Origin of the sequence: Exiguobacterium acetylicum DSM 20416, from assembly GCF_000702605.1 — a bacterium.
In the GTDB taxonomy this organism is placed as follows: Bacteria; Bacillota; Bacilli; order Exiguobacteriales; family Exiguobacteriaceae; genus Exiguobacterium_A; species Exiguobacterium_A acetylicum.
This window is the reverse complement of the sequence record NZ_JNIR01000001.1, coordinates 2984264-3162840: the sequence shown is the minus strand read 5'-3', so window position 1 is coordinate 3162840 and position 178577 is coordinate 2984264. Positions and strand designations below refer to the sequence as shown.

The window sequence follows — 178577 nt, the reverse complement described above, 5'->3', positions numbered from 1 at the left end:
GCATCAATTCGCCGCTCGAGTTAACGACGCTGACCTTGATTCCGCAGCTCGTCGACCGGGTCAACCTTCCCGTCCTTGCAGCGGGTGGAATCGGTGACGGTCGTGGACTGGCAGCTGTTCTGTTACTTGGTGCGGCTGGCGCCCAACTCGGAACACGGTTGATCGCGACGGAAGAGGCGAAGGTTCATTCGGCATACAAGGCGCACTTAATGGAGGCGACCGATACCGATACACGCATCATCGGACGTTCCGTCGGATTCGTCCGACGTGTCCTTGATGGTCCTTACGTCGAACGACTCACAGCAGAGACACCTGCTGCTTTTCTCGATCAGACGAATGAGTCGTATCATATCAGAGGTGCTCTTGAGGGCGATGAGGAGAAAGGGTATGTCAACGCTGGACTGGTTGCGGGATTGATTCATGACGTGCCGACTGTTGCGGAGTTGTTTACGCGCATGATGACGGAAGCAGAGGAACAGCTGAAACAAACGACGACTCGTTTTACGACATGAGCATATAGTGAGGGACCCGTGATTCCACTTGTGGACAGCGGGTTTTTCATGTTTTTTTGAAAATGGGACATTTGTCCTTTTCAAGTAGGGCACGAGTAAGGTCTACTCTAGTGTAGAGATTAAAGGAGGAGATGACGTGCAAGGAGTCGTGTTTGCTTTGATGAGCGGTCTGTTCATCGCCCTGCAAGGCATATTCAATGCGCGCCTTGCGACAGGCGTCGGACCGTGGTTGTCCGTATTGATCGTCCACTTTGTGGGTTTGATGGGTTGTTTAGTCATTTACAGTTTCGTACGAGACCGGAAAATCGGTGGCTTCCGTCAGTTACCGTGGATTTATGCGAGCGGTGGTTTGATTGGCGTGCTAGTCGTCGTAACGGAACTCACAGCAATCCAAAAACTCGGGATGACATGGGCGATGTGTCTATTACTCGTCGCACAGATTCTATGTGCCTTTCTGATTGATTTAAAAGGATGGTTCGGTGTCTTAAAAAAACAAGGAAATCGTGGTCAGTGGGTTGGTGTGGGTCTCATGCTTGCGGGAGTTGCGATTTTCTCACTTGTCTAAAGGGGGGATGAACATGGAAACCGTCATTCAACAGTATGGACTGGATACGATTTTGACGGAAGAGACGCGCGCTTGGTTGCGTCAAGAAACCTTCCAAAAAGGAGAACTCCTCTGTACGACAGGGGCATCGATTGACCGGATGTACTTCATCGTCGCAGGCAAGGTCAAGATTTCTGCTGCCTCGTCAGAAGGGAAACAACGGATTCTGCGATTCAAGACACCTCTGACGGTGATTGGTGACGCCGAATTCATCAATGAACGGGAAGTGTTGAATACGGTCGAAGCGGTGACCGACGTCGAGTGTTGAGCGTGCCATATGCGATTTTACGCGAGCCACAATACGACGAACGTCTTCTGCAATCCTATTACGGACGATCACAGCAAAATGGTATGCCGACTCGAAATCAGCATCGCACCATGTGTTGTATACCGTCGAGGAGCGATTGCGGATATTTGTTGTCGATCGCTTCTGAAGCCAGTGACAGTTTATTTTATCAGGAGATGCGGACGTCGAACTTACATGACGTCGCTGACTGGCTTGGAACGAGTTATCGTCATCTCAACCGTATCATCACGAATTATGTGAAGAAGAGATTCTCGTTCGACGACGCGAAAATCATCATCGTCGATCTGGAGCGGATTCGCGAGAAGGCGAACGGTAACAGCTATGAGTAAGGAGGAACGAACATGGTAATGGCATCGTGTGTGCCGTGTTGGCAGGGATGTTGATCAGTTTACAGACGGTACTGAATGCTCGGATGAGTGACGCGTTCGGTGCATGGGCGACAACGGACGCTGGTCTTCTTCGTCGGTTTCGTCGGAGCAAGTGTCACCTATGTCCTGTTTCGTGGTGGAACGATTGGGCAAATCCAAAACGTATCGCCGCTCTATTGTTCGGCGGACTCGTCGGTGTTGGTGCGTCTTTTGTGTCATGCGTGGAATTCAGTTGCTTGGTCCATCCGTCGCGATTTCTGTCGTTCTGATTTCGCAGTTAAGCTTTGCTCTCGCTGTCGATACGTTCGGTTGGTTCGGTTTACCACAAATTGATTTATCGTTCGGTCAGCTCATCGGTCTCGCCGTCATGGTATGCGGGATCTTTGTCTTGAAGCGGTATCAAGTCGTAGCACCAGAAGAGAAGGCGAAGGATCAGGTAGAACGTGTTTCATAATAATCGAATGCAGAATGAGGACAGTGGAATTTCAATCCACTGTCTTTTTTGACTAGTCTTCTACTTGAATAATACGTTTTCTGAAATAGAGTGAGAAAACAAGGATAAGAAGACCACTGTACAACATGATCGTCGTGATCGAAACGTGAAACGACAGTAAAAACGAGAGGAGCGCGTAAGATAATGGAACGAGACCGTTTGACGCTGCGTTTGACGACACTCGATGACACGTCCCATCGTCTGTTCCGCACACTGAGACTGGCATGAACGTAATGAAGCGAATATTGATGATCGAAGAAAAGGACACCAAGTGATAAAAAGGATGATCAGGTAAACAACATCTGCTGGCTTGGCTAAGCAGGAAGAGAAGCAGACCTAAGCACCAATCAATCGGACCGATGAGGTAAGCTTAATTTCTTTCATCTGCGCAAAACCAACTCCAGAGCGCCCTCCGAGCATTCCCATTTGATAAGCCCCTTGCATATAAACTTAAATCCATCGCACTTCCCTGAAGCACATCATGAACGAGTAGTGGAATTCCGAGTAAGAGTGGTCCAAAGAAAAAGAAATTGACACAGTGATAAGAAAAAGTGTCTGCTTGAGTTGCTGAAAGTGAAAGACGTAATGCAGCCCTTCTTTTAGTTCGAAGAGCGCTGAATGCTGAAGCGATCGCTTGATCTTTAGATTCACGAATACCATACGTGAAAAGAAGTGTCAGACAGAGGTCCCGAAAATCACAAGAAAGACGTTACGAGTAAGAGGAATAGCTGAGGATGACTCCACCAAGAATCGGACCTGAAAAAAGGGCGATTTGATTAGATGTCTGAATCAGTGAATTGGCTTTAGTGAGCTGTTCTTTCGGAACGAGTGTAGGCAGTAAGGAAGCATTCGCCGGCGAAAAAAATGCATCCACACTACCAAACAGCAAGGCGAATCCTAAAATCGTCAGCAACGTAAGCTGATCGGCATGAAGTAAAACGAGAAACAAAGAATGAAACTGATCGTAGACCGCTCGAGATACGCATGATCGTTGAACGTTTATAGCGATCGGATAAGACGCCACCGAATAACATGAGAAAAATACGGGGTAACAAGGTAGCCATGAAGGACGAATCCAAGATAGGAGCTTGGTTTAACGTATGGATGACTATACCATTGTTCAACAAACAGATACATCGATAACGAAAGGCAGAGCACATACCGGACCCCATAAAAATAAAAAGATCGATTTTTAAACAGCGAGTGTTGCATATCCATTTCAACAGGTAGCATGGGGCACTCCGATTTAAACCTCGTTCATTCTCAAACAGTGGTTTCATTCATTGCTAAAGCAGTCGTCATGATGTAAAAGTGCTTTTTGATCTTTTTCGTCAGGTGGAGACTGTGTGAACTCGTCTAATAAAGCACGATATTTTGTAGCAAACCGTTGAAAGTCGGCTTCAGACATCGTTAGTTCCTTTTGAAGCGATAAGCTCATCCAGTCCTCGACGTTCGAAGATACGGGAGCAAAAGCAGCTGTCGGAGCCGTAAGACGCGTGTCTTTGCCCGGTCGAGTACCTCAAGATACGACTGCCGAGTCGCCTCTTTTGTCTCGACGAAGTTCAGAAGGTGATCAGCAGGAATGTATCCTCGGGCAATCGCTTGGTAATATTTCAACAAGTTGCCACCCTGTTCTTCTGTCCGGACGAGGCGAATTAAGTCATGCTTTTCAAGTTCCCGTACATGATAAAGGACCTTCGCGCGGGATAACGTCAGCAAGTGGGCTAACTGATGCACCGTATGCGTTTTTCGACGAGAAACATAAGAATTTTTGTTCGTAATGGATCACTGATCACCTTCAATTGTTCATAGCTGCTCAGTATATGAATCGCTTTTTGTTCCATCCAATCATCTCCTTTTTACTGGTTAATTTTTGTTAACCGTAAAACAAAAGCTTCATTTGTAAACGATTACAAATTTATGCAAGGGTGACGCAAGGTCAAAGCAGTTGGTTACATACACAACTGAGTCTGATTACATCTCGTTCTTCCCCTACTTTCTACTAGAAAGTGGAGGATGAACGAGATGTCATTGGAGTCAGTTTTTTGTATGTAACCAACTGCTTTGTCCTTTGCGTCACCCTTTTGCATAAATTTGTAATCGTTTACAAATGAAGCCTTTTGTTTTACGGTTAACAAAAATTTAACCAGTTAAAAAGGAGATGATTGGATGGAACAAAAAGCGATTCATATACTGAGCAGCTATGAACAATTGAAGGTGATCAGTGATCCATTACGAACAAAAATTCTTATGTTTCTCGTCGAAAACCGCATACGGTGCATCAGTTAGCCCACTTGCTGACGTTATCCCGCGCGAAGGTCCTTTATCATGTACGGGAACTTGAAAAGCATGACTTAATTCGCCTCGTCCGGACAGAAGAACAGGGTGGCAACTTGTTGAAATATTACCAAGCGATTGCCCGAGGATACATTCCTGCTGATCACCTTCTGAACTTCGTCGAGACAAAAGAGGCGACTCGGCAGTCGTATCTTGAGGTACTCGACCGGGCAAAGCACACGCGTCCTTACGGCTCCGACAGCTGCTTTTGCTCCCGTATCTTCGAACGTCGAGGACTGGATGAGCTTATCGCTTCAAAAGGAACTAACGATGTCTGAAGCCGACTTTCAACGGTTTGCTACAAAATATCGTGCTTTATTAGACGAGTTCACACAGTCTCCACCTGACGAAAAAGATCAAAAAGCACTTTTACATCATGACGACTGCTTTAGCAAATGGATGAACCAACTGTTTGAGAATGACGAGGTTTAAATCGGATGGTGCCCCCATGCTACCTGTTGAAATGGATATGCAACACTCGCTGTTTAAAAATCGATCCTTTTTATTTTTATGGGGGTCCGGTATGTGCTCTGCCCTTTCGTTATCGATGTATCTGTTTGTTGAACAATGGTATGTCATACCATACGTTAAAACCAAGCATCCTATCTTGATTCGTCCTCATGGCTACCTTGTTACCCCCGTATTTTTCTCATGTTATTTCGTGGCGTCTTATCCGATCGCTATAAACGTTCAACGATCATGCGTATCTCGAGCGGTCTACGGATCAGTTTCATTCTTTGTCTTCTCGTTTTACTTCATGCCGATCAGCTTACGTTGCTGACGATTTTAGGATTCGCCTTGCTGTTTGGTAGTGTGGATGCATTTTTTTCGCCGGCGAATGCTTCCTTACTGCCTACACTCGTTCCGAAAGAACAGCTCCACTAAAGCCCAATTCACTGATTCAGACATCTAATCAAATCGCCCTTTTTTTCAGGTCGATTCTTGGTGAGTCATCCTCAGCTATTCCTCTTACTCGTACGTCTTTCTTGTGATTTTCGGGACACTCTGTCTGACACTTCTTTTCACGTATGTATTCGTGAATCTAAGATCAAGCGATCGCTTCCAGCATTCAGCGCTCTTCGAACTAAAAGAAGGCTGCATTACGTCTTTCACTTTCCAGCAACTTCAAGCAGACACTTTTTCTTATCATCTGTGTCAATTTCTTTTTCTTTGGACCACTCTTACTCGGAATTCCACTACTCGTTCATGATGTGCTTCAGGGAAGTGCGATGGATTTAAGTTATATGCAAGGGCTTATCAAATGGGAATGCTCGGAGGGCGCTCTGGAGTGGTTTTGCGCAGATGAAAGAAATTAAGCTTACCTCATCGGTCCGATTGATTGGTGCCTTAGGTCTGCTTCTCTTCCTGCTTAGCCAAGCCCAGCAGATGTTGTTGTACCTGATCATCCTTTTATCACTTGGTGTCCTTTCTTCGATCATCAATATTCGCTTCATTACGTTCATCCAGTCTCAGTGTGCGGAACAGACGATGGGACGTGTCATGAGTGTCGTCAACGCAGCGTCAAACGGTCTCGTTCCATTATCTTACGCGCTCCTCTCGTTTTTTACTGTCGTTTCACGTTTCGATCACGACGATCATGTTGTACAGTGGTCTTCTTATCCTTGTTTTCTCACTCTATTTCAGAAAACGTATTATTCAAGTAGAAGACTAGTCAAAAAAGACAGTGGATTGAAATTCCACTGTCCTCATTCTGCATTCGATTATTATGAAACACGTTCTACCTGATCCTTCGCCTTCTCTTCTGGTGCTACGACTTGATACCGCTTCAAGACAAAGATCCCGCATACCATGACGGCGAGACCGATGAGCTGGACCGAACGATAAATCAATTTGTGGTAAACCGAACCAACCGAACGTATCGACAGCGAGAGCAAAGCTTAACTGCGAAATCAGAACGACAGAAATCGCGACGGATGGACCAAGCAACTGAATTCCACGCATGACACAAAAGACGACACCAACACCGACGAGTCCGCGAACCAATAGAGCGGCGATACGTTTTGGATTTGCCCAATCGTTCCACCACGAAACAGGACATAGGTGACACTTGCTCCGACGAAACCGACGAAGAAGACCAGCGTCGTTGTCGCCCATGCACCGAACGCGTCACTCATCCGAGCATTCAGTACCGTCTGTAAACTGATCAACATCCCTGCCAACACGGCACACACGATGCCCATTACCATGTTCGTTCCTCCTTACTCATAGCTGTTACCGTTCGCCTTCTCGCGAATCCGCTCCAGATCGACGATGATGATTTTCCCGCGTCGTCGAACGAGAATCTCTTCTTCACATAATTTCGTGATGATACGGTTGAGATGACGATAACTCGTTCCAAGCCAGTCAGCGACGTCATGTAAGTTCGACGTCCGCATCTCCTGATAAAATAAACTGTCACTGGCTTCAGAAGCGATCGACAACAAATATCCCGCAAATCGCTCCTCGACGGTATACAACACATGGTGCGATGCTGATTTCGAGTCGGCATACCATTTTGCTGTGATCGTCCGTAATAGGAATTGCAGAAAGACGTTCGTCGTATTGTGCTCGCGTAAAATCGCATATGGCACGCTCAACACCTCGACGTCGGTCACCGCTTCGACCGTATTCAACACTTCCCGTTCATTGATGAATTCGGCGTCACCAATCACCGTCAGAGGTGTCTTGAATCGCAGAATCCGTTGTTTCCCTTCTGACGAGGCAGCAGAAATCTTGACCTTGCCTGCGACGATGAAGTACATCCGGTCAATCGATGCCCCTGTCGTACAGAGGAGTTCTCCTTTTTGGAAGGTTTCTTGACGCAACCAAGCGCGCGTCTCTTCCGTCAAAATCGTATCCAGTCCATACTGTTGAATGACGGTTTCCATGTTCATTCCCCCCTTTAGACAAGTGAGAAAATCGCAACTCCCGCAAGCATGAGACCCACACCAACCCACTGACCACGATTTCCTTGTTTTTTTAAGACACCGAACCATCCTTTTAAATCAATCAGAAAGGCACATAGAATCTGTGCGACGAGTAATAGACACATCGCCCATGTCATCCCGAGTTTTTGGATTGCTGTGAGTTCCGTTACGACGACTAGCACGCCAATCAAACCACCGCTCGCATAAATCCACGGTAACTGACGGAAGCCACCGATTTTCCGGTCTCGTACGAAACTGTAAATGACTAAACAACCCATCAAACCCACAAAGTGGACGATCAATACGGACAACCACGGTCCGACGCCTGTCGCAAGGCGCGCATTGAATATGCCTTGCAGGGCGATGAACAGACCGCTCATCAAAGCAAACACGACTCCTTGCACGTCATCTCCTCCTTTAATCTCTACACTAGAGTAGACCTTACTCGTGCCCTACTTGAAAAGGACAAATGTCCCATTTTCAAAAAAACATGAAAAAACCCGCTGTCCACAAGTGGAATCACGGTCCTCACTATATGCTCATGTCGTAAAACGAGTCGTCGTTTGTTTCAGCTGTTCCTCTGCTTCCGTCATCATGCGCGTAAACAACTCCGCAACAGTCGGCACGTCATGAATCAATCCCGCAACCAGTCCAGCGTTGACATACCCTTTCTCCTCATCGCCCTCAAGAGCACCTCTGATATGATACGACTCATTCGTCTGATCGAGAAAAGCAGCAGGTGTCTCTGCTGTGAGTCGTTCGACGTAAGGACCATCAAGGACACGTCGGACGAATCCGACGGAACGTCCGATGATGCGTGTATCGGTATCGGTCGCCTCCATTAAGTGCGCCTTGTATGCCGAATGAACCTTCGCCTCTTCCGTCGCGATCAACCGTGTTCCGAGTTGGGCGCCAGCCGCACCAAGTAACAGAACAGCTGCCAGTCCACGACCGTCACCGATTCCACCCGCTGCAAGGACGGGAAGGTTGACCCGGTCGACGAGCTGCGGAATCAAGGTCAGCGTCGTTAACTCGAGCGGCGAATTGATGCCTGCCGCTTCAACTCCCTCCGCTACGAGTACATCAGCACCTGCCTGTTCTGCCTTTAACGCCTGTTTGACCGAGGCGACGACGGCGATAGTTTTGATGCCGGCAGCTTGAAGTCGCTCTATGTACGGAGCCGGGTTTCCGGCCGACAAGGAGACGACCGGGACCTTTTCTGCAATCGCGAGATCAATCAGTGCTTCCGTATAGGGAGACACCCGAATCGCGATATTCAAGGCAAATGGTTGATCCGTCAGCATTCGTGTCTCGTGGATCCGCGACGCCACTTCATCGACCGACAATGTCCCGCACCCGAGCGTTCCGAGTCCTCCGGCATTCGACACCGCTGCCGTGAGTGCCGCATGACTAATGTTACCCATTCCTCCTTGGATCAAAGGATACCGAATTTTAAAGATCTCACAAATCGGAAACATGTCTTCCCTCCGTTCTCGCCTTCACGCACATGCTATACTGATATGGAATGAATAGTAATTCATCTTATTATAGAAACGAGGTCATTCTGTTATGAAAATTCCGTATCAATCGATTCATCCGAACGTCGCCTCCGATGTATTCATCGCTCCTGGTGCTTATCTGATCGGAGACGTGACGATCGGTTCCGAGTCTACCGTCTGGTTCAACGCTGTCTTACGCGGTGACGAAGGACCGATTACGATTGGGAAACGATGCAGTATCCAGGACAACGCGACGATTCATCTCTATGAAGGGGCACCCGTCGTCATTGAAGATGAAGTGACGGTCGGACATAACGCGATTTTACACGGTTGCAAAATCGGACGTCGTTCGATCGTCGGAATGGGTGCAACCGTTCTTGATCACGCAGACATCGGTGAAGAATGCATCATCGGGGCGAATACGTTGATTCCGTCGGGAAAAGTTTTCCCACCCCGTTCGCTGATCATCGGCTCACCCGGTAAAGTCGTGCGTGAACTAACAGAAGCAGATCTCGCGATGATTCAGGAGTCGATTGATTCTTACGTCGATAAAGGATATGCCTTCCGAAACATCCTCGCAGAATCAGCTGAACAGAATACATCTGAATGACACGAATGCGGGGCGGATCAACTGATCCGTCCCGCTCTTTCATGTATTGTTCTTATCGCTCCGCAAACAGCGGGTGTTCCGCTGCGTCGTACGAAGCACTGCGTTGTGACACATCGTGCGTCTCTTCAAAGATTGATTCGAAGAACCGACTCGCTGGCTGTGCGAGCAATCGGTAATACTGTTCGAACAAGAGCGCCGCATGGTGTCCGCTCCAAGCATCTGGTAACAGTTCCTGCGGTAATCCCGGATCCGTGAAAAGGAACTTCCGGTACTCATGCACGAGCATCGTCCGTTCGACGAAACACTGTTCATCCGTCATTTCTCCGAGTTGGAGCTGACTCTGATGGACGATGTATTGCCGGCTATAATCCGTGATGAACGTCTCGTAACGTTCCTGCAATTCCTCTAGCGGAAACGCACGCTCGACGAGGGATTGGTCCTGTTTTGGACCATGGTATTCACCGACAAAGAAATCGACATACTCTTCGATTTCGTATGCTTCAATCAATCGTTCCGCCTCTTTTTCAAGCGGGTTCGGTGAAATCCAGACCCCGTTCGATAAGTTGCCAAACCCACTCCACGTCAGTTCTTTACGAAGCTCGTCGCGAATTTGTCGCTTATCCTCGGGAATCGTGTACATCAGCGTCCGCCACTTCCCGTCCCAGTCGTGCGGTGTTGATTTATAGATCCGGCGCGCGGCTTCCTCCATTCGCTTCACTCCACGTGGCGTCAACGAATAGAAACTTTTACTTCCTTGCTTCTCAGAGACGAGCCAGCCTTGTTTAACCACTCGGGATACCGCGACCCGAACGGCTTGTTCGTTATGTCCGAACTCTTTGACGAGTCGAATTAAACTCCCGACCCAGATGTGATTGCCGTAATGCCGGATATAATCGCCGTAAATCGTAAAAATCATTGATTGGGTGTTCGCACTCATGGTATTCACTCTCTCTTCAGTCGTTCATAGTGTGTATCGTTAGTATACGGGTTATTTCAAACGTCGACCATCCTCATCTTCCTTCAAAGCGTGGTGCCCGTTTTTCAGCGAAGGCTTGTAGCGCTTCCTGACGATCTGCGGTCGGGATGACGACTTCATAGGCTTCCGTTTCGAGCTGTAGTCCTCGTTCGAGCGAGACATCCCGCCCTTGATCAATCGCTCGCTTCGCTTGACGCAAGGCGATGGGACCGTTTTGTAACATTTGATGGGCAAACTCAAGACACGTCGTCATCAACGCTTCCCGGGCGACGACAGCGGTCGCGAGTCCGTAACGTTCTGCCGTCATCGCATCGATTTTTTTCGCTGTGAAGATCAATTCCTTCGCCCGTGTCTCCCCAATCAATCGCGGCAAGCGTTGTGTTCCGCCAGCCCCAGGAATGATTCCGAAGCTAGTCTCCGTCAACCCGACGAGGGCATCCTCGACGAGAAAGCGGAAATCACAGGCAAGGATCCATTCAAAGCCACCACCGAGCGCGTGCCCATTGACGGCAGCGATTGTCGGTTGGGGTAATTGTGCGATCGACGTGAAGACGTTGCGAATCGCAAGGACATTACGTCGGACTTCTTCTTCATTAAACTGCACGCGTTCTTTTAAATCGGCGCCTGCACTGAAAGCTTTACCGGTTCCGGTGAACAGGACGACCCGCGCTTCCGAGTCGACCGACAACGCATCGACTTGTTCCTGCAAGGCGACAAGCGTCGGGTAATCGAGACAGTTTAAGCGTTCCGGGCGATCAATCCGGACGATCGCGATATAGCCTTCTCGTTCTAAGTGAATCATATGAGTCCCTCCCGATCGACGACGAGGGCAATCCCTTGTCCGACTCCGACACACATCGTCGCAAGACCATACGTCCGGTTCGTCCGGCGCATCTCATGCAATAATGTCGTCAAAATCCGAGCACCACTTGCACCGAGTGGATGACCGAAGGCGATCGCTCCGCCATTGACGTTGACTTTTTCTGTCGGTAGACCAAGTACTTCGATACAAGCAAGACTTTGAGCCGCAAAGGCTTCGTTTAACTCGATCTGATCGAGCTGTTCGACCGTCAACCCTGCCCGCCGGAGGACTTTTTTTGTCGCGTCGATCGGTCCAATGCCCATGATGGCAGGTTCGACCCCTGCTGTCGCACTCGCTCGATAATACCCGAGAGGTGTCAAACCGAGTGCCTTCGCTTTTTCTTCACTCATCAATAACAGCGCCGACGCACCGTCGTTGACGCCAGATGCATTTCCCGCTGTCACGGTACCGTTCGGGAATAACGGACGAAGCGTCGACAGTTTCTCACGCGTCGTCTCAGGACGGGGATGTTCATCGCGGTCGAAGACGCTGACGTTACCTTTCCGGTCCGTCTGCGTGACCGCAACTAGTTCCTCAGTAAAGCGATTTGCCTCGATCGCTTGTTTTGCGCGTTGCTGGCTCTCAAACGCAAAGTCATCCTGTGCTTCGCGCGAGATGCCGTACTGACGGGCGACGTTCTCAGCTGTTTCCGGCATCGAATCCGTTCCGTATTGATCTGCTAAACGATCATTGACGAAACGCCAACCAATCGTCGTATCGTACATCGTCTGATTGCCACGTGGGTTGGCTTGATCCGGCTTCGCGAGAACGAATGGTGCACGCGTCATGCTTTCCGTTCCACCAGCGATATAGATATCGCCTTCACCTAAGGCAATTCCCCGCGCTGCCGCGATGACAGCATCGAGTCCTGATCCACATAAGCGATTGATCGTCGTACCGGTGACTTCGACCGGTAGACCAGCTAGTAGTCCAGACATCCGGGCGACGTTACGATTGTCTTCTCCCGCCTGATTCGCATTGCCGAAAATGACTTCCTCGATCGTCTTCGGATCGACTTGTGGATTACGTTCAAGCAATGCTTCGATGACACGTGCTCCTAAGTCATCTGGACGAACCTGACGCAACGCGCCGTTATAGCGACCGATCGGTGTCCGAACGGCATCGATGATAGCGACACGTCTCATGATGTCACCTCACGATTCGTATAGTCATAGACGCCACGACCTGTTTTACGACCGAGTCGACCCGCTTTGACATACTGTTCGAGTAGTGGTGCCGGACGGTATTTTTCGCCGAGCTTCTCATGCAGATACTTTAAGTTATGGAGTCGAGTATCGAGTCCGACCAAGTCCCCGAGTTCGAATGGTCCCATCGGATAGTTTAAGCCGAGTTTGATCGCTTTATCGATCTCTTCTGGTGTTCCGAGTCCTTCTTGTAACATGTAGAACGCTTCGTTTCCGACGAGCGCACTGATCCGCGAAGTCACGAACCCCGGAAACTCACGGATGACGACCGTTTCCTTCTGCATCTGACGCGCTACCTGTTCAAGAGCTGCGACCGTCTCATCCGACGTTTCAAGACCACGAACGAGCTCGATCAGCGGCATCAGATGGACCGGATTGAAGAAATGCATCGCCATGACTCGGTCCGCCCGGTTCGTAAAGGAGGCGATTTCCGTCGGACTCATCGTCGACGTGTTCGTCGCAAAATAACAGTCCGGTCGTGCATGTGCTTCTAACGTTTCAAAGACTTGCTGTTTGATGCTCAGTTGTTCCGGTACCGCTTCAATGATGAGATCCGCTTGTTTCGCTGCCGTTGCCAAATCCGTCGACAGACTCAGCCGATCGAATAGTCCCTCGACCTCGTTCGCGGACATCTTGCCTCGCGTGATGCCTTTCTCTGCGATACGTTCGAGTTCTTGATACGCACTTTCAACATACGCTTCTTTGATATCAACGAGTGTCACCTGAAATCCGCGGTGTGCGGCAACATACGCAATGCCACGTCCCATGACGCCGGATCCGACGACGACGATTTGTTCTACCATCTAATTTCCCCCTTATCCCCTGTGCTGTTAAAAAAGGCTGGACTTCCCGACGGAACTCCAGCCTTCCCTCTTGCTTATAGTCCGAACGGATTGAGTGGACGACTGCCGTAATACGACAAGATACTCTTCGTTTCTGTGTACAGATCAAGTGTTTCGATACAGAGTTCACGACCGAAGCCCGATTGTTTATAGCCACCAAACGGTGTACCCGGGAAGGCAGAGAACGGACAGTTGACCATGACGATCCCGGCTTTGATTTGATTGGCGACACGTGTCGCTTTCGCGCCGTCTTTCGTCCAAACGGCTGAGCCGAGTCCGAACGACGTATCGTTTGCTAAACGAATCGCTTCTTTTTCATCTTTGAACGGCATGACGACGACGACCGGTCCGAAGATTTCTTCATTGACCGCTTTCATCTCGTGCGTGACGTTGGTGATGATCGTCGGTGCGTACCAGAATCCTTTTTCGTATCCTTCTGGTGCTGAAGCGTGACCGCCTGTGACGATCGTTGCCCCGTCCGCTTTCGCCGACTGGACATATCCATCGATGACATCGACTTGTTGTTGGTCAATGATCGCTCCAACGTGTGTTCCTTTATCGAATGGGTTACCGAGGACGAGTTGTTTTGTCTTCGCGACGAACTGTTCCATGAATGCTTCGTAGATCTCCTCGTGGACATACAGGCGCGAGCGCGCTTCACACGATTGACCGCTGTTATAGAAGATCCCGAACAACGAACCATCAACGGCTGCCGTTACGTCTGCATCTTCAAAAACGATGTTCGGTGATTTTCCACCGAGTTCAAGTGTGACTCGTTTTAGCGTCTCCGACGCACGTCCCATGATGTCTTTTCCGACTGGAGTCGAGCCCGTGAAGGCGACTTTATCGACGTGAGGATGTTCGACGAGATGGTTGCCGATCTCGCGTCCAGATCCCGGGATGACGTTGACGACACCTGCTGGTACACCAGCCTCTAGACAAATCTCACCGAGAATGATGGCTGTCAAAGGTGTCAATGTCGCTGGTTTGACGACGACCGAACAACCGACCGCAATTGCTGGTGCGACTTTCCAAGCTGCCATCATCAACGGATAGTTCCACGGAATGATTTGCGCACAGACACCGACCGCTTCCTTTTCAGTGTAGTTATGGAATTGTCCCGGTACGTTATTGACGACACCGCGGTGACCGACGATCGCACCTGCATAGAACTCGAAGTCTTCAATCGCTTGCGTGACTTGCCCTTGCGCCGCAGCCAGTGATTTCCCCGTATCAAGAATCTCCAGTTCGACGATTTCGTTGAAACGGGAACGCATGATGCTCGCAATCTTATTCAAGATTTGTGCCCGACGTCCGACCGGCCACATCTTCCACTTTCCGTGATCAAACGCATCGCGTGCCGCTTGAACGGCACGATCGGCGTCTTCCTTCGATGCTTTTGCGACATCCGCAATCACTTCGCCCGTTGCCGGATTATATGTTTTGAACGTCTCGCCTGTTGCGCCCTCAACTTGTTCGCCGTTGATGAGCAAGTGATAGACGGACCGTTTCATTTCAAGTGTTTTTTCATGTACTGTCGACATTGTATTCACTCCTGTTCCTGTTGATTGAAAATCGGTGATCGTTTTTCGAGAAATGCTTGCATGCCTTCTGTTTGATCGGCTGTCGCGAACAAGAGATAGAAGTTACGGCGTTCGTGCTCCATCCCATCCTGTAACGATAAATCGACAGCTTTGTTTGCCGCATCCTTGATCAATCGTAACGCCATACTCGGTTGGTTCGATAACCGCTCTGCCATCGCCAGCACCGTCGCTTCGACGTCAGCCGTCACCCGGTTGATGATACCGAGTCGTTCCGCTTCCTCTGCCTTCATCCGGTCACCGGTGAAGAGCCACTCGAGCGCCCGCGTCCGACCGATACATTTCGTCAAACGCTGCGTTCCGCCTGCTCCCGGCATGACGCCGAGTCCGACTTCCGGGAATCCGAACTGCGTCTCCGGATCGGCGTAGATTAAATCACAAGCGAGTGCCAGTTCGAAACCGCCGCCAAGGACGAAGCCGTGGACACCTGCGATGATTGGCTTTTTGATTCGGCTGATCCGGTCCCAGTCCGCGAACGGATCGAGGAGTTCCATCGAAATCGGTGTCGCTTCGAGCATCTCCTCGATATCGGCACCTGCTGAAAACGATTTTCCGTTTCCCGTCAAGACGATGACCGTCACCCGATCGTCGCGGTCAAACGCCTCCATCGCCTCGACGATTTCCCGGACCATCGTCCGGTTCAGCGCATTGTATCGTGCCGTCCGGTCGAGTCGAATCCGACCGATCCGATCGACCATTTCCGTCTTAACGTACTGTTGTGTCGGCATGGACATCTTCACCAATCATCAATGTGACGAGATCCCCTGCAAAGCTCATCAAGTCTTTCCCGGATGCTTTTCCTTCGAGCGAACGCATACCTGCTTGCATCGCTTCCTGACTTTCATAGACCATCTCGCACATCAAGTAATACTTTCCGTCTCCGCCCATTGGTGAGCCGACGATTTTTGTGACGTTCATTTCTTGCAGTCCTGGAATTTTTGCTGTCAATGGACCATGGACCTCAAAGTAGTGCTGATCGAATGCTTCCTTGTTTTCCGGATGTTTGTAAAGTGCGATTAATTTTGCCATATTGATTACCTTCCTTCACATGAGAGTAGAGACGGGTTTCATCGCCTCGAATGGATTTTTACACGATTTACAGTAGAGAATACTCCGACATGCCGTTGGTCCGAATAAGTTTTCCATCGTCACATACGTCGATCCACAATACGGACAGTCAATCTCCCACTTCCCTTGTTCAAACCGTGGGGGGGCAATGCCGAATGCCTTTAATCCTTGCATGCCTTGTTCCGTGATCCGGTCTGATGTCCACGGTGGATCAAACCGAAACTGGACGTCGACCTGTTCGACGTTCGGAATCACCTGCAAGGCGGATTCGGTATTTTTTTTGATGATTTCAAGCGCCGGGCAACCGAGAAACGTCGGGAGAAGCGTGACGCGCACTAGGTAACCATGCTCCGTCGCTTCCGCGTCCATCGTCTCGACCATGCCAAGATCTAAAATACTGACGCTATCAATTTCCGGATCCTTCACCCCGTTCAGGGCTTCTCGGATCGCATGATGGAGTGTCGTCGTCATGCTTCCCTCTCCTTTCACCACGTCGCTGTCTGATCGATCAAGTAAACTTCTCCGAGCGTTGAAAGCGCGTCATTCAAATCTTCCGTGTGATCGCCGTCCCGCCCGTTACGCGTCATCTGCATTTCTGGAAGCGTCACGTTCAATTCGACGAGTAACGGTGTGATCGTCTGATACCAACGATCGAGTAAAATCCCTTGCCCTTCGATCAATCGCATCTCTTCGATTACTTGACCGTGTTCGCCATAATCGAACATGTCACCGAAGTCATAGAGGACTTTTTCTAGGGCTGCATCCATCTTCTGGCGTGCCGTCTCCGTCGATTGATAAAGCTGAGTGAACCATGTTTGCCAGTGCAGCAAATGATAGTACAGTTCCATGTTGATCTTGACGGCAGCCGTAGCGAGTGGCTCGTAACTGCTCGATTTCAAGGCATCAATCCGGATCTTTTTCGCGACCGTGTAGCAATAGTTCCGCACGACGGCGAATGCCCAGTCATATTCAGGTTTCTCCATATAGTAGCCAGGTCCGTTGACACGTTCGACGAGAATCGAATTCTTCCGTTCATGTGCTAGTCGGACATGAGCTAATGCATCAGCATTCCCTTCGCCGAGTTCCTCGAGGAGTTGGTAGTACATCGCTGCGTGTCCCATCGAATCTTGTGCGATCGAAGACGAAGCGACATCCTCTTCGATATGCGGTGCGAGTCCGAGCCATTCCGAACCGCGGTACGCGTAGAGGAAATCATCATCCGCGAGTTGATAGAGTAAGGAGGCGAGTGCCGTCCGTTCTTGTTCCGTCATTTGGAGTCGCCTCCTTGCCAAGACATGACCTCTTTTTCATCGAGCATCTGTTGCTCGTAATGCCGCCATTTCTTCTTCAAGTAGCCGTATCCTTTCGTCGTCCGGTAGTCCTTATTATCAAGACGTTGCAACATCTGCTTCTCATCCGGTGACAAACCACGGATATCTTCGCGTTTGACGACCCAGATGTCGACGACCGGTTCCCGGCGCATGAAGTTTTCTTGTGCCATCAGTAGCGCCATCTCCTTATTCGGAGCGAGCAAGCTGAATTGATGGGTGAACGCCGCGTTCGGCGTCCGTTTGCTAAAGACTTCGAATTCGTGATAAAACGTCTCATTCATCGTGCTTTCCCCTCTCATGCCTTCGTTTCAGCGAGTGCATCCCGTACCCAGGCGTTATTTTCATAAGATGTCCGGCGCAGTTCCAGTCGCTCCTTCGAACGTGGTCCTCCCCCTTGGATGATCGTCTTGAATTTCGTCCAGTCTGGTTGTGCATATTCCCATTGCCCGGTCTCTTCATCAAAACGTAACGTCGGATCCGGAATAACGAGTCCAAGAGAACGAATCCGTGGCACGTACTTCGTAAAGAAGTTTTGCCGGAGCTCTTCGTTCGTTTTCGTCCGAATCTTATAGGCGATCGTCACGTCCTGTTTTGATGTCCCGGTCGTCTCTTTCGAGGCTGGTCCAAAGAACATCAACAAGGATTCCCACCACTCGTCCAGTGATTCCTGAATCATCGCCCGCTGTTCCGGTGTTCCTTCTGCGAGTGCCATGATGATCGACTCTCCGTGTTGCGCGTGGAAGACTTCCTCTGCACAGATTCGTTGCAAGGCACGCGCGTACGGTCCGTACGAAGCACCGAGCATGTTCGTCTGCGTGATGATTGCCGCCCCATCGACGAGCCAACCGATCATCCCGGCATCAGCCCATGACCGTGTCGGCATGTGGAAGACGTTATGGAACTTCAATCGTCCGGTGAATAAATCGTCCATCAAATCCCCGCGTGTCTTGCCATATGGCTTCATCAAATCCTCGACGACACGAAGCAACAGTTGCCCGTGTCCCATCTCATCCTGGACCTTTGCCATGATGCCAAGCTTCCGGCGAAGCGATGGTGCTTTTGGAACCCATTCTTTTTCCGGAAGCGCACCCATGATTTCACTGATACCGTGCATCGAAATCAATTTGATTAGCGTATCCCGGTAAAAAGCAGGCATCCAGTCATCAGCTTCAATCTTTTCACCTTGCTCAATCCGTTCCTTGAAGCGTGCTAATTTTTCTTCTTCCGTCAGTTGTACGGGTTCGAACAGTTGTGTTGCATCATACATGCTAGTTCCTCCTTTGAATCAGACGAGTGATGTCGAGCGTCGATCAACGATCCGAACGGCTTTCCCTTCTGATCGTGGTAACCCTTGATGCGGGTGACAGACGAGATCAATGGAAATGAGACATTCCGATTTGATGGCGTCACATATCGAACGCATTTGTCGCTCCGAGATGTTTTCGAATTCGATATGTAGCTCAACGGCATCGAGTCCGGCTTTGCGCACAAGATGGATTTGATAATGCGGCGTCACGTCCGGCTGTTGGAGTAAGACGCGTTCAATTTCAGATGGGAAGACATTAACGCCTCGGATGATCAGCATGTCGTCCGTCCGACCTTTGACACGTGACATTCGTGTCGTCGTCCGACCACAGGCACACGCCTCATGCGTGATCGATGCTAAATCACCCGTCCGGTAGCGAATTATTGGAAGCGCTTTCTTTTTTAAGCTTGTAAAAACGAGTTCCCCGACCATACCATCTGGTACCGGTTCCCCCGTAACGGGATCGACGACTTCCGTAATGAATAAGTCATCCATGATATGCAGACCTGCCTGCTCCTGACACTCCATCGCGACACCTGGTCCCATGATTTCACTGAGTCCATAAATATCGAATGCCTGTAGATTAAAGATTTGTTCGAGTGTCTGACGCATCTCTTCCGACCATGGTTCAGCTCCGAAGATGCCGTAACGCATGCTTGTCTTTCGTGGGTCGATGCCTCGTTCGATCATGCGTTCTGCTAGTCGTAAGATATAAGAAGGTGTCCCACAGATGCCATCCGGTCGAAAATCCTCAATCAACGTGATTTGGCGATCCGTATTGCCGCCGGAAATCGGCAAGATCGTCATGCCTAGTTTTTCTGCCCCTGCGTGAAGCCCGAGTCCCCCTGTGAACAGTCCGTAGCCGTATGCATTGTGCAATAAGTCAGCTGACGAACCACCGGCTAAGACTAAGCTGCGCGCCACGGCACCTGCCCAGTCGTCTAAATCTTCTTGCGTGTACCCGACGACGGTCGGTTTACCGCTCGTTCCAGACGAGGCGTGAATCCGGGTGACCTGTTCCCGTTCGACGGCGAATAGCCCGAACGGATAATGATCGCGTAAATCTTGTTTGCGTGTGAAGGGAAACTTCCGTAAATCCTCGATCGTTTGAAAGTCATTTGCTGTCATCCGCAGTGTCTGCAGACGTTCTTGATAGAACGGGACGCGTGTGACGTGCGCCATCGTTTGACGTAATCGCTCCATCTGTAGCTGCTCCCGCATTTGCGCATCCATTGTTTCCTGATGTTGATCGTACATACCTGCACCTCCTCATCATGTATACAATAATTAAACGGTCGTTTGTTTTTAGTTATATGTTTAACGTACGATACGTTCACAATGTTGTCAATCTTGTTTTGTTAAATGCTCCCAAACGATTCTTACTTTATCACTTCAACGCACTTTGTCAGTAAATAAATTGGCTTATAAAGCTGATTTTCATAATCGAGAGTCTTTTTTTGGAAAATATTTCTGAAATGATTTGCTCATTTTGTAACGGGTTGATAAAATATCGTGTGACAAGTGTTATACTATTTTTGGTAAGACCACTTGATTGAATGAGGATTCGTTGTAGTGAAGGGGGATCACGATGAAACCAGGTTTAGCTGTCGGGGATACAGCAGAGATTCAAGCGGTCGTCTCGCAAGATATGTTTGCACGGTTCGAAGGTCAATTGGTTCATCCGGCATACTCCACCGTTTCGATGGTCTACCATATGGAATGGGCAGCACGTCAACTCATTCTGCCCTACTTAGAGACAGACGAAGAAGGCGTCGGGGGTGCGGTTTCGTTGAAGCATCTCGGGATGGCAGCAGAAGGCGCACGATTAATCGTGACCGCTACAGTAACACGCCTCACGGCACGTCGTGTTGACGCCGACATCGAAATCCGGGATGGACACACGATCATCGGTACAGGGGAAGTCACACAATTCATTTTGGAAAAAAGCCGAATTCAAGAAAAATTACAAAATAATGTTTCAACAAAATGAAAGCGCTTACTTATATTTGATAGAGGAGGACTCTACTATGAACACGTTAAACCCATCTACGAATCCAACGCTCTCGATCATGGAAAAAATCGCGGGTCACGAACAAGTCGTCTTTTGCAACGATCCGGTATCAGGCTTACAAGCGATCATCGCCATTCACGATACGACGCTCGGTCCCGCTCTCGGTGGATGTCGTATGGCGCCTTACGCTTCTGTCGATGAAGCACTTGACGATGTCCTCCGCCTGTCGCGCGGCATGACGTATAAATGTGCTGCCGCTGACGTTGATTTCGGTGGTGGTAAAGCCGTCATCATCGGCAATCCAGCAACGGATAAATCACCGGAGCTTTTCCGTGCCTTCGGTCGCTTTGTCGATTCGCTTGGTGGACGTTTTTACACCGGAACGGATATGGGCACGACGATGGATGATTTCGTTCACGCTAGTCGGGAGACATCACGCATCGTTGGCATTCCAGAAGCCTTTGGTGGTAGCGGGGATTCATCGATCCCGACGGCTGAAGGTGTCGTCTATGGACTTCGGGCGACGATCGAGACGTTATTCGGTTCAGACGATTTGAGTCGTGCGACTTACGCGATCCAAGGACTTGGCAAAGTAGGCTTCAAGGTCGCAGAGCAACTGTTACTCGCCGGTGCGACGATTTATGTTTCAGACGTCAATGAAGCCGCACTCGCAGCAATCGTAACTCAAGCCGAAATGGCACCCGGGACAGTTCGCGTCGTCTCACCTCACGAAATTCATCTGACGGATGCTGATGTTTTCGTTCCATGTGCGTACGGTGGTGTCATTCACGCTCAAAACATCGCCCTCTTACCGTGCAAAGCCATCTGCGGTTCGGCGAACAATCAGCTTGCGGATGAACAGCTCGCTCACGTCTTGATGGACCGCGGCATCTTGTATGCACCGGACTATATCGTCAATGGTGGCGGATTGATCCAAGTCGCGGACGAACTGTACGGAGCAAATCACGAACGGGTCCTCCTGAAGACGCGTCACATCTATGACGCCGTGCTCGAAGTCTTCAAGGAGTCGCACGCAGAGAACATCACGACGGTTGAAGCCGCGAACCGAATGTGTGAAAAACGGATGCAAATCCGAGCAAAACACAACAACATCTTTACGAATACGACAAAACCAAAATGGGATATCCGTAACCACTGAAGGAGGGGCTGACATGGAGCAACATTTTCCGATTCAACGCATCATCGATGAAGAAGGTCGTATCATCGACGCATCAAAAGAACACGATTTGACAAAAGAGCTCGCCCTCACCCTGTATGAACAGATGCACCGAATCCGGACGTTTGACCGAAAAGCGATCAACTTACAACGCCAAGGGCGCCTCGGCACTTATGCACCGTTCGAAGGACAAGAAGCAGCGCAAGTCGGTAGTGCACTGGCGTTGTCCGATCAGGACTGGTTATTCCCGACGTACCGAGATCACGGTGCGACGTTGACGTTCGGTGCCGACATGGTTCGGACCCTTCTTTACTGGAACGGTCGTGTCGAAGGTTGCGTGCCATCTGAGAAACACATCTTCCCTCCTGCCGTGCCGATTTCGACGCAAATTCCGCATGCCGTCGGCGCCGCATGGGCGGAAAAACGAAAAGGAACGACGAACGTCGCGGTCGCTTACTTTGGTGACGGGGCGACTTCTGAAGGCGACTTCCACGAAGGGATGAACTTCGCCAGTGTCTTCCAAGCACCGGTCATTCTGTTCAACCAAAACAATCAATTCGCGATCTCTGTTCCGATCGAAAAACAGATGCATTCCGAAACGATCGCCCAAAAAGCAATCGCCTACGGGATGCCGAGCGTCCGGATCGACGGGAACGATGCATTTGCCGTCTATTTCACGATGCAAGCAGCCGTTGCGCGTGCCCGTTCTGGCGGCGGACCAACATTGATCGAAGCCGTCACGTGGCGGTTTGGTGCCCACACGACAGCTGATGATCCAACGAAATACCGCGATCAAGCTCGTTCACGTGACCGGGTCGATCCACTTGATCGACTCGAACAGTTCTTAAAACACCAAGGCTACTTCGACGAAACATGGATGCAACAGCTACAGGAACGGCATCAGGCAGAAGTTGAAGCGGCAGTAACTGCGATGGAGCAATTCAAGGCGCCAGACGTCAATGACCTGTTCGACCATACGTACGCGACCTTACCGGTTGATGTCCAGCAACAAAAAGAAGCGTATCTGCTAGCAAGGGGGAAATGAGATGGCAACACCAATCAATCGTCAAACGGAGATGACACTCGTCCAAGCTGTCACAGATGCCTTACGAACGAAACTGACAGAGGATGAGACGACGCTCGTCCTTGGAGAAGATGTCGGAAAAAATGGTGGCGTTTTCCGGGCAACGGACGGCTTACAAGAAGAGTTCGGGGAAGACCGGATTGTTGATACACCGCTCAGTGAAGCTGGCATCGTCGGTACGTCGATCGGCCTTGCCATCAATGGCTTTAAACCGATCGTCGAGATTCAATTTCTCGGCTTCATCTACCCTGCCTATGAACAAATCATGACTCACGTCTCCCGTATTCGGATGCGGACGATGGGACGGTACAGTGTGCCGATGGTCATTCGTGCGCCTTATGGTGCCGGTATTCGGGCACCGGAAATTCACTCCGACAGTACAGAAGCACTCTTTACATCGATGCCTGGTCTTAAGGTCGTTTGTCCAGCGACACCATACGATGCAAAAGGATTATTGATTGCTGCGATTGAAGATCCAGATCCCGTTTTGTTCCTTGAGTCGATGCGCAGTTACCGTTCATTCAAGGAAGTCGTACCGAGCGAATCGTATACCGTTGAAATCGGAAAAGCGCGCTGCGTCAGCGAAGGGACGGACGTAACGTTGATCGCCTGGGGAGCAATGGTTCAAGTAGCCCAAAAGGCAGCAACGGCTGCTCAGGAACGCGGAATTTCTTGCGAAGTCCTCGACTTACGGACGCTTTATCCACTTGACCGGGAAACGATTGCTGCTTCCGTTCAAAAGACGGGTCGTGCCGTCATCGTCCATGAAGCCGCAGCAATGGGTGGTCTCGGTAATGATCTCGTGACGTTGATTAATGATACGGCGTTCCTTTATTTACGGGCACCGATTGCCCGCGTGACCGGTTTTGATGTTCCGGTCCCGCTGTTCGCCCTCGAAGACCATTACATTCCGACGCCAGAACGTGTCCTTGCGACGATTCAGCGTACGGTCGAGTTTTAAGGAGCTGAATGCCATGATCGAAGTTAAATTACATGATGTCGGTGAAGGGATGACAGAAGGTGAGATCGCCCATTACCTCGTCCAAGTCGGAGACCATGTCACGACGGATCAACCGGTCGTTGAGGTCGCGACTGATAAGATGGTCGCCGCACTACCGGCTCCCGTTTCCGGAATCGTCAAGGAAATCATCATCCCGGTCGGTCAGACGGTGCAAGTCGGTACGACATTGTTGCATATCGAAGCAAGCAACGCTTCTGACATGCCAGTCACTGTAGCACCTGAAGCGTCGCGCGTATCTGAATCAGTACCTGTCGATGTCGCAGTCCCACCTGTTCAAGCATCTCCAACAAAACGTGTCCTTGCGACACCATATACGCGAAAAATCGCCCGTGATCACGGGATTGATATCGAAACTGTCACGGCTTCTGATCCGTCAGGTCGAGTCTCGGAGGACGATGTGCTTCGCTTCGTCCAGGCTGCTACTGCTCCACAAGAGACAGCTGCACCAATCATTGAAGAGGTCACGTACCAAGAGACATCTCCGGAAACGATCCCGTTCCGCGGCATTCGCAAGCAGATCGCGAAAAAGATGACCCAGTCGCTGTATACGATTCCTCATGTCACTCACTTTGAAGAAGTCGACATGACACGTTTGCTCGCTTTACGTGCCGAATGGAAAGTCGCTGGACGAAACATCAACGTCAACGCCTTCTTCATCAAAGCCTTAATCGTTGCCTTAAAAGAGTATCCTGTCTTCCATGCCAAACTCGATGAAACGAATGCATGTATTCGATTAGAGCAGGATTTCCACTTTGGCATGGCAACAGAGACACCGGACGGGTTGATGGTTCCTGTCATCCGTCATGCCGATCAGCTCTCGCTGACGGAACTGCATGAACAATTGGTCGCCTTGCAACAACGTGCTCAAAACGGTGCCTTACGCGCAGCAGATTTAAAACCAAGTACATTCACGATGAGCAATGTGGGTCCGCTCGGCAGTACGGGAGCAACACCGATCATCAATTATCCGGAAACGGCACTGATTGCCTTCCATAAGACGAAAAAACGAGCCTGTGTCGATGAAGACGATCAAATCGTCGTCCGCTCGATGATGAATTTGTCGATGTCGTTTGATCATCGTGTCGCGGACGGGGCAACGGCTGTTGCCTTTACGAACCGCTTCGTGTCACTGATTGAACATCCGACTACCCTACTTTTGGAGTTGATCTAACATGGTTGTTGGCGAACTTACACAAGAACGGGATCTCCTGATCATCGGTGGAGGTCCCGCAGGTTACACGGCAGCGATCCGCGCAGCACAAGGCGGTCGAAACGTCACCTTGATCGAACAAGATGAACTCGGTGGACTGTGTTTAAACCGAGGCTGTATCCCGTCCAAGGTCTACGCGCATACGGCAGAAGAGATGTTACGCATGCCGCATCTCGAAGACCTTGGATTCACGGCCCCTGCTGTCCATGATTTCAGTAAAATGAATGCTTACCGGAATCGAGTCGTGCAGCAATTACGTCAGGGAGTGGTCGCCCTCTGTCAGGCGAACCAGATTGAGCATATCTCTGGTGCAGCCTCCTTCCTGTCAGAAGACCGGATCGGCGTCGAGTCGGGACATCAGTTCGATACGTACCGGTTCCGGGACGTCATCATTGCGACCGGCAGTCACAGTATCCAGCACGAGGAATCGTGCCGTTTGAATGCCGAGCAGCTTTATCAACTCGAGCAGCGACCAGAGAGCTTATTGATCATTGGATCCGACACGTTAGCACTCGAAGCTGCTGCTTGTTTCCATGCTCTTGGGACAGAGGTGACGTTGTTCGCGGATCACTTATCACTCGAACCAAGCCTTGAAAAGGAACTGAAGCGGACATTCAAAAAACAAAAAATCCGTCTCGTATCGGATGTCGTGACACGTATCGAGGCTTCATCAGACGCGACCGTTACCGTCATGAAAAACGGAGAAGAAGTCGCCTATCAGGGTGCCTATCTGTTCCAGTCCCTTTCCCGGATCCCGAACAGTTTGACACTCGGTCTCGAACGGATCGGTGTGACGCTTGCAGAAGACGGAACGATTCCAGTTGACGCATATGGACGAACGAATCAAGCGCATATTTACGCGATTGGTGACGTGACACCGGGTCCCCAGCTCGCCATTCGTGCGATTCACGAAGCGAAACGGACGGCAGCTCACTTGTCTGGTCAAGACGTCGATCTGACGACACCTTACTACCCAACGGTTCTACGGACTTTCCCACCGATTGCTTCGGTTGGGATGACAGAACAAGAAGCGAGTGAAGCCGGACACACGCTCCAAACCGGACAGTTCCCACTGAATGCAAACGGAGCGACGACGATTGAAGGTGGCAGTGGGTTCGTTAAGGTCATCGCTGACGAGCAAACATCACTAATCCTTGGTATTCATATGATCGGGGACGATGCCCATCGTCTCGTCGGACAATTTACACAAGCACTGGAACTGGCAGCGAAACGGGAGGATCTTCTCTTCCCTGTCATGGCTCATCCGAGTCGAGGCGAAGTCCTGACGGAATCGATAGAATCCTTATTCGGTCAATCGATCCACCTGCCACCCCGTCAACAGGTCGGTTCGCGCGCGTAATCTAAAAGAGGTGCCTCTGCGTCAGAAGCACCTCTTTTGGATTCGTCACTTCATTTCGTGTAGAAAGGAAAACATGTCATGGAACTGTACTTCACTCGTTTGCACTGGAATACGCATACGTTTCCGGTCGCCGCTACAGCAGATGGTCTCTGTTATGTCGGCGCTTGGGATGAACCGGAGGATCTATTCGACGACTGGTCGCGAAAACACTTCCCCCGAGCCGATCGGATTGCTTCTGACACCGCGCTTGCTCCGTATACGGAGCAGCTACTCGCTTATCTGAATCAGCAGTCGACGACACTGTCCTTTCCGCTTGCGCCTGTCGGTACCCCGTTCCAGCTTGAAGTCTGGAATGCTTTACGCGCGGTACCGTACGGTCAAACCGCCACCTACTCTGATATCGCGGAACGTCTCTTTCGACCGAACGCGACTCGCGCGATTGGCACGGCAATCGGAAAAAATCGATTACTGCTCGCGATTCCGTGTCACCGGATCATTGGCAAAAAAGGCGATCTTCTCGGCTATCATGGCGGTCTGAATATGAAGCGGACGCTACTCGCGCTCGAGCAACGCCTCTGATTCTCGTCCCTCTTCGCTGAAAGATAGAGCAAAAAGAATCCCGAACGGATCGCGGACTTGCGCATACCAACCTCCAAAGTCTGCTACAGCAAGAGGTGTGACGATTTGACCGTCTGTCGTTAATCGCAGATACACTTGCTCGAGCTCTTCAAGCGACGTAAAAGTCAACAACAGATGGAGTGAAGGAGAGATCTCCGGTGCATCACTCTCGTCCCAGAGCATCAATTCGAACGCTCCGTTTGATAACTGTGCGTGATAGACAGTGTCTCCTGTTTCGTCCATTACGAGACGGCGACGTGTCATCGCAAATATGTTTTCGTAGTAAGCAATCGCCTGCTTGGCTTGTCCCGAAAAAACGAGACAAGGAGTAGCGGCATACTGCATGGAAATCCCTCCTTAAATTATGATTTAGTATCACCTTTCGCACTTTTCTTCCCGATCTCCTTCTATACACAAAAAGCCCCAATTTCCTATCCAACCGGACACGGAAAGCGGGGCTTCTTCGAATCAATCAAGATATTACACCAAAGCGATAAGCTGTTTTCCAGTGATACGCCTCACCGGGTGACAACAGGATTGATGGAAAATCAGATTCATGGACTGCATTCGGATGAACTTGCGTTTCAAGGCATAAGCCAAGCGATGGCCGAGCCGAAACCCCATGAATCGTATAATCGGTCAGCAGTTGCGTTCCGGTATAGAGCACGACTGCTGGCTGATTTGTTGTCACGTTGACGAAGCGACCGGATACCGGATCTTCAAGTCGGAGTGTGTCAGCCCGCAAGACGAATGGATGATCGTAGCCGTTTCCGACAGCAATCGTCTCGGGATGTTCCAGCGTAATCCCGTCACGAATCGACTGACCGTTACGGAAATCAAACGGGGTTCCGGAGACATCCCGTTGTTCGCCCGTCGGCAAGCCATCTGGCTGGACCGGTAAGTAGTAGTCACTTGGTAACGTCAAGACGTGATCCAACACATCCCGCTTCGCATTTCCCGATAAGTTGAAGTACGTATGATTCGTCAGATTGAGGGGTGTCGTTTGATCCGTTACAGCCGTCATCTCAAGCGTCAGTGTTGTATCGTCTAGGCGATAATACACGTCGAGCGTGACCGTTCCCGGATAACCTTCTTCTCCGTCTGGACTGTTCAAGCGCAAGTGGAACAATCTATCCGTCGCTTCAATGACATCGAACCACGCTTGATCGAATCCGTGAATCCCACCATGTAGATGATTCGCACCGTCGTTTGCGACGAGCGGATAGACGTCTCCCGCTACTTCGAAGCGCGCCTGTCCGATTCGACCAGCGACGCGTCCGACGATTGCCCCGAAGTAAGGCGAGTGCTGTTGATAATCTTCCACCGTCTCGAGGCCAAGGACAACACTCTCTAAATGACCATCCCGATCGATCGTCCGGATATCTTGGATGATGCCGCCGTAGTTCCAGAGTGTCACTTCGATGCCTTCCTGACGTAACGTATGGCGGATCAACTCTTTCTCAAGTAGTCGTGTCATCGTTGTTCCTCCACCGGTTGGCGCGTCACGAGTTGAATGAATCGTCCGAACGCTGCCTGACCGTCTTCCGTCTGCTTAAAGACGCCACAGTCCTCGAGACCACGTACGAATTTCGCGGCGACTGCTTGTTCGACGTACATCGTGACATCTTGACCGTCATACGCTTGTTTTAGTTCCTCTGCCCAGTCAGCATGAGCAACTGCCACTTCGTCGATTTCACCTGTGATGAATCGTTCAACCTGTTGCAACTCTTGGAGCAAACGTGCCGGTAAGACCGCCAGTCCCATCACCTCGATCAAACCGATATTTTCCCGTTTGATATGGTGAATATCAGCATGCGTATGGAAAATACCGTCCGGATGTTCTGCTGACGTCCGGTTGTTCCGTAAGACGAGATCGAGCTCGAATTGTCCATCACGCTGACGAGCAATCGGCGTCACCGTATTGTGTCGCGTCTCACCTGTGTGTGACTGGATCTCTTGACTCTCATCCGTATACGTCAACCACGTCTCATAGACGGTCGTCGCAGCATCGAGTAGTGCCGACGCATCTGTACTTTTCAGACGCAACACACTCAGTGGCCAGTGTAAGGTTTCACCAGTGACTGTCGGCTGATCCGGGAACGTAAAGGATGTTAAAGCGTTTGCCCGGTCCATCGCAAACGTATAGCGACCGCCCTGATAATGATCATGCGTCAAGATCGATCCACCGACGATCGGCAGGTCGGCGTTCGAACCAGCAAAGTAATGTGGGAATTGCTCGACGAAGGCGAGCAGACGTGCAAACGCATCCCGATTGATGACCATGTCACGATGTTCCTGCGACAAAATGATGCTATGTTCGTTGTAGTAGACATACGGTGAGTATTGTAGTGCCCATGGTTCTTCCATCAGTGTCAGCGGAACGATTCGGTGATTCGCACGGGCTGGATGATTCGCACGACCCGCGTAGCCGACGTTTTCAACGCATAACAGGCAGGTCGGATAGTTCGACGTCGTCGGTGCCTCCGTCCGGGCTGCCGCGATTTCACGCGGATCTTTTTCCGGCTTCGATAAGTTGATCGTGACATCGATCGTTCCGTAAGCTGTCTCCGCTTGATAACGTTTATTTTTAGCAATCCGTTTCGTTTGAATGTAGTTACTTGCTTGGCTCAGTTGGTAAAAATAATCCGTCGCAGCAATAGGTGATTCAGCGTACAGACGACGGAATACCGCCGTCACGTCAGATGGACGGGCGACGAAGATATCCATCACATCTGCTGCGAACTGCTCTTTGTCTTCAAGACGCGCCGGCAACTGTCCGCTTGCGATCAACACTTCGATCATGTCATCCAAAACATCTGGAATTGGGCGAGATGGTACGTCTGCCTGTTCTTCAAAATCGGCTTTACCGACCCGCGCTAGAATCCGGTTCCGGGCGTAGATCGCATCTTCCGGTTCAATCAAGCGTTCCTGGATTGCTTGCGCTACTAACTGTTGGATGAGTTCATTCATCGCCGTCACTCTCCTCATTCTGTCTCTCTTTAACGAACGCTCGTCCGGTATCCTTCTGGATTGTGCGCATGCCAATTCCAAGCATCACGGATGATTGTTTCGATGTCGGTACGTTGTGGTGTCCAGCCGAGAACTTCTTTTGCTTTAGCGGATCCGGCGATCAAGATACTCGGATCCCCTGCACGACGTTCGATGATTCGTTCTGGAATCGGATGTCCCGTTACACGACGAGCTGCTTCGATGATTTCTCGCACGGAAAACCCTTGGCTTGAACCGAGGTTAAAGACCGTACTATCGTTGCCATTCGCTAAATAATCGAGTGCTCGTATATGGGCATCGATCAAGTCTTCAACATGGATGTAATCACGAATGCACGTGCCATCCGGCGTTGGATAATCATCGCCATAAATCGAAATTTCTGCCCGTTGTCGGTTGGCGACTTCAAGGACGAGCGGAATCAAATGTGTTTCTGGTGTATGGTCTTCCCCGATCTCTCCGGTTGCCCGTGCACCGGCGACATTAAAGTAACGTAACGCGACGTAACGTAAGCCATACGCTTGTTCAGACCATCGCATCATCTTCTCCATCATCAACTTCGTCTCACCATAGGCATTCGTTGGACGTGTTTCCGCTGTTTCGAGAATCGGCATTTGTTCCTGTTCACCGTATGTCGCTGCCGTCGAAGAGAAGACGATTTGTTTGATGTCATGAGCAGTCATCGCTTCGAGCAACACTTGTGTCCCGTAAACGTTGTTATCAAAGTAACGTAATGGTTCCGTCATCGACTCGCCGACGAGTGAAAAAGCAGCGAAATGAACGACTTGTTCAATCGTCTCTTCCGTAAAGACGCGATCGAGAAAAGCACGATCGCGTATGTCTCCTTCATATAGACGCGCTTGCGGATGAACCGCTTCACGGTGTCCGGATTGCAGATGGTCGATGACGACGACATCCTTTCCGGCATCAATCAATTGATAGACGGCATGGGAGCCGATATAACCAGCTCCACCTACGACTAACGTTGCCATTTAGATGACCTCCCGTTCGATTTCACGTGCTCCGTCACCGACCGTCGCCGTATAGAACGTCGCCGAGTAACCGATCCGTGCTTCATAATGTTCGCCGACAGCTTGTTTGAAGGCGTCGACTGCCTCGTCTTCAACGATCGCAATCGCACAGCCCCCAAAACCAGCACCTGTCATCCGTGCGCCGAGCACGCCCGGTTGTTCCCAAGCCGCTTCGACGAGTGTATCGAGTTCAATCCCTGTCACTTCATAATCTTCCCGTAACGAGACGTGTGAAGCGTTCATCAACTGACCGAACGTCGTCAGTTCTCCCGCTTCAAGTGCTGCTAGTGCCTGAAGCGTTCGTTCATTCTCTGAAATCGCATGGCGGGCGCGACGCATCAAACGTTCGTCTTCCCATGCGACTTTTGCAAATTCTGAAGTCGTCCATTGTCCGAGTGCTTCCCGTGGCGTGAATTGATTGAGATAAGCGAGTGCTGTCTCACATTCCGCCCGGCGTTCATTGTATTTCGAATCCGCCAATTCACGGCGTTTGTTCGTATTCATGATGATGATTGTATACCCCGTCAAATCGAGTGGGGCATACGTATAATCGAGCGTCTCACAATCGAGCAACAATCCCGCTCCCGCTTTTCCCATACCGATCGCAAACTGATCCATGATACCACTGTTGACGCCAATATAACGGTTTTCGACTTGTTGACCGAACCGGACGAGATCAAGACGTGGAATCTCTAATCCGTATAATCGATCGAGCAAGACACCGATGACGAGTTCAAGCGAAGCCGATGATGAAAGACCAGCTCCATTCGGGATGTCACCTTGAATCAGGATGTCACATCCTGAATCGATTCGGTACCCGGCTTCCTGTAAGACTGTAATCATCCCCTTCGCATAGTTCGCCCAACTGTGCGTCGCGTCATACGCAAGTTCGTCGAGTGCGACTTCGATGATGCCGTCTTGCTCGAAATTCAGTGAGTAGAAGCGGAAGCGTTGATCGTCTCGTTTTCGTGCGATCGCATGCGTACCGAACGTCAACGCACATGGAAAGACGTGACCGCCATTGTAATCCGTATGTTCACCGATTAAGTTGATCCGTCCTGGTGCAAAGAAGCGATGCGTCGACGGTGAGCCAAACCGCTGTTCAAATTGTGCTTCTAACGTCTGGTCTGTCATACGATCGTCTCCTTTGATTCAAGTAGTGAGAGCGCACGGTGGACTGGCTGAATCCGCAAGCAGCGGGCTTCATAGTCTGTCGTGTATGAGAACGTCAAGCCTTGTTGCATCAAGTAAGCGCCGCTTAACGTCCGGTCCTCGACTTGATAACGCATTGCTGGGTCGAGTCCTTTGAGCTTGAAGTGATACTGGTGTGTTCCGTATTGTCGAAGTGACGCGATCGCGAGCAAGACCGTTTCTTCTTCTGATGTATACTGCATGACGCTTGGCGTCTGTTGTGTAAAAGCAGAGAGGCGGTACTGGATGCCGCGTTGAATCGTCGGACGAATCGCTTTGTATGTCTCGATCCAGCCTTTTGCTTCCGCAAGTTCATCCGTTGACCACTCGCTTAAGTTGCCACCGATGCCGAGTGTGCCTTGCATCGAAGAGACGAATCGCGTCGCAAGTGGTACGTTGCGTCCATTCAACCAGTTTGGTCCGTCCGTCACCCAGCAGCTCATCATCTTCGCATTGTAGGCATACGAGAAGTCATGCTGAATTTGTAAGCGATCAAGTGGATCGGTGTTATCACTCGTCCAGACTTGTTCCGTCCGTGAGAGGATTCCAAGGTCGATTCGTCCGCCACCACCGGCACAGGCTTCGAAGTCGACCGTCGGATGCAAGCGACGCAATTCATCAAAGATCCGGTACAATGCATCGACATGACGTTTCCACAGTTCTTGTTGGCGATCCGTCTGATCTTTTGGAACACCTGGTTCCGAGAAGGCACGGTTCATGTCCCATTTGATGTAGTCGATCGCGTGACGCGTTAGCAGATCATCCATCATCTCGAGAATGAATTGCTCGACTTCTGGTAATCCGAGATTTAAGACGTATTGATTCCGGGACGTCGTCCGGACCGCATCCCGTGCATGGTAAATCCAGTCCGGATGCGCCCGGTATAGATCAGAGTCTGGGTTGACCATCTCCGGTTCGACCCACAGACCGAATTGTAAGCCTTGTTGTTTCACATACGAGATCAAAGGTTCTAGACCGTTCGGGAACTTTTCCCGATTGACATGCCAGTCACCGAGTCCCGCTTGATCGGAGTGGCGTTCGCCGAACCATCCGTCATCGACGACGAACAGTTCACAACCGATTCCTGCTGCAAGATCAACGAGTTCACGTTGACCAGACTCTGTCACATCGAAATACGTCGCTTCCCATGAGTTATAAAGGACTGGACGATCGGTCGTACGTGGCATGATGACGTCCCGCTGAAAGGCATGCGCATGAGCACTCATATCCGCGAAACCGTCCGCATACCCGATGTAGAATGTTGGTGTCGTCAACTGCTGTTGATGGGATAGTTTCCAGCTGAAGTCAAACGGATTCATGCCGCCCGATAGCTGAACGAAACCGAACGCATCTTGTTCGACGTGAATCGCCCAGTTGCCGGAATAAGCAAAATGTCCGTAAACGACTTCACCGCTATCCTCTGTCGCGTCCTGCTCAAGTGCGAACCAGGGATTCGCTTGGTGACTCGTCACCCCACGCCGACTTTCAATCGTCTGGCGTCCTGGTGTCACCGGTGTGATCTGTTTCTTAAACTCACCTGTCCACATCCCAGCGAAATGATGCAGTTTTAGATTCGGTTGATGCCAGCGTCCCATCGCAAAGGACTGGGCTGCTGTTAAACGAACAGGTAATCGTCCCGTGTTTTCGACGACGATTGAACGACCGATGATGTCATAATCGGCGAACACTTCGTACTGAACCCCGACACGCATCTCCTGCAAGGGATCAAACAGCCAGAGCGTCAATTTCGTTTCTGTCTGCTCAGAGCGTTCAAACTGGAACTGGTGAATCCGTTGTCCGTCTTCTCGTTCCGATTTTAATGTCGGCTCCGTATACAACATCTCACCGAATGGTACGAAATCGTATGTCGCGACACCGTCTGGTGATTCAAACGAACTGTGTGCGACGACCGGACTCGGTAACGCTTCATAATCATCTCGATATGGTAACTTGGCACCGAAATACGTGTGAATCAGCTTGCCGTTCGCACCGATCGTGACGACGTGAGCGACCCGTTTCCCTTCGATGACGAAACGACGTCCTGCTACTTCAAAGATTGCCATGGTTCTCTTCCTCCTTACGTCGTCAGAATCAGTGTCTCAAGTGGTGCGAGCTGGACCGTTCCACGATATGTCTCATCTTTTGTCAATGCTTGGTATGTTCCGTCTAACGTGACGTCCCGCGTTTCTTTCGTGTCATGGTTCATCAAGAAGAGGAAATCACGTTTTTCGCCATGACGACGCACGATTTCGACTTGATCCGGCGCCTCGATCATCTCGATGCCGGCCTCAGTGAACGCTTGACGGTAAATCGTATCGATCATCGCATCATCAATCGATGAGCCGATGTAGGTAATCATTCCTTTATAGGCATTGCGCGTCACAGCCGCTACACCCTCATAGAACGTATCTTCATAGACAGCGAGCGTCTCTGCTGTCGTCGGTGTAATAAGATCACACCAGAGTCGGGCTGTTGAAGATTGTCCTACCATCTCGCCGATGCCTGTCACCTGATGTTGCTGAACGGATTGGAGTGACTCATATTCGTCGATCTCGATGCCCGCATACGGCGCGAACTTACCCGGTAACGTCGTCGGTACGACATGATTCCGTGCATCCTTAACACCTGTCCGGTACGTGAAGATGACGTGACCGCCTTGTTCCATGTACGCAATCAAGGCGTCATCGAACGTTGGATTCGTTAAGAAATAGAGCGGAACGATGATCAGTTTATAACGAGATAGATCATCACCTGGGAAGACGATGTCGGTTGCGACTTGTTGACGAACCGCTCCACCATAGAAGCGGACGAACTCCGTCCGGAAATCAAACGCATCACTGTGTGGCTGGTGTGTCCACGCCCAGACGTTTTCTTGATCGAAATAGACACCGACTTTCGCGTCATAACGGCTCGCGTTGATCTCATCGCCATACGTATTCAGTTCCGTCATGATCTGTTTGACTTCTTCGAATTTCCGCTTCGGTTTGCCGTCATGATCGATGATGCCGTGACAGAACTCCTCTGTTCCGAAATGAGCAGCCCGGAAGCGGAAGTAGACGATCGCTTCCGCTCCCCGCGCGACCGCTTGGTACGTCCAGAGGCGAATATGTCCTGGTCGTGGCAAGTAACCGATTTTGCTCCAGCCTTGTGCGCCACTCAACTGTTCCATGACCCAGAACCCTTTTCCTTGCTTCGAAGAGCGGCAAAGATCGTGATCACTCGCCATCTTCTCGAACCGGTTCGGCTCCGGTAGTCCACCCCAGACTGGGTAGTTATCGAACGCCACGTAATCGAGGTCTTGCGCCATTTGTTGCTGATTGACCGCCATGTCACTGTAGACCAGATTGTGCGTGATGAAGACGTTCTCTGGAATGTAGCGACGTAAGACATCAACTTGTAATTTGTTGTAGTACGTATAGCCGTCGGCACAGAAGCGATCGAAGTCGACGAGCAAGGATGGGTTGTGTTCCTGATAGACTTTACGCGGTACCGGGATTTGCTCCCACGCCGTGTACGTCTGACTCCAGAAGACGGTTCCCCATGCTTCGTTCAAGGCATCGAGCGTTCCGTAACGGTTCTCTAACCAACGCTGAAAAGCAGCGCGGTCGACATCGCCGTAAGAACGATCCGATTTCTCATGCCCGTATTCATTATCCGTTTGCCACCCGATGACACGAGGATGTTGACCATATCGTTTCGCCATCTCTTCCGTGATCTTGACGGATAGACGCTGGTAGGTTTCGCTGTGGACCGTATAATGGCGACGAGCACCAAAGCTGATTGTCACACCGTTCTCATCGACCGGTAAGATTTCTGGATACTTCGTACATAACCAAGCCGGTGGTGTCGCAGTTGGTGTTCCGAGTACGATGTCGAATCCTTCCGCACTCAAGCGTTCGATGACGTCATCCCAAAAGCTGAAGTCATAGACGCCTTCTTCCGGCTCCATCATGGACCAAGCGAATTCTGCGAGACGAACGACGTTGACGCCAAGTTCCTTCATCAGCCGGAAATCTTCCTCCCATAGTGCTCGTGGTGTTTGTTCTGGATAATAATCGACTCCTAAATACATTGTGCTCCTCCTTACGCAAAAACAATTATTTTACTGCACCCGCCGTCATTCCTTTTTGGAAGAAACGTTGGAAGAAGATATAGAAGATCATCGTCGGTAAACTGATCAAAACAAGTGACGCGTAGATTTTTCCTGGGTCCCCACCGAGTGCATCTTTGAAGAAACTTGGTGCCATCGTCACTGTCTGATAGGCAGGATCCGTCATGAACGTAAGAACCATCAAGTATTCGTTCCATGAGTTAAGGAACGCATAGATTAAAGCTGTTGCGAGGGCTGGTTTTGCGAGCGGTAGCATAACTTTGAAGAAGACTTCAAGAATCGTCGCCCCATCGATATACGCGGCTTCCATCAGTTCGTTTGGTAGTTCATCGAAGTACCCTTTGATGAGCATCAGACCGAATGGTAAGAAGAATGCGACTTCCGCTCCGATCAGTCCCCAGTGGTTGTTCAGTCCGTCAAACGAACGGAGCGTGAAGAACAATGGAACGATCATCGAAGCGACGGGTAACATCAGACCCGCTAAGACCATGTTGAACAAAAGGCGTTTTCCAGCAAACTCAAGTTTCGAGAAGGCGAACGCCGCGAATGCCAGAATCGTGATCGAGATGATGATCATGAAGAAGGCAACGAAGAAACTGTTGAAGACGAACGTTGGGAAGTTCGGGTTTTGCAGTGTCGCGATATAGTTGTCGAATCCATTGATTCGGAGACTCTCTTTGAACATGACGAAAATCGGGAATAACCAGACGATTGATGCCAGCACCAATACAAGGTTGATCATCCAGCGGCTTTTTTTAGATTCTACATCCATGGGTCGTTCCTCCTTAGTTATCCATTTTCTTTTGTACGCGCAATTGGAAGTACGTGATGAGTAAGGCAATCGTCAACAGGATGATGGCAACAGCACTCGAGTAACCAACTTCCTGTTGCAACATCGATTTCCGGAATAGATAAGTCGAAATGAACTCCGTCGACGATCCCGGTCCGCCGGCTGTTGTGATCCAGACTAAGTCAAACGTCTTCAGACCACCGATGACACCGAGGATCGAAAGTGTGAACGTCGTTCCTTTCAAGTTCGGGAAGACGATGCTCCACAGTGTCCGGAAGAATCCAGCTCCATCGATTTTTGCTGCTTCGAAGATTTCCTTCTCAATCGTCAACATCGCCATGTAGTACATGACCATTGAAGAACCCGTCCACTGGAAGATGTTGATTGCAATGACGGAATAAAGCGCGATATCCGGGTCACCGAGCCAGTTCTGTTCGAGGCTACCGAGACCAATTGCACGGAGGAACTCATTGATGTAACCAAACTGGAAATCATAGATTTGTGAGAATGCCGCACCGAGTACGACAGGGCTCAAGACGACCGGGAAGAAGAAGACCGACTTCATCGCCGTCCGCATTGGTCCCGGTGTATGCAGGAAGTACGCCAAGACAAGACCGATACCGGCTTGGATCGTGACTGTTAAAATCGTGAAGATGAACGTATTCTTCAGCGAGAGATAGAAGTCTGGATCTTGGAACATCTCAGCATAGTTGTCGAGTCCGACGAACGCTTTGTCAAACGAGATTCCGTCCCACGAGAAGAACGAGTTATAGGCGTTATAGAAGATCCCATAATAGATGAAGCTGACGACGAACAAGACGATCGGGGCAACGAAAGCCCATCCGACCATGTTCCGCTTCATGTTCTTTTTCTTCCTTGGCGCAGGCGTACGTGTCGCTACCGGCTGGAGCGGTTCTGCTTTTGGTTTAATCGGCAATTCCTGTCGCTCTGTCTGCATATGGATTCCCCACTTTCCTCAAGTCCAAAAATCAGGAAGTGGCACGCAGGCGTACCACTTCACTGTCGAGTCTTATTTCGCTGATTGATCCGCTGCGTCTTGAACGCGTTGTAATGCTTCTTTCGGATCTTGTCCTGTCGCGATATTTTGAAGTTCCTTACCGAGGATATCGTTTAATTTCGTATCCCGGATACCACGGCTAGCAACCGCTTTTGCTAATGTTTCGTTCAACATCTTGTACGACTCTTTTTCACCTTCCGATGTGAAGGCAGCATCTGAATCGACTTTGACGTCCTTGATTCCAGGTGCCATCTCGAACTCACCCATGTAGACTTCTTGTCCTTTTCCTTGGCTCATGAAGGCGATGAACTCCGCTGCACCTTCTTGTTGTTTTGACTCTTTGTTGACACCAAGTGCCATGTCGATCGATGCGATGACGGGTTGCTCTGTTCCGCCTGCTAAGTTCGGGAGTGGAACGAATCCGAGCTCATCATCGATTTTCCATTTTTCTTTTTTCTCTTTCGTCGTCATCGAGTGTGCTTCCCATGAACCGATGACCCACATCGCTGCTTTTTTATCGAAGAATTGGTTCATCCCGTCATTGTACGTCGCTAAACCAAGTGCACCTTCTTGGAAGACTTTATCCTTGAAGAGGTCTTGCCAGATTTGCGCTGTTTTGACCATCTCGTCGTCTGTCCACTTCGCTTCACCCGAAAGAACTTTTTGGATGTAGCCTGGTGCGACTTGGTGACTGAGGACGTTGTAGACGTCGATATCGATCCACGCATCTTTTGCTCCGAGCATGAGTGGGATGACTTTATCGCCTGAGTCTTTGATCTTCTTGACTGCACTGACTGTTTCTTTGTAGTTCTTCGGTGGTGTCACGCCGTATTTGTCGAGCATCGTCTTGTTGTACATCAAGTACGCTTGACCTGTGAACCCGATTGGCACTGCATATTGTTTACCGTCGAGTGTCGTTTGTTCGATTCCAAGCTCGACGAACTTGTCTTTCCAGCCTTTGCCTGCTGCTTTATCCATGTACGAATCAACGGGTACGACACGATCCTTGTACTGCTGGATCATCGGTTCTTTTAGACCGATGATGTCTGGACCCTTACCTGACAACATCGCGACTTGTAATTGTTTTTCATAGTCTTCACTGTAGCGTTTGAATTGAACGACGTATTTGTCTTGCGATTCGTTGAACGCATCAACGACTGCTTTCCCCGCTTCAGGTTGTGGCGCCCAGCCCCACCATGTGACGATCGTCTTACCGTCTTTCGTTTTCGTTTGTTGCTCATCTTCTCCACCACAAGCAGCAAGGAATGCGGATAATGTCAGGACTGATGCTGCAGCAACGAGTTTCGTTTTTTTGAATTTCATGTAAGAGCTCCCCTTTTATGTGTAAGTAGTCAAGCGTATCGTCTAGCGTGTTCCCCTTCAATTTGTGCTTGTTTGCACCATTCTTCGATCACTTTCGTCTGAATCGGCATTCCCTGTAGCTGAATCAATACGCGGGCGATCAATCGAAGACGGTACGCCAGCGTATCGACGTCCGGTCGGACGAAGAGATAGAACTCCCCACCGAGCGTCAAACAACCGGCAGAGCGCATGTGTTGCATGAGTGCGCGTAATTCAATGTATCCGCTCTCATTTTTTCGAATGTGTAGCTCGGATGAACGGATCGTCAGGACCCCTTGTACCGATGACATCCGGAATTGAAACACACCGTCACGTCGTGGTCGGACGAGCACGATATCCTGCTCGTCTGTCGGGACATCGCCTGGACCTTGTTCTGTCATCTGTTGCGTCGACCGATGAAAATAAAAACCGCGGATTGCTCCGTAACGCCCGAAAGCTTCACGGTACGAAACCCATGGATCTTGTGGTTCCATTGCGCGATGCCTCCCTTTCCTGCTTCAGCTTGATTAGCCCCTGCTAACCTGCATCCACCTCCACTTAGTTGACCATGAACTTAGTAAATTAAATTTATTATCTAACTTTACATCGACTATAGCACATCACTTTTTAATTTGTAAACGGTTTCATTAAATTATTTTGAATAACAAAACCGATTCCATCTCCTGCTGGTTCGCAAGACACGGAATCGGTGCATTAAATCGTTTGAAATAAACTGTTCGTTGCAAGGGCAGCCGCACTGAGTGCTCCCTGTTTTTCACCCCATGGGACCATCTTGACATCGGTTTCACGTGAAGCAGCGGTCAACGCCGTGTGCTCGACCCGTTCCTTGATTTGATCAACGATCGTCGGTGCGAGCTCGAACATTGGTCCCCCAAGTAAAATTCGGCGTGGATTCAGGAGATGAATTGTATTCAAGACACCGATTCCGATATATTCCCCCGCCCGTTCATACGCACGAACCGCCTGCTCGTCTCCCTCGTTCAACCGCTTGCGCAAATCAGCAAGCGTCGAGACTTGTGGATCAACGACCGCATAATCCCGTAATAATGCTTTTTCGCCTGCTAGTGCTTCTAGACATCCCCGGTTCCCACACGAGCAAATCGGACCATCGAGATCAAGGCGCATATGTCCGACCTCTCCCGTAATATGATGTTGTCCGTCGACAAGCTGTCCGTCGAGCACATAAGCACCCCCGATACCTTCCCCAGCATAGAGATAGAAGAATTGTTCAACCCCGACGCCTTCACCGAACAATAACTCAAACGAAGCGAGTGCCCGGACATCATTTTCGATGAAGACAGGATAGTCAAAGCGTGCTTCGAGTTGTACCTTTAACTCAACATCATGCAGGTGGAAACGTGGAGCAAAAAGAATGACACCTGTCTCCGGATTTACCATCCCGTGGACGGAGATCCCGATTCCGTGAATCGTTCCCCGTCCTTCTGTCTGTGCAATCAAGGTCTCGCATAAGCGTCCGATTGCTTCGACCAGTTCTTCATTCGTCTCAAAGCGTCCCACGGCTTCGGACTCATGAATCGTGTTCCCACTTAAATCAGCAACGACACCGATGAATTGGTGACTCGTTGCATCGATGCCGATGACGTACTGCTCTGTTGCGACGAGTTCGAGCATGATCGGTTTTCGTCCCCCATTTGATATCCCAAGCTCTCGCTCCGTCACGAGTTGTTCTGCAATCAATTCACTGACGATGTTCGATACCGTCGGCTTCGTCAAGTTCGTCCGTTGTGCTAACTCGACCCGCGAAATCGGTTGATGCATCCGGATCAGTCGCAAGACGAGTGCTCGATTATAGGAACGCATCCATTTAGAATTACGCGGTGTTTCTTTCGCCATGTCCCCCTCAACCCCTTTGGTCTGTCTCTTTACTATCTTCGCATATTTTGTAAGGGATTTCACGGTCTCACACAAAAACCGTTCATCTTAGACTGACCTAGCAATATGAGACACATATAAAACACCTTGATTAGGCTGCCTGTACACCGTATTTTTTCGGTGTCAGGTAGCCTAATTTTTCTTGGATTCGTTCTTCGTTATAGTAATTTAAGTAATTAGTAACGCGTTCAGAGACCTCATGGTCTCTTAGTGAATTAAATTTGACGTACTGGAATTCCTCGGACTTTAAATTAGAGTGGAACGATTCGATAACTGCGTTGTCCCAACAGTTTCCTCTACGAGACATGCTGCTTGTTAGGTGATTCCTTTTAACGAATTCTTGAAAGGCGTATGACGTATAGACACTTCCTTGGTCCGAATGAAGGATGACCCCTTCGGGATAGTTTCGATTCTCAAGCGCTATCTTCAACGTATCAATCACAAGAGACGTTTGTTGATGCTCGTATAACTTGTATGCGACGATTTCGTTATTAAAAAGATCCATGATGGTGGAAAGATATTTCGTCGTGCTGCCGTATTGGATATAGGTGATATCCGTCACCCACTTTTGATTCGGTTTACTTGCTGTGAAATCGCGCTTGATGAGATCCGGTGCCGTTATGATGCGCTCACCTTGAGATTTCCATCTTCGCTTCGGCTTGATCCGACATTGGAGATGGTGTTTTTGCATGATTTTCTGTACGGTATTCCGATTGGCTTTTAACTGATAGATTTGCTGTAATAATGCCTTTATTTTTCGATGTCCATTCCGATACTTGGTCTGTTTACTTAGTTCAATGACGGTTTTTTCGAGCACCGAAGGTGCTTTCACAGATTCCTTAATCCAACGGTAATAGCTTGCTCTTGGTACATTCAAAGCGCTAAGAATGGCGGTGATTGTATACTTTCTCCGAAGAAACTCTACAATTTTTATGACTACTTCTTTCTCAACTCTCTTTCGATTTCCATGTACTTTTTTAAGATCTCATTTTCCATCTTCAGATGTGACATTTGTCGTTCTCTCTTGTCATCCTCACTCGCAGAATCTGGACCATGTCCATAGGTATATTGTTTACCGATTGGCTGATCAAATCGATAATGTTCGTTAGAGCGATACCATCTCATCCATGTTTTGATTTGAGATTCATTTTTGATTCCGTACTTCTCCATGATTTCTCTCGTCGTTAACTTACCACTCAGCTTATCTTTGACTACTGCCCATTTCACTTCACTTGAATATACGTTTTTGCCCATGCAAAAACACCTCCGATGTTAGTACTTTTTAAAAGTGTACCACTCCGAAGGTGTTTTATATTGTCTCAAAATTTTAGGTTAGCCCAACCTGCCGAACGGTTTTTGTGCACTTTCATGCTTCGTCATACGGTTGTTCCAAAATCAGGACGCGTGAACCGTCCGGATTCTCGGTCAGTTCGATTTCAACGATGGCTTGACCGACGAGCAAGACGATCGGTAATGCCGGATCATTCTCGCGAAAGAAACCGATTTTTCCGTGATACGTATCCATGTAATCCGCATAAAGAAATGTGCCGTTAACGTGTAACTCATCCTTCATGCGATTAAACGTCAAGCGTGGGACACCGTACCAGGCTTCCCCATTCAAATAAAGTAACGGACGTTCGCCGACCGATTCATTCATCGCCCGTCGGACTTCGATCGCCCCGGACGTATCGTAATACAAGCGATCCTGACCACGTGTCGCGATGACGATCGGATGTTTTTGATACAAGACAACTTCTAAAATTTCATCTGCTTGTTCGACGAAATAACCAGTCTCATCCGACTGGGCAAAACTAATCGTATACAGCTGCATCCAGGAAACAATATCCGTCACTTGAACCGGTTTATGAAAAAGCGCAGAAACAAGCAGTGTTTCTTGCGGAGTCACAATCAGATTGACGGAGATATCCGCTAAGCGGATCGTCCGGATTTGTGTCGAAGGATACGTATGGTCATAACTCGGTACAAGCATCGCTTCATAGTGATCATCCTTTTCGACCAGTTCAATCGATGGCATGCGTCGATCAAAATCCGCAATTTGAATTCGTTTCATCCGACATCTCCTCTCACCTTATCGAACAACCTCACGCAAGTTATTACCCAATATCTGGTTTTCGTGCACTCCCCTGAATTCAAAAAACCGGAACGCATGCGTCCCGGTCATTGTAGATACAGATCATATAGTAGATATAGAATGCCTCCGACGATGATTAAAAATGAGAAGATGCCCGCTTTCCCAAAAAAGACGCGATCGACGGTTTCATCCCGTTCGAATCTTGGCTTCGTCATACAGTACCACTCCCTTTAATAAGCTTGTAGTACTTTATTCATTTCGACATCCACCATCCTATCCCTTGTTATGATCTGTCATTTCATTCCATTTGCGAAATAAATCAATGTTTCGGTCTCATCTTCTGTCAACGATCGTCCGGTCTCTTCTGCATACAAGGTTCGCATGTCCTTCAGTCGTCCCCCGGTCGCTTCTGTTACGCGAATGGCTCGACGCAATACCTGAACCTCTTCTTCAAATTCCGACTTCGGCATCGCTTCTCCATGCGACCAGATATAATAGTCGGCATCTAAACGATCGAGTGTCGCTAGTAAACGCGTCGTTCGTTCGACCGTATAATTCCACCTTGGTGAGAAGATATCGGCATACATCGCGTCACCTAAGAACACGACACGTTCTTCCGGAATGTAGACAAATAGACTTCCTGGAGAGTGATCATTTTCGACTTCGATCAGTTGACAATGCACCCCACCTAAATCGAGCTCCAGTTGTCCTTCAAAGCCGATCGTCGGTAAGACAATTTCGATATCGCGCGTCACTCCGAACTCGAGCTTGATCGCGTCCGCACAAAACGGAATCTCGATGCCTTGATCCATTCGTTCTTGTAACGCTTCATCCGTCCAGGCATACGGCTGCATCTCCTTCATATGCGTGATCGTTTGCTTGGTTGCGATTGATGGGAGACCAAGATGTTTCATTCCAAAGATATGATCCCAGTGCCAATGCGTCAATGCCAATAAGTCAGGTGATCCAAGTTCGTGTTTCTTCATTTCTTCTAAGAATAGTGCTGCATGGGCTGACGAGTTCCCCGCATCAATCATCAATTGATGCTTCTCCCCACGCACGACAGCAAGAATCGGTCGATCCGTCTCGCTGACCGGTGTCTGATACCAAATCCGTGAAGTCAATTGTTTGAAGTGTTGCATATCCTACCTCCTTATCATCTGCTCTTAGTATACGTCATGACAAAACCGGGTTCATCTAGAAGACGAACCCGGTCTGCTTAGTTGTTATTTTTTAGCGTTTGGTCGAAACGGCCACCAGACTCCTTTACCGAACGATACCGTGATTGCTGGAATCAAGAGTGGTAAGACGATCAAACCATACAAGAGTAGACCTGTGATGACGATCGTCGCGATTTGAACGAGACTCAAGACACCAGACGGCATCATCGCCCCGAAGGTTCCTGCAAGAATAATCGCTGCCGTGATGATGACAGACCCCATTTTTTTCATCGACAGGAACATCGCTTCCTTCGTATCGAGTCCGTTGATCGTCTCTTCCCGGAAACGGTCGAGTAGGAAGATCGAGTAGTCGATACCAAGGGCAATCAACATGACGAATCCGAAGAACGGAACAGCCCAACTGATACCGTCATATCCGAGTCCGTTGACGAAGATCAGCTCTGCGATCGACATCGACGTATAATACGTTAGCAATAACGAACCAATCATGAACAACGGCATGATCAATGAACGGAACATGATCGCTAGAATCACGAAGAGACTGATCAGCATGACCGTCACCGTTCGTTTGAAATCGGCTTTTGACGTATCGTTTAAATCACTGTTGACGCTTGAGATCCCACCGTATGCAACACTGCTGTCTTCAAATGGTGTATCTTTGATTGTCTTCGCTGTCGTCTCTTTGATCGCAGCGACGGTTTGAATCGCTTCTGGAGAATACGGATCATCCTCGAGGATGACTTCGAACTTCAATCCCGTCTGTTGATCAATCGCGTAACGATCAATCGCTGGTTTAAAGGCTTTATCCGATAGCGTATCTTTTGGTACGAACACACCTGTCCCCCGAATCGATGTCGCTTGTCCCATCTCGGTCAGAAGATCCGAGATTTCCTCAAGACCACTTTCAATTTTCGTCAGTCCTTCGTTCGCTTGACCGACACCATCCGCAAGTTGTGTTAATCCGTTCCCCAACTGACCGGCTTGCGCTCCTTGAGACGCGATACCGCTCGCTGCTTGACTAATGCCAGCTTGAACTTGGCTCAATTGACCAGACAATGCATTCAACGTTCCGACGGTTTGCGGGATGTTTTGGGTCGATTGTAACCCTTGACCGACAAGCGTCAACTGTTGGTTGATTTGCCCGAGTCCGTCTGCTGCTTGTTGCAACTGACTCGCACCTGCTGAAGCCGCGTCTCCTGCCGGTAGCTGTCCTGTGATGCCGTTGAGATTATCTTCAACGGTCGTCAGACCAGACTGAACGTCCCCAAGACCAGCTGTTGCTTCTTTCATGCCATCAGCAACTTGTTTTAATTGACGATCGACGTAGAAATCATTGATGACTTCGCCTGTCGGACGAGAAATCGAACGAACCGATTTGACCCCGTCAATCTTCACCAGTTCGCGACTGAGTTGTTCCGCATAAGGAACTGTTTTTTCAGTAATCAAATCATCGTCACTCTTCAGGATGACGTTGACCGGGAGCGACTCACCTGCACCAAATCCATCCGAGATCGCATTGAGTCCTTTGACCGTCTCATACTTCGCACCAATCTCATCGACGGTATTAAACGAAAGGTCATCATCATACGTAAAGAGTGTCGGGACCGTGACGATCGCAACGATGATCATCGCAAGCAACGGACGACGGATTGATAATCCACCATAATGTGCCCAGAGCTTGCTATCCTGGTGACTCGCTGCCTTCTTAGATGGCCAAAATAGCTTTTCTTTTAATGTCGCCATGAAGAATGGAACGAGTGTGAACAAAACAAGTAAGAGTGCGGCAATCCCGACCGCAACGGCGACCGATGACTTAAAGATCGGGAAGTCCGCAAAACCGATCGCTGAGAAACCGACAAGAACAGCGAGACCACTGATTAGTAACGTACGCCCTGCTGTCTTATACGTGTTGACGATTGCTGTCTCAACGTCGTGCCCTGCCGTCAACTCTTCCTTATACCGGCTCAGGAGCAAGATACAATAATCCGTCCCAATCCCGAATAGAATGGCGACGAGGAAGATTTGCGTATAGTTCGATACCGGGAAGCCGAACCAATCGACGAAAAAGGCGACGAGTGATTGACTGATCAGGTACGTAAACCCAACTGCAACGAGTGGGACGAACGGTGTGACGACTGAACGGAAAACGAGCAGAAGCAGTCCGAAAATCAATCCGACGGTAATCAGTTCTGTCCGCTTCAATCCTTCTTGTGAGCTCGTATTAACGTCATCGTTGATTAACGCTTCACCCGTTAGATAGATCGTTTGATCCTTTGGTAAGAGATCCGTCCGGATTTGTTTTGCCAGTTTGACGATTTCTTCTTGCGAACCGTCGACTGTAATCGGCACGAGGACCGTCTTTTTATCTTTTGAGACGAGCTGTCCTTCCGTCTCTTTGTTTTCAAACGGATCCAGCACATCCGTGACCGGACGATCAAGTGCTTCTAAATCCTGAACGATTTGTCCGATCGACTTTCGATCGGCATCGCTGACTTTGTCTTTGAGCGGAATGACAAGCGAGATCGTTTCTTCGCTGGCCCCCGCTTTTTCTAAAATGTCAGCTGCCCGTTGCGAATCAGCATCATTTGCAAGCTGAATCGCACCTGCTTCTTCTGCTTGTTTAGCCAAGTTTGGTGCCGTAAATAGTAAACCTACTGTAACGATGAGCAATAACGCAAGAATTGCCCAGCGCCATTTGACGATTTGTCGCATATCCGATTCTCCTCTTCCTTCTATCTGTTTTTAGTCATTCAACTGCAAAATCTCTTTAATCTTTTTGAAGGTTTCGATGAACTGAATGATTTCTTCTTCCTCGACCTTTCCTTCAATCAAATTCTCAAGATACGTATAGATTTCTTGCTCCGCTTCTGTTGCCACTAACCGACCTGATTCCGTCAACGAAATGTACTTCGTCCGGTGGTCGTCTTCTCGTCGTTCGACGATGACGAGACCTTTTTCCGTCAACTTTTTCAGCCGGTTGGAGATGGCACTTTTGTGAACACCCTGCACTGCCGCGAGACGACCGGACGAAATCGGTCCATATTTTCCGACGAGCTTCAACACATGAAGTTGCTCCGGTGAATACATTTGCCAAACGGGTGCTTCGACCGACTTCAACACACGTTCTGTTCCGTGGATCATGACTTCTTCAAACAGGAGGACTGCTTCACGTAAATTGTCTTTCATTTTTAGTTTACCCCCTAAACTTATGAAGTTAGTTTAGCCCCTCAACTAGAAGGCTGTCAACTCTAAACTGTCACAACTTACAGATGCAGAACATGACCAATTTCTGTATGATAAAAGAAGAGAGGAGCTTGCTTATGTTGACTTTGTTTTGGATTGCGTTAGTCATCTGTCTCGTAGGTCTTGTCTTTACGTTACGGATTGCCAAGCAACCAGCAGAAGAAAAGTATGACCATAAAACTTCGGCCAAAAACATGTCTTGGATGTATTTTATTTTTCTTCCGATCATTTTGATTTTATTAGGCATCTTCTATTATTTTTTAACATGACATGAAACAGCACACATCGTCTGATGTGTGCTGTGTTTTATCACTTCAAGGTTTTAGGACGGACGATATAGATATCGCATTTTGCATAACGGGAGATGTTTTCAGAGACACTCCCGATCATGATGCGTTCCATCGCATTCATCCCGACCGCCCCGCAGACGATCAACCCAGCACCGACACGTGGTGCGATGACCTTCGGAATCAATGTTTTGGGAGAGCCATTTTCGATGACCAGTTCAACTGTCTCGATGCCTGCTTCTCGTGCCCGCTTCTCGTAACGATCGAGCAGTCCTTGTGCATATTCCGTGACGTTTTGATCAATGAAACGCTTATTGGCACGTACATTAGCAAATGTCTGAATATCAATGACATGGGCGATAACGAGTTTAGCACGATCGAGTTTGGCAAATTTCACTGCCTTTTCAAAGGCAAGATCTGCCGTCTTTGATCCATCGACTGCCACTAAAATCGTATGATACTGGCTCTCCATCAAGAATCATCCTTTCTGCACGACTCTCTTACAGCATCCGGTCATTTTCATTTTCGAGGGCGCGGTTTTCGTGATCAAGTTTCCGTTCTGCCTCGATCCCTTCTGGTTCAGTCTCCAAAATACTTTTTGGTTCCGGCGCAGGACGTGCTGCTCCTGCCTCGTCTGCTAACAGGACATACTCACCTTGCTGGACACGTAAGACATGCTGACGAATATCCGACTCTGGTAACCCAAGTTCCGTAAAGGCAGTTTGAATTTCCTCAGCCGAAGACGGTTTGCCTGTAAACCGCTCAAACAGCGTCCGTTTCCCGGAGACGAGTTGAGCCGCTGATTGTCCACGTAACATCGCCATATCGGTCTTGTCTTGTAACACGACATACAGATCCTCTTCTAAATAACCCGCAAAATGTAAATCCTCGATTTTTCGAATCAAATCCGTTTCATTTTGATAGACACCAATCCATTGTTTTTTTCCCATGACACACGTCTCCCCCTTTTATAACAGCTATATGGGATATACCCCAAATTCACCTAAAACATGACTAAGACGAAGAAGACTTCGGTGATTGCTGTCGAAAAAGACGTTGCCGTTTATAAAAGACGTAATAGCACAACAGTAAAGCACCTACGATCCCGATTCCTGTTACGATTTGTTGCACAAGAGCGAGGCGATCGTTAAAGAACAGTCCAATCAAATACCAGACGAGCGTGAGACCAAACACCCAGTCGGAATGAATGATGACAAACAAGAGTCCTCCGATAATCGCTACGACGAGTGCGAGCGTACTCCATTGCTGTTCGGAAAGACCAAATAGCGAAGTGAACTGAAAATCGGATAAGATCCGAAATGGTAAAATCAACAACATCGTACTCATCCAGGCGAGCAGGACTGAAATCGGAGAGCGCATCCAAGGCGATCGTCGCGGATGGTGTTGAATTTTCATATAAACTAAGCACAGACTAATGAATGAAATCGTTGTCCAGACAAGTTCCCATGGTGGTCCGGTCATACTACTGACGCCAAGCGTCACGAGTGATAACGCGAGCCATCCTCCGATATCTTCAATCAGTTCTCGATCTGCAGGAAAGGCACGAACCGGTCGAATACACCAAATTAACAACGTCGTGAACACGACACCTGTAATCGCATCGAAAAAAGATGCTGGAACAAGAGGCAACGCAGGAATGGTGACCGGATTTGACCAAACGACGCGCGCTAGCAATGCAAAGAGGAATGCTCCTATATTCATGAGGCGTAAAAATGTTAAATACTGCACGTCCCTCTTCACCTCCTCGTTCATTCTGTTATTCAATTCCCCTTGCAAGAGGCAGAAAAACAAAAATGTCGCTTTGTTCTGTTGCTAAATTCCGGTACGATGAAAAGAAAAGGAGGAACGCGAATGGACGCATTTTTATTGCCCTATCAATACAACTTTATTCGGAATCAAGTCGATCTGTTACAACATCAATTCGCTGCCGTTCATGATCCGGATGTTCGTGATGCTGTCCGGTATAGTGCTGCTGAAAAGATATTCGATCTATTGCCCGTACTTACACCAGAACAGGAAGCGCTGTTGACGAACATTCGTGACGCTGAATCCGAACAAGATCTCCTCGCGTATTTAGCACATGTCGAACCGTTCGTCCAACCGTTTCCGAGCATTTCTGAATCACGGATCCGTCAGCTCTTCAAAAAAACGAAAAAGTTACATGTTCCGCCACTTCACTCCTTTGAATGGGCTCACACGACGTTTTTAAGCTGGAACGATACCGGGAATCGTAAAAAATACTTCGTCTATCCTTTGGACGATCAATGGATCGGCGTCGAGGGAACCTATCTTCCATCGATCCAAAAAGGGATTTGTGCGATTTGCCATACGTATAGTGACATCACACTCGTAACCGCCACGACACGTCGTTCAGCTGAACAGCATCAGACGATTGGTCATCATATGTGTATCGACAGCGATGCATGTAATCAAGCTGTGACGAATCCAGAAGTCATTGAAACGTTCTTAGCACGCACGCAAAAGAAATGATCGGCATCAAAAAAACACGTTCGTATGACTGATCCGATAAGGTTCGGTATACGAGCGTGTTTTTGAATATGACGACGTTCATGTGTTCGTTATCGCTGGATCATGCAAGCAAAATTGATTCTTCCCGCGACGTTTTGCCTCATACATCGCTAGGTCTGCTTGCTCGATCAAGTCCGATCGAGAAGCTGCATGCGCCGGATAGATCGCTCCACCGATGCTCGCTGTTACCGGAAGTGGAATGATACCATGGTGAAACGGCTGTCGGAACAAGGAAACGAGATGTTCCCCACACTGCACCACTTCTACTTCTTGTTCAACGTCAAATAACAAGACGACGAACTCATCTCCACCTTGTCTTGAAATGACTGTATTGGGCGGCAATTTCTTTTGTAGACGTGTCGTAACATCGACGATGAGTTGATCTCCGACACGATGTCCATACGTATCGTTAATCTCTTTGAAGTGATCGATATCAATAAAGAACAACCCAACCTGCCCGTCAGTCGCTTCCGCTCGGTACAAGGCATCTTGGAACAGTCGCGCAAACAGATATCGATTCGGTAACCCTGTTAAGGCATCGTGATATGCCATGTGTCTCATCTCCTCCATGGCAGTTGCTAATGCTTCCGTTCGCTCTTCCACCTTCGCTTCGAGATTTTCGCGCAACCGTTGATTGTCAACAACGATCCGGATTTGACGGGAAATCAACAACGGAATCGCAATCATTAACCCAATCGTCAAACCGTTCCAACTAATCGTTTGTCGTGCCATCGTCACGAATAGAATCAATAAGAATAAGTAAGGAGTGATCAAACGTAAGACATCGATCCATCTCCGTGTAACGTCAAGAGGAACGAGAGATTCCTCAGCATCAAAGCGATACGCGGCAAGCCCGACAATCAGGACAGTCGCTAACCATAACGGATCGAGCCAACTCGAAGGAAATGGATAATCAAATCGTTCGAGTATCACGTATAATAGATCAGCGAGTAACTGAAAATGAAATGCGAGTAGAATCAATAATAACGAGCCGCCATTGCCACGCTTCATCAAACCAAAGAATAAGACAATCATTCCACCGAGCAACAATAAATCACCGATCGGATAACGAAGCCATAAAAGCGTTTCAATCGTCAACAAGGCATTCGCTTCTAAATAAGGCGTCACTAAGTAGTGCCACGAAAGAGATCCTGCAACGACTAAAATGATGAACTCATCGAACAAAAAGACCCGCAAATTGACTTCTTGTCGTCGATTACGCAGGAAATAACCGAAAGCAATGATATAGATCAAGATTTGAAGACTGAAGATCAAGTCGATCCAATCAAACGGTTCTGTTCGCGTCCATTCTCGGAGGAAGTATAGAAGTTGTCCACATTCGCCTATACCAAGCATCGCATTAGCGAATAATAATAGAAGAAATAAGCGGTAAGTAAAAGGGCGTCTTGTATGGCGTCGTTGTGCCCGCCAAATCAAATAGAGGGAAAGCGTTACGCCACCGATCGTGAACAGACTGTTGACGACTTGTCCGATTACCGTATCCGTGCCTACATACGTCACCCAGACGATATGAAACAGCAACCAGCCCATAACGACTCCCAACCATCTCTGATACATGACGATTCCCCCTTTCCTTTTTTAACCATAGTTCGTTTGTCCTATAGGTATATCGGTTCAGGATTGCTGTTTATTCACTCTTTTTTTATTTTATTAAAATCTTTTTTTCGCATGATTACTCATTTTAAAAACAACCAAAAACCGTGTTCACACCTAAGCGGTCTGAACACGGTTTAACTGGAACGTATCACGTTTTCTTTAACTAGAACGTCGATTCTTTTCTGTCGACTCAATGGATTCACTTAGACTGAGCGGTAACACGATGATGAATCGACTACCTTTGCCAACTTCAGATTCGACATGGATGATGCCTTCGTGTTCTTTGACGATTTCCTTACAAATCGATAAACCGAGTCCCGTTCCACCGATTCGACGTGTATCCGAGTTATCGACACGATAGAATTTATCAAACAAGTGAGCAAAGGCATGATGCGGAATCCCAATTCCTTCATCCTTCACTTCAATGATGGCTTGATCGTCTTTCGTATCAATCCAGACATCTATGCGCCCACCATCTGGAGAATACTTGATCGCATTGTTGATCAAGTTACTCATTAATTGTTTAATCCGGTCTTCATCTCCTAAAATGAATGGACGATCCGGGCTGAGCAACTGCAAATGGAGATCGTGCTGTTCACTTGAAGCGTCATACAAGGACATCACTTGTTCAGTTAGGGTAAACAAATCGAGATGTGCCATTTGGTACAACTGTCCACCTGACTGCATTCGCTGAACGTCTAAGAAGTCCGTGACGAGGTTCGATAACCGTTCCGTCTCATTATGGATCGTCGCTAGATATTTCTGCTGTTTTGAGTCATCGATCTTTCGATTCAGCATCAACTCTGTAAAACCATAAATAGATGAGAGTGGTGTTCGTAACTCATGCGATACGGTCGAGACGAGTTCTGTTTTGAGACGATCGGCTTCTGTTTCCCGGGTAATATCCCGTAAGACGAGGATGATTCCCTTCCATCCTCCGACAACATCAATACGTTCCGCGTAGACTTCGAGATGAGCGGTGTTGTTTCGAATATCAAACCGGACCTTGTCCGGTGAAATCTCACCGGAACGAATCAAATCTAGATACGTATTAAAGGCTTCGACGTCATCCACCAACTGACGCATTACATTGATGACGTACTCACTCGACGGTAACGTTCGATCTACCGTAAATTCCGATTGTAGTTCTGGAATTAACTCAAACAACGGACGGTTGACGTATAATTCTCCATTTCCATCCTCAAGATAAATGATTGCTTCTCGGATTGAGTCCAACACTTGCTCGGTCTTTTCTTTTTCTTGACGCATCCCTTCGTAAGAACGCGTTCGTAGGAGCGATAACGTCATCTGTTGCGCGAACTCGCGAATATCCGTTAACTGCTGTCCTTTATAGGCAGATTTATAACGAACCAGATAGATGGCTGCAATCAATTCATGCGTTTCTGGATCTTCGATAGGAATCGTCACTTCATACGTGCTAAATGAATATGGATAGTCTTTTTGACGCGTCACCCGTTTTTCCGATTGGATGAATTCCATCTCCCGAACCGATCGATTGATGACGGACATCTCATCTTTCAAAAGAACTTTTAAATAATCCATCGTCATCCCATTCGTCGTCGCACCTATGAACTGTCCTTCTTCATAGAGCAATAGGGCACCGTACTCCGAAGAGGTGATATCGATCATCTTTTGAACGATTGCCGGGTACGATTCGACGGTTTCACGAACAGCAAGCGCCTCGGTCAATTCGCTACGCAATCGGAGCTTTTCCTCATTCTTTTTCGTTGTTTGATACGCTTCTTCGAGTTCTTCTTGTTGCGCTTGCAGTTCTTCTTGTTGCGCGAGCAACTCTTCACTTTGCGCCTGCAACTCTTCGTTTTTGCCTTGCATCGCATCCGTATGGGCATTTGTCGTCACGACCATCCGATTAAAGGCTGCGCGCAACAATCCGATTTCGTCTGGTCGCTGCTCGGCAGCTTTATCAATCTTAATCGGTTCTTTCCGAGCGAGCTTCTGATTATCATCGATTAAGCGTAGTAATTGTCGTGTCATCCGGCGAAGGAACGGGTGCACGAATAAGAGAATGAAGGCGATGAGCACAACAATACTGGAGATCCAAATCCATTGTGATTTTGCGACCTCACTCCGAAGTTCACCGACAGCCGTTTCTTGTTGTTGGCTGAGATTCGTCCGGTATTCCTCAAGTGCTGCAGATGCTTTTTCGATGTCTGGCGTAATATCAATCGAACCATCGGCAGTTGGCTTTAATCGCCCTTGATCAACAAGACGCTCGGCAATCGGCAAAGAAAACAGACTATCCCCCTGTAAGAAGTCCTCATTGATCCGATTCGCCTTTTTTTCATTGACGTAAGACTGGGTCAACGGGAACAAGGCATCATAGTATAACTCATATAAATTCGTCATTTGCGCTGCGAATTCTTCTTCTTCATCCGTTTTTGCGTTTCGCATGAACCAATCTGTCTCACTTTTGATATCTGTTCGGAGCGCTTGGATTTCATCAAACCGTTCCTGATTACCAAAAATGACGAATCCGCGTAAACCGAACTGAACCGTTTGCCAATTGTCCCACAAATCATTGGCTCGGCGATTTTGTTCACTGATCGTCTCGAGATTCTGTTTTGATGTTTCGATTCGTCCTTCCATGTAGTCATAGACAAAGAACGAAGTAATCGATACTACGATCAGTACCGCATAAAAAACAGTCAGCAGTTGCCGACCGATTCGTCGCCGAATCCAATTCACCATGAATGTATCCTCCTCATCATTCGTTGAATGATGCTTTTTCATTTGTTTCTATAGATTTAATATAATAGAAACGCTTTCGAAGCAACAGCTAGGATATCCAAAAAAAGACCTTTTCTCGGAATGTACCCGAAAAAAGGTCTTTTTACCCTCTTACTTTTTCGCTTTCTTCACTGTCACAGAAGTCACAGGGCTAACTTGACCACGTGTATTCTTAACATAGATGGAAAGCTTCGCTTTTGCTTTTTGCTTCGGAATTTTGACGGAATAGTTGCCTTTTGCAGAAACCGTTCCTTTTCCGATAACTTTTTTCTTCGCATCTTTTACATAAACACTCAATTTCTTTTCAGCTGTACCGGTTACTTTCGTTTGTCCGGCATAGACGGATTTCACTTTCGGTGCCGCTGGGGCTGGTAGGACTTTTACGATCGTCGGTTTACTTGTACGTTTAGCAATATCCGTCACTGTGACGATCAAGCTTGAACCACCGACTTGTTTTGGTAATTTCGCACTGAAGTGACCTTTTGCATCAACTTTTGCTGTGGCGATTTTCTTTTGTTTCGCATCTTTAACGGTAATCGTACCACCCGCGAGAGCTGTACCTGTCATTTTTGTCGCACCAGCAAGAACTGGTTTGACCTTCGGTGCTTTTGGTGCTTTTCCTGGAAGAACTTCTGTCCGTTCCGATGTAACGTCTAATCCGTTCGCATAGCGAACCGTCAAGACTGTCTTTTGGTTTTGACGCGGAATCTTCACGCTGTATTTTCCTGCTTGAGCTGTTGTCGTAGCTAGCTTTTTGTTCGTCGTTGTTTCCTTACCATTCTTATCTTTCGTTACGACTGCTGCCCATACTTCAACTTTTGTTCCTGTCTTGACCGTTCCAGAAACAAACAATTGGTTATCGTAGACGTCATTGACATTCCCGTTCAAGTTCAACTGAGAAATCGCACGTGGAATACTGACTTTTCCGTATCCAGAGACTGGGCTGACGTAAGCTGGGAATGCAGGTTCCATCTTTTCCCCGTCTTCATCTTCTTCAAAGTCGAACCAGTCGTTTGGATTTTCAAACGCAAGTGGCTCTGCACTCTTACGCAAGATCTGTTCGATTTGTGTTGGTGTCAGTTTCGGGTTCAGTGACTTCAAGATTCCCGCTACTGCTGCAACGTGTGGTGAAGCCATACTTGTTCCATCCATGTATACCGTGTTACCGTCTGGAATCAAACTAGCGACTTTCGATCCGGGTGCTACGACGTCAAGACCAACACCATAGTTCGAATAATCAGCGACCATTCCGAGTGGGTTTGTCGCTCCGACAGAAATCGCATATTCCGAGTTCGCTGGGTAACCGACCATCATGTCATAGTCGTTTCCTGAAGCCGCAACCACCGTAACACCATGATCTGCTGCATATTTCATCATATAAGCCATCGTCCGGCTCTCACCGCCACCAAGACTCATGTTGATGACTTTTGCGCCATGATCGACTGCATATTTAATCCCGAGTGCAATCGCGTCTGTTTCGCCTTCGCCATTTGCATTCAAGACTTTAACCGGCAAAATTTGTGCCGATTGATGAATTCCTTGGATCCCGTAATCGTTGTTCATCGTTGCTGCGATGACGCCCGCTACGTGTGTTCCGTGACCGTTATCATCGATCGCATCCCCGTCACCGTTGACGGAAACATAGTTCTTTTCATTTGCGATATCAACTTTTCCTTGTAAGTCCTTCAAGCGATAATCGACACCTGTATCGATGACTGCAATCTTAACAGGCGCTAACTTCTTCGAACCGAAACGTTGTTGGAACGCTTCAAACCCGATCCCAACGTTATCAAATTGCTCAAAGACGGTCTTTTTGTTGACAGCCCATTGATAATCGAAGTTGATGTCCTTCGTTGCGCGGTACGTCTGAATTTTCTCAACGTACTCGACAGCTGACGAACGGTTGAGCGATTGTTTTAATGCGGTTGCCGATTGACCTTTGACAGTTGGGTCTTCCGTCACGATGACGAAGTCTCCCGCATTACCAAGGGATAAACGTTCTACATCCGTTGCCTGAACACCCGCAATCTTCATCGAACGGTTCATTTTACCTGGCTTTAATTTAACGATATAACGTGTTGCTTCTTTTGATTGAATGTTCATTCCCAGTGACTGGAATGTTTCGCTCAATTTGCTTCCACTTAATTTAGAGACATCCATTTTGTTGGCATATCCATCAATCTCTTCCGCAATCACAGCAGGTGATGCGTCACGTGATAATTTGTAGAGACGATCGACAGCTTGTTGATCAGCTTTCGTCAATGTGTATGATGTTCCACGTACGAGTGATTCCATCGCAGGCTTCAATGTTTTTAAATCTTCGTATGCTTGTTGACGCTTATCTTTGTTGAATAATAGCGTTTTGACGACGTAAGGAGACGCTTTGTAGTAAAGCGATGTTAAAGCACGTCCTGCATCAGATTGGCTCAATACTTGCTTTTGGATCGAGTGCATGAGTGCAAGCATCGGCTTTTCTTCTTTTGTTTGTTTGAGTGCTTCTTCCGCCATACAGCTGATGTCATTGATCGGCTCATATTCAACCGGCAATTTGACGTTGTTATACGTCAACTTGACATGAGCGGCTTTCGTCGTCTTACCTTCTTCGATGTTCGGGTAATATTCGACTTTGACATAATACGGTCCATCCCATGCATATGGAACGGCTAATTTTGTAAGGTTTTTTTCATCTGGCTCCGCCTCTGTCCGGTAACGATCAAACGTATCGTCTTCCGCAGCCATCGCTTCACTCGGATACGCCGTTACTTGAACAGGTTGATCCGTATCAATCGATAGTTCGAAGTGTGACGCGGTCTTTTCTACACCCGCTTCATGGTTGACGCGGTACCAATATGTATTTTTTTCTTCCGTTCCTGTTTCAAGCGTCGTTTCTCGTCCTACTTTCAAGAGCGTTGCTTTAGCAAGGGCTGTTTCCGCCTTTGCTGTCGTAGGTCCTACTCCGAGTGTCAAAATCAGACAGCTCAGCATGACCCAAATCACCAGTTTCTTCACGCCTGTTCCTCCTTCAAGATGGATGTACTTTATCTTGATTATAAACAGTAACTGGATAAAATGGATATTTATTTTATGGATGTATCTTACAATTTTGAAAGGAAAGGCATCCCATGCATATGAGCATCGAATGCCTTTTTGTGATTATTTAAAATCTGCTACATATTCACCGTATCCTTCTTGTTTCAAGTCCTCTTTCGGAATGAAACGTAAGGCAGCCGAGTTCATACAATACCGAAGTCCTGTTGGCTCTGGACCATCCGAGAAGACGTGTCCCAGATGCGCATTTCCGTGACGACTCCGGACTTCCATCCGTTTCATGCCGATTGAAAAGTCACTTTTCTCAATGATATTACCTGGTTCGAGTGGTTTCGTAAAACTTGGCCATCCCGTTTTCGAATCATATTTATCATTTGACGAAAACAATGGTTCACCAGAAATCAGATCGACATAGATTCCGTCCGCCTTCAAGTCATGATACGGATTATCAAACGCCGGCTCCGTCCCATCTTCTTGTGTCACCTTATACTGAATCGCAGTTAATTTCTTTTTGATTTCTGCATCAGACAACTTTGCATACGTTGGAAGATCGAGCTTTGGTTGATCATTCCAGTAGCGGTTGATGAAGTCGTCGCGTCCAGAAGCTGCCCGGTAAAACTTATACTTTTTCTCACTCTTCAAATAGTAATCCTGATGGTATGCTTCCGCTTCATAAAAAGGACCTGCCGCAATCAACGGTGTGACGATTTTATCATCGAAGACTTGTTGTTTCTCTAAATCTTGTTTCGATTGCGCGGCGATTTCTTTTTGTTTCTCATTCGTATAGAAAATCGCTGTCGTATAAGACTCACCACGGTCGACGAATTGACCATCTGCATCCGTCGGATCAATCTGACGCCAGTAGACATCTAGCAGTTGCTTGTACGAGATGACATTCGGATCAAACGTGATCAACACCGCTTCCCGATGCCCTGTCGTCTCTGCTGATACTTGGTTGTATGTTGGATTTTCAACGTCACCGCCGGTATAACCTGAAATGACAGACTTAACTCCTTTTAACTCCTCAAACGGTGGCTCCATACACCAGAAGCATCCGCCAGCTAAAATCGCCGTCTCTTCCGCTTGATAATTCAATTCCTTACTACCACTTGATTTTGCCTGCTGTTGCTGGAACACGAAGTATCCTCCGACCATGATGACGATGAGACCGATGACTGATAAAACTGTCCACATTCGTTTCTTCATCTCCCTTCGCCTCCTTTATTCAGCTTACGTCACGCGACGTCGATTGGATGTTCTTTTATTTAACTGTAACGCGCTTACTCTCTCTTGTCGTAGCATGTGCTCAAGCAGAGCACATTGGATCATCCTGATTAAAGAAGTGTGATCAGGGAATAGACTCTATAACTCGAAAACACCAGGAGGGGTATTTATGTTTGATTACACTGTGACATCGCATCACAATCTGGATCAGGTCATGACTCAACTGAAGCAAGCTCTCTCAGAGGCATCGTTCGGTGTCTTATGGGAGTTTGATTTGGCTAACAAATTCGAAGAAAAAGAGCTCTCTTTTGATGAAAGCTATCATATTTTAGAAGTATGCCAACCAAAAGAAGCACACCGCGTCGTGTCCCATGACTTGCGGGCTGGTTACTTTCTTCCATGTAAAATCGTCGTCTATACCGAGAACGGGCAAACGAAAATCGGTATGCCAAAACCAACTGCCTTGATGGACTTAGCAGATGAAGCCGAACTAAAGACGGTCGCAGAAGAAGTCGAACACACGTTACGACACGTGATCGATCAAGCTGCACAATAAGAAAACGCTCTACTTGTACATTGTTTCATAAAGAAACATCGTACAAGTAGAGCGTTCTTTTGTTTACAAGATGTCGATCCAAATCTTCACCGCTGTCGCTAAAATCAGAACAGCAAGAATGACTTGGAGAATCTTCGTGTTCATCTTCTTCCCGGCGATTGCGCCAAGCGGTGCTGCAATTAGACTGGCAACGACCATGATTGCCGCAGGACCCCAGTCGACTTGCCCTGTCGTGATTTTACCGACCGTTGCGCCGATCGACGAAATGAACGTAATCGCAAGCGATGAAGCAATCGTCATCCGTGTCGGGATTTTCAAGAGAACGAGCATAATCGGGACGAGTAAAAAGGCACCTGCTGCCCCAACGATTCCGGCTCCGACACCCACGATGAATGCCGATACTGCCGCAATCATTTTGTTGAACTGAACCTGATCAAGCGGAATGTCGTCGATCCCTTTTTTCGGAACGAACATCATGACCGCTGCCGTTAACGCGAGAACACCATAGACGATGTTGATCGTGTCTTCAGCCAGGATATTTGAACCATACGCACCGATGAAGCTACCGATTAAAATCGATCCCCCCATGTAGACGATCAATGATTTATTCAAATAACCGCCTTTTCGGTAAGCCCAGACGCCACCAATCGTTGCAAAAAAGACTTGAATCGCACTGATTCCCGCAACCTCATGGGCAGAAAATGCTGCAAAACCGAGTAGGGGCGGGATATACAATAACATCGGATATTTAATGATTGAACCGCCAATTCCTAACATTCCTGAAATGTAGGATCCGACAAATCCGATTAAGAAAATCGTCACGATAAAACTGAATTCCATCGTTTATCACTCCTTAAAAAAAGAGAGCCGTAACTCAGCTCTCTTTTCGAAATTAACCTTTTTGAATCCAGAATTTTAGGACGCTTGCTTCTTCTTCGTGTTTGACGAGTTCATGACCACCTGATGTCGCCCACGCCTGAAGATCGTTTTTTGCCCCTTTATCCGTTGCATGGACTTCAAGGATTTGACCTGATTCGAGTCCTGCGATGGCTTTTTTTGTTTTTACGATTGGCATCGGACAAGCAAGTCCTTTTGCGTCGAGTACGAGTTCTGATTTCATGTTGTATTCCTCCTGAATGATTTAATGTTTGTTATGATTCGGTTTAGCGTACCGCACAGCGGTTCGGTCCGACTTCCATTTCCCGTTGTGTCTCAAGATCGGGTGTCTGTTTCCCCATGTTCGTTTCACGGATATCTTGATACGCGTTCGGTTGTGGCGGCAAGTTCTCTGTGACCATTTTCCGGAATGTTGCTTCATCATCAATGTTGAGACCATGGTTGTTCGCAAGCAAGATGCTTAATTTCTCCGCTACACTACCATCCGCGTTCAATTCTTCAATGATCATGAAATGTGCTGGTAAGACGATTAATTCCGGTGAAAGATCACGATACGTGTTGTAGAGCGAATCACGTAAGTCGCCGACCCAGTCTTCCGCGAGACCGGCTAAATCCGGACGACCAATCGAATCGATGAACAGGATATCACCCGTTAATAAATAACGCTGATCGACGATGAATGAAGTCGATCCAATCGTATGTCCCGGGGAATAAAGAGCGCGTACTTCAATCGCTGTATCCCCCACTTGAACCGTACTACCGTTTTCAAGTGGTGCATAATCGAATGTGACATCCGTCGCATCTTTTGGCGGCAACCAGTATGTCGCGCCTGTTTTTTCGGCGATGTCGCGTCCTCCAGAAATATGATCCGCATGAAGATGTGTATCAAACACATGCTTAATCGTGACATTGCGTGATGCGGCATAATCCAAATACACATCCGTCATTCGTGTCGCATCGATGAGCACGGCCTCTCCTTCCGAGATGACCATATACGAGAGACACCCTTTACCGATTCGAACGAACTGAACGACTTCACCTTGATCAGTTCCTGTTTCGTTCAGCGTTCCGAGTGAAATCGGTTCTAGATGTTCACTCCATGCTTTCATGCCGCCTGACAGATACGATACGTCTCGTCCTGCTTCTTCCAACATATCGGCGACGAAAATTGATGAACCTTCTTTTGCGCAAACGACGAGTACATCCTGATCCGTCGGAAGCTGATCGAGAATCTCCTCGACACCATCCAACAATTCAAAATACGGAATGTTGAGGTACTTGAAGTTCTCTCCTTCGATTTTCCAATCTTGAAACGCATCCTCATTCCGTACATCTAAGATGAACAAAGACTCGCGTCCAATGATTTTTTTCGTAACTTGTGCGGCTGTCATTGCTTGTGCCATATCTACTAGTTCCTCCTCTGCTTTACGCTGGTGAATTATTTCGCTGAAACGAGTGTTGTCGTCTCAAATGCCCATTCCTGCATACCTGGTACGACATTGTGGACCGTATACCCCTTGTCACTGAGCTGTCGGCATGCCATGTCACTTCGGCTACCTGTTCGGCAGATGACGTAAACCGTCTGATTTGAATCCAGTTCTGCATGTCGTGTCTCAAGTTCACCTAACGGAATATTGATGGCTCCCGGTACATGCGCGAAGGCATATTCTGCTTGTTCACGAACATCAAGCACTGTGATCGAGTCGTCTTGACGTGCTGCTTCGACTGTTGCATTGTCGACGGTTTGAGCGAATGCTGCTGGTTCCGTGACATCACCTGTTGATTTCCGAACGTAATGACGGAGTACTTCGCCTTCTTCGATCGTGCCTAAATAATGATTGCCAGTGCTGTTTGCCCAGGCACGAAGATCTGCAGTTGATCCTTTATCCGTCGCCTGAACTTCGATGACTTGTCCCGGTTCCAACGTCTTGATCGTTTTTTTCGTCCGAACGATCGGCATCGGACAAGCGAGACCTTTGGCGTCCAATACGATATCTGATTTAATCATAGTCATACAATTCGCTCCTTTACGGTGTGGGGTATTATTTATTTTGTTTCGCCTTCGTACGACATCATGCCGCCATCCATGTTCGTCACGTCATATCCTTGTCCTTCGAGATATGTCGTTGCGCGACCACTGCGCGCACCAGAACGGCATACCATGACATACTCTTTTTTCTTGTCGAGTTCGTTCATCTTGAATTCAATCAATCCGAGTGGAATATGGATCGCTCCCGGAATCATTCCTTCTTTGACTTCATCGACTTCTCGGACATCAATAACGTTCAGTTGTTCACCACGTTCGATTTTTTCCTGTACTTCTGTTGCTGTCATGCGTTTCATATTGAATTCCTCCTCTTGATTCGATTCAGCGCCAGGCATTCATTCCGCCACGGACTTCCGTGACATTCGGATAACCGGCTTTTTTTAGTACTTTGACGGCTTGTTTGCTTCGCATCCCGCTTTGACAGATGACGAGCACTTCTTTGTCTTTCGGGATTTGATTCAGTTGACTGTTTAGCGTTTGTAACGGAATGTTCTTAAATCCTTTGATGTGATTGCCTTTGAATTCTGCCGGTGTCCGAACATCGAGATAAAATCGTTTGCGGTCATTTAGTAACGGCTTCAGTTCCGTGGTCGACACTTGCTTGACGCCTTTTGTTGGGGCGAACACCTTATAAGCGAGATAGCCGACGACGAGCAACAAGATAATCGATAGTACATCCATGCGTCATTCCTCCTTCAGATCATTAGATGAATAGATTGACGTTTCCGTTCTCCGCATCGGCGAGGTAGGCGGCAACACCTGCATACTCAATCCCGTCGTGTAATTCTTCCTGTTTCAAACCGAGTAAATCCATCGTCATCGTACAGGCGACGAGTTTGACATCCTGTTCTTTCGCTAATTCGATTAAGTCTGGAAGTGGCATCGCATTGTGCTTCTTCATGACGTTTTTAATCATTTTTTGACCTGCACCACCGAAGTTCATTTTCGAGAGTGGCATCTTATCGGCACCGCGTGGCATGAACTTACCGAACATCTTCTCAAGGAATGTTTTATCCGGCTGGATCGGTTCATCCTTACGCATCGCATTCAAACCCCAGAAGGTATGAAAAATCGTGACTTCGTGATCGTATGCGGCTGCACCGTTGGCAATGATATAAGCTGCCATGACTTTGTCGTACTCTCCACTAAATAAAACGATGGTTGTTTTTTTGTATCTGACATAAACGTAATTCCTCCAAGTTTTTACCCTAAGGGGTATATTAATTCGTAAAAAAAAAATTCTATCTGCTTTTCATTAAGAGTTGAACAGCCTCTGCAACGGCTTGTTCATGATTTTCCGTCGCATCATCCTGACGGACACAGTCAATCAAGTTTTCACTGACGACGAGACCGATGACGCGATCAATCGCACTACGTGTAGCGCTCAGTTGTGTGACGACATCCTTACAGGACGCCTCTTCTTTCATCATTCGAACGATTCCATGGATTTGTCCTTCAATCCGATTCATCCGATGAATGATGCGATCTTCATAACCGTTTTCCATATGAAGTCCATCTCCTTTTTCAAATGTGACATGCGTCATACCTCGTTGGTACATTTCATACAATAATACCTAATGGGGTATAAGTCAACGAAAAAGATTTCTGGATTCATCACTATGTTCAGTGAGTCCGAAAATCTTTTTGTAGTCAGCCTTTCCAATTCGCTTCTAAAAAATCGATCCAACGCTCGGCTAGTCGAGTTGGCATTTTCTCTGGTAACAGATAACGAAACGTCCGGTTGGAGATCCCTTTCGCATGAATTGTAAAAGATTCAGACGGGAAAGACGTGACAAGTCGTTCTGACAGCGCTGCAATACCACTCCCATTCAAAACAAGTTGTCGCGCTAAATAATTCGCATCTACTGTAATCGTTCGAGTGGGAACGATCGACGACGCATCAAGCCAACGATGAAGTGCATAGCGAGAAGCGGATCCTTCTTCCCGGACGATCCACGTCGCGTCTTCGAGTGCAAGATGTGTCGCTCCAATGATATGCAGTTGATCTTTCGCAAAGACGATTTGTCTCATTCCATCAAGTGTCAGTTCTCCTTCAATCATACCGAGATCAATCTCACGATGTCGTAAAGCTGTTGCCACTTGATCATGATTCATCAATTGGATGTCCAGTGAAACTTTAGGGTGAGCATGTGAAAACAGATGGATCATATCATCAAGCAATATCTCGTGGATCGTATGTGTTGCTCCGATCCGTAGTGTACCTTGGAAAACACCTTCCGATTCATCTAACTGCGACTGCATCTGTTCGAGTTGGAATAGAATTTCTTTTGCGTGGCGATAGACAATCCAGCCCATTTCCGATACCTCGACCCCTATTGCGAATGAATCACGTATTAACAATGAATGTCCGATATCTTCTTCTAGTCGTTTCACGTGAACACTGACCGTCGGTTGCGATAGAAATAACTGCTCCGCTGTTTTCGTAAAGTGACGTGTTTCAACGAGTGTGACGAACGTTCTGAGTTCAGTTAATTTCAACAATACCCCTCCCCATTACATTTCATAATCATTTGTATTTAATTAATTCATTTTTGTAATCTTGTATTCCTCTTTCATACTCAAGTTATCACCTATTAGAAAGAAGGACTGTTTCATGATGTATATCTCATTTATTTTGTTAGGAGCAACCATCGGCATTCTCTCCGGCTTTTTCGGAATCGGTGGCGGCATCATCCTTACCCCACTTTTATTGATTCTTGGCTATGAAGCCAGCACCGCGATCGTCCTCAGTCTGTTACTGACACTCGGATCGACCGTGACTGGTACACTATCACATCTTCGATTAAAAACTTTCCGTTTTCGCGATGCCGGGATCATTGGTCTGTCCGGGATCATCGGTTCGGCGTTGATCACACCAGTCGTCTTTTGGCTCGAGCGTCATGCTGGTGCTGATGTCGTCTTATCAAGTCTCTACATTTTCTTACTGATTGGTTTTTCGATTCAATTCCTTCGTCCCCGTTCAAAGGAACGTCCGTCTTTTCCGGTCCATGATGCTTCCGTAGTGAAGCTCGCTGTCATCGGACTTGCTGCCGGAATTCTCTCGTCATTGATGGGTGTCAGCGGTGGATTTTTGTTGACGCCTCTCTTGCTCGGATGGGTTCGTTTTCCGCTCAAACAAGCAATCGGAACGAGCATCGCCTCTGCGACATTGATCGTTCTCGGAGGAGTGACGAGTTATGTCGCTTCCGGAACCAGTGCTCCGTTATCACTCGGGATCGCCTTAATCATCGGTGCGTTCATCGGCTCACCACTCGGTGCTTCACTCTTGCATCGCTTCAATGAACCGTTCGTCCAAAAGACATTAGGAATCTTTTATGGCGTCGTCGCCTTAAGCGTCATTGTCAAAGTGTTCGGTCTTCCTTATCTGTCACTTGTCTTGCTTGCTCTATTCACACTTAGTTTGTTAAGCGTCTTCGGCTACCGGATTCTTAAAACTGCCTAAATGAAAAAGCAGCTGACGATATGTGTCAGCTGCTTTTTTGCGTGCCCAATGATTAACGCACGCTTTCTTCTTTGATTTTTTGTGGTTTCATGATTTTTGCCTCTTTTTTCTGACGCATCCGTTCCGCATTCATCAATCCCCCTAACATCAGGACGACAGCGGACAAATAGAACCATGTCATCAAGACGATGATTCCGGCAAGCTGACCGTAAAGACGATCGTAACTACCGAACTCAGCGTAATAGGAGAAAAATTCCGAGACGACTTGCCAGGCAATCGTTGCAAAAATGGCTCCAGGGAGTACCTGACGAACCGTTAGTCGGACACTCGGTAAGATCCGATACAATAAGATGAAAAAGACAAGTAAGAACAACGTCCCGAGTCCCCAACGGAATAAGAACCAGATCCACGAATAGTTCGTCACGAAATCAGCGACGATTGCAAAGTGATTGATGAAACGTCGTGTTAACTTTTCTGAAATCGGAACAATCAATGAAATCGGAAGGATGATCATCATCCCGATCGTAAAGGCGAAGTCTTGCAACAGTCCGCGCCAGAATGGCGCTTTTCGTGTCACTTCGAGCGCATCGTTTAGCGAGCGGACAAGCGACTGGACCGACATTGAAGCGAGCCAAAAGGCGGCAAGGAAACTGATTGAGGCAAGCTTGAAACCACCCTGATCAAAGATTCCGACGACGTTCCGCTGAATCAAGTCGTACGTTTCTGCTGGAGCAAATGGTCGAATTAAGTCCAGCACGTTATCCGACGTAAACGGTAAGAACGAGACGATGCCAACTACAAATAATAAGAACGGAAATAAGGACAACATCAGATAATAGGCGAGCTGAGCCGATTTATCAAAAAAGGCTTCGCCAAAAAAACGGGCAAATACAGGTTTGATTAAAGACATACATATTTCCTCACTTTCAACTAATTCTCTACACTATCCCCCATTTCGTACTTCCTTTAAACTTTTGGAAGTCTTTTGAACTTATAACAACCTTATACATCATTCAAGTTTGGCGCTTCGTTTCCTCGCGGGGTACACTAAGAACAGAGAATGTATCGTGCTTGTTTTTCAGAAAGGATTTCGATTCGTGTACCCACTCACTCAAACAGAAGCAGAACGCTTCTTTACTTCTTATATAGAACAATACCCTGAAATGTCCGTACGTCAGCAAGAAGTCATTCGTTCCATCGAGAAGACGGGAACATACGAGCAAACGACTTCCGAGCTGGCGTTCGGTGCCAAGCTTGCTTGGCGCAATAGTAACCGATGTGTCGGACGTCTCTTTTGGGAACAACTCCATGTCTTTGACGCACGGGATGCGTTGACCGTCGAAGCGGTCCGCGACGCGTTATTTGAGCATATCCGGTTCGCGACGAACGAAGGACGGATTCGCTCGACGATCACGATTTTCCATCCGGCACGTGTCCGGCTTCATAATCACCAACTGATTCGTTATGCAGGTTATGAGACAGCAACAGGAGTCATCGGCGATCCGGCTTCCATCGACCTGACGCGCCAATGTGAAGCACTTGGTTGGACCGGAGCGCATACACCGTTTGATATCCTGCCCCTGTTGATTGAACTCGATGGACAAGTCAGCCTGCATCCGATTCCTGACGAGCTCGTGCTTGAAGTCACCATCACGCATCCTGACTATGATTTGTTTGGTGGTCGCGAAGTCCGCTGGTACGCCGTACCGATGATTGCCGATATGCAGCTCGAGATCGGTGGCATCGTCTATCCGTGTGCCCCGTTCAACGGATGGTATATGGGAACGGAGATTGGTGCTCGTAACCTCGCTGATACGGATCGTTACGATCTCTTGCCGCTCGTCGCGACTCAACTCGGTCTGAACACCTCGCGTGAACGTTCGCTCTGGAAAGACCGGGCGCTCGTCGAATTGAACGTTGCCGTACTCGAATCGTTTGAACGTGCCGGTGTTACGATCGTCGATCACCATACGGCTGCGAAACAATTCGCTCGTTTTGAAAAAAACGAAGCATCATGCGGTCGCGATGTTACAGGGGAATGGTCCTGGCTCGTGCCTCCGATGAGTGGGGCAACGACGCATATGTTCCATAAGGACTATGATCCGGAGATCAAACGACCGAACTTCTTTCCAAAATCTACACAGACGGCACCTGTGACCGGCTGTCCGTTTCACCAAGGAGCCTTGAAATGAATTATGTCGAACAGTTACGTCAAAAAATCGGTCATGACCCAGTCATTCTCGTCGGTTCCGTCGTCCTCGTCGTTCAGAACGAGCACATTTTGCTCGAACAACGCAACGAAGCCCAAGCCCGCTTCGGTTTGCCCGGAGGATTGATGGAATGGGCGGAATCACCGGAAGAGACCGCTCGTCGGGAACTCGAAGAAGAAACCGGCTTACAAGTGGAACGATTAACGTTACTCGATGTCTACTCCGGTCCGCAATACGTGACGACGTTAGCGAACGGAGACGTCTTTCAAAGCGTCACCCTCGCCTACATCGGTGAACATCCGATTGGAATGTTAAAACAAAGTGATGAAAGTATCAAGCTCCAGTTCGTTCCGCTCGACGACTTACCGGATCACTTAGTGGGTTCTCACGCTCGAATGATTGAAGACTACAAAAACCGCCGCTAAATGAATAGCAGCGGTTTTTGTTTATAGCGACTGACGCATGATATATTGTTTCAAATCCCGCTGAGTCCATCCTTCAGAACGTAATGCTTCCCACACCCGCACATCTGTTGATTGATAATGATAGGTCGTGCCTGGTAAACGACGGACGATTTCTGTCGCATGTCTTGCTTTGTGTTCTGCGGGACCGATGACTGACAAGAGTGATGATCCGGCTATTGCCACTACACTTTCTTCTAATTGATAATAATCCGTTTGTAATTGCTGCATGACATGAGGATCTTGCTGCCAGATGTATTCCCCTTGTCCATGATATTGTTTTAAAAACTCCACTTCTTCGATTGTCGGCAGAGCGGCTTCTTGGCGCTCATCCGTTAAATGAAAATAACCGATTTCTCCAACGATCTTGTAATCAAGCAATTCATACAAGCGAATTGCCGGATCGTTCCCTTGAATGACTTCAAGCATCAGACCATCCATTCCGATTTCTTTAGCATGACTCAGTTGTGCTTGATACAAGGCTTTAGCGATCCCTAGTCGTCGATACTGCGGTGAAATCCCCAGTCCTCCACACCGCATGATGCGTTGACCCTCGATTTCCTTCCAACCGTTCAGCCAAAGACCAACCGGTTTTTCTCCATGATAGGCAACGAATGAATGCTCCAATTGATTCCCATCTCGTTCGATGATGCGCTCTTGGAATTCTGCTTCCGATAAGTGCAGTGGAATCAGATAATCTTGGAATCCATCCTGCATCGCTTTGTAAGCTGTCTTTACGTCAGGTGCGCGTTGAATATGAATCATCGAAAAACCTCCTTTTCCACTGAGCTGTTTCGCTTTCGTTCGCCTAATTTCCTGCATACAAAAACACCCTTGTCACCAAGGGTGTTAGTCGATTCATTGATGAAGTTTCGAACGCTTACGTCCATATCCGAAGTACAACAGTAATCCAATGGCTGTCCAGATAAAGAAGGCAATCCACGTGAATGGTTGTAAGTTGAACATGAGCATGATACAAGCAAGGACTGACAAGATCGGTAAGACTGGGACGAACGGAACCTTAAAGGCGCGCTTCAAATCAGGACGCGTCCGACGTAGGACGATGACCGCGATCGAGATGAGCGAGAAGGCTGCCAGTGTTCCAATGTTAATCAATTCAGCAAGTGTACCGAGTGGCACGAATCCAGCGATTAAACCAGCAGTCGTTCCGAGAATCCATGTTGCTTTGACTGGTGTGTGTGACTTTTCATTGACGTCTGAGAAGACTTTCGGTAATAATCCGTCACGGCTCATCGCGAACAAGAGACGGACGAGACCAAATGTCATGACGAGGATGACCGTCGTCATACCAACGATAGCACCCAAATCGACGAATCCAGCGACCCAGTCTTGACCTGCGACTTTTAAGGCAAGAGATACCGGACTATCGACGCCTTCAAACTGTTTAAACGGAACAATCCCGACCATGATGGCAGAAACGATGACATACAGAACAGTAACGATCGCAAGTGATCCTAAGATCCCAACCGGTAAGTTACGTCCCGGATTTTTGACTTCTTCTGCTGCTGATGTGACGGCATCAAATCCGAGGTAAGCAAAGAAAGCAATTGCTGAAGCCTGTAAGACACCACTCATACCGAATGGCGCAAACGGTTTGTAGTTGCCCGGTTCGATGTACCAGATCCCGACGACGATGAACAGGACGACGACAGCGACTTTAACGAGTACCATGATGTTATTGACGCGTTTTGTTTCTTTAATACCGAGTGAAAGCAAGAGCGTGATGATCATCAGAATCAAGAACGCCGGTAAGTTGAAGAACGTCTCGCTTCCTGGTACAGCACCTGGAGCAGCTGTCAAAGCTGTTGGCAAATGTAATCCAAAGCCCGCTAAAAGTGACTGGAAGTACCCTGACCAACCGGTTGCAACGGCACTCGAAGCAAGTCCGTATTCCAAAATGAGACACCAGCCGATGATCCAGGCAATGACTTCGCCAATCGTAGCATATGTATACGTATATACACTACCTGAGACAGGAATCATCGACGAAAATTCGGCATAACAGAGGGCTGCTAATGCACAGACAACGGCAGAAATAATGAATGAGATCGGTAAAGCAGGTCCTGCGTAAAGAGCGCCCGTTCCTGTCAGAACGAAAATTCCGGTTCCGATGATGGCACCGATTCCAAGTAAAATAAGATCAAACCCTGATAAATGTCGTGCCAGTTTTGAATGTTGTTTCATGTCCATCATGACACTGACATCTTTCTTGCGAAGCAAACTCATGTTTCATCCTCCGAACTTTTCTATTTTTTCTGAATATTCAAATCATTGAGTGAATTGACTTTCTAATCATAACAAACGATGTCAAGTTCGATAAGTCTTTTTTTTGTATTTTTTCACAAAGTGGTCAAACCACTTTTGTAAAATGCAATAACGCTTTGATGCATAAACGTAAAAAACCTTTCCTTCAGAACAAAGGAAAGGTTTTTTATCATTACATTATGGGCGATCGTTTGGATGATCGAGGTTAGGACCTTTATGATCGTCTGGATCGATCGGGTAATCATCTTGTTGTGCTAAATCATTTTCTGGTAATGCACCTTTTGGTGTACCATGTGTTGTCTCATCTGTTGAAGATGAACGAGCTGAACGCGGTGTACGGTCTGGTGTGACATCATCAGCTGCTTGTGAAGCTGCACCTTTTGCTGCATCTTTTAAGTTCGGTGATGATGAAGTTGATGCTGACTTACTTGGAAGGTTCGATGTGTCGACTTCCGTATTTTCTGCTTTCTTCTGTAGACGATCGAGGTAACGCGATGCATTATCACGTCCACCAAGACCAAAGGCAAGACCGAAAGCAAGTGCAAGTGCCCCTAGGATCAAGATGAAGGCCGAGTTAACGATCGTATCAGCAACACCAAGTTGATCAAGTGCCATGAAGACAGCAAGCGCAAGAATCGCATACTTCGCAACGCTTGAGAGGACTTTCAGTTCAGAGTTGCCGAACAGGCTGTCCATCGTACGTTTGACGAGGTTGCTGACGATGATCCCGATTGCGAGAATGATAATCGCTGTTAAGACGCTCGGTAAGAACGCAAGGACGGCACGACCGAGGTCGACCATGAAGTCAAGACCAATCAAGTTGAAGGCTTCGACGACGAAGAGAACGACGATGACGATCTCAACGAGTGCACCAACGATGGAAGCTGGTGATGTAGAAGCTTGGTTTGCATCCCACGTACCGATTTTCAAGTGACGTGTCAGGTTGTTGAAACCAAGACGTGATAAGAGATCCGTAACGAATTTCTTGATGAAACGTCCGACATAAAGACCGACAAGAATCAGAACGATACCGACGATGATGTTTGGAATCATACCGAGGACATCGTTCAACATGTTGATCGCTGGTCCTGTGATTCCTTTAATATTCAATTGATCAAGTGCTGAAATCGTGATTGGAATCAGAATCAAGATGAAGACGACTGTTCCGAGAATCGACGAAAGTGATTTCGCATCTTTTTGATCCGTTGACCCAAGGTTGAAGCGAGCTGCGAATTTATCTGTTCCAACAGCATGAAGGAAATTCGTCACGATATCGCGGACGATTTTCGCTACGAGGAAGCCGACGAAGAAGATGGCTGCCGCCGCAATCAAGCGTGGAATAAATCCAAGGAATGACGATAACAATTGGCTGAACGGCTGAGAGACACTCTCAATGTTCAACGCATCGAGGACACCCGGTAGGAACAGAAGTAAAACGAGATAGAAGACAATTTCTCCCGCGATTTTCGGGTAAGACGATAAGTCCGTCTGACCTTGAAGCATCTTGTTCGAACGTACTTTATCGTTCGCCATCAGCTTCGTTCCTGCTTTGACAATGATCATACGGAGAACGACCGCGATGACGTACGCCAAGAGAAGGATAAGTGCTGCTTTCAAGATGTTCGGGATTGCCGCGAGTAATGTACTCATCGTATCTGCGAGTGGTCCAGCAATGATGTTCAGATCAAGGATGTTGAAGACCAAGATGAGAACAAACACCATGAGAACCCAAAAGACGACGGTCCCGATGATTTTTTCAGGTGTCCACTTCTTCTTCTTTGGTGGTGTACCTTCTTTTTGAGGTGCCAACTTGTTGACGACCCCAGACTTCTCTAACGCTTTTTGAATTCCGTTCGCAATCAGCTTGGCAATGAGCCAGCCAATCAAAAAGACGATGATCGCTCCAAGCAAGTTGCCGAGTGATCCGAGAATGCCGTTTAAGTTCAACGACGTTCCATTCCAAATGTTATTCATCCTGCCACACTCCTTCACCTAAATAAATTTATATATTTCTGACACTTCTTTAATTTCCCCAGGTAAAGGATTTATTAAACCCGTGTTCGTACCAGAATGTGGCGTTTCTTGTTTTCAATACAAAAAACTGGATGGCATATGCTGCCACCCAGTCCGTCGTATCATGATGTTTGTTGGTTCAAAACCGTGCGCATCGCTGCATATCCACCGTCAATATTAATGACATCCTTGAATCCGAGTGACTGTAATACACTAACCGCCATCCGGGAACGAACGCCAGATGCACAGTGAACAGCAAGCGGTCGATCCGTTGGCAGTTCATCCTGACGCGCTACTAATTTTCCTAAGAGAATGCGTTGTGCTTGATCGTAATGTTGACTGTCCCACTCTGTTTTATTCCGGACGTCGAGGACGTAGACTTCTTCTCGCTCTGCAGCTGCTAGCGCTTCTTCTGCTGCCCAGTCCTCATAACGTTCCGTTAACATCGATCCTGGTACCGCCTGATGATCTGCCCAGTGGGTGACGCGATCGAGTCCAATCGATTGGAGATCTCGTTGAATGGTTTTGCGTTGCTCTGGCGTCGACAGAATCGCGATATCATGGTCAAAATCGAGTAACCAACCAGCCCAAGTGACGAACTTATCATCATAAGGAATATTGATAGTTCCTGGAATATGTCTATCCCGGAACGACTGACCATCTCGCGTATCGACGATCTGCATCGAAGACGTCCACGCTGTTGGATCCTCGTTCGTCACGAGTTCTGGAATTTTAGTCGTCAAGGCGATGCCTTCTTTATTCACGCGTTTCATCATCGCGAAATAGTTCGGTGGTTCTGGTTGATCCGTCGTCAATTCTTTGATGAACGCAGTCTCATCCTCGGCTTGCAATGCCCAGTTCGTAGCTTTTTCATATCCGACCGTCGATGTCGGAACTGCTCCGAGTGCTTTCCCACAAGCACTACCGGCACCATGTCCTGGCCAAACTTGGACAAAATCAGGTAACGCCTTGAAACGTTTTAACGACGCAAACATTTGCTTTGCCCCAACGGCTGTCGTTCCTTTAATACCAGCTGCTTCTTCTAGTAAATCGGGACGTCCGATGTCTCCGACGAAGACGAAATCGCCTGTGAAGATGCCCATCGGTACTTGTTGATTCCGGTCGAATAATAAGAAAGAGATATGTTCTGGCGTATGCCCCGGGGTATGCATGACTTCAAGCGTCACATTTCCTACTTTGAACCGGTCACCGTCTTTAACAAGGACATAGTGAATATCCGAGACGAATTGATATTTCCAGTTGTCGTCTCCTTCATCTGACAGATAAGCCGTCGTGTCGTAACGTTTGGCAAACTCTTGTGTGCCCGAGACGAAGTCCGCGTGAATATGCGTTTCCGCCGTAGCGGTGATCCGGAGCCCTTCTTTTTCTGCGACCTCTAGATACGGTGTAATATTCCGGGCAGGATCGATGACGATCGCTTCTCCTGTCATTTGACACCCGACCATGTATGACGCCTGCGCTAATTTTTCATCATAGAAATATCGTAACAACATTGTGCATACCCCCTCTAGTGTATTAAACGATTGTTCCTTCGTAGCTCATCATACCGCCGCTGACATTCGTCACGTCGAATCCTGCTTGTTCGAGATACATCGCTGCATTCATGCTGCGACCACCAGATAGGCAGATGATATGGACCGGACGTGACGCGTCGAGTTCATCTGTCCGTTCTGTCAATTCGGATAACGGAACGTTTTTAGCTTCAGCGATATGTCCGCTTTCATACTCATCGGTTTCACGAACATCAATCAATTGGATGGCACTTTCGGTTAACACCTGCTGTAATTGTTCTGTCGTCATCTGTTTCATCAAGATTCCTCCTAGTAGATGCCTCTCGGCTGTTAAGTTGTTGAATTCAATATACCCCCTACCGTATATAAGTTCAAGAAAAATGCACACAAAAAAAGCAGCATCGTCTAAAAGACGACACTGCACTAACTTAAACGACTTCCTTTTCAGAGAATTGACTGTTGTACAGATCCGCATAAAAACCATCTGCCTCGAGTAATTCTTCATGTGTGCCCTGCTCGATGACACGCCCTTGATTCATGACGAGAATCAAATCGGCATCCTTGATTGTCGAGAGACGATGGGCAATGACGAAACTTGTCCGTCCTTCCATCAAGCGACGCATCGCTTGCTGGATGAAGACTTCCGTCCGTGTATCCACACTAGAGGTCGCTTCATCGAGAATCATGATCGGCGGATCGGCAAGAACGGCCCGCGCAATCGTCAACAACTGTTTCTGACCTTGCGAGATGTTCGAGGCTTCCTCGTTCAAGACCGTATCATACCCGTCCGGCAACGTCCGGATGAAGTGATCAGCGTGCGCCGTTTTGGCTGCCGCGATGATTTCCTCCTCGGTCGCCCCACTTTTACCATAAGCAAGGTTATCTCGGATCGTACCGTTGAAGAGCCACGTATCTTGTAAGACCATACCGAACGTCGTCCGTAAGTCTTCGCGTGACATCTCGCGGGTATCGATACCGTCAATCCGGATCGTTCCCCCGTTCAACTCATAAAAGCGCATCAATAGATTGATCATCGTCGTCTTACCGGCACCCGTCGGACCAACGATTGCGACCGTTTGTCCCGGTGCGACATCGATGTTCATATCCTCGATCAAGAGGTCGGTTCCGTAACCAAAATCAACGTGTTCGAACGCAACCGCTCCTTCAGCCCGCGTGAGACGATGTGTCGTCACTTCCTTGATCTCTTCTTCTTCGTCCAATAATTCGAAGACACGTTCTGCTGCTGCGACGGTCGATTGGACGATGTTCGCGATGTTCGCCGTCTGAGTGATCGGTTGCGTGAACTGGCGTGTATAGGTGATGAATGCTTGGATATCCCCGATCGAGATCGCCCGTTGCGTGACAAGAATCCCACCGACGATACTGATCAGAACGTAACTGATATTCCCGATGAACATCATCATCGGCATGATGATCCCGGAGATGAACTGCGCTTTACGCCCTGCTTCATACAATTCTTCGTTGACGGCATCAAATTGCTCGACCGCTTTGCGTTCATGTCCGAATGCCTTGACGACCGAGTGTCCGGTATACATTTCTTCGACGTGTCCGTTCAATTGTCCAAGCGTCCGTTGTTGGTCGGCAAAGTATTTTTGGGATCGTTTCAAAATCGGACGAATCGCAAAAATTGAAACGGGTAACGAAACGAGTGAAATCAGTGTTAACAATGGACTGATCGTCAACATCATGATCAAAATCCCGACGATTGTCACGATCGAGGTGATGAACGATGTCACACTTTGTTGTAACGTACTGCCGATCGTATCGATATCGTTCGTCACGCGGCTGAGTGTCTCCCCGTTCGGACGACCATCGTAGTATTTTAACGGCAGGCGTTCGAGTTTATGATTGACGTCCTCGCGTAAATCATAGACCGTTTTTTGAGCGATACCCGACATCAAATACTGTTGCAAGTAATTAAACAGACTACTGATGATATACAGTCCAGCGAGCCAGAGCAGGATCTGTCCGATTTTCGTGAAATCGATCGCCGCTCCCGGCACACCTTGGAACTTCGCATATGCCCCTTCAAACAATTCCGTGATTGCCGTCCCCATGATTTTCGGACCGGCAATCATGAAGACCGTACTGAGGATGGCTGCAAGGAAAACACCAACGAGTGCCGTCCGACGCGGACGCAGATACCGAAGCAAACGACGGAACGTTGCTTTGAAATCCTTTGGTTTTTCTCCGAGCATCATCATATTTCCGCCACCGGGACCACCAGGCGGAGGACCGCCGGCAGGTCGTTTTTTCTCACTCATGCGATTTCCTCCTCTGATAGTTGTGACTTCACGATTTCCTGATAGACGGCATTGTCAGCAAACAATTCATCGTGTGTCCCGATTCCGGCGACTTTCCCTTCATCCAGGACGATGATTTGATCGGCATCAATGACCGTGCTGACACGCTGAGCAACGATCAAGACGGTCGCTTCGCGCGTTTCTTCTCGTAAGGCTTTTCGAAGTGCGGCATCAGTTTTAAAGTCGAGCGCTGAAAAACTATCATCAAAGACATATAGATCCGGTCGACGAACGAGGGCCCGCGCAATCGACAACCGTTGTTTTTGTCCACCAGAGACGTTCGATCCACCTTGTTCGATCCGCGCGTCGTAACCGTCCGGCATCCGTTCAATGAAATCGGTCGCTTGTGCGATTTGTGCCGCATGTGCGACTTCTTCGTCTGTCGCATCCTCTTTCCCGAAGCGAATGTTTTCGGCGATCGTACCTGTGAACAGTAACGCCTTTTGGGGAACGAAGCCGATTTTCGACCGCAATTCCTCTTGCGGTACATCCTGGCTATCGACGCCATTGACGCGGATACTACCTTCCGTCACGTCATAAAAACGAGGAATCAAATTAACGAGCGTTGATTTACCGGAACCCGTTCCCCCGATCACAGCTGTTACTTCACCTGGTCGTGCCGCAAAGCTGATATCGGATAAGACGGGTGTCTCAGCTCCTGGGTAACGGAACGTGACACAATCAAAGATGAGCGTTCCTTTTTCACGATCGGCGGTTTGTGTGCCCTCATCAATCATCGTCGGAGTCATCTCGAGGACTTCATTAATCCGTTTCGCCGAGACGGCTGCCCGCGGAATCATAACGAACATGACCGACGCCATGACGAGAGCGAACATGATTTGCATGACGTACTGGATGAACGCCATCAAGTCCCCAATCTGCATACCACCATTGTCGATCCGAATTCCCCCGAACCAAATGACACCGACGACCGTCAAGTTCATGACGAGCATCATGACCGGCATCAAGAACGCCATGATTTTATTGACCTTGATCGAGACTTCTGTTAAATCCGCGTTCGCTTTCGTTAATCGAACCTGTTCATCGCGTTCCCGGTTAAAGGCACGGATGACACGAATCCCGGTCAGGTTTTCCCGCAGGACGAGGTTCAGACGGTCGAGTCGTTTTTGAACCTTCCCAAACAACGGAACCCCTTTCCACAAAATCAACAGGATTGAAATCACAAGGACCGGCATCGCCGCGACAATGACGAGCGATAGTTTGGCATCTTTTGAGACAGCCATGATCAATCCACCGATGAACATGATCGGTGCACTGACAACCATCCGTAACATCATGATGACGACTTGTTGGACTTGTGTGATATCGTTCGTCGTCCGTGTAATCAATGACGCCGTTCCGACTTGGTCGAACTCTTGCAGAGAGAACCGTTCGACATGGTTGAAGACTTGACGACGGATATCCCGTCCGAGTCCCATCGTTGCCTTCGATGAATAATAACTGGCGGCAACCGCGGCTAACGCTCCGATACCGGTAATCCCCAGCATGACGGCACCAATTTTCCAGATATACGCGGTATCGCCGGTAACGACGCCTTTATCGATGATGTCCGCCATCAGTGTCGGTAAATACAAATCGGACATCGACTGCGCAAAAACCAAGACGAGCACAGCAAGGACCGCCCATTTATAGACCGTCAACCGTTTGAGTAACTTAATCATCCGAACATCCTCCTTTCAGATCTGGACGTAAAATCTGACCGATTCCCTCAGCAATCACTGCGTGTGTTTCAAGCATCTGTTCGAATACGTCCGGGTCAATCGTCGCAAGCACTTGCTCCAGTTGACGTTGCATCCCCTTCTCTTGTTCCTTGATGTCAGTGACGAATTGCTGCCCTTGATCACTAAGCTTTAAGACGACTTCCCGTCGATTGTCGGGATTCGTCTCCCGAATGACCCAGCCCGATTGGACGAGACCTTCAATCGACTGACTGAGGGTACTTTTCGGTAAGTGCGTATGTGCGGCGAGCTCTTTTTGCGAGATCGGTCCACGCGGTGCAATCGTCATCAAGCTATGAAATTGCGGTAAACTAAGTCCGTTTTCCTGTGCCGTCTGATGCGCTGCTCGGACCAGATGGCGCTGGACATTCCAAAACGACTGCATCATCGCAGTCGAACGGGTCGTTTCCGTTTGATCCATCTTGTTTCGCCTCCTTGTTCCATTTCAAATCGTTCCAAAAGGAACAATTACTTATATGAATTAAATTACGCCGATTATTTTTGATTGTCAACGAAAAGGCAATGTGAAAAATCACATAGTTTTTGCTATGCTCAAGGAAGACAAGGAGTGAGCATAGATGAGACATGAAATGGGATTATTTGAAGAACCGTTTCGTTCGATTGAACAAGGACGAAAGACCGTCGAGATTCGATTGAATGATCCAAAACGGCAACAGGTAAAAGTCGGTGACCAGATTCAGTTCACCCATGCGGAAACGAGCGAGACGCTACTTGTTCGTGTAACAAAACGACAGGTCTTTCCTGATTTCCGAGCGCTTTATGAACACATACCGAACGAAGCTATCGACTGTGTCGGTTGGTCGCTCGACGAACTCGTGACGTCAACCTACACGATCTATTCACCAGAAGCTGAGCAACAGTACGGGGCACTGGCTCTTCACATCGAGTTGCTGTCATAAAAAAACGTCTTTTCTACAGTCAGCGTAGAAAAGACGTTTTTTGAATTCATTCGGGTTCGACGTGAACGTGAATATCATAAACTCCGTATTCTTCCGTCAGCGTATCCTCAACACGTGTCGCAATATCGTGCGCTTGATGGATGTTCAAGGTGGAGTTGACGAGGATGACGACATCAACGACTTCATTGTTGCCGTAGTTGCGTCCTTTGATGGACTTGATGCCTTTGACACCTTCGAGATCGAAGATGACATCTTCGTACATCTTCAGTTTCTTCTCATCAAAGCCATCCGTCAGTTCGTGTGACGCTTCCGTGAAGATGTCCCATGCTGTCTTACAGATCAAGAAGCCGACGATGATCGCGGTCACGACATCAAGCCATGGCATGCCGAACTGTGAACCGACGATCCCGATCGTCGTCCCAACGCTGACCCACGCATCAGATAGATTATCTTTTGCCGCTGCCATGACGGCTTTACTTTCAATCTCTTCGGATAACTTCTTATTGTAGCGGTAGACGAAGTACATCACGAGAGCTGAACCGATTCCGACGTATGCCGCGAGAATATCCGGTGATTCCTGTTTGCCTTCGAACAATGTCGAAATCGTATCAATCAAAACTTGAAGACCAACTGCCATCATAATGAAGGAAGCTACGAGTGAGGCAATCGTCTCACTTTTCCAGTGTCCGTACTTGTGATCGTCATCTGCCGGACGTTGTGAAATCCGTAAGCCGATCAAGACGGCAATCGACGCGATGATGTCAGTCGCATTGTTTAAACCGTCCGCCCGGAGTGCGGCAGAGTCTGCTGTATAACCAATGATTAATTTTAAAGATGATAACAAGATATAGGCCGCGATACTGATCATTGCACCGCGTTCGCCGCGTTTTAGATTATCGTATTTTTGTTGTTCCATTCTCGTCGCCCCCACTTTCTCTGCGATTAGCAAACCTCATCGTACCAGTCGGAAATCGAGTGGGTCTAGAGAAATCATTTTGTTTAAAACTAGGTAATTAACAAATACGCAATAATGTTTCCCTATACCAAAATGAATTCGATTGAGTCATGTGGCTCTTTTTAAGAAAATCGGTAGCATTATCTTAAAGGGCAACCAACTTTTTTGACTTATCAGACTCTTTGACGAACATAATTCGTGCAAGTTCTGAAGGGAATCGGTAGACTAAAGGTACAACACCAAGAGGAGGAGTTCTCACAATGGCAGAATTCATTAAGAGTGAAGAAACATTCAAGGAATTGATTTCAAGTGATGCACCGGTCATCATCAAGTTCGAAGCAGACTGGTGCCCGGACTGCAAACGGATGGATTACTTCATGCCGGACGTCGAGTCACAATTCGACCACTTACCAATCCATACGATCGACAAGGATGAGTTCCCTGAAATCGCATCGAACCATGATGTCATGGGAATCCCAAGCTTGCTCGTCTTCAAAAACAATGAAAAACTGGCCCACTTACACAGTGCAAATGCCAAAACACCAGAAGAAGTTACAGCATTCCTGAAACAAAACTTTAACTAAGTAAAGAACCTAACGCTACGGCGCCAATTTCTTTGGTTAAAGGACAAAATGCAATTTTTCTCTATAAACGAGAAAAATTGCATTTTTTAATTCATTTCGTATATTGCTTAAAGATGCAAGAAACGAGCTCTATTAAACAATAATTTTTTGACTCCTTATTATCTAAATTAAAATAAAGTGTGATTATAATCTAAAAATAATAAGGTAGAAAATAATCTTGAGTCTTAATCATTTTTAAAACATGATCATAATCCTCTTCCGAAATTTCATTATTTCTTAACCTAGTACGTAAAATCGATGTAAGACCATCAATAAAAGAACTTTTATTTTTAAATGGAACTAAATTCATTTCTACTATAACTCTTTCTTTATCAGTTGAAAATTTTACTTTTTTAATAATAATAACTTTTTTATTCTTTACATTAATAAAATCAAAGTATACTGAGTTTTTGTTTCGTCCAATATAACTATTGATTGCTATAGTAATCAAAATAATACTTGATACCACTTGAATTAAATGTGTTGAAAGCCATACAAAATTTCGATTTGATAAAGGAATTAGTGCTTCAGGAAAGGATATATTTAGGATAGCAACAGATAAAGAGTACTCTATAGTTTTCCACCAGGGTATTGAAAAATTCGTACACCAATTAAAGATAGAGTTATTGGTGAGAAAAGATGTATTCAATTGATAAATTGATGCGGCTAAAAAACAGATCTCAATTACACTTTTAATAGCAAGTATTATTCTATCTTTAGTAGTTAAAAAGCTATTTTTATATCCATTTCCCATTAAATCGCTAGAGAACGCTTTTCCGATTTCAAATGTTCTTAATACCATTCTTATAAATATCATCCAAATTAAAAATTTGAGAATAAGACTATCTAATAGAGATGTATTCACTAAATAAATAAACAGAAAAACTATCAAAAAAATCACAATACTGATAATTAAGTTATTATAGTTTCTCGTCTTTATATTTTCAGTTCTAGCGTCCATTATTTTTTCCGTGTAACTTCTTTTGTTATTTATATATTGGTCCTTTAAAAATTTTAAATCTGATATTAAATTTGATTCTTTTACTTCTTTATTTGCGTTATCGATAAAGATTTTAAAATCCTCATTTAACTTTAAATCAAGGGAATTTACACTTTTGAAAGATTCTCTATATTTATCTGGTTTTATAAATGCTAAATTCAAATTTTTTGAGAAAAAGTCTAATATATCTGTAGCATTTCTTGAAGACTTAATAAATATTGAATTAATAATCACTAAATTCTCAGCATTTTTTTTGGATTGATCAGCAGCTAAAAACTCGCTAAAAAATAATCCACCAATTAAATTTTTTATTTTCGATTTTTCATCTAAAAGCATATACACTACATCACGAACAATATAGAACGAAGGAAGTATAATTGAAACAAGAACAAGAATTATTACAAGAATCTCTTTTTCTTTACTATTGAAAATATTATCAAAAATAAAAATTATGTAACTTGTCAAAAATATGATATAGATTTTTTTCTATTATCAATAAATCGACGTGTAACTGCATTCCAAGAATAAAATATTACAGTTATAAATACAGCAATTAATAATACTAGTAAAAATGTTAGTATGTTGCGATACGTAATTTCAAAATATATACTTAACAAGCTAGTTGCAAAAAGTAGACCTAAAAACGATAAAACTTTACTGTACTGCTCTACAAAACCATCTATAGAAACGACTATTGATGTATATTTTGGGATATATAGATATCCATCTAGTCTCGAAAATAAACTAAGGACATAAAACGTTAGACATTGAAATGCTATAAATTCAAAATAGTCAATCTTATAATCAGATATCCATTTAATTATTTGATAAATCAATATCATAAATAAAAATACAACGATGTATGAAAGCACAGCAATTCGAGATTTTCTTTTTTGAGTCATGAATTCGCTCCACTCTGCTCTTAATAAATTGTAACAGTAAGAGCTAATTTGAATTTTCTTATAAAATATTCCAAAATACTTCATCATAATTTTTTTTTAGCTAACTTTAAGTTAACAACGTTAAAAAATAACCTGACGTGCAACGTCAGGTTATTTTTTAACGTTCACACGCGATACCGTCTTTATCCCGGTCGCTCTTCGTGTTTAAGTTATACGTCGCAAGGCTCACGTATGCTTTGTACTTTGTTGCTTTGTAGATCGGTTTTCCGTTCTTGTCATACCCTGTCCGATTTTTTAGACCCGCTTTTTTCGCGACGCCGCCTTTGTACGTCTTCTGCATTTCCGTACAGTTCTTAAAGGCTTTTGCTTTCGTTGCCGCTTCACTGGCTGCTGGAACATGGATCAAGGCGAGACTGACGACACCCGCTAGTACGAGCCGACTCCATTTTTTCATAGGGACTCCTCCTTCTTTCAAAAAACAACGATTCGTCTTTTGATTATAAGAGGTCATTTTTAGAAATTGTTTCCTTTTTTCATTTTTACGTCAATGTTTTTTAAAATCGGACGATCAACGAATATAGGTCGAACTGACGAGGTCGTCTTTTAAGATTGACGTCGGAATCTTAAACTCGACGATGCCCATATATCCTGGAGCGATACTGTACTCATCAAACGACAGGACTAATTTGTGGTCTGCCGTAATATAGAAGTTTTGCTTCGCTGAAATCTGTTTGAACTGCTCGTCCTTCGATACATCTGGTGTTCCTTCGACGAAGTAAACCTTTCCTTCATCTGCCTTCATTTGGCGACGCATCTCTTCTTTTAGATAATCACTGATTGTCGTGATGTATCCGTCATCCTTGAACAAGGACGGTAACGTCAGGATGAGCTGTTGTTTCTTATCAACCGTATCGTACTGGACGCTTTCCGCTGCACTTGCCCGTGTCTCGGTGACGGTTCGCCCGATCGACAACAAATCGTCCGTATCCGTCTTAACGTCATAACGGCTATCGACGGCAAATGCCCCTTCCTGTCCGTTCGTCTCCTGTTTGAACTTTTCATAGAGCGCTTGTCCTTCCGCGATATACTTTTCGTTCAGTTGTTGCTCGAGTGCCTTATCCGGTAACGTCACTTGAGGCGCTTCGATATCAGCCGACTGTTGTGTCTTCGTCTCTTTCCAGTCGATCGTTACGATCTCGGTCAGTTGACCGAGGACCGGCACCTTCGCCATTGCGTCTGCAAATGATGTATTGCTATTTAATCCACCAACGAATAATATGATCGCGGCCGCTGTAATCAAAACGGATCGTTTCGTCCGTGAGGGACGAATCCGGTGCTCGACTTGAGCAATCATCGCTTCGAGTTCTTTTGGGACCGGTGGTTGTTGGTAAGCCTGTTTCAGATCATCGAGTTTGTTCGACATCTAGATCATCTCCATTCAATTTCATTTTCAGTAATGTCAGTCCTTTATAAAGTCGGGACTTGGTCGTACTTAAATTCAGCTCTAAAATTGTCGCGACGTCTTTTAAGATCAAATCCTCGAAATAGTGCAAGATGACGACTTCCCGGTACATGACCGGTAACTCTTCTAGTGCTTGTCGCAAATCGGAATCCGGATATGTATCTTCTTTTGTTGCGACGAGTTCAATCAATCGATCCGTATCGTAACTGACGCTATGCTGCCGCTTCCGAATCGCATCAATCGCTGTTCGTGTCAAAATCTGATAGAACCAGGCTTTCATCCGTTCATCATCTTCAAGTCGGTCGAGTGATTGTAACGCTTTTTGGATGCTGTCTTGGATGACATCCAAACTATCCTGTTCATTTTTCATATAACTGTAGGCTAACCAGTATAAGTTCGGTTTATATTGCTTCAAAAAACGGACGAATGCTTTTTCCCGTTTTCTGATTTGGCGAGAGGTCATAGGCCGCGGCTCCTTTTTTCGATATCGTTCTGTGTATACATCATTAAGACGGGCGAGTCGAGAAAAAAGTTGACGACACAATAAAAAAAGGTGACACAAGGTCACCTTTTCATGGAGCAGATTTCATTAAAATGAGGATGACCAATAGAAACGTAACGATGAAAAGTAATGGAATGCCAATGATCGTGACACATCCAACGTCGACTTTCCGCTGTTTTCGGCGTTCGCGTTTCCCTGTTCGTTCTTCGCGCTCATTCACAGGACTCAACATGCAACTCACCTTTTCAACTCAATAATCTAAATGCCGTGATGTATCATTCCAGACTTTTACTTGAAGTGTAATCAATGCAATGCCGTACAGGACACTCATGTATAACGAAAACTTACCAAACAGGACATCCGTCCAAGCATTTAGTCCAAACAATGGAACGACGAAGACGAAATAAAACACGAACTGAACACTTGCCAGTCCATCAAACCAAATCGTCTCAGAAAATGCACCTTCGAGTAACGAAACGCCGTAAATGAATAATGCTGCAACGAGACCAATCCGGATATACCAGACAATAAGTCGAAATGCCTTATCTTCATTAATATAAAACAGCGATCCAACTAGACCGACAAGCCAGACGACGGAAGCGATACTTTGCCACCCGTTGATCGTGCCGTCTGGGTGGAGCAGAGCAGACCAACCGTTGATTCCAACCATACCAAGTAAGCCTACGATGAAGATGAGCCGATACGGTATGTACCTCTGACGCATGACGTTTCCTCCTCTGAAAACGAATAGATGTCACTTCTATGATTTATATTCCATATGATGGGTTTTATTCCTTTTCCATCATACAAAATAGTTCATCTTTTTCCGTTCGTTTGTTTTACACAACAACAAGGTAATGGACGCGTCCATTACCTTGTTCTGGTCATTCCTTCACTTTGAGATTCACATCATCAATCGTCACGTCATGCGCGGCGAACGGTGAACCTTCCGCACGTCCCATCAAGAATTTCAACGCCCCTGTATCGGCTTGTCCCATCGTAAAGGTGTAGCTATACGTTTTCGGTGTTGTCGTAATCGGCTCGACTTGACTGAAGTAACGCGTATACGAAGCATTTTCGATCGTTACTTCGATCGGACGCGGTACAGTCGACGATGCTGTGAAGCTCAACTCATATGTTTTACCTTTTGCGAGTGACAAGTTTCCTTGCTCGAGCAAGACACTCCATGGTTCTTGTCCTTCCGCTCCGATTTGGATGCGTGCGGCTTCATTGACAGCTTCGATAGCGGCTTGTGCATCATAGTGGACGTATGACGACCACGACGTCAATCCGTTCGCAAACGAACCGTTCTTCAGTGGTGACGGATCGACCGGAACTGGTGTGACATCGATCAACTCCACATCATCGAGCGAGATTTTTCCGGCTTGTCCACTGAAGTCAAACACAAGCTGATTGTCGTCTGCCGTTTGTGTAGCTGTGAACGGAATGTCGACAGTCGTTGCTTGTTTCGTCAACGGTACAGTCGTCTGTTTCAATTGCTCTTGTGCCCCAGTGATTTTCACCTGAAGTGATTTCGCTTTTTTCGCACCTGCCGTGAATCGAAGCTGATACGCATGCCCAGCTTCCAGTTGAAGTCCCTTTTGTGTTAAGTGCACCGTCGTTTTTTGACCATGCCCTTCATAACGGAAATCACGTGACTCGGGATCAACAGACCCTGTCGTCTGCTTGCTACCGTTGAAGTGCCAATACGTCAAACGATCCATCGCCCCTTGATCGAACGTCCCGTTATAGACGAGGTTCCCGTCCGGGAGTGCCGGTTTTGTTGCATCTTCATCGATGACACCGCGTGGAATCTGCTCGACACGGACGTTCCCGATCTGAACGTTGGCTTTCTCAAGTCCGAGGTTGAACTCCAGACGCGCTGCGAGGTCCGTCTCTGCTGCCATATCAAACGTGAACGTATGCCGTTTGACGCTCGGTGTCAGTGCAATCGACTGTTCATTCGAATATTTCGTGTAGCCACGCTCTGCTCCACCGCCGACTTTGACCATCATCTTCCGGTCTGCTGTGCTGCTCGCGTCAAAGCTGACTTGGTAACGTCCACCTTGCGCAAGGGATACGTTTTGAATCAGTTGGTGAGAATACGTCTGTGAACCAGGCTGATCAATCGTGACGTCTGCCATCCGTTGCCCTTCTTTTTCAATGATCGCAAGGCTTCCTTTCCCACCGAAGTCTGGGAGCGTGACGTAGTTCCAGTACAGCGGATCAAACGACTGATTCCCGGTGATCATCGTGACCGGTTGTTCATATGTCGTGTCGTAGACGAGATTCCCTTCGATCGGCTGTTTGGCTCCGTCCGGTAACGTCACGTTTTCGTAGGTCGGTTCGACCGGTTCGCGGTACGCTCGATTTTTTAAGTCATAGACACGGACGTAGTCGACTTCCATCTCGGCTGGGAACTTCGTCGTTGCATCGACTTCTCCATCGAACCAACCGCCGACGGCGAGGTTCATGACGAGATAGAAGTTTTGGTCGAACGGTGCCGGATAACTATAGTTCGTCGCCGCGTTCAAACCTTTGCTGTACCAATCGTTTTGTGTTTGATAGAGATTGCCGTCGACGTACCAGCGGAGCTCACCCGGCTCCCACTCGACCGCGTACGTATGCCATTGGTCGATGCGTTGTCCGTCTGGGAAGTGATAGTCTTTCCCCGTATATTTATTGTTCGGCCAATTTTCTCCGTAGTGAATCGTTCCGGCAACCTTGTCCGGCTGACTGCCCCAACCTTCCATCACATCAATCTCACCGGACGCTGCCCAAGCGCCATACTTATCTTGCTCCGGTAACATCCAGAACGCCGGCCAAAGCCCTTTTCCGGTCGGGAGCTTCGCTTTGATTTCATAACGACCGTACGTCTTACTGAACAATCCTTTCGTCTTTAGCTTCGCTGACGTGTAATCGTATGTACCGAGATCATCCGTCGTCTTTTCCTGCTTCGCTTTGATGACGAGTTTCCCGTTGCGAATAAACGAGTTGTCCTGCTTCGTCGTATAGTATTGTTTTTCGTTGTTGCCCCAACCCGGTGAGACGGGTTGGCCGTTCGCATCCTTAATCCAGTTCCCCGTATCATACGTCCATTTCGTCCGGTCGAGTTGGTTTGCCTGAAACTCATCCGACCAGACGAGCTTCCACTTCGTTTCTTTTTTGTCTGCCTTTGCGTCGACCGTTTGACCACTCAGCAATAAACCGGTCCCGACCGCCAGTGCTACCCATGTCTTCATGTCCGTTTCCTCCTCTTAGTCAAAAAGAGGCAAGGACGAATGCTCGACCTTGCCTCCTTTGTCACGCTTCTTGCGGAATCGTTGCCTTATGTTGCTCGATGACGCCCGCATACCAGTGGGCGCTGTCTTTCCAAATTCGTTCCTGTGTCTCGAAATCGACGTAGAGAATTCCGAAGCGCTTATCGTAGCCGAAGCTCCACTCGAAGTTATCGAGCAGTGACCAGAGATAATAACCTTGGATGTTCATCCCTTCTTCGTTTAAATCAGACACGGCTTGCAAGTGTTGTGCGACGTAATCAATCCGGTTCTGGTCAGCGACGCGACCATCGACCAATTCATCGTCGAATGCCGCACCGTTTTCCGTGATGTAGATCGGTAAATCCGTGTACTCGGCGCGCAAACGACGAATCAAGTCCTTGAATTCGCTCGGGGCGATATCCCAACCCATGCCTGTCTTGTCATAATCCGAGTACGCATCCTTCTGCAGGAAGTCGTTCGCAGCACTGAACTCGACGAGGTTGCGGCTATAGAAGTTGATCCCGAAGAAATCACATGGAACGGAGATCGTCTCCATGTCGCCTTCCTCGATGAAGGCGTACGAATGGACGTATTTCGAGAACAGGTTCATCATGTCGACTGGATACTGACCTTTGAAGACTGGATCGAGGAACCACCGATTCGCATATCCGTCTGCATTGTTCATGGCCAGCTGATCGTTGACAGAATCTGTCTTCGCATACTTCGGTGCCAAGTTCAACGTGATACCGATCGGTGTGACCGATTTGAACTCACCCTTCAACAGCTCGACGGCTTTTCCGTGCGATAACAATAAGTGGTGCACGGCACGAACAGCTTCGTTCATATCCGTGTGACCCGGTGCATGTTGCCCGAGATGGTAGCTGAGGAACCCGGCACACCAAGGTTCATTATGTGTAATCCACGAGTCGACGATCCCGTCGAGTTCCGTGAAACACGCACGGGCGAAGTCGAGGAACCAGTCGACCGATGCCCGGTTGACCCAGCCGCCTTCTTCATGTGCCCAAAGTGGTAAGTCCCAGTGGTACAACGTCACGGCTGGCTTGATGCCTTCAGCCCGCAGACGTGTCGCGAGTTTCTTATAGAACGCCATGCCTTCCGGATTGTAAACCCCTTTTTGTGGGAAGATCCGTGGCCAGGCAATCGAGAAGCGGTACGTGTCGACGCCAAGACGTTTAATGTGCTGAATGTCTTCTTCATAACGATGGTAATGGTCACAAGCGACATCGCCGTTATGTTTTTCGAAGACTTTTCCGTCCTCCTCACAGAAGGCATCCCAGATAGAAGGCGTACGTCCGCCTTCGTTGTGGGCGCCTTCGATCTGATACGACGACGTCGCCGTTCCGAATACGAAGTCTGGTGCAAATTTCATATGTGTAATCTCCTTTAAGCTACTTATTCTTTAACGGCACCTGCCGAGATACTGCTGACGATATATTTCGAGAGGAACAAGAAGGCAATCATGATCGGTACGACGGAAATCGCGATTCCGAGATAGAGCGAGCCTAAGTTCTCCGCGACTTGTGATCCTTTTAAGAAGCCCATCAAGACCGGTAACGTGTACTTCTCTGGGGAGAAGAGTAAGACGAGCGGCATGATGTAGTTGTTCCATGAACCGATGAACGTAAAGATCGACATCGTCGCGATCGCCGGCATCATCATCGGCAAAGCAATCGTATGGAAAATCCGGAACTCACTCGCCCCGTCCATCCTTGCTGCCTCGATCAAACTCGGATGCAGAACGGTCTGGACATATTGTCGGACGAAGAAGACCGTGAACGGACTTGCGATCGCCGGAATAATCAATGGGATATAGCTATCAAGCAAGCCGAGATTCTTACTTAGTTCATAGAACCCGATCAAACCGAGTTGACCCGGAACCATCATCATGACGAGCATGAAGACGAACATCGCATTCTTTCCTTTGAACTGATAGAAGGCGAATCCGAATGCTGTCAACGCCGAGAAATACCCTGATAAGACGGTGACGAGGACAGCGATGATCAAACTGTTCTTGAAACCGGACCAGATGTTGACGTATGAACTGAGCGCCGCATAGTTCTCGGCGAGCGAGTTCCCCGGAATCAACGAGAATCCGGACAAGACTTCTTCGTTCGAGCGCGTCGCGTTGATGATCATCATGAGAAACGGGATGATACAGGCGATCGTTAAGACGACGAGACCAATATAGATGACACTTTTACCGAACCAGGCTTTCTTTTGTTTCGATGGTGGCGTCAACTTGAGCGGGCGTTCAGAACGCTCCGGTTGTTCCTCCGTTTGTGGCACGATCCGACGTGCTTCTGCATTTCGTTCCATCGGTCAGGCTCCTTTCGGCGAACGTTCTTTTCGGAACATCCCTTTGAAGACGATGATTGAAAAGACGAGCGTGATGGCAAACAGTCCGTATGCGACAGCAGCGGCGTAGCCATAGTTGTTATATTTGAAAGCTTGGTTATAGAGATAGAGCACCATCGTGTTCAAGGCACCATCTGGCGCACCGACACCATCCGTAATCAACATCGGGAGGTCGAACAATTGCAGACCACCGATCAACGACGTGATCATAATGTAGAGCAAAATCGGTTTTAAGAGTGGCAACGTGATGCGTGAGAAGATCTGCCAACGTGTCGCCCCGTCAATCAAGGCTGCTTCGAAGTAGTCCTTCGAGATCCCGGAAACGCCCGCCATGACGACGATGAACGAGTGACCGAGCCACATCCATGTCAGGATGAGCGAGACGGAAATTTGTGCGGTCACCGGTTGCGTCAACCAGTTGATCGGCTCCGAGATGATTCCGATTTTCATCAACATCATGTTCAGTGAACCATGCTGCCAGTCGAGCAAGATGCCGAATAATAAGGCGACCGAGCTGATCGTGATCAAGTTCGGTAAGTAGAACGTCGCCCGGAAGAAGGCAAGTCCTTTTAATTTCAATTGGAGATCCGAGAACAACAAGGCGAGTAGTAAAGCGCCGCCAATCTGAAGGATGAAGTTCAGACCCCAAATCTTCAGAGTGTTAAAGAACGCTTCGATGAAGTACGTATCCCCGAGTAACCGCGTATAGTTCGCGAGTCCGACGAGTTGTTCGCCTTCAGCGCCCGTGTAGTTCGTGAAGCTGTAATAGAAAGTCAAGGCAACCGGATAGATGCTGAAAATCAAGAAGACAATCCAAAACGGTGCGATGAACAGATACCCATGGCGATCGAGTTTTTTCACAGGTCAAACCCCTTTCTTAAACAAGAAGAGGTGAGGCGAGGATCGCCCCACCTACTCTCCTTATTCCGGTACTTTTACGTCCGGATACGCGTTTTTGACTTTTTTGTAGAATTCAGCAAGTGCTTCGTCTTTTGATTTTTTACCTTGGACGTACTCCATGACCGATGCACCGTATAATGTATCGAGCTGTTGGTCATACTTCGTGACGATCCCTGGAGTAATCTTATCTGCTTGATCAAGGAAGAACTCATAGTTGTTCTGTCCGCCGAGGAACTCATCTTTGAAGTCTGTCTTGATCTTTTCAGTAACTGGTTTGTACGCTAACACGTCACCTGTTTCTTTTGCCCAATCCGTTAGGAACGCTTCGTCTTGCGTCATCATCTTGACGAAATCATACGCAAGCTTTTGTTTCTTCGAATCTTTGTAGACACCTAACCACGTACCGCCCCAGAAGTATGGGCTTGGTCCGCTTGTGACCGCCCAGTCACCCGCTGATTTTTTCGCGTTTTCTTTGAGAACACTGTGAAGACCCCATGTCGGGAGGACGTAAGAGAAGACTTCTGTTTCCGTCTCTTTACCGTTTTCTTTGACTTTGACCGGTTTATCCATGCCTGCGAACCATGATGGTGACCATTCTGGTGCAAGTGCCGTATATTGTTTCGTCCGAAGTTCTTTTGCGTAATCCATGTAATCCTTCTTGTCTTGTGTCAAGACGAGCTCTTGCTTATCGTTGACCCAAGGTTGTGGGTCGTTCCCTTGTGCGAACCAACGGATTGATCCTTCATCCGGGAACATCTTGTAGCCTTTACTCTTCATTTTTTCAGCGACTTCGAAGACGCCGTCCATCGAGTCCATCATGCCGCCGATTTCTTTTGGATCGTCTGTACCGAGAACTTTTTTCGCGATGCTTCGTTTGTAGTAGACGCCACCTGGTGTCGTTTGCCATGACAGCGCACGCACGTTGCCGTCCTTATCTTTCCCCATGTCATAGACGTACGGGATGTAGTCATCTTTGACTTCGCCTGCGTTGAATGGTTTTTCAGAGAGGTTCGCCCAGTATCCAGCATCGACCCACTGCTTGAGGAACGCAATCTCACCTGTGAAGATATCCGGTGCGCCGACGCCACTCTCAAGAGCTGGTTTCAATTTCGTCGGGTAGTCGGCGATTGGTACGATTGTCAATTCGACTTTGACTCCGTTTTTCTCTTCGAACTTTTTGATTGGTTCTTTTAACTCATCCGTGAACGACCAGATTTTCAAGACTTCTTTCCCGCCGCTCGTTTTTTCTTCGCTGCTACCTGAACATCCAGCAAGGACACTTGCTGTTAACGCACCAACTGTTAACACGCTAACTAACTGTTTCTTCATCTCATCTCATCCTTTTGTTAAGTATTCCGCTCATAGGTAAGCGGTTTCAATTTGTTATTCAAAAATATCGAAAGCGCTTTCGAAAAGGCTTTAAAGAAAATTCCCGAAAGCCCTTTCGGAAAAAGTGATAAAAAATGATTTCGAAATCGCTCTCGCTTTTCCTCACTGACAACGAGCGAGAGCGATTCCGAAACAACCATTGTGTTATTCAGGTACTGGACCTGTCGATTGACGAACCATTAAGTTGACCGGGATGACGTCACGTGTCGTGACCCGTTTTTTGTTGACGATTTGTTCAATCAAGACTGATGCTGCATGCTGACCGATCGTTTCCGTATCTTGTCGGACTGTCGTCAGTTTCGGTGTGATGTACTGTGACATGTAGATATCATCGTACCCAACGACTGAAATGTCTTCTGGAATCCGTAACCCGGCTTCATGAATCGCCTCAATCGCACCGATTGCCATTTCATCCCCGGCAACAAAGACGGCTGTTGGTCGTTCAGGTAGTGCCAGCAACTCGTTCATTGCCCGCTTTCCTTCTTCCCCGGAAAAGAATCCGCCGTTGACGAGATAACCGCCCGGAATCGGCAAATCAAGTTGTTCCATCGCTTGCTGATAGCCTTCAATTCGCGCTCTTCCGGCATCTGTCGACGTATCCCCCGCAATGTGGGCGATCAACCGATGACCGAGTTCGTGCAGATGATTGACGGCGAGTGTGCCACCGGTGATGTTATCCGAGTAGACGACACTACAATCGGCACTATCCATGTCGACGACGACGATTGGAATCGTACTTTGAATCAACTCCTGGACGTGCTGGTCCATCTGATCAGAACAGATGACGACGATGCCGTCGACTGCCCGGTGTTGGAAATGCTCGAGGTAACTCATATCGCGATTGCGTAAGTTCCGCGATGCGAAGATGAGGTCATATCCTTGTTGTTCTGTTGCTTTTCGGAAACTCTCAATGATCGCGTTGAAGAACGGATGCATCATTCCGACGCCATGTGCTTCCGAGAACATGACACCGATCGTCCACGAACGTTTCGTCGAGAGCGACTGGGCGTGCGCGTTCGGTAAGTATCCCATCTCGGCTGCTGCTTGGACGATTTTTGCTTTCGTCTTTTCGCTGACATCCGAATAATTATTTAAGGCTTTTGAGACCGTTGTAATTGAAAAACCGGTCATCTTCGCTAAATCATAAATTGTTCTCATGCTACTCACTCCATTTCACCGAAAGCGCTTTCGATAAATTTAGTATACGAAGTCTCTCTGGAAGTTGCAACCTATTTTTTAATGAAAAATCAGATAAATTGAAAACGTTATCATTTATGCTAGATCCAATATAAAAAAATTCAGTTTTTTCTTTTAATACGAACAAATGTTTGGTATACTTAAAGAAACATACTTCGCCTATAAAGAAAGGAGCTTTCCCATGCCAATCAATCCGTATCTTGTCTTCAACGGCAACACGCGTGAGGCACTGACGTTCTATGCACACGTCTTTGGTCAAGAACTACCGGACATCATGGAGTTCGGACCAGGTCCCGGTCCTGACGGTCAGCCCTACCCTAAAGAGATGCAGTCACTGGTTCTACATGCTGAACTAATCGTTCATGGTACCCGCTTAATGTTCTCAGACGCAATGCCACATGATCCGGTCACGATCGGTCAGAATGTTACCTTGGCGCTCCACTTATCTGACGTCGATGTGTTACAGAAGACATTTGATCAACTCGCAAAAGACGGTAACGTCATCATGCCGATCCAAAAGACATTCTGGAGTGAAGCATACGGAATCGTCGAAGATGCATTTGGTGTCCAGTGGCAAGTCAATCATGTAGTGAGTGAAGTGTCGGTGTAATCTCACATTTTATATTTACTAAAAGGCGATTCCGTAACTTGGAATCGCCTTTTAGTTAGCTCTTGCTTAAAGAAATCGAACGCACAGTTGACTGAATCAACTGCTTTAACCAGACTTGTCTTGCTTCTACTGAAAAATCTTCATTTCCGAATACCTCTACTCTAAACGGAAGCATTTCTAACAACTGACGCTCCAGTGCTTTTCGCGCCTGTAAAATCGCAATTGTTCCTTCCACTCCTGATAACGAGCGATTCACACCATATGCTTGCTCTGTGTAATAGGCTACGAATCCGTCCGCCCATTCTGTCGGACGCTCTTTTAACGCTTTTCGGGAGCTTCGTTCTACATCTGGTTGATCGACATAGACGAGAACGGGTTGCAATGGCGCGATGATCGTCGCTAAGCATCCAATATACGCTCGAAGCGTCGCTTCCGGTAGATCGTATTTGATGAGCCCCATCGTCAACGGATTTTGCAAGAAGCAGCATTCAAAGACATACGTTGTATTAGCCATCAACGCTTGAGCAACGAACGCTTCCCACTTCTTTAGTATCAGTGATTGATGTAACTCGAACGGTAGTTCATAGATATCACGCGCTTGCAGAAATGTAAGTGCTGCTTCAGGAACATCCTGTTTTGACTGCCACTGACGATACGATACCAGCACGTAGCCATTAAATACCTCAGCAAATCTTAAGACATCGAGCGGAGCGTACTTACTTTGAAAGTCTGCCCATTCACTAAGCGTTAAGTAAGCGATACTCTCATAATCCGCAGGATGGTTGAGGTCTCCTTCGATATGAAGACGCGTTTTGATTTGTTGCTTTTGTAGTAGACGGGTCAATGCTTCAGCTGTTGTTGTTTTGCCTGAGCCTGGGAGTCCTTCGATGAGAAAGAGTTTTGAATACATATAGGGACCTCTATTCACAATTAGTCTTTAAAGTATTATACGATTAAATTCTAATTCCCTACTAAGTTCAAACAAATTATTGTATTTAATTAGAAATGAACCTTATACTTATAATTAGAAAATAAATGGATATTTTGTTTTCGAGAGAGGTGGTTTTGAGATGGACATGAATAAAGTAAAGACCCAAAAAACCTCTGATCGATCAGCACTAGGTGTATTAAAAGCAGGTACTACTCCTTCATTATCTGGTAGAAAACCAGTGCATGTAGCAATGTTTAGTGGCGGTGCATCTTCGGCCTATGTTGCTTATCATATCGTTCAGAAATACGGCAAAGAAAACTGTGTTCTTTTCTTCACTGATACGCTTTGGGAAGATATCGATAACTATCGATTTATGGATGAAGTAGCAGAGTATATTGGTATGGAGATTACTACTCGAATAGATGGAAGAACGCCAGATGAAGTTTTCCATGACGTTAAGTTTTTGGGGAACTCACGTATGGCTAAATGCTCAGAAGAATTAAAAGTTCGTCAGACGATGATTTATTTAGAAGAACTTCGTGATGAACATAATCTTGAACCTATACTTTATTTCGGTATTGGACCTCATGAGCAGCATCGAGCCATCAATCTTCAAAATTTCTACGAACACAACCCGATCGAACCGATAGAAACGCGTTTTCCTATGATCGAAACTTTTAAAGGCGATCTCGATACGAAGGAAATCATTCGTGACGAGTGGAAAATTGCATTGCCGAGAATGTATGGTTTAGGTTTTTCTCACGCGAACTGCGCGGGTCGATGTGTCCGAGGAGGCTTAGGTCATTACGCTCTTTTATATAATGTCTGGCCCGAGCAATATGCCGAGCAAGAAGCTATGGAAGAACGCTTCCGCAGTAAGTTTGAGAAAGATGTTTCTATTTTAAAGAGAAATGGTGGACCATTCACATTGCGTGAATATAGAGAATTGATGGATAGAGACGGAATTGAGAAATATTTAAGTGAAAAAGACGATACAATTCCTTGTGTATGCTCTTTCTCATAAACAAAATCTATACAAAAAGGTAGTGGAATCTTATCCACTACCTTTTTGTATAGATGGATGCGATAAACAATCGCTAAGCATTAAATAACTATAGTATCTATTAAGATTCTAATTCACTTAGAATCTTATACACAACAAAGCGGATTTCATCATCTGACATTGTTCTACTACCAGCATTTACTATTCTACTTACATTGTTGTAGATAGTCTTCCCTTTAACAGAAAGCTCAACTTCTTTAATTTCCATAATGGTTTGATTATCAGTCACTATTTTGATTAATCCATTTTGATTTTGGTTCGTCACCAATAACTGCTTGAAATTCATCCAAAACGAATCATATGTGACATCTGACCAGTCTTTTAGTGCCACTCCAACAATTTTTTCAATTAAATATGCTAACCAATCTTTATTCTGAGCGTACTCTGAAACGAATCCAGCTAATATTGGACTGCTTAACACAAGTTCTTTATTTCTATCAGCCCACTCATGAATATTTTTACTTGATTCAACTTCCATTTTAAGAAGAACTTCTTTTTTGATCTGTTCTGTCAAAAGACTCAAATGGTTTTCGAGTCCTGATTTTAATATCTTTAAATCAGAATCATTTTCAACAATTTTTGCGAGATTATTAATTGATGCAAGTGGGTCTGTTTCACTATGTCGAATAATCTCTTTGAATTGATTTTCATTAACAATCAGTTGGTCGGTTACTTGAGTATATCTTGGTAAGCTCCGTAACCATCGCGTTAGCTCTGTAAAAATTATGACAGGCTGTTCTGATAAAGTACCATTGAAAAACGTAGTATTTATATCTTTGAGTAAATTTAAATTTGCCGAAGATAGTTCATATAGTTCGTATTCATAAAAATCTGCTCTTAATTCTAAAATGTCATATAGCATATCTGCATTTAATTCATGAATATAAAAGTCATTTGAGTAAAACGCCATTTGATGCCAAACGTCTTTTAATAGAGCTATTAATAATAGCGGTATTAGTGGTTCTCTAATACCATAAGGTTCGTGTCTTAATAAATCATATAAACCGACAATTTTTCCTCTTCTATTTTGTTTAAGATGTGAAAGCAGATCGTACCTTAATTTCAACAGATTATTATCAGCTATTTGACTTAAATTATTTGTATCGATTCCTGTATTTTTAAACATAGTTGCATAAATTAAATAATCCGGACCAAATCCTTGGATGTCAAAATCACCTGAAAATGTAGGAGCAAGTAGCTGAGACAAGATACTTTTAGCAGCTTTCTTTTGGATAGAAGTAACGTTTTTTTTGTTAAATCCTTCATTTCTAATTTCCGGTGTGGCAGGAAATCTGTCGAACATCCATTTCGAAAGTTTCTTTTCAAGTGAATTCTTTGAATCGATTTTAACGACGTCATTTTTGATATACCAAGTTAAATTATCTGTCTCAAAATGTCTAATTGGTCGTAAGAGCTTTTCAATTTCGAATCTTATATTTTCTAAATGAATTATAATTTCCGCTTCTAAATTCTCATCTTGTTGAAGTAGTTCTGACGTGTTGAGTAGAAGATCCAAAATCATAAATTCGTCTAATTTAATAATTAAATCTTTAGTATTTAACTTCGTAACGCAAACTATAATATCTTTTCTTTTAGAATTTATTACGAACTCCCGAATATTTTTTAACTCTTGATCATTTCTATAGATCATATACAGTAGCGCTCCATCACTAACCGCAAGATCTAAGTTCAAAATGTCTCCCCAGGTAAATTGAGATTCCACAAAGCGCGTCATGCTTTTAACACTATTATACTCATGAGGTAGAAAATATTTATTAGGTAAAAAATCATTTAAAAATTTAATTCTAGATTCATCATTAATAACTGTTTTAGAGCGATAATCTTCTACTAAGGATTCTAAAGAAAGTATAGATCCACTATATAATTCATATGATGAAGCTAATGGATTATATCTTACTATCTTTATTTTTTTTAGTTCTTCTATACTCTCTCGTATTTTTATCTCGTTGATACCTAGTGCAAAGGATAAAAAATCTATAGAAAGTTTAAAAGGTCTATTAGATATATTCAATAAAGTCATTAATTTTACGAGTCTTTTTGCTTCGTTCGATATTTGGTAACTCATTGATAGTCGATAATACTTTAAATCATCAATTAGATAAAATGAAGATTCATCTGGATAGAAATAATTAAACAACTGATCTGCATAATACCAATCAGTCTCTAAACTATTCTCATCAAATTGAGATAAAAACGTATATAACGTTCGATCATTTTGTCCTAACATATTTGAAAGAATAGGCAATAATCTAATTGTTAATGGGTGTATAGGTTGGCATTTTTCTAAAATGAAATTCTCAACTTCAGACAATTCCATATCTGGAAAAAGACTATACTTTTTTAAATCGTTTTTTATTTTTTCAATATCGTTTAACAAAAATAAGTTTGGAGCATTATCTTCTTTAACGATCTCAAGTATTTTAAATGCTGTTCTATAAAATAAAGAAGGATCACTATCTAAGCGATGTGATTCAAATCTTTTTTCAACTCTTTCTAATTCTTCTTTAGATAAATTATTACTCTCTGTTGAATACTGTCGAAGACCTGTATGAGTAATGAAGAGTAAACCTAAGTTAGAAGCTCTGTTTGCAAATTCAGCGATATCTTGTAAATCTTGCATAGTTTGAAAAATCAACGATTGGTTTACACCTTGAAGAAATCTTCCGAACTCATCATAAATAATAAAAAGTCCCATTTTTTTATAGATAATTGATTCGTTAAGTGTTGAATTTTTTCAACAAATGATGCTTTTGATTCTGAAATATATGTAGCTCCAGAAGTCAAAGTTCCATACATTTTTTTAAATTCCACTATATATCTTTCATCATTTATAGTAATTCCTTCAATCAATTCTTCTATAGTACACCCAAAAGATGTACACAAATTTATCAATTTTAAATACGTATCTTTATAGTCGTTCTTCCACAATTCAATGGTTTGAAGAATTTGCTCACTATCTCCTTTAAGAGATAAAACAATTCCTTCTGATTTTAATTTTAACTGAATAGCTTCTAAAATAATTTCGTCAATCCGTCCGTTTTTACCTGTGATAGTAATAGGAATCCACTTAATATTATTCTCATATAAATTGTCTTTAATTTTGTCTGATAAACTATTATTTAAACCACTCACGTTATATAAAAACGATTTTACATCTTTACTATTTTTTCTTGCTGTTATTAAAGAAGCCGTAATTGCCCCGACCATTGATTTTCCTGCTCCATATGGACCAATCATAAGATGAGAATTGACTAGACTTTTTTTAGATAGACTTGAAATTATATTTTCCATAATTTCCAACTGATCATTGTTAGGGACAAACATATCAAACAGTTCAGACTTTCCTGTGTCATAAACTACATTAATACTAGGTTGAAACTTTTTCATAGCACTACCTCATTTTCAAAAAATCGTTCCATATAATCTAAATAATTAGTTGTATCAGTAATTCTAACTACATCGAGACGGTTCGTTCTAGTAAAGATTATTGGATATCTTTTTTGCATCTCTTCTAGACAGTTAACAATTTCAGATCTTGACAGGTTAAAAATTCTTCCCCATAGATTTTCACCATCGATTAATTCATCAAGACTCACTTCAGTGAGTTCATTTCTTTCTATATAAATCAAAAAAGTGATGAAAAGTACTTCAAACTTAAACACTGTATCTAGTGGTGTTTTTTTGTAAGTACCCTTAACTGTATTACTTACCAACCCTAATTCTTCAAACGGACTTTTAATAACATCTTCAGGAGTAGATGAAAGATTATTTGGACTATACATTTGAATGAGACAATCAATGTCTCTTTTTAGTGAATTGGAAGAGACTGATTTTTCTAATGTGTGACCGACCCAGGTTTCTAACGTTTCTATCAATATTGCTTTATCAAAAATTGATTCTTTGAATACATTAAAAAACCAATACCAACTTGTTGCAATTTTTGGATCAGAAGCTAGAGTATAATGTAAAATACTTTTCGTAACAGGATGTTGAATATATTTATCGTATTTATCAACTAATTCCCCTAAAGAAGTAAGGTGATGTTCTGTTTTTCCCGATTTGCGCTTCTCTTCCATGAGACCAGTTGAGAATAACCAATACTTCGCTGATTTCGCCATGTTTTTCCCTAAGCCTAATTGTTCAAAATGAGTATCATTATAAAAAAAGCGAGCATCGCTTTTAATTTCAGTTAATCCTTTATATAACCATTGCGGACGTAAGTAAAAACTTTGATGTTGTCCAAAACCCATTTGTAACCCACCTTAATTTTAACAAAGCAAAGTAGCCAGATTACTCTTGGCTACTTTGTAAGTTTAGTTATTTTTAAAGAACCTCATCAATGCTCGTAAAGACTGTGGTTCTAAATAAGGACTCTTACCTCTAACTGGTTCTCTATCTTTCTTTAAGAGGTAGTCACCTTTACCTGCTAAATTTTCGGCACCGCTTGTATCTAATACAACGTTAGATGCAACAGCGTCTGTTACTTTTAATCCTAAACGTGCTAGCAAATTATTTTTAATAGTAGTATTAATAATCTCCGCTTTAGGTGATTGTGTACAAACTATCATATGAATCCCTGCTGCCCGTCCTTTTTGACCTATTCTCTTAATAGCAGTTTCGATACGTTGTGCAAATTCTTTATCCTGCATCATGAAATCAGCAAATTCATCAAAAACAATGACAATGCGTGGTAAAACTTCTGATGATTTATTTTCTTCAATTAGTGCTTCATTATATTCTTTTAAATTTTTTGCATAAGCATCTTTAAATTTACTATATCGATTTTCCATTTCCATAATCATAACATCTAAATAATCAGCAGAATCTATTAAATCTAATAATACTTTATCAGTATGCTGAACATCTTCAAACATAGAAAATTCAACCTGTTTTGGATCTATAAATACAAACTTCAATTCTTCCGGTGTGTATAGGCACATCATAGACATAACAATTGAATTCAAACTAACACTTTTTCCACTTCCAGTTGATCCAGCGACTAACATATGAGGTTCTGTTCCATTAAAATCAACTGACATCACTTCATTTAAAGGGTTAAGTCCAATAGGAACAAGAAAACCATTCTTTAAGTCTGTTTGTGTGATATCTCTTCGAACGTACTTCATAAACTGTGAAAAGAAAATTGTATCAGGATCATTACGATTAATGTCTATATTGATACCATTTCGATCACTAAAAATAGTTGGTGGCGAATCAATATGCAGCCATAAAGGCATATCTTTAGCTTTCTTTTCAACTGCTGTAATACTTTGATCCGATGGAATTCTACCAATAATTCGAATGACGCTAGCACCTACGATAGTTCGCTCCACCGTAAACTGAACATTATTTATTCGGAGTTTAGTTTGCAGTGTGTCCGCATAACTATCACCCAATTTTTTTAATACCTCATCAAATGACTCTGTTTGTGGAGCTTGAACGTTCTTCAGTGCATGCTCTTCTGGATATTTAAATTCCTCGATGTCTTCAACTACTTCAATATTTTGAGTTTCGTTTATTATGCTTAACTCACTTTTATCCTTTAAGTCTAAGTCGTTTTCCTTCGTAACATTATCTTTTGGTATTTCAGTTAAAATTAGATCTCTATTATCTGTTTGAGTGTAACGATCAAAGTACTCGTTATCGTCAGTTACAGCAACCTGTTCTAATAATGATTTTTCTTCATCCTGTAATTCATTATTTACTTCATGATCAGGAACATTCATTTCAGATAAAATATACGATCTAGTAAAAGTGTTTACTACTATTTCATTTTCATCTTGCTTTTCATAATAATGTCCAGGTGAAAGTTCTGAACGACCTTCAAATTCAATATTTTTATTGTGAATATAAGCATAAATTGACTTTGTAAATTCAAAATTAATTTGAATATTTTCGTTATTTCTTAGTTCATGCAGTATCGCTAATTCAAATTCTTCATATGCACGCTTATCTTCTAAATGAAGTAAAAATGAGTTTAAATACAAGTTTCTTTCGAGTGTTGAATCAAATCTTCTAAAGAATTTTTTCAACGTTTTTTCCCCTGATAATAATTGAACTTTAGCATCAGCTACTTCACTAACATAGCTTTCTTCTTGTATAAGCTTTAACTCAATTAAATCAAATTTAACATGATACATTTCTGTTTCAGGAGAATATTGAATAGTTGTTTTTAATAAATCCGGGCGTTTTTGCCGAGTTCTAAACCACTCTAATTCATCACACATATCCCATAAAACTACAGTGTCATCAGATTTCTTATCTTGTAGCACAGTTAAATATACTGATAAAAACTCATTAACAAATTTTCCGGGTCCTAATGCTCTTAGTACTAAACCACCGGATAGTTCTTTTACAACTTTAAGAGCTTTATCAACCCGTTGTATGTCTATATTACTAACTTTTAACTGATCCTTTAATCTGCTGTAGAGGCGATCACGGTAATAATTGACTTCCAATTCTGCTTTTGAAGATCTTCTAATTGAGTCTGAAGAGGACACAAGAACTTTAATTTCTTCTTTTCCTAGTCGATTTACATGATAACGGATGATATTCGAACCTTCAGCTACTTGTTTCATTAATAAAGGATCCATAAATCTATCGTAAGTGACAACCCAATTAAACTTTTCGTGTGCAAGTTTATATAACGTATTTGTTTCAGTACGTGTTACAGATAGTCTACCTTTTAATAAACCAATCTTATTAGATTCGATGACTAATCCGTCTTTTAAAATCGCTTGCATATTATAAAATTGTTGCATCAATTTTGGCTGGTTATGTGAGACGTAGTTAATTAATCGAGTACCTTCTTTAACCGCTTTAAATTCACGATTCTCATAAAAGACCCAGTTTTTATCTGTTAACTCACATTCTTTGTAGCTTTCTGAATAAAATTGGTGTGGGATTTTTAAATTGTCACTTTGACCAAAATAATCAATAAACACGGCTAAATCAAAGTCTAGCATGGATGTATCTAGTTTTTCCTCAAGTGTTTTGGGATCGCTAAAAGGCAATACATTGATTTCTAATCTAGGAAATTCACCAAACGAATCTACAGCGTTAATATACTCTTCTTGAGATTGAATCCATTGATTAATCTCATCATAGAGCATTGCAGCTCTCGCAGGACTATGAATAGTTATATTCAGCTTTTTTAAACTATCATTTTTTAAGATTTGTTCTACACTCTTTTTTACAAACTCTAAGTTTGTAACATATAAGAATAAAACATCTAAACAATCTGCCGCATACGGATAAACTCGAAGATAATCGTTTGTCACTTTTTCAATTTCTTTCGCAAAAGAAGTTGCTTGGGAGGACACACTCTCAATTTCTCCACCTTCGATATATGTTCCCTGACCATATAGTTCATCTTGTGCAAATAGGTGATTCCCTTCCCTAGATACGTAATAAGATGGTGCCAAGTTAGTAAACGATCCTCTTAGGTACTCTTTGTACTGTTTTAAATCTTCTACATCTTGTATTTTATTGCGTTGTTCAGACGTATCAGAAATACTAGAAAGTAATTTTCCAAAATGAATGAGTTTAAAGCCGTAAGCAATAAATCTAATGGGATTAAATACAGATACTATTTTACGTTCAACTTCTGCTTGTTTAACGTTTTTAGTTTCGAAAATCTTTATCGTTCCAATTTCATTTAGGAGTGAGTATATTTTTCTAACACTATCTACATCATGATCCGAGCACTTTAAAAATGATTCACTAAGATCAGATACTTGATTTAAGTCTTCAATAGTTATTCCTCTATTTTCGTCGATAATGGATTTAAGAATATTAGTGTACTCAGAATTGTATTTTTTAAATTGCTCGATAGGTTCTAATAATCGTTTATCCGACATAAGGGTGTATTTTTGTTGTTCACTCAAATACTCATTAAGATCTTCTTCAACTGGCGTACCCTTTTTCGTAATAATAGAATGTAAAAAACCGTCTTGAATTTGGTTGATAAATTTGGAAAAACTTGTTTCAATTAATGTTCTACTAGCATCAATTTTGATAATGGATTTCGCTATAGAATTTTCATTTTTTAAAAGTCGTAATTTGACCGGGATTACTTCAATCTCTTTAGATGATTCGTTAGTGTTCATCAATTCTGAAAGAACAATTATGTTCGAAGACAACATGGATAAAGATTTCAGATGAAAATTAAAGAATCTAGCTTGTTCTTCAGAAACTTCTGTATTTTGATCTATTGAAATTTCAAAGGTAAGATTACCATTGAATTCTTCATGATCTATTTCCTCTAACATCACTAAACCCTCAGATAAAATCGCTTCAAAAATATCAATATATTCAGAGGGATTCTCAAGCTTATTTTCAATATTAATAATTTTTTTCAGTATATTTTCTTTTTCAAGTTCTTGTTCATATTCTTCTCGAAATTCTCGAATCGTCTCAATATCATTTTTAGCATTTACGGCTTCAACACCACGATCAAAACGACTTTCAGCTTCCATTTTTTCTTGCTTTAATTGGCTCTCTTCTTCAATACTTTTTGCTTCTCTAATTTTTTCTGCAAAATTGTCTAGAATTATATCTCTTGCATTATTTAATTTATCCTTTAAAGAATTAGACACTTTAAATCCAAAAATTCGTTCTGCGTCATTGTATGAAACTAGATTTAAGAGGTCGTTGTTTCGTCTTTCAACAAACTCCATAGTTTTTTCTAAAAACAATACTTTATCGTTATTAAAGCTTTTCCAAACTTCACTTGAAAAATTATTTTTTTCTTCATTGACAATGAAATTATCTACATTTTTCATCATTTTCTCTGGGTCTAAATAATTTACTAAAGTTTTTCTTAAGTGACTTAATAAAAAGTTTTTTCTAAGCTGACTACGAAGACCCTCTAGCGACTCAAATTTTAAATGTTCATCTTTAAATAGCCGAAAATGAGGCAGAGATTTTCCTAAAATCACTTTAAATGTATCATTAGATAATTCTTTCTCTTGTAACACGCTTTCAATATAAGCAATAAGCATTGAAAGTTGTAAATCGAGTTCTCCTCTATGCTGATATGCTCCAATTAGTTTGAGTAGATCTTTTATCTGATGTGGTTCTAAATATCCTTTTTCTCGTAGAGATTGATCTAAACTGAAAAATCCATCCGATGATAATAATTGTGTTTCATCAATAGAAACAATATCTTTTAAGCTTTGAGCTTCTGGTGTTCGTTCATTCATTAATAAAATTAATGCTTCATTCGTTTTTACATTATTTCGTAACCATACTCCATTTTCGTTTTCATTTAAAACAAATGAATCATAACCGTCAATTTGTTTTATAGTCCGTATCAATGGTTCATAAAAACTTTTGAGTTGAGTTTGATTTTCTAATAATGCGTTTAAGATAGCCGGAAAGTATTCTTCGTTTATTCCTTCTATCTTTACTAGTACTTTTTCGGCATTTTTATTTTTATGGTCTTTAAGATAATTAAGTAAGTGTTGTGCAATCCAACTACCTATTATCTTTTCTTTATGAGTAATTCTTGCAATCATTGCTTAATGCTCCTTCCTGGTATGTTGCATCAATTAGAATAAGGATTTGTCACTAATGCTGTTGCATCTGAATATTCTTGGAGTAGCCCATTTTGTTTTAATTTTTGTCTCATTTTTTTCTCATTGCTTCTAAAGTGACTTAGATTAATTCCCTCTTTTGAATACAATCCAGAATTTTTAGCAGCATCCTCCCCAATAATAATCCGATATTTTAGGAATAATTCATTTAAGAAATCGTCATATGGTAAATTGTTCTGACCATCGAGAGTTGCATATACTAAAGCACTTAGAACATTATCATGTAGTACATATCGAGCTTTAGATCCCTTTCCTGAAACAATAAACTGACCATCACGAGCTAAAGTTTTCATAATAGGGACTTGTGTTTTAGACAAATCCTCCATATAAAGTTCTACAATACGTAATCTAAGTAACTTTTTAGCATTATTAATATCTTTGGTCTCCAATGCCTCTACAAGTTTTTTCTTTTTTGTTACTTGAAGGCTGTTAAAATTTAATTCATTAAAAAATCCAGAATAGCCTTTTAATTTATCTTTTTCAGAGCTATCAAAATTATTTCTCCAAAAATAAATTTTTTCTTCTGCTTTAGCTTCAGAAAACACTTCTTCTACTCGATCTTCAACAAAGGTTTTATACGCTTCTCTTACTATAGTTTCGTGAATTCTATAAGAATCTTGAGCCAAAAATTTAATTGATTTATTTTGACCTTCTAAACAATCAATGAAATAATTGCTCGTTTCACCAATAATTTGTTCTGATTGAAAAATCATATAACGATGAAGTTGGAATGTTATGAGAGAAGTTAAAATATCAAACATTTCATAAATATCAATATTTAACATAAGCAATGCGTTAAGTTCTTCTGCAAATTCTTTATACAATGCTAAATCTGTATTTGGTAAAGTTGGGTATTCACTACTTTCCCAATTAGTAATAACAGATGATAACTCTTCATCTTTGATTAGTGGTGCCGGCTGCTCCCCAGTACTATACTCACTAAATGCTTCATTAATTTGATTAATGACAGCAATTACCCCACTAGAGCTAGATAGCAGAGTTTTCATGTTTTTCTCAATATTAATTCTTAATTCAGGATTATTTAAGGTTCCGTAATGCAACATTAAAAAGTATAATTCTCCACCACGAGCAAAAAAATTTCGTTCATAATTAATAGTTAAATTTTTCGAATTACCTTTATCTCTATTTACACGAACTTCAGAAAAAAGCAATGACTCATGGAGAGGATACATCATTTGAGCGTACCAAGAGCGATCAACTGGTTTTCCCATCGGTGTCATTAGAGGTATAGTTAGATTTTTAAAGAACACTTGTAAATCTTCTAATTGCTTTTCACTTACTCCGAGTTTCTTTCGAATTACATCTTTTTTCTTTTCTTCGAAAATTGCAGTATGACCTTTTGCCCCCTCTTTCTCTCCTTCATAGACAAACTGGCGAAATTCAATCATTTTTCTTCGGTCATAATACTTCTTTTCTAGACTAAAACCTGTTCCAGCAAATACATTTAAAAATTCTAAAGTATACTCTGGTCCACGCTGACCATCTTTAAACCGATGTCCCCATATTTCAGCACCAATTTTACTAGAAAATTTTGAACTTTCTTCTTGCATATCTAACATCCTTTCAACTATTTTTACTTAGATTTAAAAATCATCATCTTCAAGTTCAATGTCTACACTAGTAATTTCGCTTTCATTAATTTCAATTGTTTCTAACACAAATGATCCTTGAATACGATCGAACTTCAAAATTTGCAAAATACTTTCATCCTGTTTTTTTTAACGAGATCAATCTATTTCGAAAACTATTAAGTAATATCTCTACATGCTCTCTCAAAACGTTTAACATGCCTCCATTACTCAAACGCATTAGATATTCAAAAGTCACTAAATTAATAGCTAGTTCTACGCCTTGTACACTCAAGGTTAATTTTGTACCTGTTTGGTCAATTGCTTCATTTTTACCTTGGATATGAAATTCCACTTGATCTAGACCAATAATCTGATGAACTAATAAACTATCTGAAGATACATACAGCTGATGAGAGGGAGAATACACCATTCTCTTTGCGAAGAACGTATTTAATCCATCCACAAGCTTAACCTTAATGTTGTGTTCAATTCTTCCTCTATGAAGAATGCTTATAAAATCATACCGGTGTCGATAAGAGATTAATTTTTCTACTTTTTTATTATCTTGAGATTCAAAGTAATACTTTCTTCGCAATCTTGGAAACCATTTATTCATTAGTTCAACACCGTTCACATTATCACCATGTATATTTGAACGATACATTTTTACGTCTTCGTAATAAGCACCGTTTTCAACATCAATATCTTTACCAAATAATGTGTGATGTGTATCTTTGATTTGTTCGCTACTACTTAAGTCACCATTAAGTAGAAAGTCATCAATTACAGAGTCTGAAATGTATCCAGGATCTAATGATTTAAATTCTTGAATGCCGCCAATTTCCTCAAAAACTTCTGGTCTAAGATTGTTACCAAAAAAGTTCTCATAATAAGACTTTTTTGCTAACGCTTGGATTGATTCACTATTAGAAGCCTCGTGTATATCTTTGCAAGCCATTCCGCCTGTTTGCGTATAGGCTAAGTGAATGAGTAACTCTCGCATTGTCATATGCTTACCGTTCATATCTAAAGATTTATACATACGCATCATTCGATTTTTTGTTGTTTTATCACTTAAAGCTAGATGATTGCTATTTATAATACATATGTTTTTACTAGAACAATCATTACAAATATCCCAGTTTTGTTCTTCATTCCATCCTTCTACGATTTTTTCAGCATAAATCGACGATGATGCGTACAATAAGTTATATACTTTTATTTCATTCGTCATTTCTAGTTCTTTATTGTTTGATATAAATTGAGGAATGACGACACTTTTTAATTTATTTAATTCAGGATATTTCACAAGGGTATGCGTTAATTTCCCCTCATTAGCTGCAATGAGAAAATATACCTTAGATTCATCGTTTTCTAGGGAATCTTGCAATTTTTTTAGTTCTTCAACGATAACTTCATTTTTTAATTCCGATAAATCTTTTATTATTCGAATTCTATAGTTTTTATATGAAATCTCTGCTATACCTGATTCCGGCCATCCTTTAAACTCTTCTTCGACTAATTGATCATACACATTTCTACAAATTCTGGTTTTTCCATCTCCAGCATTACCTGTTATGATGATAGAGCGAGGAGACGTTGAGAGCTCTTCGATAATTTTTTTGTTAATATTTGTATCAATACTGTACTCGATTTTCTTAGTATGTTCGTCAAAAATTTTCGAGTAATCTGCTGTAGTTAAATCATACTGATGCATAAATGAAACAAAAGGATTAACTTGATTTTGCATTATAAATTCTCCTTAGTTCTCATGTTTATTTGTCACAACTTCCCTAATAAATTATATCATTTATGGTTTTTTATTCATATTATATTGTTAATGATTATAATAAAAGTAATTTAAAGTTATATTGTTTTTTACCTAGTAAGTACTTATTAACAAAAGAATGGAGAGAAATAAGATATGTCATTTTTAAAAAAAATTGAAACGTCTAACGCCCCTGCAGCAATCGGTCCTTACTCGCAAGGCTTTATCGCGAACGGTACACTCTATGCTTCTGGACAAATCCCGATTGATCCAGCAACAGGTGAACTCGTACCAGGCGGAATCACGGAGCAGACGGAACAAGTCATGCGCAACATCGATGCCATCCTGAAAGAGGCAGGACTGACACCTGACCGCGTCGTCAAGACGACATGCTACTTAACGAGCATGGAACACTTTGCTTCTTTTAATACGATCTACTCCGATTACTTCGCACCGCACGATCACTTCCCGGCTCGGTCTTGTATTGCGGTTAAGGAACTACCAAAAGGTGCATTAGTTGAAGTCGAGATCTTAGGACTCGTATGATCTGATCGCTACGCACTCATTGCGTAGCGTTTTTTTATCGTAGTCCCCAGCGTCCTGTTCCTTTTCCAGTCTCACTGTAAAAAAAATCGTGCTCTCCCCGGTACAATTCACACTCACTCGCATGCAGGTAAATCAATTTCCGGATGCGTGCCTCGAGTCCTGCTTCTGATGTAAACCGTGATAGATCCAAATGTTCTGTTTGTCTGACGCGCTGGTAGATATCAATTAAGTCGAGTGGCGATTGCCGTTCTAGGATTCGTTGAATTACATCAAGTAACTGTTGGCTCTCATCCGTCATATCCTTCTAACTCCTTTTTCATCACGTTGTTTTGAATCGCATTCATCACCATTGGTATTTGGACGACTAGATTCAAGACACTCACTCCGAGAACCAGTTGACTGGCTGTCAATGGCTTGAAGTATCCTTCGCCGTATCCTTCCCCTACACTGAGTGCGATCCCGTACGAAATCGCAAACGAAACCATGTTGCCGATAACGATGTATTTCGGTTTCCCACTCCGTGCAAGTGAATACGATAGAGCACCGAGTCCAAACAAAAATAAGGCATAGCCTAGTATCGACCCCTCTGTCCAATCGAGGTAAGGTCCGAGCCACGCAAACGGAATCAGATAAAATAGTGCTCGTTTCATTGTTCACCCTCCCCTTCTTCGTCTTTTCGGTTACTCCCAGCATCATAATAACCGTATAGGAGTTCTCGAACCATCTCCCACCCTGGCGGAAAGACGTTTGAGCGTGACACTTTTTCTGTTCCGTGTTCTGTCGTCACATGAATCTCCCAATCCGTTCCGTCAATAATCGTAAGGCTTTCAGGATCAGAGTACTCTCGCCATTCATCGGCATTAAATCGATCCGACCACATGTCGATTAGATAGATGTCCTCTTCTGTCAGTTTTACAAGTAACGGATCCATTTCGTCAGGTAAAATTAATCCATGCGGAAACCATGGACCTAATAATTCTTCCTCATCTTCCGCACGAATCGTCCGACTTGCACGGTCCCACCAAAACGTCTGTCCTCTTCCCATACCGGACTCCCGAAAATAAATCCGTTCGACTGTTTGCATCGTGATCATCCTCTAAAATTGATATTTCCATTATAGCCCATTTGTTATTTTTAACCTGTTACATTTTTTACTACGGTTCTGATGATTTCTGTTGCTGTGAAACATTTTTCTCCTTCTATCAGTAAATGTAGTGAAAGGAGATGGTTCACATGCATGTATCCATTCAACAAGCCGGTTATGACGTCGGTCAGCCCGTCTTACAAGAGATTGCGTTTGCTTTACAGCCTGGATCCATCACCGGTTTGATTGGTACAAACGGTGCAGGAAAAAGTACGACAATTCAAGCGATGTTCGGTACGCTACCGTGGGTCGAAGGAGAGATCGATTTACCGGTCTCACTCGCCTATATTCCGGAACAGCCAACCTATTATGAATATTTGACGCTCGCCGAGCACCTTGAGCTGGTCGCTTCGCTCCACGAGACGGATCATGCCTATACAGAACAACTCTTAAAGACGTTTGAACTGCGTGCTGTCACAAATGACTATGTATCTTCTTTCTCTAAAGGAATGAAACAGAAGGTGATGCTCGTCTGTGCTTTGATGCAACGCGCGGACTGCTTGATCATCGATGAACCGTTCGTTGGTCTCGACGCGGTCGCAACGATTCGGTTGTTGCATTTACTCGAAGCAGAACGAACGCGTGGCGTAGCGATTCTGCTCGTCACTCATGTCCTTGATTCCGCGGAACGTCTGTGTGACGACTTCGTCTGGATTGATCAGGGACGCATCAAACATCAAGGAACACTCGCTCAAATCGGTGAAGCCTCTGGTCAACCTGGTGCTCGCTTGTTCGACATCATGGAAGCGATGGTACTCGAGCATGATTAAAACCTTTTTGAAGCAACGGATCCGTCGACGGCATGCGGAACAGCGTCGCTTCTTTCGAGAAATTTTCGATTGGACGATCTTGCTGTATCTCGTCGTTCCGGTCGGTCTGTTCATCATCTATGAAACGATTCAAATCTTAAATGGTCAAGCGGACTGGGTTCAAACAGTTTCGGTCGCTTGGATTTTACTCGGATGGATTCTGTATGGATTCCTGCCCGCCTTTTACGCCTGGTTCGAACCGGCAGATCGCCTCTTCTTCAAACCGGTTCCTGGAGCGATCGTTCGAATGAAGTGGTATTCCGTTCGGTATCACTTTTTGCGGATTTTTCTAATGACTGCCGGATTACATCTACTCTGTTTTCCGTTACATAGCATTCGGTTTGATCAATCCAGTATCACGGTACTGCTGATTAGTCTCGTGCTCTCTTTGCTCCAACCGTTCTTTAGCTTTTGGACATACCGGTTATCTGGACAACGGTTCTTGCGGAAATGGAGCGGTCATCTCGTCCTGGCAACAGGACGCATCACTCTGTTGCTCCTGCTTTGGCTTCAACCGTATCCTGTCCTCTTCGTCGTCGCACTGTGTGTGGTGCTGCTCGGATTCCTTCATGTCCGGCACTGGTCACGGCGTGAGGACGGATTAACGGAGGATATCCTGTTGTCGATGAAACGACAGTCGAGTTTATCGGCGACCGTCCTTGAATTGAACGGTGCCTTACCGAAGCCGTCTCACCGAAAGCGTCCGTTCCTTCATCTGCGATTATTCAAACAGACGCACCAGCAACTTCCACTGATCACGTATCTGCGGGATCCGAGTAAGCGTCGCTTCTTGTTCCAGCTATTTGCTGCGATGAACTACGGTCTTCTCGTTTTACCATGGATCGGACGCGGACTCGTTTTCGCTTTCATCCTGTTTGTTCTCTTTCAAGAACGGAAACAACATCATACATGGTTCCGCAGACAATCATTCTACCAGCATATTTCCAATTGATTGATTTCTGCTATACTTTTTCTATTACATTGGTTGGAGGGATGACTTCATGCGTACTCATTTATTCTTATTCGGAGGCGGTCCTCCTTTTACACCGAACTTACGAACACGATTTGCTACATTAACGAATGATGGACCGGTCGCGATTTTATACGTTCCGCGGACCGGTAAGGACTGGACGAGCTACGCCTCAATCTATACGAAGCCGTTAGAGGAAGATGGCATCTCGTCGTTCGTCCATCTGCCACTGTCTGACGCACCAACGGACGAACAACTTTCACAACTACAGCAGTGTCAGGGCATCATCATCTCCGGTGGCGAGACCGAATTGTATCAGCAATACTTGGTCGCTACACCGATCGGTGACATCATTCAGTCGCGTTTCGCAGATGGTGTTCCGGTCGCCGGCTTTTCAGCCGGTGCCCTCGTTTCGCCTGAACGGTGTGTGATTCCGGAGATCGACCAACGCGACAATCAACGTCTTCGTTTGCCTGGTCTTGCCTTACTGAAAGACGCGGTCATCTGTATCCATTACGAGACGTGGGGCGAAGCTGCTCATCTCATGCAATCCTTTACGGAAGAAAGCACAGACCGTGCCTTCGGTCTTGCTGACGAGAGCGGGATCTATCTACGCGATCAGTACCTCGTCGAAACAGAAGGAACCGATCCTGTCGTATTGTCGCGGAGTCCCGTCAGATGACAGCGATCGTTCCTGCCGTCAAAGGCATCATCATTCACGAGCAACGTCTCCTGATCGTCCGCCGGGCTGCTGCTGACTTCGGTGGCGGGACATGGGAATGTCCGGGTGGCAAGATCGACTTCGGTGAATTGCCAGTCGACAGTCTCATTCGCGAGATTAAAGAAGAGACACAATTGACCGTTACGCCGAAGCATCTGCTCTATGCCTCGAGCTTCCTGACGCATCCCAATCGGCAAATCATTCTCTTGATGTACGTCTGCGCGACGAATCAAACAGACGTTCAATTACCGGCAGAACACGACGCCTATCTCTGGGCGGACGAAACAACGATCCGTCAGGTGATTGCGCCGAATATTCTCGCTGATTTTGAACGCCATGATGTATTTTCGTTACTGCATCACTAAACACAACTGCCCCGCCTGACCAATCGGTCGAGCGAGGCAGTTGTTATTTACAGCAAAGGGTCTCGATAACAGACGACGCGATTTCGTCCGGTTTGTTTGGCTTCATATAACGCTAAATCTGCCTTTTGGACGGTCTCAAATACGGTCGATGCTTGATCAGAAGAGGCAACCCCTAGCGATAACGTGACATGAAACACGGGATATTCCTTATAGACGAAGTGTTGATCAGCGCAGGCAGAACGAATCCGTTCCCCGAGTCGTTCCGCTTGTCGGAGTGGTACGTCCGGCAACAGTAAGACAAATTCCTCACCACCATACCGACCGACGACTCCTTGTTCTGGACAATACGATTGCAAGAGATGACTGAGTTGCCGTAAAACGACGTCGCCCCCTTCATGACCGTATGTATCGTTGATCGATTTAAAATGATCGAGATCAAGAATGAGGACGGAAAAGACCGTTCCGTTCTGAGCATACTCGGCTAACGTCTCATCTAGCTTCCGGCGGTTTCCCAGTTGCGTCAGCCCATCCGTTAAAGCCAGTTCTTGTTGCGTGTGCACGAATAAAAAGTGTTTCCGGAGTTCTTGTAAGAAACGATAGGTCACGTAACCACCAATCATGATGACGATGATATAGACGAGCGCAATCTCTAAAAACCGCTCGAACGTGTTCGTCAATAAATAGAGCGCCGGTAAGCTGTATGCGATACCTGTTCCAAGCAACACGAGATAATCCTTCATTCGCTGAGCAGCAAATCGGCGATAAATCGTCGCTGTCACGAGTAACGCGACACAGATCAAGGTCGTCAGGATCAGCCCCTCGTATTCGCCAGCCGGTGTCACCGCAAATCGGGCACCGATGATGAACAGCATCGTGATGCTACCGCTGACTAACCCTCCGTAAAAGTACGCCGTAACAAGTGCAACGAGACGCAAATCAATCTTTGCGACGTCATAGGAGATACTGTTGAAAATCAACAGCGCACCAATCAAACCCGCGATACAACCGATTGCGAGTCGGACTTGTAAGGAGGAGTTGGGTGAGATCCGCTCGATTCGTCGTAGCGGTAAAAAGGCGAACAGCAATGTCGCAATCAATAGGGAAAAGTTCAACAACAATGAATTGAGCAACGTAAGCACGACGACATCCTCCTCATTCCATTTCAGATGTTTACTCTATTCCCGTCAGATTACACATTCCCCTCTTTTTCCAAGGTTTTCAAACAAGAAGAGAGGGAATCAAACAAATATGTCTATCGTCTACATCATTAAGGGGGAATCTTTCATGGATCGTCAAGCTGAAAAACGAAAAAGTAAGATGCCGTTCTTCATCATTCTCGTCATCGCCATCTTCGTCATCGTTGCTGCTGCGTTGATCATTTACGTCACATCTGAACCAAAAGAAGAGACACAAGCACTTATGACACATCTTGCGACTGTCCTACCAATTTACGTGAATTAGATTCACAAGACCTTTACACAAGCCGTACAACACCTTCATACATGTTGCTTCATCTCCTTCCGATAGGTACACGGGAGGAGATGTTTTTTATGCTTATGAAAAAACGATTACTGGCACAACAATTAAATGGATGGTTGATTCCGATCGTCGCCATCGGACTGATCGTGATCAGCGGTCTAAGCGTCTACGCTTCCTATCAACAATCCGTCGCAGCAACTGAGGAACGGCTGATGCGTGAGTTAACGATGTTCGACGCGAACGTCCGGGCAACGTTTCTGGCGTATCCGGAGGACGCGAAAGACCGCTCGCGTGCCATCAAACGATTGCAACAGCAACAGCGAACCGACTTATCACGTGACGACTACACGGTTCGCTTCCAAAGCCTGAACACGAGTGAGGCGTTCCGACCGTTGACACTCGAACCGACAAAACGGAAACAACTATTACACCACTTAAAAACAGCCCGTACATATGCTTTTTCGAATCAAGATCAGTTTCTTGTCGCGATGACGATTCCGGAACTCGATGACGTCATCTTACTGACGACCGACCGTGATAAATTAATCGCACCGGCGCGAGATTTAGCTTGGACACTCGTCTGGGTCAGCGTGATCACGCTTGTCAGCATCAGCCTCTTGATCCGCTGGCGGATTCAACGCCAACTGGCACCTTTATCGAAACTCGCCTTACAGATTGAAGAAGCGCATGCGAAGCGATCGTATCGTCCATTAACGCTCAAGACGACAACTTTTGAGTTACAACAGCTCACGTTTCAATACAATCAATTGATGCAACAGATTAATGACTTAACGACTGAGATGCAACAAGCAAGTCAGGAACTTGAGTCCGTCCAGCCCCACTTTTCCTCGCGCTTATCGGCGATGGATCAATCGGTCCAAGCCGTCGATGAAGTCGCCGGTTCTTTACTTGCGCAATCGACGCAGATGGATCAGACGATCGTCGCCTCGACACGTTTGACTGCCCAAGGACACGATGCGTTAAGCGAAATGCAAACGACACTTCTGAACAGTCAACATGCCGTAACCCGTTTTCAACAGACTGTTCAGACGAATCACACGACACTTGAGACCTTACAAGAGGAAAGCCAGTTGCTGAAGGAACAATCCACGACGACAGAGCAGATTTTGCAACAGACCTCACATCTACAGCAACAGATGGAAACCTCGATTTCGCACATCCAGCGCGTTGCTGAAGAGACGCGCCGCTTGTCGCTGAACGCGTTAATTGAGGCAACCCGTGCTGGAGAAGCTGGTCGCGGCTTCACGGTCGTCGCTAAAGAGGTCGAAAAACTAGCAATCGATATTAGGACGAGTACGGACCATATCCGGCAGGTCAATCAGACCTGGACGGCGGGACTCGATCAAGTCGAACAAGCGCTCTCGCAGATGACGGAACGGTTTCTCTCGACGTCACAACAGCTCGAGACGGCAACGGAGCATTTGCAACAAATGCTGACCGAAGCGACGACGATCGAGACGACACTGGGTACTGTCGAACAGCAGCGTCAAATCGTCGCAGACGTCCAGTTAAACATGCAGGAACATCTACAGTCGGTTCAGCAGTTGATGTCAGAACTCTCGTCTTACAGCCAAGTGCTCGGAGAACAGATGCAACACCACGTCATTCAGCAAACAGAATTGAAGACACATAGTGCTGTACTCGAGTCGCGGATCAGTTCGTTGCAACAAACTATAAAAAATTAATTTTTTACATTTTTCCTAGTATTAATCTTTAAATTACAATATTTACTTATCATTTAATATGAAATAAAATGTTTTTTGGTAGGTAATTTTATATTTAAGGGGTTAATGAATCAATGGAAGAAAAGAAAAAGAAAAAAGGCGGCTGTTGTGGCTGTGGTTGTCTCATCTTCATTATTTTAATTTTCTTAGGCGCTTGTGGCGCTATTTTTGGAGAAGATGAATCTGACGATAAAGACAATAATACAAAGAGTCATCAATCTACTAAAGACTTGGACTCTGATGATCATAAAAATAACACTGAAGAAAAAAATGATGCTAAAGCTAAGGAAGAAGCTGATGCTAAAGCCAAGGCAGAAGCTGATGCTAAAGCCAAGGCAGAAGCTGACGCTAAAGCTAAAGCAGAAGCTGACGCTAAAGCTAAGGCAGAAGCTGACGCTAAAGCCAAGGCAGAAGCTGACGCTAAAGCCAAGGCAGAAGCTGACGCTAAAGCCAAGGCAGAAGCTGACGCTAAAGCCAAGGCAGAAGCTGACACTAAAGCTAAGACTTGCTTAAATATTCGGGGTAATATCTCTAGTTCAGGTGAGAAAATATATCACCTTCCTAATCAAAGGTTTTATAGTAAAACGGACCCTGAACAAGTTTTTTGTACAGAAGGTGCAGCTGTAAGTGCTGGATATCGCAAATCAAAAATCTAACTAAAAGTACCGGATATCTCATTTGATATCCGGTACTTTTAGTTAGCTAATAAATTTCGCTTCCTTCTTATCGATGATGTTGCGAATCCGGTTCTCCGTCACCTGATACTGCTCTGCCAATTGACGGGTTGTTTTCCCTTTTTCGTACTGCGCGCGAATCGTTCGAATCTGAAAAGGTGACAGCGTCACATGTTGACCTAACAAGAGATCAAACTCACCAAGTAGTTCAGTATACTGCTGATCGATCGAAGGCAGAACCTCTAAGTTCGACAACTGATCGTCAGCTCGTTTGCCGTTGCGCCAGACGAGTCGCGCTTCCGTGACATCCGCCGTCAGAAAAGCTTGTGCGACGAGTAGACCGACCTGCACCCGCTCTCCTCGACCACGTTGGTAGAGCGTGACTTTCCGGTATCCTTCCCGATTGAGCCGTGGACGGAGCAAGACACCTTTTCGTCGTTGCTGGACACCGCGACACGTCACGATCGTCCGGTCGAGCGACCTTACGCGACCAAGTGATGAGACTTCATATATACCTACATAGCCGATGACGGCTTTCCATTGTTCTTGCATGGTTGTCCTCCTTCAGACAAGGACACGACGGGACTTCATATTTGAATTATACCAAATTACGAACAAACGTTCTAGTGATGTCACTCGTCGGAATATGCTATTCTTAGCAGAAAAAGGAAATGAGGTTCATCTATGAAATTTGTCTTGTTACTTGGTCCCCAAGCAGTCGGAAAGATGACGATCGGTCAGGAAATCGAACGGTTGACGGAGATGAAAGTTTTCCATAACCACCAGACAATCGATCTGTTATTGCCTTATTTTGATTTCTCTGAACCCGCACACCATCGCTTAAAGGATACGATCCGGCGCGAGATGTTCAAGGAAATGGCGAACAGCTCGCTTGAAGGCGTCTTATTTACCTTCCTCTGTCTATTCGGCGTCGAAGGCGGTGGTCTTGAGTTCATCGAAGAGACAGTCGAGTTATTCGAACAAGCAGGTGCTGACGTCTACATCGTTGAACTCGATGCGCCGGTCGCAACTCGTCTGCACCGAAACACGACTGAAAACCGATTGACGCACAAAGTAACGAAGCGCGACCTCGCTGCTTCTGAACAAGACTTACGTGAGACGGCAGACGGATACCGGACACGTTCGCTGCCGGGCGAACTACCGGACGTCAACTATCTCTTCCTCGATACGGAACAGTTAAGTGCACGTGAAAGTGCGGAAGCGATTTGTGCGCACTTTAACTGGTTAAAAGCAACCGTTTAAGCACAAACAAACCCCGTCCTGCTCAGCAGGCGGGGCTTTAATGATGCAGTTCGCGTTCATATCGATCAGCATGCAACTGAAAGCCGTTTCGAAGCCAGACCATCTCACTGCCCGCTTCACTGTAGACACGCGTCAATAATAACGTCCGCGAGAGATACGACAAAATCGACGTCAACGCTTCTGTGATGTATCCGTGCTGATCATCCTCATCAGTCGTCGTATAACGTAAGGTTCCGGTGGGTGCAGTCCATGTGAAGCTAATCGTTCCGACGATCGCTTTTTCACGTAACGCATGCAACGTCCACTTGCAACCTGATTCTTCATCCGTTGCTTCAACAAACAGGCGTGACGTCGTAAAATCCGGATGTCGTCCTTGCATTTAGATCTCCTCCTCGACCTCAAACGGTGCTGTTGCGTAAGCTTCCCCGTTAATCAAAATCGTCAATGTATGTGTTCCAGGATAATGGACACGCGTCGTCATGTTCCGAAACGATTGGCGTCGTTCGACTTGTAAGACACCTTTAACTTCCCGCTCCCGCAGTTGAAACACCTTCCGACTCGTTCCACGTTGTTTGACGTAATCGATTGCGTATTCAAGACGCAGACGTTGTTCAACGGAACTATGCACTTGAAACGAAAACTGTAACTCCTGACCAATCGTCACCGGTGAGACGACCAAGTCCGTAAGCGTGACCTCGCCTTGCGTAACGTGTCCGAATAATTGCAACACTTCTGGGTTTCCGCGCTTCAGTAACGTCCGGGAGGCGTGGCGCAAAATCCAGTCCGTGTTCGGATCTGTTCCTAAGTGACGTTCAATTCGTTCGATCAAGTATTCCGGATGCGTTTTTGAAATATCATTCAAGTGATTGGCGACACTTTTTCGGACGTAAAGTGACGGATCCTGTAATAAGGCGTCAAGAATCGGTAACGCCGGACGCGGATCAGCAATCAGACGCGGGATCGCTTGTCCCCATGGTAAACGCGGTCGTGTCCCTTCAGACGCTAAGCGCCGGACATGTTCATCGTCTGATGTGGTCCATTTGAATGCCTGCTCAAGATAGAGTTCCTGATCAGCAAGTAGAAAACGGCGAACGGCGAACTCTGACGTCGAATGCGGCGTCAACTTGGCGAGTGTCGCTAACGCAAGCGTCCAGTCGGCGAGTGTTGCCGTCCGTTCGACATACTCCGGAAAGACGATTCCCGGTAGACCGGTAAACTGCGGTGCGAGTCGTTCCAGTTCCGCAATCGAGTCCGGAAACGGTGACAAAATCGTCTCCAGTGTCTCCGCCACACGGCGGACGCGCTGTTTAAACGCGAGTTCATTCCAGTCTCCCTGTTCGACTCGTATTCGAAAATCTGGTACGTCGACCGCTTCTCCTAAGCGGTCGAGCCAACTCGGTGAAAACACATCTTTAATCAAACTCATCCTTCATCCAGTCCCCTCTGTGTGCGCTCTAGTTTGAGCAATGTTTCCTTGCGTGCGAGTCCACCCGCGTATCCACCTAAATCCCCATTCGTCCGAATGACCCGATGGCACGGGATGACGATTGCCAGTTGGTTCGCTCCATTCGCTCGTGCGACGGCACGAACAGCGGTCGGTTGACCGATCCGGATCGCCAGCTCTTGGTACGAGATCGTCTCTCCACTCGGAATCCGCTCGAGTTCTTCCCAGACGCGGCGTTGAAATGGTGTTCCGTACCGCATCAGTGGCGTCTGAAACGATACCTGCTCTCCTTTGAAGTAACGACGGAGCTCCGCTTCGATCTGTCCAAAGACCGGTGACTCCCCGGGAACGATGACAGCGCGTGCTTTCTTACGCAATTGTTCGATTTCCCGTTCCAGTCCGCGTCGGTCGACGAACTCAAGCAGATGTAAGAGTTGATCGTCGGCAATCGCCAGCATCGAGCCGAGTGGCGTGTCGAGCCATTTGGCGCGTAAGACCTGCCCGTCAAAGCGCGACGGTGCCTGTCCGAGAATCCGTGCTGACGCCTCACGAAAACCACTACTGGATTCATAACCTCCTACTAACTGTCCTTCGATGACCGGCTTACCGGTCCGGATCTCCTTCATCGCCAGACCCATCCGCCGTGCCCGGGCATACGCGACGAACGTCATCCCGAAGCGTTTCTTGAACTGGCGGCGTGCCGTTGATTCATCCAGACCAAGTGCTCGGAAATCGGCTTCCTTGAATCGTTTGTCCGGTTCTGCCTCGACCGCTTCGATCAAGCGCTGAATCGTACCATGATCGCCGGGATAAGCGAGCGGATGACAACGACGGCACGGTCGATAAGAGGCAAGTAATGCTTCTTGCGCCGTCTCAAAAAACTCACAGTTCTCCGCTTTCGGTTTTCGTGCCGGACACGTCGGACGGCAAAAGATGCCGGTCGTCTTGACGCCGACAAAAAACGTTCCTTCGTACGTCGCGTCTCGGCGAACGAGCGCTTCATAATACGTGTGATGTTCCATCGCCTTCCCCTCCTTTGTCTTTAGTATACCGGCTTGTCCGGTCACGATGTCGCCGAAAATCAGGCATCGATATGTTTAAGATTCACTTAAGAAACATCGTCCTGTTTTCGAAAGGGACGACGTGCATACTACATGATAGACTGACCTAGCAATATGAGACACATATAAAACACCTTGATTAGGCTGCCTGTACACCGTATTTTTTCGGTGTCAGGTAGCCTAATTTTTCTTGGATTCGTTCTTCGTTATAGTAATTTAAGTAATTAGTAACGCGTTCAGAGACCTCATGGTCTCTTAGTGAATTAAATTTGACGTACTGGAATTCCTCGGACTTTAAATTAGAGTGGAACGATTCGATAACTGCGTTGTCCCAACAGTTTCCTCTACGAGACATGCTGCTTGTTAGGTGATTCCTTTTAACGAATTCTTGAAAGGCGTATGACGTATAGACACTTCCTTGGTCCGAATGAAGGATGACCCCTTCGGGATAGTTTCGATTCTCAAGCGCTATCTTCAACGTATCAATCACAAGAGACGTTTGTTGATGCTCGTATAACTTGTATGCGACGATTTCGTTATTAAAAAGATCCATGATGGTGGAAAGATATTTCGTCGTGCTGCCGTATTGGATATAGGTGATATCCGTCACCCACTTTTGATTCGGTTTACTTGCTGTGAAATCGCGCTTGATGAGATCCGGTGCCGTTATGATGCGCTCACCTTGAGACTTCCATCTTCGCTTCGGCTTGATCCGACATTGGAGATGGTGTTTTTGCATGATTTTCTGTACGGTATTCCGATTGGCTTTTAACTGATAGATTTGCTGTAATAATGCCTTTATTTTTCGATGTCCATTCCGATACTTCGTCTGTTTACTTAGTTCAATGACGGTTTTTTCGAGCACCGAAGGTGCTTTCACAGATTCCTTAATCCAACGGTAATAGCTTGCTCTTGGTACATTCAAAGCGCTAAGAATGGCGGTGATTGTATACTTTCTCCGAAGAAACTCTACAATTTTTATGACTACTTCTTTCTCAACTCTCTTTCGATTTCCATGTACTTTTTTAAGATCTCATTTTCCATCTTCAGATGTGACATTTGTCGTTCTCTCTTGTCATCCTCACTCGCAGAATCTGGACCATGTCCATAGGTATATTGTTTACCGATTGGCTGATCAAATCGATAATGTTCGTTAGAGCGATACCATCTCATCCATGTTTTGATTTGAGATTCATTTTTGATTCCGTACTTCTCCATGATTTCTCTCGTCGTTAACTTACCACTCAGCTTTTCTTTGACTACTGCCCATTTTACTTCACTTGAATATACGTTTTTGCCCATGCAAAAACACCTCCGATGTTAGTACTTTTTAAAAGTGTACCACTCCGAAGGTGTTTTATATTGTCTCAAAATTTTAGGTTAGCCCATGATATACTCAACGGAAAGTAGGGTTTTTATGTTTGATTTTTTAAAAGAAGCACTTCACGCACCACTCCGTGTCGGAGCCGTCGCACCAAGCAGTCCACGTCTGGCCGAGATGATGGCACGACGCGCCGTCGCCGATCGTCCGCGTCAGATTCTTGAAGTCGGAGCGGGTGACGGTGCGATTACCAAAGCCTTACTGGCAGCTCGTTCACCAGAAACACATCTCTTGATTTGTGAACGGAGCGAAACGTTCCGCCCCGCACTCGAACAATTACTGACTCAGGAAACGAATGTCACTCTCTTCATTGGTGACGTTCAAGGATTATCCGATTCATGGAGCGGACAGATCGACATCATCGTCAGTGGTCTCCCGTTCGCCTCGTTCCCGGCAGCGTTGCGGCATGACTTATTGGCACAATTCCAAACGTTACTATGACCAGGCGGTCACTTCATCGCCTTTCAATACACCCGGTTCCAGTTCAAGATGTTCCGAGATTATTTTCAAGAACACAGCTATTCGCACACGCTCTACAATCTTCCCCCGGCTTACGTCTTCGAGGGGGTGCAACAGGAGGAAATGAATCATGCCTACGCTCTTGATCGTTGATGACGAAGTCGACATCCGTCAATTGCTTCGACTCTATTTAACAAATGAAGGTTACGAGATCATCGAAGCCGAAAACGGTGAGGAGGCGTTAACGATCCTTGCTTCGCGTCCGATTGATGCGATGTTACTCGACGTGATGATGCCCGTTCGCGATGGCTTCTCGACTGTTCAAGCAGCGCGCGCTGCCGGTCACACGTTACCCGTCTTGATGCTGACGGCGAAACGCGAAGACATGGATAAAATTCAAGGGCTGACCTTCGGGGCGGACGATTACATCGGTAAACCGTTCAATCCGCTTGAAGTCGTCGCCCGCGTCAAGGCACTGCTGCGACGTGTCAGCCAGTATCATGTCCCAACTACGGCTTCAGCAGTCCAGGTGGGACCATTCACGCTCAAAGAAGACGAACGCGTCATCTTTAAGTATGATGTTCCGCTTGCCCTGACCCGCCGTGAATTTGATTGCCTGGCGCTCTTCTTGAATCATCCGCGTCGTGTTTTTTCGGCTGACGACCTGTATGAGCGGGTTTGGCAGGAGGAAGCACTTGGTTCCGCATCGAACGCTGTCATGGTCTTGATCCATAAGCTCCGTGACAAGATCGAGGACGTTCCGAAAGAACCACGCTACCTCCAGACGGTCTGGGGCGTCGGTTATAAGGTCGAACCATGAGACGGATCAAATTGACGGTCTGGATGCTTGTTTTACTTCTGCTCGCTGCATTTTTGAGTACGGCACTTGCCTGGTTGCTGGCGAGTCAATTGCCGCTTGGTGGAAAAACGGTTCCCCGTTACTACTACACGACGGAAGAAGACACGGTGAGCGCTGTTAAAGAGGACATTACACGTTATCAAAATGGACAAATACCGACCGGGCCCTATGATTGGGCAGTATACGATGCCAATGGTCGTCTGGTCAGCGCTTCCGACAAGTATCCAAAAGACTTAACACCGAGCCGACTGCTTGCTGAGCAAACACCAACCGAGCGGGAGCCATCAGACACAGGAAAGGTTAGGACATTGCACCATATCGAAGCGATCAATCTTGGAACCCGTGAGCCTGGCTATTTTTTGACTGTTCAGTCCGATAAACCAACACTCAATGAATATCAAGTCGGTAATTCGAACGCCTTCTTCATCTTACAAGTCGTCTTGTTCATCGTCTTTCTACTGCTTTTAACACGTTGGATCGCTGGTTTGTTCCGCGAACTCGAGCGACGGCTTGAGCGGTTGACGGTCGAACCAGCGCCAACAGAACCGTTACCTCCCGTCAAAGGACCGAAGGAATTCAAGTTGTTCGCCCAATCGATCGAACGAATCGAACAGGAACTCCGCACCTTACGCGTACGCGACCAGGAGCGGTTCGTCGAGCAGTTGCGATTGATCACGAGTCTGTCGCACGACCTACGGACTCCATTGACCTCAATCCAAGGCTTCATTCAGTGGCTAACCGAAAAACACGAGACGTTATCCGCGACGGAACGGACGGAGCTTCTAGCGATCGTCACTCGACAGTCGGAAACTCTCGCTTCCCGGATCGACGAATTGTTCACGCTCGCTAAATTATCGAACACCGATTATCCAGTCGAACGGACATCGCTTGATCTCGTCACACTGACGGAACAAGTCCTGGAACTGTTTCCCGGCATCGATGGCGTCATCGATGGTCCACCTCACGTGGCATTGTTCGCCGATCCGATGCTCTTACGACGCTTGCTTGAGAATTTGATTCGCAATGCGACGCTTCACGGAACTGGTGACCTTCGGATTTCGATCAACGATGAAGCAGAAGACATTCAGCTGATCTGCTCAAATGCGATTGAAACGACCTATACGCTAGAGGAACTAAACACGTGGCTGACGCCATTCGGGACGTCGGATGCTTCTCGCTCGTCTGGTGGCTCCGGCATCGGTTTGTCAATCGTTCAGCAAATCATGGCGCGTCATGAGGGGAGCGTCGCGTTGACTTCAAAAGACAACCGCTTCATCGTGACCTGTCGTTTTCCACATGCTTCTTAAGATTGCACCCGATGTTCGCATCGGGTGCTTTTTTAGTCAGGTTGTTACTTCTTAGACACTTCTTTGAAATTGGAATTCGATACACTAAAGACTGTTAGAAATTAGTTGTCGTTTTAAAGGAGTTGTTCGTGTTTTATGAAATCCTCGTCTCGTTCGATTACATATATGCCAGGGCTTGATGGCTTACGTGCCTTTGCTGTTCTATCTGTCATTCTCTACCACCTGTCCGTTTCATTCTTCTCCGGTGGTTTCCTCGGTGTTGATCTCTTTTTTGTCCTATCTGGTTACCTGATTACTGGTCTCTTGTTACGCGAGTGGCAAACGACCGGACGCCTCGATTTGAAACGGTTTTGGATTCATCGCTTCCGTCGCCTGTTCCCAGCCCTATTCGTCATGCTGTTACTCGTTCTCGGGTACGTAACCGTCTTTGAACGCGAGCTGTTGCACACGGTTCGCCAAGATAGTGCCTTTGCGCTCATTTACGGGACGAACTGGTGGTATATCTTCCATGACGTCTCGTATTTCGAGTCGTTCGGTAAACCGTCACCAATCCAAAATCTTTGGTCGCTCGCAATCGAGGAGCAGTTCTATCTGTTATTCCCGATCTTACTCTGGTTCGGAATGAAAAATCGCCGCTTATTTTTGCAATTGATCGGCGTTGCGATCGGCGCATCCGTGCTCGCGATGGCGATTCAGTTCACACCCGGTGAAGATCCAAGTCGTGTCTACTACGGCACGGATACTCGGTTATTCGCCTTGTTGATCGGCAGTCTGCTCGCTTTCGCGTGGCAGCCGACCCGCTTTAAGCTCGATATCCCAAAACGTGGTGTCCGGTTACTGAATCAAACAGGTGCCGTTACTTTACCGCTCTTACTCATGCTGATGATCGTCACAAGTGAGTTCGGAAGCTTCTTATACCGGGGTGGCTTTTTCCTTGTCTCCGTCCTTGCTGCACTATTGATTGCTGCGATCGCCCACCCGGCGTCGATTTGGAGTCGCTGGTTTGCGCATCCAGCACTTGTCACCATCGGTAAACGATCGTACGGTTTATATCTATGGCATTTTCCCGTCATCACGTTGCTGACACCGGTCGAGCAGATTGGGACGTTCTCGTTGCTTCGGACTGTGTTAATTGTCGTCGTGCTGGTTGCGTTAACCGAAGCATCGTATCGCTTCATCGAACGTCCGATCCGTCAACACGGACTGTCCGGTTACTTAAAGCGTCTATCGTTGCATCCACGACAGTTACGTCAGTTTTCGGCGGTGCAGTGGACGAGTGTTGCCGTATTGACGGTTCTTGTCGTCGGCTTCATTGGTAACTTATCGATTCTTGCTGTCTCCGATACACCGAAGCCAGAACCTGCTTTTCATAAGGTAGCTGCGCCAAAAGAAAAACCGAAACCAGTCCTGAAACCGACGACACCTACAGCAAAATCCGATCAGCGGAAAATCTGTCGTCCAACGCTCGCGATCGGGGACTCGGTGTTACTCGGTGTTGAAGATTATCTCGGCAGTACACTTAAACAACTGACGATTGATGCGAAACTCGGACGGCAGTTGCGGGAAGCAATTCCGCTGAGTGAGCAGTATGCTGCGTACAATCAGCACGGACGCCAAGTCATTCTCCACCTCGGAACGAACGGTAGCTTCCGTAAGGATCAGTTGAATAGTTTGCTCGATCAATTCGCAAATGCCGATCACGTCTATCTCGTCACTGCACGCGTCCCGCGTCCATGGGAAGCAGAAGTCAATCAGATGTTACGGGAAGCATCGAAACGGAAGCGGGTCGAACTGATTGACTGGCATGCCGTTGCCGTCAAACATCCATCTTACTTCGAAGCAGATGGTGTCCATTTGAATATCAAGGGAGCACGTGCCTATTCGAAGATTCTTGCGAAAGCGACGAATTGTGCTGTTTCAACGAAATAAGACCACGTCAAACAAGGTAGCGGAACGATCCGCTACCTTGTTTTTTTGTACTCACCCTGTCGCTAGCAGCCCAAGATAAATCAAACTGACGCTGAATAAACTCAGCAAGACACCCACTGCATGGCGACGATATCCGAGTAAAAGCAATGGTAGCGTGGCGATGCCAATCATCAAGACCCACCCCTCCCCTGCTGGACCACTGACCGGCAGTTGCCCTAGCGTCGGTTGTTCCAGACGACTGAGTGAAGCGCTCGCCATGAACAGCAATACTAAAATGATACTCTCCATCCGGAGTAGTGGACGCGGATCGTACGTTGAGTCGAAACGCAACCGACGCCTTACGAGCGTTCCATTACAGAAGGCGTAGAACAAAAGTGGTAGCAGCAAGAGGTGCTTCAGCAACAACGCTTGACCGTATGGCACACCCCAGAGATTCGTATAGCGTTCAAGTGGAATCGCCAGTTGCATCAGTAACAGACCCGACAGGATGACACCCGTAAAGGCGATCCGGGCAAACGGACTGAACCAACTTAAAAAGGCAGACCAATGAGCGGTCGAGCGGGCACCGATGGCTATCCAAAACACGACACCGATCCATGCTGTCACACATAAGAAGTGACTAAATTGAAGCGTCCACCCGAGCGCACCGTATTTGGCCGCCGCATGACTTGTTCCTGCGATACCAATCCATAACGGGATCGTCAAGAGTGCGAGCAGGATGGACCGTCGCTTTTGCCATGCGAATACGATCAACAGGAGTAAAGCAGAGAAGTAAACGACAAGAAACATCCGACCGATATGCAACTCCAGTAACCCCGTTCGTAGAGCTTCTGTCATCGTTTGCGTCGAAAGTAGAAAACGAACGGCACCAAAGACCGGGATGCTCGTTCCAAGAACGAGCATCCCGAGTCCCGCTACCGCCCACGACGTACCGTCCATTAATGGCGGTTTCCGTTTCCTTGGGATGAAGCATAATACCAAATAGCCCATCCAAAGCGCTCCACCCATGTAGACGAGTAGTTCTCCTAGAAACGCACTCATGTCGTGCGACGACGTAACAAGAGAAGGATGACGATACTGATTAACAGTCCCCCGACGATCCATGGGAGCAGTGTCGGAACGAGTCCTTTTGAAACTGGCTCCGCTTCAGGAACGACTGCTGCTTTTGTTTCCATCGGCTCAGCCTTTTCTACGGTGCTTGTTTCAGCTTTTGCCTCACCTAGTATCGTAAAACGAATCGTTCCTTTAACGGGATGACCATCATCTGAAATCGATGCCCACTTGATCGTATATTTTCCTTCCGTTAAAGGCTCTGAGACGACAGCACTCAGTTCATTTCCGATGATGAGCGGTTTTGCGAGAGACTGTTCGACGCCATTCGCGTCTACTACACGTAAGGTGCTTGTTTTTTCAACAGCCTCACTGAACGTCAAGCGGATTCGATCGACGGGTTCAGATAATGCCGATCCCTCTGCCGGATTCGAGCTTTTTAAACTCGTATGTGCTTCGACCGATATGGGCAACAGACAAACGAGGAATAGGAGTACAAATCGGATGATGCGCATGTCGTTTACCTCCTTTCTGCTTGATGTGTACAAGAAAACCCGCTGTTGCCAGCGGGTCGTCCTTTATTGTTGCGGGCGACGACGGAGTGCGAAGAATCCAAGGATCGATGCTGCTGCGATACCAAGCAATGACCAAACGATACCTGTCGTCGATGCTTCTTCTTGCATACCACCGAGACCTGTGTTTGGCATTCCAGGCGCACCTTTGAATTTATCTGGGAACTGATCGACGATTGCTGTCGCAGTTCCTTCCCCTACGCCGTACATATGCGCGTACGCTTCGCGAATTGCTGGGTACGTTTTGTCGTAATCTTTTTCATTGTAGCTATTGAAGGCAAGTAAGAGTTGGTCAATGTGAACCTTCAATCCTTCTTCCAAATCTTTCGCTTTCAAGCGTCTTTCTGTTGCTGCATCAAGGAATGCTGCCTGTTCGACACGGTACTCATCGAGTTCCTTCACAGCCATGTCGCGTGCTTGATCATCTTTCGCACCTGTTGCTTTGACATAGTCAACGAAGTAGCCGATGTGGCTCGACCAAATCTTCTTGAATTGTTGCGCTGCTTCACTACCATAAACAGAGCCAATCGAAGCTGTCAGGTCATCCGTATTTTGATTCAAGGCACCAGCTGCAGCGTCAAAGTCTTTTGCTCCGTCAATTCCTTTTTGCATCGCGAGCACTGCAAGCGCCGCGTGTTCAGAGAAGTTTCGGTTCAGTCCGGCACGAAGATCAGCTGCTGGTGTATCAACTTTCGTATTTTTGAATTTATCTGGGTACTGATCGACGATCGCACCAGATAACCCTTCTCCCACCATATACATATGCTCGATTGCTTTACGTAGATTACTGTAGGCAGCATCATAATCACCAGCAACGTAGCTATCAAACGATGTTAACAGTTGCGTGATATGGACTTTTAGTCCTGCTTCGAGATCCGCTGCCTTCAGACGTCCTTCCGTTGCTTTATCGAGGAACGCAGCCTGTTCGACACGATACTCATCAAGCTCTTTCAATGCTTTTTGTTTCGCGTCTTCGTCCTTGGCACCAGTTGCTTTGACGTAATCGACGAAGTAACCGATATGGCTCGCCCAGATTTCTTTGAAGGCAGCGCCTGCTTCTTCCCCGTAGACGGAACCAACAGCTGCCGATAAATCATCCGTGTTTTGATTCAAGGCACCGGCTGCCTGCTCAAAATCTTCTTTACCATCAATTCCTTTTTGCATCGCAACGACTGCGAGATACGCGTGTTCAGATAGAATTTGATCGAGTGTCGCTCGTAAATCCGATGCTGGAGATGAGACATCGAGGGAGACTTTTCCTGAACTGTGAGACATCTTACTATGGTCCTCATGACCATGTGCACTAACACCTGCTGCTGGAATCAACAATGCGGCACTAAGCGGAACAGCGAGATACGACTTTTTCATCTTCATCTTATGAACACCCCTTTGATTTTTTGGACTTCACATAGATAACGTAAGAAGTTCACGAATGGTTTTATCTTTTTACATTTTTTATTTAAAATATTTTTTCTAACGAAATAAACTTATGCAGCACTTTCATTATTTTTTAGTTTTTATTTACTCATTTCGCGAAACAGCCAACTTATTTTCTAATCATTTCATTAGAATCTTCTTATAACCTCATCTTTTATCTTTTATAGAACAGGAGTGGACTTATGAAACGGATTGTCATTGGCGCAGTACTTGCTTCGTTCGTCGTCTCGCAAGCAGTTGGACCTGTCGAAGCAAAAAGTAAAGCGAAGAAGAAACCTGTCGTGCAAGTCGATCGAGACAAAAATGGGATTCCAGATGCTTGGCAAAAACAATATCATTTGGGATATGGAAAACAAGTCGCGACAAAAGATCACGATCGCGACGGTTTGATGAATGCACAAGAGTATCAACTTCGCCTCAACCCTACAAAATCGGATTCGGACCGCGACGGAATCAAGGATGGGAAAGAAGATTCGGACCGCGATTCCCTTACGAATCAACAAGAATACACAGCGCATCTAAATCCGTTGAAGAAGGATTCCGATCAAGATGGTATTTCTGATGATAAAGAAGACCAAGATCAGGATCGATTGACGACACGAGAAGAATTCATCGTGGGTACGCAGCCACTGAAAAATGATTCAGATCGTGACGGCATCAAAGATAACGAAGAGGACCGCGATCAAGATACGCTTCTGAATGAAGACGAATTCGAACTTGGTTCTGATCCAACCAAAGCAGACAGCGATCAGGACGGGACTCGAGATGATCAGGAAGATACGGATCAAGACGGAGTTCAGAATGACCAAGAACTCAAACGGATCATGATCAAAGTGACGGATACGAATAAGAAAAAGTTCGAGTGGCGTTACAGTAATGAACATCAACGGAAAGAATTGCGCTTTAAAGACGAGATCGGTATTACTGACGTTGCGACGTTAAAAGATCGTCTTCTCGTCACACCATCGATGACGGAAGAAGAATTATTAACGTTAGTCGCACAGGCACTTCAATTGCCAAACATCAAAACGTTACACGTCCAGATCAAGTTCTATAATGGACAGGAACTCGAATCAGAAGATGAGCACTCGGATGACGATGATTCTTCGGATGACTCAGAAGATGATGATCAAGATGATGATTCAGACGATGACGGGGATGATCACGGAGATCATGGTGATGACGATTAATCGTCTATACGAAAAATGAGAGGGCGGAATAGTATTCCACCCTCTCATTTTTTATTTCCTTATTCTTCAATGATGGTGACCGCTACTTCCGCCAGCTGGTTTTGCTCCACCTTGTAAGATTTTTAAATCTTCTTTCGATAACTCACCGACGATGAACTGCCGTGTTGGCATGATCATCGTACCTTCACTGCTTGCATGCGCTTTGACATAATACAAACCGGATTTCGGTAGTGCCTTCGCAATCGTATAGACACCTGGCTTTGTCTCCTCTGCCGGTTCCATACTATAGCGTACTGTTCCATCCGCTTTCCAGATTTCGAAATGTACATAATCGACTTTTTGAACCGGTTCGGCTTCACGCCAGACTGTTGCTTCAAACGTCTGCTTTTTCTTGGCATCCGGTTGTAAGTCCTTTGGGATATTCATTTTGATCGATAACGGCTTAGCTACGGCATACTGTTCTGCTGCATCGGAATCGACCGCACAGCCAGCAAGACTCGTCGTCGTGACGAGCAGTCCGCCGAGCATGAGTGTTTGTATCGATTTACGCATTGAAGAACCTCCTTACACTCGGAATACGACGGATGACGAGGAAATCGACCAGCCAGACGACGAGCAACGATAGACCGACGAGCGGGAAGACGATTCCCAGCACGACAAGCACAGCGAGGAATCCTTTCAACATGAATGCTTTCGGTCCTTTCGGTGCCCCCATTCCTGTGCTTGGTTTTCGTTTCAACCAGAGATAGAAACCACTGACCGCTACGAGAATGATTCCAAGACAAATCAATAGACTGATCAATTGGTTGAACCAGCCGAATTCAGTTCCTTTGTGAAGCGTGATTCCGGTCGCGACGATTTTACCGACGACTCCATAGTTGTCATAACGGTAGTCAGCGAGCACGGCACCGGAATATTGATCGAGATGGATCGTCGCTTCATTCTGTGCTTTCGCTGGATACGCGGACAGTGTATAAACACCGCTCGGATCGCTTGGAATACTAATTTTAAAGCTTGGGTCCATTCCCTGTTGTTTACCGATCGCAACGATGTCATCGATCGAAGCCGGAACAGCTCCTTCGACTTTTGACTGCGGAACATCAAGTGTTTCAGCAGCCCATGGGACTTCCGCAATATCCTTCGTTTGAAGCGTTGACGTCGGTGCCTCCCCACCCCAGATGGACGGGGGATAGCCCAGTCCTTGGTTCGTGACGAGGGACTGGAAGTTTGCTCCCCAGAAACCGGACCACGGTAAGCCAGTCAAGATCAGGAACAGCATCCCTGCTGTGATCCAGAATGCCGGAACGGCGTGGAGATCACGACGAAATAGCTTCTTTCCTTGACGCAATCGCGGAAACAATACGCCGGCCACCCCTTTTTCTTTACGCGGGAACCACAAGAATAATCCTGTCACGATCAAGACGATTGCCCAACAGGCAACGAGTTCAACGAATCGGTCGCCGGTCGTTCCCGCCATCAGTTCTCCGTGGATCTCTTCGATTTTATTCATGATCCGGTCATCGTCTGATAATGTTCCGATGATTTTCCCGGAATACGGATTGACGAAGACGGTCGCCGACATGTCTGGTGACGAAACCTTCACTTCACTGGATCGATTGTCGGATTCACCCGGTCGGTACGACGTGACGAGTGCATCGGGATACTTCGCTTTGACGCGATCGATCTGTTCCGTTGCCGTGATGCGATCTGCTTTTGGTGTAACTTCATAATACGATTGATACAGGACGTTTTCGATTTGCGGCTTAAAAAGATAAATGGATCCTGTCACAGCAAGCATGACGAGGAACGGCGCAAAAATGATACCAGTATAAAAGTGCCACCGCCAAATCGTCCGGTAAGCAGAAGAAGTCGGTGCTTTTTTGACCGTCTCTTCTGTCTGCATGAGATTCATATGTATCCTCCTCTAATAATAAATATGTCCACTCTGTGAACACCTCCTAGTATAAGCGTTTACAATCCAATTTCAGACACTTGCTTGTGACGATAAATTGCCAATACAGTGTGTAAATCACGTAGCTTTTAAGAAGTGAAAAACGTCTTTTTTTGACAATGATTTCACTTTTCTTGTAGATTACTTCTTATTTCAAAAAACTATCTTTATTCATAAAATCAAACTTCATCTAAAAAAGCGAATCCTGATCTGGATTCGCTTGCTCGTGTGATGTTTTTATATTGAAGAACTTTCCTCGACTGATTCCTTTTGACGCCGATGATGCACGATACCAATTACGGCAATACCGATTACGATGATCAAGACAGAGCCGACGATTCCTGGATTCACCTGAAGCCAGTTCCACAGTTCCGACCAGGTGACGGCTTCTCCGATCCGGACGATTAAAAAGGTCCAAAGACCGGTATAAACGCCTGCCGCTAAGAACGTCATCACTAAATAGCGTGGTAACGGATAACCAAGAAGTCCGGCGACATAATGAATCGGATGTCTGACGCCGGGTAAGAAGAACGATAGTCCAATCGCCCATAATCCGCGTCGTTCGATGATCGTTTCTGCTCGTTCCAAGAAACGTGACTTCATCCACCGTTTGACGAGCGGAATCTCACGGAAGAACCGTGCAAGTAAATAAAACCATGTAAAAGCAATGAAGAAAACCGGCCATGCGGTCAACCAAATGACGACCGGGTACATTCCCTCCCGTAAACGTAATGCCGCAAAACTCATCATCAAGACATCGTCCGACAATGGGGTGAACATGATTCCGCCAGCCAGGCGGACGAGTGCCATGATATCCATCACGTATCCCTTCTTTCTGTTTCTCTCTATATTCAGTATCCCCGATTTTTCTGAAGTTGAGCCCTACCCATTTCTTAAGTTCTTCTTTAGCTTTACTTTTTCGATCAATATGAATCATCATCGATGACTGAAAATCATTCACACCATATGACATGTAGACGCAATCGATTCATAAAACATTCTTTTCCTACATCGAGAAAAAGGGTTTCATCCATCCGTTCGAGAAGGGGTACAACGTACATCTGAACGCTCATCTGATAGGAGGAATTTCCATGTTACATCGCCGGAAGACCTATACGATTCGTCCCGAACGCCTAGAAGAATTCACTGAGTTTTTCCATACCTATTTGTACCCGCTTCAAGTCAGCCATGGTGCCCGTCTTGTTGGGCGCTGGGTGACGGAAGCAGAAGATGAAGTCATCGCCATCTGGGAATACCGTGACCGCGAACACTTCGAACAAGTCGATCGTGATGTCCGCAACAGTGCCTTACGTCGTGAAGCGATGGAGAAGCGCGCACGCCTCGGCAAAAACCTTTATATCAAATCGTATGAAGATTTTATGACAGCGACCGGTACGTATGCTCCCCCTCGCGCGATCGTCAGCGTGACCGCGTATATCACGAACGATGCCGGTGAAGTTCTCCTCGTCCGTAACCTGCATCGTGGTGATACGTACGAGATGCCGGGTGGACAAGTCGAGAATCATGAGTCAATTCTTGACGCCATCAAACGCGAAGTCAAAGAAGAGACCGGTGTCGATGTCTCAATCGATGGTATCACCGGTATTTATCAAAATGTCTCAAGCCATGTCCTGTGCGTCTGCTTCCGTGGAAAAGCGGTCGGTGGTGAACTCGCGACCCAAGAAGGCGAAACGACGGATGTCGGCTTCTTCCCACTGACACGTGACTCGCTGAGTGAGTATATCAAACGGGAGCACTTCCAGTTGCGGACGCTTGATGCGATGGATCCACATTACTTTCCGCATGCCTTATATAAAGTCAGACCGTATGAACTGATCAGCCGGTACGACGGTAATACAACGTCGTCTTCACGGTAAACCAAAAATCCCCTTACAGTGTTTTCACTGCAAGGGGATTTTTTTGGTTACGTTGTTAATCGAGCGGTAATTCCAGCATCATCGGTGACATAGACATCGCCTGCTTGATCGGTAACGGTATAAGTGGAAGACTTCAACGCCTCGATTGTTGCTTGAAGCGTCGCTTGATCCGGATAACGTAGCGTCCAGTAGACGAGTCCGACCGCATCTTCCGGATTCGTCGGTGCGTTGACACCAGACCAGACGTTCAGACCGATGTGATGGTGATAGCCACCGGCAGCAACGAACAACGCGCGCATCCGCGAAGCGTCAGCGGCAACTTCAAAGCCGAGCGTCTCGACATAAAATGACCGCGCCGCTTCGAGTGTCTTGACGTGGAAATGGACATGTCCCATGACCGTATCGCTTGGCATGCCGTACCAATCTTCTTCTCCCGCTTCGACGAGCATACTTTGCCAATCAACGGGATCCGTCGTCATCTTGACGTCCCCATTCGCTTCATACGTCCATGTCTCACGTGGACGATCGGCATAAATCTCAATTCCGTTCCCATCTGGATCCGATAGGTAAAAGGCTTCACTGACAAGATGGTCGCCTTGACCAATCTCGATCCCTTGTTCGATCAAATTCCGGATGACGAAACCGAGTTCTTTTCGGTTCGGTAGCAAAATCGCAAAATGATATAACCCGGCGACCGAGTTCGGTGGGAAACGACGGGCATTCGGATGGACTTCAAGTTCAACGAGTGGTGTATCTTGTGCGCCAAGAACTGTGAGCTGATCCGTTTGCGTCAGCACACGTAATCCAAGTGACGTTGTATAAAATGAAATCGAACGATCGAAATCCGTGACGCGTAAACGAACAGGACCGAGTGTAATCTGTGGGTGAATCGACATGTTGTTTCCTCCTTCAATGAAATAGCTCGTACCCCTATTATTACGCGGAAGCGATCGAAACGGAAGTAGGCACGAATAAGTGGTATAGTATCCTAAACGATACCATGAAGGAGGAAGACCGATGGAAGAGACACCAAGCTGTCGCGTCGAGACAGCGCTCGAAATCTTGACCGGAAAATGGAAGCCGTCGATTTTACTCGTCTTGATCACACACGGAACGCTCCGCTTCAGTGAATTGAAACGCCAATTGCCGAACATTACGCAAAAAATGCTGACGGCTCAACTGCGTGAACTTGAACTGAACGACATCGTTCATCGCGAGATTTATCAGGAAGTCCCGCCACGCGTTGAGTATTCTCTAACGGACTATGGACGGACACTTATCCCCGTTCTTGACGCCATCAATGCATGGGGCGAACAACACGTCATCCATCTCGAAAATAAAGACAAACTTACGTCTACTTCACAATGAGAAGTCCATTCCGATGCGATTTCTCATTTTTTATGGAATAAACTGTCTATTATCACGTATACTGACGTAATAGACTTCTGTTTTTGGAAAGGAATGAGTTCCTATGCATCAACTTCATGCGATCGAGCAACTGGTTGCTCGACTCAAACAAGATCCTGCAGTCGAAGCCATCTTCTTGAAAGGATCCTTCGGGCGGGGAGAAGAAGATGTTCATTCAGACATCGATTTGTACTGTCTCGTCTCAGAAGAACGTCAAACAAAATTCTTATCGCGTCGTTTGTCCCATCTTTCTACTTATCGTTCAATCATCTGGAAAGATGAGATCGACATCATCGCACCACAAATGATCGTCGTCTATGATGATCTCCTACATATCGATTTATTCACGGTGACGCTCGATTCGCTGAACCACAAGGATCAATTGCGCGTCTTGTATGATCCACAAGAACAGTTGACGGACTTTACCGATACATGTGACTTAACACTTTCTGCTCAAGAAGCGACCGATGAAGCAATCGATGCTGTCTGGTTCTTGTTTCAATATAAAAAAGCAGCAGCTCGGGGAAATGACTTATGGGCAGTCGAGATGCTCCGTAGCGCCTTGATTAAGTTCGCAAAAGTATTACTCCATCATCATGTTCCTGAACGAGCGCAACTCGGATTAAAGACGATTCCGACGACATTGCCAGACCATCCACGCTTTGCGCTTGAAGCAATCTATGACGTCCTGACACCCGCAACGCACGCTGAAGCGGCTCAACGTTATTTGGCTTGTTTAGAAACTGAACGAAACGCGCTCGACCAGACGCTTGCCTCTCATCCAGAGACGCTCGCTTTACTCGATCGATTAACGCCTGAACTCTCGATCCAACAATTAAAACGATAACGACAAAGGAGTAGCAGGCATTTGCCCGCTACTCCTTTGTCTGCTCACTAATCATCGTGTCAATTGAATCTCCTTCGATTGTCCACCTGCCCAGCCAAAGCCAGATGAGACTTCAAGCATTGGATTTTTGACATGTTTCGGTAATTCAAAGACGATATTGCCGGTTTTTTCGATGTTCGGATTGATCGTCTCTAAGAAGAAGCCCATCCCGTCTTCATTTGCATAGAGATCAAGTTCCGTATCGGCTGAGTATTCCGTATCGCCGACATTGACTTTAAACATATTGCTGTCGACGAACCGTTCTTCCTTGTCTCCATTTAGAATCGTCAACCCGATGACTAAGAATTGTCCTGACGTTTTCTTTTCGCCGAGGACGTTCGACAACGAATCGACCATCTTGACGTCATTGACGACATACGTCAGTTTCCCGACCTTCACCTGATCGTTGATGCCATAGGTTTTCTTGACCGGCTTCGCCGCTGCTTTTGCTTTCACGGGTTTTGCTTCTGATTTGACTGCTTCTTGTTCGACCTCTACTTTTTTCTCCGGTGCTCCTTGTTCTTCGTCATCTCCTAGATTCCCGAGAATGACTGCGCCAATCACGATAATTCCTGCCCACTTCAATCCTTTTTTCATGTTACTTCCTCCTTTTAATGTGGCTGACTCACGTCTGATAGCCCTAGTATAGGAAGAAGCAACCCCTTATCCTTTACACTTTTTTAACCAGGTCTTTTTTTGTTTCAGGTTAGAAAAATAGATTGACAACACAAAAAAAAGAGCGCTGAATTCAGCGCTCTCTTGCTCCTTATTCTCCTTTGACCCGGATGACGATTTTTCCTTTTGCGTGCCCTTCTTCGCCATAATCATGTGCTTCCTTGATTTGATCCAGATCAAAAATCCGATCAACGACAGGTTGTAGCTCGCCACGCTCGACCGCTTTAGCGATATGCCGCAAACGTTCACCGGTCGGTTGCATGAAGACATATGCAGATCGTGCATTATGTTGCTTCGCTTGCTCTTCATCCGGTGGTGTAGAAATCGAGACGAGCATGCCGTTCGGCTTCAGCATCTGATACAGTTCCCCTTGCTTGTCGCCGCCCATTGTATCGAATACAAAATCGACGTCGCGAACACGATCCGCCGGATTTTCCTGTTTGTAGTCGATGACTTCGTCGGCTCCAAGTGCTTTTACCCAGTCAACGTTTTTCGTACTTGTTGACGTAATAACGTACAAACCATTCGCTTTCGCGAGTTGAATCGCGACGGTTCCGACACCCCCTGATCCGGCACCAATGAAGATCCGGTCACCCGGCTTCGCATCCATCACTTCGAACATGACCTGCCATGCTGTATGCGAGACGAGTGGCAGAGACGCTGCTTCTGCGAAACTGAGCGATTCTGGTTTTTTCACAACTAAATGCGCATCGACTGCGACGTACTCTGCATACGTCCCTTGACGAGCGATTTCCGGACGACTGAAGACAGCGTCCCCGACTTGAAGATCGGAGACGTTCGCTCCGACTTCCTGAATCACGCCAGCAACGTCCCAACCGATGACGAGCGGCATTTCGTAGCTCAACATCTGACGCAAGTAGCCTTCGCGTAGTTTCCAATCGACCGGGTTCACACTCGCGGCATAGACTTCGATTAAGACATCATCCGGTCCGATGACTGGCTTTTCCAGTTCTCCAACCTTGAATTGTTCCGATCCACCATACTGTTCAATGTAAGCTGCCTTCATCCGTTGACTCCTCCTTCAATATTCGTTCCCTATCTTCTTCCCCGTCCGTTCCACCGACAAACAGTCTGAAGATGCACAACAGCTCCCCATCGATCGATGAGGAGCTGTTTCTTAGCCATTCGTTTGCTGAAGGGTTGATGCCGTCTCGTTCAAGGCATGAATCGCCTGTTGCAGTTCCATGACCTGACCGACTTGGTGACGTGTCAGACCGGATAACGACTCACTTTGTGCGAGCAAGGCGTTCATGAACGTGTCGAGTTGACCGGCTGCTGTCGTGATAGCAACAAGACTGTTCGTCATCGTCGCGAACTGGGTCTGTGCCGACTGGATCGAACCAACGACTTCCGTTGCATCTGTTTCGATCGTTTGCAACGCTAACTGACTCTCTGCCATGCGTTCTTCCTGCTCACGTAACAGTGTCGTACTGGCATGAATCGAGTTACCGGTTTGTGTGACGTCTTGATCGACACGTTCGATAATCGCATTGATTTCTTTTGACGCTTCTGCCGTCTGCGCTGACAGGTTGCGAATTTCTTGCGCGACGACCGTGAAGCCTTTTCCGAACTCACCAGCGCGGGCTGCTTCGATCGACGCGTTAAGACTGAGCAAGTTTGTCTGAGCCGCAATTGCATTAATGCTCGACGTAATCGCGACGATTTCTTGGAAACGTCCAGCGAGCTGTCCGAACGACGTGACCGACTCATCCATGCTCGTCGTCAATTGTTGCAAGGATTGTCCAGCTAGACCAATCGTCTGCCTGCTTCGTTCAGCGGTTGTCCGCGATGAGGAACTCCGCTCGAGGGCGCGATCGACTGAAACCGTCACATCCTCCATCCGGTTGACTTGCTGGTCATTCAATTGGCGAATTTCACGAATCGCTTGGACGCTTCCTGCTGCATCATGTGCCAGCTGTTGCATCGCCATATCAACCTGACTGAAAGAATCCTTCGCCGCGTCGACCGTTTCACTCATCTCTTCTGTGAACGTCGTTACTTCCGTTGCTGTTGCTGCCGTTTGCTCAAGGGCGACTTGCGACGTTGCCGCGTAAGCTTCCGATCGCTCTTGTTCTTGACGAACTGCCTGCATGACGTTTCGTCCAAAAACGGCAACGAAGACAGCCGCTGAGAAGATCATCAAATAGATGACATACGCGACGATCAAGTCGAATGTGTTCGTAAAGACAATCGTTCCGTTGGCTGTGAATAACGCCATTTCAAGTAGTCCGAAAATCCCAGCCAGAACGACGAGACGCGGAATCAAATAGACGATTGAAATCGTCAAATAAAGGTAAGCAATCGTCCAGATGATTGGGGACGGTAATGTCATCAAAACTAAGGCGAGGACGAGATACGTTAATGTCACTTGAACATATTTCCCACTCGGACGATGTCCGAGTAGCCGGTTGCCGACCAGCAACGCGACCGCCAAGATCAGACCACCGACTAAAAACTGATAGAACACACTGATTGGAACGTAATTCATTTGGGCAAATACGAAAATCAACGGATGCGCAATTGTAATCAACGTTGCAATCAGACGGGATAAAATCTTTGTACTTTGTTGCTCGAGGGCAGATACCATCTTGTTCAAACTCCTTCATCATAGTAAAGTCATACAATTGTTCATCGGCAGAAAGAATTCAATCGTTAAGTCTCTCCGATGACTTTTTTTCTTGACGCTTTCTTGAGAGCGGGAGTACGGTTAACGTAGACTTTTTTCAGAAAAGAGGATTCCTATGCTCTATGTACTCGTAGGTCTCGCAGGTGTTCTCGGTGCCTCTGCACGTTATGGACTTGGACTGCTGATTGGCGACTTTACGAACGGTCCGTTTCCGTGGCCCACGCTTGCGATCAACTTGATCGGTAGCTTTCTGCTCGGCTACGCGACACACTTTTTATTTCGAACGAAACTCTTGCATCAATATGCGATCACAGCCATCGGAACAGGCTTCATCGGCTCATTTACGACGTTTTCGACATTTAGCGTCGAGACCGTGACCTTACTCAACGAACATCATCTAGCGGACGCGTTCCTCTATATGCTCGTCAGCCTATTCGGCGGTCTGTTCCTGTCTTATCTTGGTTACGCGCTTGGGACACGACGACTGCGATACGTGACGAAAGGACGTGGGTGAATGGAATTACTCGCCCTTGCCATCGGTGCTTTTTGTGGTGCTATCAGTCGGTTTGCCGTCAGTCAATGGATGAAGACGTTTTGGAAACGCGAATTTCCTCTGGCGACGTTCCTGATTAATGTACTCGGTTCGTTTTTACTCGGACTCGTCATCGGTGCGCATCTGGATACGACATGGACGTTACTCTTAGGTACCGGTTTCCTTGGATCGTTTACAACGTTCTCGACGTTTAAAATCGAGACATTACAGTTATTTCAGGACGGAAATCGTAAAGTACTTACTCTCTATCTCATCTCGAGCTACGGTTTCGGAATTCTTGCAGCTTTCCTTGGAATCACACTTACAGCTTGAACGAAACAAGAGGCGACGGAAAAATCCGTCGCCTCTTGTCGTATCCGTTTTAATTTAATCATTCATCCAGAATAGACCGACTGTTTCTGCTCCAGCATGTGTTCCAATTGCTGGTCCGAACGTGCCTTCAAGAATCGTCAAATCCGGGAACTTCGCTGCGACTTGTTGCCGCAGTTCCGTTGCCATTTCCGGTGCCATCGTCGTCGCGACATAAATCCGGTTCTTGTAGAACGTGTGCTGACGCATCGATTCATCGATTTGTTTAACCATTTCGATGTAAGCTTTCTTTAAAGAACGCGCTTTTTTGAATGGTACGATTTTTCCTGCTTCATCCGTCGTGATGATCGGTTTGATGCTGAGTAGGTTCGCAAGGAACAAGTCACCGGATGAGACACGTCCACCCCGGCGCATCGTTTCCATATTACCGACGATCATATAGAAATGGGTCTTTTTCGTCAACGCTTGTAAGGCTGCGACGATTTCCTCGACGGATTTCCCCTGTGCCGCGAGCTCCATCCCGTAACGAATGAACTCTTGTTGGTTCTCAAACGCCGTATGAGAGTCGATGATATGAACGGGGAAGCTGGCTGCTTCCGCTGCTGATGCTGAACTTTGGACGGTACTCGATAATCCATTCGTACAGTGCACTGCAATTGCACAGTCATAACCTTCTTCTTTCAGACGTTCATATGTTCCAACGAACTCCCCAAAAATTGGTTGTGATGTTTTGGCAATCAGCTTTTTGTCCGCATCTAGGGCACGGAACAATCGCTCGACCGTGATCGCATTCTCTTGATACGCCGTATCACCGAGTAAGATTTGAATCGGTACGACATTGACGCCGATCGCTTCTGCCTCTTCTTTCGTGAAATAGGCCATACTATCGGTCACCCATGCTATTTTAGTCATTTTCCTTAGCCTCCGTTAGATTCTTCTCGCTTTATCCTACCATATACAGAAGTGGAAATCGCAAGAAACGTCATGACATCATCTGAAAATGAAACGATGTACGCTTATGATAGTGCTCATCGGCATGCAAGACGACGGAAGGAAAATTCGGTTGGTTGATCGCATCCGGTAATCCTTGTGTCTCAAAGCAGATTCCGAGGTACGGTGTTGCTCGTCTTCCGCAAATCGTAAACTCACCCGACAAATGATTAGCGGTGTAGACGACGACTCCCGGTTGATCCGTCACGACGCGCAATCGCCGCCCACTGATTGGTTCGTCGAGAACGATTTCTCCACCCTCTCTAAGCAGGAAGGGGTGATCGACACCACTACCTGCTTGGCGGAGTTGTTCGTCTGATGCATGTGTCACTTCATGTAACGGGCGGGTATCGAGAAAATCAAAGACGGTGTCTGTCACCGGGAGAATGTCACCGGTCGGTACCGCATCTTTCGTCAACGGAACATAAAAAGGTGCATCCATTCGTAACAGATGCTGTTCGATCGTCGTTTTTGCCTCACCCGTCAAATTAAAGTACGTATGATTCGTCGGACTGAATGGTGTCGAAGCTGTCGTCTCCGCTTCATAATGGATATGCAGGATGTTCTCGTCTGTCCATTCGAAGGTCAGCGTGAACGACAAATGACCCGGATACCCGTTCTCACCACTTGGACTATCTAAACGTAGAACAAGTTTGTCGTCGTTGATTTCGTGCGTGAACATCCGGTTCGCCCAATTTTCGCTTCCCCCATGGAGGTGATGCTCGCCCTCATTTTGTTCGAGTACATACGTCATTCCTTCTAGCGCAAACGCGCCGTTTGCGATTCGCCCTCCGACCCGCCCGATCGTTGCACCTAAGTGATGCGGATCATCTTGGTATTCTGATAGGTCGTCAAACGCGAGTACGACATTTTCGATTATTCCATGTTGATCCGGAACCCGGATGGCAAGAATTTTTGCGCCTCGGTTCAAGATATCGATACTATGCCCATGCACATTCTCTAACGTGAATCGTAACAAGGACTGATCACCTAGTTGTCCCACTTCTGTTGTTGTAATCATCATCTGCTTCCTCCTGTACGATACATTTTCCTGTTTTCGTATTTACCCTCGGAACAAGACAAAAAAACAACAATGGCAAAATGCCATTGTTGTCAAAGGGACGGAAGAGGTAATCGTACTTCAATCCGAGTACCTTGATGCGTGATTGAGTGGACATGTAATGTTGCGACCGAACCATATGTCACGTCTAATGCGCGTCGAATCAGAAACAGGTTCGAATCACCCGCTTCTTTTTGATCCAGTTGTTGCATCACAGCAGGCGGTACACCTTGCCCATTATCCGTAACTTCGATGACCCAGTCTGTCGTCGTCTTGAAAGCACGGACATCAATCCGGTGATGTCGTCCTGCCTTTACGAATGCATGACGCAGTGCATTATCGACAAGCTGTGTCACAAGGAATGGAAACACGAAGTATTCTTCAACAGCGGTCTCGATATCAAGATCGACCGTGATATCCGCAGAGGTCAGTTGATTCGGACGACGTCGCGTTCCTTCTAATGATAAGTATGCCTTTAAAGTTGCCAATTCCTCGCGTAGTGGATGTTCATCATGCCGCGTCGCTGCTGTCAGAAGCTGCAACAGTGCATTCAGTTGATGTTTAACAGGCGTTCCCGGGTCAGCTGTCCGCTGGATTTCTTCGATGATTCCTTTCAGATAGCTGACGTGTAACATCGGTTTCATCTTTCTTCCACTTAACCGAAGCAACTGATCTTCTCGATGCATGTGTAGCTCTCGTGCTAATAAACGGACAAGTTGTTCCGTCATCCGCTCGACGGTATCATCAAATAAATCCTTCGAAAAGTAACAGATGACCCCTGCTTTTTGACCGTTGATACGCATGGGGTGAAAACTTAAAATTTGCCCCGTCTGCTCGTCTTCTTGTCGGACGGGTTCTTCTGCTTCGATCCATCGTTGTTCCTCCCGTCTCGGTTGCTCGCCACAGACTGCAGGTTGCTGGTCCGTCATATCGATGACGACTTCTGTCGCCCCGAGCACGACAATTCGTTGCATCTTTGTTTCCTTCAATAATGTCGCTCCAATCTGTCGCGCGACTTCGGAAGTCAATCCTTGCTTTCGTAAGGGCTGTAACGCTTGCAGTAAACGGTCGGAACGCTCAGTTTGCCCGACGAAGAGTGCACCTTCGAGTCGAAGTTGTGTCCGTAAAATCATGATGAACAATACGACACCGCACATATTTGCGAACAGTAACGGAAAGGCGGCTCGACCCATCAAATCCAGTGCCTCCGTCGTATCCGGTGCAAGCAATAACGTGACGCCACTCTCAAACAATAACGCTGTCAATACGATACCGATGGGCGGAACAATTGCATAACCATCATGCAAACGCCAGCGTTTTCGATACCAGCCGCTCGCAAGTCCAGCGAGCATTGCGATGATCCAACCTGCTTCTGCCCCTAACGAACCAAGCACGTAACGATGTAGACCAACCAAACATCCCGTGATGCCGCCGACTACCGGTCCACCAATCAATCCACTCGTCACGATGACAGCGAGTCGGGTATCGAGCAACAGGGCATCCTTTTCGACAGCTAACCCGAGTAACGGGTCAATCGTCGTATCTTGCGAAAGTTCAATTCCTGCGTAGTTCATCAGAATACCGGATGACACGAATGCGAAGAGCAGTGGAAGGTTCATTCCGCGGTCCATCTTGAATATGTATCGGGAAATGCGCCACTGGGACAATAAAAAGGCTAACAGTGCTAACATACCTAAACGACTCAGTAAGAATGGGATTTGCTCAAGCACGGAATACCTCCTCGTTTCATAGGACGCGAATCAACAAAAAAGTCGTATTAGAATACATTCCCGCTCCTCTCTGCATTCTCCTATCATGACTGCCGAAAGTTCGCACAATCCGTCCATTCTTGATTTTTTGACTGATGCGATGAAAAAAAGCCGGTTCCTCCATGAGGAACCGACCATCTTATGCTTCTGCTTGTTCAGCTGGATGCAACCAAATCTTGACGCGATTGATTTGATAGTTTTCCATCTCCATCACTTCGACGGAGAAGTCTGGTGTGTCGATATGCTCACCTGGCTGAAGATCAATGTTGTGCATCTGAATCCAGCCACCAATCGTATCGACATCTTCGACATTCGTAAAACGAATATTGAAACGTTCTTCTAGGTCAGCGAGCAAGACTGTACCGTCGAGTAGGAACTCGTCCGATTTGACCTGTTCGATTTCTTCGACTTCATCTGCGTCGAATTCATCACGGATTTCACCGACGATTTCTTCGAGTAAGTCTTCCATCGAGACGAGACCTGCCGTTCCACCGTACTCGTCGACGACGAGAACGAGATGGGTCCGGGTCCGTTTCATCTTGCGAAGTGTCTCTTGAAGCGATGTCACTTCCGAAACAACCGGTAAATCCTTGATATAGTGTGTCACCGGATGCTCATTTCCGTTCGCATAATCCGTCAAGACTTCCTTGACGTTGACGTATCCGAGAATCCGGTCTTTATCATTTTCTTCTGTGACCGGGTAACGCGTGTATGGATTATCCATGAAGATTTCCATCAGTTCATCCTTCGTCAAACGTTCCGAGATCGTCTCCATCCGCATCCGCGGCACCATCAAGTCTTTGACGATGTGCTCATCAAACGCAAAGACGTTTTGCATGAGGGCAAGTTCTGTTTGGTTGATCTCACCACTTTGGAAACTTTGCGCCATGATGATTTTCAATTCATCTTCCGAGTGGGCTTGTTCGTGCCCTGCTGGTTTGACGCCGAACAGACCAAGGAATAAGCGTGCTGAACCGTTGAGTAACCAAATGAATGGGTACATGATTTTACCGAACACATAAAGTGGACGGGCAAACAACAATGTCATGCGTTCTGCATACTGAATCGCAAGCGTCTTCGGCGCGAGTTCACCGATGACGACGTGTAAGAACGTTACGGATACAAATGCGATACCAAACGACAAGAGTGTCGAAACAGCAGCAGAGATCCCGAAGTCGTCGAAGACAGGATGCAAGATCTTTTCAACGGTTGGTTCACCAAGTGCCCCAAGACCAAGTGCCGTGACCGTGATACCAAGCTGACAGGCAGACAAGTAATAATCAAGATCGCCCGCGATTTTTTCGCAAGGACGGCACTCTTGTTTCCCTCTTGAATCATTTGATCCAAACGCGACATCCGAACCTTAACGACAGCAAATTCCGATCCGACGAAAAACGCCGTCAACGCAATCAACAAGACCACTAAAAATAAATTGATGAATAATATAGTATCCAAAATCCCCTAAACAGGGGTCACCTCCATTGTTTTGTATTAAAGCTGTGCAATCAAGGAAGCAATCAATGTCAGACGCCGTGACAATTCTAAGCGAATCGCTTGTTTTTCGACGTCCGTCGAATCTAACAAACGCTGCTCGAGTCCTTCAACCGTCGCCTGAAGTTGTTTCACTTCCTGATAAATCGTCTCCCCTGTTTTTTGTTCCCGTTCCGTAAAAGAAGCAAGAATCTCTTGCAGGGAAAGCCGTTGAGACTTCAAATATTCAATCTTTTCGATTTGATGAATGACCGATTCGTCATACAAACGGTAACCAGATGCGGTGCGCTCTGGTGTTAACAGACCAAGTGATGTGTAGTAATCGATCGTTCGTTTTGATAAGCCGGTGGTCTCCGCGACCTGACCGATTCGAAGTAACGCCTTCCCAAAAGATTCTCACCTCCTTTCCATAGCTAGTTCTTTTATCTTATCATGTCAAAACCATACAGTAAAACGTCGCGCTTTTTTAGAGAAAAAAACGACTACTCCCGTTCGCACGAGAATAATCGTTTCATCCCACTTTATTATACGGTTACAACAGGTTCTTCGACCGGTACACCGACGATTGACCGTTCGAGTAATTCGACGACATCGTACGTAGCAACCGTCTCGTCGACTTCCTTCGCCTTCGTGCCGTCACTGAGCATCGTCAGACAGTACGGACATGCTGACCCAATGACAGACGGTTGGACGGTCAACAATTGTTCCGTCCGTGCGACGTTGACCCGTGCGCCGACTTTCTCTTCTTGCCACATCATCCCGCCGCCAGCACCGCAACACATCCCTTTTTCCCGGTTACGTTCCGTCTCAACGAGCGTGATTCCTGGAATCTTCTCGAGAATATAACGTGGTGCGTCATAAATGTCATTGTAGCGACCAAGGTAACACGAATCGTGATAGACAACACGCTCCTTGACTTCATGGAGCGGTGTGATGCGTTTCTCGTCAATCAGTCGTGCAAGCAATTCAGTATGGTGATAGACTTCAACGTCCGGACTCAGTCCGAAGTCGGGGTACTCATTTTTGAATGTGTTGTAGGCGTGCGGATCAATCGTGACAATCTTTTTGACGCCATATTTCTCAAATGATTTGATGTTTGCTTCTGCAAGTTCTTGGAACAAGACTTCGTTCCCGATCCGGCGCGGTGTATCGCCTGAGTTTTTCTCATCGTTCCCGAGAATCGCAAACGAGATGTCAGCTTCGTTTAGAATCCGCGCAAACGCCATCGCGATTTTTTGACTTCGGTTATCGTACGATCCCATCGCACCAACCCAGAACAGGTACTCGAAGTCTTCGCCCGCTTTTTTCTTCTCCTTTGCTGTCGGAACGACGAGTTCATCCCGGTTTTTCCGCCAGTTTTCGCGTTCTTTCCGGTTCATCCCCCACGGATTACCTTGACGTTCGATGTTTGCCATCGTCCGTTGCATCTCCGGATCCATCTTGCCTTCCATCATGACGAGATGACGACGGAGGTCGATGATCTTATCAACATGTTCGTTCATGACCGGACACTGATCTTCACAGTTCCGACAAGTCGTACACGCCCAGATTTCTTCTTCCGTAATGACATTCCCAATCAATGAATCCGGAACGATATCCATCTGCCCCGCTGCTGCCAGTGAAGCGATTTGGTTGCCTTGCGATCCTTCAAACGCAAAGGCAGGTGCCCATGGCGAACGTTGGGTGATCGCTGCCGTTTTCATGTTGAGATGGTCCCGTAATTTAACGATCAAATCCATTGGCGACAGCATCTTACCGGTTCCGCTCGCTGGGCACATGTTCGTACAGCGTCCACACTCGACGCAAGCATATAGATCAACGAGCTGTTTCTGATTGAAATCTTCGATCCGGTTGACGCCGAAGCTGAACTCCGCTTCGTCATCTTCTGCCTCTTCCATGACGGATAGATCAATCGGTGCCAAACGCCCGACTTTTGACGTCCGACCGAGCCAGACATTTGCTGTACCGGCAATCAAGTGCGCGTGTTTACCTTGCGGGATGTAGACCATGAAGCTAAGTAAGAACAAGAGATGCGCCCACCAGAAGAAGACGAATAATCCGAACGCAACTGATTCCGGCACCCAACTGAATAAGAACGCGATGCTTGAAGCGACCGGTTCACCGAGCGTCGAATGATTCTCATAGACAAGGAAGAATCCATTTCCGAATAGGACGGCGACCATCAAACCACCGATGAAGATCAACGCAAGACCTGCCATGAAATTCCGCTTCAAGCGGACGAGTTTCTCGACGTACCGGCGATAAAATCCCCAAACGACGGCAATCAAGATGACAAGCATGACGATTTCTTGGAAGAATGTAAAAATCGGATAAAGCGGACCGAGTGGAACATGCGGGAAACGCTGACCGACGGCGAGTCCTTTCCAGATAAAATCGATCGCTCCAAATTGAACAAGTAAGAAGCCGTAGAACATCATGACGTGGATAACGCCACTTTTCTTATCCTTTAATAATTTCTTTTGGCCGAAGACGTTGACTAAGACCGCGTCAAGTCGTTCTTTGTTCGTCAGTGTCCATTCCGCCTTTTTTCCCCGTTTAATGGCGGCATAACGACTTTTGACGAGTGACGTGAACAGATAGCCCGCATAGCCGATGACGAGTAGGAAGGCAATCCAGTTAATGAGTAAAAACGTATTCATGTTCGAACAAACCCCTTTCCCCCTAAAGCAGTTGTGTTGAAATGAGTATAGCATATAATGAATGGCTATTCATTCATTTTTTTTCATTTAGTTTTTACTGTGTCACATAAGCAGATAAGTACTCAAAAAAAATCAAGCAGTGGATGATCCACCGCTTGATTTAATCACGTCCAATACGTCATTTTTTTAATTTCATGGCATTAGCCATCAGGCCAGGGATGTCCGTATTTTCATGCAACCCACTGAACTGTTCGCTTTGTGGACCGTACGCGTAGAGCGGAACGTCAACACCTGTGTGTACCGAAGTCGTCCAACCGACATATGCCCGTTTACTGATCATCTCATTCAATGTCATGACGCGTTTCTTCGCATCCACTTTTTGCAACGTCTGAATTTCTTCAGCCGTCAAATCGAACGTTGTTTCCCGTTTGACGACAGTTGCGATATTCGATAAGTCATCATTGAACTGACGAACCATCTCATCACCCGTCGCTTTGACGTTTTTCAAGACTTCCGGTTTTGCGACGTACTCGTCGTATCCACCGACTGACATACCACCTGTATCGTGGTCACCAGCAACGACGACCAATGTGTGTTTATCTTTTGCTGCAAAACGAAGCACTTTTTCAACTGCCTGGTGGAACGCCTCTGCATCCTTCATCGCCCAAGCAGCATCATGCGCGTGACCCGCCCAGTCGATCTGACTGCCTTCTACCATCAAGAAGAAGCCATCGCGGTCTTTCTTCAATGTTTGCAGGGCTTTCGATGTCATCGTCGCAAGGCTCGGTTGATTCGTATTTTCTCGGTCCAGTTCTGGTGCCATTCCTTCTTCTGCAAACAAACCAAGAACTTTACGACCGTCTGTCTCATTTAGACTTTCGAGTGAATCCGCGTACTGATAGCCTGCCCGTTCTGCTTTCTTCACTAGATTACCAGCCTCTTGGACACCACCATTCTTTTGATCAAAAAAGAATTTCTGACCGCCACCGAGTAAGACGTCGACTTTCATTTCATCCATGTATTGCTTCGCGATGTCCGCTTCGTTCGCGCGCGTTACGACATGCGATGCAAAAACAGCTGGTGTCGCATGTGTGATGGCTGATGTCGAGACAAGTCCTGTTGCTTTGCCTGCTTGATCCGCCCGATCAAGAATAGATGCTACTTCTTTTCCACTCGGATCCATGCCGATTGTTCCATTGTTCGTTTTTGTTCCTGTTGCCATCGCCGTTCCGGCAGCTGCTGAATCGGTCACTTTCGTGTTTGCCGAATACGTCCGCATCATTCCTTTTAAGTGACCGTCGAGTTCAGTTTCCTCGCCTCCTTGATACCAGCGATAATTCGTTGCATAGGCAGCCGAATAACCGTCCGGGATCATGAAAATGACATTTTTAACCTTCGCCTGTTTCGTGTTCTGTTTTGCCTCGACCGGCTGAGCCGATTCATATGTATAGCCTGCAACTCCTGTCATAAGCACTGTACCGAGAATACCTGTCGCCATCCATTTCTTGTTCATTCGTGTTTCCTCCTTGTTCACGATGATGGTTTCATCATACCGAGCGAATGTAAATGAACGATGGAGACGGCTTTAAGGAATGTAAAGAAACGATGACAGCCGAGTTACCACTTCATCTCTTCAAACATATAATAGCCTTTGTGCTGTTCTTCTAAATATGCCGATAACGGAAGACGGACGTCTTCACTCGTGATGTACTTCGCTAACTCCGTTTGATTGATCCACTTCGTCTCGATGATTTCTTCATCGGGATCATTTGGATCAACTCTTCCACTCACCTGACAATCAAAATAAGTCACAAGGCTGTGCGCCTGATAGGTCGGCATGAAGTTCTCCGTCAAAAAGGCAAACGACGACGATGTGACCGTCAAGCCAGTTTCTTCTTCCACCTCGCGACGCAGTGCTTGCTCGAGGGTCTCTCCAGATTCAATCTGTCCACCGGGTAAGCTCCAACGGGCGTCCAGTCCTGATTGGTTGTTGACTACGAGCAGTTGAGCGTCTTTGCGGATGATCGCGACGATGATTCGATAAAGTGGATACATGGCGCTTCCTCCTAAAAAAAGACCACCCTGTCTAATACAAGATGGTCCACTGTGATTGTTTATTCTAAGCCGAGCGACTGTGGCAGACGGACTGCACGTGCGAAGGCATTTTTATAATCCTTTTTAGCGACTAACTTTTCGACTTCACGGATTGCTGGATGCTGTTCGTCCGCGAACGCACCAAGAATCGTCAAGTAACGTTCGTACACTTGATCGTCTTCCTGACGTGCTTTCAAGAGTGCTGTATACAGCATGACAGTATCTTCGCCGTACAAGACAGGTAATTCTTCATTAATTAAAAGTAGCGTATCGATGGACTCCGGGTCGACCTTCGGATTGTATTCCGTGATGGCCTGCTCTGCGAGTCCTTCGAGTTGATCACGCCATTCGTTATAACGCGGCTCATCGTTCTCGAGCCACTCAAACCATTCCTCTTCCAACATCTGTTCCATTTGACGTACTGTTTGTTCAAATGCCATTCGTCTCACTCCGTTCCCAAGTTAAATCAATCGTATACGTACCGACTGCTTGTCCATTCATCTTTAATGTATAGCGAAACTGCATCTGTTGCGGTTTCATCTCAATCGTTTCCGTGTCTGTTTCCATCAACATTTGACCGAACTGACTGCCATACTGGCTTTTAGTCGTCTCTCCTAAAATAAAGACATGATGCATCGCAACAGGACCTTTACGATTCAAGGCGATCTGATCTTTTGACCATTTGATCGTCGTATCAATCGGTTGTTCATCCGGCTGAACGAACATCACGGCAAAACCGTCTTTTGTTTCAAACAACGTGCCGTCCGCTTCAAGTTCGACCGATTCACGCATCGGACCATCTTCAATCGTCGTCACCTGTCGTAATGACACCGGGTACTTTACTGGTTTCACTTCTATCACCTCATCGTTTAGCGTACACGATTTTTTCGTCTGATGCACCTTCTGCTTACATGCAACAAAAAAACGGATTCGATATACTTCGAATCCGTTCAAAACATATTAGCGCACACGGTACAGACGAGCTTCGAATGGACGAAGTTCCAGTTCTGTTCCTTCATGGTGCATCGTCGGATAGTTGCCAAGCAACATATTGTCCGAGTGCAAGATGATGTCCGTATCGATTTCTGCTGTTTCGCCTTTTAAGTTCGTAACGATCAAGAACTGTTCGTCACCAAGCGTCCGTGTATACGCGTAGACTTTTGTATCTTCCGGTAAGATAAGATCGTACGCGCCGTAGATCAACGTCTCTTCCATCTTACGAATTTGAATCATTCGTTTATAGAAGTTCAAGATTGAATCTTCATCTTGTTCTTGCGACGCGACGTTGATGTCCGCGTAGTTCGGGTTGACACCAAACCATGGAGATTGATTCGAGAAGCCACCGTTTTGCTCATTCGTCCACTGCATCGGTGTACGTGAGTTATCACGGGACGAGTTCCAGATGACTTCCATGATTTCCTCATGTGTCTTACCAGAAGCAAGTTGCATATCGTACATATTTTTCGTAGCAACATCATCATAATCCGAAATGTCCGGGAATTGAACGTTTGTCATCCCGATCTCTTGTCCTTGATAGATGAACGGTGTGCCTTGCATGAAGAAATACATCATCGCAAGCGACTTCGCGCTCTCTTTCCAGTACTGTTCCTCGTCGCCCCAAAGGGAGACCGAACGAACCTTATCGTGGTTTTCGAGGTACAAGGCATTCCAACCTGTTGCTTCAAGTCCTTTTTGCCACTTCGTCAGCACTTGTTTCAGTTTGACGACGTCGACGCCTTTTTCCGTATCTGCGCGCCAGAGATCCATGCGCTCGAACTGGAAGACCATGTTCATCTTGCCGTTCTCTTCCCCGACCCATAGATCCGCTTCTTCCGGTGTGACACCATTTGCTTCTCCAACTGTCATGATATCGTATTTCGAGAACGTCTCATCCTTCAACTCTTCGAGATACGCATGGATGCCTTCGACGTTCATATGCATATCGAATGAAGGGACATACGGCATACCGAGCGGGTTCGGGAGATCAGCGAATGATTGATCCTTGTTGATGTGACTGATCGCATCGATTCGGAAACCGTCGATGCCTTTATCGAGCCACCAGTTAATCATCGTATAGACGGCTTGACGCATGTCGCGGTTTTGCCAGTTCAAGTCCGGCTGACGACGTGAGAAGACGTGGAGGAAGTACTGCTCCGTCTTTTCGTCATATTCCCATGCTGATCCGCCGAAAATACTTTCCCAGTTGTTCGGCTCACCACCGTTGACAGCATCTTTCCAGATGTACCAGTCGCGTTTCTCATTGTCTTTTGACGAACGCGATTCAAGGAACCACGGGTGTTCATCGGATGTGTGGTTGACGACGAGATCAAGCAAGACCTTGATGTCACGCTTATGCGCTTCTTCCATTAAGAGATCAAAGTCCGCCATCGTACCGAATTCATCCATGATATCTTCATAATCACTGATGTCATATCCGTTATCATCATTCGGCGATTTAAACATCGGACAAATCCAAAGCACATCAACACCAAGATCCTTCAAATAATCCAGTTTTGCGATGATACCGGGAATATCGCCGATTCCATCGTTGTTTGCATCGTAAAAGCTGCGTGGATAGATTTGGTAAGCAACTGCTTCTTTCCACCAAGCTCGTGTAATTGTTTGTTGGGCCGTTTCAGGGCGCGGTATCATTTGTGTCATGTGTCGTGAATCCTCTCGTAGGTCAGTCATTAGTGGTCTTTTTCATCATCCAATACATAGTCATCTTTAAAGCGCAACCGATTGCGCAAATCCTCTACCTTCATCTTATCAAATCCACTTTTAAAGTCAATGTTTCGGGGGTGATTCCACCATTTCACATCAACGGGTGTCACTCTTTATTCACGATGAATATTTCATAGCGTTTTACATTACATTTACTGAATTATCCTACACTGTTTATCGGTCGATTTCTACCCTTTTGCATAACCTTTCCTTCCGAGAGTGAATCTTTTTTTCTTCGTTCGGGTATACCCTTATCAATGCACGTAAAAAAAGGGGGATTTTCAGGATGAAGGGACAATTCTTTATTGGCGGACAATGGCTAGATCACGGACGAGAACGGACGGATGTTACGAATCCGGCGACCGGGGAAGTCGTCGGTAGTGTACCAAACGGAACAAAATCAGACGTCAATGATGCTGTCGAAGCAGCACGGAAGGCATTTCCTGATTGGTCGAAACGGACGGTCTACGAACGTGCCGAACTTCTCGAGAAATTATATGCGAAGATGATTGAGAAAAAAGATGAACTGGCTCGCCTGATGACGCTGGAAATGGGGAAACCGCTCGCTGAATCAGAAGGTGAAGTGCAGTATGCCGCAAACTTCGTCAAGTGGTTTGCAGAGGAAGGAAAACGGGCGTATGGGCGTGTCATTCCAACGCATGATGCTTCTAAACGACTTCAAGTCATCAAACAGCCGGTCGGTGTCGTTGCTGCAATCACACCATGGAACTTCCCGGCTGCCATGATTACCCGAAAGCTTGCTCCGGCACTCGTCGCCGGATGTACGTTTGTCATCAAACCACCAACAGCGACTCCGCTTACCGCGCTTCGTCTTCTTGAACTCTGTCAGGAAGTTGGGATTCCAGAAGGCGTCGTCAATGCCGTTACAGGCAGCGGGAAAGCACTCGGTGAATCACTCGCGACACATCCACATGTCGATAAGATCACCTTCACTGGTTCAACCGAAGTCGGACGGACGCTGATGGCTCAAGGAGCAGAGACGATCAAGGCGATGTCGCTCGAACTCGGAGGACATGCACCGATTCTCGTCTTTGATGACTGTGACCTTGATTTAGCTGTTGCTGAGACGATTAAGTCTAAATTCCGTAATGGCGGACAGACGTGTGTCTGCGGAAACCGGATTTACGTATCCGACTCGATCTATGACGCGTTCGTTGAAAAACTCGGGCAAGAGACAGCGAAGTTGAAGACCGGAAATGGTCTGGATGCTGAGACGAAGATTGGACCGATGATCAATAAAGCGGGTTACGATAAAGTCAAAAAACATGTTGATGATGCGACATCCGCTGGTGCACGAGTCGTCACGGGCGGAACAGGAACGACGGATGAGGAGAACGATGTCTATTATTATGAAGCAACCGTTCTTGCGGACGTAAAACCCGGCATGCTGATCATGAACGAGGAGACGTTCGGACCTGTTGCTCCCGTCCAGCGTGTCAGTTCTGATGAGGAGGCGGTTCGTTACGCCAATCAGACACCATTCGGTCTCGCTTCGTACGTCTTTACAAAGGATTACGCGCGTGCCATTCGTGCAATCGAGGGGCTTGATTATGGAATCGTCGGCTGGAATGATGGCGTTCCTTCTGCTGCGCAAGCACCATTTGGTGGAATGAAACAATCCGGTCTCGGGCGCGAAGGCGGTAGTGAAGGACTCGAAGCGTATCTTGAGACGAAGTACATTTCCATCGGTGGACTAGCGTGAACGCGGCGGATTGGTTCGTCCAATGTTTAGAGGCAGAGGGCGTCACGCATATCTTTGGTGTTCCCGGTGAGGAAAACATCACATTGCTCGAATCGCTCAGTCGTTCGTCGATCACCTTTATCACGACACGTCACGAAACGAACGCCGCTTTCATGGCAGCGATGTTCGGTCGCCTGAGTGGGCGACCGGGTGTCTGCCTATCGACACTAGGTCCTGGTGCGACCAATATGATGACCGGTATTGCAAGTGCGACGATGGATCACTCCCCTGTCGTCGCGATCACGGGTCAAGGCGCAACAGCACGGCAACATAAGGCGTCGCATCAAATGTTTGATCTCGTAGATCTCTATCGTCCTGTCACGAAGTCCAGTACGTCCGTGCTGTCGGCGGAGGTCATTCCGGAAATCGTTCGACGTGCCTTTGCGACAGCAAGTAGTGAAAAACCAGGGGCAACCCATATCTCTTTTCCAGAAGACATCGCAAAACAAGAACGTAATCAATCAGTGACACCCTTACAGCAGGATAGTACGCCAACGCATCTCCATTCCTTGACGATTGATGATCCCGATGCTTTACGTCTGATTGAACGAGCAAAACGGCCCGTCATCATTGCTGGATTTGGCATCCACCGGCAGCAAGCACTTGAAGCGTTTCGAGCATTCGTCGAAAAGCTCCAAGCTCCTGTCGTCGAGACGATGATGGGAAAAGGAGCGATTTCTTCACACCATCCGCTCGCTGCACACACGATCGGTTTACCGGACGTCGATTACAACCAGCGGATTCTCGATGCGAGTGACCTCATTATTACGGTGGGCTACGATATTACGGAGTTACCTCCGCAAAAATGGAACCCGAAAAAGACACCAATCGTCCATTTGGATACGAATCCTCACGAAATCGATGCCTATTATCCGGTCGTCGCGAACGTAGTCGGACCACTCGTCGATATGCTGACTGTATTGACTCCTTTACTTCCAGAGCGTGCGTGGAACGGCTGGCAACACGATCGCGATAAATTACGCGACGAGATTCAAGAAACGTACTCGCTTGCCTTGCCTTTACATCCTCAAAGTATCGTCCGTGAACTCGAACGAACCGTCGGGGAGGATGGCATGGTCTTCTCAGACGTCGGCGCCCATAAAGTGTGGCTCGCTCGTCATTATCAAACGACACGTCCAGATCAATTATTCATTTCCAATGGATTCGCTTCGATGGGCTATGGTTTATCGAGTGCGCTCGCAGCCAAGCTGTTATATCCGGATCGGCGAATCGTCTGTGCGGCTGGAGATGGTGCCTTTCTGATGAATGGACAAGATCTTGAAACTGCCGTTCGTCTGAAGCTTCCACTCGTCGTATTGATTTGGCGTGACGGAACCTACGGACTGATTGAATGGAAACAACAACAAGCGTATGGGCGGTCGTCCTACATCACGTTTGACAATCCAGACCTCGTTCAACTGGCTCACGCCTTTGGGGCACTCGGTCTTCGTGTCGGTGAGCATGGTTCCCTCGCACATTGTCTTGACCAAGCATTTGCAAGTGATGGACCCGTTTTAATTGACTGTCCGGTCGATTACCGGGAAAATCTAAAGTTAAGTGAACGTCTCCGGACGTATGGAGGGTGATATACATGACACAACCACGTAAACTGCAATCTATTTCTGATTTTGATCAATTTGCGTCCGAACACACCGCGTTCGTGATTTGCAAACACAGCACGACGTGCCCGATCAGTGCCGCAGGATTCTCGGAGTATACGAAGTTCGCGGATGAAACATCTGTTCCAACGGCGTATCTTTTCGTCCAAGAAGCTCGGACGTTATCGAACCACATCGCCGAACATTACAGCGTTCGACACGAGTCACCACAAGTTTTGTTCATTCAAGACGGTAAATCGGTCTGGACAGCCTCTCATTACGACATCACGAAAGATGCACTCGAAACGAACGTCCAGTAATGCTAGCTATGAAACAAGCCTCCGGCTGTTTCAAACTAAAGACGACGCGCAATTTTTCTTTAACGAGAAGGATTGCGCTTTTTTGTTTACCTTGAATCGTTTCCCTAGGAAGCGATTTCGAGTGTACAACATGCTGTTCTTCTCGTTTAGCCTACTAGAAAAACGCTTTCAATCTTACACAAAAAATAAAATTATCTTTCTTAGCTATTATTATTTGTAATTCGAACTAAATCAGATTAAGATAAACTACAGATAGAACGACCGTATAGAAATCTGTACCGTTAGTTTAGTTAGGAGGATACTCATGCAACAAAGTGCAACTCATACTGCTCGGGCTCCTTACGGCATACTCGCCGTTTTGATGATCGGGGCATTCATTGCTTTCTTAAATAATACTTTGCTCAACATCGCCCTGCCTTCGATCATGAAGGATTTAGCGATCGAACCATCAACTGCTCAATGGCTGTCGACTGGTTTCATGCTCGTCAACGGTGTCTTAATTCCGACATCTGCGTTCTTGATTCAAAAATATTCGGTTCGTCGCCTCTTCTTACTCGCAATGACCCTCTTCTCGGCCGGAACGATTCTTGCCGGCTTCGCAGAAGTCTTCCCTGTCTTGCTCGCAGGACGGATGATTCAAGCATCCGGTTCTGCGATCATGATGCCGTTGCTGATGAACGTCATGCTCGTCAGTTTCCCGATTGAAAAACGTGGGACTGCGATGGGCTTCTTCGGATTAATCATGATGGGAGCTCCAGCAATCGGACCAACGCTATCTGGTTGGATCATCGAGCATTATGATTGGCGGATGCTGTTCCACTTCATCACACCAATCGCCTTAATCGTTCTCGTCGCTGGTTTCTTTTTACTTCGTGACGTCAAGGAACGATCTGCCGCTCGGATTGATCTTGCTTCCGTTGCACTTTCATCACTTGGTTTCGGTGGCTTATTGTACGGTTTCAGTTCTGCCGGCTCTAAGGGTTGGGATAGCTTCCACGTCTATGGAGCGCTGATCGTCGGAGTCATCGCACTTGTGACATTCATTTACCGTCAGCTCCATATGGAACGTCCGATGCTCAACTTCAAGATTTATCGTTACCCGATGTTCGCCTTGTCTTCTGCCATCTCGATGGTCGTCACGATGGCGATGTTCTCCGGGATGTTATTGCTTCCGATTTATGTCCAGACAATTCGCGGTATCTCACCACTCGATGCGGGTCTCATGCTGTTACCGGGTGCTATCTTGATGGCCGTCATGTCACCGATCAACGGGAAACTGTTTGATAAGATTGGTGGTCGTCCTCTTGCGTTAACTGGTTTGTTCATCACAGTCGTTACCAGTTACTACTTCAGTCAGCTTGAGATGGATACGACGTATACGCATCTGATCGTCCTGTATTCATTGCGGATGTTCGGGATGTCAATGGTCATGATGCCAGTCTCGACGAACGGTTTGAACCAGTTACCAACACGCTACTATCCACACGGAACAGCGATGAACAATACGTTGCAACAAGTATCCGGTGCGATTGGTACCGCCTTGCTTGTTACAATCATGTCGACGCATGCGAAGACACGTGGAACAGAACTCGCGGCTGAAGCAGCGAAGAACATGACGAGTCAACCGACAGCTGAAGCGGCTGCTGCTTTAAAACAGCAGATTACGATGCAAGCAACGCTTGACGGAATCAACTATGCGTTCTTCATCTCGACGTTCATTGCTGGTCTAGCATTCGTCCTTGCTTTCTTCATTAAACGGGCGACACAAGCTGAAGACATCATTAGCGATCAACGTTCATTAAACGAAACGATCGTCAAACCACAAGTTTCCAATCAATAAGTACAAAAGCAGTCGCCTCTCGCGACTGTTTTTTTTATTTCTTAAGCTAAATACTGGTACCCCCCATACCTATATGTTACAGTAAAGATGACAACAAGATCACCAAAGGAGGTACGACTATGACACACGATCATCCCGTCGTTCCACGAACGAACGAAGAACAAGATGCGTTGATGAAACGACTAAAGCGCATCGAAGGACAAGTCCGCGGGATTGCTAACATGGTCGCTGAAGATCGGTATTGTATTGACATTTTGACGCAAACGGCATCAATCCAAGCAGCTTTGCGGCAAGTCGAACTACAAATCATCGAACGCCATGTCAAGATGTGCATGCATGAAGTTGCCACCCGTCAAGACAGTACGGACGCTTACGTCGAAGAATTGATGGCGGTCATCGCTCGATTGAAAAAGTAAGGAGGGTTTTCTGATGTCAAAAACGATTGAGTTTGATATTGAAGGCATGACGTGTGCCGCCTGCTCTGCCCGGATTGAAAAAGTCCTCAACCGGATGGACGGGGTTGAAGCAACGGTCAACTTGCCGCTTGAAACCGCTCGTGTCTCGATTTCTGATGCCTATGACGATCAAGCGATCATCGAAAAAATCCGAAAAATCGGCTACGGGGCAACGGTCAAACAAGCACCACACGCAACAAAATCGAATCGCCGGATGCTGTATCGCTTTATCATCGCGGCCCTTCTATCGTTACCGCTGCTTGCGAGCATGCTGACGCATATTCCGAACAGTCCGTTTCATCTTCCATTCTTGATGAATCCGTGGCTACAGTTTGCTTTAGCAACACCAGTACAATTCATCATCGGAGCGCCCTTCTACAGCGGGGCTTATAAAAGTTTACGGAGTGGGAGTGCCAATATGGACGTTCTCGTTGCACTCGGGACATCGGCAGCCTACTTTTATTCCGTTGCTGAAATGCTACTCGTCTCTAATATGCCTCACCTTTACTTTGAGACAAGCGCGATTCTGATTACACTCGTCCTGCTCGGTAAAGTTCTCGAAGACCGTGCCAAACAACAGACGACAGGAGCAATCAAAAGCCTGCTCTCCCTTCAAGCGAAGGAAGCCGTCGTCTTAGAGGATGGACAGGAACGAACTGTCTCCATCGACGCGATTCAAACTGGTATGATCTTACTCGTAAAACCCGGGAACAAAATTCCGACAGATGGTGTCATTCGGGCTGGCGACGCGTATCTCGATGAATCGATGTTGACTGGTGAATCCGCGCCTGTTCATAAAACGGTTGGGGAATCCGTCATTGGTGGTACGCTGAATACGAACGGATCTTTACAAGTCGAAGCGACAAAAATCGGACAAGCGACAGTTCTCTCGCAAATCATTCGTGTCGTCGAACAAGCGCAGACTGAAAAAGCACCGATTCAACGACAAGCCGATCGGATTTCTGGTGTGTTCGTGCCGATCGTCGTTGCCATCGCGCTTCTGACGTTAGCCGCTTGGTGGATGTTCACCGGTTCCTTTGCGGAAGCGATTCGTCCTGCCATCGCGGTGCTCGTCATCGCTTGTCCATGTGCGCTCGGGCTTGCGACACCAACTTCGATCATGGTTGGAACCGGAAAAGGGGCGGAACGAGGTATTCTCTTCAAGGGCGGTGCTCAACTCGAGAATCTTCAACATGTCGATGCTGTCGTCTTTGATAAGACCGGAACACTGACAGTCGGTCGCCCCATCGTCGTCGAAACGTTCGGTACGGAGACAGCGCTCGATTTCGCTGCTGCGCTTGAACGGCAATCGGAACATCCCCTTGCTCGCGCCATCACAGCAGAACGGGATGTCGTCTTTGATATCGAACGATTCCACGTCGAATCAGGACATGGGATCACGGGACAAATCATGGGACATGATCTCATCGTCGGATCGGCGCGAATGATGCAGGAACGCGGTCTTACTCTTCCCGACTGGACATCACTTGGAGCGACACTCGTATATGTTGCTGTCGACGGAAAAGTCGTTGCCGGATACGCCATCCGTGACGCGTTGAAAGATTCAGCGAAAGAAACGATCCGGCGGTTGCGCCAGACAAAAGAAGTGTATCTCTTGACCGGTGATCGTCGGGAAGTCGCCGAGCATTTAGCAGAGGAGCTTGGACTCGATCCAGCGTTCGTCTTTGCTGACGTCTTACCTGTTGAAAAGGCTGATGTTATTCAATCACTTCAACAAACGAAACGTGTCGCGATGGTCGGAGACGGTATCAATGATGCCCCTGCTCTTGTAACGGCGGACGTTGGCATCGCGCTCGGTAGCGGCACGGATGTTGCCCTTGAAGCAGCCGACGTGACATTGCTTGGACACGACTTAAAACAAGTTTTACTTGCGATCGAGTTGAGTGAGCAAACGATGAAAAATATTCGTCAAAATCTTGTCTTCGCACTTGGCTATAATACGATTGGCATTCCGGTCGCTTTTCTCGGGCTGCTTGCCCCATGGCTTGCGGGCGCTGCCATGGCATTCAGCTCTGTCTCTGTCGTGACGAATGCGTTACGATTAAAACGTACCCCACTATCTGAAGGAGGAACATCATCATGAAAGAAACAACATTATCTGTTATCGGTATGACATGCAATCACTGTAAAGCGAGTGTTGAATCCGCTCTATCTGAAGTCGAAGGTGTGCAACAGGCAACTGTCTCACTCGAACAAAACCAAGTGACCGTACAGCATGAGGACGTTTCACGTGAGCGTCTCGTCGATGCGATTGAAGAGATCGGCTATGATGTGCCGACTGCATAATTTTTTTAAGCCAAACTGCTTCTAACTCGCAGTTTGGCTTTTTTATTTTTTGAAAAGCGGGAATGTACGGAGTAAGGAGGGGTTCGTATGGTACCGAAAATCGAATTCGTAGAACACTTCGACGACAACAAAGGAAAACGATTTAAAATCGAACTTTGGAATCTCGGAACCTTCACATTCAGTGCTGAGTCAGCTCGTGGACCTGTCACCCGTTTCACCTCCATTGATATTCAGTTTGTCCAAGCTTGCGTTCAACGGATGCGCTCGATTGTGGACGCCAAAAAAGCATTTCAGGAAGATCAACCGGTCTAATCCTGTATATTTTTTATTCTCCTCATGGCACTTGCCATGAGTTTTTTTGTTTCCGGTCAATGTTTTTCAATATTCTCGTCTTTTTTTCGAAAATCAGTATCACTTCGTCAAGATGAACCGATAAGAAACAGACATCAATTTATTCACATCTTGAGTATTGGAGGCAACTACGTGCGTAACCCTTTTAAAAGTAAGACTACTTCAGCTTATCAAGCTACAATCGGCTTTCCTGATTCCCGTCTCATTACAAAGACGGCAGATCCTGATCTCACATCCCGTCTCGTATACATGGGCTATACAGAAGAACAGCTACAGACACTCAAATCGATGGCGCCTGTCGTTCAAGGTATCTTAGATGAAGTCCTCGAGCAAGTGCTTGACCATCTATTATTGAATCCCGAGATGGCAACGATCGCGAAACAATCATCGACACGCGAACGACTGAAGAAAGTCTTCGCCGACTACTTTACGAGTTTGTTAACAGGAAATATGGATGAGTCGTTCCTTGCGATGCGAACACGGATGGGACAGACGCATAAACATAACTTCGTTCCCGTCACGTGGTTCATCGCTTCTTACGCAGCGTTTCAGACGTTGTTGATTCCAAAAATCGTCGAACACTATCAACATGACCCAGCCCAACTGACGACAGCTGTGCTTGCCTTGACACATGCGATGAATTTAGATGCTCAAATCGTCACGAGTCAGTACGTCGATTCTCGTCTTCATGAAGTGACAGCAGCGAACGAGTCGCGCCGTCAACTTTTGACAGATGTCGTCCGTGTCAGTCAAGAAGTTGCAAGCTCCGTCGAACACACGGATCATGCCATCATCGAGACGAGCCGCCGTGCCTCACAAGTGTTGGCAGAAACGGCTCAAACGGAGCAGACGAGTCAGCAGCTTGTCCAAATGACGATTGCCAACGAACGACAGATGCAACAGATGGAGCAACAATTCGCTCAATCGACACAACAAGTCGGTACTTCGCTTGAAAGCATCCATGAATTAAAGACGACGTCGGATGACATCGTCCAGATGACACAAAGCATCGAAGCGATCGCCAATCAGACGAACTTACTCGCGTTGAATGCTTCGATCGAAGCAGCACGTGCCGGTGAACACGGTAAAGGTTTTGCTGTCGTCGCGACGGAAGTCCGAAACCTTGCTGAAAATGCCAAGTCATTAAGTAGTAGCATCAATGGTCTGATTCAAAAGAACAATGGTAATATCACACAACTCGTTTCTCAGATGGAAGACATCACACGCGCCAACACCGCATCGCAGCAAGAATTGCAACAAGTGAAACAAGGAATTCAAACCGTTAAGAGCGAGATGGAAAACTCCCTCACCTTATTTGGACGTAACAAGGAAAACCTTGGACAAATCGTCGAGACGATCCAAGGACTCAGTAAGACGACACAAGGCTTGACGACACTGACGACGGATCTTGTCGCTGCTTCCGAAACACATTAAAAAATAGGCAATTCTTATTCTCGGTTCTGACCGAAATAAGAATTGCCTATTTTATTTTACTCGTCTTGTTCTGCTGTGACGACAAGACGCTGATCGTATCCTTTTGATTCTGAAAACGTACCAATACATGAAATAAGCGTCAGTTTATTCATGACGGTCGCACCGAAGATTGATCCAACCGGTGCTTCATCGACAGGATAGGACATGACGTTCGTCACCACGTATGATACCTGTTGTCCTGCTTTTCCCGTCACTTCAATCCGTTGCCCTTTTTTCATCTTCGCTAAATCATAAAAAACAGCAGGACCTTCTTGATCGTCCAAGTGTCCGGCTAACACGACATTTCCAGTTTGTCCGGCTTTTGCTCCGTACTTGTACCAAGCGACCTGGTCGGTCTGTTTCGGAACATCCATCCGTCCTTGTTTATCCTTCCCGACGACTTCGATGTTCGCTTTCACATCGAGCGTCGGAATCGTAATACGCGTTGGTATGAACGCCTCTTCGTCCACCTTTTCAGATGGAGTGGACGAAGAAGACGTCGTTGTTTCGGTTTGTTTTGGTTTTTCCGGCTTTGTAGCATCTGGAGGTGATCCCGATTGACATCCGGCTAATACGAGTAAGAGAAGAAGACTACTCTTAAGCGTTTTGTTTACGACGGACGACATACGCTGTTCCTACTAACAAGGCAGCAGCTGCTGCGACTGCCCATGGTGTAGCAGAAGCCGTATCAGATGAACCACCAAGTCCTGTTTCTGGCATTGATGCCATTTCACCACCATCTGGGATCAAGAGGACTTCAAATGCTGGTTCGCCTTCAAGTAAGCCAATTGCGAGCGCTGTATAGTTTTTGCCACTGTCGAGTTTGACTCCATCCAGTGCTTTGACGACATCCGTTGCGCCTGCAGGACGGACCTCGAGGTCATATGTGCCTGCATCGAGTGTACCGTAGTCAGAGACTTTCGAGAATTCAAGGTTACTGAAGAGTGGGTCTCCACCTTTTGGTGCGACATCAACAGCTGGTGCATCCGGTGCAAAGTGTGCGACACGGACCATTGATTTGCCGTCTTCGCCTTTACCGTTGTCTTCCATGACCGCTAGTTTGATATCAGCCAATTTGCCGATTGCTGCGACAGAGTAGAATTTACCAGCTTCGACGTTGAGTGTTTGAGAGAGCACAGGATCTTTTGTTGTTCCTGCAGCGAATACTTCTACTTTATGTTCCCCAGCTGGTAGTGTGAGGTAATCTGTGACATCTTTGAATTTCGCTCCTGATACTGCTTTTTTGCCATCGACCGCAATATCAACTGCTGGAGCATCTGGTGAAGCATGAATGACACGAACCATTGCGTCATCAGCTGCGCCTACTGGTAACACGAATAGTGCAAACAGTAACGTAGCAGTCACAAACGATAAGAGTTTCTTCATCTTTTTTCCACCTTTCTGATTGTCAAATGTACATCGCTCTCAAACCAATGTTCTTACACTTCAGAACATTTCCTTCGTGGTGACATCTTAAACTTAAGACAGTTCCGTATATGTGTAAAGATTTCAGTGTGCTATGAACTTGTTTTATAAACACTTTGACACCTCCTTTCTTTTCGAAATAAAATATTCTAAATAACAATAGAAAGGAAGGTTTTTATTTATGGATTCCTACGATTTAAAAATTATTGATTTTTTAAGAAGCGATGCTCGTATGAAATGGTCGACACTTGCACAGCACATCGGTTTATCGGCACCGGCTGTAGCAGAACGTGTAGCACGCTTACAAGAGCAAGGTATCATCCGTCAATTAACAACGGTGCTAGACCCTTCCTCCTTTGACTATCGTCTTGCTGCGTTCGTCGCTGTTTCACTCGAGCGACCGGAACACCGAGCGCCATTTCTAAAACGGGTTCAAGAACTTGAGTACGTACTGGAATGTCATCACGTCGCCGGGGACGATGATTATCTACTTAAAATCCGTTGTCGTGATACAGAACAACTTGATGAAATCATCACCTACCACATCAAAGAATTAGCAGGTATCCTGCGGACAAAAACAACAATCATCATGCGGACGGAAAAGGAATCGCTTCATTTTCCGTTACCCGAGGTTGACTAATGTTTGCGACTGGTTTTGGAATCGGGTTTGCGTTAGCGGCTCCCGTAGGTCCAATCGGACTTTTATGCATGCAACGAACGCTTCGACATGGACGAATTTCCGGCATCGTTTCCGGACTCGGAGCCGCAACGGTAGACTTCACTTATGGATTGATTGCATTGTCCGGTTTTTCGCTTGTCCAATCCCTAATCACTCAAGCACACTGGATGCAACTGATCGGCAGTCTGTTTTTGTGTTACATCGGCTGGTCGATGTTTCAAGCTTCTTCGAACGCCTCGATTTCCGATACAGCCTCGTCACGGTTAAGTAGCTATCTATCCGTCTTACTCCTGACGTTCTTGAACCCGATGACAATCACGCTATTCCTGGCGTTGTTTGCACGCTTTGAGTTAACAATGATGAACGGACAAGATGCCTTTTTGTTTCTAATCGGTATTTTTCTTGGTTCTGCCGCTTGGTGGGTCATTCTAGCGAACATCACGCATCTGCTCAAGCACCAGCTTGCGACACCCACTTTACGTATCATTCAATGGACGTCTGCCAGTCTAATCATCGGATTCGGTGCGTTCGGGGTCATTCAGTTCTTCCTCTGAACAAAACAAAAGAGACCGACATCACGTCTGGTCTCTTTTTGTCTATTCATTTAATGAATCCAATCATCATTTCACGTAATACCTTCGCTGCAGCGATCGCTGTCATGTCAGATTGATCGTATGCTGGGCATACTTCTACCAAATCCGCACCGATGACGTCAACGTCTGCTCGTGCAATCATATGAACGACCTCAAGTAATTCCTTCGTCGTCACCCCACCGATTTCTTGTGTTCCTGTCCCTGGTGCTGCTGACGGATCAAGAACATCGATGTCGATCGTAACGTAGACCTTTTTACCGGCAAGTGTCGGAAGGACTTGACGAAGCGGCTCGACGATCTCGTATTTGAAGAGGTTGTAACCTGATGTCTTCGCCCATTCGAACTCTTCTTTCATACCTGAACGAATTCCGAATGAATAGCAGTTCTCTGGTCCGATCAAGTTGGCGATCTTCTTGAGTGGCGTCGAGTGCGACAATGGCTCTCCTTCATATTCGTCTCGTAAGTCCGTATGCGCATCAAAGTGAAGTACGACAAAATCATCGAAGTGTTTATCGAACGCTTTGACGACTGGCCACGTGACTAAATGTTCGCCACCCATACCGAGCGGGAACTTGCCTGCTGTCAGTAACGAATCGACGTATTCTTCAATCATATCAAGTGATTTTTGTGCATTCCCGAATGGTAACGGGATATCTCCCGCGTCAAACAACTTCGCGTCGGCGATGTCACCATCTAAGTACGGGCTATATTCTTCTAGACCAAGTGAGACTTCACGGATACGTGCCGGACCGAATCGTGAACCGGGACGGAAACTGACCGTCCAGTCCATCGGCATGCCGTATAAAATTCCTTTTGCATCCTCGTGAGTCGATTGACTCGCGATAAAGACTTTTCCTGAATATGCTTCATCAAAGCGCATGATCCATTCCTCCTGTTCATTTGCCGCTTGCTGATGCAAACGCCTGTTTACCTGACAACAGAGCGATTTCGAAGATCGAAACCGCTCTGTTCATGTGTGCTATAGTGACTGAACTCAGCCGTTCGTCAAATCTTTAACGAACTTCGGAAGCGCGAAAGCTGCCGTGTGAAGCTCAGGCGTATAATACTTCGTGTCGATCTCGTGGAAACGCTCTGGTGCAACTGCAAGCGGATCATGTTTCTTCGATCCGATCGTGAACGTCCAAAGACCACTTGGGTATGTCGGAACGTTTGCGATGTAGAGCTTCGTGATCGGGAAGATTTCTTTGACGTCGCGTTGAACATCACGGATCAAGTCTGGTGTGAACCATGGGTTATCCGATTGTGCGACGAAAATGCCGTCCTCTTTTAATGCTTTTGAAATACCAGAGTAGAAGCCTTTCGTGAACAAGTTGACCGCTGGACCAACTGGTTCTGTCGAGTCGACCATGATGACATCATACTCGTTTTCTGCTTCTGCGATATGCATGAATCCATCCCCAACGATGACTTCGACGCGTGCATCGTCCAATCCACCTGCAATGTTCGGGAGGTATTTTTTCGAATACTCGATGACTTTTCCGTCGATTTCAACCAAAACTGCTTTTTCGACGGATGGGTGTTTCAAGACTTCACGGATGACTCCGCCGTCTCCTCCACCAACGACCAGAACCGACTTTGGATTCGGGTGTGTGAACAATGGGACGTGCGCGACCATCTCGTGGTAAACGAACTCGTCCTTATCTGTCGTCATGACCATTCCGTCAAGTAACAACATCGTACCGAACTCGTCCGTTTCAACCATCTCTAGGCGTTGAAACTCCGTTTGTTCGCTCTCATAAACGTGGTTGACACGGAATGTGATACCGTAATCTTCCGTTTGGTGTTCCGTGAACCATAACTTTAATTTTTGTTCCATTTGCGATAGAACCCCTTTCTTTCATCAAGACAAAAGTTGTTCGTATGCGAGTGGCGTTTACGGCGCTTCTTAATCATACAAATGCGAGTATACCGAATTTCGAAAGAAACTTCTATATAATTCGAAAATTTTTGTCTTTCGTCTTTACTCGACGAACGTCACGATTTCATCGAGCGGACGACGTTGCTTTTCACGTTTTGGTTCGTCTGCTCGGTAACCGAACGCGACCATGACCGGCACCGTGAAAACAGAACGATCGAGCAGTCCACGATCGACGAGTAATTGCTCGACGGCTTGCTGGTCGAATCCTTCGATCGGGCATGAATCCACACCGATTTGTGCTGCCGTCGACATCATGTTCCCGAGTGCGATATAAGCTTGTTTTGCTGCCCAGTCTTCCATCGCTTTCGGGTTATCACCAATCGCGAAATCCTCTTTTAAAAACAGACCATAACGCTTCGTCCGTCCGGCTTTCGCTTCTTCGGATAAACCAAGGAAGTCCATCATCTGCGTAACATGTGGACCATCTGCCTGCATTTGCTCCCCTGTCCGGGCGAGGAATAAGACAAAGTGACTCGCTGTCGGCAATTGTCCTTGCGCCCCCCAAGAGACTTCTTTTAATGCTTCACGAATTTCTGGATTTTGAATGACGAGCATGTTCCATGGCTCATAACCGAACGAGCTCGGTGACAGACGCGCTGTTTCTAAAACGAAACGAAAATCTTCTTCTGGGATCATTTGACCGTTAAATGCCTTTGTGGCATGACGAGATTGAAATGCTTCGAGAATCGCTTGTTTTTGTTGTTCTTTTTCCATGGGAAATGCCTCCTTCAAAATGATGACTGCTTTTGTTATATCAAATCTGATTTCAGACTGCCTCTGATTTGCTCATATCAAGCTTTACGTTAGTTTTAAGACGAAACGGGAAATAACAGTATTAACGTTTTCTTTTTCTTTATTTCCACATTATTTTAGATACGCATGATTGAGCCCTTTTTTGCTCTCCCTTCCTTGTAAATCATTGGTTTTTTTGTTCTCATTTCCCGGTCGATTTGCTTTTCCGCTCAAATGTTTGTTACGGTAGTACCCTGCGTGATTAGGTTTTGTTATCGGATTGACGGGGTAATGATAATGTCGTTGCCATCATTTGATACAAAACAACTATGTAAAATTCGAAAGAAGGTGTGGAACACGATGGAAAATAATCGAAAAAGTAAGATCACAAAAGTCTTTATGGTATCCGTCATTTTCTGTGTGCTCTTTACCATATGGGGAATCTTACCGGAATCCCTAATCGGTGCAGCTAGTCTCGGAAATGTCACAGCTAAAGCACAATCCTTTGTCTCTAACGGATTTGGCTGGCTTTATCTACTCGGCATGAGTGCTTTTTTAATCATTGCTATCTTTTTAATCTTTTCCCGCTTCGGTTCAATCCGACTCGGTAAGGATTCGGACCGTCCTGAATATGGTCTAATTTCTTGGTTTGCGATGCTTTTCAGTGCTGGTATGGGAATCGGGCTTGTCTTCTGGGGTGTCTCAGAGCCATTGACGCACTTCCATACGCCACCAGTCGCAACAGACGATCCGACGGAATCAGCACGCCTCGCAATGCGCTATTCGTTCTTCCATTGGGGACTCCACCCTTGGGCCTTATACGCGATCGTCGCGCTTGCTATCGCGTACTCGACATTCCGAAAAGGACGTCCTGCTACGATTGGTGACACTGTCGCTTCATTGATGAAGCCTCGGTACGCTTCTGCCGGTAAAGGTACTGTCGAAGTACTTGCTATCGTCGCAACGGCATTTGGTGTCGCGACGTCACTCGGTCTCGGTGCGCAACAAATCTCAGGTGGGCTCAACTTCCTGACAAGTAGTATTCCAAACACATTCACGACTCAAATCATCATCATTGTCGTCGTTTCGATTCTCTACATGATCAGTGCCGCGTCAGGTCTCGATAAAGGAATCGTTCGTCTCAGTAACGCCAACATCGTTCTTGCCGTTCTGTTGATGATCGGTGTCCTCTTCCTCGGACCGTTCAGTTTCATTATGGACCTCTTTGTGCAAACGACAGGGGCTTACCTGCAGAACTTACCCGTCATGAGCTTCCGGGCTTCTGCTTTTAACCCAGATGAACGTGAGTGGATCAACGGTTGGACGATTTTCTACTGGGCTTGGTGGATTTCATGGTCACCATTCGTCGGTACGTTCATCGCCCGCGTCTCAAAAGGACGGACGATTCGTGAGTTCGTCATCGGCATCATGCTTGTCCCAACCATCTTTGGTCTCCTTTGGTTCTCGGTCTTCGGTGGGTCAGCGATCTGGAACGAATTGTTCCAAAACGTCAATTTGATTTCGACCGTTAACGATAAAGGGGTCGAAACTGGAATGTTCGCTCTGTTTGAGACATTCGGTGGCTTAGGTACGTTCCTCAGTATCGTTGCCGTCTTCTTGATCACGACGTTCTTCATCACTTCGGCTGACTCCGCGACGTACGTTCTCGGTATGCTATCGTCTGGCGGTAGCCTGATGCCAAGCTTACGCATCAAGCTTGCTTGGGGTGTCATCCAGTCTTCGATCGCTGCCGTCTTACTTTATGCCGGTGGATTAAGCGCCTTACAAGCAGCCGCTGTTCTAGCCGCCTTCCCGTTCATCTTCGTCGTCGGAATGATGGTCATCGCCTTGTTCAAGGACTTGTCAGATGAACCCGATGCGCAAAAAGAAGTCACAGATTTAAAACAAGATGCTTAAATTGAATTGATTTCCTCCTTCCGTCGCATACGGAAGGAGGTCTTTTTTGTTATCCTGAATTATGCTGAGTAGAAGAAATGAGGTGGCTTATGCGAAAACGTACACGCTGGCTAGTATCCCTTGGTGTCCTCGCCTTAGGAAGCTGGTTTTTATATCGTGAAAATAACGTCATTGATGTCTCACGGATGACGGTCACGTCGAATCGCTTACCGGAAGCGTTTGATGGCTATCGCGTCGTGCAGGTCGCAGATTTACATGGCAAAGCGTTTGGGAATGAACAAGAACGACTACTGAACAAGATTGATCGCGAAAAGCCGGATCTCGTCGTCATGACAGGTGATTTGATTGACTCGAGGCGAAACGGTGAAGAGGCCGCCCTTACACTCATGAAAGCGCTCGTTGATCGATATCCGGTCTACTTCGTCACCGGGAATCATGAGGTGCGACTCAATCTAACGATTTTGCCGAAGCTTGAGCAACTGGGTGTAACCGTTCTCCGGAATGAATCGCGCGTCATCGAATACCAAGGTCAATCGATTTCGTTACTCGGTATCGATGATCCGACGACGACACGGTGGCGCGAAGGACTGTCGGAACCTGATGGCATTCGTCAAAGTCTCGATCAAGCATTGCAAGACGTATCACCTGATGCGTTTCGACTTTTGCTTGCGCATCGTCCGGAATATAAATCCTTGTATGCGCAGCGTTCCGTTGATCTCGTTTTATCTGGTCACGCCCATGGCGGACAGATTCGCCTGCCGTTTACGGAAGGTCTGTATGCGCCCGGTCAAGGATTCTTTCCAACCGTGACGGCAGGTCGCTATCAGGAACAGCAAACCGAACTGATCGTCAGTCGTGGTCTCGGGAACAGTCTGTTTCCGTTTCGTCTGTTCAATCATCCGGAACTCGTCGTCTTGACGCTAAAACGACCATGAAAAAAGAACGTGTGCCGCGGCACACGTTCTTTTGTTTAGACCAACGCTTCATGTAAAGCAGCGTCAGCATTTTCCCACATCTCAGGTTTATGTGTCTGCAAGAAATCACGCAACAATTCCTTTGAACGCTCATCCATGTGATCGACGACGATCCGTCCTTTAAGGGATTTATCCATCTTATTGACGTGATCAGCGAGAATCTTGAACCCGCGACGCGCTTCCGCATCGACTAGCAGATCGCAGGCAGCGACACCGCCGTAATAGAATCCTTCTGGCTTACGACCGACCGTCACCCAGACGATCCAGTACAGTTTACCGTTTGGCGTATCGGCTTTATCTGTCGTGAACTTGACGCGTTTCTCGATTGCTGCTTTCGCGTGCATCGCGCCCATATCAATGTAAGCTTCGCCGTCTTCCGGAGAAATGATGACGGGTGACATACTATTTAAGCTGAGTGTTCCGACACCAAATCCTCCGTGACCGTCTGTAGAGTTATCTGAAATGATATTGAAGTTAATCTTTTTTTCCATCGTGTTTTGTCCCCTTTTAATCCTGTTGCTTCTATCATACCGTATTCCGAGGTGTCTGCAACCAGTCACTCGTAACGAAGTAACTGTAATTGTTCCTCTGATGCTCGGCGAATCGTCGGGAGACGGTAACACGTCATGGACGCAATCTCCTCATGCGCCGGAGGATTGACCTCTTCGAGATGAAGCAAAGCGCGGTCAAACAGGGTTTGCGCCGCACGACCGAACAAGAAAAGACGTTCCAGTGAAGAACACCGCGACCGAATCGCACGTAACTGATGCGCCAGTTCTCGCACTTTCGCCTCGACCTCTTCTTCCATGTCGGCTGTTGGTTTTCGATTTTGAAACAACGGTTTGAAACGCACATCGTCTTCAAGCAACGTCAACATCCCGTATCGCTTTGCCTCTTTTTGATTCAGCAGTTGAGCGAGTTCTTTATCCGTTACGAGTCGTCCGAATGGAATGTTCTGTTCAAAGACGATATCTGCGACTTCGAGTCCTTTTGCACCAGACAACGGATAATTCGTATCCTCCGATAACGCCCGATCAAAAATCAGTAACGTATGAATCTTCTTCCGTATGATTGCGTCCATATGTCTCTCCTTTTCTGCCGTATGTGTATGACTACCTTCGCTTCCGACAAGAATAGCTCCTACCTTATACCCTTCTTTTTCGAAAACGATGTTCGAATTGACGAATCCCCTATCGAATGCGCTATACTGATGGCGTATCGTCATCAAGCTAGAGGGGGAAATGAAGTCATGCCATATGTTACGGTTAAAATGTTATCGGGTCGTACAGTCGAACAAAAACGTGCTTTGATTGAAAAAGTTACGGAAGCGGTGTCGGAAACGACAAATGCTCCAAAAGAAAACATTACGGTCTTCATCGAAGAGATGGAAAAAACAGATTACGGTCAAGCTGGCGTCATGTTCGCTGATAAATAAACAACAAGAGACGTCCGGTCGCTACCGCACGTCTCTTTTTCCCATCTACTTGATCTTTAAGGAGGAATTCTCATGACTACTGTTACTGTACTTGGTGCGACCGGTCGAACGGGTCGCCCTTTAATTGATCGGTTATTAGAAGACGGCTATGATGTCCAAGCACTTGTGCGTTCCACGTCACCGGACTTACCCGTTCACGATCGCCTTCATATCCTGACAGGAGATGCGACCAACCCGGACAATCTCGAACAGGCACTCGCAGGAAGTACCGCTGTCTTCAGTTGTCTCGGAACTGATCAACAACAGGTCCTTTCGACAGCGATTCCACATCTCGTCACGAAGATGAAGGAAGCAGGCATCGAACGAATTGTCTTCATTGGTACAGCAGGCATTCTCGATGCGTCAGAAGAACCTGGGAAGTATCGTTTCCAATCGAGTGAGTCCCGTCGCCGCTCGACGATTGCAGCAGAGGATCACTTGAAAGCTTATCTGACGTTAAAGGATGCAGACGTCGACTTCACCGTCATCTGTCCAACACAACTGACGGAAGACAACGCACTTGCTGCTGACGACCTCTTGATCGAGACGACACGCTTCACTGCACCAACAGGTCCGATTCCCCGAGAAAACGTCGCGCAGTTCGCTTACGAAGTCTATCGTGACGGAACACATCATCGGGTCCGTGTCGGGATTGCTTCGCATGGATCAACTGAGTGAAAAACAAAAAGAGCAATGGATCAGCAGATCCATTGCTCTTTCATATGTGTAACGATTACAGCAAGACGCTGACGACGATTGCCGTCAAGACACTGACGAGTGTTGCGCCGTAGAGTAACTTCAGACCAAAACTAGCTGCAACGCTTCCTTGGCGGTCGTTCAATCCTTTAACCGCACCAGCGATGATTCCGATTGACGAGAAGTTCGCAAACGAGATCAAGAAGACAGACACGATTCCGAGTGTACGCTCCGAGAATTCTTTTGAGTATTCTGGAAGACTCAACATCGCAACGAATTCGTTCGTGATCAACTTCGTTGCCATGACACTACCGGCACTGACAGCTTCCGCCCATGGAATACCCATGATGAAAGCGAACGGTGCAAAGATGTATCCGAGGATTTCTTGGAACGAGATGTTTAGAACCATCAAGAAGATATCGTTGACCATTCCGATCAAGGCATTGTAACCGATCAACATTGCACCAACGATGATTGCGACTTTGAATCCATCCATGATGTATTCGCCGAGCATCTCGAAGAACGTTTGTTTTTCTTCGACGATTTCAAGAATATCTTCTTCCGGATCAACCGTGTACGGGTTGATGATCGAGACGATCATGAAACCACCGAACAAGTTCAAGACGATTGCTGTAACGACATATTTCGGTTCTACCATCGTCATGTATGCACCGACGATTGACATCGAAACCGTCGACATCGCTGACGCACACAATGTGTAGAGGCGGTTTGCTGGTAATTGACCGATTTGTTTTTTGACTGTGATGAATACTTCTGATTGTCCGATCGCAGCTGAAGCAACCGCGTTGTAAGACTCAAGACGTCCCATACCGTTGACTTTTGATAGGACGAAACCGATACCGCGCATTAAGAGTGGTAAAATCTTCGTGAATTGTAGAATCCCGATCAAAGCAGAGATGAAGACGATTGGGAGCAAGACATTGATGAAGAATGGTTGTGCGCCTTCGTTCGCTAAACCACCGAAGACGAAATCAATTCCGATCGCCGCATAACTAAGCAGTTTTCAAAGACTTTCGCGACGCCACGAATGACGATATATCCGAACGATGTATTGAGTAAAATGAACCCAAGTACGAGCTGAAGAACTAGCATGACCGCAAGCGGTTTCAATTTGATGCCTTTACGGTTACTGCTGACAAGGAGTGCCAAGCCGAAAACGATAGCCAGTCCGAGTAGTGCGATAAGATATTTCATGAAGTACCCCTCTATCTATTAGTTGTTTATCAGTTGTACATTCGTACGATGTCTGACGTTTAATCTCTTTCCAAGTAATAGAATAATCAATATTCCGAAGAACTACAAGAGGAAAAGTTCATTTAGTAACCGCTTTCGTTATTTTCATAGACTTTCAAGACAAACTTTTCCAAGCGTTCCCGAACATTGTCCTGACTAAGGTTTTGCCTTCCATATGCTTTCCACCCCGGATAGACGTCAATCGTTTCAGGTCCAAAATCAAAAACAGCCCGAATATCCCATGCGTGATCGTAGGAATGTTTCGTCTGCTCGCAGTAACTTTTTAAAAAATGATCCGCTATCTCAACAGATTCGAGCAAGGCAAGATTCAAACGACAATGCGCAAGGTCGACTTCAATGGGTCCTACACACGCATTCACCCAATCAATCGTATGGCACGTTTCATTTATTTCGTATAACACATTGACCGGATGAAAATCCCGATGAATGAAACGAATACGTTGACTTTCGACCGGTTCGATCGCCAGTAGCTGACGCCATCTCTCCGAATGCTGCGTCCACGTCGGGACGTGACGTTCCGTCGTATACGGTTGATAGACATAACGCGATTCTGGTATCGGTAGTGCATGGATCGCAGCAAGCGTACGCGCCAATCGTTCGACATATCGCTCATCCACCTGATCGATTCGGATCTCTCCCGGCGAGCGGGTCATATATAACCACGGCGGTATTTCGTCCCTGACATCCGCTTGATAGTCCAGTACATCTGGTGCCAAATCACCTGCTGCTTGTAACGCAAATACTTCATGTAAGACGAGGTCAGGTTCTTCTCGCAACCAGTCTTGATTCGTATGGACGCGAAGAATTCCCTCACCGACTCGCAAAACGAGGGAGGAAGTCGCGCCTTTTAGGACTTCGACCTCTCCTCCCTCCCGTCCAAGCTGTTGCAAGATTTTTGTTAGGACAGCGGACGATATCATGACGTCACGCTG

General features: G+C 46.4%; 179 protein-coding genes and 3 pseudogenes (1 of these 182 cut by a window edge). 60 read left to right on the top strand and 122 right to left on the bottom strand.

Annotated elements, in window-relative coordinates:
• From P401_RS0116780 to P401_RS18960, 5 genes are all read left to right on the top strand, one after another.
• Positions 1 to 512 (top strand): NAD(P)H-dependent flavin oxidoreductase (locus P401_RS0116780; RefSeq protein WP_029343373.1); only part of this gene is annotated, 512 nt, incomplete at its 5' end.
• 136 nt (positions 513 to 648) lie between these two features.
• Positions 649 to 1077 carry a DMT family transporter gene (locus P401_RS0116775; RefSeq protein WP_029340698.1) on the top strand — a complete coding sequence of 143 codons (429 nt, stop codon included), beginning with the start codon at positions 649 to 651 and terminating at the stop codon, positions 1075 to 1077.
• A gap of 13 nt (positions 1078 to 1090) precedes the next feature.
• Positions 1091 to 1384, top strand: a complete 294-nt coding sequence (locus tag P401_RS18170; protein ID WP_051656342.1) for a Crp/Fnr family transcriptional regulator — start codon at positions 1091 to 1093, stop codon at positions 1382 to 1384.
• Between the two features lie 2 nt (positions 1385 to 1386).
• Entirely contained in the window at positions 1387 to 1752 is a 366-nt protein-coding gene (locus tag P401_RS18475; protein WP_152548207.1) for a helix-turn-helix domain-containing protein, read from the top strand.
• Between the two features lie 256 nt (positions 1753 to 2008).
• Entirely contained in the window at positions 2009 to 2245 is a 237-nt protein-coding gene (locus tag P401_RS18960; protein WP_236627132.1) for a DMT family transporter, read from the top strand.
• A gap of 748 nt (positions 2246 to 2993) precedes the next feature.
• On the opposite strand, the gene P401_RS18470 is transcribed toward P401_RS18960, so the two are convergent.
• Together P401_RS18470 and P401_RS18955 are read right to left on the bottom strand one after the other, a co-directional pair.
• Complete coding sequence (locus tag P401_RS18470; protein ID WP_160171469.1) at positions 2994 to 3233, bottom strand: MFS transporter; 240 nt, start codon at positions 3231 to 3233, stop codon at positions 2994 to 2996.
• A 485-nt stretch (positions 3234 to 3718) separates the two neighbouring features.
• Entirely contained in the window at positions 3719 to 4021 is a 303-nt protein-coding gene (locus P401_RS18955; RefSeq protein WP_236627131.1) for a helix-turn-helix domain-containing protein, read from the bottom strand.
• A gap of 539 nt (positions 4022 to 4560) precedes the next feature.
• Here P401_RS18955 and P401_RS18950 point away from each other — a divergent pair.
• The 3 genes from P401_RS18950 to P401_RS18155 all read left to right on the top strand — a co-directional run bounded on the left by P401_RS18950 (position 4561) and on the right by P401_RS18155 (position 6367).
• Positions 4561 to 4899 carry a helix-turn-helix domain-containing protein gene (locus tag P401_RS18950; RefSeq protein ID WP_236627130.1) on the top strand — a complete coding sequence of 113 codons (339 nt, stop codon included), beginning with the start codon at positions 4561 to 4563 and terminating at the stop codon, positions 4897 to 4899.
• A gap of 373 nt (positions 4900 to 5272) precedes the next feature.
• Complete coding sequence (locus P401_RS18160; protein ID WP_051656341.1) at positions 5273 to 5506, top strand: MFS transporter; 234 nt, start codon at positions 5273 to 5275, stop codon at positions 5504 to 5506.
• A gap of 417 nt (positions 5507 to 5923) precedes the next feature.
• Positions 5924 to 6367: a hypothetical protein gene (locus P401_RS18155; RefSeq protein WP_051656340.1), complete on the top strand. Its 444-nt coding sequence runs from the start codon at positions 5924 to 5926 to the stop codon at positions 6365 to 6367.
• Here the strand turns inward: P401_RS18155 and P401_RS19075 are convergent.
• The 5 genes and pseudogenes from P401_RS19075 to P401_RS0116720 all read right to left on the bottom strand — a co-directional run bounded on the left by P401_RS19075 (position 6346) and on the right by P401_RS0116720 (position 9026).
• Positions 6346 to 6471, bottom strand: coding sequence for a hypothetical protein (locus P401_RS19075; RefSeq protein ID WP_268871261.1), 126 nt, complete (start codon positions 6469 to 6471; stop codon positions 6346 to 6348). The genes P401_RS18155 and P401_RS19075 overlap by 22 nt on opposite strands.
• A gap of 46 nt (positions 6472 to 6517) precedes the next feature.
• A pseudogene (locus P401_RS18945) lies at positions 6518 to 6756 on the bottom strand (DMT family transporter); the annotation flags it as partial.
• An 84-nt stretch (positions 6757 to 6840) separates the two neighbouring features.
• The gene (locus P401_RS0116730) at positions 6841 to 7509 is read right to left on the bottom strand and encodes a Crp/Fnr family transcriptional regulator (protein ID WP_051656209.1); all 669 of its coding nucleotides are present in this window, start codon (positions 7507 to 7509) and stop codon (positions 6841 to 6843) included.
• A 14-nt stretch (positions 7510 to 7523) separates the two neighbouring features.
• Positions 7524 to 7952 carry a DMT family transporter gene (locus P401_RS0116725; protein WP_029340698.1) on the bottom strand — a complete coding sequence of 143 codons (429 nt, stop codon included), beginning with the start codon at positions 7950 to 7952 and terminating at the stop codon, positions 7524 to 7526.
• A 135-nt stretch (positions 7953 to 8087) separates the two neighbouring features.
• Complete coding sequence (locus P401_RS0116720; protein WP_029340697.1) at positions 8088 to 9026, bottom strand: NAD(P)H-dependent flavin oxidoreductase; 939 nt, start codon at positions 9024 to 9026, stop codon at positions 8088 to 8090.
• Positions 9027 to 9117: 91 nt separating this feature from the next.
• On the opposite strand from P401_RS0116720, the gene P401_RS0116715 reads away from it, so the two are divergent.
• Positions 9118 to 9657, top strand: a complete 540-nt coding sequence (locus P401_RS0116715) for a gamma carbonic anhydrase family protein (RefSeq protein WP_029343369.1) — start codon at positions 9118 to 9120, stop codon at positions 9655 to 9657.
• Between the two features lie 52 nt (positions 9658 to 9709).
• Here P401_RS0116715 and paaX read toward each other — a convergent pair whose 3' ends face one another.
• The 12 genes from paaX to P401_RS0116655 form a co-directional block, all read right to left on the bottom strand.
• Positions 9710 to 10594, bottom strand: coding sequence for a phenylacetic acid degradation operon negative regulatory protein PaaX (gene paaX / locus P401_RS0116710; RefSeq protein WP_029343368.1), 885 nt, complete (start codon positions 10592 to 10594; stop codon positions 9710 to 9712).
• Positions 10595 to 10667: 73 nt separating this feature from the next.
• The gene (locus P401_RS0116705) at positions 10668 to 11435 is read right to left on the bottom strand and encodes an enoyl-CoA hydratase-related protein (RefSeq protein WP_029343367.1); all 768 of its coding nucleotides are present in this window, start codon (positions 11433 to 11435) and stop codon (positions 10668 to 10670) included.
• Complete coding sequence (locus P401_RS0116700; RefSeq protein ID WP_029343366.1) at positions 11432 to 12640, bottom strand: acetyl-CoA C-acyltransferase; 1209 nt, start codon at positions 12638 to 12640, stop codon at positions 11432 to 11434. Before P401_RS0116700 ends, P401_RS0116705 begins: the two co-directional genes overlap by 4 nt.
• The gene (locus P401_RS0116695; RefSeq protein ID WP_029343365.1) at positions 12637 to 13503 is read right to left on the bottom strand and encodes a 3-hydroxyacyl-CoA dehydrogenase; all 867 of its coding nucleotides are present in this window, start codon (positions 13501 to 13503) and stop codon (positions 12637 to 12639) included. Before P401_RS0116695 ends, P401_RS0116700 begins: the two co-directional genes overlap by 4 nt.
• Before the next feature lie 74 nt (positions 13504 to 13577).
• Positions 13578 to 15086 (bottom strand): aldehyde dehydrogenase family protein, encoded by a 1509-nt coding sequence (locus P401_RS0116690; protein ID WP_029343364.1) that lies wholly within the window; start codon positions 15084 to 15086, stop codon positions 13578 to 13580.
• A 5-nt stretch (positions 15087 to 15091) separates the two neighbouring features.
• Complete coding sequence (locus P401_RS0116685) at positions 15092 to 15871, bottom strand: enoyl-CoA hydratase/isomerase family protein (RefSeq protein ID WP_029343363.1); 780 nt, start codon at positions 15869 to 15871, stop codon at positions 15092 to 15094.
• Positions 15849 to 16172 (bottom strand): EthD family reductase, encoded by a 324-nt coding sequence (locus P401_RS0116680; protein ID WP_023466996.1) that lies wholly within the window; start codon positions 16170 to 16172, stop codon positions 15849 to 15851. Before P401_RS0116680 ends, P401_RS0116685 begins: the two co-directional genes overlap by 23 nt.
• A gap of 15 nt (positions 16173 to 16187) precedes the next feature.
• Positions 16188 to 16682 (bottom strand): 1,2-phenylacetyl-CoA epoxidase subunit PaaD, encoded by a 495-nt coding sequence (paaD, locus tag P401_RS0116675; protein WP_029343362.1) that lies wholly within the window; start codon positions 16680 to 16682, stop codon positions 16188 to 16190.
• Between the two features lie 14 nt (positions 16683 to 16696).
• Positions 16697 to 17482, bottom strand: a complete 786-nt coding sequence (gene paaC / locus P401_RS0116670) for a 1,2-phenylacetyl-CoA epoxidase subunit PaaC (RefSeq protein WP_029343361.1) — start codon at positions 17480 to 17482, stop codon at positions 16697 to 16699.
• Complete coding sequence (gene paaB / locus P401_RS0116665) at positions 17479 to 17823, bottom strand: 1,2-phenylacetyl-CoA epoxidase subunit PaaB (protein ID WP_029343360.1); 345 nt, start codon at positions 17821 to 17823, stop codon at positions 17479 to 17481. The genes paaC and paaB overlap by 4 nt, the downstream gene beginning before the upstream one ends.
• A gap of 14 nt (positions 17824 to 17837) precedes the next feature.
• Positions 17838 to 18809, bottom strand: a complete 972-nt coding sequence (gene paaA, locus P401_RS0116660; protein ID WP_029343359.1) for a 1,2-phenylacetyl-CoA epoxidase subunit PaaA — start codon at positions 18807 to 18809, stop codon at positions 17838 to 17840.
• Positions 18810 to 18827: 18 nt separating this feature from the next.
• Positions 18828 to 20105: a phenylacetate--CoA ligase family protein gene (locus tag P401_RS0116655; RefSeq protein WP_051656339.1), complete on the bottom strand. Its 1278-nt coding sequence runs from the start codon at positions 20103 to 20105 to the stop codon at positions 18828 to 18830.
• Between the two features lie 331 nt (positions 20106 to 20436).
• Here P401_RS0116655 and P401_RS0116650 point away from each other — a divergent pair, with 331 nt between their 5' ends.
• The 7 genes from P401_RS0116650 to P401_RS0116620 all read left to right on the top strand — a co-directional run bounded on the left by P401_RS0116650 (position 20437) and on the right by P401_RS0116620 (position 27290).
• A complete protein-coding gene (locus P401_RS0116650) occupies positions 20437 to 20838 on the top strand; it encodes a thioesterase family protein (RefSeq protein WP_029343357.1) in 402 nt (133 codons plus the stop codon).
• Between the two features lie 37 nt (positions 20839 to 20875).
• Entirely contained in the window at positions 20876 to 22018 is a 1143-nt protein-coding gene (locus P401_RS0116645; protein ID WP_029343356.1) for a Glu/Leu/Phe/Val family dehydrogenase, read from the top strand.
• 13 nt (positions 22019 to 22031) lie between these two features.
• Entirely contained in the window at positions 22032 to 23081 is a 1050-nt protein-coding gene (pdhA, locus tag P401_RS0116640) for a pyruvate dehydrogenase (acetyl-transferring) E1 component subunit alpha (protein ID WP_029343355.1), read from the top strand.
• Between the two features lies 1 nt (position 23082).
• Entirely contained in the window at positions 23083 to 24081 is a 999-nt protein-coding gene (locus P401_RS0116635) for an alpha-ketoacid dehydrogenase subunit beta (protein WP_029343354.1), read from the top strand.
• 13 nt (positions 24082 to 24094) lie between these two features.
• The gene (locus P401_RS0116630) at positions 24095 to 25312 is read left to right on the top strand and encodes a dihydrolipoamide acetyltransferase family protein (RefSeq protein ID WP_029343353.1); all 1218 of its coding nucleotides are present in this window, start codon (positions 24095 to 24097) and stop codon (positions 25310 to 25312) included.
• 1 nt (position 25313) lies between these two features.
• On the top strand, positions 25314 to 26711 hold the full coding sequence (locus P401_RS0116625; RefSeq protein ID WP_029343352.1) for a dihydrolipoyl dehydrogenase family protein: 1398 nt from the start codon (positions 25314 to 25316) through the stop codon (positions 26709 to 26711).
• A 78-nt stretch (positions 26712 to 26789) separates the two neighbouring features.
• Positions 26790 to 27290, top strand: a complete 501-nt coding sequence (locus tag P401_RS0116620; RefSeq protein WP_029343351.1) for a methylated-DNA--[protein]-cysteine S-methyltransferase — start codon at positions 26790 to 26792, stop codon at positions 27288 to 27290.
• Here P401_RS0116620 and P401_RS0116615 read toward each other — a convergent pair.
• From P401_RS0116615 to P401_RS0116525, 18 genes are all read right to left on the bottom strand, one after another.
• Positions 27264 to 27674 carry a VOC family protein gene (locus P401_RS0116615; protein ID WP_029343350.1) on the bottom strand — a complete coding sequence of 137 codons (411 nt, stop codon included), beginning with the start codon at positions 27672 to 27674 and terminating at the stop codon, positions 27264 to 27266. The two genes, P401_RS0116620 and P401_RS0116615, sit on opposite strands and share 27 nt — an antisense overlap.
• A gap of 127 nt (positions 27675 to 27801) precedes the next feature.
• Entirely contained in the window at positions 27802 to 28806 is a 1005-nt protein-coding gene (locus tag P401_RS0116610) for an aldose epimerase family protein (protein WP_029343348.1), read from the bottom strand.
• Positions 28803 to 30299 (bottom strand): UDP-glucose--hexose-1-phosphate uridylyltransferase, encoded by a 1497-nt coding sequence (locus P401_RS0116605; RefSeq protein WP_029343347.1) that lies wholly within the window; start codon positions 30297 to 30299, stop codon positions 28803 to 28805. Before P401_RS0116605 ends, P401_RS0116610 begins: the two co-directional genes overlap by 4 nt.
• Positions 30300 to 30328: 29 nt before the next feature.
• Positions 30329 to 31327 (bottom strand): UDP-glucose 4-epimerase GalE, encoded by a 999-nt coding sequence (gene galE, locus P401_RS0116600; protein WP_029343345.1) that lies wholly within the window; start codon positions 31325 to 31327, stop codon positions 30329 to 30331.
• On the bottom strand, positions 31328 to 32500 hold the full coding sequence (locus tag P401_RS0116595; protein ID WP_029343344.1) for a galactokinase: 1173 nt from the start codon (positions 32498 to 32500) through the stop codon (positions 31328 to 31330).
• Positions 32497 to 34620, bottom strand: a complete 2124-nt coding sequence (locus P401_RS0116590) for an alpha-galactosidase (protein WP_029343343.1) — start codon at positions 34618 to 34620, stop codon at positions 32497 to 32499. Before P401_RS0116590 ends, P401_RS0116595 begins: the two co-directional genes overlap by 4 nt.
• Positions 34621 to 34634: 14 nt before the next feature.
• Positions 34635 to 36629 carry a beta-galactosidase gene (locus P401_RS0116585; protein WP_029343342.1) on the bottom strand — a complete coding sequence of 665 codons (1995 nt, stop codon included), beginning with the start codon at positions 36627 to 36629 and terminating at the stop codon, positions 34635 to 34637.
• A 25-nt stretch (positions 36630 to 36654) separates the two neighbouring features.
• A complete protein-coding gene (locus P401_RS0116580; RefSeq protein ID WP_023466970.1) occupies positions 36655 to 37440 on the bottom strand; it encodes a carbohydrate ABC transporter permease in 786 nt (261 codons plus the stop codon).
• Between the two features lie 13 nt (positions 37441 to 37453).
• Positions 37454 to 38416 (bottom strand): carbohydrate ABC transporter permease, encoded by a 963-nt coding sequence (locus tag P401_RS0116575; protein ID WP_029343340.1) that lies wholly within the window; start codon positions 38414 to 38416, stop codon positions 37454 to 37456.
• Positions 38417 to 38488: 72 nt separating this feature from the next.
• Positions 38489 to 39799: an ABC transporter substrate-binding protein gene (locus P401_RS0116570; protein ID WP_029343338.1), complete on the bottom strand. Its 1311-nt coding sequence runs from the start codon at positions 39797 to 39799 to the stop codon at positions 38489 to 38491.
• Between the two features lie 29 nt (positions 39800 to 39828).
• Positions 39829 to 40311, bottom strand: a complete 483-nt coding sequence (locus tag P401_RS0116565) for a hypothetical protein (protein WP_029343337.1) — start codon at positions 40309 to 40311, stop codon at positions 39829 to 39831.
• A gap of 220 nt (positions 40312 to 40531) precedes the next feature.
• A complete protein-coding gene (locus P401_RS0116560; protein WP_029343336.1) occupies positions 40532 to 41692 on the bottom strand; it encodes an ROK family transcriptional regulator in 1161 nt (386 codons plus the stop codon).
• Positions 41693 to 41822: 130 nt separating this feature from the next.
• Positions 41823 to 42985, bottom strand: a protein-coding gene (locus P401_RS0116555) for an IS3 family transposase (RefSeq protein ID WP_152548205.1) whose coding sequence is annotated in 2 segments (ribosomal slippage) — positions 41823 to 42709 and positions 42709 to 42985 — 1164 coding nt in all. Because the reading frame shifts where the segments join, the coding sequence is not laid out codon by codon here.
• Between the two features lie 112 nt (positions 42986 to 43097).
• The gene (locus P401_RS0116545) at positions 43098 to 43802 is read right to left on the bottom strand and encodes a hypothetical protein (protein ID WP_029343334.1); all 705 of its coding nucleotides are present in this window, start codon (positions 43800 to 43802) and stop codon (positions 43098 to 43100) included.
• 107 nt (positions 43803 to 43909) lie between these two features.
• Positions 43910 to 44038 (bottom strand): hypothetical protein, encoded by a 129-nt coding sequence (locus P401_RS19070; RefSeq protein WP_255415721.1) that lies wholly within the window; start codon positions 44036 to 44038, stop codon positions 43910 to 43912.
• A 78-nt stretch (positions 44039 to 44116) separates the two neighbouring features.
• On the bottom strand, positions 44117 to 44965 hold the full coding sequence (locus tag P401_RS0116535; protein WP_029343333.1) for an MBL fold metallo-hydrolase: 849 nt from the start codon (positions 44963 to 44965) through the stop codon (positions 44117 to 44119).
• An 84-nt stretch (positions 44966 to 45049) separates the two neighbouring features.
• Entirely contained in the window at positions 45050 to 47716 is a 2667-nt protein-coding gene (locus P401_RS0116530; RefSeq protein WP_029343332.1) for an MMPL family transporter, read from the bottom strand.
• Between the two features lie 30 nt (positions 47717 to 47746).
• The gene (locus tag P401_RS0116525) at positions 47747 to 48190 is read right to left on the bottom strand and encodes a MarR family transcriptional regulator (RefSeq protein WP_029343331.1); all 444 of its coding nucleotides are present in this window, start codon (positions 48188 to 48190) and stop codon (positions 47747 to 47749) included.
• A 134-nt stretch (positions 48191 to 48324) separates the two neighbouring features.
• On the opposite strand from P401_RS0116525, the gene P401_RS0116520 reads away from it, so the two are divergent.
• Positions 48325 to 48516, top strand: coding sequence for a hypothetical protein (locus P401_RS0116520; RefSeq protein ID WP_029343330.1), 192 nt, complete (start codon positions 48325 to 48327; stop codon positions 48514 to 48516).
• 40 nt (positions 48517 to 48556) lie between these two features.
• Here P401_RS0116520 and P401_RS0116515 read toward each other — a convergent pair whose 3' ends face one another.
• The 3 genes from P401_RS0116515 to P401_RS0116505 form a co-directional block, all read right to left on the bottom strand.
• Positions 48557 to 49006: a universal stress protein gene (locus P401_RS0116515; protein ID WP_029343329.1), complete on the bottom strand. Its 450-nt coding sequence runs from the start codon at positions 49004 to 49006 to the stop codon at positions 48557 to 48559.
• Positions 49007 to 49034: 28 nt separating this feature from the next.
• On the bottom strand, positions 49035 to 49484 hold the full coding sequence (locus P401_RS0116510) for a general stress protein (protein ID WP_029343327.1): 450 nt from the start codon (positions 49482 to 49484) through the stop codon (positions 49035 to 49037).
• Between the two features lie 64 nt (positions 49485 to 49548).
• On the bottom strand, positions 49549 to 50283 hold the full coding sequence (locus tag P401_RS0116505; RefSeq protein WP_029343326.1) for a hypothetical protein: 735 nt from the start codon (positions 50281 to 50283) through the stop codon (positions 49549 to 49551).
• Positions 50284 to 50406: 123 nt separating this feature from the next.
• Here P401_RS0116505 and P401_RS0116500 point away from each other — a divergent pair, with 123 nt between their 5' ends.
• The gene (locus tag P401_RS0116500) at positions 50407 to 51045 is read left to right on the top strand and encodes a FusB/FusC family EF-G-binding protein (RefSeq protein WP_029343324.1); all 639 of its coding nucleotides are present in this window, start codon (positions 50407 to 50409) and stop codon (positions 51043 to 51045) included.
• A 78-nt stretch (positions 51046 to 51123) separates the two neighbouring features.
• On the opposite strand, the gene P401_RS0116495 is transcribed toward P401_RS0116500, so the two are convergent.
• From P401_RS0116495 to msrB, 4 genes are all read right to left on the bottom strand, one after another.
• Positions 51124 to 52662 (bottom strand): GGDEF domain-containing protein, encoded by a 1539-nt coding sequence (locus P401_RS0116495; protein ID WP_029343323.1) that lies wholly within the window; start codon positions 52660 to 52662, stop codon positions 51124 to 51126.
• Positions 52663 to 52860: 198 nt separating this feature from the next.
• Positions 52861 to 55431, bottom strand: coding sequence for a HAMP domain-containing sensor histidine kinase (locus P401_RS0116490; RefSeq protein ID WP_029343322.1), 2571 nt, complete (start codon positions 55429 to 55431; stop codon positions 52861 to 52863).
• A gap of 150 nt (positions 55432 to 55581) precedes the next feature.
• Positions 55582 to 58479, bottom strand: coding sequence for a S8 family peptidase (locus tag P401_RS0116485; RefSeq protein ID WP_029343321.1), 2898 nt, complete (start codon positions 58477 to 58479; stop codon positions 55582 to 55584).
• A gap of 144 nt (positions 58480 to 58623) precedes the next feature.
• Positions 58624 to 59724 (bottom strand): peptide-methionine (R)-S-oxide reductase MsrB, encoded by a 1101-nt coding sequence (msrB, locus tag P401_RS0116480; protein ID WP_029343320.1) that lies wholly within the window; start codon positions 59722 to 59724, stop codon positions 58624 to 58626.
• Positions 59725 to 59911: 187 nt separating this feature from the next.
• Here msrB and P401_RS0116475 point away from each other — a divergent pair, with 187 nt between their 5' ends.
• Positions 59912 to 60298: a DUF302 domain-containing protein gene (locus tag P401_RS0116475; protein ID WP_029343319.1), complete on the top strand. Its 387-nt coding sequence runs from the start codon at positions 59912 to 59914 to the stop codon at positions 60296 to 60298.
• A 63-nt stretch (positions 60299 to 60361) separates the two neighbouring features.
• On the opposite strand, the gene P401_RS0116470 is transcribed toward P401_RS0116475, so the two are convergent.
• The 9 genes from P401_RS0116470 to P401_RS0116430 form a co-directional block, all read right to left on the bottom strand.
• The gene (locus tag P401_RS0116470; RefSeq protein ID WP_029343318.1) at positions 60362 to 61138 is read right to left on the bottom strand and encodes a sulfite exporter TauE/SafE family protein; all 777 of its coding nucleotides are present in this window, start codon (positions 61136 to 61138) and stop codon (positions 60362 to 60364) included.
• A gap of 52 nt (positions 61139 to 61190) precedes the next feature.
• Positions 61191 to 61418 (bottom strand): sulfurtransferase TusA family protein, encoded by a 228-nt coding sequence (locus P401_RS0116465; protein WP_029343316.1) that lies wholly within the window; start codon positions 61416 to 61418, stop codon positions 61191 to 61193.
• A gap of 43 nt (positions 61419 to 61461) precedes the next feature.
• Positions 61462 to 62598, bottom strand: coding sequence for an MBL fold metallo-hydrolase (locus tag P401_RS0116460; protein WP_029343315.1), 1137 nt, complete (start codon positions 62596 to 62598; stop codon positions 61462 to 61464).
• 35 nt (positions 62599 to 62633) lie between these two features.
• Complete coding sequence (locus P401_RS0116455; RefSeq protein WP_051656367.1) at positions 62634 to 63203, bottom strand: sulfurtransferase TusA family protein; 570 nt, start codon at positions 63201 to 63203, stop codon at positions 62634 to 62636.
• Between the two features lie 38 nt (positions 63204 to 63241).
• Positions 63242 to 63538 (bottom strand): rhodanese-like domain-containing protein, encoded by a 297-nt coding sequence (locus tag P401_RS0116450; RefSeq protein WP_023466941.1) that lies wholly within the window; start codon positions 63536 to 63538, stop codon positions 63242 to 63244.
• Between the two features lie 25 nt (positions 63539 to 63563).
• Entirely contained in the window at positions 63564 to 63923 is a 360-nt protein-coding gene (locus P401_RS0116445) for a rhodanese-like domain-containing protein (protein ID WP_029343312.1), read from the bottom strand.
• 22 nt (positions 63924 to 63945) lie between these two features.
• On the bottom strand, positions 63946 to 64461 hold the full coding sequence (locus P401_RS0116440; RefSeq protein WP_268871259.1) for a DsrE/DsrF/DrsH-like family protein: 516 nt from the start codon (positions 64459 to 64461) through the stop codon (positions 63946 to 63948).
• A 22-nt stretch (positions 64462 to 64483) separates the two neighbouring features.
• Positions 64484 to 64747: a metal-sensitive transcriptional regulator gene (locus P401_RS0116435; RefSeq protein WP_023466936.1), complete on the bottom strand. Its 264-nt coding sequence runs from the start codon at positions 64745 to 64747 to the stop codon at positions 64484 to 64486.
• Between the two features lie 145 nt (positions 64748 to 64892).
• Positions 64893 to 65741: a LysR family transcriptional regulator gene (locus P401_RS0116430; protein WP_029343310.1), complete on the bottom strand. Its 849-nt coding sequence runs from the start codon at positions 65739 to 65741 to the stop codon at positions 64893 to 64895.
• Positions 65742 to 65856: 115 nt separating this feature from the next.
• Here P401_RS0116430 and P401_RS0116425 point away from each other — a divergent pair, with 115 nt between their 5' ends.
• A complete protein-coding gene (locus tag P401_RS0116425) occupies positions 65857 to 66705 on the top strand; it encodes a sulfite exporter TauE/SafE family protein (RefSeq protein ID WP_029343309.1) in 849 nt (282 codons plus the stop codon).
• A 52-nt stretch (positions 66706 to 66757) separates the two neighbouring features.
• Here P401_RS0116425 and P401_RS0116420 read toward each other — a convergent pair whose 3' ends face one another.
• Positions 66758 to 67615, bottom strand: a complete 858-nt coding sequence (locus P401_RS0116420) for a YihY/virulence factor BrkB family protein (RefSeq protein WP_023466934.1) — start codon at positions 67613 to 67615, stop codon at positions 66758 to 66760.
• Between the two features lie 187 nt (positions 67616 to 67802).
• Here P401_RS0116420 and P401_RS0116415 point away from each other — a divergent pair, with 187 nt between their 5' ends.
• Positions 67803 to 68897 carry a nitric oxide synthase oxygenase gene (locus tag P401_RS0116415; RefSeq protein ID WP_029343308.1) on the top strand — a complete coding sequence of 365 codons (1095 nt, stop codon included), beginning with the start codon at positions 67803 to 67805 and terminating at the stop codon, positions 68895 to 68897.
• Positions 68894 to 69340, top strand: coding sequence for an NUDIX hydrolase (locus tag P401_RS0116410; protein ID WP_029343307.1), 447 nt, complete (start codon positions 68894 to 68896; stop codon positions 69338 to 69340). Before P401_RS0116415 ends, P401_RS0116410 begins: the two co-directional genes overlap by 4 nt.
• 21 nt (positions 69341 to 69361) lie before the next feature.
• Here the strand turns inward: P401_RS0116410 and P401_RS18150 are convergent, their stop codons facing one another.
• The 8 genes from P401_RS18150 to P401_RS0116370 all read right to left on the bottom strand — a co-directional run bounded on the left by P401_RS18150 (position 69362) and on the right by P401_RS0116370 (position 79691).
• Complete coding sequence (locus tag P401_RS18150) at positions 69362 to 70141, bottom strand: GNAT family N-acetyltransferase (RefSeq protein WP_051656337.1); 780 nt, start codon at positions 70139 to 70141, stop codon at positions 69362 to 69364.
• A 93-nt stretch (positions 70142 to 70234) separates the two neighbouring features.
• Complete coding sequence (locus P401_RS0116400; RefSeq protein WP_029343305.1) at positions 70235 to 71623, bottom strand: amino acid permease; 1389 nt, start codon at positions 71621 to 71623, stop codon at positions 70235 to 70237.
• 216 nt (positions 71624 to 71839) lie between these two features.
• Complete coding sequence (locus tag P401_RS0116395) at positions 71840 to 73636, bottom strand: mechanosensitive ion channel (RefSeq protein ID WP_034786178.1); 1797 nt, start codon at positions 73634 to 73636, stop codon at positions 71840 to 71842.
• Between the two features lie 161 nt (positions 73637 to 73797).
• Positions 73798 to 75189, bottom strand: a complete 1392-nt coding sequence (locus P401_RS0116390; protein ID WP_029343303.1) for an MBL fold metallo-hydrolase — start codon at positions 75187 to 75189, stop codon at positions 73798 to 73800.
• Between the two features lie 22 nt (positions 75190 to 75211).
• A complete protein-coding gene (locus tag P401_RS0116385; protein WP_029343302.1) occupies positions 75212 to 75505 on the bottom strand; it encodes a rhodanese-like domain-containing protein in 294 nt (97 codons plus the stop codon).
• 130 nt (positions 75506 to 75635) lie between these two features.
• Complete coding sequence (locus tag P401_RS0116380) at positions 75636 to 77492, bottom strand: ABC transporter ATP-binding protein (protein WP_029343301.1); 1857 nt, start codon at positions 77490 to 77492, stop codon at positions 75636 to 75638.
• Positions 77489 to 79213: an ABC transporter ATP-binding protein gene (locus tag P401_RS0116375; protein ID WP_029343300.1), complete on the bottom strand. Its 1725-nt coding sequence runs from the start codon at positions 79211 to 79213 to the stop codon at positions 77489 to 77491. Before P401_RS0116375 ends, P401_RS0116380 begins: the two co-directional genes overlap by 4 nt.
• Positions 79206 to 79691, bottom strand: coding sequence for a MarR family winged helix-turn-helix transcriptional regulator (locus P401_RS0116370; protein ID WP_029343299.1), 486 nt, complete (start codon positions 79689 to 79691; stop codon positions 79206 to 79208). Before P401_RS0116370 ends, P401_RS0116375 begins: the two co-directional genes overlap by 8 nt.
• Before the next feature lie 157 nt (positions 79692 to 79848).
• Between P401_RS0116370 and P401_RS0116365 the strand changes: the two genes are divergently transcribed.
• The gene (locus tag P401_RS0116365; RefSeq protein WP_029343298.1) at positions 79849 to 80190 is read left to right on the top strand and encodes an ASCH domain-containing protein; all 342 of its coding nucleotides are present in this window, start codon (positions 79849 to 79851) and stop codon (positions 80188 to 80190) included.
• 46 nt (positions 80191 to 80236) lie between these two features.
• Here the strand turns inward: P401_RS0116365 and P401_RS0116360 are convergent, their stop codons facing one another.
• Positions 80237 to 81106 carry a cation diffusion facilitator family transporter gene (locus tag P401_RS0116360; RefSeq protein WP_023466924.1) on the bottom strand — a complete coding sequence of 290 codons (870 nt, stop codon included), beginning with the start codon at positions 81104 to 81106 and terminating at the stop codon, positions 80237 to 80239.
• 299 nt (positions 81107 to 81405) lie between these two features.
• On the opposite strand from P401_RS0116360, the gene P401_RS0116355 reads away from it, so the two are divergent.
• On the top strand, positions 81406 to 81729 hold the full coding sequence (locus tag P401_RS0116355) for a thioredoxin family protein (protein WP_023466923.1): 324 nt from the start codon (positions 81406 to 81408) through the stop codon (positions 81727 to 81729).
• A 190-nt stretch (positions 81730 to 81919) separates the two neighbouring features.
• Here the strand turns inward: P401_RS0116355 and P401_RS0116350 are convergent, their stop codons facing one another.
• The 12 genes from P401_RS0116350 to P401_RS0116290 form a co-directional block, all read right to left on the bottom strand.
• On the bottom strand, positions 81920 to 83104 hold the full coding sequence (locus tag P401_RS0116350) for a hypothetical protein (protein ID WP_152548204.1): 1185 nt from the start codon (positions 83102 to 83104) through the stop codon (positions 81920 to 81922).
• Between the two features lie 723 nt (positions 83105 to 83827).
• Complete coding sequence (locus P401_RS0116340) at positions 83828 to 84124, bottom strand: excalibur calcium-binding domain-containing protein (RefSeq protein ID WP_029343294.1); 297 nt, start codon at positions 84122 to 84124, stop codon at positions 83828 to 83830.
• Positions 84125 to 84238: 114 nt separating this feature from the next.
• The gene (rsiV, locus tag P401_RS0116335; protein ID WP_029343293.1) at positions 84239 to 85093 is read right to left on the bottom strand and encodes an anti-sigma-V factor RsiV; all 855 of its coding nucleotides are present in this window, start codon (positions 85091 to 85093) and stop codon (positions 84239 to 84241) included.
• The gene (locus tag P401_RS0116330; protein WP_029343292.1) at positions 85074 to 85595 is read right to left on the bottom strand and encodes an RNA polymerase sigma factor; all 522 of its coding nucleotides are present in this window, start codon (positions 85593 to 85595) and stop codon (positions 85074 to 85076) included. Before P401_RS0116330 ends, rsiV begins: the two co-directional genes overlap by 20 nt.
• 109 nt (positions 85596 to 85704) lie before the next feature.
• Positions 85705 to 85863 (bottom strand): hypothetical protein, encoded by a 159-nt coding sequence (locus tag P401_RS18620; RefSeq protein WP_160171468.1) that lies wholly within the window; start codon positions 85861 to 85863, stop codon positions 85705 to 85707.
• A 21-nt stretch (positions 85864 to 85884) separates the two neighbouring features.
• Entirely contained in the window at positions 85885 to 86358 is a 474-nt protein-coding gene (locus tag P401_RS0116320) for a hypothetical protein (protein WP_029343291.1), read from the bottom strand.
• A 160-nt stretch (positions 86359 to 86518) separates the two neighbouring features.
• Positions 86519 to 88876, bottom strand: a complete 2358-nt coding sequence (locus tag P401_RS0116315) for a carbohydrate binding domain-containing protein (RefSeq protein WP_029343290.1) — start codon at positions 88874 to 88876, stop codon at positions 86519 to 86521.
• 61 nt (positions 88877 to 88937) lie between these two features.
• Positions 88938 to 90284, bottom strand: coding sequence for a GH1 family beta-glucosidase (locus P401_RS0116310; RefSeq protein WP_029343289.1), 1347 nt, complete (start codon positions 90282 to 90284; stop codon positions 88938 to 88940).
• A 23-nt stretch (positions 90285 to 90307) separates the two neighbouring features.
• The gene (locus P401_RS0116305) at positions 90308 to 91231 is read right to left on the bottom strand and encodes a carbohydrate ABC transporter permease (protein WP_081834764.1); all 924 of its coding nucleotides are present in this window, start codon (positions 91229 to 91231) and stop codon (positions 90308 to 90310) included.
• Positions 91232 to 91234: 3 nt separating this feature from the next.
• Entirely contained in the window at positions 91235 to 92131 is an 897-nt protein-coding gene (locus P401_RS0116300) for a carbohydrate ABC transporter permease (protein ID WP_023466912.1), read from the bottom strand.
• A gap of 60 nt (positions 92132 to 92191) precedes the next feature.
• Positions 92192 to 93499: an ABC transporter substrate-binding protein gene (locus P401_RS0116295; RefSeq protein ID WP_023466910.1), complete on the bottom strand. Its 1308-nt coding sequence runs from the start codon at positions 93497 to 93499 to the stop codon at positions 92192 to 92194.
• A 204-nt stretch (positions 93500 to 93703) separates the two neighbouring features.
• Positions 93704 to 94717 (bottom strand): LacI family DNA-binding transcriptional regulator, encoded by a 1014-nt coding sequence (locus tag P401_RS0116290; RefSeq protein WP_029343286.1) that lies wholly within the window; start codon positions 94715 to 94717, stop codon positions 93704 to 93706.
• A gap of 220 nt (positions 94718 to 94937) precedes the next feature.
• Between P401_RS0116290 and P401_RS0116285 the strand changes: the two genes are divergently transcribed.
• Complete coding sequence (locus P401_RS0116285; RefSeq protein ID WP_029343285.1) at positions 94938 to 95366, top strand: VOC family protein; 429 nt, start codon at positions 94938 to 94940, stop codon at positions 95364 to 95366.
• Between the two features lie 55 nt (positions 95367 to 95421).
• On the opposite strand, the gene P401_RS0116280 is transcribed toward P401_RS0116285, so the two are convergent.
• Positions 95422 to 96276, bottom strand: a complete 855-nt coding sequence (locus P401_RS0116280; RefSeq protein WP_051656336.1) for a P-loop NTPase family protein — start codon at positions 96274 to 96276, stop codon at positions 95422 to 95424.
• Positions 96277 to 96436: 160 nt separating this feature from the next.
• Here P401_RS0116280 and P401_RS0116275 point away from each other — a divergent pair, with 160 nt between their 5' ends.
• The gene (locus P401_RS0116275) at positions 96437 to 97321 is read left to right on the top strand and encodes a phosphoadenosine phosphosulfate reductase domain-containing protein (RefSeq protein ID WP_023466896.1); all 885 of its coding nucleotides are present in this window, start codon (positions 96437 to 96439) and stop codon (positions 97319 to 97321) included.
• A gap of 100 nt (positions 97322 to 97421) precedes the next feature.
• Here the strand turns inward: P401_RS0116275 and P401_RS0116270 are convergent, their stop codons facing one another.
• The 6 genes from P401_RS0116270 to P401_RS0116240 all read right to left on the bottom strand — a co-directional run bounded on the left by P401_RS0116270 (position 97422) and on the right by P401_RS0116240 (position 110319).
• Positions 97422 to 100001 carry a hypothetical protein gene (locus P401_RS0116270; protein WP_152548203.1) on the bottom strand — a complete coding sequence of 860 codons (2580 nt, stop codon included), beginning with the start codon at positions 99999 to 100001 and terminating at the stop codon, positions 97422 to 97424.
• Positions 100002 to 100024: 23 nt separating this feature from the next.
• Positions 100025 to 100768, bottom strand: coding sequence for a hypothetical protein (locus tag P401_RS0116265; RefSeq protein ID WP_029343280.1), 744 nt, complete (start codon positions 100766 to 100768; stop codon positions 100025 to 100027).
• Positions 100765 to 101631 carry a DUF4007 family protein gene (locus tag P401_RS0116260; protein WP_029343279.1) on the bottom strand — a complete coding sequence of 289 codons (867 nt, stop codon included), beginning with the start codon at positions 101629 to 101631 and terminating at the stop codon, positions 100765 to 100767. Before P401_RS0116260 ends, P401_RS0116265 begins: the two co-directional genes overlap by 4 nt.
• Before the next feature lie 63 nt (positions 101632 to 101694).
• A complete protein-coding gene (locus P401_RS0116255) occupies positions 101695 to 106899 on the bottom strand; it encodes an FtsK/SpoIIIE domain-containing protein (protein ID WP_029343278.1) in 5205 nt (1734 codons plus the stop codon).
• Between the two features lie 29 nt (positions 106900 to 106928).
• Positions 106929 to 108557, bottom strand: coding sequence for a hypothetical protein (locus P401_RS0116250; protein ID WP_160171467.1), 1629 nt, complete (start codon positions 108555 to 108557; stop codon positions 106929 to 106931).
• Between the two features lie 145 nt (positions 108558 to 108702).
• Positions 108703 to 110319 carry a hypothetical protein gene (locus tag P401_RS0116240; RefSeq protein ID WP_029343275.1) on the bottom strand — a complete coding sequence of 539 codons (1617 nt, stop codon included), beginning with the start codon at positions 110317 to 110319 and terminating at the stop codon, positions 108703 to 108705.
• Between the two features lie 174 nt (positions 110320 to 110493).
• Between P401_RS0116240 and P401_RS0116235 the strand changes: the two genes are divergently transcribed.
• Positions 110494 to 110883: a RidA family protein gene (locus tag P401_RS0116235; protein WP_029343273.1), complete on the top strand. Its 390-nt coding sequence runs from the start codon at positions 110494 to 110496 to the stop codon at positions 110881 to 110883.
• Positions 110884 to 110917: 34 nt separating this feature from the next.
• Here the strand turns inward: P401_RS0116235 and P401_RS0116230 are convergent, their stop codons facing one another.
• The 3 genes from P401_RS0116230 to P401_RS0116220 are packed head-to-tail and all read right to left on the bottom strand — an operon-like array spanning position 110918 to position 111967.
• Positions 110918 to 111181 carry a hypothetical protein gene (locus P401_RS0116230; RefSeq protein ID WP_029343272.1) on the bottom strand — a complete coding sequence of 88 codons (264 nt, stop codon included), beginning with the start codon at positions 111179 to 111181 and terminating at the stop codon, positions 110918 to 110920.
• Positions 111171 to 111533: a hypothetical protein gene (locus tag P401_RS0116225; protein WP_029343271.1), complete on the bottom strand. Its 363-nt coding sequence runs from the start codon at positions 111531 to 111533 to the stop codon at positions 111171 to 111173. Before P401_RS0116225 ends, P401_RS0116230 begins: the two co-directional genes overlap by 11 nt.
• Positions 111530 to 111967, bottom strand: a complete 438-nt coding sequence (locus tag P401_RS0116220; protein ID WP_029343270.1) for a hypothetical protein — start codon at positions 111965 to 111967, stop codon at positions 111530 to 111532. Before P401_RS0116220 ends, P401_RS0116225 begins: the two co-directional genes overlap by 4 nt.
• 149 nt (positions 111968 to 112116) lie before the next feature.
• Between P401_RS0116220 and P401_RS0116215 the strand changes: the two genes are divergently transcribed.
• The 4 genes from P401_RS0116215 to P401_RS0116200 are packed head-to-tail and all read left to right on the top strand — an operon-like array spanning position 112117 to position 114892.
• Positions 112117 to 112797, top strand: coding sequence for an ABC transporter ATP-binding protein (locus P401_RS0116215; protein ID WP_050679037.1), 681 nt, complete (start codon positions 112117 to 112119; stop codon positions 112795 to 112797).
• Positions 112790 to 113788 (top strand): ABC transporter permease, encoded by a 999-nt coding sequence (locus P401_RS0116210; RefSeq protein ID WP_029343267.1) that lies wholly within the window; start codon positions 112790 to 112792, stop codon positions 113786 to 113788. Before P401_RS0116215 ends, P401_RS0116210 begins: the two co-directional genes overlap by 8 nt.
• 49 nt (positions 113789 to 113837) lie before the next feature.
• Positions 113838 to 114488 carry a Type 1 glutamine amidotransferase-like domain-containing protein gene (locus P401_RS0116205; RefSeq protein ID WP_029343266.1) on the top strand — a complete coding sequence of 217 codons (651 nt, stop codon included), beginning with the start codon at positions 113838 to 113840 and terminating at the stop codon, positions 114486 to 114488.
• The gene (locus P401_RS0116200; RefSeq protein WP_029343265.1) at positions 114485 to 114892 is read left to right on the top strand and encodes an NUDIX hydrolase; all 408 of its coding nucleotides are present in this window, start codon (positions 114485 to 114487) and stop codon (positions 114890 to 114892) included. The genes P401_RS0116205 and P401_RS0116200 overlap by 4 nt, the downstream gene beginning before the upstream one ends.
• 47 nt (positions 114893 to 114939) lie before the next feature.
• On the opposite strand, the gene P401_RS0116195 is transcribed toward P401_RS0116200, so the two are convergent.
• Positions 114940 to 116031, bottom strand: coding sequence for a GGDEF domain-containing protein (locus tag P401_RS0116195; protein ID WP_029343263.1), 1092 nt, complete (start codon positions 116029 to 116031; stop codon positions 114940 to 114942).
• 145 nt (positions 116032 to 116176) lie between these two features.
• On the opposite strand from P401_RS0116195, the gene P401_RS18720 reads away from it, so the two are divergent.
• From P401_RS18720 to P401_RS18730, 3 genes are all read left to right on the top strand, one after another.
• Positions 116177 to 116353 carry a hypothetical protein gene (locus P401_RS18720; RefSeq protein ID WP_023466867.1) on the top strand — a complete coding sequence of 59 codons (177 nt, stop codon included), beginning with the start codon at positions 116177 to 116179 and terminating at the stop codon, positions 116351 to 116353.
• A gap of 89 nt (positions 116354 to 116442) precedes the next feature.
• The gene (locus P401_RS0116185) at positions 116443 to 118077 is read left to right on the top strand and encodes a methyl-accepting chemotaxis protein (protein ID WP_029343262.1); all 1635 of its coding nucleotides are present in this window, start codon (positions 116443 to 116445) and stop codon (positions 118075 to 118077) included.
• 113 nt (positions 118078 to 118190) lie between these two features.
• Positions 118191 to 118772 (top strand): sunset domain-containing protein, encoded by a 582-nt coding sequence (locus P401_RS18730; RefSeq protein ID WP_029343261.1) that lies wholly within the window; start codon positions 118191 to 118193, stop codon positions 118770 to 118772.
• 42 nt (positions 118773 to 118814) lie between these two features.
• On the opposite strand, the gene P401_RS18145 is transcribed toward P401_RS18730, so the two are convergent.
• Positions 118815 to 119342, bottom strand: coding sequence for an NUMOD4 domain-containing protein (locus tag P401_RS18145; protein ID WP_051656335.1), 528 nt, complete (start codon positions 119340 to 119342; stop codon positions 118815 to 118817).
• A 132-nt stretch (positions 119343 to 119474) separates the two neighbouring features.
• Here P401_RS18145 and P401_RS0116170 point away from each other — a divergent pair, with 132 nt between their 5' ends.
• Positions 119475 to 120053, top strand: a complete 579-nt coding sequence (locus P401_RS0116170; RefSeq protein WP_029343259.1) for an AAA family ATPase — start codon at positions 119475 to 119477, stop codon at positions 120051 to 120053.
• Positions 120054 to 120090: 37 nt separating this feature from the next.
• Here the strand turns inward: P401_RS0116170 and P401_RS0116165 are convergent, their stop codons facing one another.
• The 4 genes from P401_RS0116165 to P401_RS0116150 all read right to left on the bottom strand — a co-directional run bounded on the left by P401_RS0116165 (position 120091) and on the right by P401_RS0116150 (position 123860).
• Positions 120091 to 120432, bottom strand: a complete 342-nt coding sequence (locus P401_RS0116165) for a GNAT family N-acetyltransferase (RefSeq protein WP_051656334.1) — start codon at positions 120430 to 120432, stop codon at positions 120091 to 120093.
• Positions 120433 to 121479: a DNA alkylation repair protein gene (locus P401_RS0116160; protein ID WP_029343257.1), complete on the bottom strand. Its 1047-nt coding sequence runs from the start codon at positions 121477 to 121479 to the stop codon at positions 120433 to 120435. It lies immediately after the preceding gene.
• Positions 121476 to 122519: a bifunctional transcriptional activator/DNA repair enzyme AdaA gene (locus P401_RS0116155; protein ID WP_029343255.1), complete on the bottom strand. Its 1044-nt coding sequence runs from the start codon at positions 122517 to 122519 to the stop codon at positions 121476 to 121478. The genes P401_RS0116160 and P401_RS0116155 overlap by 4 nt, the downstream gene beginning before the upstream one ends.
• Before the next feature lie 178 nt (positions 122520 to 122697).
• A protein-coding gene (locus P401_RS0116150) for an IS3 family transposase (RefSeq protein ID WP_152548164.1) occupies positions 122698 to 123860 on the bottom strand; the annotation gives its coding sequence in 2 pieces (ribosomal slippage) (positions 122698 to 123584 and positions 123584 to 123860; 1164 coding nt in all).
• A gap of 115 nt (positions 123861 to 123975) precedes the next feature.
• Here P401_RS0116150 and P401_RS0116140 point away from each other — a divergent pair.
• The 4 genes from P401_RS0116140 to P401_RS0116120 all read left to right on the top strand — a co-directional run bounded on the left by P401_RS0116140 (position 123976) and on the right by P401_RS0116120 (position 128493).
• Complete coding sequence (locus P401_RS0116140; RefSeq protein WP_029343254.1) at positions 123976 to 124380, top strand: class I SAM-dependent methyltransferase; 405 nt, start codon at positions 123976 to 123978, stop codon at positions 124378 to 124380.
• A 148-nt stretch (positions 124381 to 124528) separates the two neighbouring features.
• Positions 124529 to 125218: a response regulator transcription factor gene (locus P401_RS0116130; protein WP_029343253.1), complete on the top strand. Its 690-nt coding sequence runs from the start codon at positions 124529 to 124531 to the stop codon at positions 125216 to 125218.
• Entirely contained in the window at positions 125215 to 126564 is a 1350-nt protein-coding gene (locus P401_RS0116125) for a sensor histidine kinase (protein WP_029343252.1), read from the top strand. The genes P401_RS0116130 and P401_RS0116125 overlap by 4 nt, the downstream gene beginning before the upstream one ends.
• Positions 126565 to 126699: 135 nt before the next feature.
• Positions 126700 to 128493 (top strand): acyltransferase family protein, encoded by a 1794-nt coding sequence (locus P401_RS0116120; RefSeq protein ID WP_029343251.1) that lies wholly within the window; start codon positions 126700 to 126702, stop codon positions 128491 to 128493.
• 51 nt (positions 128494 to 128544) lie between these two features.
• On the opposite strand, the gene P401_RS0116115 is transcribed toward P401_RS0116120, so the two are convergent.
• The 3 genes from P401_RS0116115 to P401_RS0116105 form a co-directional block, all read right to left on the bottom strand.
• Complete coding sequence (locus tag P401_RS0116115) at positions 128545 to 129534, bottom strand: copper resistance D family protein (RefSeq protein ID WP_160171466.1); 990 nt, start codon at positions 129532 to 129534, stop codon at positions 128545 to 128547.
• Positions 129531 to 130058 (bottom strand): copper resistance CopC family protein, encoded by a 528-nt coding sequence (locus P401_RS18140; protein WP_051656333.1) that lies wholly within the window; start codon positions 130056 to 130058, stop codon positions 129531 to 129533. Before P401_RS18140 ends, P401_RS0116115 begins: the two co-directional genes overlap by 4 nt.
• A 63-nt stretch (positions 130059 to 130121) precedes the next feature.
• Positions 130122 to 131489, bottom strand: a complete 1368-nt coding sequence (locus P401_RS0116105) for a hypothetical protein (protein ID WP_029343248.1) — start codon at positions 131487 to 131489, stop codon at positions 130122 to 130124.
• Positions 131490 to 131734: 245 nt separating this feature from the next.
• Here P401_RS0116105 and P401_RS18135 point away from each other — a divergent pair, with 245 nt between their 5' ends.
• The gene (locus P401_RS18135; protein WP_051656332.1) at positions 131735 to 132742 is read left to right on the top strand and encodes a hypothetical protein; all 1008 of its coding nucleotides are present in this window, start codon (positions 131735 to 131737) and stop codon (positions 132740 to 132742) included.
• A 66-nt stretch (positions 132743 to 132808) separates the two neighbouring features.
• Here P401_RS18135 and P401_RS0116095 read toward each other — a convergent pair whose 3' ends face one another.
• From P401_RS0116095 to P401_RS0116085, 3 genes are all read right to left on the bottom strand, one after another.
• The gene (locus P401_RS0116095) at positions 132809 to 133294 is read right to left on the bottom strand and encodes a FixH family protein (RefSeq protein ID WP_029343246.1); all 486 of its coding nucleotides are present in this window, start codon (positions 133292 to 133294) and stop codon (positions 132809 to 132811) included.
• Positions 133287 to 134654 carry a PepSY-associated TM helix domain-containing protein gene (locus P401_RS0116090; protein WP_029343245.1) on the bottom strand — a complete coding sequence of 456 codons (1368 nt, stop codon included), beginning with the start codon at positions 134652 to 134654 and terminating at the stop codon, positions 133287 to 133289. Before P401_RS0116090 ends, P401_RS0116095 begins: the two co-directional genes overlap by 8 nt.
• Before the next feature lie 276 nt (positions 134655 to 134930).
• Positions 134931 to 135512, bottom strand: coding sequence for a DedA family protein (locus P401_RS0116085; protein ID WP_029343244.1), 582 nt, complete (start codon positions 135510 to 135512; stop codon positions 134931 to 134933).
• Between the two features lie 272 nt (positions 135513 to 135784).
• On the opposite strand from P401_RS0116085, the gene P401_RS18130 reads away from it, so the two are divergent.
• Positions 135785 to 136570, top strand: coding sequence for an NUDIX domain-containing protein (locus P401_RS18130; RefSeq protein WP_051656331.1), 786 nt, complete (start codon positions 135785 to 135787; stop codon positions 136568 to 136570).
• 47 nt (positions 136571 to 136617) lie between these two features.
• Here P401_RS18130 and P401_RS0116075 read toward each other — a convergent pair whose 3' ends face one another.
• Complete coding sequence (locus P401_RS0116075) at positions 136618 to 137466, bottom strand: VOC family protein (protein ID WP_029343242.1); 849 nt, start codon at positions 137464 to 137466, stop codon at positions 136618 to 136620.
• A gap of 121 nt (positions 137467 to 137587) precedes the next feature.
• Here P401_RS0116075 and P401_RS0116070 point away from each other — a divergent pair, with 121 nt between their 5' ends.
• Both P401_RS0116070 and P401_RS0116065 read left to right on the top strand, forming a co-directional pair.
• Complete coding sequence (locus P401_RS0116070) at positions 137588 to 137938, top strand: winged helix-turn-helix transcriptional regulator (protein ID WP_029343241.1); 351 nt, start codon at positions 137588 to 137590, stop codon at positions 137936 to 137938.
• Between the two features lie 103 nt (positions 137939 to 138041).
• On the top strand, positions 138042 to 138824 hold the full coding sequence (locus P401_RS0116065) for a nucleotidyltransferase domain-containing protein (RefSeq protein ID WP_029343240.1): 783 nt from the start codon (positions 138042 to 138044) through the stop codon (positions 138822 to 138824).
• 51 nt (positions 138825 to 138875) lie between these two features.
• On the opposite strand, the gene P401_RS0116060 is transcribed toward P401_RS0116065, so the two are convergent.
• From P401_RS0116060 to P401_RS0116050, 3 genes are all read right to left on the bottom strand, one after another.
• Positions 138876 to 139460 carry a DUF4352 domain-containing protein gene (locus P401_RS0116060; protein ID WP_051656330.1) on the bottom strand — a complete coding sequence of 195 codons (585 nt, stop codon included), beginning with the start codon at positions 139458 to 139460 and terminating at the stop codon, positions 138876 to 138878.
• Positions 139461 to 139629: 169 nt separating this feature from the next.
• Positions 139630 to 140565, bottom strand: coding sequence for an NADP-dependent oxidoreductase (locus tag P401_RS0116055; protein ID WP_029343237.1), 936 nt, complete (start codon positions 140563 to 140565; stop codon positions 139630 to 139632).
• Between the two features lie 111 nt (positions 140566 to 140676).
• Entirely contained in the window at positions 140677 to 142146 is a 1470-nt protein-coding gene (locus tag P401_RS0116050) for a methyl-accepting chemotaxis protein (RefSeq protein WP_029343236.1), read from the bottom strand.
• 154 nt (positions 142147 to 142300) lie between these two features.
• On the opposite strand from P401_RS0116050, the gene crcB (P401_RS0116045) reads away from it, so the two are divergent.
• The gene (gene crcB, locus P401_RS0116045; protein ID WP_029343235.1) at positions 142301 to 142699 is read left to right on the top strand and encodes a fluoride efflux transporter CrcB; all 399 of its coding nucleotides are present in this window, start codon (positions 142301 to 142303) and stop codon (positions 142697 to 142699) included.
• Entirely contained in the window at positions 142700 to 143050 is a 351-nt protein-coding gene (crcB, locus tag P401_RS0116040) for a fluoride efflux transporter CrcB (protein WP_029343234.1), read from the top strand.
• Between the two features lie 54 nt (positions 143051 to 143104).
• Here the strand turns inward: crcB (P401_RS0116040) and P401_RS0116035 are convergent, their stop codons facing one another.
• From P401_RS0116035 to P401_RS0115985, 11 genes and pseudogenes are all read right to left on the bottom strand, one after another.
• Complete coding sequence (locus P401_RS0116035; RefSeq protein WP_029343233.1) at positions 143105 to 143959, bottom strand: DegV family protein; 855 nt, start codon at positions 143957 to 143959, stop codon at positions 143105 to 143107.
• A gap of 70 nt (positions 143960 to 144029) precedes the next feature.
• Positions 144030 to 145061 carry an aldose epimerase family protein gene (locus P401_RS0116030; protein ID WP_029343232.1) on the bottom strand — a complete coding sequence of 344 codons (1032 nt, stop codon included), beginning with the start codon at positions 145059 to 145061 and terminating at the stop codon, positions 144030 to 144032.
• A gap of 89 nt (positions 145062 to 145150) precedes the next feature.
• Positions 145151 to 146827: a LytS/YhcK type 5TM receptor domain-containing protein gene (locus tag P401_RS0116025; RefSeq protein ID WP_029343231.1), complete on the bottom strand. Its 1677-nt coding sequence runs from the start codon at positions 146825 to 146827 to the stop codon at positions 145151 to 145153.
• Between the two features lie 178 nt (positions 146828 to 147005).
• Positions 147006 to 148321 (bottom strand): annotated as a pseudogene (locus P401_RS17865) (hemolysin family protein).
• A gap of 36 nt (positions 148322 to 148357) precedes the next feature.
• Positions 148358 to 148726: a MerR family transcriptional regulator gene (locus tag P401_RS0116015; protein ID WP_029343230.1), complete on the bottom strand. Its 369-nt coding sequence runs from the start codon at positions 148724 to 148726 to the stop codon at positions 148358 to 148360.
• A gap of 155 nt (positions 148727 to 148881) precedes the next feature.
• Positions 148882 to 151017: a (Fe-S)-binding protein gene (locus P401_RS0116010; protein WP_029343229.1), complete on the bottom strand. Its 2136-nt coding sequence runs from the start codon at positions 151015 to 151017 to the stop codon at positions 148882 to 148884.
• Positions 151018 to 151195: 178 nt separating this feature from the next.
• The gene (locus P401_RS0116005) at positions 151196 to 152530 is read right to left on the bottom strand and encodes an alkaline phosphatase (RefSeq protein WP_029343228.1); all 1335 of its coding nucleotides are present in this window, start codon (positions 152528 to 152530) and stop codon (positions 151196 to 151198) included.
• Between the two features lie 104 nt (positions 152531 to 152634).
• Positions 152635 to 153072, bottom strand: a complete 438-nt coding sequence (locus P401_RS0116000; protein WP_029343227.1) for an NUDIX domain-containing protein — start codon at positions 153070 to 153072, stop codon at positions 152635 to 152637.
• A 59-nt stretch (positions 153073 to 153131) separates the two neighbouring features.
• Positions 153132 to 153551: a hypothetical protein gene (locus P401_RS0115995; protein WP_029343226.1), complete on the bottom strand. Its 420-nt coding sequence runs from the start codon at positions 153549 to 153551 to the stop codon at positions 153132 to 153134.
• A complete protein-coding gene (locus tag P401_RS0115990; RefSeq protein WP_236627129.1) occupies positions 153541 to 153963 on the bottom strand; it encodes a YwiB family protein in 423 nt (140 codons plus the stop codon). Before P401_RS0115990 ends, P401_RS0115995 begins: the two co-directional genes overlap by 11 nt.
• 108 nt (positions 153964 to 154071) lie before the next feature.
• Positions 154072 to 155772 (bottom strand): glycoside hydrolase family 13 protein, encoded by a 1701-nt coding sequence (locus tag P401_RS0115985; protein WP_051656329.1) that lies wholly within the window; start codon positions 155770 to 155772, stop codon positions 154072 to 154074.
• Between the two features lie 349 nt (positions 155773 to 156121).
• Here P401_RS0115985 and P401_RS0115980 point away from each other — a divergent pair, with 349 nt between their 5' ends.
• The 9 genes from P401_RS0115980 to P401_RS0115940 all read left to right on the top strand — a co-directional run bounded on the left by P401_RS0115980 (position 156122) and on the right by P401_RS0115940 (position 165902).
• On the top strand, positions 156122 to 157558 hold the full coding sequence (locus P401_RS0115980) for an NAD-dependent succinate-semialdehyde dehydrogenase (protein ID WP_023466816.1): 1437 nt from the start codon (positions 156122 to 156124) through the stop codon (positions 157556 to 157558).
• Positions 157555 to 159183, top strand: coding sequence for an acetolactate synthase large subunit (locus P401_RS0115975; protein ID WP_029343223.1), 1629 nt, complete (start codon positions 157555 to 157557; stop codon positions 159181 to 159183). Before P401_RS0115980 ends, P401_RS0115975 begins: the two co-directional genes overlap by 4 nt.
• A 5-nt stretch (positions 159184 to 159188) precedes the next feature.
• Positions 159189 to 159515 (top strand): bacillithiol system redox-active protein YtxJ, encoded by a 327-nt coding sequence (gene ytxJ / locus P401_RS0115970; RefSeq protein ID WP_029343222.1) that lies wholly within the window; start codon positions 159189 to 159191, stop codon positions 159513 to 159515.
• Positions 159516 to 159819: 304 nt separating this feature from the next.
• Complete coding sequence (locus P401_RS0115965) at positions 159820 to 161355, top strand: DHA2 family efflux MFS transporter permease subunit (RefSeq protein ID WP_029343221.1); 1536 nt, start codon at positions 159820 to 159822, stop codon at positions 161353 to 161355.
• A 119-nt stretch (positions 161356 to 161474) separates the two neighbouring features.
• Positions 161475 to 161771 (top strand): metal-sensitive transcriptional regulator, encoded by a 297-nt coding sequence (locus tag P401_RS0115960; RefSeq protein ID WP_029343220.1) that lies wholly within the window; start codon positions 161475 to 161477, stop codon positions 161769 to 161771.
• A 13-nt stretch (positions 161772 to 161784) separates the two neighbouring features.
• On the top strand, positions 161785 to 163914 hold the full coding sequence (locus tag P401_RS0115955; protein ID WP_029343219.1) for a heavy metal translocating P-type ATPase: 2130 nt from the start codon (positions 161785 to 161787) through the stop codon (positions 163912 to 163914).
• The gene (locus tag P401_RS0115950; RefSeq protein WP_029343218.1) at positions 163911 to 164117 is read left to right on the top strand and encodes a copper ion binding protein; all 207 of its coding nucleotides are present in this window, start codon (positions 163911 to 163913) and stop codon (positions 164115 to 164117) included. The genes P401_RS0115955 and P401_RS0115950 overlap by 4 nt, the downstream gene beginning before the upstream one ends.
• 87 nt (positions 164118 to 164204) lie before the next feature.
• Entirely contained in the window at positions 164205 to 164429 is a 225-nt protein-coding gene (locus P401_RS0115945) for a hypothetical protein (RefSeq protein ID WP_023466807.1), read from the top strand.
• A 171-nt stretch (positions 164430 to 164600) separates the two neighbouring features.
• The gene (locus P401_RS0115940; RefSeq protein ID WP_029343217.1) at positions 164601 to 165902 is read left to right on the top strand and encodes a globin-coupled sensor protein; all 1302 of its coding nucleotides are present in this window, start codon (positions 164601 to 164603) and stop codon (positions 165900 to 165902) included.
• A gap of 56 nt (positions 165903 to 165958) precedes the next feature.
• On the opposite strand, the gene P401_RS0115935 is transcribed toward P401_RS0115940, so the two are convergent.
• A complete protein-coding gene (locus tag P401_RS0115935) occupies positions 165959 to 166567 on the bottom strand; it encodes a class F sortase (RefSeq protein WP_029343216.1) in 609 nt (202 codons plus the stop codon).
• On the bottom strand, positions 166539 to 167327 hold the full coding sequence (locus tag P401_RS0115930) for a DUF4397 domain-containing protein (RefSeq protein ID WP_023466804.1): 789 nt from the start codon (positions 167325 to 167327) through the stop codon (positions 166539 to 166541). Before P401_RS0115930 ends, P401_RS0115935 begins: the two co-directional genes overlap by 29 nt.
• 220 nt (positions 167328 to 167547) lie before the next feature.
• Here P401_RS0115930 and P401_RS0115925 point away from each other — a divergent pair, with 220 nt between their 5' ends.
• The gene (locus P401_RS0115925; RefSeq protein WP_029343215.1) at positions 167548 to 168006 is read left to right on the top strand and encodes an Lrp/AsnC family transcriptional regulator; all 459 of its coding nucleotides are present in this window, start codon (positions 167548 to 167550) and stop codon (positions 168004 to 168006) included.
• Entirely contained in the window at positions 168006 to 168599 is a 594-nt protein-coding gene (locus P401_RS0115920; protein ID WP_029343214.1) for a LysE family translocator, read from the top strand. Before P401_RS0115925 ends, P401_RS0115920 begins: the two co-directional genes overlap by 1 nt.
• Positions 168600 to 168645: 46 nt before the next feature.
• Here the strand turns inward: P401_RS0115920 and speB are convergent, their stop codons facing one another.
• The 3 genes from speB to P401_RS0115905 all read right to left on the bottom strand — a co-directional run bounded on the left by speB (position 168646) and on the right by P401_RS0115905 (position 171291).
• The gene (speB, locus tag P401_RS0115915; RefSeq protein ID WP_029343213.1) at positions 168646 to 169518 is read right to left on the bottom strand and encodes an agmatinase; all 873 of its coding nucleotides are present in this window, start codon (positions 169516 to 169518) and stop codon (positions 168646 to 168648) included.
• A gap of 114 nt (positions 169519 to 169632) precedes the next feature.
• Positions 169633 to 170475 (bottom strand): polyamine aminopropyltransferase, encoded by an 843-nt coding sequence (gene speE, locus P401_RS0115910; RefSeq protein ID WP_023466799.1) that lies wholly within the window; start codon positions 170473 to 170475, stop codon positions 169633 to 169635.
• Positions 170476 to 170619: 144 nt separating this feature from the next.
• A complete protein-coding gene (locus P401_RS0115905; protein WP_029343212.1) occupies positions 170620 to 171291 on the bottom strand; it encodes an NAD(P)H-dependent oxidoreductase in 672 nt (223 codons plus the stop codon).
• 378 nt (positions 171292 to 171669) lie between these two features.
• Between P401_RS0115905 and P401_RS0115900 the strand changes: the two genes are divergently transcribed.
• Positions 171670 to 173226 (top strand): BCCT family transporter, encoded by a 1557-nt coding sequence (locus P401_RS0115900; protein WP_029343211.1) that lies wholly within the window; start codon positions 171670 to 171672, stop codon positions 173224 to 173226.
• Between the two features lie 89 nt (positions 173227 to 173315).
• A complete protein-coding gene (locus P401_RS0115895) occupies positions 173316 to 174161 on the top strand; it encodes a metallophosphoesterase (protein ID WP_029343210.1) in 846 nt (281 codons plus the stop codon).
• Between the two features lie 35 nt (positions 174162 to 174196).
• On the opposite strand, the gene P401_RS0115890 is transcribed toward P401_RS0115895, so the two are convergent.
• On the bottom strand, positions 174197 to 174691 hold the full coding sequence (locus P401_RS0115890) for a YwhD family protein (protein WP_023466794.1): 495 nt from the start codon (positions 174689 to 174691) through the stop codon (positions 174197 to 174199).
• Between the two features lie 65 nt (positions 174692 to 174756).
• Positions 174757 to 175281, bottom strand: coding sequence for a hypothetical protein (locus P401_RS0115885; RefSeq protein WP_029343209.1), 525 nt, complete (start codon positions 175279 to 175281; stop codon positions 174757 to 174759).
• A gap of 168 nt (positions 175282 to 175449) precedes the next feature.
• On the opposite strand from P401_RS0115885, the gene P401_RS0115880 reads away from it, so the two are divergent.
• Positions 175450 to 175635, top strand: coding sequence for a 2-hydroxymuconate tautomerase (locus P401_RS0115880; RefSeq protein WP_023466792.1), 186 nt, complete (start codon positions 175450 to 175452; stop codon positions 175633 to 175635).
• Between the two features lie 72 nt (positions 175636 to 175707).
• Complete coding sequence (locus P401_RS0115875; protein WP_029343208.1) at positions 175708 to 176352, top strand: NAD(P)-dependent oxidoreductase; 645 nt, start codon at positions 175708 to 175710, stop codon at positions 176350 to 176352.
• Between the two features lie 55 nt (positions 176353 to 176407).
• Here the strand turns inward: P401_RS0115875 and P401_RS17860 are convergent.
• The 3 genes and pseudogenes from P401_RS17860 to P401_RS0115860 form a co-directional block, all read right to left on the bottom strand.
• A pseudogene (locus P401_RS17860) lies at positions 176408 to 177585 on the bottom strand (NupC/NupG family nucleoside CNT transporter).
• A gap of 122 nt (positions 177586 to 177707) precedes the next feature.
• Complete coding sequence (locus P401_RS0115865) at positions 177708 to 178535, bottom strand: phosphotransferase family protein (protein WP_236627128.1); 828 nt, start codon at positions 178533 to 178535, stop codon at positions 177708 to 177710.
• 26 nt (positions 178536 to 178561) lie between these two features.
• Positions 178562 to 178577: the 3' end of an HD domain-containing protein gene (locus P401_RS0115860; RefSeq protein ID WP_029343206.1), read on the bottom strand. The gene runs 1292 nt beyond the window's last position; only the last 16 of its 1308 coding nucleotides appear in the window; the start codon falls outside the window, past its right edge; its stop codon occupies positions 178562 to 178564.

Excerpts from the sequence above, each read along its gene's own strand:
- P401_RS0116515 (WP_029343329.1), bottom strand. The coding sequence starts at position 49,006 with ATGGAGAGCCAGTATCATACGATTTTAGTGGCAGTCGATGGATCAAAG.
- P401_RS18140 (WP_051656333.1), bottom strand. The coding sequence starts at position 130,058 with ATGCGCATCATCCGATTTGTACTCCTATTCCTCGTTTGTCTGTTGCCC.
- P401_RS0115935 (WP_029343216.1), bottom strand. The coding sequence starts at position 166,567 with ATGTCGTCCGTCGTAAACAAAACGCTTAAGAGTAGTCTTCTTCTCTTA.
- P401_RS0116280 (WP_051656336.1), bottom strand. The coding sequence starts at position 96,276 with ATGTATTCAAAACTCTTTCTCATCGAAGGACTCCCAGGCTCAGGCAAA.
- P401_RS0116355 (WP_023466923.1), top strand. The coding sequence starts at position 81,406 with ATGGCAGAATTCATTAAGAGTGAAGAAACATTCAAGGAATTGATTTCA.
- speE (WP_023466799.1), bottom strand. The coding sequence starts at position 170,475 with ATGGAACAAAAATTAAAGTTATGGTTCACGGAACACCAAACGGAAGAT.
- P401_RS0116375 (WP_029343300.1), bottom strand. The coding sequence starts at position 79,213 with ATGATTAAGTTACTCAAACGGTTGACGGTCTATAAATGGGCGGTCCTT.
- P401_RS0115885 (WP_029343209.1), bottom strand. The coding sequence starts at position 175,281 with ATGGACGCAATCATACGGAAGAAGATTCATACGTTACTGATTTTTGAT.
- P401_RS0116460 (WP_029343315.1), bottom strand. The coding sequence starts at position 62,598 with ATGGCACAAGCAATGACAGCCGCACAAGTTACGAAAAAAATCATTGGA.
- paaC (WP_029343361.1), bottom strand. The coding sequence starts at position 17,482 with ATGACGGAACAAGAACGGACGGCACTCGCCTCCTTACTCTATCAACTC.
- P401_RS0116635 (WP_029343354.1), top strand. The coding sequence starts at position 23,083 with ATGGCAACACCAATCAATCGTCAAACGGAGATGACACTCGTCCAAGCT.
- P401_RS0116595 (WP_029343344.1), bottom strand. The coding sequence starts at position 32,500 with ATGACAGACCAGACGTTAGAAGCACAATTTGAACAGCGGTTTGGCTCA.
- P401_RS0115895 (WP_029343210.1), top strand. The coding sequence starts at position 173,316 with ATGCGAAAACGTACACGCTGGCTAGTATCCCTTGGTGTCCTCGCCTTA.
- P401_RS18720 (WP_023466867.1), top strand. The coding sequence starts at position 116,177 with ATGGATCGTCAAGCTGAAAAACGAAAAAGTAAGATGCCGTTCTTCATC.
- P401_RS0116060 (WP_051656330.1), bottom strand. The coding sequence starts at position 139,460 with ATGAAAAAAGGATTGAAGTGGGCAGGAATTATCGTGATTGGCGCAGTC.
- P401_RS0116125 (WP_029343252.1), top strand. The coding sequence starts at position 125,215 with ATGAGACGGATCAAATTGACGGTCTGGATGCTTGTTTTACTTCTGCTC.
- paaD (WP_029343362.1), bottom strand. The coding sequence starts at position 16,682 with ATGACGACGACACTCCATCATGCGATCCGAGAAGCCCTGAACGGGGTG.
- P401_RS0116615 (WP_029343350.1), bottom strand. The coding sequence starts at position 27,674 with ATGCAGTATGCCGCTACTCCTTGTCTCGTTTTTTCGGGACAAGCCAAG.
- P401_RS0116115 (WP_160171466.1), bottom strand. The coding sequence starts at position 129,534 with ATGAGTGCGTTTCTAGGAGAACTACTCGTCTACATGGGTGGAGCGCTT.
- P401_RS0116070 (WP_029343241.1), top strand. The coding sequence starts at position 137,588 with ATGGAAGAGACACCAAGCTGTCGCGTCGAGACAGCGCTCGAAATCTTG.
- P401_RS0115960 (WP_029343220.1), top strand. The coding sequence starts at position 161,475 with ATGACACACGATCATCCCGTCGTTCCACGAACGAACGAAGAACAAGAT.
- P401_RS0115905 (WP_029343212.1), bottom strand. The coding sequence starts at position 171,291 with ATGGAAAAAGAACAACAAAAACAAGCGATTCTCGAAGCATTTCAATCT.
- ytxJ (WP_029343222.1), top strand. The coding sequence starts at position 159,189 with ATGACACAACCACGTAAACTGCAATCTATTTCTGATTTTGATCAATTT.
- P401_RS0116680 (WP_023466996.1), bottom strand. The coding sequence starts at position 16,172 with ATGGCAAAATTAATCGCACTTTACAAACATCCGGAAAACAAGGAAGCA.
- P401_RS0116370 (WP_029343299.1), bottom strand. The coding sequence starts at position 79,691 with ATGGATCAAACGGAAACGACCCGTTCGACTGCGATGATGCAGTCGTTT.
- P401_RS0116215 (WP_050679037.1), top strand. The coding sequence starts at position 112,117 with ATGCATGTATCCATTCAACAAGCCGGTTATGACGTCGGTCAGCCCGTC.
- P401_RS0115930 (WP_023466804.1), bottom strand. The coding sequence starts at position 167,327 with ATGAAGAAACTCTTATCGTTTGTGACTGCTACGTTACTGTTTGCACTA.
- P401_RS0116565 (WP_029343337.1), bottom strand. The coding sequence starts at position 40,311 with ATGGAACCACAAGATCCATGGGTTTCGTACCGTGAAGCTTTCGGGCGT.
- P401_RS0116610 (WP_029343348.1), bottom strand. The coding sequence starts at position 28,806 with ATGACACGACTACTTGAGAAAGAGTTGATCCGCCATACGTTACGTCAG.
- pdhA (WP_029343355.1), top strand. The coding sequence starts at position 22,032 with ATGGAGCAACATTTTCCGATTCAACGCATCATCGATGAAGAAGGTCGT.
- P401_RS0116250 (WP_160171467.1), bottom strand. The coding sequence starts at position 108,557 with ATGTTAGATATGCAAGAAGAAAGTTCAAAATTTTCTAGTAAAATTGGT.
- P401_RS0116090 (WP_029343245.1), bottom strand. The coding sequence starts at position 134,654 with ATGAATCTCATGCAGACAGAAGAGACGGTCAAAAAAGCACCGACTTCT.
- P401_RS18145 (WP_051656335.1), bottom strand. The coding sequence starts at position 119,342 with ATGCAAGAACAATGGAAAGCCGTCATCGGCTATGTAGGTATATATGAA.
- P401_RS0116450 (WP_023466941.1), bottom strand. The coding sequence starts at position 63,538 with ATGAAACGCATGACAGCAACAGAAGTACAGGAAAAAATCGAACGTGGT.
- P401_RS0116630 (WP_029343353.1), top strand. The coding sequence starts at position 24,095 with ATGATCGAAGTTAAATTACATGATGTCGGTGAAGGGATGACAGAAGGT.
- P401_RS0116585 (WP_029343342.1), bottom strand. The coding sequence starts at position 36,629 with ATGTATTTAGGAGTCGATTATTATCCAGAACAAACACCACGAGCACTA.
- P401_RS0115965 (WP_029343221.1), top strand. The coding sequence starts at position 159,820 with ATGCAACAAAGTGCAACTCATACTGCTCGGGCTCCTTACGGCATACTC.
- P401_RS0115950 (WP_029343218.1), top strand. The coding sequence starts at position 163,911 with ATGAAAGAAACAACATTATCTGTTATCGGTATGACATGCAATCACTGT.
- P401_RS0116050 (WP_029343236.1), bottom strand. The coding sequence starts at position 142,146 with ATGGTATCTGCCCTCGAGCAACAAAGTACAAAGATTTTATCCCGTCTG.
- P401_RS0116120 (WP_029343251.1), top strand. The coding sequence starts at position 126,700 with ATGAAATCCTCGTCTCGTTCGATTACATATATGCCAGGGCTTGATGGC.
- P401_RS0116655 (WP_051656339.1), bottom strand. The coding sequence starts at position 20,105 with ATGTACGATCAACATCAGGAAACAATGGATGCGCAAATGCGGGAGCAG.
- P401_RS0116220 (WP_029343270.1), bottom strand. The coding sequence starts at position 111,967 with ATGCAAACAGTCGAACGGATTTATTTTCGGGAGTCCGGTATGGGAAGA.
- P401_RS0116255 (WP_029343278.1), bottom strand. The coding sequence starts at position 106,899 with ATGATTGCAAGAATTACTCATAAAGAAAAGATAATAGGTAGTTGGATT.
- P401_RS0116160 (WP_029343257.1), bottom strand. The coding sequence starts at position 121,479 with ATGAGTTTGATTAAAGATGTGTTTTCACCGAGTTGGCTCGACCGCTTA.
- P401_RS0115955 (WP_029343219.1), top strand. The coding sequence starts at position 161,785 with ATGTCAAAAACGATTGAGTTTGATATTGAAGGCATGACGTGTGCCGCC.
- msrB (WP_029343320.1), bottom strand. The coding sequence starts at position 59,724 with ATGAAGAAACGAATGTGGACAGTTTTATCAGTCATCGGTCTCATCGTC.
- P401_RS0115920 (WP_029343214.1), top strand. The coding sequence starts at position 168,006 with ATGTTTGCGACTGGTTTTGGAATCGGGTTTGCGTTAGCGGCTCCCGTA.
- P401_RS0116715 (WP_029343369.1), top strand. The coding sequence starts at position 9,118 with ATGAAAATTCCGTATCAATCGATTCATCCGAACGTCGCCTCCGATGTA.
- P401_RS0116030 (WP_029343232.1), bottom strand. The coding sequence starts at position 145,061 with ATGATGATTACAACAACAGAAGTGGGACAACTAGGTGATCAGTCCTTG.
- P401_RS0116385 (WP_029343302.1), bottom strand. The coding sequence starts at position 75,505 with ATGAAACAGATGACGACAGAACAATTACAGCAGGTGTTAACCGAAAGT.
- P401_RS0115875 (WP_029343208.1), top strand. The coding sequence starts at position 175,708 with ATGACTACTGTTACTGTACTTGGTGCGACCGGTCGAACGGGTCGCCCT.
- P401_RS0116570 (WP_029343338.1), bottom strand. The coding sequence starts at position 39,799 with ATGAAATTCAAAAAAACGAAACTCGTTGCTGCAGCATCAGTCCTGACA.
- P401_RS0116545 (WP_029343334.1), bottom strand. The coding sequence starts at position 43,802 with ATGAAACGAATTCAAATTGCGGATTTTGATCGACGCATGCCATCGATT.
- P401_RS0116210 (WP_029343267.1), top strand. The coding sequence starts at position 112,790 with ATGATTAAAACCTTTTTGAAGCAACGGATCCGTCGACGGCATGCGGAA.
- P401_RS0116155 (WP_029343255.1), bottom strand. The coding sequence starts at position 122,519 with ATGGAACATCACACGTATTATGAAGCGCTCGTTCGCCGAGACGCGACG.
- P401_RS0116400 (WP_029343305.1), bottom strand. The coding sequence starts at position 71,623 with ATGAGTTTGCTTCGCAAGAAAGATGTCAGTGTCATGATGGACATGAAA.
- P401_RS0116130 (WP_029343253.1), top strand. The coding sequence starts at position 124,529 with ATGCCTACGCTCTTGATCGTTGATGACGAAGTCGACATCCGTCAATTG.
- P401_RS0116690 (WP_029343364.1), bottom strand. The coding sequence starts at position 15,086 with ATGTCGACAGTACATGAAAAAACACTTGAAATGAAACGGTCCGTCTAT.
- P401_RS0116095 (WP_029343246.1), bottom strand. The coding sequence starts at position 133,294 with ATGCGTAAATCGATACAAACACTCATGCTCGGCGGACTGCTCGTCACG.
- P401_RS0116605 (WP_029343347.1), bottom strand. The coding sequence starts at position 30,299 with ATGAATGAACTCATCCAACAGTTAGTAGCGCAAGCAATCCAGGAACGC.
- P401_RS18730 (WP_029343261.1), top strand. The coding sequence starts at position 118,191 with ATGGAAGAAAAGAAAAAGAAAAAAGGCGGCTGTTGTGGCTGTGGTTGT.
- P401_RS0116010 (WP_029343229.1), bottom strand. The coding sequence starts at position 151,017 with ATGAATACGTTTTTACTCATTAACTGGATTGCCTTCCTACTCGTCATC.
- P401_RS0116465 (WP_029343316.1), bottom strand. The coding sequence starts at position 61,418 with ATGAAATCAGAACTCGTACTCGACGCAAAAGGACTTGCTTGTCCGATG.
- P401_RS0116000 (WP_029343227.1), bottom strand. The coding sequence starts at position 153,072 with ATGTATCCACTTTATCGAATCATCGTCGCGATCATCCGCAAAGACGCT.
- P401_RS0116140 (WP_029343254.1), top strand. The coding sequence starts at position 123,976 with ATGTTTGATTTTTTAAAAGAAGCACTTCACGCACCACTCCGTGTCGGA.
- P401_RS0116530 (WP_029343332.1), bottom strand. The coding sequence starts at position 47,716 with ATGCGACAAATCGTCAAATGGCGCTGGGCAATTCTTGCGTTATTGCTC.
- galE (WP_029343345.1), bottom strand. The coding sequence starts at position 31,327 with ATGGCAACGTTAGTCGTAGGTGGAGCTGGTTATATCGGCTCCCATGCC.
- P401_RS0116170 (WP_029343259.1), top strand. The coding sequence starts at position 119,475 with ATGAAATTTGTCTTGTTACTTGGTCCCCAAGCAGTCGGAAAGATGACG.
- P401_RS18130 (WP_051656331.1), top strand. The coding sequence starts at position 135,785 with ATGTTACATCGCCGGAAGACCTATACGATTCGTCCCGAACGCCTAGAA.
- P401_RS0116230 (WP_029343272.1), bottom strand. The coding sequence starts at position 111,181 with ATGACGGATGAGAGCCAACAGTTACTTGATGTAATTCAACGAATCCTA.
- P401_RS0116340 (WP_029343294.1), bottom strand. The coding sequence starts at position 84,124 with ATGAAAAAATGGAGTCGGCTCGTACTAGCGGGTGTCGTCAGTCTCGCC.
- P401_RS0116685 (WP_029343363.1), bottom strand. The coding sequence starts at position 15,871 with ATGCCGACACAACAGTACGTTAAGACGGAAATGGTCGATCGGATCGGT.
- P401_RS0116285 (WP_029343285.1), top strand. The coding sequence starts at position 94,938 with ATGCCAATCAATCCGTATCTTGTCTTCAACGGCAACACGCGTGAGGCA.
- P401_RS0116290 (WP_029343286.1), bottom strand. The coding sequence starts at position 94,717 with ATGAGAACAATTTATGATTTAGCGAAGATGACCGGTTTTTCAATTACA.
- P401_RS0116240 (WP_029343275.1), bottom strand. The coding sequence starts at position 110,319 with ATGCAAAATCAAGTTAATCCTTTTGTTTCATTTATGCATCAGTATGAT.
- P401_RS0116445 (WP_029343312.1), bottom strand. The coding sequence starts at position 63,923 with ATGGATGTACTATCGATTATCTTGTTGCTCGTCGTCGGCTATCTCGCT.
- P401_RS0116435 (WP_023466936.1), bottom strand. The coding sequence starts at position 64,747 with ATGGAAAACGGTTATGAAGATCGCATCATTCATCGGATGAATCGGATT.
- P401_RS0115890 (WP_023466794.1), bottom strand. The coding sequence starts at position 174,691 with ATGGAAAAAAAGATTAACTTCAATATCATTTCAGATAACTCTACAGAC.
- P401_RS0116560 (WP_029343336.1), bottom strand. The coding sequence starts at position 41,692 with ATGGCGAAAGAAACACCGCGTAATTCTAAATGGATGCGTTCCTATAAT.
- P401_RS0116535 (WP_029343333.1), bottom strand. The coding sequence starts at position 44,965 with ATGCAACACTTCAAACAATTGACTTCACGGATTTGGTATCAGACACCG.
- P401_RS0116645 (WP_029343356.1), top strand. The coding sequence starts at position 20,876 with ATGAACACGTTAAACCCATCTACGAATCCAACGCTCTCGATCATGGAA.
- P401_RS0116520 (WP_029343330.1), top strand. The coding sequence starts at position 48,325 with ATGTTGACTTTGTTTTGGATTGCGTTAGTCATCTGTCTCGTAGGTCTT.
- P401_RS0116165 (WP_051656334.1), bottom strand. The coding sequence starts at position 120,432 with ATGCAAGGACGACATCCGGATTTTACGACGTCACGCCTGTTTGTTGAA.
- speB (WP_029343213.1), bottom strand. The coding sequence starts at position 169,518 with ATGCGCTTTGATGAAGCATATTCAGGAAAAGTCTTTATCGCGAGTCAA.
- P401_RS18170 (WP_051656342.1), top strand. The coding sequence starts at position 1,091 with ATGGAAACCGTCATTCAACAGTATGGACTGGATACGATTTTGACGGAA.
- P401_RS18160 (WP_051656341.1), top strand. The coding sequence starts at position 5,273 with ATGTTATTTCGTGGCGTCTTATCCGATCGCTATAAACGTTCAACGATC.
- paaX (WP_029343368.1), bottom strand. The coding sequence starts at position 10,594 with ATGAGTGCGAACACCCAATCAATGATTTTTACGATTTACGGCGATTAT.
- P401_RS0115980 (WP_023466816.1), top strand. The coding sequence starts at position 156,122 with ATGAAGGGACAATTCTTTATTGGCGGACAATGGCTAGATCACGGACGA.
- P401_RS0116590 (WP_029343343.1), bottom strand. The coding sequence starts at position 34,620 with ATGGCAATCTTTGAAGTAGCAGGACGTCGTTTCGTCATCGAAGGGAAA.
- P401_RS0115945 (WP_023466807.1), top strand. The coding sequence starts at position 164,205 with ATGGTACCGAAAATCGAATTCGTAGAACACTTCGACGACAACAAAGGA.
- P401_RS0116065 (WP_029343240.1), top strand. The coding sequence starts at position 138,042 with ATGCATCAACTTCATGCGATCGAGCAACTGGTTGCTCGACTCAAACAA.
- crcB (WP_029343235.1), top strand. The coding sequence starts at position 142,301 with ATGCTCTATGTACTCGTAGGTCTCGCAGGTGTTCTCGGTGCCTCTGCA.
- crcB (WP_029343234.1), top strand. The coding sequence starts at position 142,700 with ATGGAATTACTCGCCCTTGCCATCGGTGCTTTTTGTGGTGCTATCAGT.
- P401_RS0116390 (WP_029343303.1), bottom strand. The coding sequence starts at position 75,189 with ATGTTGTTACGATATTTCTATGATGAAAAATTAGCGCAGGCGTCATAC.
- P401_RS0116625 (WP_029343352.1), top strand. The coding sequence starts at position 25,314 with ATGGTTGTTGGCGAACTTACACAAGAACGGGATCTCCTGATCATCGGT.
- P401_RS0116580 (WP_023466970.1), bottom strand. The coding sequence starts at position 37,440 with ATGGATGTAGAATCTAAAAAAAGCCGCTGGATGATCAACCTTGTATTG.
- P401_RS18960 (WP_236627132.1), top strand. The coding sequence starts at position 2,009 with ATGCGTGGAATTCAGTTGCTTGGTCCATCCGTCGCGATTTCTGTCGTT.
- P401_RS0116650 (WP_029343357.1), top strand. The coding sequence starts at position 20,437 with ATGAAACCAGGTTTAGCTGTCGGGGATACAGCAGAGATTCAAGCGGTC.
- paaA (WP_029343359.1), bottom strand. The coding sequence starts at position 18,809 with ATGTATGATGCAACACAACTGTTCGAACCCGTACAACTGACGGAAGAA.
- P401_RS0116720 (WP_029340697.1), bottom strand. The coding sequence starts at position 9,026 with ATGTTTCCGATTTGTGAGATCTTTAAAATTCGGTATCCTTTGATCCAA.
- P401_RS0115900 (WP_029343211.1), top strand. The coding sequence starts at position 171,670 with ATGGAAAATAATCGAAAAAGTAAGATCACAAAAGTCTTTATGGTATCC.
- P401_RS0116075 (WP_029343242.1), bottom strand. The coding sequence starts at position 137,466 with ATGTCGATTCACCCACAGATTACACTCGGTCCTGTTCGTTTACGCGTC.
- P401_RS18150 (WP_051656337.1), bottom strand. The coding sequence starts at position 70,141 with ATGATTCATATTCAACGCGCACCTGACGTAAAGACAGCTTACAAAGCG.
- P401_RS0116055 (WP_029343237.1), bottom strand. The coding sequence starts at position 140,565 with ATGAAGGCAGCTTACATTGAACAGTATGGTGGATCGGAACAATTCAAG.
- P401_RS0116235 (WP_029343273.1), top strand. The coding sequence starts at position 110,494 with ATGTCATTTTTAAAAAAAATTGAAACGTCTAACGCCCCTGCAGCAATC.
- P401_RS0116425 (WP_029343309.1), top strand. The coding sequence starts at position 65,857 with ATGATGTATATCTCATTTATTTTGTTAGGAGCAACCATCGGCATTCTC.
- P401_RS0116205 (WP_029343266.1), top strand. The coding sequence starts at position 113,838 with ATGCGTACTCATTTATTCTTATTCGGAGGCGGTCCTCCTTTTACACCG.
- P401_RS0116490 (WP_029343322.1), bottom strand. The coding sequence starts at position 55,431 with ATGGTGAATTGGATTCGGCGACGAATCGGTCGGCAACTGCTGACTGTT.
- P401_RS0116275 (WP_023466896.1), top strand. The coding sequence starts at position 96,437 with ATGGACATGAATAAAGTAAAGACCCAAAAAACCTCTGATCGATCAGCA.
- P401_RS18135 (WP_051656332.1), top strand. The coding sequence starts at position 131,735 with ATGAAACGGATTGTCATTGGCGCAGTACTTGCTTCGTTCGTCGTCTCG.
- P401_RS0116085 (WP_029343244.1), bottom strand. The coding sequence starts at position 135,512 with ATGGATATCATGGCACTCGTCCGCCTGGCTGGCGGAATCATGTTCACC.
- P401_RS0116185 (WP_029343262.1), top strand. The coding sequence starts at position 116,443 with ATGCTTATGAAAAAACGATTACTGGCACAACAATTAAATGGATGGTTG.
- P401_RS0116620 (WP_029343351.1), top strand. The coding sequence starts at position 26,790 with ATGGAACTGTACTTCACTCGTTTGCACTGGAATACGCATACGTTTCCG.
- paaB (WP_029343360.1), bottom strand. The coding sequence starts at position 17,823 with ATGAATGAGACGTTTTATCACGAATTCGAAGTCTTTAGCAAACGGACG.
- P401_RS0116730 (WP_051656209.1), bottom strand. The coding sequence starts at position 7,509 with ATGGAAACCGTCATTCAACAGTATGGACTGGATACGATTTTGACGGAA.
- P401_RS0116320 (WP_029343291.1), bottom strand. The coding sequence starts at position 86,358 with ATGCGTCAGAGGTACATACCGTATCGGCTCATCTTCATCGTAGGCTTA.
- P401_RS0116475 (WP_029343319.1), top strand. The coding sequence starts at position 59,912 with ATGTTTGATTACACTGTGACATCGCATCACAATCTGGATCAGGTCATG.
- P401_RS0116260 (WP_029343279.1), bottom strand. The coding sequence starts at position 101,631 with ATGGGTTTTGGACAACATCAAAGTTTTTACTTACGTCCGCAATGGTTA.
- P401_RS19070 (WP_255415721.1), bottom strand. The coding sequence starts at position 44,038 with ATGACGAAGCCAAGATTCGAACGGGATGAAACCGTCGATCGCGTCTTT.
- P401_RS0115985 (WP_051656329.1), bottom strand. The coding sequence starts at position 155,772 with ATGACACAAATGATACCGCGCCCTGAAACGGCCCAACAAACAATTACA.
- P401_RS0116350 (WP_152548204.1), bottom strand. The coding sequence starts at position 83,104 with ATGCTTTTAGATGAAAAATCGAAAATAAAAAATTTAATTGGTGGATTA.
- P401_RS0116305 (WP_081834764.1), bottom strand. The coding sequence starts at position 91,231 with ATGGAACGAAATGCAGAAGCACGTCGGATCGTGCCACAAACGGAGGAA.
- P401_RS0116695 (WP_029343365.1), bottom strand. The coding sequence starts at position 13,503 with ATGGTAGAACAAATCGTCGTCGTCGGATCCGGCGTCATGGGACGTGGC.
- P401_RS0116500 (WP_029343324.1), top strand. The coding sequence starts at position 50,407 with ATGGACGCATTTTTATTGCCCTATCAATACAACTTTATTCGGAATCAA.
- P401_RS18155 (WP_051656340.1), top strand. The coding sequence starts at position 5,924 with ATGAAAGAAATTAAGCTTACCTCATCGGTCCGATTGATTGGTGCCTTA.
- P401_RS0116105 (WP_029343248.1), bottom strand. The coding sequence starts at position 131,489 with ATGAAGATGAAAAAGTCGTATCTCGCTGTTCCGCTTAGTGCCGCATTG.
- P401_RS0116330 (WP_029343292.1), bottom strand. The coding sequence starts at position 85,595 with ATGACCTCTCGCCAAATCAGAAAACGGGAAAAAGCATTCGTCCGTTTT.
- P401_RS0116395 (WP_034786178.1), bottom strand. The coding sequence starts at position 73,636 with ATGAATAACATTTGGAATGGAACGTCGTTGAACTTAAACGGCATTCTC.
- P401_RS0115925 (WP_029343215.1), top strand. The coding sequence starts at position 167,548 with ATGGATTCCTACGATTTAAAAATTATTGATTTTTTAAGAAGCGATGCT.
- P401_RS0116035 (WP_029343233.1), bottom strand. The coding sequence starts at position 143,959 with ATGACTAAAATAGCATGGGTGACCGATAGTATGGCCTATTTCACGAAA.
- P401_RS0116005 (WP_029343228.1), bottom strand. The coding sequence starts at position 152,530 with ATGAACAAGAAATGGATGGCGACAGGTATTCTCGGTACAGTGCTTATG.
- P401_RS0116380 (WP_029343301.1), bottom strand. The coding sequence starts at position 77,492 with ATGAGTGAGAAAAAACGACCTGCCGGCGGTCCTCCGCCTGGTGGTCCC.
- P401_RS0116455 (WP_051656367.1), bottom strand. The coding sequence starts at position 63,203 with ATGATTAAATCAGATATCGTATTGGACGCCAAAGGTCTCGCTTGTCCG.
- P401_RS0116315 (WP_029343290.1), bottom strand. The coding sequence starts at position 88,876 with ATGAAGACATGGGTAGCACTGGCGGTCGGGACCGGTTTATTGCTGAGT.
- P401_RS0116265 (WP_029343280.1), bottom strand. The coding sequence starts at position 100,768 with ATGAAAAAGTTTCAACCTAGTATTAATGTAGTTTATGACACAGGAAAG.
- P401_RS0116495 (WP_029343323.1), bottom strand. The coding sequence starts at position 52,662 with ATGTATCAGAGATGGTTGGGAGTCGTTATGGGCTGGTTGCTGTTTCAT.
- rsiV (WP_029343293.1), bottom strand. The coding sequence starts at position 85,093 with ATGTCGAACAAACTCGATGATCTGAAACAGGCTTACCAACAACCACCG.
- P401_RS0115995 (WP_029343226.1), bottom strand. The coding sequence starts at position 153,551 with ATGGCATTTGAACAAACAGTACGTCAAATGGAACAGATGTTGGAAGAG.
- P401_RS0116420 (WP_023466934.1), bottom strand. The coding sequence starts at position 67,615 with ATGTCTTTAATCAAACCTGTATTTGCCCGTTTTTTTGGCGAAGCCTTT.
- P401_RS0116410 (WP_029343307.1), top strand. The coding sequence starts at position 68,894 with ATGAATTATGTCGAACAGTTACGTCAAAAAATCGGTCATGACCCAGTC.
- P401_RS0115880 (WP_023466792.1), top strand. The coding sequence starts at position 175,450 with ATGCCATATGTTACGGTTAAAATGTTATCGGGTCGTACAGTCGAACAA.
- P401_RS0116360 (WP_023466924.1), bottom strand. The coding sequence starts at position 81,106 with ATGGAACAACAAAAATACGATAATCTAAAACGCGGCGAACGCGGTGCA.
- P401_RS0116525 (WP_029343331.1), bottom strand. The coding sequence starts at position 48,190 with ATGAAAGACAATTTACGTGAAGCAGTCCTCCTGTTTGAAGAAGTCATG.
- P401_RS0116705 (WP_029343367.1), bottom strand. The coding sequence starts at position 11,435 with ATGATTCACTTAGAACGAGAAGGCTATATCGCGATCGTCCGGATTGAT.
- P401_RS0116270 (WP_152548203.1), bottom strand. The coding sequence starts at position 100,001 with ATGCAAGATTTACAAGATATCGCTGAATTTGCAAACAGAGCTTCTAAC.
- P401_RS0116575 (WP_029343340.1), bottom strand. The coding sequence starts at position 38,416 with ATGCAGACAGAGCGACAGGAATTGCCGATTAAACCAAAAGCAGAACCG.
- P401_RS0116365 (WP_029343298.1), top strand. The coding sequence starts at position 79,849 with ATGAGACATGAAATGGGATTATTTGAAGAACCGTTTCGTTCGATTGAA.
- P401_RS0116310 (WP_029343289.1), bottom strand. The coding sequence starts at position 90,284 with ATGAAATTTGCACCAGACTTCGTATTCGGAACGGCGACGTCGTCGTAT.
- P401_RS0116700 (WP_029343366.1), bottom strand. The coding sequence starts at position 12,640 with ATGAGACGTGTCGCTATCATCGATGCCGTTCGGACACCGATCGGTCGC.
- P401_RS0116295 (WP_023466910.1), bottom strand. The coding sequence starts at position 93,499 with ATGAAGAAACAGTTAGTTAGCGTGTTAACAGTTGGTGCGTTAACAGCA.
- P401_RS0116510 (WP_029343327.1), bottom strand. The coding sequence starts at position 49,484 with ATGGGAAAAAAACAATGGATTGGTGTCTATCAAAATGAAACGGATTTG.
- P401_RS0116200 (WP_029343265.1), top strand. The coding sequence starts at position 114,485 with ATGACAGCGATCGTTCCTGCCGTCAAAGGCATCATCATTCACGAGCAA.
- P401_RS0116225 (WP_029343271.1), bottom strand. The coding sequence starts at position 111,533 with ATGAAACGAGCACTATTTTATCTGATTCCGTTTGCGTGGCTCGGACCT.
- P401_RS0116470 (WP_029343318.1), bottom strand. The coding sequence starts at position 61,138 with ATGGAATTCAGTTTTATCGTGACGATTTTCTTAATCGGATTTGTCGGA.